We start from the raw sequence: 165000 nt of genomic DNA on the forward strand, positions 1-165000 counted from the left end.
CCACGAAACTACCGTTCGAGACCAAGCACAGTATGCCGAGGGAGATATCAACAACTATGCCCCAGAGCAGCGACAAACCCTAGCCGAGGCTGCCGCCGAAATTCAGCGGCTACTGGAGCAGTTGGACAAAACCTACCCTACCAATACAGTGGCGGGACAAATGCAGGCGGCGCAGGAAGCAATCAAACAAATCGATAGTAATATGCCCCTAGCAGACCGCATCCTCAGTGCCGTTAGGGTAGGAGGTACGGAAGCCCTAAAACAAACCCTAAACCACCCAGCGGCCACTTTCGTACTGGCCCTGCTGGATGACTGGCAAAAGACCAAGGGAAGCTAAGAGCAGATAAGCTGAAATAGGAGTCACGCCCAATGCCGGAGCAGCAAGAACCAAGCCGAGAAATAGAGGCTGGAAGAGACTATCGCGAAACTAGCGTTAGTGACAGTGCCTCTTATGCCGAACGAGACTTATTCAATGCGAATGTTGTTAATGTTTTTAACATCATTCCCGATGGAGCGAGCCGACAAAAAATTCTGAAACTTTTAAGCAATCCCATGACCCCGGTTTCTTCAAGCAGAGAGGAATTGGAGAAATTGATTGAGGGGTCACATCTAACATTTGATGAGGCTGAACGCAAGTTAATTCAAAAAATAATTGAAAGCAGCGAATTTGAATCCATCACAAATCGAATCAAAAGCTATCAGTTTCTAGCGCAATATTTAGGGGACAAGGAACACAGAGAATGGTTGGCAGAATTCATGGCTTATGGCTGTCGCCAGCAACTTATTGATATTGGTGCTTTGAAGAATTTACACGAAAATCGAGAGATTTTCGTAAAATGGTTGTGTTATTGTCTAAAATGGGTTCAGGCTTACTGTAGTAGGTTAAAACCAGGGCTGATTAACGACACAATTCGAGTTAAGTTGCAGAAGTATCCGCCAGAAATTTTCAATCAAGCATTTGCGGTACTAGAATTTTATATAACAGTTAACTCTATCAAGACAAATCAACCAGAATTAACCAGCAATAGTGGTGAATTATCCATTTTAAAACAATCCGCGAAACTTCTAAAAAAAGAAATCTATGGTGATTTTACTAATTAACCCGCTGAAAATCACCATATAGCAGTTACCATATTCAAGCAAGTAGCGTGAGAGGAGAGATTCACGGTATAATTAATTATTCTTGCTTCAATTTGTTGTAGGGAAATGATGAATTTGAACCATTCCAGATTTGGCAATGAAAAAAGATCATTTAGTTTTTGGTTCTGGAATTTCTGGATCATCTGGGTCAACTTCATATGAATAATTTTTTTGATATTTTTCAACTAGATCAATTAAAAATGTGAATGCTTCATGAATTTCAGAGTTTAGTCCGAACAATTCTCGCCATTCTTTTGACTGATCAATTATAGTTTGAAGTAAATCTTCGTCAAACATATTGGTATCCTTTGTTGTTTTTTTCGGTTATTTAAGGATTCGATGTCCCGGAAATTATTCAGGATATTATCTAGTAAAAGAAAATCAGAGTGCATTTATGATTGATTGGGATCCTTCTAATTGGTATAGTAATTTCACATAAGAGTGATAAATAAGCTAGATGTGCTAAAATCAAGAAAAATCCTGAAGGGGGAAACGAAAATGGCTTATAGTATCGACTTGAGAAAACGAGTAGTAGATTACATAGAGAATGGGGGAAGCATAAAACAAGCCTCGGTGCTGTTTCAAGTAGGGAGCGCAACTATTTATAGATGGTTACGTCGTCAAGACTTGACACCAAGTAAAAACCCGACGGCAAAAATTGGATTTGGCAGCGCTGGAAAAAGATGTTTAAGAAAATCCGTCAGCTAGATTGCTCGACAGAGCGAAAAAGTTCGGGGTGAGGCCAAGTACCATTCACTACGCTTTAAAAAAACTGAAGATTAGACGAAAGAAAAAAGAATTTCGCTATGGAGAAAGAAACCGAGAAGAACGCATGAAATATTACAGATTGTTGAGAGAGTTCATCAAAAAATTGGGCAGCGAAAACCTTGTGTTTATTGATGAATCAGGATTTGAAGCGGAGCCTAACTGTGTTTATGGCTGGGCAAAAAAAGGAAAAAAAGTCTGGGGTGAAAGAACCGGAAAAAGGGGGAAGAGAGTAAACTTAATTGCCGCCAGAAAAAAAGGGGGGAAAACCTTAATTGCCCCGATGCTTTTAACAGGAAGTACACAGGCTTCAGTTTTTGAGCAATGGTTATCTATATATTTATTGCCGGAACTTAATCAGCCTTCAATATTAATTATGGATCACGCCTCAATTCATCGAAAAAAAGTGATTAAATAAATAGTATAAGCGGCTGGACATCAAGTAGTTTTTCTCCCGAAATACTCCCCAGATTTAAATGACATAGAGCATGATTTTAGCGCTTTAAAGAAAGCTATAATGTACGCGCCTCCTGGTACATCTATCGATGAAATTATTCGGAATTATTGCGCCTCCTAGTTTATCAGTCTTATTTGAAATTACTATACTTGCCACAGTAACAACAGTACGGACCATGCTTTTCTAGCAATTGCTCTCTTTTCCGGCACCGTTCCTGCCATCGCATTTTTTTGGCCATATATGTAACATCTCCGGTCTTTGCAAGGGGTTGTTACATATACGTCAGGGGTTTGAAAAAAAATTACACAGATTCTCCCCAAATTTCTGCCAATTTTTCTAACAGACTCTCTGCCAAGTCCTCTAATTCGCCATCGCCATCGTCGATTTCTTCGCGATCGAACCCGCCACCGGCATCACTTCCGGCTAATACCTCTCCACCGGCAGACCGCCACTCGTATTCTTCACGAGTTCGGTAGATGCGCTCTAATTCGGCGACAATCTCTGAGAGCGATCGCATTTCCAACAAGCAGCGCACCTGCACTGCCACCGGATCGTCCCCTTCGAGAAAGGCGACCCCATCCTCTAAACGACCGATATAATCTAAAAACTCATCGAGCGATCGCAACTCGGCCACTTCCACCCGTTCCAATGGCTCCTCAGAAGGCGGCATAAATCCCAACAACGTTGCCTCCCGAAATGATTCCTCTATTCGCACCACCATATAACCAATGCGATCGAACCAAACCTCTGGCGGAATGGTGCAACTTTGTTCTCCCGGTAAAATAAAACGGCATTCTAAACGCCCCAAACCAGTCACCACTAAATCGGCTACATCGTCACACAGACGCATCACCGGATTCCAACTATCACCGGCACTTAATTCTGTGGGAATATCCATGAGTTCCAAGTAGTCATTGACCACCCATACCGCCAAAGTATTTAACCGGACTCGCTCCGTCTTTTCAGGACTCGGATGCTGTAAAGCAAACTGCTCTGCTGTGCGTCGCGCTGCCTGAGTCACCGGCATTCGCTGAGATTGTTCTTCTATATCTTGCGTGGCGTAAACCATAATTTATCCCTCCTTTTATAGATATCCCTGAGATTCGCCAAATTTACGCAAACGAGGTTGGCACTTGCGCTGATAAAACATACTCAGAGTCGAAACTTTTACCCCAAATTCTGCTGATAGTTCTTCCCACTTGGTTTCTGGGGGCAAGCGCCGCAGAATTAACAGTTGCGCCGTTATTTCTGGATGATTTTTAATGTGAGTCTGGCGCAACTCCCCATCGGCGTCTGTTTCCGCCCAAGTTCTCACCTCTTCTTCTATTGGCGGAATATCGGCAGGCGCTGCAAGAGTATCCACGGGGTCTATAGCTTCATCTGACCCCGAAATCTCACCAAAAGCCCTCGTCGCTTTTTCTTCAGCGGCTTCGATGCGGCAATCTTGCAGCCGTCGCTTCAGATATCCATTCAGCCAAGTTGTGACACTGCTGCGATCGGGGTTATACTTCTGCCCCGTATCCGCTTCACAAATATTTTTGGAGAAATACAGCCAGGTTTGTTGCTCCGCATCCTCATAATCAGGAATATTTTCCCGCCACAGCTTGCCGGAATTCTTAATTAACCGAATTATTTTGTTTAAACCTCGCCTGCGTTGGCGGCTTTTAGGCGGATGCTTGCAGGTTTCCTCCACCAGCAAGCGTAATTGCTCATCGAGTCCATGCATAAAGTGATTTACCCTGGGGCGAGATTGTCCATTTCCGGACAATTATTCCACAGGATCAAGCCGCAAAACCCTTGCTGGGACAAAGCCTCCCGTTTTCCATCTTTTGCCTTCACCGCCCACATCTATCTGTCAGGGCAATCTGGAAATTTTACACAAAACACCAGAAAAAAATTGGCCAATCCACCCGGCGAAATGGGGGACACCGGCTTTTTCAGGTAAAACTGATGGGGGATCTGAATTCCAGGGGTTATAACATAGATAATAGACAAGAGTGCCCATACTGATCTCGATCCCCCCAACTCCCCTTAAAAAGGGGCTTTTTGGAATTTTGCACTCTTGTCTAATTATAGCAGTTCGCGCAGGCGTTGCTACAAATAGTCAAATACTGCATCTCTCGCCTTATGGAGATTAAAATCATAATGGGGAAGCTCTTTTTTGATCGCGTTTTTGATTTTTTGCCACCAATGCTCAATGGGATTTAATTCAGGAGAATATTTTGGTAAAAATAGTAATTCACAACCCGCCTTCTCAATTAATTCTCTGACTTTATTTCATTGATGAAACCGGGCATTACCCATAATTATGACTTGACCTTTTTTGAGATTAGGTAATAAGACTTTTTCTAGCCAACTCTCAATTACCTGAGATGTACAATATCCTTGATACACCATTGGTGCAAAAAACTCTTTTTGACATAAAGCCCCAATTATGCTGATACGTTTCGATCACTTACCAGGCTTTTTGCTATAATATCTTGATCCTTTTTAATTCCAGCCATATTTATAAATTTCATTCCGCATTAATCCCGCTTTCATCCATGTAAATCAATTGTTCTGGTTCAGATGAGGCGATTTTTTCCAAAAATGCCTTTCTCTCTAATTCATCTCTTTCTTGATAACCATAAGTTTTTTTTCGAGTATATCCCAATTTTTTTAGTTTCCTACTAATTGTATTGTGACTGAGTCCTCCCCACATCTGATCTAATTCCTTTTGGCTTTTATCTTCATTGTTATCAATAAAATTTTTAAATTTGTCCCAGGCTGTAATTTTTGATGGGTGGGGCGGTGGCACTGACTGAATCGGTTGCGTTTACCCATTTAATTCCCACTGTTTTTTCCATCGATAGTCCAACGGCTAATCGATAACATTCGACTGACTTGACTGACTGAATAGCCTTATTCTAATAAATTTAAGGCTCTAATTCGTAAATATTGACTGACTATAAGCTTTTGCCATTTTTTTGCTTGATTCTGTTTCTTTATGTTACTGGATGTGATTGATTATACACTTGATATTCTGAAGGTTTGTATGTCACAAAACCATCGCGAACTGCTATATTGCTAAACTTCCAAGGTTTATTTGGGCACTTGGACGTAGCGCCCAAAGAACTTGTATGAATGGTACGGGTCGATAGGGAAATCACTTTCCCTACCTCCCATTCAGAACGGAGCGTGCCATTTTCACGGCACTCCGCTCCTGGCTGCACACGCTGTACCAGGCTCCTACTCCGGCGACTCGCGTCATCCGTTTTGGCACAACTTACCTTTCACCCTCTTTTTATCTCAAACCTACCCATAAAGGTGGCACTTAGCATATAAAGGGTTACTTTGTTGGGTTGAATTTGCAGCCGTCTCCCGTCTGCATATACTAGGAATTATCCTATCGGTTTCTGCATTTATTCCCCCTCCACGCTTTGCCGGTTTCTCCCCCAGCCTCTCGGAAAAAGCCGGGAGAAGAAAGCGTATATCTCAGCGACTGCTTCCCCCAAGGGATTCGCTATGCCCCCAGCCGTCAGATTTTGCAGATATCTTTATTCGAGACCCCTGGCAACGGGGCAGAGGAGATGAGGGGCAGAGGGGCAGAGGGGATGAGGAGGGGATGAGGAGGGGATGAGGAGCAGAGGAGATTAAGGGATGAGGGGCAGAGGAGCAGAGGAGCCCGCCGTCGGCAGAGGGGATAAGGGGATGAGGGGCAGAGGAGATGAGGAGAAAAATATCTCCCCTGCTCCCCCGCACCCCCGCACCCCCGCACCCCCGCTCCTCGGCAGTCGAAACAGCATCTCTGTTTGCGATTCAAAACCCGACAAAAGATTTAAATTATACCGATATAGAAGTAGAGGCAATTCAAAATTTCTTTAATCAACCTACGGTATTAAAACAAGAAGCGGCGAATAAAACCGCATTCAACCAAGCAGTTGCAGAATTAAAACAGACGGGTTTTGCCCATTTCTCTTGTCACGGCTATTTTAAGTTTGCCAATCCCCGGATTTCGGGACTGATTCTCGCAGATGCTAAACTGCCGGAAACCGCTGTTACGGAACCAGAAAAGCCCCGAATTCGATCGCGTCGCGGTGAGTTTAACCCCGATGAATGCTTGACTTTGCCGGAAATTTTTAATCTGCGGTTGCCGCAATGTCGTCTGGTTGCCCTGTCTGCCTGCGAAACCGGCATCACGGATATTAGCACTAAGACCGATGAATATATCAGTATCCTAGCGGGGTTTTTCTTTGCCGGTGCCCGCAATGTGTTGGGGACTTTATGGGCAGTGAATGACCTATCCACAGCGGTTTTTATGATTCGCTTTTATGAAACTCTTCTGGGAGAAAACCAGCCCCCGGTCGCTTTGGCTTTGAAGCAAACCCAGGAGTGGATGCGGTCAAAAACCGTGGCGGATTTGTTAAATTGGGTTAATGGCTGTGCGTTGATTAATCAGCAACAACGGCAGGAAATGAGTAATCATTTAACCGGATGGCATGAACTTACAGAAACTCCGTGGCGATCTCCTTATTATTGGGCAGGATTTTGCGCCGTTGGCCAGTAAATTATGCTACAGTAAAATATGCTTTAGCATCATTACAAATAGAAGAATAAAGCAACGACAATGGATTGCGATCGATATTGGTAGCCATGATGATTATGATATGTTTACAGCGGTTTTCTGCCCTTCCTTGTAAACCACACCCGTCGGGGATTAAAATCCCCGACTGTAGGGGTCAACGGCAGTTGACCCCTACAGTCGGTTAAAACCGACTAATCATGCTTGGTAGGGGTCAACGGCTGTTGACCCCTACAGAATTTTAGTCGGTTTTAACCGACTTGCGCTGTTAGCCAGGGAATTAATTCCCCGGCGGTTAATTGACAGGCGATTAATTCCCTGGCGGTTAATTGGCGGTTAATGTGGTTTATTAATTTAAAAACCTCTGTATGCCATAACAGTATTGATAAATTTGTCATCTAATTGTCATCCAAGGAAAATATGAAATCAGAGGAAATCATCGCCAATTTTTTGCAAGTTTGGGAAAATAAACCCAATTTGTTTCTAGTTTCGGACGTAGAGACAGATTTAGACCGTCTTAGCCAAAAAATTACCTCATTACCCGATCCAAGTAATGCCGAATTGGTTGCGAAAGAGATTCAATAGTGGTGCAAAAAAATCCCATTATTCGATATTTAGTCTATGTTTATAATAAAAAAAATAAGCCGAAAAAAACTTAGGTAAAAGGCGTAGATAATCTCCTGGATAATCCCTTTACGGAATTGTCGAAAGTGTTGCAGGAAATTGTTAAACAATCTCAGGATAATGGTTAATTCATGGGAATGCTCGACAGGAGAAATTATAGCAGTCGCCAGTCCAGTTAGGACACTAGACGCAAGCTAAGTGAAGAACATTTTCTATGGCATCTCGTAAGGTATCAAAATTTTTAAGTTGGTGTCGAATGCGACTTTTGAGCCAAGACCAACATTGTTCAATTTTATTGAAGTCCGGAGAATAGGGGGGCAGATACCAAACTTCACATCCAGCTTCCTCTACCATCTGCTCAATACGTCCCCCTTTATGAAAAGTTGCATGATCAATGATCAATTTCTGTCCCGGTTTCAAATTAGGGATCAGACAGGTTGAGAGCCACAGTTCAAATACGTTTCGATTACAGGCTCCTTCTACAGTAAAAGGAGCCAATAATTCTCCATTACGCAAAGCGGCAATCATATTGAAAAAGCCCTTGTCGTCGTCCTGACTTAAGAGCATAGAGTCGTTCTCCTTGTAGACTGTAGCCATAGCTGTAATCGTCGCGACTATCCATACCAGCTTCATCTGCATAAACAATATCGGATGGTTTGACTGATTCTAGCTTCTTGACAAACTCCGCCCGTTTTTCCAAAGGAACGCTCTCGGTATCCATAAGTTTTTTTTTGCGGGTGAAGCCGATTTTTTTGAGTCCCCTACTGATGGTTCTTTCACTAATTTCACCGTCCCATAATTCAGCCAGATGAGCTTGGGTTAATGAGCGCATTCTCTTCAACAAAAGCTCGAAACTTATCCCAGTCCGTTATGCTATGACTATGCCCCGGGGGTCTGTATGTCTTAGCATGGAAGTCTCCAGTTTCTTCTTTACCCTTGAGCCACAGATCGATCGTATTACGGCTAATTCCAAACAGTTTACTGGCTTCACTCTTCTTCATCCCGTTGATTTCAATGGCCTCTATGACCTTTTTCCGTAAGTCGTAGCTGTAAGAATTAGACATGGGTAGATTTATCTCGAATTTTGGCAACTTCTTTTATTCTACGTCCTAACTGGACTGGCGACTGCTATAAAACCAGAATTAAAACCAGAATTAAATTCACATTCTATTCTGTGTTTTCTGTGTCCTTTGTGTCTTTCTGGTAAAAATTTTTTGTCACCACAAAGACACAAAGAAGACGAAGGGAAACCATTTTTTATTCTTACTAATAGTAATTTTATATGAATCCTCAACCAAACTCCACAGCCGATCGCATTTTTGCTCCCAATGTCTATGTATTTGCTTATGCCCTAATTGATGGCAGCGAAAATCAGCCTCATACTCATTCCCTTTGGGAATATGGCGACGAGATTATTGGGAATTTTACCGATAAAAAAATTACAGATAACCTAGATTTTAGCCATGATTCAAAGAATAAGTCCAGTAGCGATCGCCTTTACTTAATTGCCGAAGATGCCCTATCTTTTACCAGTACCAGCGAAAAGTATCCCGGTATCGAAGGATTTGCCCAACCCCAAAAAATCAAAGATAGTTATGCCCTGTGGCTGAATATCGGCTATTCTGATGAAAATTAAGCTGCGGAACCTGTCCCGGTAGAGTCCCTAAAACAATTGAATCCAAATCATGTCTTAAGTCTGCCACAAGCTGAGGAATTTTCCGGGCAATTTGTCGGGCAAACTTTGCTAATTACCGCTTGGTTAACTACCAAAACCCAACAACGAGATCGGGACTATCTCCGCAGAGTTGCTGACCAATGTTGTCAAAGTCTCTTGGGAGAATATGCCCCGCAATGCGATCGCGAAGGGGAATTATTTGCTAGTCCGATTTTTGCCTACAGTAAACCGACTCAACGGGATAAATATCCTCATGTTTTAGTTTGGCTATTCCGGGATGAAAAAGCCGATCGCCAATATAATTACTATCAACAGGAATTAATTGCTTTATTCCTCTATCGCAGCAAAATTATTAAAGCCTTCCAGAATAGTCGTTTGGTTTATGACTGCCTAGATCGAGCATATCGCAATCTTGAAAATAGCTTAGATCGGTTGCAAACAGACCTGAATTGTCCGCACGATGTAGTCACGAATGACGACGATCTGGAAAAGTTTAAAACCCAGTTAAAAACTTTTGCCACCGAGTCTCTACCCTACACCCGATTTCTGCGAAAAATGGAGGATTTCCACAATACAATTGAGATAAATATTCACAATTATAATCAGATAATTGATCAAATTTGTGCTAACATAGAATATGATGGATAAAATCTATCTTTTTTGCGGGATTTTGGTCAAGAAACCGCCCCGCTATTTCTGCGCCAAATTAAAGCGGACTTAGGCTATTTTCAACATGGGACGGATTTGATTAATACCGCGATCGCCTCGATTCGGGGCATTGTGGAAATTGACCAGACAGAAGGCGATCGCCACCGGGAAAAAACCGAAAAAGAGGGTAGACAAGAACAAGAAAAAGATAACCAAAAACTCCAAGACCTGATTCAATCGGTGGGGGTGGGGATTGCGGCGGGTGCGATCGTGGCTTCCTCCTCTGGGTTAATCACCCAACCTTGGTATTTCCCCAACGGCAAAAAAGTCGAATTGTCTCTACTTCCCCATCCTTTTATGATTGCCTTGGTTTTGAGTTCTCTATGTGCTTTAGGAGCGTGGTAGATTGCCACAATAGTAATTAGTAATCGGCAGGAAAAGAGTTAGAAAACCACAGAAAAAAGGTGGCTTCAGGAAATAACTCATAGAAAAATTATAGGTATTTTATAGGTATTTTATAGGTTTGTTTAGCGATAATCATCAAATAAACAGCTTATATTTAATCTTTTCTTAGCAACTTATAACCCCATAAATAATACCAATTTCACAAATTATTGCTACAATTACGAAATCGTTCCCCGGCTGGAAAGAGCTTTCCCCTGCTGGAACCTGGGAAAGAGGGCTAAACGAGGGCTATTGTAGGGGCGCTAAGGAAAAGCGCCCCTAGATAATTGTGTTAATCTTAATTGAAACAACTATACTACTGGGGCTGAATAATGTTAAATTCCCAAAAAATTTAACACTTGTTGAATATAAGTGGGAAAGTCCTCCAACATTGGAAAATGAGCCGTGCCTGGAATTTCGACATACTGGACTAAATGGTTAAGTGCTGCTGCTTTGCGAGCCCCTGCCGCTGGAATGATTTGATCGTATTCTCCGGCTACCAATAAGACGGGTACTTTTAGGCGGGCAAACTCTTGTGGCATTACTTCCGTGGCTTTCTTACTAACTGAGGTAAAAATTGTCCCCAAGGCAGCCTCGTAATCTGCCATTAAATAATCTTCTAAAAATGCTCGACTCATCTGTCCAGAAACTGGACGATGCAGAAATCGGGCAATAAATAGCCGATGCATTAATGGAATTTGCTTGAGCCAACTAGGACGAAATTTGACTACTTGCGCCCCCCATTTATGAAAGGCGGTAAATGCTTTTTCGTCGTACTCAAAAATGCCGTTACAAGTTAGAATAGCTTTTTCTATTCGGTGAGGATAGCGGTTAAGAAATAGGGTGGCAATGGAAGCCCCCATCGAATGAGCATTGATGTAAATTGGCTGTGGCAATTCTAGGAGATCCAAAAGCTGATTTAAGTCTTCGGCATAGATTTCCAGTTCATAGTTTGAGTTGTTGTAAGAGGCTGTACTCGATACCGAGGAATCAGGTGATAACCGGGAACGGCCAAATCCTCGCATATCGTAGAGTAAACAATCAAAGCGATCGGCTAAAGCGGCGGCGGTACTTTGCCAATAACGTGCGGATCCTCCCCATCCGTGCAAAAACACCATGATCGGTTTTGAGGTGGAAGAGGAGGGCGATCGCACCCATTCATAATAATGATCGACCCCTTGAACTTTGATATAGGGCATTTTGACTCGTCCGGGCAAAGTTCTAAACTACGTGGTTAAATTGTTAAAAGGAATAGACCTCTGGCAAAATTGTAAAAAGCCCCCCTAGATCCCCCCTTAATCCCGCGATCCAAGGGGGATTAAGGGGGGACTTTTTAGGTTGGGAAAGCATTCTGATCTATTGTCCACAAAGGGGAATCTAGGCAGATTCTGGTTTCGGTAGGGATGAGGGATGGAGGAGCAGTTCTGCGGTTGAGCGTTTTTCCACCATTTCCCCAGTAATAGCACAACGGGTTACATCCTTGCGGGAAGGTAATTCATACATCACATCGAGCATCAATTCTTCCACAATGCCCCGCAAAGCGCGCGCCCCAGTCTTGCGCCGGTATGCTTCCCGTGCGATCGCCCGAATCGCATCGGGCTTAAACTCTAACTGCACATTATCCATGTGGAGTAGCTTTTGATACTGTTTCACCAGTGCATTCTTAGGCTGAGTCAAGATATTGGTCAGGGCTTCTTCATCCAGGGGGTCTAAAGTGGCTACCACCGGAATTCGACCAATAAACTCTGGAATCATACCAAACTTCACCAAGTCATCTGGCTCCACTTCTTTCATCATATCTGCGGTGCGTTGGTCTCTGGAATTATTATCGCCCGGTTGCACAAAGCCCATAGATTTTTTACCCATGCGACGTTCCACCACTTTTTCCAGACCGACAAACGCACCCCCGCAGATAAACAGAATATTGCTGGTATCGATCTGGATGCAATCTTGATAGGGGTGTTTGCGTCCACCTTGAGGGGGGACATTGGCGATCGTACCTTCTAACATTTTCAGCAATGCTTGCTGAACCCCTTCTCCAGATACATCTCTGGTAATTGATGGATTTTCGCTTTTGCGAGCCACTTTATCGATTTCATCGATATAGATAATGCCTCGCTGTGCTTCTTCCACATCTAGATCAGCAACCTGGAGCAATCGCAACAAGATATTTTCGACATCTTCTCCCACATACCCGGCTTCCGTCAGAGTCGTGGCATCGGCGACGGCAAAAGGAACATCGAGAATTTTGGCTAAAGTTTCCGCTAACAGAGTCTTGCCACACCCGGTTGGGCCAATTAGCAAAATATTAGACTTATGGAGTTCCACTATATCATCCGACGACATTTTCCCACTGGCCTTTGCTTGTAAAAAACTTAGGCGCTTGTAGTGGTTATAAACCGCCACGGACAATACTTTTTTTGCGGCATCTTGACCAATCACGTGATCGTCAAGATATTTTTTCAGTTCTCTGGGCTTAGGAATCTGACTCAATGAGAGATTTGTAGCGCGAGAGCGGCGTTTTTGTGACGGTTCCGATCGCGGAACCGGCTGGGGGGCTGCTGCGCTGGAGTCAAATAGCTCCTCATCCAAAATCTCATTACACAAGTCTACACATTCATCGCAAATATAGACTCCCGGACCGGCAATCAATTTGCGAACCTGCTCCTGAGACTTACCACAAAAGGAACATTTCAGATGGGAGTCGTACTTAGACATAGACGGCCTCTTACTTGCAGTGCGCGTGGATCCTCACCGTTTGGCAAGACCCAATGGAAAAATTATTTAGAAATTACCTGGTCAATCAGACCATAATTTTTTGCCTCTTCTGCGGACATGAAAAAATCACGTTCCGTATCGGCGGCGATCTTATCGAGAGGCTGATCGGTATGTTCAGCCAGTAATCGATTCAATGTATTTTTATGATATAAAATTTCTTTGGCTTGAATTTCAATATCCACAGCTTGTCCCTGGGCTCCGCCAAGAGGCTGATGAATCATAATTCGGGAACTGGGTAAAGACATTCTTTTGCCCTTGGTTCCAGCACTTAAAAGAAATGCGCCCATACTTGCGGCCAAACCATAACAAATCGTGACCACATCGGGTCGAATTTGTTGCATGGTGTCATAAATCGCCATGCCTGCGGTGACGGATCCGCCCGGAGAGTTGATATAAAGCTGAATGTCTTTTTCGGGATCTTCTGACTCTAAGAATAGCAGTTGAGCCACCAAGGAATCAGCGACGTTATCATCCACAGGTGTACCGAGAAAAACAATCCGTTCTCGTAATAAGCGAGAGTAGAGATCAAAAGCTCGCTCTCCCATACCCGATTGTTCTACCACCATAGGGATGACATTTCTCGCCGGTAAACCAGAATTGAGGGAATTTTGGCGATCGCTGCCAGAATTTTGCTCTGCTAGTCCGGCAGTTGCCATGACGATTTCTGGGTAGTTTGAGTGGATTTCCAAAGAGAATGAACTAGAAATTGGATGATGACTGGACTGAGATTGAAGCATAATTTTTTTAGAATTTGTCTGAAAACTATCGAAGTCTTAAAATCTCAGAGTAGCAAATTTCTGGGGTGACTATTGAGTTTTTCCCGGCATTTATTGATTGGATCTGCTCAGAGTGAACACAAAGCTGTTTTTATATTCTCACTGTTACAGACCGATCGCTGGATGGAGTCAGTCACACCAGTATTTTTTACAGGTGGATGCTCAAAGCTGATGAATCATAAATCAGTATATGTAATCAACCTCTAAGTTTGTTGGCAAAATAGAATAACGCTCAATAAATCCAGGCGATAGGATAACCCTGGTCAGAGATTAGTTGGCAATTATTTTTTGCCTCAAAGCGATCGCGATCGGGTCGGGGGATCTTAAAACCTTAGTCAGTGGATCAGATTAGACAGTTACTAGGTGGTCGGATCACCATAGAACATAACCCTGTTGTGAGTTTTGCTTCACTGGTTATGGGAAAACGGTTGAGCTTCTACTATCGAGATGCCACCATTGTTCCGATGTTCCGATTGTAAAACAAAAAACATCTTCTTGCCCGGACATCAGTCTTCTTGATATATATTATGCCCTAGATCCCCAAAGAATGAGGGGAATCAGGAGAAAATTACTCATTCTTGGATCAACTAGGGCAATAACCGAGTCAAGGCGATCGCTCACGGGGAACCGCAACGTTTAAGAGGGCGCTTCCGTCAGGCATCCCTAATGTTTGGCTCTGACCACAGGCTATTCTGTCGGTTCGGAGTTTTCTTCTGGGACGGACTCAGGGTTTAGGTCGGATTTAGGCTCAGAGTCTTCTAGGTCACTTTCATCAGCAACCGAAGCTAAAGTTCCTGGTGGGACTAGCTCAATTTTTCCATGTTCTGCCAGAAAATCGAGAGATTTTTCTTGGATCAGTTCAGCCTGAACCAATTCTTTCAATCTCTCCAGATCCACATCTGCGGACAATTGAGGTGTCAGTTCAGCGATACGCTTTTCCACCGCCTCTGGTGCGACTTCCAGAGATTCCATCTCAATGACTTTTTTCAGCCCTAAAACCAATTTCAGTTTTTCGATCGCCTCTGGACGAGAACGTTCCCGCAACTGGGGCAGATTGTCTTTCGTGTACAACTGTTTCACATCCATCCCATAACGTTCCAACTGGATGGCGGCTTGCATCAAAACATTATCGACTTCTTGGGAAATCATTGTTTCGGGCAGTTCAACTTCCACCTTTTCCAATAGTGCAGTCTTCAGGGCTGCATGGGTATTGGCTCTGGTTTGTGCTTCTGCTCTGGCTTGAAAATCTTTTTCCAGAGATTCTCTTAACTCCGCAAAAGTCTCAAATTCGCTCACCGCTTTGGCAAAATCATCATCCAGTGCGGGTAACTCTTTTTCTTTCAGTTCTTTGATGGTGATGGTAAATTTAGCGGCTTTTCCGGCTAACTCTGTATTGGCATATTCCGGTGGGAAATCTACAGAAATTTCCTTAGTTTCTCCCACATTCATCCCCACGATCCCTTCCACAAAGCCTTGAATAAATCGACCTGGGGTAATTTCTATTTGATAATTTTCTGCTTGACCCCCTGGGATTTCTGGGGATTGCCCTTCAGGGGGTGCCACCAACTCTCCGGCATAATCAACCACAGCAACATCACCGAATTGAACGGCGCGTCCTTCCACTGGGATTAAAGTCGCTTCTGCCTGGCGTTTTTCTTCTAAAAACTGATCGACTTGTTCTGGATTATATGGGATTTCTTCAGCCTTCACCTCCAAGCCCTTGTAATCGCTCACTTTCACCTCTGGGGGTACATCGACGGATGCCGAAAAGGTGAGCGCTTGCCCGGGTTCAAACTGGTTAAGTAGCTTGTCAAAGCTGGAACGCAGTTGATAATTCCCGATCGCCTCAATTTGTTCTTGCTTGATGGCTTTTTCCAGACAATTTTGAATCAATTCTTCGACTGCCGCTGCTTTAATGCGGCTGGTGCCCAACCGTTGCAACAACACAGTACGGGGGACTTTTCCTTTCCGAAATCCCGGAATATTCGCAGAACGACTAAATTCCCGAATCACCTTTTCATAAGATTCTTGGGATAATTCCGGGGGAATTTCAATTTCCAGACCAATTTGACTGGAGGGAAGCTTTTCCTGGGTGACTTTCATCGGCTATACATTGGGACAATAAACATTCGGACAGAGATTAAAGATATTTCCCCACCCCTTGAATGACTTGTTTTTGGGGAGGGAAAATTTGCTCAAGGCACCTTGAGGGACAGTGCAAGGGGTCAGGACGGAGAAATTGTTAAGTTTAACAGCAAACAATTTAAATGTCTCTATACTTGAGGATCAATGGCCAAGCATTTTTGCTCGAATCGAGGCATCAGCAAAACCGAGGGGTTATTTCCTTCTCTGCTTGGGAAAGCGAGTTGGCAACCTGTTTGGTGATTCTTGGCTGATCGTTCTTACCCCTCATAGATGCCGGAGCGACATTGGGGCGAACCACACTTGCTCCGCCATCTATCTAGTCAAGAAAGGATGCCTGCAATTCTTGCACTGGCGCTCTATGGGTCAACAGACTGCTGTTGACGTGAGTTAGTCTTGACGCAATTATTGATCCTAGCGGATTTTGCACCAATCAGCTTATATATTAAGGATCTGTATAGAAATTCCCCCCACCATAATCGGTCAATTTGTCTCTGTAATCCTGAGCTTTGAGTGGTTTGGGCTACCGGATCTAACGGATTAATTTCCGGCTTGCGGGTGCTGCCTTTCCGGGAGGGCAGGGGCGATCGCCTGAATTGTGTCGTTCTATTGTGTGGTGCTTTGGGGGTTCAACGCCCAAGTATGTAAAAGAGATCCTGATCGGCACGGAATCGAATTGTTTGTGTGATAATGTAACCACATAAATAATGATCGACATCATCTAGGATTTTTCTCTAAAGTGAGGTACAACGCTTTGCTTTTGTCGAACGACCCTTAAGGCTTCGCCTTTAAATTTCCAGAGCAGATTGCCTAAACCCAGCCAATGTGTAATTTAACAGAGCAACAAAAATACAAAAGATTGTAATCCTATGATACCTAGTATATTGTGAACTTATGCTGATTTCTGTAAATACGCTACCATTGCCACAAATATCACAAATATAAAGAAAATATATCAATCAATGTCAATCAAGAGCGTATTAGGATGAAAATGATAGTCATTATATAATTCTCATCGCATCATGGGGATTTCCCGATATCTTATGAGATAAATTTATCAAAAAAAAAATTAAAATTAATTACTTTTAACAATCATCCGAACGAATAACTAGGAGGAAATAGACTTGTCCAAATCATATCGAGTCGCCATTTTAGGCGCTACAGGTGCAGTTGGCGCAGAGTTGCTAGAATTACTCGCCGAGCGGGAATTTCCGTTGGCGGATTTGAAACTTTTGGCTTCCCCTCGTTCAGCGGGCAAAACCCTGGCCTTTAAAGGAGAGGAGTTGCCCGTGGTGGCGGTGGCAGAAGATTCATTTAATCATGTGGATCTGGTATTAGCCTCAGCGGGAGGTTCCACTTCTAAAGTGTGGGCACCGAAAGCGGTGGAAGCGGGAGCCGTCGTGATTGATAACTCCAGTGCCTTTCGCATGGATCCCAATGTGCCTTTGGTGGTGCCAGAGGTGAACCCAGAGGCGGCGGCCATGCACCAAGGAATTATTGCCAACCCCAACTGCACGACGATTTTGATGACGGTAGCTATTTGGCCGTTGCATCAGGTGCAGCCAATTCAGCGGATCGTCGTGGCTACTTATCAATCCGCCAGTGGTGCTGGGGCGCGGGCAATGGAAGAGGTGAAAGCTCAGGCGATCGCCATTTTGCAAGGAGAAACCCCCAAAACCGAAGCATTTCCTTATCCTTTAGCCTTTAATTTATTCCCGCATAATTCTTCCCTCAACGATGTGGGATATTGTGAGGAAGAAATGAAAATGGTGAAAGAAACTCGCAAGATATTTAACGCTCCGGATCTCAAAGTCACGGCGACTTGTGTGCGAGTTCCTGTATTGCGGGCTCACTCAGAAGCGATTAACTTAGAATTTAAAGAACCTTTTAGTGTCACAAAGGTCAGAGAAATTTTGGCCAACTCTCCTGGGGTGAAGTTGGTGGAAGATTGGGAAGCGAATTATTTCCCTATGCCCATCGATGCCACCGGACAGGATCCGGTGTTGGTGGGTCGAATTCGTCAAGATATTTCTCATCCTTGTGGTTTAGAAATGTGGATCTGTGGCGATCAAATTCGTAAGGGGGCAGCTTTAAATGCGGTCCAAATTGCGGAGTTATTAGCCGCCAAAGATTTAATTAAACTTTAATTAAACCGACAGCCACTTTCGGGTGACTGCTTAATTTGAGAGGCCAAACGGATTAGTTTAACTGATTATAGGCAAGAGAAATTTGCCAAAATTTCCCTTGCTTTGATGAGTACGGCGAATCTATGACCATTATGCCATCAGCGCCAGTGATTGCCGATTCAATAAAGTGCCGATTCAACCATGAAGTGCTGATGGATGATGGCAGGCTCAATTAGATGACAAATAATAAGGAGTGCAAGAAGTCAGTGTGGTAAATTTTGGACGTGTTTTCACCGCGATGATTACGCCGTTTAAAGCCAACGGTGATGTGAATTATGATGTGGCTGAAAAATTAGCGGTTTATTTGGCAGAAAATGGCACCGATACGGTGTTGGTATGCGGCACCACAGGGGAGTCTCCGACTTTAACTCGGGCAGAAGAATTTGAATTATTTCGCGTGGTTAAAAATGCTGTAGCAGGAAAAGCTAAGGTTCTGGTGGGTACTGGGTCAAACTCCACTCGTGAGGCGATCTCGGCCACTGAAGAAGCGGCTAAACTGGGAATTGACGGGTCTTTGCAAGTGGTTCCTTATTACAATAAACCCCCACAAGAAGGACTCTATCAGCATTTTGCGGCGGTGGCGGCTGCTTGTCCCGAACTGCCCTTAATTCTGTACAACATTCCGGGAAGAACGGGTCAAAATATGACCCCAGAAACCGTGGCTCGTTTAGCAGAAATTCCTAATATTGTGGGGATTAAAGAAGCTAGTGGGAATTTGGATCAAGCAAGTCAAATTCGCCGCTTAACTTCCCCGGAATTTGCGATTTATTCAGGAGATGATTCTCTCACTTTGCCCCTGATGTCCATTGGGGGGAAAGGGGTTATTAGTGTAGCGGCTCATCTCGTGGGCAACCAATTACAAGAGATGGTGCAAGCTTTTGAAAAGGGTGAAGTTCAACGCGCTGCGGAAATTGATCGAACTCTATATCCATTGTTTAAAACGTTATTTTTGACGACGAATCCCATTCCGGTAAAAATGGCTTTAAAACTCCAAGGCTGGGATGTGGGTTCGACTCGTTTACCTTTGTGCGATCCGCCAGAGGAAATTACCCAAAAATTAGCCGCAGTGATGAAGGAACTGAATCTACTTTAGCTATGTTTTAGCTATGTTTTAGCTATGTTTTAGCTATGTTGTAGTTATGTTGTAGCTATGTTGTAGCTATGTTGTAGCTATGTTGTAGCTATGTTGTAGCTATGGACAATTCTGGACAATATTAACTGGACAATATTAAATAGCTGTCTAAAGTGTTTAGAAGATATGAAGTCTGACGGCTGAGGCTCAGGCTTCATGTTTCCTTATTGATACTTTTCTAATGAACATCTATTTACCTTTTTTCTGAAATTTCTGAAAAACCTAGAAACCTAATTAAAAATGAGTAAGAACAATAACTCAAGTGCCGCCCTAAAAATTATACCTTTAGGCGGACTTCATGAAATTGGCAAGAATACTTGCGTCTTTGAGTACAAAGATGAAATTATTTTGTTAGATGCCGGTTTAGCGTTTCCTACGGATGGGATGCACGGCGTTAACATTGTTTTACCCGATATGACTTATTTGCGAGAAAATCGCCATAAGATCAAGGGGATGATTGTGACTCACGGCCATGAGGATCATATTGGGGGGATTGCTTTTCATTTAAAGCAATTTGATATTCCGGTGATCTATGGGCCACGATTGGCGATGAGTTTGTTAGAAGGAAAATTAGAAGAAGCCGGGGTGAGCGATCGCACTGAGTTGCGATCTATTCGACCCCGGGATATTGTCCGCATTGGCAAATCTTTCTTAGTTGAATATATCCGCAATACCCACTCAATTGTGGATAGTTTTACGGTGGCGATTCATACCCCATTGGGCGTGGTGATTCATACGGGTGACTTTAAAATCGATCACACCCCCGTAGATGGTCAACCGTTTGATTTGCAAAAATTGGCGGAACATGGGGAAAAGGGTGTGCTTTGTTTAATTAGTGATTCAACTAACGCCGAAGTTCCGGGCTTTACTCCGTCGGAAAGTTCCGTTTATCCGAATTTAGACCGAATTTTTGCTCAAGCTGCGGGACGGTTATTAGTCACTACTTTTGCTTCCTCGGTACACCGATTGAATATTGTTTTGCAGTTAGCCCAGAAGCATGGTCGGACTGTCTCGGTGGTGGGGCGATCGATGTTAAATGTGATTGCCCATGCCCGGAATTTGGGATATATCAAATGTGAAGATAGTCTATTTCAACCTTTGCATGGGATTCGGAATTTACCGGATCATCAGGTGTTGATTTTAACCACCGGATCTCAAGGAGAACCGATGTCAGCCTTAAATCGCATCGCCAACGGCGAACACCGCAAAATCAAAATTCGTTCTGGGGATACGGTGGTCTTTTCGGCCAACCCCATTCCCGGTAATACGATCGCGGTGGTTAATACCATTGATAAACTGATGCAGCAAGGTGCGAACGTGATTTATGGCCGAGATAAAGGAATTCACGTTTCTGGTCACGGCTGTCAGGAAGACCAGAAGTTAATGATTGCCCTGACTCGTCCGAAATTTTTCTTGCCGGTGCATGGGGAATATCGGATGCTGGTTAAGCACGCACAAACTGCGCAAAGTATGGGGATTCCCCCAGAAAATATGGTGATTATCAACAATGGCGATGTGGTGGAACTGACGGAAGATTCTATTGGCATTGTTGATAAAGTCCCTTCGGGAATTGAACTGGTGGATTCTTCCCGTGTGGGTGTGGTCAAAGATAATGTGCTCAAGGAACGGCAACAGTTAGCGGAAGATGGTGTAGTGACTGTGGCAGCGGCGATCGGCTGGAATGGATCCTTGGTTGCTCAACCGGAGGTTCATTTGCGCGGGGTCGTTTCTTCCCTGGAACATTCTCATCTTCAGGTTTGGGTACAAGACAAGATTGAAGAACTTCTGAGCAGTCACTGGAGTGATTTTGCCGAATCTTTTGATGATGGCAATGTGGACGTTGACTGGGAAGGTCTGCGGGTTCAGGTGGAACGAGAACTGGTTCGCCAATTGCGTCGCAAATTCCAAAGTAATCCTTTGTTGGTGTTCTTGATGCAAACTCCCCAAGAACCTCCGGTGAAAACGACAACCGGACGGCGCCGTACCCGCAGTGCGGCGAAAGTGGCTTCTTAGTCTTTCTGACTAGCTTGCATTAGTAGCAAAAGTAGTAGGGTGGGCAAAAACATTTGCCCACCCTACATTGATTTTTATTGAAATGTTTTTCCCCACCCTACATTTATCTTTATTGACGATAGGCAATTCGCAGGCTTTGAACTAAGAGAAGAAATGATGTGGCGGCGATTAAACTGCCCCAAAACCAATAAGGTAATAAGAGTTGTTCGGCGATTTGACCTGTGTCAGAAAGCATATTTCGACCGCCAATGGTGACGCTATGAGTAAATAAGTAGTCAAGTTGATGGAAGGTACTGATACAGGCTTGTGTACCGAGGAATTGAATGGCAAATCCTTGTAACCATTTGGGGCTTTTCAGGGCAATGATAAGGATGGTGATTCCGAGTAAAGAAATGGCGATGATGCCAAATAGCGATCGCACCCATAAAAATACGGAAAGGAGAAGTATTCCCCCTAAAAATATCAGACTATAATGGGCGTGCCGAAATTTCCTACTAGCGATAATAAACAATGCTCCAGCAATGGGCGGCCCCATGAGTCCAGCGGCAGCAACTAAAGCCCGACCAATTGGGCCTAGAAATAATTTTCCGCTATGTTGAGCTAGTCCACTGCCGTTCTGGTAGAGGACTAATTTTTGAAAGTTCCCTCCGAGTATAATTGCGGCTAAACCATGCCCCATTTCGTGAAACCATGTGGCTAAAATTGTGAAGGGGTATAAAATATAATTCCCCCAGGGAAATTGCCATAATACGACTGTGGTGATCGCGGCAATAATTAACCAACTTAAGCCCATTTTTTCTACGGTATTTGGTGATATGCTTTTTCCAGAAACTGGGTCTGGGATATCCGAGAATTTTTTCATTGAAGATACCTAATCACTGTATTTCGTTTAATATCTTTATTTTAATCAATTATTCTAATCAATACCCAAAAAAACACGCCCTGATTTTTCTGGAGCAACACCACGACTAAACAGCGATTAAACAGGGACTAAACAGCGAGCGGTTCTAATATATGGATTATAATATAATCTTAGGACAACAAACAACCAACAGAAACCAATAGGGAACAACCCACCGGGAATGGTAAACAAACAACAAAGAACCAACAACCAATAACAAATCAACCCTAATTTTGAGTATTTTCACTGATTGTCGGTGCGGACTCTAGTTGTAAGGTACTGATTAGGGTTGGTTGGGTGGTATTTTGTGCCGCTCGCTGGTTGAAATTGCTTTGAGATGTAGAGTTGACTGATAAAAATAAATGTAAAGATAACGTGATGGTGGCGGCGAGTAATAGTTTTCTGAGCATATTTGTGATCCTTCCTGGTATAGTCAACAATGGGATTGCCTATATCTGTATAATCAAGGATTTTTGAGCCACCGTGGGCGATCGCTATCTCTGAAAATGGTGATATATTCAGAGAAGTTTTGTGACGGCGATCGCCGATGGTTTGAGTTGACAATGGATATGGGTGCCAAAATGCGCTAAAACATCAACTGGAGAATACTTAAACCCAGAGAAGTAATGGTCTGGAGGACATTGCTCCCGCCCTGTTTGGGGGGATTTTCCACCAATTCAATCTGAGCTAATAACTGTTGGCTGGTTTCAAAGGCTTGGACGTTATTTTGCGCGGCAAATAATTGGGAGGCGATTTCTGCATCTGCCCGGGCTGGTTGGGTTTTGCCCATTTGTAATTGCACAATGCTTCGAGCTAAATAAGCGGGGGCAAACTCCTCATTAAGTGCCAAAGCTTGGTTAAAAAAGTCAATGGCTTTGGGCAGGTTGTTTTGTTGGGCAGCAGTAACGCCCCAGTTATAAACATCTTCAACTTTTAAGAACGCTGCTGGGGTGCCAATCGCCCCCTGTAAGTTGGCCCCGTTTAACTGAGCATCGGTTAAATCCGCGTCTGCTAGGTAAGCCCCTCGGAGATCCGCGCCTCGGAGATCCGCGCCTTTAAAATTGGCGCCACTGAGATCGGCGCCGAAAAAAGAGGTGCCTCGGAGATCGGCGCCGCTAAAGTCCGCATAACTTAAGATGGCTCGACTGAGGTTGGCACGAGTTAAAATGGCTTGGCTGAGGTTGGCGTTGGGTAAGTTGGCCATGACCAAACCGGCCCCACTGAGATCGCAGCCAGGACATTGTTTGGTGGAAAGGAGTTGGCGGGTGTGCTGAAAGTTTTCGGCGGTGGCGACGGGAGCGAAACAAAGGGTACTGAGTACCGCTAGGGGGATGATATTTGTTATCTTCATAAGACCTGCCATCAGTATCAGCGATAGGTTGATTTAGTAGGGGTATATTTTCAAATTATAGTGATCGCAATAGCGATCACACTTCCAGGGCTAACCGATTTGCACCGATTTGCTAGAATTGGTGGCAATTTGCGTGTGCGGTAGCAATCCGCTTTTGGAAAATAACGGAAAATTTATTAGAGATTTATTGAATACTGGCTATGATTGGACAAACTTTGCGATCGCGCTACAAAATAATTCAGGAATTGCTATCGGCTGTTCGGCAGAAAGTTTATCTGGCTGAGGATACCTTGGCAGAACAGCCCCTACCGCCTAAGTATATCGTCAGGCAGTTTCTCGTGGAAACTATGCAAAAAGAAATCGGGCGGTTATTCCGGGAAGCGGTGGGAGAAATTTTTCAATTAGCGAACTATCACAGTCAAATTCCCGATATTATCGATTATTTTGAGGACGATCGCAGCTTGTATCTGGTGGAAGAGGCGATCGAGGGTCATCCTTTGAGTCAGGAGGTGACGGTTGGTCGGCAGTGGTCAGAAGCGGATACGATCGAACTGCTCAAAGAGATTTTGGAATTAGTGGCACTGCTACATCAGCAAAAAGTGATTCATTTGAATCTTTGTCCAGAGAATGTTTGGCGTCGCCAAAGTGATGGCAAACTGATTTTGACGAATTTTGGTAATATTGAGCGGGTCAGTACCCTGGTTTTAGATGAGTTTTGGCAAGCTACTAGCCGCGCACCTGTGGGCATTGCTGGTTATATGCCCAGCGAGCAATATCTGGGGGTGCCAAAATTGGCCAGCGATCTTTATGCGGTGGGTGCGATCGCGATTTTTGCCCTGACAGGGATACCGCCGTATCAATTGCCCAAAGACCCAGATACGTTAGAAATTGTTTGGCGCGATCGGACACAGGTACAGGTGAGTGAAGCCCTGGTCAAGTTTTTGAATAAATTGATCTGCTATGACTTTAATCGGCGCTATCTGAATGCAGAGGAAGCGTTAGAAGCGCTGATGATGACAGTGCCTCAAGCACAACCGAGGGTTTCCCCGTTGCCGGTGCAAGTGGATCAAGCTTATGGTTATCAAGACCGTTACGGCAAACTGGTGATTCAGCCAGAATTTAATCTAGCTTATGAATTTGTCGGCGGTTTGGCAGCGGTTAAAGTTGGGAAAAAATGGGGCTATATTAACGAGGAAGCCACTTTTGTGATTTCGCCAAAGTTCGATCAGGCTTCAACTTTTAGTGAAGGATTAGCCAGAGTTCAAATAGGTAGTAAATATGGCTATATTAATCGCTCTGGGGAGATGGCGATTTCACCACAATTTTCTCAAGCGATGAACTTCCATGAAGGGTTAGCGGCAGTGGCGATTAATGACCAATGGCATTATATTGATAAAACTGGCAATATTGTGATTTCTCCTCCGGGCGATCGCCAGGTAGTATCGGGCTGGGCTAGTCATTTTTCCGGGGGTCTGGCTCGCTTCAAGACCATATTTTTCGGGGGTGGGCATCGTTATGGGTTTATTGACAAAACTGGTCAAGTGGCAATTTCCCCAGAATTTGAGGAAGCCAGCCACTTTTCTCAGGGTTTAGCCCGGGTAAAAATCGGTTACAAATGGGGTTTTATTGACAAAAAAGGTCAAATTGCTATTGCTCTAGAATTTGATCAAGCCGATGATTTTTATGGGGGTTTCGCGGCAATTAACCAATTTAATAAGTGGGGATTAATTAACCAGATTGGTCAATTAATTATTGAGCCTAAGTATGATAAAATTGGTAAATTTTCTGAGCATTTATGTCCTGTGAAAATGGGCTATAAATGGGGTTATATTGATGTGAGCGATCGCTTTGTGATTCCCCCGCAATATGATTTGGCTTTTCCCTTTATCAATGGTTTGGCTTTAGTTAATTTATCCGGCAACCGTGGGTATATTGATAAGATGGGTAATTTTATCAAACGTTGATCGATCGTTAATCCATCAGCGTTTGGCGGATGGGGGTTGCGTTCCTGGTCATGCGGGGAGGGGTCAGCAGTCGTTGACCCCGACTGCCCTCGTCTCCGTAAATACTCGCAACAAAAGTAACAAAAAATTAAGCGATCGCCCATTGGCGATATTTTTTTTTACAATATAAGTAAATTTACAGACAAGTCCAGGAATTGTGAGACAAAGTAGAAACGATTTGCCGAATTCTGGAATCTGTCGTTTATTTTTCCATCAGTAAAACTCCTCAATTGCAGCACCAAAATTATGGATACCCAAAATCGCACAGCGCAGAAAGCCAAGCCTCCCACCCCTGGAAGAATTCCCCCACCGCCGCCCCCGAAAGCCCCGCCACCGGCGCCTGTGCCCGGTAAAGGGATTCCAGAACAAGGCCATCACTCTGGTTTAATTAGGCAAAAAGCCGCCCAATTAAAACAGCAAACCTCGGAAAAGTTAATTGAGCCGATGGTGAGAAGTGCTTATGAACAAAAAGTATCGGATATTCATATTCGTGTCGGCGAAGTGCCTAGGTTTCGGATTAACGGCGAAATGATTCGCGCCGATAATTTTCCGGTGGTGACTCCAGAACTGTTGGAAAAATATCTGCAAGAGATTCTCACTCCGGCACAGCGAAAAAAATTTGACGAAAACCAAGAAATAGATGCCGCCATTTATTATCCGGGTTTGGTCAGATGTCGGATTAATTGTTTTCAAACCCTCAATGGTGGGGCGATCGTCTTACGATTGATTACTTTGCATATTCCCTCAATCGACCAATTGAGATTACCGCCGGTTTTGAAGAAAATCATTAGTATTCACCAAGGTTTAATTCTGGTTACTGGGCCGACTGGTTCGGGGAAATCTACGACTTTGGCGGCGATGATGCGTTATTTAAACGAAACCATCTATAAGCACGTCATTACCATTGAAGATCCGATCGAATATGTTCACTCCTCTCACACCTGTTTGATTAGTCAACGAGAAGTGGGGATGCATACTCAAGATTTTCACGTAAGTTTACGGGCAGCTTTACGGGAAGATCCAGATGTGATTCTGATTGGGGAAATGCGCGATCGCATCACCGTTAATATTGCCCTACAAGCGGCGCAAACAGGTCACTTAGTCTTGGGCACTTTGCACACCCGCAGTGCGATTAATTCGGTGAACCGTTTATTAAACCTTTTTCCCCCTGAAGAAGAACACGCCATGCGGATTCAAATTGTGGAATCTTTAATGGCGGTAGTCTCTCAGGTTTTGGTGCCCACTGCTGACGGAGGACGCATCGCCGTTCACGATATTTTAATCAATACACCGGCCATGCAAGATTACTTAATGAAAGGGGAAGAAGAGAATGCTTTCTTATTAATGCAAAGCGATACCCATGAAGGAATGCAAACCATGAATCAGGCATTATATCGCACTCTGATGAAAGCACTGATTACCGAAGAACAGGCTAAGAAAGCATCGCCGGATCCGACAGAATTGGATCGTCTGATTCGTACCGGAGGCTTTGAAGCCCACAACTCTCCCCGTGATTTTGAAGGTAGATATGAAGCTAAATTTTAATTAGTTTGGTTATTCTTGGTGGTTGGTTATGGCTTATTCGTTGTTGGAGGTTGGCAGAGGAATAAAAAATTACGAATAACCTATTTTAGAGCAAGAATCTGGTTATATTCCCTGAATTATTCATAGCGATCTATCGCCCATATATTTCCTGAGAGTTTTACTCATTACAAAGACACAAATAACCCAGAGATGAAAATCCACTTTTTCTTTGTGTTATTCGTGTCTTTGTGGTCAATAATCAATTTTGCTTTTATCGAGTGGCGTAGGTTTTCATCGGTTCTTTGATAAACCGGATATAGAGATGTTTGAAGGTCGATCTCACCACACGGGGTAAACCAAAGTCAATGGGGATTAAATTATCCGGGAGTTTCCAATCGGTAATTTTTAAAGTATCAGGATGTTCTAAGGGAAAATGAATGTCCGCTAATTCGGGACATAATCCTAGTCGTTGAGATGCGGTAATGGTGGGGATTATGTTTGGGTCAACATTGACGATTTCAATTAAGGCGCGATCGCAGGCAAATACATCGGGAGAAGCGGCTAAAACCCCTAATTCCCTGGGTTCGCCGCCACTTGGCCCATTTCCTTCATGGCCAATAATTGCGTCCACAATGGTTAAATCAGGGGCGATCACCCGCGCTGTTTCCACTAACATAAGGCCGAAATGGTTGGCATCTTTTCCTGCTTCCATGTGCCACCAAGCTTTCATTTTTCCCGGTACACAACCAAACAGATTCTTGACTCCCATTGTCATGGTTAATTGAGCATGGGATTTGATTTTAGGTAAATTAATCACCACGTCCGCTTCCATTGCCTGTTTTGATAAGCGTAAATGGTTAAATTCTTCGCTGACTGTTTGATAGCGTTTGCCGTTAAATTCCACAATGGGAATATTTAACTCTTCCAGTAAAGGTAAATAACCATTTGCTTCAGCCACTCCCTTAGCGCTGCCAAAAGCTGGACTATCTCCCATAAACGGTTTTCCCCCCACCGCTTGCACCATTTTGGCCACACAATAGACCATTTCCCCACGGGTGACACATTCTTTGGTGGGTCGAGCTCCGGTGAGTAAATTGGGCTTTAATAAGACGCGATCGCCTGGTTTCACAAAAGCACCCATGCCCCCCAATGGTTCGAGCAAGGTTTCTAGAGAAGCTGGCAAGGTTTCTATTTGATAGGAATTGGCTCGAATTAAACTGACTGTGGACATAAGTAATCGTTTGGATAAGTTTATTTAGGGGTTTCTCTGCAATTAATTTCCCCAAGGTGGGGAGATAAGTCTTAATTCTAACACGGGATTTTTGGATTCGGCCAAATTCTAATTTTCCGTCTAATTTAATCTCATTTAAAGTCTAATTACCCGATAAAGATATGGGATCGTGATAATTTGGACTATATCCTGGTAAAACTTTTACCGTTTTTTGGGCGATTCTTAAAGTCAGAGACAGACGCACTTTGCCACTGGTGTTATAAACAGAACGATGCACCAAATTATCCGTAAATACAATAAAATTACCGGGTTTTAATACCACGGGTATTGCTTTTTCTTTAACGGCATTAGGAACATTAAAAAAATGATTGCCGCTAAATGGATCGGTGACTTGAATTTTACATTGATCTAATTCTATTTTGGGAATATATTCAAAGCCATTCCTTTCGGTGACATCGGTTAATGCAATATAAATATTAATGCTTTTTCCTTCCCCGGACAGTAAATTTGGATAAATATCTCGATGCCAAAATGGGATGAGTTGACGGGAGGGATAATTAACCCATAACTCCGAACGCCATAGGTGAAAATTTTCGCCGAGATATTTTTTCAATACCGCCAGTAAGTTGTCGTCTTTACACAAGTCCAATATTGGCGGACTGTCTAAGTGTCTTTCCATGTAAAATTGCCGCTTATAACATTGGACTAACAGCAACATTAGGGAGCCAAATTGTAAGCGTAACAGCGATTTTAATCCTTGAATTAGTAAAAGTTTGACAGGCGGTTTGGGCAAGACTTTTTTCAGAATATGCTGAGAAATCTGCGCTATTTGCTCTTGAGTTAAATTGAGGGCATAAGGCCCCCAAATTTCATCGGTGCCATCATAATAAATTTGCTTGGGTTCTTCCTTGGGTTTTTGCTTGGGTTCTTGCTTGGTTTCAACCGTTGGCATCCCGCCAGTCCAGGATAAACTTTTTTCCCATAGTTCTTGACATAAATTATGGTTTTGGGCTAAGGGTGGCCAAGGTATTTCGGCGCCGTTTTGATCGAAAAATTTCCCGGTAATGGATGCAAATTCTGGAGAGGTGGCACAGAGTAAGCTACTATAAGCACCTTTTTCTGGACTAATTCCCACACCTAAGTATTTACTCAATTGATGACCAATGGTAATATTGGATTGGACATATCCCGGATGCACCGCATTGACGTTAATGTTGGTGAATTTTTGCGCGATTTGTTGGGTTAAGAGTAATAAACAAAGTTTAGACTGATTATATAATTCGATAAAATTAAATGGGGTTGGTTTAACAAATAAATCCCATTGGATTCGAGTCGGTTTTAAGGCTAAATCTGAGGATACCATGACCAGCCGACTAGGGGCGGATTGTTGTAATTTTTCCAATAGTAAGTAAGTTAGCAAAAAGTGCCCTAAGTAGTTGGTTCCCCAAATTACCTCAAATCCTTCTTCCGTGACGCCTCTGCCGTTGAATATTCCGGCATTGTTGACTAAAATATTTAAGGGTAAGTTTTTGTCTAAAAAGAGTTGAACACAGTGACGGACTGATTCTAGTGAGGCTAGATTTAACGGTAAGTATTCGATGTTTGGGTTGTCGGTTTTTTCCCGGATATAGGCGATCGCTTTTGCGGCTTTTTTTGCAGAACGACAAGCAATGAAGACATGATGGCCTAGTTGGGCTAATCCCACCGCTGTCATTAAGCCAACCCCTGAATTTCCCCCGGTAATAATAGATACTTGCATAAGTTAATTTTTCTGATTCTGTGACTTTATGAGTGGATGAATGATTTGATGTTCCCTTGATGTTCTCTCAGCGATCGCGCTACCACTCCCGAAATTGCGGCCAATAATAGCCAACCGAGAATGTTAATCCGGGAGTCAAAGAGAGGGACATCTAATACATGAAATAAGATACAGCCGATAAAGGTGATGAGGTAACTAAAGAAAATTAATCGATCTTGGAAAAAGGGAATTACTTTACTTTCGCTGTCCGAATCGATCGACCAATTACGCAATAATAATATGCCTTGGGCTACGACCCAAGCAACTATACCAGATAATAATAAGGTGGCGGGAATGCCGGTTTCCGCAGACAGCATTAAGAATAAGTTGTGGGGATGTCCCATATAGACTTGGGTTTGGGCTTCGTAGAGTGGGGGAAAACTGCGTAATCCCCAGCCCGTTAAGGGCTTTTCTAAGGTCATGTTTCCGGCAAATTTCCATTGAGTGATGCGTAAAGTCCCTATGTGGCGATCGGGAAACAGGTCGTCGTTGATTCTAGCCCAAAAGTAAGCGGGGACGATCGCCCTTAACCATCCCTGGATTGGGTTTGGGCCAAAGGCTGCACCCAGTATGGCGGTGACAACGGCGGCGACCACGCCTAGGATCCAGCGCCAGCCTTGGTACAGGGCAAAGGCAATTAGGGCAAGGAGGGCGATCGCCCAACCATTGCGCGAGTTAGTCAAAATCAGGGCAATGCCATTTCCCAATATTGCCAGGGTTAAAAATAGCCAGCGCATCCACATTTGACTCGCGTCTTCTGTGGAGTTCAAGTTCACCACTCTGACAATTCGGGGATCGCGGGGATCTCTGACCATTTCTTGTTGGGTAGGTATTTGCTGCCGCTGTTTGAGGGCTTGGGTTTCTTCAATCCAGAGTCCGAGTCCTAAAATAAACGGAATTAAAAAGTAACTGGCTAAAACATTGGCATAAGCAAATACGGAAGCCATGCGACCGGGGGGCGTCCCCATTGGTGCGATCGGCCAATCAATAATTAGCCCTAATTTTACCGGGCCAGTCCAGCCCCAAAATAGCTGACCAAAGCCAATTATTACTACGGGAATTGAGCCAATTAACAAAATCCAGGCCATGCGTCGCAATTGTTGCGGGGTTTGAATTAGTACGGTGAAGGCAGCAAAAAAGGCAAAGAAAGGTAAAAAATTAAATAAGCCTAGCAATGCGGCGATTTTATCTGCCGCTAAAGTCGCACTGATGACTAGGAGTGCGGCTAAGAGTGCGAAGCCTTGATTAATTTTGCTTTGGTGGATTTGTTGGGGGTAGTTTTTCCAAGTTCCCCCTAGGGCGAATAATAGAGAAATCCCCGCGAGTAAAGGACTCATGGGTAATAAAAGTAACCCGAATTGGGCTATGTTCCACCATCGTTGCAAACGGGGGTCAGGATGTGGTTGTAATAGTTTCATGCAACAAGACTGTCCGTATAAAAAAAAGCGATTCTACCGCCGCAGACATCGCACTATCCTAATATTTTTTTTACCTCATTGAGTACCTCAGCTAAAAAAGGAGCATCTGATTTAATTACATTATCCTCACTGCCATCATGTTTATGATGAGGAAAGGTAGGAAGATTTAATTTGCGATGGTGTTCCGTATTGTCATAGCGAAAAATTAGGTCGTTCTGTGAATTCATATATTGATAACTATACATTTTTCTATCGATGGATATTTCCGTATAGACAAATTCTCGGAAATACAAGAAAGAATTATCTGGAAAATCAATGTTTCCTCGAATGAAACCTTCATACATTCCTCTTCGACCGCAGTCTAGATTAAATATTTTGACGATTGCCGATGATGCAAGTAACATCTGAACTTGCTGAAAATAATCTTCAATTAACAAAATCAATTTCCTCTATCGACTCTTTGGTTTGTTGTAAATGGGTCAGCATTCGATATTCTCCGATCCATTCATCAAAGTCAAAACTATGGGGTAATTCATCATTGTTAAACCGGGTGATAAATTCCTCGGTGGATAATTGATATTTGGTTTCAAATTCCTGAAGCCGTTTTTGGGTAGCTTTTATTCCGGCGTTTACACTTTGTAGTCTTTCTGATAAAGCACTTTGAATAATTCGTTTGAGTGATTCTGGATTTTTTGCTCTTAGTTTGAGTTCAGCCATGATTTTTTTCTCCTGATGCTGTGAATTTGACTATTTTTTACTGGGGGATTAGTTACTGATTTTTGATTTTATCAGGCGATCGCTTGCTAATTTGGCAATAATAGCAAGCAAAATTTAATTCAGTAACCTGTTACGACGCGGCATATATGGGCTATGTATTTAGCAATTTATTCAACGATGAATCGAATGGGTCAACCCAGGAATTTCTACATTGTCATCGACTCTCGCAAACTCATTAAAAAGTTCAAAAAATAAATCTAGGGCTTGACGCTCGTACTGTGAGAAAAATAAAATTATTTTGTCCCAAGATTGGCTAGATGTAATCTTAAATTTTTCTTGAATCCAAGGGTCAAAATTGGCAAAGTGTTTCTCTTGCTCCGTTTCGACTTCTCCAAGTTGATGCCGCGCCAAAAAATAACCTGCTAAGAAACTTTGTAAGTGGGTAATTGATGGTTGTCCCAGATACATGGCAGGCCGTTTTTGAATCTTGCGGATGATATCGTATAAATCTAGCATAAACTATACTATTTTACCAAATATGACACATTATTGTAATGGTTGTTTTCTTTATTCATGCAACCAGAATCAGTCTGTATTTTAATTAGGCTTTTACCCAAAGAAGCGATCGCATCTGTCCAGAAAGCGATCGCCTTCATTCCATCACCATCAACGGATTATTTAAGCCAGTTCCCAACATTCAGTCCGGGTCAGGCGAATTTGGGCTAAAGCAAAAATAGTGGGGATAATTCGCCCATAATTAGTGGCGATCGCCCGCCAACCTAAATCCGCTAAAAACCAAGTCCATAAAGCGGGGCCTAAAAACGCAAACACACTCCGAACTGCCCCATAACGTCCAGCAGTTAAGGCCATTCCTCGGCGAGCCATGTGTAAAGTTACATAATTTTGCAACTGAGTTGCGGCGATGGTTCCGCCGCGAACTAGGGCTTGTTTGGCAATTTGATATTTGGCAAATTGAATGGCAAATTGACGGGCAATTTGTTGCAAAAGCATGGGCTTAATTAAAGAATTTACCGCCAAGGCGCAACCGCCTTTAACGAATATGCCCAACGGATCTTTTTGTACTGCTAAAGGCAATGGTTGAGAAAAGTTACTACTGGCAAGCGATCGCTGAATTCTGAGGGTTAAAGACTTTTGTTCGCTTTCCGGTAACTGTTTCCATGCCCGTCCCATTAAATGTAGGAAAACTTCCGCTTCTAAATCCGTGGTCGAAAGTTTTTCGGAATAAGAAATGTTTAAATAGTTACAAACTTGAATTAAAGCTTGGCGATAACTAAAATGATGGGTTTGGCCCCTAATCACCGTAAAGCCATCCGCCGCCAAAAATCTAAATCGCTGCTCGATCGCATCCAACCAAACTGCGCGATCGCGGCTTTGAATGTCCAGGGGGTTTGGGGTTTGCACATAATCCAGGGGATTAAACTTGGGGCGGAATAGAATATCGGTCAATTGTTGTAACTCTTCTTCTGTCGCCAACTCTAGCACTGTTCTTAGTTCATCCAACTTTAGCCACCTCCCTTGATTTTTCTACCTAAATTTAATCCAATTAATCTAGGCAGGTTATTATATATGATTATTTTACGACGGGCATTTTTGGTTAAATTTTAGCAAATTTTTCGCAAATTTACCGCTCGCATTGAGCATAACGGCTCAACAGAGTCAGATAATTGCCTCGGATCGCCCTTTGATGATCATCGATGAATTCACAATAAATTAACATATTGATTGTTACTAAAAACATCCAGGATATCTAGGAAAACTTTCATGTTTGATGTCGCAGTGATTGGCGCGGGAATGGCGGGTTTAACCTGTGCCCAGCAGTTACAACAACTCGGATATCAGGTGGTGGTTCTAGAAAAATCTCGTGGGGTCGGTGGTCGAGTGGCGACTCGCCGATTACCAGAGACTCGCGCCGATCATGGGGCGCGGTTTCTCAAGCCAAACACTGATTTATTACATCAATTGGTGATGGTGTTATCAAGTCATCACATTGTGCAGCCTTGGACCGATCGCTTGTACCAATTTAATCCCGACAATGGGGAATTGGTCGCCGATGCTAATTGGTGTCCTTATTATATCGCCCCAGAAGGGATGAATGCTGTGGGGAAATTTCTGGGGACGGGCTTGAATATTTGCTTCAGCGGACGAGTAGAAAAGATTTATCCCGATAGAAATAATCTCATCTGGCAAATTACCCTGGAAGCGACATCAGAGTTAGAGTCAACGGAAGTAGTTGCGCGAACTCTGGTGATGGCCATTCCTGCGCCCCAAGCTTTGACGCTTTTGGAACCAGAAGCCACGGGAGTTTCTTCGGCAGTGCTTGACAAAGTGCGATCGGTGGAATTTGACCCTTGTATCGCGGTCATGGCTGGCTATCCCGCCGCCAGACAAAAAGATTTAGCCCAACAAAATCCGGTTTGGCGGGGTTTATTCTTTCCGCCAAATGACCCCCTCGCTTGGATCGCTTGGGATAGCAGCAAACGCAAGGGGGCAAAACAACCTGTATTTGTCCTGCATAGTAGCGCCGAATTTGCCGAAAATTATTTAGAGGCGACGGATTTACAACCGGCAGGCGATCGAATTTTAGACCGGGCGGCGGAATGCACAATTCCCTGGTTAAATGCCCCGGAATGGGTGCAGATTCACCGTTGGCGTTATGCTTTTTGTCGCCGTCCTTTACCGGAAGAAATCTTAATTGCCGATAGTCCGTTACCGTTAGTTTGTGCCGGTGATTGGTGTGGGGGAAATCAAATCGAAGGGGCGTTACGTTCTGGTTTTGAAGCTGCCCGGTGGATCAATGGACAATTGCAGGAACTTCCTCTGCCACCTTTGGCTAGTTTTTGGCATAGAATTGCCGGATAATTGGCGCGATTCGGCTAAAAAGAGGAGGCTAATGAGAGAGGAGAGAGAAAAGAGGAAATTAGATATAAAGATAACCAAGAAACCCGATTTCTCTCCTCAAAAATTATATCCCTTTATTTCTGCTATCTAATTTCTCGGTGTTCTCTGTGTCTCTGTGGTAAATTTTATGAGAATGAAATAATAACTTGATTTTTTATTCAATACATGATAAACTATTGTTATAATAATCGGACAAGCACTCAAGAAAATATGTCTAGCATTAATACCGGAATTGAATGGACCGATCGCACCTGGAACCCCACCACGGGATGTACTAAAATTAGTCCAGGTTGCACCCATTGTTATGCGGAAGCCCTGACAAAAAGGTTTCATACAAATTTCCCTAATGGGTTTAATGTAACTCTCTATCCAGAGCGGTTAACCGAACCCTTAAAGTGGCGCAAACCTAGTCGAATATTTGTTAATTCTATGAGCGATTTGTTTCACGAAGATATTCCTCTATATTTTATTAAAGAGGTGTTTCAAGTCATAGAAAAAACACCTTGGCATATTTATCAAATCTTAACTAAAAGACATCAGCGCTTACTAGAACTAGCCCCAGAGTTAACCTGGCATGAAAATATCTGGATGGGAGTATCTGTAGAGAATCAGAATTATGTGCAACGGGTGGATTATTTGCGACAAGTCCCGGCTAATGTGCGCTTTCTTTCCTGCGAACCACTCTTAGGGCCATTAGATTTAGATTTAACGGATATTCATTGGGTGATTGTGGGGGGTGAGTCGGGCAATAAACACCGACCAATGGAATCAGAATGGGTGGAAAATATCCGCGATCGATGTCAGGAAGCTGGGGTGGCATTTTTCTTTAAGCAGTGGGGCGGTAGAACTCCAAAAGCGAATGGCAGATTATTAGATGATAAAATTTGGGACGAAATGCCCGAAGCTTGGAAAAAACACCGTCAGCGTTGGAAAAACGTCCCGGTTAAATCTAGGCAAGTTGAGGGCAACAAATCCCTTACTTCGGTGGGAAGGTAACTTTGACATCATCGGCAAATGTAGTCTGACCTTTATTTTTTCGGCGTTTACTAGCTGGTGGGTCTACAGTTATTTTACCTTGAGATTCTAATTTTTTTAGAGCTTCTTTATAATTTGTCTTGATGTAGCGTTTGCCAACATGATGTTGCTCATAAACTTCAAGCATGGTCATAGTTTTACCGGCAAATTTATCAAGCAACATATCTTCCAATTCGTCAAGGGGTTTTGACAACTCAAAAAGTAAAGGGTGATATTGCGTAGCTGGATTATATTCAAAAGACGGAACACCTTGTTCGGTGCTAGAGCTTTCTTTTGCCATAATCTCTTTCATTATTTCGTAGCCACGGACGTGCTTAGATACAAATATTAGGTGATGGCTAGTTCTATTTCCCGTCTTGTTTTTGAAGCAAAATGGTAAAACGTATTGACCTCCTATTTTTTGCAAGGATTCCGACAGTTCTTCTACAACCATTAACTCCCGCTCTTGGGGTTTTTTGTCTTCTAGATATTGTCGAAGTGTATTTGCTTTTTCTTCACCAAATAGAGCGTTCATGTGTTCTTTAACAGCTTGATTATTCAAGCCCATATTAATTCGGTTATAGTTAAAGAAAAATATGCAATCGCAACCCCAATCTTTAATCACCGATCCAATTAATCCAAGTGATAAGCCTTTGTAACCCCAAGGATCGATGAAAAAAAGTGTGGGAACTAAGCGAATCTGTTGCAAGTTTTGAACAATTTCTTCTCCTACTTCTTTGTTTAATACTCTGGGTTTATGCGTTAAGGTATTGATGCCATCTAGTGAGGCGATCGCTTCCTGAAGAGATTGGGTGTTATTAGAATCAATATCATTAAAGATGGTGATAAGCATTTGTCGCATATCGGGTTCGACGATCGCCCGTTCCAAAATCCGTAATGGTGTAGACTGAGAACCATCTTTGTAGCGTCCCGGCCCAGAAAATAAATCAACGTATGCAATGTTGTTATTTCTTTTCTTTGCCGAAGGGATAATTACTTTTGCCCAAGCCCAAAAATATTTAGCCACAATTTCAGCTTTCACTAAAGACTGCTCTCTGGACTCGTTAAAAAAATCACTATTGCTCATAATTGGGTTTAAACATTCAGATGAGAATAATTAGATTATAGCTGAATCAATTGGAAATCGGCAAGATTTTGCATCTTTTTCTACTCTCTTTGTGTTCTCTGTGCCTCTGTGGTGAAAAATTACACTCCGAAATGCCAAGAAACCGGGTTTCTTTTTTGCCTCCCACAGTTATCTGTGATTTCCCGAAAAGAAACCCGGTTTCTGTATTTGGATGCTGACGGGGTTTTTCCTCTTCTTCAACCCATGCTTGTTTAAGATTTTATGCTTTAATCATCATCCAGCATGATGTCGTCATCATCATCATCATATTTGCCATCATTCTCAATCAGTTCGGCAATTTCTTCCTCAGAGTCCAGCAGATTTTCATCATTATCACTGGTTCTATCCATCAATCGACCGCTTCTTTCCAACCAATCTAAAATAGAAGTTTCATATTGTAAAGGAATCACATCAGCGATTTGATAACGCGGTGTTTGAGTCAGGGAAGGGTTGACTACAGGTTTGTCTTTTCGGTCATTCTCTGTTTCTAGATATTGTGGTGATTGTTGCGGAATAGAATAAGTCTGTGTTGGTTGAGGTTGACGATTAACAGTTGCTTCAGGTTGTTCAGGTTCCGAATCGATCGCCTCAGTTTCCATAGAATCTTCTGGTTTAGTTTCCGAATCGATCGCCTCAGTTTCCGTTTCCGGTTCATCTGGGGATTCTGATTCTGCTGATTCTTCTGATAGAAAATCTTCTGATTCAGATTCCGAATCGATCGCCTCAGTTTCCGTTTCCGGTTCATCCGGGGATTCTGATTCTGCTGATTCTTCTGATAGAAAATCTTCTGATTCTGGTTCCGAATCGATCGCCTCAGTTTCCGTTTCCGGTTCATCCGGGGATTCTGATTTTGCTGATTCTTCTGATAGAAAATCTTCTGATTCTGGTTCCGAATCGATCGCCTCAGTTTCCGTTTCCGGTTCATCCGGGGATTCTGATTTTGCTGATTCTAAAGAATCTTCTGATTCAGTTTCCGAATCGATCGCCTCAGTTTCCGCTTCCGGTTCATCCGGGGATTCTGATTCTACTGATTCTTCTGATAGAAAATCTTCTGATTCTGGTTCCGAATCGATCGCCTCAGTTTCAGTTTCCGGTTCATCCGGGGATTCTGATTCTGCTGATTCTTCTGATAGAAAATCTTCTGATTCAGATTCCGAATCGATCGCCTCAGTTTCCGTTTCCGGTTCATCCGGGGATTCTGATTCTGCTGATTCTTCTGATAGAAAATCTTCTGATTCTGGTTCCGAATCGATCGCCTCAGTTTCCGTTTCCGGTTCATCCGGGGATTCTGATTCTGCTGATTCTTCTGATAGAAAATCTTCTGATTCTAGTTCCGAATCTTCTAAAGACAGTAATTCATCGCGATCGCCGATATAATCTTGACGATTTCCTGAAAAAGCATCGATTAATCGTGTGAATAGCGATCTGCTGTTTTCTTCCGATCTAAAATAATCATCCACGGGTAAAAATTCAGCATCAGGTTGTGGTGTTTCAGCCTCCGGTTCTGTTGAGGTTTCTTCCTCTTCTTCCAATAGAGATTCTGCCTCATCATCCCATATATCAGAATCGTAGGATGGTTGAGGTTCAACATTAGTGGAAGACTTGGGTCTACTAATAGTAGGCTTCGGTCTGCCATGTTCGTCAAAACACTCCTCTCTCGCAGTTCCGGGAAAAGCCTTCTCCTCCATAAAACGCTCTAACATATCCGGGTCGTCTTGAAATACTGTCATCCACACAGAAAAAAATCCTTTATCCTTTGCTTGAACAACAATATCTTGACGCATTTCTTCGTCATCTAATTTTTGCAAAAGTTTTAGAGACCGATGCGCCTTGTTCCAAGCTTCTGTGCGATGTTCATATCTTTCATCTGCGGGTCTAGGTTCATCTGGACCGCCCGGATAGCGATTTAGACCAGTTAACTCCAAAGTTATTTGCGCTTTTTCTTTTTGAGACTGACTAAGATTAGAATTAACCTCGATAATTACAACTTCTTCTCCATTTTTTTGTTGGTGAAATTGATAATCAAAAATCCATGCTGTATTATCGATATCAGGCCAATAAACATCATCTAATTCTATGTCTTTATCTGATTTAGCATTATTGCAAGGACTACAGGCAAGCAGAAAGTTGTCCCAATCCCCTCTTAATGAATAATACTTCTCCAAGCTTTTTGGTAACTTATGTTCTACATGAGAAGTAGAGATATCTAATTTGGTTTCGCAATAAGAACAATAAGGACCTAATCTACAAATCAGATCTTTCTTTGCCTCTTTGTAAGTATTATCCTCTATTTTGCGATCGGATGTAAACACTTTAGAATCATTCGTCTTAGGATCTTTTGGCCAATCACCTTTATTAACTGGTCTCATTTGGCTACCTCCTGACCAGATAGGGCTGCTCTCCGGTTCATTCTGAGAAAAGCATGATAAGCAGCATCGTCACTGTATCGCATTTTTAATTGCGTTTCTAATTCATTTAGTTGATCTTCAATTTCTCTTAGATATCCTGAGTCAAATGTTTTAGCATTTTTCGCATCTTCTATTAACCGCAAGTATTTTTCAGCATCTGCTTTCATCCGTAAAAATCGCTGACCCTTATGTGGTACGTCTATACCCATCACCAGATCCGCAATATCCTCAATACTTCTGTTATAATAAAGAGGATTTTTTTCATTATCCAAGTTAATCAGGTCTCCTAACCGGAGAGACTGGATAATAAATGGTGAATGAGTAGTGGCGATAAACTGAATATTTGGGAAGGTACGATGTAATGCTTCCACCACACCGCGCTGCCAACTAGGATGCAGGTGTAAATCAATTTCATCAATTAATACAATGCCCGGTGTTTCTTTAGCCGCATCCTTGCCTAAGTGAGGATTCAACATGGCCGCCCGATAAGCCATATCCGCAACCATTGCTAACATATTCCGCACCCCATCACTGAGAAGTCGTAGTGGCAGGAAACGCCCATCTGTTGCCTCAGCCAATACTTCACTTTTCACCGAATCATAAGTAATGGTCTGCCAGTCTTCATCTTCCATACACTTGGCAACAGCACTGGTCACGACTTCTAAAGCATCACTCCGCGTTGATTTTAAGGCTTTTTCTTCTTCCTTTCTCAGCCAATCAATTAACCAGGTTATATTTGAGTCAGGATGGAAACAATTTTCATAGCCTTTAGTTCGGGATTCTTTTACGGAATTATTCTCATCTTGATTTTCCTTTGTTTGATTTTGGTTGGGAATCCAGAGACGATCTGTTCCATAATAAACGATGAGAGGTAAAAGGCTATTTTGACCATTAGAGATCATTTTATTGAGATTTTGAGATAAAGTCTTTATGGTTTTATCTGTCCTAGGCTTATTCCCTGTATCAGCCAAAGATTGCGTCCAGGTAATTTCTTGTTCTGCAAAAATTCCTTCACAGCTTACTGAAGCCGGATATTGAGGCTGAATGTCAATGTTTCTACCTTTTTTATATGATTTGAGACGCACGTCGCGATCTTTTAAGGAACGCAACGAATCTGGTTCACTAACCTCTGATAGTAAACCACTAATCCCAACAGCGATCGCATCCAGAATCGCTGTCTTCCCTTTACCGTTAGCCCCAATAATTAAAGTATAGGGGGCTGAAAGTTCAAACTCCTCGTTTTCAAAGCATTTAAAGTTCTCAAGTATGATTCGGTTAATTTTCATAGTTTTCTCCAATCCTTAAACAAGGCTAAATTTGACCTTTGATGACTGCTAGAGACTATAATGATTTCAGGTTGACAATTTGCTGGCGTTCTATTTCCTCGCTAATCAGCGATGATTGGGTTGTCCCAATAAATTGTATCATGGGAAATATCTGCCGAAGCTTGTTCATTATATTTTTTTCCAATTCTGAATCTAGATGCAATTCTAAGTCATCAATTAATACCACTTCAGGGGTTTGCTCGATCGCTTGTTTACCTAACAGGTTTCATTTTGTAGCCTCCGTATCAAAACCGTCTACGAGTTTTTTCCGTTGAAGAAATGCTTCATAAGCAGGATTGTCGCTATATGGAATATATTCCTCCGCAGTAGCCTTCATTTTTGGATCGCGATCGCTTTGTTGCGGTACTTCAATACCCATCACATTTTTAACAATATCTGTAATGGATTGATTGTCATACTTATCATAATCGATTGTTTCTTGAGCATCTAAACTAATTAATTTTCCTAATTCACGACGGAGAGACTGGATAATAAATGGTGAATGAGTAGTAGCGATAAACTGAATATTTGGGAAGGTACGATGTAATGCTTCCACCACACCGCGCTGCCAACTAGGATGCAGGTGTAAATCAATTTCATCAATTAATACAATGCCCGGTGTTTCTTTAGCCGCATTCTTGCCTAAGTGAGGATTCAACATGGCCGCCCGATAAGCCATATCCGCAACCATTGCGAACATATTCCGCACCCCATCACTCAGGAGTCGCAGGGGCAGTAAACGCCCATCTTTTGCCTCAGCCAAAACCTCATTTTTCATCGAATCATAAGTAATCGTCTGCCAGTCTTCATCTTCCATACAGTCAGCAAGAGCACTGGTCACGACTTCTAGTGCATCACTCCGCGCTGATTTTAAGGCTTTTTCTTCTTTCTTTCTCAGCCAATCAGTTAACCAGGTTATATTTAAGTCAGTATCGAAACAATTCTCATAGCCTTTAGTTCGGGATTCTTTTACGGAATTATTCTCATCTTGATTTTCCTTTGTTTGATTTTGGTTGGGAATCCAGAGACGATCTGTTCCATAATAAATGATGAGAGGTAAAAGGTCAGTTTGACCATTAAACGCGATTTCCTTCAGCTTTTTAGATAAATCTTCTATTGTCTTATCTATCTTAACCTTAAGATTGCTGCGGACTAAAGATTGCGTCCAGGTAATTTCTTGTTCTGCAAAAATTCCTTCACAGCTTACTGAAGCCGGATATTGAGGCTGAATGTCAATGTTTCTACCTTTTTTATATGATGCGAGACGCACGTCATTATCTTTTAAGAAAAGCAAAGAACCTGATTCACTAACCTCTGATAGTAAAGCACTAATCCCAACAGCGATCGCATCCAAAATCGCTGTCTTCCCTTTACCATTATTCCCAATAATTAAAGTATAAGGCGATGAGAGTTCAAACTCCTCGTTTTCAAAGCATCTAAAGTTCTCAAGTATGATTCGGTTAATTTTCATAGTTTTCTCCAATCCTTAAACAAGGCTAAATTTGACCTTTGATGACTGCTAGAGACTATAATGATTTAAGGTTGACAATTTGCTGGGGTTCTATGGTAATCAGCGGTGATTGGGTTGTCCCAATAAATTGTATCATGGGAAATATCTGCCGAAGCTTGTTCATTATATTTTTTTCCAATTCTGAATCTAGATGCAATTCTAAGTCATCGATTAATACCACTCCAGGGGTTTGTTTGGTTGCTTGTTCGTATAACTGAGGATTTAGGACAGCGCAGCGATAAGCAATATCCGCGACCATTCCTAATAAATTATATAAATTGCGATTTTGCTTATCCAAATCACAAAAATTTATTTCTTGATTTTCTAGTTTTAAAAGTAATTCCTCTTGCCGTAGATCGTAAACAACATCTTTTATATTTTCCGAACAGTCGGCGATCGCTTCTTTCACTGCCATAAAGACCTCCCAGGGTTGTCCCTCTTGTCTGGCTATTAATTCCATGATTTTGAACCATTCCCAGAGTTGTTTATAATTTTTTGTCGGATTAAACCAATTCAAATTACCTAAAATAACTGACTTTGGCTTATTCGCTTCAATAGCTTTCAATTTTTTGCTCGGCCATCGCTTTGCACTATAATAAGCAACTATTGGTAGAATAATATCTTCTCCCTTGCGAATTCCTTGCTGAAGTTGCTGGGCAATTTTTTCTATTTCTTTAGCATGAACCGAAGTAGTTCTGCCGTTTTCCTTTTCTATAGTTCGCTTCCAACTAATTCCTTGTCCATTCACTATCCCTTGACATGAAATTACTACCGGACACTTCCGCACATCTTCTTTATGAATATTACGATATGGAATATCGCTAAACCCTAAAAACAGGGAACCAGCAGCGATCGCCAATGCTTCCATTAGGCTAGTTTTGCCACTGCCTTTATTTCCCACAATTAAACAGGGGTCAGTTAAATCGCAGGTAAAATGATCGAATCCTCGGAAATTCTGAATTTCAATTCGCTGAATTTTCATGGTCATTCACTGTTTATGAATAATTGGATTATAGCCCATTATATCTTGTAGGGGCAAAGCATTCGCGCCCAAACCTATCGGTTAAGCGTTAGGACTAATCCGCGAATGCTTTGCCCAATGTTCTCAATGTTTATGATTCCTCAATCAAATCATGGCCATAGCCACCGCCCCCAGGAGTTTCAATAATAAACATATCTCCCGGATACATTTCTACTGCCCCGGTACTGTCTAATTGTTCCACAGTTCCATCGCGACGTTGGACATAATTTTTACCCAAAGCCCCGTCACTGCCACCATTTAACCCAAAGGGAGAAATAAGCCGATGATTCGATAAAATACCGGCGGTCATTTGTTCTTGGAAACGCAGGCAACGAATCACCCCATTGCCCCCGCGATATTGTCCTTTACCGCCACTATTTTCCCGAATGGCAAAACTTTCTAATATGACGGGAAAACGCCATTCTAAAACTTCTGGATCGGTTAACCGAGAGTTGGTCATGTGCGTATGCACTGCATCAGTTCCATTGAAGGTTTGCCCAGCCCCAGAACCGCCACAAATGGTTTCATAATATTGATATTTTTTATTACCAAAAGTGAAGTTATTCATGGTTCCTTGGGATGCGGCCATCACTCCTAATGCCCCATATAAAGCATCCACGATCGCCTGGGATGTCTCGACATTTCCGGCAACTACCGCAGCGGGATATTGGGGGTTTAGCATACAGCCTTCGGGAATGATAATTTCTAATGGTTTCATGCAACCAGCATTGAGGGGTATATTGTCATCAACTAGGGTACGAAATACATAGAGAACCGCCGCTTTACATACCGCAGCCGGGGCGTTAAAATTGCTATTTTGTTGGGGAGATGTGCCGGTAAAGTCGATTTTGGCGCTGCGGGTGGTTTTGTCTAAAGTGACTTTTACCTGGATGGTTCCTCCTGCATCCATAAGATAGGTAAATTCCCCATCTTTGAGAACGTTAATCACTCGGCGAACCGATTCTTCGGCATTGTTCTGCACATATCCCATATAGGCTTGGACGGTTTCTAAGCCGAAATGGTTGACCATGTTTTCTATTTCTTGAATCCCCCGTTTGTTGGCGGCAATTTGCGCTTGCAAGTCGGCGATATTTTGGGCTGGGTTGCGGGCAGGATAGGGGCTGGAGTTGAGTTTTTCCAGTAGTTCGTTTTCTTGGAATTTACCGCGAGAAACTAACTGGAAATTGTCAAATAATATGCCTTCTTGTTCTACGGAGGTACTGTTAGGAGGCATGGAACCGGGAGTAATTCCGCCAATGTCTGCATGGTGTCCACGAGAGGCAAGGTAGAAGATGGGCGCACCGGATGGGGCAGCGGATTTTTGGGATGATTCGGTTAGAAATACAGGGGTGATGACGGTGATGTCAGGTAAATGGGTGCCGCCATTGTAGGGGTTATTGGAAATATAAACATCCCCCGGTTGTAGGGTGTTGTTTTTGTCTTTGATTAGGGCTTGAACGCTTTCACTCATTGACCCAAGATGGACGGGAATATGAGGGGCGTTGGCTACTAATTGTCCGTTTTGATCGAATATGGCACAAGAAAAGTCGAGGCGTTCTTTGATGTTGACGGAGGAGGCGGTGTTTTGCAAGGTGATGCCCATTTGTTCCGCGATCGCCCGAAATAAGTTGTTGAAAATTTCCAACATTACCGGGTCTGGTTTGGCGGTGATATGGGTTGTTTTTGGGGAAACGGGAGAGGAGGAAATTGCTGTTTGTTTGGTGAGAATTAAATGATTTTTCTCGGTGATTTTGGCCTGCCAATTGGGCGCGATCGCATTCGTTCCCGTTGCTTCAATAATAATCCCAGGGCCGGTAATTATATCTCCCGGTTGTAAATTATCCCGCTGAAAAACGGGAGTTTCTTGCCAGCGATCGCCTACATACATTTGTACCGTGGCAATGGGTGAGGGAGGTTCGGGACTGTGACGATAAATTATGGGGTCTTCGGGACTATCCATAATTTGCACCACTTCCACAGAAACAGCCTCAACAATTAGGGCTTTTTCTGGTTGAATAAAGCCATAACGTTGCTGGTGCGCGGCTGCAAATTCGGCTTGCATAGTGGCCACATTTTCGGTAAAATCTACAATCAAGGATGAATCCGTTCCCTGATATTTTAGCTGGACTTTGGGGAAAACTTGGCAATCTTGATTTTCTGTTAAATCACTGATATCGTTATTGGCGATTTCTTGTTTACCTTTTGCAGCTAATTCAGTGAATATTTGCTGCAATTTTGATAATAATTCTGGGGATAATGGGGCTTCAATTGCCCGTTGCTGAATCACGCGAACATCCGCTAATCCCATGCCGAAAGCCGATAAAACTCCAGCATAAGGATGGATAAATACTTGTTTCATGCCTAAAGTTTCGGCAATTTGGCAAGCGTGTTGTCCCCCGGCGCCGCCAAAACAACAGAGGGTATATTCAGAAACGTCATAACCCCGTTGTAAGGATATTTTTTTGATGGCATTGGCCATATTTTCCACCGCGATCGCTAAAAATCCGGCGGCTACTTGTTCCGGGGTGGAATTGCTACCAGTTTTCGCGTTAATTTCTGTAGTTAATTGATGAAATTTTTGCCGGACAATTTCCCCATCTAAAGGTAAATCACCATTTTTGCCAAATACTTTAGGGAAAAATTGCGGCTGAATTTTGCCTAACATGACATTACAATCGGTGACAGTTAATGGCCCATTTTGGCGATAACAAGCAGGTCCAGGATTTGCCCCGGCTGACTCTGGCCCAACCCGATATCGTGACCCATCAAAAAATAAAATTGAACCCCCACCGGCAGCGACGGTATTAATTGACATCATGGGAGTTCGGAGGCGAACCCCAGCAATTTCTGTTTCAAATTCTCGTTCGTATTCGCCGTTATAATGGGCTACGTCTGTGGATGTTCCCCCCATGTCAAAGGTGATAATTTTATCAAAACCGGCCATTTTACTGGTTTGAACTGCCCCAACAATGCCCCCCGCAGGCCCAGATAATATGCTATCTTTGCCTTGAAATTTTTGGGCATCTGTTAACCCACCATTTGATTGCATAAACATTAATGTTGGGGCGGAATGTTTCGATTGGTTGTCGGAAAGTTGTCCGGCAACGCGATCGACATAGCGGCGTAAAATAGGAGAAAGATAGGCATCGACTACGGTAGTATCTCCCCGGCTAACTAATTTCATTAAGGGGCTAACTTGGTGGGAAACGGAAATTTGATTAAAGCCAATTTTGCGGGCAATTTCGGCAATTTGCTGTTCGTGTTTCGGATAGCGATAGCCATGCATTAATGCGATCGCGCAAGAACGAATGCCGCTGTGATATGCTTGCTGCAATTGGGCAATTAATGGCGCTTCATTTACGGGTTGCAATTCTTCCCCGTGGGCATTGTAGCGTTCGGCGACTTCGATCGCTTGTTCATAAAGCATTTCTGGCAGAACAATTTCCCGCGCAAAAATATCCGGGCGATTTTGATAACCAATTCGCAAGGCATCTCGAAATCCTTTAGTAATGACTAAAACCGTGCGATCGCCTTTCCGTTCTAATAGGGCATTTGTTGCCACGGTAGTGCCCATTTTTACTGCGGAAATCAATTCCCCAGGGATGGGTTCATCTGTGGGAATGCCCAAAATTTCTCGAATTCCCTGACAAGGGGCGTCACTATAGCGATCGGGATTTTCCGATAACACTTTATGAATCACTAATTGTCCGTCGGGACGTTTGGCAACAATATCGGTAAATGTGCCGCCGCGATCGATCCAGAATTCCCAGGGATTTTGATTGGTAGAAATATTACTCATCATTTTTTGTCCTTAGAGAGAATATGTCAAAAATACTAGCAAATTTTACAAATAATGGTAGTCACGGGTTTAAACTCATGGCTACCAGAACGATCCAGAAAATAAAACCAAAAACCGGATTTCTGAATTAAACCTCTGTTTTGATCCAGGCATTGATGGCAAAAACCCGGTTTCTTTTCAGGGACGATTCCGCTTCGATCGGATCGCTGCGCGAATCGCTTACTCAATAACTCCTTCCTGCTGCAATATTGCTTCTAATTGCGGAATCAAAGGAGGTAAATAATTTTGGATGGTATGCCAAACAATATCTAGTTCAACTTGGAAGTATTCATGTGCAATCACGTTACGCATATCCCCCATTAAGCGCCAGGGAATCTGAGAATAGTAGGTCTTGAGTTCGGTGTCAATATTGATAGCCGCTTCACCAATGATCATGAAGTCATAGAGACAAGCATTGGCAATGGTATCATTAGCTTCAAATTCGGAAAAGTTTACCTCTGCTGTGCGCTTTTCTATTCGCTTAATTGCAGCTAAAATATCACGAATTCTATCGATGGATTCTCTAGAAGGCACAAATCGCCTCCTTTAAAACGCGATCGCGCAAGTATGGCTTCAGCGAGTCTGGACTTCCCATATCCACCGAACAACCTAAAACATCTTCTAAATACAAACGGACTCGACTCACGTCAAACAATCCAATGGGGCGATCGTCAAATTCCACTAAAAAATCCACATCACTATCCGGTTTTGCTTCATCTCTAGCCACGGAACCAAATAAGGCTAAAGATTTAACTCCCATTGCCTGTAATTCGCCTTGATGTTTGGCAACGATCGCCAATACTTCGTCTCGCTTCATAAGAGTTAAAAGGATAATTCACAGTTTTTGCTGAATCGTCTAAATTATATCGCATCGAAAACAGCGATCGCCGACTTGTCACATAGATATTGGTTGCTTTGGCGATCGCCAACTAATCGGGATTTTCCGATAACACTTTATGAATCACTAATTTTCCGTCGGGACGTTTGGCAACAATATCGGTAAATGTGCCGCCGCGATCGATCCAAAATTCCCAGCCATTTTGCTTTGTCATATCACTTACTCCAATTTTATTGTCAATAAAATTATAATATGATATCATTAAATCAAATGATTTTTCTAGTGGCTTTGGTTTTTGGGTTATGGAGCAATTTATATTTTTCCAGTTTTGATTACAGACACTTTCATCAAAAATATTGATTTACTATGTTCACTTACAAAGGTTACACAGGTCAAGTTGAAGTCGATGCCGAAGCAGATATTCTATTTGGCACAGTCCTGGATATTAATGATGTCATCACATTTCAGGGTAAAACCGTTGAAGAAGCTCGTCAAGAATTCCAAAATTCGGTTGATGACTATCTAGAATTTTGCCAAAAGTTAGGACGAGAACCCGGACGACCGTTTTCTGGAAAGTTGCCCTATCGCACGAGTCCAGAAACCCACCGGAAAATTTTTATTGCGGCTAAAAAAGCTGGCAAAAGTATTAATGCTTGGATGGATGAGGTGTTAAGTGAGATGGCCGATCGCACGCTCAAAACCTAAATTAATTGGCACCAGAACACCCAGAAACCGGGTTTCTTGAGAAAATCTCTGTTTCCATAAATTATCATAGAAACCCGGTTTCTTTTTCAGGGGCGATCGCTTACTCATTAACTGCGTCATCTGGCAATCATATGGTATGATTTATTATCATGGCAGCAGGAAATAATCTAAGCTTAAAAGCTATCACCTATCAGCTATCAGCTAACTGCTTACGGCTGACTATAAGCTTATGGGCTGACGATTTAACTACCATTACCTGTAGGCTTTATTTTTGGTAGCGATCGCCAAAACTTCATGTCGCTTTATATATATCGCTTTATAATATTTCAAACCATAATAATTCACAGTTTTTTCTGATTTTTCTGAATCGTCTAAATTGGCTCGCTGGATTGCACAATAACAGTGGTCTGTACTGAAACCCATTTGTTATGTTATGTTGATGATTTTAAGTAAAGCCTATAGAATCAATCTTGCTATGTTTTTGACCAAGCAAATCAATGAATCAGTCAATTACAGATTAGCATATTATTATATAATAAAAAGATAAAATTAGCTTATTATCACAAACAAAAAAAACAGTAATTTAAAATATTTAATATTATTAAATATTTTAAATTACATCAAACTAATTTTTATCCAAACAATATACGTTTGTAATTTTTTTTGAATATTTTTTTTATTTTTTGTGAAATCGATCTTTTTTTTGCGACTGAGATTAGAATACAACTCAGGATAGTTGGCTCAGTTTTAAGGAAGTTTCTCTATGATGCGAACCTCGCAATTTTTACGAGATTGGTTGATTCCAAAGAAAAATAATAAAAAGCAATGGTTTTTACTAATGCTACTAAGTACCACGGTGGCGATCATAATCGCCTTTTGGGATGTCTGGGTAAACTCCCAACTGGCGACTCTTGGGTGGCAAGCATGGGTGAGTATGGCAGTGACTCTAGTGGCCCTACTGTTGAATGGGTTTACCTCATTACCGGCAGAAATTGTCTTTCTTGGGGCTTTATCGGTGTTATTACTCAGCGGGATTTTGGATACAAAAAGTGCCCTAGCTGGATTTAGCAACGAGGGGATGGTTACAGTTGGCGTCCTCTATATGGTCGTCACTGGACTTCAGCAAACTGGAGCCTTGGGCTGGATTTCTCAGCGGGTGCTGGGGTTGCCCAAAGGAGAAAAAGCGGCGCTACTGCGCTTAATGCCACCCATTATCGGGTTGAGCGCTTTTCTGAATAATACTCCTGTGGTGGCGATGTTTATCCCAGTGGTGAAAGATTGGTGCCGCAAAATCAGCATCAGCCCATCTAAATTAATGATTCCAGTGAGTTATGCCGCGATTTTCGGCGGTATCTGCACTTTGATTGGCACCAGCACCAACCTGGTGGTGAATGGATTATTGATTGCCAACACCGATCATCCAGGCTTAGGGATGTTTGATATTACTGGGGTGGGGCTGCCCTGTGCGGTGGCAGGAACCGCATTTCTTTATTTGACTCAAGGGTGGCTATTACCCATCCGTAAACCTGTGCTGGGCAACACTGATGAACTGCGTCAGTACACGATAGAAATGGTGGTATCACCACAGAGTCCCCTGGCCGGAAAAAACGTTGAAGATGCAGGACTCCGCCATCTACCGGGATTGTACCTGGCAGAAATTGTCCGGGGGAATCAAGTATTACCGGCAGTCAGTCCCAAGGAAGTGTTGCGCGAAAATGACCAACTGGTATTTGTTGGGATCGTCGAGTCGGTGCTTGATTTGCATCAGATGCGTGGACTGCAACCGGCAACGGATCAAGTGTTTAAGCTGAATAGTCCCCGGACTGAACGGTGCATGATTGAGGCGGTGGTTTCTAATACTTGTCCATTGGTGAATAAAACCATTCGTGAAGGACAGTTCAGAAGTCGCTATAATGCGGTAGTTTTGGCAGTGGCCAGAAATGGTAAAAGATTGTTAGGCAAAATTGGGGATATTGTTCTCGAACCAGGAGATAATTTGTTATTAGAAGCTCATCCGATGTTTTTGGAAAAACAGCGAGCTTCCAAAGATTTTTATTTAGTGAGTAGTATTCCTGATTCTGAACCGTTGCGCCATGAGAAAGCTCCTTGGGCGATCGCGATTTTAGCAGTAATGGTTATCGTTGCTGGCTTTAATTGGGTAAGTATGTTGAATGTATCAATTGGTGCGGCAATCGCGATGTTGGTGACAGGTTGCTGTTCACCCAATCGTTCATTACAGAGTATTGAATGGTCGGTATTGCTGGTAATTGGCGCTGCTTTGGGAATTGGTGACGCCCTGGAGAATACGGGTGCAGCACAGGCGATCGCCTCTACTTGTATTAGCATCGCTGGGGATAATCCTTGGGTAGTATTAGCGGTCGTTTATACCCTCACAGTCGTAATTACAGAAATTATTACTAACAATGCTGCTGCCGCGATTATGTTTCCGATTTCTATCTCCATTGCTCAAAACTTAGGCGTTGATTTCATGCCGTTTGTCATTTCAGTTATGATTGGGGCTTCTGCGGGTTTTGCTACCCCGGTTGGTTATCAAACTAATATGATGGTTTACGGGCCTGGAGGATATAAGTTTACTGATTTTCTGCTGATTGGCTTGCCTATGGATGTCTTACTTGGCATCGTTACGGTGGCGATCGCACCATTAATTTACCCTTTTTAGTTGTTAGTTGTTAGTGCGATTCGTTCAGGCGGAAAGTCTAGGGATAAAACCCAAAACCTGCGTCTGGTGTAGGTTCTGACCTACATAACTCTGGGGGTGTACAGGATAGTCCTGTAGACAAAGATTCCCGGAGGGTTTTTCCTCCGAGGTCATAGACACCTCACCCCACGGTAAAGATTCACTATCTTTACTCGTGAAGCGGGTAGGAAAGCTGATCATCCCTAAGCAGATGGGAAAAATCAGCAAGTCAAGCGCTCATGGGCAGCGAGAGCGAATTCCCGGCTTGAACCCTCTCCAAACAAAAGTAGCGAAACTGCTTGTTACGCTGCGTCCAAAATGGCATAGGGAAAGGTGACGAATTTAACAGGTCAGTCACAAAGGAATCCCAGAAATACCTAGGGGGACAGGGAAGACCCTAAAAGCGCATTCAACCACCACTAGGGAACGAAGTAAACCCATATTTCTCTTACCAGTAATGGTAAGTAGCGATAGTGTGTAAGCGGATGAAATATTGGGAATGGGATGTGGCAAGAAAGCTCTTTTCCGCCGGTTTTGCCAGTGGATATGCAGACGTGCCACGGCTGTGAAGTTAGCGATTATTAGTAAGTCCAAAGGACGCACAAAACCAGTCGCTTACGACATGGTGTGATTTTAAAGGGACAAAGGATGAACGCTATGCCAAACGGGAACGTTTAACGACTTCCCCATTAGGATGCTATTGGTTTAGCAAGCGCAGCTAGGAGCGGAGTGCCGCGAAAGTGGCACGCTCCGTTCTGAATGGGAGGTGGGAGTTGTGAAGCTCCCATCGACCCCTACCGTTGTTAGTTGTTGGTTATTTGTTGTTGGGCAGGGATTCTTTGGGTAGGGATTCTTTGATTGGGGAAAGTGAAAAGGAGAACGGGTAACAGTTATCAGGGAACGGGGAATATTGCCTGTTGCTTGTTCCCCGTTCCCTGTTCCCTGTTCCCTGTTCGTTATTGGTTATTTATTATTGGCTGTTTGCCCGAAATAAGTAATAACCAATAACCGGCAATAAATATTAAATCATTCGCTGGAATTCTGCCAGACTATTGACGGTTTTAATTGCGTCCTTCAGTTCCGTCAAGCGTTCCACATTTTTAATTTGAGAAACTGCGGGCATCAGTTCTAATGCGGTTTCCCCAAATTTTAATTCTAATCCCAGGGCGATCGCGGATAAAAGTCCTTCTTCTCGTCCTTGTTGAACTCCTTGATTCAAAATTTCTTGATACCAGGGAGATTTTTGTAATACTGCCATATCCCACCTCATTATTTGTTGCACAACGCTACTTTCTAAAACAAAGGTAGCAAAAAACGCCAAAAGAGTTTCCAGGTCGCTGAGTTTTTCGTCATTACGTAACAATCGCAAAGCTCGTTGTACGGTTGATTTTTCTCCACCTCCTTTTAAAACGGGAACAAAGGGCAAAAGTGCGGTCAGCGATCGCTCAAAAACTATTTCCGCATTCACTTCCCACAGGTTAATTACTCGATAGTCTTGACGCGCTTGTAAACCGGCAAATTCGGAAAAGTAACCCTGGGGAATATTGGCATAACTACTTTGAAGAATATTTACCAATACTGGATATACAGGTAGTTGATACTTTTCTTCTGCCAAGGCAACATAAGCTCTGATTCGCCGGGGCATTTTTCCTGTGTAATATAATTGTAACTCATTTACTAGCAAGAATTCCCCACATTCGGGGCTATAAGCGCGGACTAATACGTCTCCTTCTCGGCTAATCCATTGGAAATCCGAGTTCACAATTTCTCGGACTTGTACATCAGCAAATGACGTGAGCCATTTCACCCATTTTTCTGGTTCTAGGCTAATTAATCTTTTACTCCCAATATCGGCTGTTTTAGTCATATTTTTATTTAGGGAATAATTTAGGTTTTTCCTAATAAAATAATAACATTTTTTTGAAAATTTTAATTTTTATAATTTAATTCATTATTCATTATTCATTGATATTGAAAAAAATGATAATAATATATTTTTATGTCAATCAAAACAACTGATGATTAACTGTAAACCAGGAAAAGTAAAAAACAAGCGATCCCCTAAATCAGAAATATGATAAATTTCTAAGCTTCCAGAGAACCGATCGCTTTTTGTACATCAAATATGAAAACCCTAGATATTGATATATTGAACCCAGGCAAAAAAAAGGACAAGGCAATGACTTGTCCTGCTTGAATGAGAAAATAAAAATTTAACTTTCAACATTTAACTTATATTCAATTCTGACCTGTTCCACCTGATGATGTTCGCTTTCAATGAATGTATGACGGCTAATTTCTGATAAGCCAAATTTCTGAAACTGGGCTAATTCTGTTTCTGATAATGGCCAAGGCGGGCCATCGGGTTGGGCATCAAAGTCACGAATTCTAGTAATCACTAATAAAGTGCCACCAGGAGCGACTAAAGGCGTGATCGCATTAATAACTTTTTCGCGAATATTCAAGGGCAATGCTTGGATATTGCGACATTCAAATACGAAATCAAATTTCCCCTGCCAATCGGGATTTAAAGCCAATAAATCCGCTACCACATAGTTAACTGGGGAATTAGGAAATCGTTCCTTTGCCCAGGCGATCGCTGTGGGGGAAATATCAAAAGCCGTCACCTGAAACCCCAGGTCTGCCAAAGTTTCTGCATCATCTCCTAAGCCACAACCAATCACTAATGCCGACTTTCCTTGACCCTGAATAATTTGGTCATTCAGCCAATCTTGTAAATAAGGATGAGCGGTTAACTTAGCCCAAGGAACTTGACTGGCATCCTTATTTGCTTGGGAATATAACACATCAAACCAAGCGGAATGCTCGGATTTCTGTAACGCTTCAGTGGCGAGTAACTTAACTTTTTGTTGCAGGGTTTTTGGTTGTTCTTCAAACATATTTTTACTCAAAAAATATCTGTGTCCTCTGTGTCTGAAGTGGGGAAAATGAACCACCTCAGACACAAAGAGCACAGAAGACTAACAGGAGGATAGCTGATTTAATGTAAGAAGTGACGCATTCCGGTAAAGACCATGACGATGCCCAATTCATCAGCAGCATCAATAGAGTCTTGGTCGCGGAGACTGCCACCGGGTTGGACGATCGCCTCAATTCCCGCAGCCACTGCGGTCCGTACCGAATCATCAAAGGGGAAAAAGGCATCACTAGAGAGCACCGCACCTTTGGCTTTTTCTCCCGCTTGTTCCAGGGCAATTTTCGCCGCCCCGACCCGGTTCATTTGACCGGCGCCCACTCCCAAGGTAGTGCGATCGCGAGTCACGACAATAGCATTAGATTTAACGTGCTTCACCACCTTCCAAGCAAACAGCAACTCTTGCAACTGATCCTCGGTAGGTTGCTTTTTCGTCACCACTTGCCACTCGCTGGGATTTTCCACCGCATCATCGGTATTTTGCACCAGAAAACCACCCGCGATCGCCTTAATCACTTGCTTTGGACCACTGATTAAATCCGGCAAAGTCAGCACTCGTAACTTAGATTTCTTCTGGAGCAATTCTTCCGCTTCCGGCTCACAACTTGGGGCAACAATACATTCTAAAAATAGCTTTTTCATCTCCGTTGCCGTCGCTGCATCCAGAGGCCGGTTCACCGCCACAATGCCACCAAAAGCGGAAATCGGATCCGCAGCTAAAGCTTTTTCGTAAGCTTCAACCAAGGTATTACCAAACGCCACGCCGCAGGGATTAGTATGCTTCAAAATGGCCGCAGCCGGAGGATATTCCGGATCGATAAACTCACAAATAATCCGTCGGGCGGCTTCCAAATCCACCAAATTGTTATAACTAAGTTCTTTCCCTTGCAGTTGTTTTGCTGCTGCCCATCCCGTAGGCGTTAATCCGACTTGATACCATGCCGCCGTTTGATGGGGGTTTTCCCCATAACGCAATGCCTGTTTTTGTTGACCGGCCATGCCAAACCGAGGGGGCAGAGGGTTATCTTCCAAAGAAGCAACCAATGGTTGATTAACCAGGTAAGTTGCGATCGCCTGGTCATAAGTTGCCGTATGCCAGAACGCTTTTTGGGCACAGACTTGGCGGAAAGCTAGAGAGACTTCTCCCTGATTTTTCCGCATTTCCTGTAAATACCCCTCATATTGGTCTGGTTCGCAAAGTACCGTCAAATGAGCGTGATTTTTGGCCGCAGCCCGCAACAGGGTTGGCCCCCCAATATCAATATTTTCAATGGCATCGGCATAAGATACATCCGGTTTGGCGATCGTTTGCTCAAACGGATAAAGATTTACCACCACCAAATCAATCGGGCGAATATCGTTATTCTGTAAATCGGCGATATCTTCTGGCAAATCGCGTCTCGCCAAAATTCCCCCGTGAATCCGGGGATGCAACGTTTTCACCCGACCCCCCAAAATTTCTGGAGACCCGGTATAGTCTGCCACTTTGGTCACGGGTAAACCGGCATCTTTTAAGGCTTTTGCGGTTCCGCCACTGCTGATCAAGTCAAATTCAAAGTCTTGAACTAATTGACGGGCAAACTCGATTAAGCCAGTTTTATCTGATGTACTCAGCAGTGCTAGACGCGCCATGACTTATCCTCGTAAAAATCTATCGGCTAGTTTACGTTACTTAGAATAAAACGAACTCTGATATTGTCTCGGAAATGTAAGATTTGCTTTGGTTTTTATGCTTTGGTTTTTATCTTTACTGTTATTGGTTATTGGTTACTCGTTATGGGATTGCCATCCTTCAAATAACTAATAACCAATAACTAACAACCAACACCCAACAACTAATAACCAATAACCAATAACATTTTAACTAATCCCGCTCAATTCGATAACCAAAATCTGTCAAAAAATGCCGAGATTGTCGCCACTTTGGTTGGACTTTGACAAACATCTCCAGATAAACTTTGCCATTAATTAATTTTTGCATTTGTTCCCGGGCAGCGATGCCCACTTCTTTGAGCATAGCTCCTTTTCTGCCAATCAGAATTCCTTTTTGGGAATCTCGCTCTACATAAATGGTGGCTAAAACACGAGTAATTTCGGGAGATTCTTCCACTTGGTCAATTCCCACCGCCACCGAATGAGGAATCTCTTCACGAGTGAGATGCAAAATTTGCTCGCGAATTAATTCACCCATAATAAATCGTTCCGGCTGATCTGTCACCAAATCAGGGGGGTAATAATAGGGACCATTGGGCAGCTTTTCTTTAAGCAAGGATAATAAATCATCAAGACCATTACCAGTCACCGCCGAAAACTTCACCATTGCCCATTTATTCAACTTAGCCATTTCTTGATAAGTCCGATCTAACAGGGCAATTTTCTGAGGGTCTTCTGGTTGCTGGTCTTGTTTATTTAATCCGAGGATGACTGGAGTTTTGGTTTGACTGAGAAACTCCGCAATAAAGCGATCGCCTCCTCCACATTCCACGGAAGAATCCACCACAAACAGCACAATATCCACCGACTTAATGGCATTTTGGGCATTTTTTACCAAAACTTTCCCCAACTCATGATGCGGCTTATGAATTCCCGGCGTATCCACAAAAATTATTTGGAATTCTGGGGTGGTTAAAATCCCCCGCAAACGGTTGCGGGTCGTCTGGGCGATCGGAGAAGTAATCGCAATTTTTTGCCCCACAAGATAGTTCATAATCGTTGACTTGCCCACATTAGGTCTGCCAATGATCGCGATAAAACCAGACTTAAAATCAACGGGAGCCGTAGGGATTAGGTTCATCTCATCAGAATACATATCACATATCTTTCCATTTTATTTTTATTTTAAGATAATATACTTATTTATCAAAAAAAATTTCCCACGGACAATCGCCACCCTACAGTAATTCTTGATTTCTGCAAGACTATCGAGGCTATCTCGTTTTTCACTGTTTTCTATGATATCAGAAATTTATGAGATTTTATTCAAAAAAAACCTCCGTAAAAATACGGAAGTTTTAGCCCTAAAAATGGTTAATTATTCCTAAATATTCGGTATAATTACTTATTTTTCATTATACGAAACCAGGTTACTTGATGCAATTTTAAGTACGCCTAGCGGAGAACAGCGGGGTTCTAAATCCTGTTCGGTATCTGGAGTCCCTCTCCCCTATCAGCTTGAACATCAAGTCCGCTAATTCCCTGCCGATCCACAAATCGATTAGCTCCCAAATCCGGTTAACGAATCCCGGATAACGGGCTGGATAAATTTGTGATTTGTGTTCCTGTCATCTATTTCTGAACCGCCCATTACTACGGCCCATCGCTACCGCCCATCACTAATATTTAATCACCAATAATCAATAAACAATAACTGATAAGTAATAATTAACAAGCCATAGGTTGATTTTTCTGTCAATAATCCAGGAAAATCATCGGCAAAATCCGCTTAGGCAATCAACATCAATGGCAGCAAACCGAGAAATAATAGAATCGGTGTAGTAAAAACGGATTTGCTGCTAGACATAAGAGAAATTTCATGGCAGCCAGTATAAAGGGTGAGGATTGTATAGTTGGTGGCAAAGATTCCCAGAATGGCGATCGCCATCCCATTTTGGATTAACCCCCCCCATAACACCCATAAACCCAAGGGCAATAAACTGGCAGTGGAGATAAATAAATCCCCAGAAAAACTGCCATTCCCTTGAAAAATTATCCGCATTAAACCACTAGCCCCGGTTAAACTCAAAACCGGGAAGAAGCCGATAATGATTAAAGTCGATATCGGTAAATTGGTGAACGGGAAAATCTTCTGCCAAACCGTAGCCATGCCCAATACCATGCCCAATACAAAGCATAGATTAAAGATGAGAGCAAAGCCAATCCCCACGGCGATCGCTTGTCGATTTCCCAACTTAATAAACGCCGGAAATAACCCCTCAATGGGATTGAAAGCAAAAGCCCGCCAAGTTTTGAGGATTTGCAAAAGTAACCTGAATGGGGGTGGGGTTTTGTCAATGATGGTTAAAGTTTTTTGCAGATTTTCTAAGGCATTTAAGGTCTGCCGATAGTGAAAGCGATCGCCTTGGGTCAAAAATTCTTTAGCCGCTTGCTTCAAGTTTACTTTTGCCGCTTTCTTTTCGGCAATTTCCTGGTAAACTAAGCCCCGATGATAATAAGCTGCTGCATAATGAGGATTCATCGCGATCGCTTGGTTTAAATCTTCCAACGCTCCGGTAATATTCGCCAATTTAAACCGAGTTAATCCGCGATAATAATAAATTTCGGGTATTTGATCATTGCGGTGTAACGCTTCCGTATAATCAGCGAATGCCTCACGGTGATTGCTCAGTTGGGATTGGGCAAACCCGCGTTGATAATAAGCCTCGACTAATTCTGGATTTAATTTTAAGGCTTCCGTATAATCCGCGATCGCCTCTTGATAATTTAATTTCTGGCTTTTTTTTAAGCCTTGTTGATAAAAATTTACAGCTTGCTTATCTTTTAAATTAACTTCAACGTCTGGTTCAGAGACTTTGCTGGTAAACTCTACTTCGTTTAAGGATGCTTGGGCTAACTCTTGGTCATACTTTTCCCGCTCCAAGGGATTCCTCAAAATATCATAAATTCGGGTAATTTCCTTAAAAAAATCTCCGGTTTCGTCAGAGGGATTTACATCAGGATGATATTGGACAGCCAGCCGCCGATAAGCTTTTTTAATTTCTTCGAGAGTGGCAGTCTTGCTAACTCCCAAAATTTGATAATAATTTTGTTTTTTAAACATATCATATGAGGTTCCGTGATTTCGATCAACAATGAAAAATAGAGATTCAGTGATCCGTTTTTAAGTAATTAAAAACCGGATTTTAACCCTAATTATTTTAAAAAAACTTGCTTTTTTTGGGTAAAAAAACCGGTTTTTCAACTCTACTATTGTGGGCGAATATTGTGGGCGACTATTGCGGGCGAATATTGCGGGCGAATATTGTGGGCGACTATTGCGGGCGACTATTGCGGGCGATCGCTTCTAATCCCCAGTAACATATTGCTGACCCAGCAATAGATAAAAGACATCTGTATTCTCCATAGTGCCAGAAACTTGATCGCTATTAGGACCCCAACCATAAATCCCCACATTCGCTCCTGTGTGATCGTGACTAGACCAAGAAACCTGGGGAAATTGACCTTGACCATTATTTTTTAACACTTTTAACCCGCCAGTTTCGTGGTCAGCGGTGACAATAATCAGCGTATCCGGGTTATTTTCTGCCCATTTGAACACTTCCGCCACCGTCTCGGCGAACTGCAAAGTTTCCATCACATTTCGTTGCAGGTGATTCTCATGCCCCGCATGATCGATCCGTCCCCCTTCGATCATCAGAAATAAACCATCCGGGTCATTATCCAAAATATTCAAGGCGGTTTTGGCCATCTCTCGCAAATGGGGTAAATCACCAACTCCGTCAGACTCATAAGGCAAATGACCTTGGCCAAATTGTCCAGAAACCCGCGTCACCGTTTCCGTGTCTAAAGCCTGCATCTGTTGCCGGTTTATCACCACCGTATAACCCGCAGACTTGGCGGCTTTCGGGGACATCCCCGCACCCCCGCCGCCAAAGAGTACCTCTGGACGGGTGGTATTGAGATATTGTTGGGCGATTTCCGCTTGTTGACTGCGACCTTGTTGATGAGCAGCAAAAGCCGCTGGAGTGGCATGAGTCATTTCCGTAGTCGTGACTAACCCAGCGCTTTTCCCCGCTGCTTGGTATTTTTCTAGCACTGTTTTCAGGGGTTGACCATCCCCAGGAATGGCCATGCTAATCACCCCATTGTTCACTTTTACCCCAGTAGCGATCGCTGTACCGCCCGCTGCCGAATCGGTAATTGAGTTATTTGCCGAGTAAGTCGTCACTTCTCCTTGATGGGGAAATTGCTCAAACGAAAGCTTCCCTGGGGTGCCATGAGCGTACATTCCCGCTGCTTTCACTTGTTCTGGCCCCATGCCATCACCGATCAACAGAATCACGTTTTTTGGTGCCTGCTTGCCTTCATGGGTTGTCCATACTCTGCTCTGTGCTATGGTTGAGCCAGTGGAAGAGGCTGCAACACAAGATGCACAAGCTACGCAGAAGGACGTAAAAAGGGCAACCCGATAACGTCGATCTCTTTGTAAGGATTTCATCATTATTTATTATGATAGGTTATATATGTTCTAGCAAATTTTGGAGACTAAAATCATCTTCTATCATAAACTTTTGTAGAATAGCGTTTAATATTTTCTTAGGGTTGTTGGATTACGTCGTATGAAAGTGTTTGCTTTGCGGTTAAAACCGAATGAAGATTTAAAAAAAAGTTTAACCGATTTTGTGAACAAAACTCATCTGAAATCCGGTTTTATTTTGACAGCAGTGGGAAGTTTTCAGCAGGTGACAATTCGGTTTGCCGGTCATCCTTATGGTCAAGCTTTTAAAAGTCTATTTGAGATTATATCTTTGGTGGGAACTTTGTCACCCAATGGGCTGCATCTTCATCTAGCTGTTGCTGATGCCAGTGGGAAAATTATTGGCGGTCATCTGATGAATGGTTGCATTATTTACACCACTGCTGAAATTATCATTGGCAGCAGTGAAGACTTGAAATTTATCAGAAGTTTCGATCAAGAAACAGGCTACAATGAATTAGAAGTAATTGATAGAAATGGCTTGTAATCTCAATTTTTATACTGTTGACACCGTTTCTCATTAAAACTGCCTAGGGGCGCAAGCATTGCGCCCCTAATAAATATAGCGGGTTTTATTGGATGAAATACTTTTTCTGGATTCCCGCCTGCGCGGGAATGATAGTTTTTTTTACTTCATAACTCTGAAAATTGCTATAATTGTATTAACTTTAATTGGAATAAATATAATTTTACCAATAATTTTAAAAATTGGTATAACGTAAAAAGGAGTTCAATATTTCAAGATTTAATTATTTTATGACTTCAGAAACAATCCCAAATAACTATTTACAAATCCATTTCCACAGGGGATGAGATTCCCCTTGTTGCCGAATGCGTAAAACCTGTTTTTCCAGACGATTTCTTTCAGCGGGAGGCATACCAAACAGGATATTGCGACTTTGCCAAACTAATACCGATGTGGTCATGCCAATGCACAAAAATAATCCCATCGTCGGTAAAGGAGAATAGTACAAACTGAGGGTATAGCGTAAACTTGCCCAGGTAAATTTTGCCAACATTAGCCCAATATCCGATCGCAAAGCCCATAAACTAGGCAGCCCCACAAACAACCAAATCACGCTCACTAAAGCCCAACGTCCATAAACTGTCAGACGATGCAACTTTTCTACCTGGGTGGCAAAGGTTGAGTCTTGGGCGGCTTGTAGATTGGTTGTTTCTAATTCATTTGGATCGGCGGGTGGCATGAGCTTTTTTTGAGAACAAAAGAAGTAGGGGCGGTGGGTTACGGCCTGAGAATACGATTCACTCGCAGTAGCGCGGCGCGATCCGCTTGCGGAGGGTGAGGGAATCGCCACCTTGAGCATCTCTAGGCACCTGGGTTCTGGATTCCCCTTTCTCTCGCTAGGAAGAAAGGGGAGTCAATTCCTCCGAAAATATCGAGTTTTTTTAGACTTAAAAATCAGACTCATTGGAGTCAAGGGACGAGTCGGAGGTTGATAAGCCTTCGGCAGATGCGGTCATGGGTTGATGCGAACGCGCATCCGCGCCGCTTCGCGAACGCGCATCCGCGCCGCTTCGCGAACGCGTCTCGCGCCACCAAGCCAGCATGGTACTGGCAACAAAAATACTAGAATAAGCACCAGCAATAAACCCAATAATCAGTGCCAGGGCAAAATATTTCAGGGTTTCACCCCCAAACCAGAAAATCGCCAACAATGGCAAAGTTGTGGTTAAGCTAGTGTTAATCGATCGCGTCAAAGTTTGATTCACCGCATCGTTGACACTTTTATTGATATCTTGCTGCGGTTTTTCTTTTAAAATTTCCCGGATGCGATCGTAAATCACCACCGTATCATTCACCGAAAAACCGATAATCGTCAACAGCGCCACAATAAATAGACTATCGACTTCGACACCAGCGACTAAGCCCAAAAGCGAGAACCCCCCGACCGTGACCAAAACATCATGGATCAGAGCAACGATCGCAAAAAAGGCATAATCGAACTGAAAGCGAATACTTAGATAGACAATAATCCCAAACAAGGACAATAGGAGGGCCAAAATTCCAGAGGCAAACAGTTGTTTTCCAATGGTCGGGCCAACGGTATCAATCTGAGTTTTCTGGGGATCAAATTTTCCCAAAGCTTGGCTTAAGGCCGCTTCTAACTCGGTGCGTTGATCCACATTCAAATCAGATGTTCTAATCGATATGGCGCGTTTTTGTTCGCCGAGAATTTGAATGCTGCTATTGGCTAATCCTTGAGCATCCATGACTTGTCGCACTGTGCCGAGTTCAATGGGGCGATCGCAAGAACCCGGTTGACGACAGTCGAGTTCTAGCTGCAACCGCGTCCCACCGACAAAATCCAAACTAGGGCGCAAAGGGGCCCCAATTTGTTGCCACGAAATCAGCATTGAAAGCAAACCAATAATGATGGCGGTTCCGGAAATGAACCACCACAAGGTTCGCCGTTTAATCACATTTAATTTCATCACTGCATCTCGGCTTCATATTTTGTTACAGAGGACAAGTTCGGGCAGAACAATTCTGGTTTGCGTAATTCATTAAAGGTAATGGCCGTAAACATCAGGGTACGACTGCAAGTAATGGCCGTAAACATACTCACCGCCACCCCGATCGCGAGAGTCAACGCAAAACCTTTCACCAAACCTGCCCCTAACCAAAATAGTGCCCCGCAGGCAATCAGGGTGGTCACATTGCTATCCAAAATACTAGAAAAAGCGCGGTAGAATCCAGACTCTACCGAACGATACAAGCTTTTACCGGCTCGCAATTCTTCTCTAGTCCGCTCAAAAATCAGCACATTCGCATCCACCGCCATGCCAATACTGAGGATAAATCCCGCAATTCCCGGTAAGGTCAGGGTGACTTCGAGTAAAGCAAAACTGGCCAAAGTCAGCAGGGCATAAATCATCAAAGCGATATCGGCAATTAACCCAGGCAGGCGATAATAAACCACCATAAAAACCAAGACCAACAACAAGCCAACCACACCAGCATAAATACTGCTTTGGATACTATCTCGACCCAGGGTTGCGCCCACGGTCCGGTTTTCGACAATTTCCACCGGCACGGGTAAAGCCCCACCGCGCAACTGCACCGCTAGGTCATTGGCCGTTTCCACGGTAAAATTACCGCTAATTTCCGCTGCCCCCCCGGAAATCCCGGTTTCTGCGTATTGGGCATCAACCACGGGGGCACTCAGGAGGCGATCGTCTAGGAAAATGCCCAGGCGCCTACCTGTTCCCGCGATATTTTTGGTCAGTTCCGCAAACAGCTTGCCACCTTCCGCATCAAACCGAATGCCAACACCCCAACTACCCGACTGATTCGTTGGTTGTGGATCGGCATTTTTCAGGTTTTTCCCGGTTAGACCTGTGCGTTGAAACAGTTGATCGATTAACTCATCAACCTGTGCTTGCTTTTCTTTAACTTTTGCTTCTAAGAGTTGCTTTTCCTCCTCCGAAGCACTCTGACTCGCTACAACCTGGTCTAGCAATAATTGCTGTAACTCTTGCTGTCTGACCTCAAGTTGAGCGTTGACTTCAGGATTGCGAGTTTCCTCACGAAAGTCTAGCTGGGCAGTACCACCGAGTACCCGTTCCGCTTGGGCGGGATCGCTGACTCCAGGCAACTGCACCAAGATTTGATCCGTGCCGATAGTTTGCACGAGGGGTTCGGAAACACCCAAAGCATCTACCCGGTTTCTCACGACACTGAGAACCGCTTCGGTTTCTCTGACGGTAATTTCGGGGATATCTTCGGAAGGTCGCAACTGGATAGTTAGCTGGGCACCCCCTTGGAGATCCAATCCCAACCGGATGGGATCTTGTACCAGCACCGTCACAGCAGCGATGACCAGAACCAAAATTAACAGTAATAAAGAACGCTGCTTTTGCATAGTTTTACCTGCATTGTTTTACCTGGATTAAACCTGCAAACCAACCATTTTTCTAACAGCTTCAACAATTTGCGGGGGTTGCACGATGGTCAGTCTTTCCAGAGTGCCATTATAAGGAGTCGGCACGTCCACAGAGGACAACCGCACCACTGGGGCATCTAACTCATCAAAAAAGTGATCGTTAATGGATGCAATTAATTCGGCGGCAATGCCTCCAGTTTTCATGCACTCTTCCACAATAATCACCCGATGGGTTTTGCGGATCGAGTTGCCAATGGTTTCCATGTCCAAAGGCTTCAAAGAAATTAGATCGATAACTTCTGGTTGTATTCCTTCTTTAATCAGCGTTGGCACCGCTTGCATGACATGATGACGCATCCGAGAGTAGGTCAAAATTGTCACATCAGCCCCTTTATGAACCATTTCTGCTTTATCCAGAGGTAGCAGATATTCTTCCGTTGGCAGCTTTTCTTTTAGGTTGTAAAGCAGCACGTGCTCAAAGAATAGGACGGGGTTATCATCACGGATGGCACTTTTCAGTAACCCTTTGCCATTGTAAGGGGTCGAACAAGCCACAATTTTTAGACCGGGCACCGCTTGGAAATACGCCTCAAGACGCTGGGAATGTTCTGCCCCCAACTGTCTGCCGACTCCACCTGGGCCACGAATCACCATCGGAATTTTATAGTTTCCACCGGAAGTGTAGCGTAACATCCCCGCGTTGTTGGCAATTTGGTTAAATGCCAGCAGTAAAAAGCCCATGTTCATGCCTTCTACTATGGGACGCAACCCTGTGAGGGCGGATCCTACTGCCATCCCTGTAAAACTATTTTCCGCGATCGGCGTGTCCAGCACTCGCAGATCGCCATATTTTTTGTAGAGGTCTTTCGTCACTTTGTAGGAGCCACCGTAGTGACCCACATCTTCACCGAGAACATACACTGAGGGGTCACGAGCCATTTCTTCATCAATAGCTTCCCGAAGTGCGTTAAAAAAGAGCGTTTCTGCCATTGTCAAAGCTTATATGGGTCAAACAACAATATTACCCTGAGATAATTCAGATTTGGGAAGGAAGTAGAAATTATTTTTGTTTTATTTGTTATTTGTTATTTGTTGTTTGTTATTTGTTGGGTAGGGATTCTTTGGTTGTTGGTTGTTGGGTAGGGATTCTTTGGTTGTTGATTGTTGGTTGTTGGTTGTTTGTTGTTCTCCTCTGCTCCTCTGCTCCCCCGCTCCCCGGTCGGTGAGCGAAGCCTGTCCTGATCGCAGCCGAAGGGCCGAACCGCCGCTCCCTACACCCCACACCCTACACTCCAAATAACTAGGGGATTGACTTGACGCCAATCCCCTTGTAAAGCGATTATGTGAAAATTCTGATTAGTCAAATTTCACTTATGTGAAAGGAACTTCAACTATTTTTAATAAGATACTAAATAGCTGTTATCTTTTAGCTGTTAGATTACAGCTTAGTTGAAGTAGCTGGCCTCGGCTTCCAGTAGACGAATTAATTGTTGATCGCCTTTGCTCCGGGCAATTTCTAGCCGGTGCTGTAAGTTTTTTTGGATGTTCTCACGATGCACGGCGGCGGTTTGTTTGACAATTTTGTGACGTTCTTTGTTCATGGTGGACTTTTTTTTTACTAAATTTCAAGTATGGCTTACATTTCTCTAACATAGCATGATTCTGCGGAAAGTGTAGCAAAATTTACTAAAATTTAAATAAATCTGAAAATGGGCAATGCCAAATCTCTTTTGAGCAACCAATTGCTAATATGCAATATTTATCTTTAATCACCCTTTTAACGGATTTTGGTCAGAGTGATGTTTATGTTGGGGTGATGAAGGGGGCGATCGCCAACATTAATCCCCACATTCAGGTGATTGACCTAACTCACGATATCCCTCCGCAAGATGTGGCAGCGGGTCGGTTTTGTCTGATGAGTGCTTATCCTTATTTTCCCAAAGGGACTGTCCATGTGGCGGTGGTGGATCCAGGGGTGGGCAGTCGGCGACGAGCGATCGCCCTTCAATTAGATCGCGGCTTTCTGGTTGGGCCAGATAACGGGTTATTCAGTGGGCTGAGTATTTCGACGGTTTTAGCGGCGGTGGAATTGACTAACCCAGAATATTGGCGCACCCCTGAACCGAGTGCAACGTTTCACGGTCGAGATATTTTTGCCCCAGTGGGCGCTCATTTAGCCTCTGGGGTGCCGATCGCCCACCTGGGAAAAACTATCGATCCAGCCACTCTCGTGCAATTAGCGATCGCCCCTTATACTCACACCCCCGAAGAAATTATCGGCTGTATTCAATATTGCGATCGCTTTGGCAACCTAGTCACAAATATTCCCGGTGAGTTAATCCCAGGAAAAAATTGGACTGTTTCTATCAATGATGTCACCATGAAATCCGGTAATACCTATAGTGATGTTCCCCCTGGAAGTGCGATCGCCTTAGTGGGCAGTCATGGCTGGGTGGAAATTGCCGTAAATGGTGGCAGTGCGGCCATCAAACTTAACTTAAAAGTCGGCGCAACCGTGAAAATAATTTATAGTTATTTAAATTAAGATTAATACAATAGACAAGAATGCTTTCCCAAGCTAAAAAGCCGATGGCGGATCCACCGCCATCGGTTGGTGGGATCGATCCTTATGAAAGCCAGAATTGTCTAATAATCAAATAATCAAAAACAAATAACTAATCCTGGTAATTTTCAAACCAAGTCACATAAGTATCAATTAACTCATAATTAGCGGTGATAGGTTCAGCCTCTTCTAGCTGGCATAAAGGCAGAGTAAAAACTTTTTTATCGCTTAATCGTTCCACTTCTGCCATAATTCCTTGAGATTCAGAAACTTCTTTAACTAGATCGATGAGTTGAAAACGATCCATATAGGAAGCATTAATTTTGCGCTGTTTTTCATGTTGTTTGGGGGTGCCAGGGCCAAAAATATAATATTCTTCCCACTCAAATTCTTGATTTCCGGTCAGAATACAAGGGGTTTGAATTGATTTATTTAAATAAGCTAAATATTTTTGTAGATTTAACCAATTTACTTTAATTTTTTGAGAAGATAAAATAGAAATTATCTTCGGTTCTAATTCGGCAAAATCTACATCTTCATATTCATAGTCGTCGTAGTCTTCTCCATCCCAAGTTTCGTCTTCCTCTATAACCATTCTAAAATCTTCAAGTTTCTGGAGAAAATTCTGTAGTTGATGTTCGATCATCTCAGGCGAAATTCTCTCGGAAATTCGACTGCCAAAGAGTCCCTCATCAAGTTTAATTAAACAAGGAAGGTCTGGTTGAGAGAGACTTTTTTTATCCGGTTGATTAGATTTGGACATCGATCATTCCTCGGTGCTGACTGTGATAAGACATAAGTGGGATCTGCTTTTCAGGATCCTCGTAGTTCTAGAGATGAGATAAAACGATGACGAACCATAACAAGTTCCTGGCTGAACCTGAAATTTACCAAGGACAGTTTGGTGAATTTACGATTACACCAGGCGATCGCCTGGGGGTGAAAATCTACCGCAGTGGCTTGATGGTGGCAGCAGTTTGTTTTGCCATTAGTACCACATTGGTGGTATGGCCTTACACCACAGAGGGCTTTACGAATCTACTGACCCCTCTTTATGCTTGCTTTTGCCTAGGTTTAGGGGTGAGTTTGGTGATGATCCATATCTACCTTGCCATCCTACACCGTCTGTTGCAAGTATTTTGGTTGATCGGTGCCGGGACAGCGGTGTGGATCTGTTTAACCAGTAGTGACCCCTTGGCGATCGCAGTTTACAACGATCCGATCGCATTATTCGGCATTGGACCGACCTTTGCCGCGTTGACCGGGATCTATTTTAAAGAAGCCTTTTGTTTTAATCGCCTAGAAACCAAAATACTAACCCCTTTAGTCCCAGTGTTAATCTTAGGACATTTGCTTGGTTGGCTATCACCCTACTCAGAAAAACTCATGGTGGTAATTTGGGCGATCCTCTTTCTGGTTTTTGCCATCCGCAAATTGTTTCAAAACATTCCTGATGATATTGGGGATAAAAGTGTGTTTGCTTATTTGAAAAATAAGCCTTCGGTGCAAGCTTAAGGGTTGCCAGAGTCCCATCAAAAATCGAAATCGTTTCCACATCACCCGGACGGGACGGACTCATAACCTGTACATCCACTAGGGGCAACGGATGAATTGCCCCTAGATTTATGGTTAAATTTGACTCGGAAGAGAAACCCGGTTTCTGAGGCCATGAAGATCACCAAAGAAACCGGGTTTTTGCCCTTGCGATCGCGCTAATGAGAGGCTATTTTATTTTCGGATAACTGGAGAAACCGGGTTTCTGGTGAGTATCCCACCGTTAACCTTGATATTAGACAATTCTGGCAAAATTATAAAAAGCTGATGGCGGTGGATCCTCATATATCCGCAACGCGTTGCGCGAAGGGTTGGGGAGATCGACTTCGGCATGAAAGCCAGAATTGTCTAATAAACAAATATAAAATAAAAATTGTTATTGACTAAATCGAGAATTTCATGTCACTTTTGCCGCAAAAAATATCCTTGCTATGTCCCACCAGGCAAAGACCCAGCCAAGCCCTACGCTTAATTTTAACGGTATTAGAAACAGCCCAAATTCCCCAAAGAGTCGAAGTTTTGTTTTACCTAGATGCGGATGACCCCACCAGAGAAGACTATGTAAAACAATTTCAGAATCAAGCTTTGGCTTTAAAAACATTAAGCCGTTGTTTATTTGTAGTTGGCGATCCGATTGGGATTTCTAAGGGTTGGAATGAATTAGCCCAACAGTCTCAAGGAGATTTATTAATTATGGCGGCGGACGATCAAATTTATAATACCCCTGGCTGGGATACTCGCTTGGACCAAGAAGTACAAAAATATCGCGATCGCATTTTTTGTATGTGGTTTAACGAGGGACATTGGGGGGCCAAACTTTGTACATTTCCCATTGTCAGCCGTCAATGGTATTCAACCCTCGGCTACTTTACCACGGGAATGTTTGAATGTTTATATGATGACTTATGGATTACAGATTTAGCCAAACGAGTCAATCGCCTGCATTACATCCCCGATATTTTAACGGAACATTTCCACTGGAGTTATGGCAAATCCGCAATAGATCCCACCTATCAACGCAAACAAGTAGACCCCCAAGGACAATTAAAACCGGCGGTTAAACGGGACATGGACTTATTTTTAAGAACCGGACATTATCGGGAAGCGGATGCCCGAAAATTAGCCGCCGTCATGGAAGGGAAAGTGGAACTTAATGATGGTTTAGCATTAATACAAAAACCCAGTATTTTGCCGGGGATTTAGTCACTGGATCAACCGGAATAAACCAACACAAAAAGAAACGACACCTGAAAAATCAGATGTCGTTTCTGTTAATTCTGTTGATTTATTGTAGGGGCGTAATGTTTACGCCCTAGCCTTATCTTAAAGGATTCATCCATTAGAATTACTGGGCAGATTTCTTGGCGTTACGCTTCTTCTGGAAGTAACCACCAAATCCCAGGGCTAAACCAGAACCCAACAAGGTCAGAGGTTCAGGAACTTCTTTTTGGTACACACTCAGGTGAGACAGTCCGGGTTGCTGTCCGCCTTTGTTCAGCAGACCCAGGGTAGACCAATTAATTGTGGAAATGTCATCGGTTTCAAACAGGAGATAACCATCGGCAGCCTTGACAGAGAAAGCACCTGCACCACTCAACCCAGTTAACCATGTACCAGTTAGGCTACCCTCACCACCTGAAGAGAAGGTGCCAAGCCCTTCATCGGATTTGCCCGCGAGAGTCCAAGCGGGACCAAGGATAGAATCCAGGTTCGTGATACCTGTACCTTGAGCACCTGTATCGTTGCCGTCGTAAGTACCAATCAAAGTAGCAGCAGAAGCACCGAGAGCGGACATGGACAGGATACCAGCGGTTAATACAGAGGTGCCGATCGCCGTTGCAAATAAGTTTTTCATAGTTCTTGCTCTCCAATTTAACTTGTTTTTCTTTGCGTTTCTGAGGAAACGTTTCTACTAATCCGTTCCCCGGTGAAATAAGTCCTGGTTTTTATACTTAGAAGCTCAATATCTATCTCAGGCTTCTACAGAATTTGAAGAGAGAATGGAACTATGATGTGTAGTCAATTGCATTCGGCTCATCAAGGAATAGATTCTCTCTTCCTATCGCTCCTCTATAATACCGTAGTTTTGCGGATATAGTATAAAGTTTTGATGAAGAATTCCTAGAATTTACTTAAAGATTCTGTAAAGCTACTCCCTAACCAGGGGGAGCGGGGATGCGGAGGAAGAGAGGGTGTAGGGTGTAGGGTGTAGGGTGTAGGGGCAAGAGAGGGTGTAGGGTTTAGGGTGTAGGGTTTAGGGTGTAGGGAATAGTGAGTAGTGAATAGTGAATAGTGAATAGTGGTATTTCATTTGTACGGGCGTCCTTGCGAAGCATAATCCGTCAGGCCTTATGGCCATTCGCCCGTACGACTTTTACTTGTACGGGCGAATGGCCATTCGCCCGTACGACTTTCCCCAACCAACAACAACCAACCAACAATCAACAACCAACAATCAACAATCAACAACCAACCAACAACAACCAACCAACCAACAATCAACAATCAACAATCAACAACCAACAACAAACAACAAACAACAAACAACAACCAACCAACAATCAACAACCAACAATCAACAATCAACAATCAACAACCAAATAAAAAGCCACACCTGAATCATCAGATGTGGCTTTATGAATTTGTTTAAGAACGTAGTGTTATCTTAAAGGATTCATCCATTAGAATTACTTAGCAGATTTCTTAGCATTCCGCTTCTTCTGGAACATTCCACCAAATCCCAGGGCTAAACCAGAACCCAACAAGGTCAGAGGTTCGGGAACTTCTTTTTGAAGACCACCAGTGTAGAGGGTCAAGTGAGACAGACCAGGAGTATTGCCACCATTGTTGATCAGACCCAAGGTTGTCCACTGTTTAGTAGCTTGTGCTGCACTGTCAAAGTAGAACAGGTTGTAAGCGTCGGAGGCTTTCACTCCCAGGGCAAACGGTCCAGTGATTCCTGAGAAATTAAATGTTCCAGAAGTAGTGCCGCCAGTCAGGGTAAGTATTCCGCTCTCATTCGTCTTGTTGTCAGCGTCCCATTTATCTGCTTTTGTCCAGGTGCCACCCCATTCAGTCGCCAATGTCTTCAATGTATTTTCCAGACCGACGCCATCATCGTTACCAGATAATTGACCCAGACAGCCACTAGCACCAAAAGTGGCGATCGCATCTACACACTGTCCAAGAACTGCTGCGCCATCGGGTTTGCCACCACCAACATCAGCAGGCTTCCCAGCGAAAGCTGGTGTAGCGACTGCGCTGAGAACGATACCAGTGGAAACGAGAGTGCCGGTGAGTAAAGTGGTAAATTTCATAGTTTTAGATGTCTCCTTTGTGAGTGAGTTTCGTTTTATTGTTGAGTTCCCTGACGGATAAATCCAGATGGTAAGAATTCTGGTTTTTTCTAGTAATTTGTTAAGAAGTTGAGAGTTAACTCAGACTTCTTAGAAGAGAGGTGAAATAATTATCTTCGTCAGTTGCTTTCGGCTCACTCAGGAACCTGTCCTCTCTTCATGTTTTTAATATAACCTGTTTTTTTGGGATTGTCTGTAAAGTTACCATAAAGATTTTTGGTGGGTTTTTTGGTGTTTTTTAAAGAACGGCTAAAATTTTTTTGATAGTGAATAAAAAATGTTGACAATCTGCAAAACTTTTGATATAAATAGAAGTTTTTGATAATTTTTTCCGTATTTATACCCACATTCCGCACATCTTCATATATCGTTACATATCTTAACTCTATTCAGGATGTTTTTACGAAAAACTGCCATTACAGGAATACTTAATAATAAAACTTCTTAATAGCTAATTTTTATGAGAAAATTTATTACAATTATTCATATTATGGGCAATGAATCCTGATAACTAGAATGCTTACAGGATAAAGATTACAAGCGATATATTAGTAAAAATAATTCATTAAATGTTAAGAAGTGCGGAATGTGGATTTATACGGATATGCTGGCCGATGGATCCCGTTTTTGGTGCTCCCGCGATCGCCTTAAAAATGTAGGTAGGGGTAGGTAGGGGTAGGGTGGGCAAGATTTTGCCCACCCTACATGAATTGCAAGGAACTAAGATGACGGAGATAGCTTCGATCACTGTAGGCGCTGAAGGGATAGCCGATATGAAACCGAGCATAGAATCTGATGGGACTGGGATGAAGGGATGGCAGTCTCGACTATTTAATCGATCCATTTTATTTAAATCTGTATTATGGGCGGGGGTTATGCTCTCCTCTCATTTGAGTATGGCCCCAGTTTGGGCAGCAGAACGTTTGACCGTGCGGATCGGGCCAATTGAACGGTCGATCCAGGTGTCACATTTGGAAAAATTTGTGGAAACCGGCAAACTTTCCGACGATCTAGAACTGTTTGAACCATTGCTGGGTGAGACTTTGCGAGAAGCTTTGGGCAGTCGCTTGGACATTGACCCGAATATTGCGGATACGATTTTTGATGACCTGTTGGCGACTCCTGCTGGCGATCGCCTCTTGAAAGCTTTGATGCTGGCTTTGCCGGAAAATACCGTTGAGGAAATTAAAGCAGCGTTGAAACTAGCAATTGAAAGTGTCAATGGCTTAAGTCTGATCGGCATTTTCAAGGCATTTCCCGCTGAAAATATTACCGTAGATTTAACCGGGGCGATCGCTGTAGCCACTCGCTTAAATACTCCTTATTGGGAAACCCAAATTTTGAGTTCTTTGCTGAAAAAAGAACTCACCGTAGAAACCTCGGATATTTTGCCTAATTTCGATCCAGCGGCGGTGGGTAGCTTTAGCCCACAACAGCAAACTCTGAGTTTTGTCGATCGCGATCGCCAACGTGCGATCGCCGTGGATATTTACTGGGGAACCCAAACCTTATTATTAGAGAGAAACCGCCCACCAGCCAACGACTACCCCTTAGTAGTCATGTCTCACGGCTTTGGCAGCGATCGCACCTTCTTAACTTACTTAGCCCGTCACTTAGCCAGTCATGGCATCACCGTAGTCAGCTTAGAACACCCAGGCAGTAACCGGGAATGGTTAACGAATTTACCGACCACCATTAACCCCAGTCAACTTTTGCCTGCCAATGAACTAATCGATCGCCCCTTAGACGTAACTTTTCTCTTAAACGAATTAGAAAAATTAAACCAAAATCAACGGGGAGCAAATTCTGCCCAACCGTTGCCAGCTTTTAATACTAATAAAGTAGTCGCGATCGGACATTCTTTGGGCGGCTATACCGTATTAGCCCTAGCTGGGGCAGAAATCAACTTTGAAGACTTACAGAAATATTGCCAACGTCGGCAGGTGGTCGGTAGAGCCCCAGCGGACTGGCTACAATGTGCGCCCGTGGCCGAGAAGTTGCCCAAAGGCCCGAAAAAAAGAAACTTAGGCGATCGGCGGGTTGTCGGTGCGATCGGGCTTAACCCGGTAATTGGGCAGATTTTTGGGGAAAAAGGACTGAAAGAAGTCAACACCCCCACCTTACTCTTAGCAGGCACCAACGATCCTTGGACACCGGCAGTCACCCATCAATTGCGACCCTTTTTAGACTTGCCCCAACCCAAATATCTGGTGACGGCGATCGATGGAACCCACTACAGCGCCACGGATCCAGACAGCCCCAACCCGATCAAAAACGACAGTATCTTTGAAAACGAAATCAGCGAAACTGAAAGCGCATCCGAACGGCAGCTAGTCCGGGGAATTACCCTTGCCTTTATCCAGCAGCAGACCTCCGAAGCCAAAACCTACAAACCCTTTCTCAGCGCCACTTATGCCCAATCACTCTCTACCGACGGCTTGCCCTTGCGCTTAAACACGGAAATACCCTCTCGGTTAGCACTTTGGCTGAAAAATCGGGAAGAAGTGATTGGGAATATTCCTTAGTACACAGAAACCGGGTAATTCAAGGTTGAAACAACATTTAAAGCATTCAGCCCCACCGATTTTATACGGAGTCGGCAATCAAGCATTGTTGAACAGCGGCGGGTTAGCGATCGTTAGTTCTCGTGAGGTGGATCCAACTGGGCTGGATTACACCCAGAAAGTAGCGCAAATTTCCGCTCATCAAGGCATTCAGTTGGTTTCCGGGGGAGCCAAAGGGGTCGATCGCGCGGCGATGTTGGCAGCGGTGGAAACTGGGGGCACGACGGTGGGAATGTTGGCTCATCCCTTGAGCAAAGAAGCGGTCTCTTCGGCTTATCGTTCAGCAATTCAAGACGGACGATTGACTCTGGTTTCTGCTTACGACCCAAATGCGGGCTTCAATGTTGGCAATGCTATGGGACATGACATGACACCATCATCGTCAGATCAGAGTTTGATCAGATAGTGCCACCCCACTGCTTCAGGTCAACTGACAGATGATTTGGATTCTGTCCAAGGGCGATCGCCCCCCTCCGATCCTTGGCTTTTCTGAAAGTCTGGGATTTTTTTAACCCCCAACAGGGGGCGGGGCGATCGGGCAAAAAAAGGTCAGGATAAATACACAGTGTCATCTTTTCCCCTTCCTCCCAGCTTCACAAAAATCGCTGCTTTTATGAACCTTGTGTGAAGTTAGGAGCCTTCTGGCATTTTGGCAACATGAGTCATTTTTGTCCGATGATCTGGATCAGGACGGACAAATCGCCTGTGTATATAGTTCTGTAGAACAGCTAGAACCCTTCTACATTGGGAACTCGATGCCAAAATTCAGCCAAGTCTTGTCAGGGTAAATACAGATGAGAATCTTTTCAGCTTTACACAAGCTTCATAAAACTCGCTACTTTTATGAAGCTTGTGTAAAGTTAGGATCATTCTGCCATTTTGGCAACATGAGTCATTTTACTCAGGTTAGATTGGTTTTGTCATGTAGAGTTTATGGTGCAAAGCTATGTACTCAAGCACAAAATTAGCTCTTTCTAGCGTCATTATTGGAAGTCTTTTAGCTTCGATAATTCAACCGGCACAAGCAGCAGGTATTTCGTTCACGCCCACTGGGACCCAGTTAGATGGTGATGCAATTTTAGATATAGAAACAACGGTTGGAGCGCGTCAACCATTTACTGTAAATATTGATCAAGCAGGTTTAGCCGTTGGAGATACATTTGAATTTCAGGTGGGTTGGGATTCAAATGAATTAGACAACAAAGCAATGGGGTTTCAGTCTTCTGATCTTTCTGTGACTCTTTGGAATAGTAAAGAACAGGGTCAATACCAATTCATAAATTATAAATATGTAGCCAATGGCTCACCAAACCAAAAGATAGAATTTGATTTTCAAGTTGCTCCAGGATTGAGTAATAACGGGCAACGAGATTTCTGGGTTAGTTTATTAGATGGCAATCTAATAAATTCTAACTTATTTACATCTACCTATCAAGAGGTAGAAGTTCAGCCTGTACCAGAACCAATAACAGGTGTGATTCTAGGTGGTTTAGCTGCTGGTGCTGTAATGATGAATCGCAAAAAAAATAAGACGGCTTAATGATTAACTACGTTATTCAGCTAATCATTGACCAGTACATCGAGGTATTGCTCCCTCCCCCCAAGAAACCGAGTTTCTGTTGCGGTTTTCTGAGAGAATTTTTGCATCCTGAAAAGAAACCCGGTTTCTGTTCTCAATATTCAGAACGATATGCCTCAACTTCCGCCTGAATTTCCTCTTCTGAAATGGGAGCCAATTCATTGAACTTCGACAGTTTATCTGCGGTAGCAAAAAAACGTTTAATTCGCTCGTCTTGTGAGATGAATTCTTGAGATTTATCGGGGGATTTCCGGTTGATGACGATGATATCGTCATTCCACGCCATCCATAACTCTGGGGTATTTTTCAGGCTTTCTCTAAGTTCATCCGGTAATAATAATCTCCCATCCTCTAAAATATCGATCTTTTGTAATTGCATGATATTCTTTCCTCCTAATTGAAACGTCAGACGGTCTGCTGTCGGGAGCGATCGCGATCGAAAAAAGCAACTTAACAAATATGATAGTTTTAGCCTAGCACTGTAAGGTGCGTTACGCTCCACTTCGTTGCGCTAACACACCCTACCGTCTATCCCCTAACTGGCATTTTCTGGTAAAGCCTCTTGCATTTTGCTGAACCAATCAATCAAATAGTCTAATTGTTGATCGATCGCGAAAATGCCCAAGCCGCGCACCGTCACTTTCCCCGGACTATAAACAAATCGAGCATGGACTGTTTTTGGTAAATTCTCTTTTAACAAGTTCCAAGCGGGTTCTAGCATAGGCGTTTCTAACACGACGTGCTGTTTGCCTTCGGGAATAATCCGAGAAAAGCCAATTCTTTTGGCTAATTGTTTCAACTCAACCACGCGGAAAAGTTGCTGGGCGCTGGGAGGAATAGGGCCATAGCGATCGCTCCATTCAGCGGCAATTAAACTCAGTTGTTTTTTAGATTCGGCGGAAGTTAATGCCCGATAAGCGCTAATTTTTTGCTCCAAATCTTGAATATAATCTGCCGGAATAAACGCCATCACGGGTAATTTAATTTCCGTATCTTCCACTTGGGGAATTTCTTGACCGCGAATTTCCCGAATCGCTTCTTCCAACATTTCCATATATAAGTCAAAGCCAATCACATTCACTTGCCCTGACTGTTCTGCCCCTAATAAATTGCCGACGCCGCGAATTTCCATATCGCGCATGGCCAATTGATAACCTGACCCTAACTGGGTAAATTCTTGAATCGCCCGCAAGCGTTTTGTCGCTGCTTCTGTGAGGGAACCAATGCCAGATTCTGGATAAAACATCCAGGCATGGGCTTGAATTCCAGAGCGTCCCACCCGACCCCGAAGTTGATATAATTGAGCCAGCCCAAAGCGGTGGGCATCTTCAATTAAGATGGTATTCACGCGGGTTATATCTAATCCCGATTCGATGATAGTCGTACAGACTAAAATATCCGCTTCACCGGCACTGAAACTGAGCATAATTGATTCTAATTCTTCCGCTTCCATTTGCCCATGAGCGATCGCAATTTTGGCACTGGGAACCATCTGCTTTAACCTTGCCCCAACTTCTTCAATTCCTTCAATTCTGGGGACTACATAAAATATCTGTCCCCCTCGGTCTAATTCTTGACGAATCGCCGATCGCACACTTTCTGCATTATAAGGAGATAAATGAGTTTGAATTGGTCTGCGCGACGGGGGTGGCGTCATAATTAAGCTCATTTCTCGAATTCCTGATAAAGACATATATAATGTCCGGGGAATGGGAGTAGCGCTTAAAGTCAACACATCCACTTCAGTTTTTAGGGACTTTATTTTTTCTTTTTGGTTCACCCCAAAGCGCTGTTCTTCATCAATCACTAACAGTCCTAAATCCCGAAACTTCACGGATTTACTTAGAAGTTGCTGGGTGCCGACGATCACATCTAATTGACCCGTTTTTAAGCGTTCGAGAATATCCCTTTTTTCGGCATCGCTGCGAAACCGATTGAGTAATCCTACATAAATCGGATAGGGGGCAAATCGTTCTTTTAAGGTATGATAATGTTGTTGAGTTAAAATCGTCGTAGGGGCTAACATTACCACTTGTTTACCCGCAGTCACCGCTTTAAAAATAGCGCGAATTGCTACCTCGGTTTTGCCAAAGCCCACATCGCCACAAACTAGCCGATCCATTGGGCGATCGCTTTCTAAATCGCGCTTCACATCTTGAATTGCTTTTAACTGATCGGGGGTAGGTTGATAGGCAAAAGAATCCTCTAACTCTCCTTGCCACGGCATATCGGGGGGATAAGCAAAACCTTTTTGCTCGGATCTTTTCGCATAAAGCTGTAATAAATCAACCGCCAGTTTTTTAATAGACTTACGGACTTTATTTCTGGTATTTTCCCAAGCTTTACCCGTGAGTTTATTTAACTGCGGTTCCTTATTTTCGGTGGTTCTAAACCGAGACAGGGATCCCATTTGATCCACCGGAACTCGCAACAAACCATCGGCATATTTTACCACTAAATATTCCCGGTTTTCCAGGGTTTCTAATTTGAGAAATTTACCGATGCCATGATTGCGGTGAACCACATAATCTCCCGGACGAAGTTTATTCGGATCTACTTGCTTAGAAGTGGCTTGTCTGCGTTTGCGAACATAAGTCGAAGTAGCCAGAGTATGTTGCCCATAAAATTCTCGGTCAGTGATGACCACTAAGCGAAAAGTGGGCAAGATAAATCCGGCCATTTCCGCTAATCCGCTATATTTTAGGCCAACCGGAATCCGCTGAGTGTCGATTAGTTTTTCAATTGCTCGATAATCACAAGGATTAGGAATAAATTGTCCCGGACAATCATGTTCTTGGAGTAAAGAAACGGAACGAGACGGCTGGGCAGAAACCAGAAAAACGGCAAATTGTCGGCTAATTTCATCCCGTACCATTCCCGCTAGTTTAGCAAATTGGTGGGGTAACACCGGCACCGGACGACTGGCTAAGTTGATGGCAGGAATTTCCGCATTTTTTAGGTCTTTTTCTAGTTCTGAAAGGTAGAGGATATTCCGCCGTTGCGTATCCGCTAGGGATTCGCTAAAATATCGATGAATTTTGGGTATTTTGCTGGTTATTTGGCTGGCTAATTCGCTGGGTAATTGGCCGATATTTTTTAAGGCTTGATTTTGAATTTGCCAATGTTCTTCTACATGATCTAACCAGCGATCGCTGTGGGCGGCACATTGTTCCGGTTCATCCAAGGCAACCAGGGTATTTTCTGGCAGATAATCTAGTAAAGAAGCGGGTTGGGGAAAGGCTAATCCTAAAAGCGAACGCCCCCTAGGAAGTTGATTTAAAGTTTTGAGGGTTTTGACATTTTCTAGGTCTGGTTCCCAGGTGGTGACAGGAAAATCTGGGGGTAAATTTCCGAGGATAATGGTACTAAAAGAAGTGGGGGTCAAAATTAGTTGGTCAATTTTATCTAAAGACCGTTGACTAGAGGGGTCAAATTCCCGCATTTTTTCTAATTCATCCCCAAACCACTCTAGTCTCACTGGCAACTCCGCTGCCACGGGAAAAATATCCACAATATCTCCCCGTCTACTCCATTGTCCTTCGGTTTCTACTAAAGTCACCCGGTCATATCCGAGTTTGACCAAAGTTTCATCCACGGTTTTTGATGACCAACTCATGCCTATCTGAAATGTTAGGCAATATTCAGCAAACTTTTCCACTGGGGGCAAGTGAGTTTGCAGCGATCGCTCAGTGCTGACAATGGCGATTTTTTTTGTCTGATTAGCATCCAGAGAATGCTTAACTTTCAACAAATCCGACAACACTTGCATTTGTCCCCAAGTCAACTCCTCGGACTCAAAAGACTCATAAGGAGAAGCTTCAGAAGTGGGATAAAAATGCACCGCATCCCAACCCATTGCTTCCAGTTGGGTTGCCCAGCGCCCCGCTTCTTCCAAAGTAGCGGTAATTAAGAATAAATGTTGTTGCTGCTGTTGGGCTAAGGCTGAGGCTACCAAACCCTTGGGCAACCGACCGACTCCATTTAACTGAAGTTGGTGATGCCGTTGCAGTTTCGCCAGCAGTTCACTGGTGAGAGGCGATCGGGCGATCGCCCGAATAATCGAAGAAAATTGCATAATTCTCGGAAATCTGAAATTTGACTAAAGGTCTTTGTTTATTCTGCATCTCTGCGGTCAAAATTTACACCCAAAATTTAAACCACAGAGACACAGAGAACACCGAGAGAGTTTAAATGACCTGAGTTCGATGTTAAAAGGCTCAAAGTGATTAATACTAAGATTATTCTCAATAAATAGTGCTTATTGAGAATAATGATTCATGCTAAATAGTTCTCAAAACATTAATTTTTTGAAATGTATTTACTATTAAGTAATATTGATGTTTAATTGACAATTAAGCTAAAAAAAACGGTTTTCAATTTCATTGTCATCGAATACATTTAGTAAATTTTAGATCATCAACGGTGATCGAGTTTGTTTTTAGACCATTTTCAAGTTCATATTAGGCTGCAAACAGCATAAATTTTGAACATTTTCACAAAAATATATTCAGTTATCCCGATCGTAGGAGGAGGGTAAATGTCAATAATCGGATTTTCTATCTAGTGAACATAATTTGTCAACACATACAAGCATAGCGTAATGTATTTAATAACTTATTTCCCCATTTTTCCGGAATAGAAAATAGTTGTAAAATTAGTTTACGGGGCGACAAAATAAGCTACAAGACAGACTCCATAAGCCTCATAGCTCTTAGACATTGTTGATACTACTTAGCTTTATTGCGATTTAATTTCATTAATTAGGTGATTAAATCCATACAAACATCCTTGAAATTGACCCAAGACCATATAATCCGATATACAAACTACTATGTCTCCGTTCCGTTCTACCATTTTCTTTAGTCCGATCAATATATTTATGTATTACCTTTGATTTGTTGACCCTGAATTGTCGCCAAAAAGTAAGCAGTAACTATGAGTAAAAATAAATAAATCGTTAATTAGATTATTTTTCTATAAATCATATAATTTTTTTTGAATTGTTAAACATTTATTCAAAATAAAATTTTTGTTTATAGGCAGAAATAGCCAATTATAACCCCTCAAAATTTGTTAAGATAAACCATCCTTCTTTCGGTGCTACCCCGTTGATTTTACGTTTCCATTTACATACAAGCAAGGTTAAAGCTTATAAAAACGCGATTTTTTCTGGCATTAACACCTTTAATAAAAATAATAATATTGGGGCTAATTACAGATTATTTAATTACTAAAAAAAAATATATAGATTTTAAAATTATACAAATTCGTTATTTTTTTATCAAAAGTACACGACCAAGGATTCAAGGTAATTAGCGAGTTTGACAGAACAAAATTCTCTATCACCTAATACACATATTTTTTTCAATTTTCAAAAAGTGGCATTACTTGAGACTTTTTGTTGCTCATCTATGTTACTTCTACCTAATTTAGGCAATAATTTAAAATGGATTGGAAATGCTATTTTATCCCAAATGATACTCAGCATAAATAAATTTATCCGACTCCAATTAGTTCTAGCAATGGCTAGATAGATGATTTTTTATTTTGTAAATTATCTTGCTTAATATATATTGATAAGCATTTTGTAATGATAAAAAATTTTTTTTAATTTGGTAATGAGAAAAATATTTGTATTCTTTTTATTGTAATCTCAAATTTAATTGGTAACGGTATCCCATTAGCTAACCTTTCTAAATTCACATTTTTAATTGACTGTAAGATGTTCACCAAAATTTGGAAAAACAGGTATTATGCTAGACTCAATTGACTTTTTAAGTGCTTTTGATAGAATAAAGGTATCATTTTGATTAAATAGGTCTTATTAAAAATACTTGACCGACTTTTTTTTACCATAAATCGTTGTTGACACTGTCTTGCTTTCAGCCTTATTTGTCGCACCGTCAGTAAAATTAGATAATCGATGAGACTGGCATAAGAGGATGTTTTAAAAGTCAAAGTTAGTAAATTAGGACTTACGGCACAAATAGGTAGCGGGCGTAGCCCATGCCCAGCCACGCGACAATTCAAATCAAACCAAGCACATAGGAAAGGAATACTTGGCTTGGTCGTTTGAGTTGCTGAATTAAATAATTAGACAACAAATTATGCTTGATTTGATAATTTGTCCAGTTTGATAGGCTAAATTCTTTAATCTAATCCAAACCAATATTGCACAAGCAATATGATTTTTTTGAAGCCTAGCTTTACGACATTGACAAGAGTCAATGCCAGTTATTTGTTTAATCATTAACATTCAACAGTTGTGAAACTTGCATATCGACCACCGGCAAGAATGAGATCGTTATGAGTGCCAGTTTCTACGACTTTACCTTTCTCTAAAACAACGATTAAATCAGCATTCTGGATTGTAGACAGTCGATGGGCAATAATTAAGCTAGTACGCTTCTCTAACATGGTCGCTACAGATTGTTGAATCATGCGCTCTGACTCGGTATCAAGAGCCGAAGTTGCTTCATCAAGAATTACAAACTCAGGGTTTTTGAGTAGAACTCTAGCAATAGCAATACGCTGTTTTTGTCCCCCAGATAGTTTGACTCCTCGCTCACCAATAATTGAATTGTATCCATTGGGTAATTCCATAATAAAGTCATGAGCATAGGCTGCTTTGGCAGCAGCTTCAATTTCCTCATCGCTTGCGTCTAGTTTACCGTAAGCAATGTTATCTCGCACCGTACCATAAAGAAGTAAATTTTCTTGGGAAACAATTCCAATATGCTCTCGTAGAGACTTCAAAGAGATATCTCGTAAATCATAATCATCAATTAAAACTCGACCTTTTTGAGGATCGTAAAAACGAGCTGCAAGTTTAGCGATCGTACTTTTTCCTGCGCCTGAAGATCCCACTAAAGCCACTTTCATCCCAGGTTGAATATCTAAGTTTAGGCTATGGATAATCGTTTGATTGGCTTCATAGCCAAATTCAATTCCTTCAAATTTCAGGCGTCCTCGTACTAATTTGAGATTAATGGCATCCTCTTTTTCCTTAATCTCTGGTTCTAAAGCTAACACTTCAAAAATTCGTTCTGCTCCCACCATTGCTTTTTGGATGATATCGATCAATCCATTAAAACGTTCAAAAGGCTTGGTTATTATATTAACATACATTAAAAATGTTGTTAATTCTCCTATTGTTAACCTTCCCAGCATGACTTCCCAAGATCCGAAAACTAACACCAGGATACTAGAAAGATTATTCAAGATGTTCAAAATTGGTGAGACTAATGACCAGCGACGAATAGCTCGGAGATTACTATCCATATAGTTATGGCTACACTCAGCAAAACGGTCTATTTCATACTTCTCATTTCCAAAGGATTTGATCGCTTGAATAGTAGAAATAGTATCTTGCAGAATATTACTAACTTCCGCCGCTTGAGTTTCGAGTTCTCGGTAAGCAACTTCTAGCTTGTTTTTACTTAGCCGCATGATATAGACAATTAATGGCCATGTAACAATCACTAAAATTGCTAGTTGCCAATCCATAGTTAGCATATAAACTATTAATACTAAAATGGAAGCAATGTCTATGACCAGTTCAGCCAGATGTGAGGAGAATAAATTTCCAACCGCATCAACATCTCGCACTAAGTAACTCATCAAATTCCCAGTTCGATTGTGGACAAAAAAGCCCGTGGATAAATTTTGAATATGATTGTATAAGTCTGTGCGAATGCTATTGATTACTTTTTGGGCAAAAAAATTAATCAAATACACGCGCAATGAATTAAAAAGTCCAAACAAGACGTAAAAACATAGAATACCTACGGCTAGTAAAGGTAATAATTGAAATTGTTTCTGCGGAATGAGAACATCAATGGCATAGCGACTTACTTGGGGAATCAAAAACTTGAGAAATGCAAAAATAAATGCACTCATAATAGCCATCATAAACGGGGTTTTATGCCTAATACCATATTCAAATAGCTGCTGATATGAAGTTTTGCGTTCCACTAAATTTAGACTGTCTGTCTGACGATTATTCATCAAAGTAATAGGGGTAACTTGCATACAAAACCTTGAGAAACTGGATGAACTTACACTTGACCAATATTATATGGTATGAAGTAGTGTTTCAGGCGAGATTGCCTCTCCTATTAATCAACTTGAGTAGAAGGGCGCTACTGTTAGCATTACTACAGCATATGTCAATAATATATCACAATCAAACCCACATTCCGCACTTCAACTTGACGAAAACCCTTGGGCAGTTAAAGGTATCAAAAAATGGTTGTGGGTGATGACCAATCCTCAATTCTGTTTGTTCCATGCTGGTGATACTCGCTCTCGTGCCGATTTAGAAAGCATTTTAGGCAATAAGTATCGTGGTGTTATCAGCAGGGCGTGCAATAACTTTTAACCGCAAGAACAATGGAAAAAATTCTTGCCCACGCCCAACAACTAATCTATACCCTTTGGTAGGTTTAAAGTTTCCAGTTTCTGTCTCCTGGTATTACCTCAAGCGAGATAATGGCAGGCTCTAAAAACGGTTTATTCTTTCTACCAAGCCTCTCAAAGCCAGCACTATCAATTACCCTATTCCCTTTTGCCTTTTATAACAACAATTTTCAAGGCCTATCTACTGAATTATATGAATTTTTGTCTTGACTGATGACTTCTTGAAAAAAAGGATCTAAATCAGAAGTTAAGATCGAGTATAAATTTTTTAAATTTAAAAACCTCGTCATTTGGTGGTGAGAAGGATAGGTAGTATTTTTAAATTCTTGGAATCTGGCTAGTGCAAATTGCCAAATCCTATTAGCACGAATATCCCAAGTAAAATTCTGTACATCTTGAAAAGCTCGTTCAGCAATAGTAGTTGCTAAATGTGAATTTTCAAACAAATCAACTATCGCTTTTTGGAAAGAAATAGGATTGTCTGGATCTGCCAAGACTGCATTTTCTCTATCTCGCAATACGGTCATAATATTTGGTAAAGCGGAAGCAACGATGGGTTTACCAACCGCCATATACTCAAAAAGTTTGAGCGGACTTGTAACTTCAGCTAAATTCCAAGATTGGCTAGTGGGCAAAATCAGAATATCTGCTGCATATAGGTATGGGACTAATTCAGATTGAGGTAAGTGACCGATAAGGGACACATTTAATAAGCCTTCTTTTTGAAGATTCTTTTTAACTCGATTAACATCAGTTGACCATCCTCCAAGTAATAAAAATTGGCAGTCTGGCATGAGACGAGCTAGGTTTAAAATTGTGGGAATTCCTTTAGAGTCATACAAATGACCGGAGTAAAGGATGATTTTTGCTTCTGTTGCCAGAGAGAGATTCTGCCGAGCCAAATTTTTGTCTAGAACAGGCAGAAAACTGTTTAAGTCTACACCACTGTGAGCCATCAATAACTTGTCAGTATCTAAACCAAGCTGAATATAGTTTTCTGCTAATTGGGATGAGATAGTCACAACACCAATTAAGTTTCGATCTTTCAATAATTTGGCTCGCAAAGAATCTTTTTCGATCGGTTCGTGGCATTCCCAAATAACGGGTTTACCGATTTTAAGCAGTAATTCCACAATTTCAGATGTGCGAGTATAAACTAACGAATCTTCTTTAAAAAGACTATAGATAACAGCCAGCTTATAATACAGTACATTTCTATAGTTTTGAGGAAGCAGCAACTGGGATTGGAGGTGTACTGGTAAGCGGACTAACTTATAGCATTCTTTGAGTCCGTACCAGTCCTGGAACTCAGCATCCATTCCTTGACCCATTGACAAAAGATCGCCGCTGGTGACTAATTCAAAATCTTTGATTTTTCGTGAAAAAGCTTGCGCCATTTTCGCAATTTGTACTGTGTGAGCCCATTGTGAAGGTAAGTTTCCTGGAGATAAATAGATGAGTGATTTTGAAAAAGCCATTCGTTAAGTATTTTGGATTTTTGTTAATTTAGGATTGTTTTGCTGGGAGGAAGGTATGAGCGCAGATATCCAAGAGCTTGGTGAGTAGCATCGGGCATAAACTTCTCTGCGGCTTGACGGAAAATATTCCACTTGGAGGTGACAGAATGATAAGAGTGAACGATCCTAATGTCTTTTTCCTCTAACATTGTAGCATCGATTTGGTTTAACTCAAGAGGCCAAGAATCGGTGAGCAAATCAAGTGGATAATTATATTGACGTGGAAGATGAACAATCTCTGTTTTCGTTTTTTGGATAGCTCTGCACAAAGCCAGTTGGTCTTGCTGCTGAAAAACTCTCCATTCTTGTTTCCATGTGTCAAAGAGAGTTTGAGTCTGGAGACCTTTTTTCCAAAGGATCACGCCTCCATTATATTGAATAGAATCAGGAAAGCAGATTTTTAGGGTATAGTCAATCTCTTGTTGTGCAATATGTTTGCATTGAGAAACTTGAGGGAATCTATCTGGTGAAATGAGGATATCTCCCAACTCTAACAAACTCCAAATTTTGTCAATCGGTTTGACTGGAAGAACATCTGCATCTAAATACAAGGTTTCATCAAACAAGCTTAAATCATTTAAACTAATTTTCAGCCATCTTGAAACTATGGCATTCTCAAGTCTCTCTTCTTCAGAAACAGCAATGGATTTGATAAAAATATTAATTTTGGCTAACTGCGCTTGCAGTTGAGGACAGTCTAGATTGGATAAGATGACTATCTCTACGTCAGGGGATACCTGATGCAGCGCACAAGCACTAATAACCGCTAATTCTAAATAAGACCAAGCGTCAATCGCGCAATAGATGACACCTCGTCTGGGTTTGGTGATGTTCATAAATTAGTTTTAGTGATAGTTGAATTGATTCAACAATAATTACCTGTAATATTTTTAGCTTTGAAGATAACGGGGTTGATACAATGCTAAACCAAGGACATCTAGGATTCTGATCGACCAGTAAATCGCAGCAGCAAATAAAATGCTATGTTCTGGAATTGTTCCGGAGATGGAAACTCGAAGAATACCGATGAATAATAGAATTAAAAGGACAATATGCCATCGACAATAGCGAAGATAGGATTGATGTTGAGCAGTCTTTCGAGTGACTATATATTTAGGTTTTTTATCTTTCCCATTCACAATGGCAACCCAAATCATTTTCAGATTAGCAAACAGCAAAGCAAATTCCAAAGTTTTGTGCTTCCAAGCAAAAACCACGTTTCCTTTGAGGACAGATAACTCAAAAAGAGCGATAAATGCGATCGCCATAAAGGTAATTGGCGGTACACTCAAAAACATTGGTTCTCCAACTATTAAAGAAATGGCAATGGTCACATTGAAGAGAAATACTGATGTGGGATAGAGTAGTTCTTTGATTCCTTTTGTACAAAAAGCTAGGCGTTGCTTCAGACTTAGCCCTGACAAATCGGCAAAAAACACTAATCGCAAGGCATCTAAAGACCAAACAGAACGTTGCTTCAAGAAGTTTTCCAGATCATTCACAGGTGCTTGAGTCGAGACACCCACTACATCAAGTGCTTGGGAAGTCCAACCTTTTTGGAGAATATGAACGGTTGTCGTTACATCTTCGACTATATTCCAAGCATCAAATCCGCCTGCATCTACCAGTGCTTGCTGACGATAAACAACTCCCGATCCTAACGAAAATACACCACCTAGAGTAATCTTTCCTGGTAAAACATAAGATTGTAAAAAGACTTCCTGGGTATCAAATGGATCGGATTCATCTATCAGTTTTGTTTCTTTATAAGTTTGCACTAAACCTACAGTAGGTTCATCGATTAAATAGGTCATACATTTTCTAAGAAACTGACTATCTCCGACACAATCATCACAATCTCGCGTTTCTATATATTCTATCTGGGGGAAACGATGGTAAACCTCCTGCCAAGCTGCATTGAGGGCGCCAGCTTTTCCTTCTCCTTGACGAGCAGGAGAGCTTTTAGGGGGTGGTAAAATGTGATAACAGGAGAGTTGTGGATAGGCAGACTGCACGACAGTTATCAATGTGGCAATATCTTCTCGGTGAGCATCATTAGCAATGAACAGCTTGATCTTATCAAGAGGATAATCCTGTTGGATTACGCTGTCTAGGGTCACTTTCAACAAATTAATATCTTCGTTATAAATAGGAATAATAATGGCGACTTCTGGAGTGTCAGGACTTAATTGATCTACTCTTATGGGATTGCTGCTATGAAGATTGACGATGATAAAATAAGTAAAAAATATCGCGCCAATAACCACTGCAAATGCACAAAGATAGGCGAATATGGCATAGTGAAAGTTGAGATGAGACAGGAGTGAACAGGAGGCTGAAACCAGCAATACGATCGCCGATGTTCCCGCAATTTTGAGCATTATATTATAGGATGAATTGTTCATTTGATGGCGATAAGGGTGATGAAATTTACCAAATATTCATTATGTTAATTGTTTTGAGTTTTTATACCCATATAAATCGGCAAGAGATTGATTTATTTTACAATTAATAGCTTGAATTTCTTCGGAACTCAAATACTCAACAAAACCCCCAACTGTTCCTTTTCGCGTCTTATAAGATTCTGGATCATTCTTATCAGTTGCTTTTAAACTGTATGAATTTGCCATTTCTGCTGTTTCCATCTGACGCATATTATCAAAGGAAGCATAGTTAACTGCTTCATCCAAAACTTCATACTTGATATTGGCGATGCCTAAAAACTCAATAATGCGACGAAGTTCTCCGTGAGGATTTTGGTGAATATCTTCATACCGAGTCAAAAGAAACTCTCGAGGCACATCTTTATTTTTTGCCCAAATATTGTAGAAGTTAATAATGGTATCTATACTGCCCACTTCTTCATTCAAATAAGAGGATAAATCCCCCTCATAAGGGTTGAGTCTTTCCTGATAGTCTTGGAGGTGTGGAGTTTCTGTTAAAGAATTGAGCCAAAACTGAACTCTTTTCTTTTGTTCAAAATAAGTTGAAACAACTAAATCTCTAGGGTCTCTTACCAAAAAGATGACTTTTGTATTTTGGTAGTGTGTTTTAGTTTTCATTAACTCATTAGGCTTTTTCCAGTGGGGATCGTCGTCATGGGTAAACTGAATCTTTGGCAGTGAGGGATGTAATTTTGCTAAGGGAAATTTACTGTCTAGTAGAGTATCTAAAAGATTCGTGTTGGATATACCTAAATGACCCACGATTGCCTGCCCTATCATTAACTTGAGCCAAGTACGCCCGCATTTAGGAAATGAAATGATATAAGTGTCTACAGTCGGATCTACAGTGAACATATCAAATGAACGCTTTTGGGAGTGTTTTATCCAATTTTTCTGGCTATTTTCCACTGTCGAAATGAAATCTGATAGCGGTAACCAGGAAGAAATCTGGTTTCTGTGAAGGGAGTCTCAAAAACGATTGTACCGATTCAATCAGAAACCCGATTTCTTGGGTCTTCCGGTTAATTAAATTAATAACCTATGACCTACCTAATTTACATGGCATAACTGGAACTGAACTCAGTTGATAATTTGTGAGATTCATGACCTTGAAGGGGTGGATTAAAAACACAAATCAGACGCATCTGAGTTTTGGCCCGCAAATAATGCGCTTCCCGTCGATCCAGAGCATACATCGTCCCTGGTTCAATGGGGTAAACAATTCCATCAGATTGTACTTCGCCTTCTCCCTCAATGCAGTAACAAGCTTCTAAATGATTAGTGTATTCTAACAGAGATTCTGTTCCGGCATCAATTATGGTATCCGTCAGGGAATAGCCCATGCCATCTCTAGCTAACAAAAATCTCCGACTTTGGCCATTACCCCAAGCAATATCTCGCTCAGAGTTAATAATTTCGCTTAATTTTCTGATAATCATATGATTTATCTCCTAAAAAACGGCACTGAAAATTAGCCTGTACTAGCAAGCTATGGTGTAGCTAATGGTTCAGATATATTCTGACAAAACATTCTGGAAGTGAGCAACGCCTAACTCATGATCCTGGGCTAATTGCACCACTTGATAGGCGCGTGAGTTGATACCAGCCTGAATTTGCCGACAGATTGAAAAATCCTCTTCCATCAGCACGTCAAACCCCTTACGAAACTCGTTCTTTCGATAGGGAATATCTGCAAATTGAGTAGGAGATTGATAAATAATAATCTCCACTCGGGTATGTTTTGCATCTATAGGGATGAGATGAAAAACAGAGAGAAACTTTTTGTGCGGGTTCAACATCATGTTGGGAAATATGTAACCCTGATGAGAACTTTTACCGGATTCGGAAAAGCTAGTAAAAAATTCTCCTCCCTGATTATTGGTATAGGGAACCTTAATGCGGAGGTGACGACCAGTGGGTAAGCTGCGGATATTGTCGCTGTCGTAAACTGTGCCAAAACCCTGACTGTGGACTGCCTCAAAATGGTAATCTTCGACGTAATTTTCCACAATCAATTTCCAGTTAATAGGTTGGTCATAGAACCAACGATCAACCTCTCTTAAATTGTTCCAATCCTGATCGTAATTTTCCAAAAAAGCGGGCATTTCGGCTAAGTAGTCTTCCAGAGATTCTGCCTCAGCATTGGGATTTACAAAAATAAATCCTCCCCAGGTTCCTACTTGTGCTGGAACTAGGCGAATTTTAGATTTGTCAAAATTAGGAAAAAGCTTAGGCTTAGTAATTCCTAGTAGATGACCGTCTAAATTATAAGTCCAAGCATGATAGGGACAGGTAATTTTGTGATGAGCGCAACTCCCCTCCCCCTCTAATAACTTTGCTCCACGATGGGGACATAAATTGTGCATAGCTTTTAAAGACCCATCGGTTGCCCGCACGACAAAAATTGGCTCTTCTCCTAAAGTATAGGTGAGATAATCTCCAGGTTCAGGAATAGTTTCTTGCCGACCTACTAATTGCCAGGTGTTACGCCAAAGGGTTTTCATTTCCTTGGCAAAAATCTCTGCATCAGTATAATATTGGGAAGGAAGCCCCAAGTGCTTAGTTTGTAACAGCATCTTTTGTTATCTCCTGACAAATATTTCAATTGACTAAGCATCTTCTGAAGAATTAATATAAGATGGTAGATTATTGTCTTTTTCCTTAAAAGTAGAAGAGCTAGTAATAGTTAAAGAAAGTCCTATAATTACTACGAAAAATGCGAATGAATTAGACCAGCTTACTGTTTCTAAAAACATGATTCTAGCCAGGATTGCGGTGGTAAATGGTGTTAGTAAAAAAACCAGCGCTACGAAGGCCGAGGAAAGTTTTTTCAGGCTATACAAAAGCATTCCTTGCCCAAGCAAACCGGCAACCGACATACTGAAAATTGGTAGCCAACTTTGCCCCGAGGTGGGAAACAAACTTTCGTGATTTATTGCCAGCACCACTAAGGTCAATGGTATGCCACAGCTAAAGCATCCCAGCAATACGGTGTCTGTGTTCCAATGATTGCGGAGTTTTTCTGCTCCCAATAAATAGGCTGATAAAAAAAGTGCTGAAACAAGGGCTAATAAGTCACCTTGTAATTTATCAATGCCGATCTGAAAGTCATTAAATCCGACGATCAATAATCCTGAAACCGCGATCGCACATCCGATCAGAAAACGTCTGTCAAAGCGATGCTTAAATAATAGCCATCCCCCAAAAACTGTAAAAACAGGAGTCAGATTATTAATCAATTCGCAATTAGCTACAGTCGTTTGAATTAAAGACCAAGCTAAACTCAGCAGCATTGCCGCTAAAAAAGTTCCTGTCAGCAGTAACAACCCCAGCAATTGCATCAGGGAAAGGGCAGGTTTTGGTAGGAGTTGAGATGGCTCTAACTTCGGCTTGAATTGCCGATATAAAGCCTGGATTCCACTTGCCAAACCAAGAATAATCGTGGTCAGAAAAAACCGATCAAAGATAGTGGTTTCTGCACTAATCTCCAAAGCCCCCCATTTCGTAAAAACAGGAACAAAAGAAAACGATATCAATCCTCCTAACAAAGAGAGAAAAGACCACAATTTTTCTGATTTTAACAGCAACTTTTGGGGTATCTCATCGGATACAGCAGAGATATGAGGGAAAGAATTCACGGTTTCACGCTAGGGAGGAAATAAGGATTTAAAGAGTGCAAATTTGCTTCTGAGCTTCCGGTAAAAAGAAATGCTCGAAATCAATATAACGATTTTTGTAGCACCAACTACACTCTTTGAAATATGGTGCATCAGGGCAACGGTGGGAAAGATGTTCCTGACGTAAAGTTTGCCATTTCTCCCCATTCCAAACTTGCTCGAAAGAAGATTCATTAATATGACCGAGATGGTAAATTTCTGAACCCGTTCCAATCAAGTGATCGCAGAAACTAATAAACCCGTCATATTTAAACGATACATAACTCCAAGGATGTAAACAAGCAGAAGTATCGTCGGTTTTTTGGGGGAGAGTACCAACCTGCGTAGAGGCAGCAACTTTCACCCCGTGTAGGCGACTGCGTTCTTGCATTTTCTTAAGAGTGTCATCCACCTCCCGATCGTGATTGTGCAAACTTAAAGGTGAATTAGGGGAGGCATGAACGGAGGACAGGCGAATTTCTTGAATGCCAATCTCCGCCGCAAAATCAATCAAATCGGGTAAGGATTTTAGGGCTGGATACTGTACAGTGGTGTTCAGATTAATCCGCTCGGTTGAACCCCAACGTTCGCGATAACCCGTCGCCAACTTTCGCAAATTTCTTTCTACTTTGGTAAGATTACCGCCACGACGCAAGTGAGCAAAAATTTCTGGATCGGCACTATCCACCGAAATCGACAGATAACAACCTTTTTCGATCAGCAAATCAAGTACATCATCCCGTTGGAAAGACATATTGCTGACAAAACGAATTGCCACCCCATAGTTAGCCGTTGTTTCGATGTATTTGCAAATATCCGGTATGATTAGGCTTTCGCCATCTCCCCGCAAATCCACCATTTGGGCTGTGGGAAAAAGTTCAGCCGCAATTTTTTCATAAATTTCTGCCGACATCATCCGCGAGGAAATGGTGATGACTTCGGGACGACACATGGTGCAATGCAAATTGCAACCCTGGGTCAATTCCACCATTACATACAAGGGAAGACTTTTCAGATAGGTTTTGCCCTGGCGATATTCTTCCAGATTCAAAACCCGATTTTCTTCACGACGAGTTAAGGTTCGGTTATCTTCACACAACATATTTCAAGCAATCCTGGGTTAAATTAATCCTATAATCCTATACTTCTAGGTTAGCAAAAGGGCTTTCTTTGCCGCTATAGTCGTCTTCTAGGCTAATATACCAATCTTGCTTTTTGAATATTCCCAGTCCTCCATCACCTGTTTCTCCTTCTTCGTTGGGATGAAAATGGTGTTGTTCAAATACGGATGAGTAGTTACCATCCTTAATCGTAGAATCAGGTAATTTTTCAATTGGTTTGTATTGGTGATGTTCCTGTCCTTCCACCCAGAAAGGTACATTAGAAACGGCATTGTAATGGCAATGAATTACGGTACGAGGGGAACCGGTACGATTGGGGCCGGAACAGTGCAGGGTATTACCGTGAAAAAACATCACATCCCCCGGTTCCATCTCACAATCAACAACCTCTAAACGCTTAATAATTTCCTTGACACGTTTCGGATCGGCGAATACGGCTTGATCTCCCCGAGCCATATCAAATCGGCTAGCCAGATGAGAACCCTTCACCATTTGAATACAGCCATTTTCTTTAGTGTTGGCAGTAATGGCAATTGTACAAGTGGCAAAGTGAGGAAATAGACAACCATTGTGATACCAAAAAGCGCAATCCTGATGCCAATCCACAGTCCCTTCACAGTAGGGATCTTTTTTGAGAATTTTAGAATGCCAGTGGTAACACTCTTCTCCTAAAAGAGCTTCGGCTCCATCTACCACCCGAGCAAGTCTCGGCACAACTCCTAAATAGCTTTGTTGTAAATCCGTCCAAGTAGTTACTTTATAAACCTTGCCAAAGGTATCAACAATGCTGGTTTGATAGCCCATAACATTTGGGTCTTCTTCGCAAGCTTTCCGCATTGGTTCAATTTCATCCAAATCGAAAAAGCCTCGGATAATTAGAAACCCATCTTTGTGATATTGAGCAATCTGCTCTGGCGTAAGAGATCGAGTTGTACGAATTTCGGCCTTAGATGTCAACATGGCTCCCTAAAATTTGTTTATTGGTCATCCCAATTTTCGGTTAAAACGATACATTTGTCAACTAGATTGTTACTTTTCTTTACTTGAGTTGCCGAGCCAGAAATTGAACATGGGGTTCCTTAATCATTGTGAAATGATTACCAGGGATAACATGAAGTTGAATCGGTTTCGTAGAAACCTGTTGCCAACCCCAGGAAGGGTCTTTCTCAGTGGTGATGGCATCGGGGAGAAAATCAAGCTGCCCTATTTCCTTGGCTCTCAACAAAGTAATAGAAACCTCGCACTTGGGTGGAATATAGGCTGTATCCGCAATCATATTTGCGCGATACACCGAGAAAATTTGTTGTAATTCTACTTCAGTCAGCTTTTGACCAATTTGTTGTAATTGATCTAGTAATACCCTCAATTGCTCCTCTAGCTTTAACGTGCGTAAACTTTCTGGTGAAATTACTAAACGCTCACCACTGCCACCCCCATAAATTTCTGCCAGCTTGGTGATGTATTCAGCATTATCCCAAGTTCCAATCTGGCGATCGCTCCCTATCAATGCCGCTGGAATATCCATGATTGCCAGGAAAGATACTGCTTGCCCCTGATCCTGAAGTTGTCGAGCCATCTCAAAAGCCACTTTTCCACCAAAGGAATGTCCAGCCAATTTATAGGGACCTTGGGGTTGAATTTTTTGGATGGCTTGGATATGGTGATCCGCAATTTCAGTCATTACAGTTAAAGGTTGCTCCCCTGTTACCAATCCCAAAGAACGCAATCCATAAAAAGGTTGATCTGCACCCAGGTAACGTGCCAAACCATAGAAATCAAACACGCTTCCCAAAATACCAGATACACAGAATAAAGGTGTTTTTGTGCCTTGGGTTTGAATGGCAATAATCGTAGAGTGATGCTGAGAACTATTCCCCTGATTTGCCCCCGGTAAAACTGCTTGACTATCCTTACCTTGAGTCAGAGAAACGCTATTAACCTCTTCAGAAGTCACAAAATCCTTAGACAAATAATCAACCAGTGCCTCAACAGTAGGATACTCAAACAGCAACGCTGAACTTAAGGAAACTCCTAAACTAGATTGCAACAAACTCAAAAATTCGATCGCCATCAAAGAGTCTAGTCCCAAATCTACCAGCCGTTCCCCTGTAGATAACTGCTGAGGATTTTTTATCCCAAGAATTTTTGCTGCTTGGCTACATAAATGGCTTGTTAAAGCGGCTTTCCGTTCCGCAAAAGGCAGAGTTTCTAAATGTTTATGAAACTCGATAACAGATTGCTGGCCAACTTTTAATTCTAAGCTCTGCTGCAATTGGGAAAATATTGGAGTAATTGCCGTTTGTCTTTCCCAGAATCGCGTCCAATTCATCGGCATAACTCCCACCTGCACAGGTGATTCCATCAGCAGCATTTCTAGTATTTCTAACCCCTGTTGAGGGTAAATGCTATCTTCACCTTTTTGGCTCAGGCGATCGCCTAGTTGCAGTTTGGCTGTCATCCCCACTTCTGCCCAAGGTCCCCAATTAATGCTTAAACCGGCTAATCCTTGGCTGCGTCGATAGGATGCTAAAGCATCGAGAAAAGCATTTGCCGCCGCATAATTTCCTTGCCCTGGGGCTCCTAATAAAGATGCACTGGAAGAAAACATGACAAAGAAATCTAACGACTCGTGCTGACTAAGATTATGAAGATTCCAAGCACCCTGAACTTTAGGAGCCATTACCTTTGTAAATCGTTGCCAAGTTTGTTGTTGAATTAATCCATCATCCAACACACCAGCGGCATGAATAATTCCCCGCAAAGGCGGAAGGTTTTCGTTTATGTAGGAGAATACCTTTGTCATTTCGACCCAATTGGATACATCCGCTGGCATGATGGTGACAGAGGTTCCTGCTTGTTCAATCTCAGCAATTTGAGCAGCGTTTTCTTGTTGTACCCCACTTCGTCCGAGCAAAATTAAATGACGTGCCCCCTGCTCTACTAACCAACGAGCAACTAACAATCCTAATCCGCTACAACCACCTGTAATTAGATAGCTGCCATTAGCTTGTACAATACCTGTTTGCCAGTTCAAAATTATCTTACCAATGTGTTTCGCCTGCTGCATATAACGAAACGCATTGACCGCGGATTGAATAGGAAAAACTGTGTTGGTTAGAGGTTTGAGCTTGTGATTTTCAAACTGTTGCACAAGATGACGCAACATTAACTGAATTGTGGCTGATTCTTCTTGGCAAGCTTTAGCAGTATCCACTTTAAAATAGGACACATCTGGTCGGAACTGCGCCATTTGCTCATAACTCCAGATATCCCGCTTGGCAAGTTCCAGAAAACATCCGTTTTCAGCTAATACACTTAAACTCTTGGCAATAAAACCCTCGCCGGTAAGAGAATTGAGAATAATATCAACCCCTTTTCCTTGGGTAACTGCCATAATTTCCTCGGCAAAATCCAGCGTCCGAGAATTCATTACTGCTTTCACGCCCAATGCTTTTAGACTGTCCCATTTACTAGGACTAGCGGTGACAAAAACCTCTGCACCAGCTTGTAAGGCTAACTGCACCGCAGCCTGACCAACTCCTCCAGCACCGGCATGAATTAATACCCGTTTTCCTGAAGTAATTTTAGCTAAATGATGCAAACTCCAGTATGCCGTGAGAAAAGATTCTGGAATTGTTGCTGCTTCTTCAAAAGATAGAACTTTAGGGACTGGTACAACTAAGTTGGCATTTACTGTTACATATTGACTGAAGCTACCAGTGGCGATCGCCATGACTGAATCGCCAATTTCTAAGTTAGTAACACCGGCACCTTGAGCAACAATTTTTCCCGCACATTCAATTCCTAAAGGAGGTTCACCAGGATACATCTCCAAGACATTCAAAACATCAATAAAATTGAGTCCTGCGGCATGAACTAAAATTTCTACTTCTGTATCTGCCGGTAATTGACGGTTGATAGTTTCTAGCTTGAGATTATCTGGGGTTCCCCGATCAGCAATAGTCAGGCGGAAGGGCTGTTTTGGTATTTCCAATATGGCGCTATCTGATGCCTTAGCGGTTTGATAGCGAACCAACCGGGCAACATAGCGTTCATGGTTGCGATAGGCAATTTGGTCTTCAATAATATCTGTCGATAACAGGGGGAATACTTCCGCAAATAAAGCTTGAGCAGACTCGTTAGTTGTTGCTTGGGGATCTAAATCGATCCGCATCACTTTTAAGTCTGGATGCTCTAAGGGAATTGTTTTACCCATACCCCACAGCAAAGAAGGAACTAGCGCCTGTATTGACTGTTCTTGAATCGACTGGGCACCTTGAGTAACTATCCACAACGGGGGACGGGTATTATTTTTTACTAGAGCTTGTACCAGGTGTAATGCACTGCCACAACTGAATAAAGCCGTTTGTTCTAAGGTTTCTGAGGTTAGGTTTATTGATTGTTCTAATCCCCAAGTATGAACGATTCCATCAATCAAGGGCAAGGATGATAAGAGTTGCTGAAAATGTTCTGGACAAGCGGGATTAATTCGGTATTCTTGTGCAGAGATGTTTTGGTATTCCTCACCGGCCAAAACCAGAATACAAATTTCGCCTTGAGCACGCAATAAAGTAGCTAATTCTTGACTTTGGGGAGAATCAGCAAAGATTAACCAATGGCGAGGTTGATTTGTTTTGCTGATAGCAGACTGCCGTTTTTGTTGCTGCCATTCGATTTGATATAGGCAATCTTGCTCTGGATTTTCAGTTTTGCCTAGCATGGTTTGCCGGCGCACCCGTTTTAGTTGTAGTCCCTGAACTTCTACAATTACTTGCCCATGAGAATCTAACAATTTAATATCAGCTTTCAGGATGTCTGTCTCTTCAGATTCTTGTGGATGTAATTGAGCATAACACCACATTTTAGCGCTGGGTTTTTGCCAAAATTCTAACTTTTCAAAAACCACTGGCACATAGGTTTCTTCTCGCTCTTCTAACAAAGTTGCATCTAACACTTGCAGACAGGTATCTAATAACACTGGGTGGACTTGATAGCTGTCTAAGTCTAAGGTTAGAGATTCTGGTAAAACGATGTAACCAAGTGCTGTATTTTGATTGCGCCATACCTGGTCAACGGCGCGGAAACTAGCACCATAGTCTATTTGCTGATCTTGAAATTTTTGGTAAAGATCGCGCACAGCAATTTCTTCTGTTATTTGCTGTTTTAACTCAATTAAATTCAACAATTCTGGCGTTTTTGGTGCTTCTAAGTAGAGTTTACCTGTGGCATGAATCAGCCAAGAAGGTTGTTTTTGGCTATCTTCCCCAGACTCTAAACTAAAAACTTGGAATTTGTAAGCTTTATTTGCTTCTGGTTGCAACACCATCTGTAGGGTTTTGGCTTCATTTTCTGATAGAACCAGCGCCTTTTGGATGGTAACACCTTCTAAGCGAATACTTTGAGGAGATTGGGTGATATTTTTCGCTGCTGCTAAAGCCATTTCTAAATAAGCAGTTCCCGGCAAAATTATGCTATCAAACACGCGATGATCGCCTAACCAAGCTGGGAAATACTTACTAATTTGTCCTTGAAAACGTAACTCCTGAGTTCCCGCCAAGGATAGGGCAACACCTAATAAAGGATGCTGGGAATTATCAGAGTTAAAGCTGGGTATTTGAGAGATAGCTGGTGCATCTATCCAATAGCGACGTCGTTGGAAGGGATAGGTGGGTAAAACAACCCGTTTTCTGACAAAATCCCGGTCAAAACCCTGCCAATCAATTTTTACACCATGCAGATAAAGTTCGGCTAAACTGGTGAGTAACGCTTGCCAATCTTCTTTTTCTGGACGCAAACTTGGCAACCACAAACCAGAATCATCTGTCGGTAAACACTGACGACCCATACCTAATAAAATGGGTTTGGGTCCAATTTCTATAAATATTTCCACTCCCTGCTGTGCCAAAGATTGCATACCGGCAGCAAATTTCACAGGTTGAAGGATATGTTGACACCAATAGTCAATGTTTGTGATAGCATCTGTAATTACTTCTCCTGTAACATTGCTAATTACAGGAATCTGGGGGTATGAAAAAGTTACTTGTTGCGCTATTTGCTTAAACTCACCTATAATTGGCTCCATTAAAGGCGAGTGAAAAGCATGAAAAACTCGTAAATTTTTGGTTTTTATACCTTGGGTTTCTAGGGTTTGACAAATTGTTTGAATGGCTTCTCTTTCCCCAGAAATCACTACACTTTGAGGAGCATTACTGGCTGCTAAAGAAACTTTTTCTGTTGCAGAAATAACTGATAATACTTCTTGTTCAGAAGCTAAAACCGCCACCATTTCTCCGTTTTGAGGTAAGGCTTGCATCAGCCTACCCCTATGAGCAATTAGCTTTAATCCATCTTCTAAGCTAAAGACTCCAGCGATAGTTGCAGCTACATATTCACCAACACTATGCCCCATGAGGATATCGGGTTTAATGCCCCAGGATTGCCACAACTGAGCTAAGGCATATTCCACCGCAAATAAGGCCGGTTGTGTGTAGGCTGTGTTATCTAATTTTGACTGGTTATCAGAGAATAATACCTCCAATAAAGAAACGTCTAAGTATTCTTTTAAAATATCGTTGCAGCGGTCTAAATTTTGCCGAAAAGTTGGCTGTGTTTCGTAGAGTTGGCGACCCATATTCAGATATTGGGAACCTTGTCCTGTGAATAAAAAACCAAGTTTTTTGGCAGTTCCGTTTTTGACCGAATCAGCTTGGGAGAAATGCAAATCTTGATGTTGCAATTGTGATTGCAAATTCTCTATTGAGTCGGCAACGATTGCTAATCGGTGCTGAAAATGTTTGCGTCCTGTATTGGCAGTAAAGCAAATATCTCCTAGTTCTACATGAGAATTGCTGCCTAAATAATCTACATACTTTTCCACTAAATCCTTTAGAGCAGCTTCGGTTTTAGCGGAGAGGGTTAATAAATGAGTCGGTCTTTCGGTAAAATACGGTTGGCTAGTTGGGGGAGCTTCTTCTAAAACGACATGACAATTAGTGCCACCCATACCAAAGGAACTAACTCCGGCACGACGTGGGAAGTCGTTTTTATTCCATTCTACTAACTCGGTATTGACGTAGAAAGGGCTATTAGCAAAATCAATATTAGGATTGGGTTGGTTAAAGTTTAAGCTGGGAGGAATGGCACCATTTTTTAGGGCTAATATTGTCTTAATTAGACCAGCAATTCCCGCAGCATCATCTAAATGTCCGATATTAGTTTTCACTGAACCAATGGCACAGAATCCATTTTTAGCTATCGGTTCATCTGTACTTTGGTGAAAAGCTTGGGTGAGGGCAGTAATTTCAATCGGATCGCCGAGAGCAGTGCCGGTGCCGTGAGTTTCTACATAACTTATTGTATTAGCATCAATTTGCGCTACGGCTAAGGCTTCAGAAATTACAGCTACCTGTCCTTGAATACTGGGGGCAGTATAACTCATTTTATGAGTTCCATCGTTATTGACTGCCGTTCCTTTAATCACTGCATAAATGCGATCGCCATCTGCAATGGCTTTACTCAGTAATTTCAGGACAACCACACCAGCACCATTACCAAAAACGGTTCCTTTAGCATCAGCATCAAAGGCTCGACAATGCCCATCTGGTGATAAAATCATTCCTTCCCGATAGAGATAGCCTACCCGATGGGGAACAAAGATAGAAACACCGCCAGCTAAGGCTACATCACATTCACCGCAATGTAAACTTTGACAAGCTAAATGTACAGCCACTAATGAGGTAGCACAGGTTGTTTGTACACTGACACTTGGACCTGTTAAACCTAATTTGTAGGAAACGCGCATCGGTAAATGATCGCCGCCATTTCCCTGTTCTAAATGTAAATCGTTAGCGGCTCTAAATAGTCTATGGCTAAGATAGGGTTTTGCGGGGGAAAATCCTTGGCTAGGACAAACATTATTAATTAAATAGGTACTCAGACTTGAACCGGCATAAACACCAAATAATTCTTGTTGGTGATTTTCGGAATTATAACCAGCGTTTTCTAATGCTTCCCAAGCACATTCTAGGAAAATTCGCTGTTGGGGATCTATAATCGCAGCTTCTTTAGCACTGTACCCAAAAAAGTCAGCATCAAACTTGTCAATTTGGGAGAGTACCCCCCCAGCTTTGATGTAATTGGGATGCTTCAACAAGTTAGGATCGATAAAGTCTAATTCTGAGTCGGAGAAAAAGGAAATGGATTCGACTCCATTGCACAAATTTTTCCAAAAATCATCAATATTCTCTGCCCCAGGAAAGCGACAGGACATACCAAGGATCGCGATCGCAGGTTGATGCAACGGCTCCCTATCCTGATTATTTAGAATAAAATTCATTGCTGCTTAATTTTTAGTAGTGTTGGCAAATTGAAATTAAAGTCAAGAATTTTAATTGATTTGTGTGTTTGAGGAAATTCGGTTAATAGTGGTTAAGGGGGATACAAGTTGCCCAACAACTGATTGGGAAAGCTGTTCTGAATCTGACAAACCAAACTGCCAATCACGAGAACTACCAAGCGGTTTCTCAAAAGTGCCAAACAGGATATCCCAGAAGGGAAACATATCTGCCAGGTTAGCATCATAACGGCAATGTACTGTATGATGCCAAGCATGAAAGTTAGGAGTGGCAATTAAATAAGCCCACCAAGGAAACGTTTCTTTCATATTGGGAAAGTCTACGTTGAAATGGGGCAGGATGCCACCAAATACCATCCGAATACTTAGACCAATTACTAATGCTTCATTACTAACTCCTAGAAGATAGGCTAGACCAATATCTGAAGCTAGATGCCCTAGATTAAACACGGGATGGTCGCGGCTTCCAGTAATGCAATTGAGTTCGGTAACTCCATGATGCACTTTATGAAACCGCCAAAAAAATAGCAAGGAATGATCTAATCTGTGAAAAGCATACCTTTTCAAGTCTTCTATGAGTAAATAAGTAACAATTTGTAACAATAGGGGTGCAGCGAGAGCAGTCAATCCCCACTGTCCTGTCCCTGACGGAAACTGTTGGAGAAAGGCACTCAAGAAACTGATTTGAAGGGCGATCGCTATCATCCCTGAAAAGGCATTAATTCCTAAAGTTAGCAATGCCTCTTTGGATATCCAATTATTGTTTTGTCTGCTCCAGAACGATTCCAAAAACAAACCAATTGTCAAAATACCTAGGCGTACCCAATCATGTAGGAATAGGGCTGTAGTTAATAGCAATAGTATTCCAGTTATAGCTAGCCAGGGGCTTGCTTTAGGCCATTTTTTGGCTGTCAATTCTGAACACAAACAGATGCCAAAAAGACTAAACAGTAATGCCAGATTAATTAATGTTTCTCCAGTGAAGCTTAAGAGCATATCCTTTGTTTTATTCTCATCTGTGACGCTGGCGATGTGCTTGTCGGACTTGCCGTTGGTGAGAGGCCATTGAGTAACAATTCCTCTGGTTTAAAGCCCATTTTGTTACTTGTTGCTGTGCTTTTTCTTCACTTAATTCTGCGGCTAATTTTTGAATGGTGGGATATTGGAATAAAGTGGTAATTGTTGTGAGCCGATTATGAAAAATTTCTACAAGTTTTTCATAAACTTGCATGAGTAACAAAGAAGTACCACCCAAATCAAAAAAATTCTGAGTGATGGATACTGCTTCCAATTGTAAAATATCTTGCCAGACCTGAGCAATCTGTTTTTCTGTCTCAGTTTGTGGCAAAACTATTTCACTTGTCAACAAGGGCAGCGATCGCTTAGGAACAGGAAAATTACGCCGATCTAGTTTGCCGGTGGGAGTAAGGGGCATCTCCTCCAAAAACACTATAGCCGTCGGCACCATATAATCAGGCAAATTGGATCGTAAATGACGATGTAGGATTAATTCTAGGTCATTAGTAACTGCCTCGTTTAAGGGGACAACATAAGCTACTAAACGCTTATTACCGGGTACATCTTCTCGCAGAATTACTGCACACTCCCGCACCATCGGATGTTGAGATAACAACCCTTCAATTTCCCCTAATTCAATGCGAAATCCTCGCAACTTCACTTGACGATCGGCACGTCCCAAGTGCTGAATATTACCATCTGGCAAATAGCGAGCTAAATCTCCGGTTTTGTAAAGACGACCAGGGCCAAAGGGATTAGCAATAAACCGCTCCTGGGTGAGGTCAGGACGGTTAAAATAACCTCTAGCAATTCCTTCGCCACCAATGTACAATTCCCCTTCAGCGCCGATGGGTACTAATTGATAAGAGCGGTCTAATATATAAATTTGAGTATTGTGGATGGGACGACCAATTGGGGGTAGAGTCTGCCAATCTTGGACGTTATTTGATAGGGTAAAAGCTGTCACATCTTGGCATTCTGTGGCTCCATAATGGTTGTGCAAAATGCAGCCGCTTTTCTGGAAGAATTCAGCGATCGCCGGCACAATCAGCAATTGTTCCCCCGCTGTCATTACTTCCCGCAGCGGTAGGGATCTACCTTTAGCAATTTTTGCTAATTGCTGAAGTGCGGCAAAAGGCAAATAAATTTTTTCAACACCTTGGGTCAATATAACATTGAATAAAGCTTCGGGGTTGCGTCGCTGCTCTTCGGAAATCAACACTAATGTTCCGCCAGAACACCAGGTAGAAAAAATTTCATGGAAGGAGATATCAAAACTTAGGGGAGCAAATTGTAGCGTTTTGGCGGGAGTGACCCGATTATGCATATGCCAGTCAATTAGATTAACCAGTGGTAGATGTTCCATCATCACCCCTTTGGGTTTGCCGGTGGAACCAGAGGTGTAAAGAACGTAGGCTAAGTTATGTGGCTGAACTGAACTAACTGGATTGTCCTTACTTATTTGTGATATTTTATCCCATTCGCGATCTAAATCAACGACAGTATATCCCTGAGCCACAGGGGCAATTTCTGAGTAAGTTTCTAACAATTTTCCGGTAGTTAATAGCAGATACACCTGGGCATCTGCCAACATATAGGCAAGGCGATCTGGGGGATAGGAGGGATCGAGGGGAACATAAGCGGCACCTGCTTTGAGAACCGCTAATAGTGCTACAACCATTTCTAGGGAGCGCTCAATACAAATCCCTACTAAAGTTTCTGGTTTAACTCCTAATCTCTGTAGGTGATGAGCAAGTTGATTAGCTCGTTGATTCAGTTGTTGATAAGTTAGTTTTTCATGGCCGAATACTACTGCCGTTGTATCTGGCGTTTGTTGCGCTTGTTCCTCGAACCAATGATGAATACACCAGTCTCGCCTGTAATCAGTTTCGGTATGATTCCAGGCTTCTAATAATTTTTGTCCCTCAGTGTTAATCAAGACAGGTAAAACAGGAATTTCTTCCTTGTAGTTAACTATGCCTTGTTCACCAAAGTTGGGCGGCAATAAATTCGCCATTACTACTACCATACAGTGAACAATCTTTAGACTAAGTTTTGTTTTTTTATTGTTGTCTTTTTGTGAGTAAAGCACAATGTAACGTTTTTGTCAACACCAATTCTAAACTTTTGCATAGTCTCTTTTGAGTTTTTCATGGTTTTTTCTTTTATCTGGAGCCAGAAAGGTAGCCCAGAAACCACCTGAGTTCGATACCCCTACCCGATCTATATTGTCAATAATCAACAATTATTGACAGTATTTTCTCTTGGATTGCAAGTCTCTAACTCTCTTACAACCTGCTTTATAGCTGATTTTCTTACGTCGAACTCAGGTTAAATGAATCAGGACTTACGCAAAGCTTCTGTAGGGTGCCGTTCCGTGCGGCAACGCACCAATATATTGGTGCGAATCAGACAATAGCGCGGTTACACCGTTTCCGGCAGCAAGCAGACCACCCGGAACCCGAAGAATTCATACTTACGGGCGGGGTTGCCTTGGCAGCGATAGGCGGAACGACAGTTTACCGGATAGTCGAACCACGAACCACCCCGTAGTACATTCCTGATTTTTTCCTGACGTTTTTCCGTAGTTTCATCAGTCGGTACAGCAAGATAATTATGATAACTATCTTGCCAAATATCTTGGCACCATTCCCAAATATTTCCATGCATATCGTAGAGTCCAAAAGCATTCGGTGGAAAAGTGCCAACCTCGGTAGTTTTGCCTCGATAAAGTCCTTTTGACCCGTCACCATAAGTGTAGTTGCCATTGTAATTGGCTAGATCGGTGGTAATAGTTTCGCCAAAATAAAATGGGGTTTTTTTGCCATCAAAGCTGGAGAAATTCCTGGTAAATTCAAAAAATCTGGGGAAAGCTCGTAGCCGCAATTAGAACAAAACTGGGCTGATTTCTTAATATTGGTGGTTTCGCAAGCCACCAATCCAATTCATTACTTCATTAAGAAACCCGGTTTCTTCAAGAAACCGGGTTTCGGCGGTGTAGCTAATTAACTCACCGGCACCGATTCTTTGGCCAAAAACTTCTCTAATTCCGTTAAAGCATCGGCGTCAACTTTAGTCTGCATGGGGCAGAATTTCGGGCCGCACATGGAACAGAATTCGGCGGTTTTGTAGATATCAGCGGGCAAGGTTTCGTCGTGATATTCCCGGGCGCGATCGGGGTCGAGGGCTAACTCAAACTGACGGTTCCAATCAAAGTTATACCGGGCAACAGAAAGCTCATCGTCGCGATCGCGGGCTCCCGGACGATGCCGTGCAATATCTGCCGCATGAGCCGCAATTTTATAAGCAATTAAACCATTGCGTACATCTTCCGCATTCGGTAAACCCAAATGTTCTTTCGGGGTCACATAGCACAACATAGCTGTCCCGTACCAACCAGCCATTGCCGCACCGATCGCCGAAGTAATATGGTCATAACCGGGGGCAATATCTGTCACCAATGGACCGAGCACATAGAAAGGCGCTTCCGAGCATTCTTCCATCTGCTTCTTGACATTAAATTCTATTTGATCCATAGGCACATGACCCGGCCCTTCCACCATCACCTGCACATCATGTTCCCAAGCCTTACGGGTCAACTCACCGAGGGTTTTCAATTCTGCTAACTGAGCATCATCAGAAGCATCATGGGTACAACCCGGACGCAGGGAATCACCTAAACTAAAAGAAACATCATATTTCTTAAAAATTTCGATGATATCGTTGTAGTGAGTATAGAGGGGATTTTGCTTATGGTGATGCAACATCCACTTGGCCAAAATGCCGCCGCCGCGAGAAACAATTCCCGTAATTCGACTTTTCACCAAAGGCAAATGTTGAATTAAAATCCCTGCGTGAATGGTCATGTAATCCACCCCTTGCTGGGCGTGTTTTTCAATTACATGGAGGAAATCATCAGCGGTCAGATTTTCCATTTTGCCATAGACACTTTCCAAAGCTTGATAAACTGGAACCGTGCCAATGGGAACCGGGGAAGCATTAATAATTGCCGTGCGAATTTCGTCTAAGTTACCGCCACCAGTGGACAGATCCATCACGGTATCTGCACCATATTTAATCGATAACTTTAGCTTGTCCAATTCTTCTTGAATATTAGAAGAGTTGGGAGACGCGCCAATATTTGCATTCACCTTACATTTAGAAGCAATGCCAATACACATTGGCTCTAAATTCGTGTGATTAATATTAGCGGGAATAATCATTCTGCCCCGGGCAACTTCTTCTCTAATTAGTTCTGGGGGCAAATTTTCTCGTTTGGCGACATAAGCCATTTCTTCGGTAATGAAACCCTGACGGGCGTAATGCATTTGAGAAACATTACTTTGTCCGCGTCGTTTAGCAACCCATTCTGCTCTCATATTTGCATTCCTCGATAAATAGCTTCCCTACGCTGGTATTACCCAGTCTCAGGTTCTAAGGGACTATCTCAGCCTCAACGACGAGGCACCCCTAGCTTAATTTCGGATTGTAGCATCGACTGTGGACTGGGTGAGAATCGTCCCCAATATTTTCATATTTCGTTACGGTCTGGTGGGGAGCGGGGGAGCGGGGTGTGGGAGGTGTGGGGCCGCCATCGGTGTGGGGTGTGGGGTGTGGGGTGTGGGGTGTGGGGGGAAGAGAGAAAAGAGAATAGAGAAAAGAGAATAGAGAATTTTCCTATGCATCCTATGCATCCTATGCATCCTATGCATCCTATGCATCCTCTTCCCCTACACCCTACACCCTACACCCTACACCCTCTCGAACCCTACACCCTACACCCTACACCCTACACCCTACACCCTACACGACGGCGGCTTCCCCCCACACCCTACTTGATCTCCTAGCAGATTTGGCGATAAAATAAAGTTTTAAACTCATGCGATCGCACAAATTCTCTAAAATTCTCTAGAATGGGGTTAAACTCTAAGCGTGCTATTAACGGATAATTTACCTTTAATCGTCTGTTTAACGGTGCTTCACTGTGCGGTGGGTACGGCTGCGGGGTTGTTGGCCAAACGTAAAGGGAAAAATTTTCCTCTGTGGCTGTTGTAATGCCATCCGGCACGCTGCGCGAACGGTTTGATTGGCGGAACTTTTGCCTTAATTGCCGCTTTTTTCGTGCCAAGTAAACAGCCCCAAGAAAAATATTGAACAGTCATAAGAGAAATCTATAAATGTTTCACAAAAATTTAAACAGTATTACCGAACGTCTAGGCAATAGTCTCAAGCGAGATGTGCTGGTGCAAAAAACTTTATATGATATTCGGGATTTTTTGCAAGTAGATCGGATTGTTTTGTATTATTTTTATCGGCAGTGGAAGGGTCAAGTAACTGCTGAATCTTTGCGCGATCCAGAATTGTCTATTTTTGGCTCTACCGGCGCCGATGATTGTTTTAATGATGAATATGCAGCCCTATACCAAGCGGGAAGATATCGGGCGATCGCTGATGTTGAAATCGAGCCAATTCACGAATGTCATCTAGATTTTCTCCTCAGTATTCAGGTGAAAGCCAATTTAGTAGTGCCGGTTTTGGTGCATCAAAATCTTTGGGGTTTGCTAATTGCCCATGATTGTCAAAAACCCCATTATTGGTCAAATTCGGAAATAGAATTTATGCAAACACAAGCGCATATGTTGGCCATGAGTCCGGTACTGGTAAATCAGTCATAATCATTAAATATCCTTAATTAATCTATTACTTGCTGTGGGAATTTTTGGAAAAAATTAAATACATTCGGTAATTGTTGGCTGAGAAAATCCGCATCATGTCCCGCTGAGGCGATCGCATGATATTCTATGGTGATATTCTCCCCATGATGCTGCACCAATGCCTCATAAAATAGACGACTTTGTTCCGGGGGAACGATCGCATCATCGGTCCCATGAGCCAAATATAATGGCATCATCCATTCCGGCGATCTCCTTTGAGGATTATCGCGACCCGTCCACCGTTCGGGAAACTGATAAAATGAACCATAAACCGCAGTCATTAAGTTATCATTGGGCAGATTTTCTTGACTAAAATCTCCGGCCAAACTCGCACCAGCCACAAATAATCCGGGATTTTCTAAGGCAATTAAAGCCACCCCTCTGCCCCCGGTAGAAAATCCTAGCAAGGTATTATGAGAACCGGGTTTTAATAGGTGATGTCGCTGTTGCATTGTGGGAATAAAGCGTTCTTGGATAAACTTGCCTCCGGGTAAAGAATTCCACCTCATTTCTGTTTCTGGATAATAGGCACTTTCATAAATAGTCGTCAACATTTCTGGTAAAATTAAGGCATATCCATATTGATTGGCATATTCCGCCAACGGAGTATCTTCTACCCATCTAGTGCGGGGATAATTCCAACCGGGCAATACTAAAACCACGGGTAAAATTTGATGGCTATCAGAATTTTTGTTATAGTTGGGAGGAATATATAAATCATAAGGGACATCATCCACCATGAGATTTTTATTCCAGCCCGTTGTGGCTTCAGTGAGTTCTATTTTATGTAAATCTGCGGGATTTTCCCGGATAGGTTTTGGTGAATTTTCTCTGGTTGGCGAAATCATGGGCTGAATTTGTTGGTTAGTGGTCGATGTGGGGGCATTTTTCGCCACCTCAAATTGCGAACAAGCGGTGATCACAAAAAAGCATAGCCAGCTAATTCCTAAATAGTGAATTCCCTTGACCGAAAAATGTCTTAGAAGCGATCGCCGCTTTGAATAGTGATTCACAGTGGTTTAACCTTTGTTTTGCTTCTGCTGATGTGGCACACTGAAAAAAGATCCTGAAAAAAGATCCTGAAAAAAGATAAATATCCGGCTGAAGTCTTCGATCTGTTAGCGGTCACGCGCTGATGTTTCAGCCTGAATTTATCCTAAATTTATATTGTCCACCATTTAGCCTTATTTTAGCCATGTTAGCCATGTTATGTAGGGATGTCATTTCATCAAGGTGCGATCGCCCGTTTAAAATTAACCTGAAAATCAACGGCGGACATTCATCCGGCTGTATGCTGCACCGTTTGACCATGTATCGCTTATGATTGCTAGAAAGGCTCATCTAGATATTCTGATTAAAATTATGCAAAATACCGAATCATCTTTGAACAGTTTTACTAACCGTCTCCAGGAACTCGGAGAACACCATTGGCTAGACTTAGCGGAATATGGTTCAATTGGGGCATCGGCGATCGGTTCTATCGTCGCTGGGTTATCTGGACAAATGTTATTTTCCGCCACGCCGATCGTTTTTGCCTTAACCTTGAATGTATTAAATCGCCATCGGGTTGAGTTGCAAACCAGAGTGCAAAATACCGCCACGATCGCGGAGATGAATCAAATCGTTGATTCTTTGCAAAATACCGTCCAGTCCTTACCCCCTGCCCATAGATTTCAAGACTTAGAAGGAACGGTGACTAGAATTAGTGAAACCGTCGCTAACATCGAAGAATTTTTAGAGAAAACCTCCCCCCAAACAGGCCCAATGGATTTAATCACCATTCAGAAAGAATTTGCTATATTACGCCGGGGAATTATGCGCTTGCGCGACCATACAGAAGCCACTTTAGGCAATGTTCAACAAAGCATGATTAATGATATTTATGGACTCCGGCAGGCGATCGCTTCCTTGCAGGTTTCTCAAAATCAGGGTGTTTCTTCCGTAGCAATTCAGACGGAAGTTGCCCAACTCACTCAGGGCTTTAGCGAGTTACAAACGCAACTGCAAAAAATCGGCAATTTTCCAGCAACTCAAACCGTGGATATTGAACCATTGCAGCAACAAATCCTGGAACTTCAGCAACAAGTTTGCCAACTGCAACAACAAAATAAAGAAATTGTCAAACCCTATCTCAACCGCTTAACTCGCGCCGTGAAACACTTAAATAAACAGACCGTTAACTCCCGTCCGTAATCTGTTCCAGATTACCTTGATTGGCAAATACAGCCAATTAAGCCAATAAATGAAGCCAATAAATGAAGCCAATAAATATTCAATTTTAACCAGTAAATTAACGGCGGTTTTATATGGCAATTTAAGATATAGATAAATACCTGGCGATCGCCCCTGAGTTGCAATTAATTCAAACTCCCAAAAAAATATCCGACAAAAATATCCCTGATATCAAATCCGCTTTTCAAAAATAAACCACACCCGTCGGGGGTTAAAACCCCCGCCTCATAGCGCAAGCAACAACCCCGTCGGGGATTAAAATCCCGGCGTCATAGCGCAAGCAAGCAAGCGACAACCGTCGGGGGTTAAAACCCCCGCCTCATAGCGCAAGTCGGTTAAAACCGACTGAAATGCTTTTAATACCATTTACAAAAATTATTGCTACAATTGCGAGATTTATTTGAGTTGATGTAGGGGCGATCCGATGGCGGTGGTCGCCCCGTGAACCTACTGTTGCATTAATTTTTGTAAATTTTATAATATAAGCATCAAGAGTCGGTTTTAACCGACTTTAGCTATTAGCCAGGGAATTTATTCCCTGGCGGTTATTTGGGTGATTAGAGAATTTATTACCTGGCGGTTATTTGGGTGATTAGAAAATTCATTCCCTGGCGGTTAAAAACCTCCCATTTACCCTTTGACAATTGTTTGTAAACCAGCTACTAATCGCCCAATGCCTTCGGCGGCAGTTTCGGTTTGTAATGCCCCATAAGCCACCCGCAGATAACACCCTTTTTCAACCCCAAAAGTTGTCCCTGGCAGCACGGCAACTCTATAGTCACGAATCAACCTTTCTACTACAGTCATCGGGTCAAGATTTGTGTCAATTTTTAACAGAAAATAAAAAGCACCTTGGGCAGGTGGTACAATACAAAAATCTTGGATTTTGGCGAATTCAGTTAAGGCAATTTGGCGGGCATTAGCGATCGCCTCTAAATGCTGGTGACAATAGTTTACCCCTGCTTGCAGCGCCCCCATTGCGGCATATTGAGAAATCACTGGGGCACAAATTAAATTAGTATCTTGGATTTTTTGCACCGAAAGTAATAGCTTTTCGGGAATCACCATATAACCAATTCGCCAACTGGCAAATCCGTAAGCTTTGGACAAAGAATAAAGGGAAATTGTCCAATCTTGACCATCCGCAATGGCACCGGGAGAAAAGTGTTTTACTCCGTCATAGGTAAAATATTCATAAGCTTCATCGCTAATATGATAAATGCCATTTTCGCGACAAATTTGATTAATTTCTCGTAAGGCCGATTCGGGGTAAACTGCCCCGGTGGGATTATTGGGAGAAATCGTCACGATCGCCCGCGTTTTATCGGTAATTGCCGCCCGAATTGCATCGGGACGCAACTGATAATTTTCGTCGGTACTGACCAAAACCGCCCGACAAGAAGCGATCGCGATCGCCATTTCGTGATTAAAATAATAGGGAGTTTGCAGAATAATTTCATCACCGGGAGAAGCGATCGCCAAAACCGCATTGATAAACCCCATATTTCCCCCAGCAGTCACCACAATTGCCCGACCCGTCATGTCCATATCATTCTCTGCGGACAACTTATGCGCGATCGCATCATGCAAAGCCGGAATTCCCACCACCGCCTTATACTTATGATTATCGCGATCGGCAAAAAACTGACTAATTTGGGATTCCACCTCTGACGGTGGATCGTAATATACCACCCCTTGCGCCAGAGAAATCGTCCCAGGCGATCGGCGAATCAACTCCCCCACCACCGGAATAATCGGTGATTGTACCGCTTGCATTCTCGGCGTTTCTATATACATAATCTATTCACTAAGCTACTCAATATCTGCGATCGTATCAATATCTGCGATCGATGTTTACCGTCATCTCATCCGTTGCCACCAAAAGAGAAACCGGGTTTCTGTTTGGCGATCGGAGTTAAGTTCAGAATCCCCCAAAGAAACCCGGTTTCTGGTCTTCTACCACGGAGAACCAATCATCGTAAACCCAGACCAAAAATAAGGATGGGACAAATTCATATTTTGTAACCGCACCAACTCTGGGGGCAAAGTATTCTCATCAAAAGCCTTAGAACCGCGCAATTCATTGCCTTCCACTTGCACTTGATTATGAATCATTGCCACTTGTGCTTGACGCAAAGCCTCAGCCTTAATTGGGGCAGAATGAAGAAACTGATAAAACTCGGTCATTAAGCCCAAAGTCCCTTCATCACTCACATACCAAAGAGAAGCCAAAGCAGATTTTACCCCGGTACGAACCGCCAACCCAGCAAATCCTAACTCCGCCATTTCATCACCCACTGCGGTGCGACAAGCGGACAAAACCAGCAACTCAGTAGCGGGATTATTTAGCCCCAAATCGCGCAAATCGTCTAAGGGCAACTTATCATTCCAGAAATAAATGTATGTTTGGCTATTTTCCCCTGGGGTAAAATCAGCATGAGTGGCTAAATGGACAATCTCATAGCCATGATGTTCTCGTTCTTGCTGCAAATTTTCTCGCGTAAAATCCTGATTGAACAACTGAGTTCCTCGCCAAAGATTCTGGGTAATTAAATTCAACTCCAAAGATACTCCAGGTAAAGGATCTACATCCGGGAAGGTATCCGCCCCCATTGCCAAAACTTTTTTGCCTTGCAGTGGTTGATAATGAGCATCCATCAAGCTAACTGAAGGAATCAAACTCAGGCTATATTTTTCTACCAAAAACTGTTCACCATCATATAAAGCAGCAATGGGTAAACCCCGCAAACCGGCATCCATACTAAATAATATAGTATCAATTTCTGCTGCTTGTAATTGGGGTTCAATGGGGGCAATTAGCCACTGATAAAGTTGTTGGGCTGAAGCTAAATAACTGTTGCTACGCCGTTGACGCGGATCGGTAATTTCATTGCGAAACTCTTGCACTTGTTTGGTTAAAGCTTGACGATTTGCTTCGGGAACCGCTGCCCGAATTGGCGACCCATCAGCGGTGAATAATATCAGTTCTAATTGGTCGTCATAAGCGGTGACATAAACTACCGCAGGCTGGGTGCCCGTTTGCTCGGCCATGCTGCCTAAAATTTCTCGCGCTGAAGCAGTGGTAATCACCTGATTTTCGGCAGAACTGCCCAAAAAATCAGCAAATTCACTGGTGCGACTTTCTTCTATGGTTGAGATGCGATCTTCGATGGAAGTTTCCAGAATATTGCTAGTGAATACTTGCAGATTGTCTAGGTTTTGTGGTAAGTTAATTTCTGAATCACTATCATTAATATTCTGGTGATTTTCTGGATTAAATACCGGATTAAGACTTAGGTTATCTTGGGAAATAGAATTAGTTAATCCTGAATTGGTATTTTCAGAATTTAATCCCCCTTGATGAATATTGATTTCCCCAGTGTCCGTGTAAATTTCTCCCGTATTCACAACTCCTTCGGCGCTATTTACGGTAATATCCCCACTAGAAATTGCCCCAGTAGAAGTAATTGAACCAGTATTAATATCGTCTTGTGCATTGAGAGTAACATCCCCGGCAATTCCGGTTTCGGCGCTGGTTTCAATATCTCCCGTAGAAATTGCCCCTTCAGTGCTAGTAGCAGAAATATCCCCGCTATTAGTACCGCCTATGGAACTAATATCTCCAGTATTAATATCTTGATTTGCTGTCAAATCCACATCACCAGAGTTGCCGGTTTCTGCCACAGTTTCCAGGTTGGCTGTATTAATATTTCCCGTATCGCTGGTGACAGAAATATCGCCACTATCTATGGCTGCGATCGAGCTAATATTTAGAGTGTAAATATCGTTATTTGCCCGCACAGCAATATTGCCACTATTGCCATTTTCTGCAACTGTAGCAATATTCCCAGTAGTAACAGAACCGGCATTACTGTTGACTAAAATATTACCACTATTTTGGCCTGCTTGGGAGGTAATATTTCCGGTAGCAACATCATTTTGGGCTGTTACAGTCACATCGCCACTATTGCCATTTTGGGCAACTGTAGCAATATTACCAGTAGTAGCAGAACCAGCGTTACTACTGACTAAAATATTACCACTATTTTGGCCTGCTTGGGAGGTAATATTTCCGGTAGCAACATCATTTTGGGCATTCACCGCGACATCGCCACTATTGCCATTTTGGGCAACTGTAGCAATATTCCCAGTAGTAGCAGAACCGGCATTACTGTTGACCGAAATATTACCACTATTTTGGCCTGCTTGGGAGGTAATATTTCCGGTAGCAACATCATTTTGGGCTGTTACAGTCACATCGCCACTATTGCCATTTTGGGCAACGGTTGCCACATTCCCAGTAGTGGTAGAACCTTCTTGGCTACTTACGGAAATATCGCCACTATTTTCACCGGCTTGGGAGGTAATATCACCAGTTATAACATCATCTTGACCATCAACCGTAATATCACCAGAATCTCCTTGTGTAGCCTGAGAAGTAATATTTTTCGTAATCACGGAACCGTCTTCAGCGACTACGGTAATATTTCCCGAACCATCTTCACCAGCCGAAGTAAGATTGGCGGTTTGGATATTTCCAGAAGTGCCAAAACTGTTGATATTAATATCACCACTGGTGCCATTGGGGGCGATGGTTTCTAGGGAAGCAGTATTAACGCTACTGTCACCACTAATAATGGTAATATCCCCACTTTCAACCGGGCCGAATGTGCGGATATTTTGGGTATTGACGCTACTATCTGCGTGCAGGTAAACATCGCCACCTGTTCCGGTTTCTGAATAGGTTTCTAAATCTCCGGCAGTGGTGTCAATATTGCCATAACTGCGAATGGTAATATCGCCCCCTTCTGTTTGTCCCGCAGACCGGATGCCATGGCGGTTGGTATCGCCGCCCAAAGTGGTATTGCCACTGGTGGTAATTTGCACGTCACCGGCATTACTTTCTTGAGAAAAAGAGTGAATGGTTGCTTCACCAATATCGAAGTTGCCACCGGATTCTATGGCGATATTTCCCCCTTGTTGATTTCCCCAAGCACTGATATGAGAGGTATTGATATCATTGGCAGCTTCTAGGGTGACGTTCCCCGCATTTCCCGCTTGGGAAAATGACAAGATTGCCCCGGTATTAATCGCGCCATTGTTGCTAGTCAGGTCAACATTCCCCGTTCCTTGGGGTCCAAAGGCACTGATATGAGAGGTGGTAATATCTCCAGGGGCAGAAAGGCTGACGTTGCCACCCGTCCCCCCGCGAGAATAGGCGGATAAATTAGCCGAATTGTTCTCAAATATTGATGCAGTTTCTAATACAGATACATCGTCAGTGGGATCGATTTGGGCTTCTGCCGACAAATCGCCAACGGTGGTATTAATGGCCCCATTATGGCTGGTGATGGTGATATCTCCGCCCTGAGAGGATGCCGCAGAACCAGCAGAGGAAACCACAAAACCCGTGCGAATGTCGCTACTGGCATTTAAATTAATATGACCGGCACTGCCGCCAACAGACCGAGAGTTTAAAATCCCGGCGCTGGTATTAATGGCGCTATTGGTGCTTTCTAGGGTGATATCACCAGCATTGCCTGTGCTGTCGGGAATTTCTTCTGAACTTGGCGGTAGGAGAATATTCGTAGGCTCAAAACCCGACGAAGCAAAAATATCACTCGTCCGAATTTCACCGGGACTTCGCAAGACTACAGACCCGCCATTCCCATAGGAAGAATAAGCGTCTAAACGCCCCTGGGTGGTATCGATGAAACCAGTATCGCTGGTTAAAGTGATATCACCGCCACCAGTGCCACCAAAGGATGCAATCCCCGCTGTTTGAATGCTGCTTTCGGCAGTTAAGCTTACCGAACCTGCCTGTCCTTGCCAAGCGATCGCACTGATTTGTCCTTCAGAAGTATTAACGGCACCGTGATTGCTGGTGACAGTGATATCGCCACCTCGCGTATTACCCTGTGATTCAATGGCACGTACCCGAATATCCTCAGCCGCAGTGACGGCGATCGCACCGGCATTACCATTGAAAGACTTAGCCCAGAGTAAATCAGTGGTAATCTCTCCTGTGTTGCTGGTGAGGGTAATGCTGCCGCCATCAAACGCGGCATCAGTCCAGATCCGACCATCAATGGCAATATCGCCCTCAGCGGTCATGGTGACATCACCGCCATCTCCGACCAAACCAGTGGAGTCAATACCACCTGTCACCGTAATTTCTCCTTCAGCGGTCATGGTGACAGCCCCTCCGTCACCACCGGAGCCAAACGACTGAATATCATTTGCAGTAATATTGCCCGCTGCGGTCATGGTGACAACACCACCATTTCCTTGACTTGTATAAGAACTAAGATTTCCCGTGGCATGAATAGCACCATCCTCACTGGTCAGGGTAATATTGCCCGCATTGCCGGAACTTACCAAGGTGGAAATATCTTCGTTAACGGTAATATTTCCGGCGGCAGTCAGGGAGACGGCGCCGCCCCCAGATGTAGAAATCCCGGAGAGGTTATTACTGGCACCCCCCACGGTGACAGCCCCATTAGGCGAGTGGAAATATGCCCCACCACTGCCAGCGGATGCTTCTAAGTTATTTAGGGTAATGTTAATTGGGTCGGTCGCAGTGCCTATTCCCCCACTGCCATAAGTTTGGAAAGTTCCCCCATTGGCAGTAATTAGCGAATTCCGATCGGCGGAGAAAATATTGCCTCCGGGACTGATTACGGTGACGGTGCCGCTGGTGTTGAGATTTGCCAGAGTGATGTTGCCGACTTCAGCTAAGGTGCCCAGTTGCAGCAGGATATTGCCACTGCCGGAGTTGAGGCTGGTGCCGGGAGCCATTGTGATATTGCCGGTTCCAGGTTGGCGATGATTCAAGTCTGCTCCATTGTGGTTGGCTTCCAGGGTAATATTACCGTTGTTGCCAGAGGTGTCGATGTTGGCATTAATATTAATATTGCGCCCTGCGGCTAATGCTAAAGATTCAATGGAGTTGGCGACGATCGCTTCATTAACATTAATGTCGTTATGGGCTTGAATGGATATTTGACCCGTTTGACTATTTATATTATCGGCATCAGCGGTGGCCGACACGGATGGGTTATTCTCCCAGATATTGTCAGTTCCCCCATCATTAATTGAGATATTTTGTGGGCCGTTCAATTCGCCAATGGTAATGTTGCCAATATGAGCGGCGATCGTAATATTTCCATTTACGCCATTTTCCGATATAGCCTGAGCGTTAAGAGTCCCGGCACTGGTGTCAATATCGCCGAAATTAGTGGTAAGAGCAATGTTGCCACCTTGTTCAAAACCAGCAGAGATGACGTTTCCAGTGGCGATCGCATTTCCTGCGGTTAGAGTAATATCGCCCCCCGTACCATTGGGTGAAGAGCTACTCATCAGTGAGTTATAAATACTATTGCCACTACTTAACTGAATATTGCCTCCCGAGTTATCGCCTTCAGATGAAATAATATTTGTCTGAATATTCCCCAGAGCATTTAAAGTCACCGCACCCCCATCTCCTGTCAAAGAAGAAGAGTCAAGCTTATTAGTATTAATGCCACCGTTTTCGCTAGTCAGAGAAATATCTCCCCCTGCACCGCTACCATCGGAACTAGATGAAATAGTATATACCTGAATATCTTCAGCGGCATTTAGAGTCACAGATCCCCCATCTCCGGCCACAGAATAAGAATTTAGATCGGACAAGGAAACATCTATCCCACCGTTTTGGCTAGTCAAAGAAATATCTCCTCCTTTACCACTACCCTCGGAATAAGAAGAAATATCAAAAGACTGAATATTACCGAAAGCATTTAGGGTGACATTACCCCCATTTCCAGCTACAGAATAAGCGTCAAACCAATTAGCACTAATACCACCGTTTTCGCTAGTCAGAGAAATATCACCCCCGGCACCACTTCCCTCGGAATTAGATAAAATCCAACTTGTCTGAATATTGTTTTCAGCATTCAGAGTCACGGCACCTCCGTCTCCTGCCTCAGAATAAGATTCAACCCAGTTACTACTAATACCACCGTTTTCGCTAGTCAGAGAAACTTCTCCCCCTTGACCACTCCCATAGGAAGAAGAATAAATCGAATCTGCCTGAATATTTTCAAAGGCATTCAGGAGTACAGAACCACCATCTCCTGCGATCGAATAAGATTCGAGCAAACTAACATCAATGGCACCATTTTGGCTGGTCAGAGAAATATCTCCCCCTTGACCAATATCACCAACAGCAGATAAAATCCATTCTGCTTGAATACCATCCAATGCATCCAGAATAACAGAACCTCCATTTCCGCCAACAGAAGAAGAATTAATCCACAAAGAATTAGTCCCAATTCCACCACTGTAGCTGGTAATAGAAATATCTCCTCCTTCACCGTTACCCTCAGAATAAGAGTAAATCGACTCTGCCTGAATATTACCTTCAGCATTCAGAGTGACAGTACCCCCATCTCCTGCCAAAGATAAAGAGTAGAACAAAACAACATCAATGCCACCGTTTTCGCTCGTGACAGAAATATCTCCTCCCCGACCGCTACTTTGGGAGTAAGATGAAATTTCATAACCTTGAATATCTCCAAAAGCATCCAGGGTAATCAAACCTCCATCTCCTTCCACCGACGCAGAACCCAGCAAGTTAACATAAATGCCACCGTTTTCGCTCGTGACAGAAATATCTCCTCCCCGACCGCTACTTTGGGAGTAAGATGAAATTTCATAACCTTGAATATCACCGAAAGCATTTAAAGTGACAAAACCGGCATTGCCTGCCACGGAATGAGTATCCAAGACTGCATAACTCGCGGCAATCCCTCCCTGACTACTTGCTAGGGTAATACTGCCCGAATTTCCAGAATTTGTTGCAGTAGAAATACCCTCATTAACCGTAATATTTCCCACCGCTTCCAGTCTGAAATCTCCCCCATCAGTGATAGACATTCCGGTTAACTCATCAGTCACACCGCCAATCGTCACATCGCCATTGGGCACATTAAAAAATGCCCCACCACTGCCAGCCGTTGCTTCTAAGTTATTCGCTTCCAGACGCAAAGGTTCGGTTTCTAAACCAATACCTCCTGCCCCTACAGTTTGCAGTTGAACCGCACTGGCATTAATTAAAGAATCGTTATTAACCTGAGTAATATTTCCGCCATTAGCATTGACATTAACTAGACCGCCCTGCACTTGGTCAAGGGTAATATTTCCCACTTGTCCCAATTGACCTAAACTTATTTCAACATTACCTTGTCCAGCATTCAACGTTGTGCCAGATGCCATATTGATATTGGCTGCACCGGCATCCCGTTGAGCCACATTAGCGCTATCATTATTGCCTTTTAAAATAATATTGCCATTACTGCCAGATGTGTCAATATTTGCGTTGACATTAATACTCCGTCCAGCCCGCATTTCTAAACTGGAAACCGACCCAGTAACGATATCTTCACTGACCGCAATATCGTTGTTAGCTTCCAGAATCACCTCACCACTTAACCCGGTGATATCATCCGCATCAAAGGTGACTGTTGCCGAGGGATTTTCATTAAAATTATCATTGGCGGCTAAAATATCTGAACCACTATTAGCAATGGTGATATTTTTTGGATCGAAGAGGATAGTTCCAGGAATTCCTTGACTGGCACTGACATCCACATTTCCCCGGAATATTAAAGTATCTTTTCCAGATATTTCTACAAATCCGCCATTGCCACTATTTACCCCACCTGTAGCGGTAATATTGCCACTAAATTGGTTAATTCCGTCAGCCCAAACTATTACTCGACCGCCATTTCCTTGGTCTTGACTGTTGGCGGAAATTGAGGAGTTTCTGTCTACAAAAGTTTGTGAGGCATTGGGGACTATGCCGTTGCCTTGGTAGTCTCCACCGATTAATACTGTGCCGCCATTATTGATGCCATTGGCGTTAATCTCTGTGCCGATTAATGCTATTTTTTCGCCGAAAATATTGACCTGACCGCCGGTTTCTGCTGCTACATTTATTTCACCAGCAGGTAACACTAACCCGGTATCAGTATTCGGGTCTATGGTGACTGCTGAACTGGTTAAAGTAATGGTGCCATCAGCATTATGTTGCACTTGAGTGGCGTCAAGAATTTGACTGCCTCCGGTCAATAGTTCTGGTAGAGATAAAGGATTAATCACTCCTTGATTTAATCCCGGTGTGGCGATATCTAAACTTAGGATATTCCCCGGTTGACTAATTCTAACGATGCTTTCCCCAGGGACGGCAGCAATACTAATATTTCCTCCGGGAACGTTGAGATTTCCACTGTTGAGAATGCCGCCACCTAATAAGGTTAAATTTTGCCCGGAATTTAAGGTTAAGTCGCCAAAGTTAACTACCCATCCTGGTTGGGCTAAATCAAAGCTAAAATCAATGGGATTGCCGACTAGGTTTGCCCAGTTATTGTCGCCAATAGATTGGAACCAATTGTTATTGCCAAAGCCAATAGATGTGGCGGTGGTAGCGGTAAAATCTGCGGGTACATTTAGGCTGGCATTTGGCCCAAAGAGAATTCCCGCTGGGTTCATTAAGAATAAGTTAGAATTGCCGCCTGTGACTTGCAATATGCCATTAATTATGGAGGCATTACCGCCGACTACTCGCCCTAAAATGTTGTTGATTTCTGGGGATGATTGAAAGTTGGCAGTTTGCCCAGTATTAACCCCAAATTGGTCAAAACTATGAAATAAGTTTGCTCCATTTGATGAGGTTTGACCGCCAGTAATATTGATGATATTATCTTGTTGATTAACTATGGTGCCGGTGCCATCGGCTGCGGGGGTGATGGGTTGGGCATTCACCGGAATGGTCAGGGTTGTGGAAGCAATAATAACCCCTGAGATTAGCTTGATTTTGGCTTGATTTTGGTAGTTCATCTGGTTGATATTTCCTGATTTTTGCCGATTTTATTGGCTCGGATTGGGATTGTTTTGACTAATTTTTTAGCCAAAAAAGAGACTGGTGAACGGCAATTTGTCACCGAAAAAATTTAAGAATAAACGACAGGTATAGCGGTTACGATCTGGATGAATTACAGAGGTTTTCTGGATTCCCGCCTGCGCGGGAATGACAGAGAATGCAGCAGATTTGTAGGGTGGGCATTGCCCACAATGAAACATATATAGATTTGTAGGGTGGGCATTGCCCACAGTGAAACATATATAGCAGTTAAATCCAAGATTGGCCTAAGTCCAATTGATTTAAATGCTTTTGGCAGCGGATTAATCGATTTTTTTTCGCTTTTTAGTCAGTAGCCGGATTAGTTGCGATCGCTTTTTGATTAAATAATCAGTTAAAAATAGTAGATTCCCCCGATCGCGGGTACAAGAAACGCGGGTTGTGTATCCAGGAAAGTCTCAGAAAGGCTTTTTTTGATGGTCAATGGGTCGATCGCGTCAACCGGCCTTAAATCACAGCTAATTGGTAGTAGCTAATAGGCAGTTAAGATAATAGTCGTTTATACTTATAATAACTCTACAAAATTCGAGCGTCAAAGGTTAAAATTTTATTAAATGTTTTGGCTCGATGCGGCTTGAGTTCTCTTGCTGGCGCTTTCTTGCTAAGGCCAGTTGCCCCTGAGAAATCGTCCCAGGCGATCGGGGGAATATCTGCGATCGCTGTTGACCGTTGCCCCATCCGTTGCCAAATCCGGGGCAACCAACAGAGAAACCGGGTTTCTGTTTGGAGATCGGAGTTAAGTTCAGAATTCCCCAAAGAAACCCGGTTTCTGGTCTTCTACCACGGAGAACCAATCATCGTAAATCCAGACCAGAAATAAGGATGGGACAAATTCATATTCTGCACTCGCACCAACTCTGGGGGCAAAGTAGCCTCATTTAACTGCTTAGACCCAGGCAATTCACTACTAGAAAACTGTAATTGATTATGAATCATTGCCACTTGTGCTTGACGCAAAGCCTCAGCCTTAATTGGGGCAGAATGGAGAGATTCATAAAACTCCACCATAAAACCCAAAGTAGCCGTATCATCGATAGACCATAGACTTGCCAAAGCGGATTTTACCCCGGTACGAACCGCCAAACCAGCAAATCCTAACTCGGCAATTTCATCACCCACTGCGGTGCGACAAGCGGACAAAACTAATAACTCAGTAGCAGGATGATTCAGCCCCAAATCACGCAAATCATCTAAGGGCAACTTATCATTCCAGAAGTAAATAAATGTTTGGTTATTTTGCCCTGGGGTAAAATCAGCATGAGTGGCTAAATGGACAATATCATAGCCATGATGTTCTCGTTCTTCCTGCAAATTTTCTCTCGTAAACTCCTGATTGAACAACTGAGTTCCTGGCCAAAGATTCTGGGTAATTACATTTAACTCCACAGCGACTCCAGGTAAAGGATTCATATCCGGGAAAGTATTCGCCCCCATTGCCAAAACCTTTGTCCCTTGCAGGGATTGATAGCGGGCATCCATCAAGCTAACTGAAGGAATCAAACTCAGGCTATATTTTTCTACCAAAAACTGTTGACCATCATGTAAAGCAGCAATGGGTAAACCCCGTAAACCCGAATCCATACTGAATAATATAGTATCAATTTTTGCTGCTTGTAATTCGGACTCAATGGGGGCAATTAGCCATTGATAAAGTTGTTGGGCTGAAGCTAAATAACTGTTGCTACGCCGTTTAGCCGGATGAGTAATTGCTTCGCGAAACTCTGTCACTTTTTGCATCAAAGCTTGACGATTTGCTTCGGGAACTGCTGCCCGAATTGGCGACCCATCAGCGGTGAATAATATCAGTTCTAATTGATCGTCATAAGCGGTGACATAAACCACCGCAGACTGGGTGCCCGTTTGCTGGGCCATGCTGCCTAAAATTTCTCGCGCTGAAGCGGTGGTAATCACCTGATTTTCGGCAGAACTGCCCAAAAAATCAGCAAATTCACTGGTGCGACTTTCTTCTATGGTTGAGATGCGATCGTCTATAGAAGTTTGGATCGCATTGCTAGTTAATACTGGAATATTTTCGAGAATTTGTTGAGCCGGTTTCTGAGAATTATTTTCGGTAAAATTATTATGATTTTCATGGTTCAAAATTGTAGTTAATTCAGAAAAATTTAGCGGCAAATTATTCAAACTTACTAAATTTGCTGGATTGTCTTTTGAATCATTCAGCCCGTCTTGATTAATATTAATTTTTCCCGTATCGGTGGAAATTTCTCCAGTTTTTACAACCCCTTCGGTACTATTCAGGGTAATATCCCCACTCTCAATTTCACCGCTAGAAGTAATATCGCCAGTATTAATATCGTCTTGGGCATTCAGGGTAATATCTCCGGCAATTCCTTGGTGGGCAATAGTTTCAATATTTCCCGTAGAAATAGATCCTTCGTTACTGGTAGCAGCAATATCACCACTATTGTTGCCCGCGATCGAGCTAATATCTCCGGTATTAATATCTTGACTAGCCGTTAAATCAACATCACCTGAATTGCCAGTTTCTGCTACAGTTTCCAGGTTGGCTGTGGTGACACTTCCCGTTGCGCTGCTCACAGAAATATTCCCACTATTCTCATTACCAAGCGAGCTAATATTTAGGGTGTAAATATCGTTATTTGCCCGCAGGACAATATTGCCACTGCTGCCATTTTCGGCAACCGTGGCCACATTCCCAGCAGTAGCAAAACCGGCGTTACTATTGACAGAAATATTGCCACTATTTTGACTAGCTTGGGAGGTAATATTTCCGGTTTGTACATTATCTTGAGCCGCCACCGTGACATCGCCACTATTGCCATTTTGGGCAACGGTTGCCACATTACCAGTGGTGAGAGAACCCTCATCACTATTCACAGAAATATCGCCACTATTTTGACTAGCTTGGGAGGTAATATTTCCGGTTTGTACATTATCTTGAGCCGCCACCGTGACATCGCCACTATTGCCATTTTGGGCAACGGTTGCCACATTACCAGTGGTGACAGAACCCTCATCACTATTAACAGAAATATCGCCACTATTTTGACTAGATTGAGAGGTAATATCACCAGTTTGTACATTATTTTGGGCAGCCACATTGACATCGCCACTGTTGCCATTTTCGGCAGTGGTTGTGACATCACCAGTGGTGACAGAACCCTCATAACTATTCACGGAAATATCGCCACTATTATCATCACCCTCAGAGGTAATATCACCAGTTTCAACATCATCTTCAGCAATAACAGTAATATCACCAGAATCTCCATCTGTAGCAGTCGAAGCAATATTTTCTGTAATCACAGAACCATCTTCAGCCACTACGGTAATATTTCCCGAACCGTCCTCACCGGCAGAGACCAATTCCGCAGTTTGAATATTGCCTTCGGTGCCATAAGTGTTGATTTGAATATTGCCGGAAGTGCCATTGGGGGCAACGGTTTCTACCAAGCCAGTCTTCACCAGATTTTCACAGCTAAGAATGATCAGATCGCCGCTTTCAATTAGACCGAATGTGCGAATATTTCTGAGGACGACACTGCCGTTAGCCTTTAAGGAAACATCGCCACCAATACCACTATCTGAAAAAGTTTCAATATTTCCCAGACTGTTAATATTGCCCAAACTGAAAATACTAATATCACCGCCTTCGGTGTATCCCGCAGAGCGAATGGCATGGCGATTTTCATCACCGCCTAGGTTCGTATCGCCACGGGTGGTAATTGTGACATTCCCCGCATGACCGACTTGAGAAAAAGATTGAATCGTTGCGGAACCAATATTGAAACTAGGAGTGGGTTCTGTACCCAGAAGATTTACGCATTCACAGGGATTATCATTATTGAGTTGACCAGCAATATTACCCGCATCAATGATAATATTTCCTCCTTGTTGATTTCCCCAAGCACTAATATGAGAGGTACTAATATTACCCGCAGCATTCAGAGTAACATCACCAGCATTGTTCAATTGGGAAAAAGAGAAGATTACCCCGGTATTAATTGCGCCATTGTTACTGATGATATTGACATTGCCACTGCTTTGTGACCCAAAAGTGCTGATGTGAGAGGTGGTAATATCACCATTCGCTTTGAGAATTACATTGCCCCCTGTACCGCTGTGAGCATAAGATGCAAGATTAGCTTGGGCATTGTTAAATATTGATGCGACTTCAACAGAAGATACGTCATCGATGGGACTAATTTGGGCTTCCCCAGATAAGTTGCCAATTGTTGTATTAATGCTGCCATTATGACTGGTGATCCAAATATCTCCACTGTAAGAGTCAGCAGACGAACTTTGGTTATAAGAACTTACAAACCCTGTAAGAATATCTCCACTAGCATCGATCTCGATATGGCCTGCTGAACCTTCCTGGGAATGAGAGTCAAGTTGACCAGCACTGGTGTCAATACTGCCATTATGACTGGTGATCCAAATATTTCCGCTGTAAGAATCAGCCGACAAACTTTGGCTATAAGAACTTACAAACCCTGTAAGAATATGTCCACTAGCATCAATCTCGATATGGCCTCCTGAACCTTCCTGGGAATGAGAATCAAGTTGACCAGCACTGGTGTCAATGGATCCGCTAGTGCTTTCTAAAGTGATCTTACCGCCACGACCTACTTCGGAATCTGATGTTATTGAACTGGTATGAATATCTAGTGCGGCAGTTAAAGCAATAGAACCGGCATCTTCGTAAGATGAAGCATCAATTAACCCCCCAGTTGTATCAATTGCACCACTATTGCTGATCAGAGTGATGTCACCACCCCAGAAATCAGGAGATGTAAATATGTCACCTGTGTTAATATTCCCTTCAGCAGTCAAGGTGACAGAACCAGAGCCTTTGGAACCAGTATCGATCGATCCACCCGTTGTATCAATGGCACCACCGCTATTCAAATTAATATAACCCACATCGTCACCAGATAAAGATATATCAGTTGCACGAATATCTCCTACCGCAGTTAAAGTGACAGAACCGGCAGTTCCATAATCAGCGGAAATATCGATCGATCCACCAGTTGTGTCAATGACATCACCGCTATTCAAAGTGATATCGCCACTCGATAAATCACCAGATAAAGATATGCTGCCTGTTTTAATATCACCTGCCGCATCTAATGTGACAGAACTAGCATCTTCACCAGCCGAAATATCGATTGACCCACCAGTGGTATCAATAACACCATCGCTAGTTAAAGTGATATTACTTGTAGAATGTGCTGCAAATGAAGATATGCTACCTGTGTGAATATCGCCTGCGGCATCTAATGTCACAGAACCGGAACTGTCTAAACCAGGCGAATGAACATGAAGTAAACCGCCAGTCGTATTGATCGCACCATTGTTACTCGATAAACTAATCGCCCATGATTGAATGCTACTGGTGTAAATATCGCCCTCGGCAGTTAAGCTTACAGAACCGAGATGTCCTAAATTAGCCAGAATATCCAGTGACCCGCCAGTTGTATCAATGACGCCAGCATTGCTAATCAGAGTAATATCTCCAGTAAAGCCCCAGACATAATCTGGTATAGATACGCTTATGCTACCTGTGTAAATATCCTGTTCGGCAGTTAAGGTTATAAAACCGGCATATCCTTCATCAGACGAAGTGCTAGTATAAGTAGTATTGAGTGACCCGCCAGTTGTATCAATGGCACCAGCATTACTGGTTAAAGTGATATCGCCACTTTGAATATCATCAGATGTAGAAATATCCTCAATTACCGTAATATTTCCCTCTGCTTGCAGACTTATATCACCACTACCATATGTAGAAATCCCGGTCAACTCATCGGTGACACCGCCAATCGTCACATCGCCATTTGGCACATAAAAAAATGCGCCACTACTGCCAGCAGTGGCTTCTAAATTATTCGCTTCCAGACGCAAAGGTTCGGTTTCTAAACCAATACCTCCTGCCCCTACAGTTTGCAGTTGAACTGCACTGGCATTAATCAAAGAATCGCTATTAACCTGAGCAATATTTCCGCCATTGGCATTGATATTAACCTTGTCACTATTCACTTGGTCTAGGATGATGTTTCCGCCACCTGTTAAAACATTTACCTGACCGCCGGTTTCTGTTGTCACGTCACCAGCAGCTAATACTAACCCGTTATCAGTATTCGGGTCTATAGTGACGGCTGAACTGGTTAAAGTAATGGTGCCATCAGGGTTATGTTGCACTTGAGTGGCGTCAAGAATTTGACTGCCTCCGGTCAATAGTTGTGGTAGAGATAAAGGATTAATTACTCCTTGATTTAATCCCGGTGTGGCGATATCTAAACTGAGAATATTCCCCGGTTGACTAATTCTGACTAGGCTTTCCCCTGGGACGGCGGCAATACTAATATTTCTTCCGGGTGCGGATAGATTTCCACTGTTGAGAATGCCGCCACCTAATAAGGTTAAATTTTGCCCGGAATTTAAGGTTAAGTCGGCAAAGTTAACTACCCATCCTGGTTGGGCTAAATTAAAGCTAAAATCACTGGGATTGCCGACTAAGTTCGCCCAGTTATTGTCGCCAATAGATTGAAACCAATTATTATTGCCAAAGCCAATAGATGTGGCGGTGGTAGCGGTAAAATCTGCGGGTACATTTAGGCTGGCATTTGGCCCAAAGAGAATTCCCGCTGGGTTCATTAAGAATAAGTTAGAATTGCCGCCTGTGACTTGCAATATGCCATTAATTATGGAGGCATTACCGCCGACTACTCGCCCTAAAATGTTGTTGATTTCTGGGGATGATTGAAAGTTGGCAGTTTGCCCAGTATTAACGCCAAATTGGTCAAAACTATGAAATAAGTTGCCGCCGTCTGCTGACCGTTGACCGCCAGTAATATTGATGATATTATCTTGTTGATTAACTATGGTGCCGGTGCCATCGGCTGCGGGGGTGATGGGTTGGGCATTCACCGGAATAGCCAGGGTTGTGGAGGCGAGAATAACCCCTGAGATTAGCTTGATTTTGGCTTGATTTTGGTAGTTCATCTGGTTGATATTTCCTGATTTTTGCCGATTTTATTTGATATAATCGGGATATTTTTAAGTTTAAAATAAGCAAGGCAAAAGACTGATAAAAGGAAATTTGTCACCGGAAAAATTTAAAAATAAATGACAGGTATAGCGGTGATAATCTGGATGAATTACAGAGTTTTTCTGGATTCCCGCGCAGGCGGGAATGACAGAGAATGCAGTAGTACCTTGTCAGGATGATAAAGTAGATTTGTAGGGTGGGCATTGCCCACAATGAAACATATATAGATTTGTAGGGTGGGCAATGCCCACAGTGAAACATATATAGCGGTTAAATCCAAGATTGGCCTAAGTCAAATTGATTTAAATGGTTTTGGCAGCGGATTAATCGATTTTTTTTCGCTTTTTAGTCAGTAGCCGGATTAGTTGCGATCGCTTTTTGGTTAAATAATTCAGTTAAAAATAGTAGATTCCCCCGATCGCGGGTACAAGAAACGCGGGTTGTGTATCCAGGAAAGTCTCTGAAAGGCTTTTTTTGATGGTCAATGGGTCGATCGCGTCAACCGGCCTTAAATTACAGCTAATTGGTAGTAGCTAATAGGCAGTTAAAATAACGTTTATTTATACTTATGATAATCCTAAAAAAAACCATCGTCAAAGATTTAAATTTTATTAAATGCTTGGAATCAATGTTCAGTAGGGGCGCAGGGCGATCGCGTTGGCCATGCAGTCGTCTGGCGTTTCTGTGCCTGTGTGGTGAATCAAATTTCAAGAATCGATTTCCTCTGGATCGATGCCTAAACGTCTCAGTTTGGCTGCTAATTTAGCTGCCTTTTGTTCGACGGTTAAAATTCGCTCCTTTAAAAAAACCCGTCCATTTTTTCTACCCAAATTATGGCGATAATGGCTTTGAGTAAGCCAGGAATTAAATAAATTTTGTAGATTTTTATCCACAGGTGTATCATCAGAATCGGGTAAATCTTCAGCAGCAGGCAAGCAATGTCTATGATTCTATTCTAGTAGCATAACCTTTACAACTTTTTAAAGTTATGTTTATTTTAGCAAAAGCTTGGCAGAAACCGGGTTTCTCTCAGAGATTTTGAGGGCAAATAAACCGGGTTTCTCTCAAAAATTTGGGATTTCAGCATAGATTCTCATAGAAACCCGGTTTTTGGCGTTTCTGGTTTCCCGTAGGCGATCGCGTGGAGGCAAAGCGGGGCAAAGAAACCGGGTTTTTCTCAGAGACTTTGGCATTAAGGCAAAGATAATCACAGAAACTAGGTTTCTGAGTTCCCCAACTTCTCCAAATCAGCAAGCTGCTGATTAAACCAAACCGCCGCATTAATATTATTCCCCTCAGTCATCTGTTCTAACATTTCCGATAACAGGGAAATCGGCAATCCTGCCAAAGCTACAGAAACGGCAATTTGCTGATATTTCCCATCAGATTGTAACCGGAATGCCAGCACTTGCCGTCCCTTAATATCCACTACCCAATATTCGGGAATTCCCAACGCCGCATAAAGCTGTTTTTTCTCATCTAAATCTGTCGCTAAAGTAGTATCAGCTATTTCCCCCACTAAATCAGGAACTCGCCAACGTTCCAGATTAATTCGTCGCGGTTCTCCCTCTGACCATTGAGGCGAACCACCACCGATATACAACACTTTATCAGGAGCCGCTGCTTGCTTTGGCGGTTTTTCAATCACACAACCGCTCAAAGAGTCCACTAGCAACCCCTTTTTCCGAGAAAACCAGACAAAAAATACCAGTGTGAATAAATCGTTAAATCTTGCGTGGTTAATTCCTTCGTTACCCATATTAGCCCAAAGATATCCCTGGTTAAAAAATAGCCTAACATCCTGTTCCAAGTTCGGATTGTCCCGCCATGCTACATAATCATCCCAGGTGGCGGGTTGCCATTGGGGAAAAGCGATATTAATGGTGGGTTTTTCAGCAGTTATAGGAGTCATTATGATCCGCTCCGTTATCTTGTGATATTTTATTATATCCCAGAGATTAAAAAAACCGGGTTTCTCAGATAATTTTTGCCGAAATTGGTCGGAAATTAGCCCAATATTATCTGAGAAACCCGGTGGCTGAATTAAGAAAATTTAAACTGTTTTTCGATCGCGCTGACTAGAGTCTCGCGGGGCAGGAATCGGGGAATATTCACAATTAATTGATTCCCAAATCCACCTGTAACCACGGTTGATTCATTTTTTGCTAAAGCTTCGAGGGATTGCAGCACCACTTCTTCTGGGGTGGCTAGTTTTTGCGGCCCACTAAAATTCATGGCGCTAGGAAACTCTGCCACATTGGGGAAATTGGTACTGGTTGGCCCAGGACAAAGGGCTTGCACCCGAATGCCAAATTGCCGATTTTCTGCCCACAATGCCTCAGTAAAACTGAGAACAAATGCCTTAGTTGCGGCGTAAACTGACATATAAGGTAACGGTTGAAAACCGGCGATCGAACCGACATTAATAATACTGCCGGAACCTTGCCGTTTCATCCCTGGCAAAAATAGGTAAGTGAGTTCAACTAAGGCCAAAATATTCAGTTGAATCATTTCTAGTTGCTTGGCTAAGGGGCGATCGCTAAATGCCCCATAATCGCCAAATCCAGCATTATTAATTAATAGATCGATGGTCAAACCTTTTTGACTCACCTGGTCAAAAATTGCCTGATTAGCGCCGGTCTGAGTCAGGTCAGCGACCAAAACCTCGACCTGAATTGGCGCAATTTGCCGTAGGCGATCGGCCAGTTGATTCAATTTGTCTTCAGAACGGGCTACCAAAACCAGATTGGTTTGCTGTTTCGCCAGTTCTTCAGCAAAAGCGGCACCAATTCCTGATGAGGCGCCCGTGATTAAAGCCGTCTGCATAGTGATAACCCAAATAATGAGCAGATTTCTTAACAAATCTTAACGTTTTTTGGTGAAGGTGTGGGGTGTGGGGAGCAGAGGAGCGGAGGAGCGGAGGGGCAGAGGAGCAGAGGGACGCAGAAACCGGGTTTCTTATACCGTTTTTAATAAAAAATGCAGTAGTAGGGGCGCGGCGGCTTGCGCCCAAATTAAGCTCCTAATTGTAGCACTATAGTTCTTTAAATTGTGCTTCATAGCATTAGGGGCGCAAGCCGCCGCGCCCCTACAGATTTCAAATCACCAGAGATTTTAGGGGTGCAATGCTTGCGCCCAAATAAACCTCGGAATTGTAGCAAAATTTTTTCAAATTGGTAAAATATCGGAATGAATCAAAATAAAAAAGAGACGCTATTAGTAGCGTCTCTCGGATCAATTACAGCGGTTTTCTATTAAATCTACCACAATGATTTGTAGGGGCGAAGCATTCCGGCAGACAAATTATTGCTGAAAATATTAATGTAAATACCGGAATGCTTCGCCCGCTCGTGGTTTAGTAATCTGAAAATCAATGTAAATTGCCGACAAATTACCGCGATTCCGCTTAAGAGCCGATCGCTACGCGAATCGCAGCTTTAAAATTTGCGCGGTTACAGCCAAACTTTCTTCATAAAGCATATCCCGACCCCAACGTTGTAACTGTTGACTCATCAGGGACTCCGCTTTTTGATCGCTCAAAGGAGTCACTTGTTCCGTGCGGCAATTCTGAGCGCTACCCCCCGCTTCCATCCGCATACAACCCGTAGTTTCAGAACAAAGAATCGTGCAACAATTCGCATTACAATTCGTAGAAGTCAAACGCAAACCGATTAAATCACCGGGAATTTCGCCCCAGTCCGCAGTAGGTGCTCCCGCTAATTCTGCTTCAATGGTTTTATGATTTTGACCGATAAATTTAATCCGCTTAATATCATAATCACCACGTTCTTCCGTATAAGTGATCGGTTGCCAACCCAAGCGACTGGCAAACCAACCTAAGAACATCAAAGCTTGAGTGGCATTGCCTTTTTCATAATCAATGGTGATTTGATCGATATCTCCTAAAGAAGCGCGACGTTCTGGGGGATCAAAAGCCGCCGCCGTTAACTCTTGCCAAGAAGATAAACGATGCCAATTCAAATCAGCAATATAAGTTTCGGCATCAATTAAATCCTGCATTTTTAGCAACTCCGACTCTGGATCGCTAAAATAAGAAGAGTCCACAATAATACAATTGCAGCAGCTAGAAAGTTGCTTAAACAACTCCTGTTCTGGATTCGGAGTTGCCTTCCACCAAACAAACTTGGGCAATTCTGGAATCATCAAAGATTTCACCAAGTCGCCCACCCGTTCTAAAGCTTGTTTTGTGCCGCGAATGGTAATATATTCACAACAAACTAGATTACTGCCACTACTTTTTTGAATCGGGCAATAAGCAGAAACTTGAGCCGTCACCCCTTCATCTTCCCCAAAAGTAGGACAGATGGTAATAATGCGGCAGGGATTTTGAGTGGCGATCGCCTCACTCACACTAAAACCCCTAGTATTCAGATTATTAATCTTTTTCCTTTCTGGGGGCAACTTAGCGAACTCTTCCCGTAATTTTTTCAGCGTATGCGGTCCGACGCGCCCAGTAATTTTTAGATTATAAATAGTCTGAGCTTTTTGCACCGCCGCTTTTGTCTGTGACCCATAAACCCCATCAATTGCCCCATCATAAAAGCCCAAAGCGGCCAGCAATTGCTGAAACTCTTCCGGTTCATAAACCACCATACTAAAAGTAGCGGCTCGCGTGGCCACGGAATTTCCTCCAGCCACATTTTGGCTGCGCCAAATATTACTTAATTCCGCTTCAATCTCATCCAGAGAAATATCTTTTGGCTTTTGCAAAGCCACAATTGGTGTCATCATTGCTTTATTCTTGCTTTTCCTTTGTTTTTAGTTATTTGTTTTTAGTTATTAGTTATTCGTTATTCATTGTCAAATAATCAACAAGAAATAACAAATAACTAATATTAACTAATATCGTTATAACCGGCGCCAACGCCGACCATCCCGATTTAATAGTAGTTCGGCTTCCACGGGTTCCCAAGTTCCCGCTTCATATAGAGGAATCACTTCCGGGGGTGCAGGAGCATCCCACACTTCCAACACAGGAGTGAGAACCCGCCAAGACGCTTCCACTTCATCCCCGCGAGTAAACAAAGTCGGGTCGCCTAACATACAGTCAATTAACAAACGACTGTAGGCATCAGCGTTCGCTTGACCAAAGGCGGCATCATAACGAAAATCCATTTCCACCGAACGAGTCCGCAGAGAACTGCCCGGAGTTTTCACCTCAAAGCGCATAGAAATCCCTTCATTTGGCTGAATTCTCATCGCCAGAACATTTCGGTTTACCTGTTTAGCCGCTGATTGAAACATCATATACGGCACTTCTTTAAACTGAATGGCGATTTCTGTCACTTTTTTCGGCATTCGCTTGCCCGTCCGCAAATAAAACGGCACCCCTTTCCAACGCCAGTTATCAATTTGTAGCTTTAATGCCGCATAGGTGGGGGTGGTGGAATTCGGGTCAGCCCCTTTTTCTTGCCGATAACCAGGCACCGGCTTGCCATTCATCCAACCGGCAGTGTATTGACCCCGAACCGCGCACAAGTCCAAATCATCTAAATTCGCCAAACGAGTGGCTTGGACGACTTTAACTTTTTCATTGCGAATACTATCCGCATCCAGAGAGTTCGGCGGTTCCATTGCGGTGAGGCAAAATAGTTGCATCAGGTGATTTTGCACCATATCCCGCAAAGCCCCAGAAGTTTCGTAATAGCCAGCCCGTCCTTCTAACCCGACGGTTTCTGCCACGGTGATTTGCACATGATCGACATATTGGCGATTCCATAACGGTTCAAAAATGGCGTTGGCAAACCGAAATACTAATAAGTTTTGGACGGTTTCTTTACCTAAATAATGGTCAATCCGATAAATTTGTTCTTCTTTACAAACTTGACGCACCACTTGGTTAAGAATTTGGGCAGAAGCTAAGTCACGACCAAAAGGTTTTTCAATGACTAAACGATGTTTGTTTGGGTCAGTGAGCATTCCCGCGAACCCAAGTTGTTGGGCAGCTTCGCCAAAAAATCGCGGGGCGACGGATAAGTAAAAAACCCGATTTCCCCTGGTTCCTCTTTGTTCATCTAGTTCGCTGAGAAATGCTTTGAGTTTTTGGTAACTTTCAGGATTGTCAATATCCCCAGAGCAATAAAATAGTCCTTTGGCAAAATCTCGCCAGATTTCTTCTTCGCCAATGCCACCGCCAAATTCTTCTACGCCTTCGCGCATTTGTTCGCGAAAGTAGTCGTGACTCCAGTCACTGCGAGAAACTCCGACAATGGTGAGTTCTGGAGGTAGTTTGCGCTCCAGTTTCATTTGATAGATAGCCGGGACTAATTTTCTTTGGGTTAAATCCCCAGACGCCCCAAAGATGATCATAATTTGGGGTTCGGGAATGCGACTTTGTTGTAGTCCAACCCGGAGCGGATTTTCGAGCAATGCAACCATAGTTAAAATTAGCGAACAATTGTGAATTTTTTGGTTTTTTCAGGACTGATACACCACCATATATATATCGGGGAAACCACCATATATATATAGCGATTGTCATAGTTATAAAGTACAAAAAAATTTGTCATTCCCGCGAAGGCGGGAATCCAGAAAACCTCTGTACTTCATTCGGACAATAACCGCTATATCGGGGCAATTACCTTATATATATCGGGTCAATCACCTTATAAGTAGGTGAACATAATTAATTGCACTTTTCTGTTCCCACCGATAGGCTGTGGATTCCCGCATTCGCGGGAATGACAGTTTTTTTCTCATGGGGTCTGTGGTGCATTTATTTCTGCCCGTCTACTTATATATCGGGGAAACCACCGCCATCGGATTGCCCATACAGACCCCTACAGATTATATATATTAAGGATGGCTATTTGGTTTCAGTCCTATTCCAGATTAAGCAGGGGTAAGTTGTTTTATTTTAGCTTCTAATGATGCCAGGAGAGAATCAAAAGGCTTGATAAATTTATCAATACCGTCTTCCAATAAGTCTGCCATCACTTGATTTAGGTTAATGCCAATTTCGGGAAGAGTTTCGATCGCTTGATAAGCTTCTTCGAGATTAATTTCGATGCGGCTGGCAATTTCACAATGATCGGCACAAGCTTCAATCGTGTTTGGTGGCATGGTGTTGACCGTGTTGGGGCCAATGAGTTCGTTGACGTAAAGAACGTCACTGTATTCTGGGTTTTTGGTGCTGGTGGAAGCCCATAATAATCGTTGCACTTGAGCGCCTTTGGCGGAGAGTGCTTTCCAGCGATCGCTCTGAATAATTTTATTATATTCTTGATAGGCAACTTTGGCATTAGCGATCGCGATTTTGCCTTTCAACCCCCGCATTTTTTCTTGTAATACCGGATCGCTAGTGCTGGCGATTAATTGCTCTAGTTTAGCATCGATCGCATTATCAATCCGGCTAATAAAGAAACTGGCCACTGAACCAATTTTACTAACATCTTGACCGGCGGCTACTCGCTGTTCTAGTCCACGAATATAAGCCCAGAAAGTGTCTACATAGCTATCCACCGAAAACAGCAGGGTAATATTCACATTAATCCCCGCCGCGATCGCGCTTTCCACCGCTGGGAAACCTTCGGGAGTACCGGGAATTTTAATCATCACATTGGGGCGATTCACCGCTGCAAAATAACGCTTGGCTTCGGCCAAAGTTGTTGCTGTATCCCGTGCTAAATTTGGCGGCACTTCGATACTCACATAACCATCTAAGCCATTAGTTTCGTCATAAACCGGGCGCAAAATATCGCAAGCATTGCGAATATCGTCAAACACCAAAGACTCGTAAATTTCCATCACCGACTTACCGGCATTTGCCGCAATGTCTGCGTCATAAATCTTGTTACCAGCGATCGCCTTCTCAAAAATAGCCGGATTAGAAGTCACACCGCGAACATTGCGACTGGCAATCATCTCTTTTAATTCACCAGACTGAATCGCATCTCGACTTAAGTTATCTAGCCAAATACTTTGACCATATTCTTTAATTTGCAAAATCGGACTTTGAGTATTCATTCCAAACCTTCTCCTGGGATAAAAGGGAACAATCAACAATCAACAATCAACCATCAACCATCAACCAGCAACCAGCAACCAATTATTTTTGATCTTTTTCCTGTCGTTCACCTTCTTGAATAAAAGATTTTACCAAAGCCACATCCTCCTTACTCCCAACAATAAAAGGTGTGCGAGCATGGAGGCGATCGGGAATCACATCCATAATTTCCTGGGTTCCCGTACTTGCGCGACCACCCGCTTGTTCCATTAAAAAAGCTAAAGGAGCAGTTTCATAAAGTAACCGCAATTTTCCCTCCGGTTTTTTCTCCGTTCCGGGATACATAAACACCCCACCTTGGAACAAAATGCGGTGAAAATCTCCCACCAATGCCCCACTATATCGAGCAGTATAACCCTCATGGCGATGCACATAACGAATATAGCTGCGAATTGATTCCGACCACTGCCAAAAATTACCCTCATTCACACTGTAAATCGGACCATGTTCGGGAACTTTAATATTTTCACTAAATAGAATAAATTCCCCCAAACTAGGGTCAAGAGTAAAGGCATGAACTCCTCGACCAATGGAATAAACCAGCATGGTACTCGGCCCATACAGAATATATCCAGCGGCGAGTTGTTTACGGCCACTTTGGAGTAAATCTTTGGCGGAACCATCCTCATCAATTCCTTCTTGTTGACGAATGGAAAAAATAGAACCAACATTTAGGTTAATATCAACATTACTCGATCCATCAATCGGATCATAAAGCAGAGTATAGCGACCAATCGGGCAATTTTCGGGAATATAATAAGGCTTTTCCATTTCCTCGGAAGCCAACCGACAAACTAAGCCACTTTGTTTAAAAACGGAGATAAACACCTGATTGGCATAAAGATCCATTTTTTTCACGGATTCCCCTTGCACGTTCACCCCACCAGTGAAACCGAGCACCCCTTCCATTAACCCCGCTCGACTCAGGTGACGGGAAATCAACTTTCCCGCTAGAGCAATTCGGTTCATTAGAGAACTGAGATCCTGAGCATCCGGGGCAAAGCTTTGCAGTTGCTGGAGCACATGACGGGATAAGGTGGTGCAATCGCGATCGAGTGCCGGTTCCTGAGTCACTTCTTGATGAGTTTCTGACATAATGTTTATGCGATCATTTCCAGTGGCATTTTCAGGTGTCGCAGCACCCGCACTGATTTTCTCTTATTTTAATCATCCGAGCGGTTGCTGCTTTCTTTCCTATCTTAAAGATAGATTTACTATTCTGTGGCTGAACTTTAGATCAATTACAGAAATCAAGATATTTATATAAGTGTTTTTACCGAGTCTCTGGATACCAAAGGCGATCGCCCGATGTGGCTCTTCGCTTCACGCCCCTGGAAGATTGCCTCACACAATTTCATCAATGCTGGGAAAAATATTAAAATAATCTAAAAAAATCAGGCAAATTATTTTGATCGTGTATAATAACTGGATTTTAAAATATTCAGTTTATGACTATTTTTAGTTTAAGAAATTGTTAACTTTTCCGACGTTTTGTGAACATGAATCAAATCTAGGCGATCGCGCCCGAAAAAATTTTTGAAATCCTATTGAACATAGCAAAAAAGGTCTGCTCGGATGTGTCGAACAGACCTTTGATCGAATCAGGGCTAAAACGAGACGTTAGTCAATTGAAATAGACTGAGGCCCACTACTACTGCCACCATTGCGGTTTTGACCATTGTCAGAGTTGGAAGTAACCGTGCTGGCAACCCCTTGTTCTTGGAGCCAGCTTTTCACCGGATCATCAGTGAGTTTGACTCCCAACAGTCCTGAGACAAATCCACCCAAAAACGCAACTGGGTATTGAGTCAGTTCTTTCAACACGGGTGTTAACTCATCCATAAACATTTCCTACCAATCTCCTTTATCTATTTCGCCAATATTAAGGATCCTAGCGCGTTTCCGTCTTTGGATGAATTGTTATTGGTTATTCGTTATTTATTATTTAACCCACAGAGCGAATAACCAATAACCAATAACCAATAACCAATAACAATCAATCGTTTATGCTTGGGGGAACAGACATTTGTCTGAATCACAACCAGCAGGCCCTGCTTCCTCCGCATAACCAGTGCTGTAAGTGGCTAAGGCGGCATGAAAATCATCGGTTTTCCGGCGCTTCAGGACATCTTTACATAACTGCTCGTAGGTTTCATGGGAAATTGGCTCAAAGGGCAGTCGGGGGAATGATTGATGATCGTCAAAACGAGCTAACAAAGCCGCTGAGATATATCCATCATTATTTTGGATCGCTTGGTAGATTTTGCGCCCCAAAGCCTCCACCTCATCAGAACGCAACTCCCAGGTAGAAGAAGTGTTATGGGTGACATAGTGCTTTTGCACTTGCATGGCAAAGTCAAATTGAGCCAAGGCTGAGAACTTGGAAATATCAACTTGATCGGCGCCCGGAAGATCAGCCCAAACCACCGCCACGGGAATTTCTACCAGCCATTCTGTACATAAGGGGGAAAATGGGTCATTGAGTAGATGACCGTTTTCATCTTTATCGGACTGGGAGGGGATGACGTTGTAGCCATAGTCAATGCAGGCTAGGGCTACTGGGTCGTTTTTGCGGAAGGTAATCCGCCGGATAAAACGAGTGGCTTTCGGGGGGTGCCAACCGGGAGAAGCCCCAGTCAGCAAAGATTTGGTGCCACTGGGCTGAACCGTGGTGTAACGGTTGGGACGTTTTAACCCGTGGCGATCGCAATAATCCCACACTGCTTGGCGGACAATTTCCCGCCAACGAGTTAAATATTCTTGTTCTCGGCGCTTAAACTCCAATCCTTCGGGGCTTTCCGGGCGTCCCTCGGCCCACCAGTGCAACCAATCAATCCCAAAAGCTTTAACAAAGAAATCAAATAAGCCAGTGAAAGAAACCCCCACAATTGGGTCAAGTTCCCGACTGATTTGATAGCGCGGCTCGACAAATTTGTGATTGAGCAAAGTCGCTACAGAAATAGCCCCGGCAGTAAAGGCTTCTTCTTGTTCCTTTAAATTATGGGGATCGATTTGGTTCAGGTGGATTTCCGACAAATTGCACTGACCCGTCAGAGTTCCGCCAAATACGCCCTTATGAAACTCCGGTTCTTCAAAGCAGAAGGTGTCATGGAGTCCCGGTATCGGGGTAATGCTACGAATCACCTGCCATTTTCCTTTGGATGGCGGGGTGTGACCTCCACTCACATTCAGACGCTGGCAGGGGAGGGCGGCACAATCGGTAATCTGGAGATACCAAAGGTCTTTTTTCCGTGCTCCCAGGTTGGTTTTTGTCCCCGCCCGTTGAACCAGATTAATGGAGGAACGAACACCGCACTTGAGTAGGAGCAGGTAGCAGCGGTAGGCTCGATCGTAGCCGGACAAGTAAATCCGAATCCCTCCTGATGGCACGGCGCTACCATCCGCATCCGCAAGACCGGCCATAAAGTGAAGAATGCCTTCCCGGTTCCAGGTGGCAATTTCTTCCAAGGCGAGGGCATTGGCTTTCAAATCCCGAATTTTATGACCATCGAACTGCTGCTGCTCAAAACCGCTGTAGAGGAGACAGGGTGTATCAGGGTTTTCGGCATAGTAGTTGATTTTTCCAGAGGTACGACCGGCGATTGCCAGGGACTGATAGCTTTTAGCGCCATATAAGCGCAATTGAAGTTCGGGCTTCTCCTGGGATCCGCAAACTGAGCCATCTCCCACTAACTGACCCAGGGTATAGGCCCAAATGGGATCGACGAATAAGCCGTCTTGGTAGTCAATGGTGAAGGGTTCGGTGTGGATCGCATATTTGCGATTTTCCCACTCCGCCATCAGTTGGGCTGTGGTCTGCTCTTGATAGGTCTTCTCAAAGCGATCTTTGACAAAGAAGCGGTGGCCTTCGGTGACATCCAGGTAAGTGCCGTCACTAAATTGGACGCGGTAGAGAGAGCGCGAGGATCCGGTTTGAATGGGCACGACTTGGCTCCAGCGTTTGCCGTTCCAAATCTCCACGGTTTTCCCCACGAGGGACTTAATCGGAGCCATGCCCGATCGCGTAATCAGGAAGGTATCCCCCGCCACACAGTGAAAAGTCGAACCAATAATTTCCAGTTTGTTATCCTAGAGGCTTTTTATCCCCTAGTTCTACTACTTGATTTTGTAGTAGCTCCGCGTACATTTTGCATTCATCTTTTTGGTAGATTTCTCTAGATTTATTAGAGATTTATTAATGAATGCCCCCACACTCTTGGAAAGATTATATTCTAGATTTAATCGGAGTTAATTCTAGGTTCACTTTCTACGCTGTACGGTGTCAAAAGCTTTTTATTTCTTTTGCTTACCACGGAATTAGCATCTCAGCCTTCTCCGTTTTTGCGGGGTTTTTAACGTGAGGCAAAATTACTTACCACACGGGTTGAGTCCATATCGTTGTAAACGATGCTCTACCTCATAATCGGGCATTTCGGGATAATTTGTTTTCAGCCAATTGCGAGTTTCTTCTAACCCTAAAGAGGTGTAGATTTCGATAAATTCTTGTTTCAATTCAGGGGTATGGAAAATATCGGCATTGGCACGAGCGATCGCCTCTGGAGCATATTGAATCGCCCCTTCTCCTGAATAATATTGTTGCTGAACGGCTTCAATACATTCTGCTTCCGTGGGTTTGTGATGAAATACCCGTGTATGGTTGGCCATCCGCAGGGCATCCCGTTCGGGATCGATGCGCCAATTGCCATTTTCATCTTGTTGCCAGAGATTACTTTTCGCCTGAGAAAATAGCGCATCATCGCTAATTCCTTGGCGCATTCCAGCTGACCTTCTAATGTTGCCAGAGACGATGGTCGTTGCGGCTTCATCAATCAACAAACAGCATTCAACCGAATTTAATTGGCGGCCAACAGCCCGATTCAAAATCGCCGCGCAACGTTGATACAACTGCGGCAATTTCACGGGGTTGGCCACACCGCCAAATCCTTTTAACGGTTCTCCCGCTGGTCGCACGTCGGAAAGGTCGATCGCCACCTGGACTTCCCCATCAAAGCGATCGTCTGATGACAGTTCCAACAAACATTGATAAGAATCAACCCAACCTTTCCGGGAGTCCCCGACATGGATGCGAACTCTTGCCCCGTCAACCACCACCTCGGTCAGGTCGCGGCGGTTTTCTGGGGCTGTGGTGCCAATTTCACCGGCGATGGTCACGTTGAGATGATTCTTAATCGGCGGCAACTGGTTAATATATCTGGGTTCGAGTACCGCCCCAGTCCCACAACCCATCATCGCCAAATCCATCATCAAGCCAAAAGCCCGCCAATCATCCACATTGGTGCTGGTGCAGTTGTAGGCACCAGAGAAATTTTCTTGGGCTTCCAGCCATTTTACCCCGCCAATCCAGAGCCAACGACCAGAGGGTAAGGCTTTCAGGGGCTTCTGCATCCGCCATAACAGGTCAATTTCTTGGGCAGTTAGCTTACCCAGCTTGGCTAATCCGCTGATGGTGCGATCGCACACTTCCTGCCAACTCTCCGTCCCATTGGGGGTATGACGACTGTAAGTCCGATAAAACACCGGATTTGCTGCGGGGGTCGTATCGGGAAAATCACTACTTTTGCCAACTCGATTTAATTCTTGAACCATTATGCTAATGCTTTGATTCGACAGTAGACCAAATACAAGATCATAGTACAGAGAGGTAGAGATATATAGTGGTCAAAGTCAGCAAAGACAAAAATTTAACCCTATTGATAGTGGCTATCAAGCCGCTAATTTTTCTGGCAATAGCCGCTGATTACCATCAAGCAGCCCCCAGACTTGGGTTCTCCAGATCGCACAAGTCAATATTTATATTCTGTCATTCGATACAAACACCCGCGATGGGGATGCCATACCGGGAATGGAGGCGCGATTCCCCCCCCCGCCGAAGAGCTAATCTTGTAGGGGTTTGCTCAACACACTCACGGTCTTAAGCAAACCTCTGCGTGTAGATCCGCGATTGATCCGATATAGCAGTCCTATATCAGTTGTGGAATTGTAGGGGTAACAGGTTTGGCAAGCGTGAGCTTACCCCTAAACGCGCAGGGGCTTGCCACCGCGCAAAAGGATTTGCCCCGACAAAAATATTACGATTGAAATAGGATTGCTATATCAGCTAAGATGAAAATTCCCGGAGTGCTTGAGGCAATCATCCCATGACAGAGTTTATCACCCAAGGAAAATTTCGACCCCAGGTAAAAAAAGTCTAGAAAAAGCATACAACTTGGCGATTAACAAGCCGAATCTATCTTTTTCCCAGTGTATGGGTAACAGTTTTCGTCAAACAGTAGCGGGTATATTTGCTCATCCAGAAATGAATCAAGAGATCATGTTGTCAGGACACATTCAGGCAACGATGGAACGAGCCGAAGCAACGGTTGGGGAATATGTGATCGCCGCGCAAGACACAACTTATTACAACTACTCAGGACATAAAAAAATGTCTGGGTTAGGGGTAATACAAGGGAATGTCCGAGGATTGATGCAACATAATGTACTACTGCTCAATGAACAAGGTTTACCCCTAGGACTCTTAGGACAACAATACTGGACTCGAGACGGAGGTTTAGACCTGCCAGAAGGAGAAAAAGAAAGTAGTAAATGGCTCAAGGGGTTGAATGCCATCAATCAGCAAGCCAGTCAATCGAGCAAACGCTTTGTGACCGTAGAAGATAGAGAAGGAGATGTTTTTAGTTTTTTTAAAGCCGAACGAAAGACAAATGTAGATCTGCTCGTCAGGGTATATCAAGCTCGTAATTTGGAAATCGTCAGCAGTAATATAGTCTGCCAATTGCCCGATGTGTCGTCTCACTTGCCCGACTATGGAACCCAACGAGTACGCATTTATCGTCAAAACCGGGAAGTAGAACTGATTCTTCGCTTACGGGCAGGGGCAGTCAATGTTTATCCAGATAAAAATTTGAGTGCCAACAAGCATAAAACCCAAGGTTTATCTTTGGTGGTCGCCCAAGAGATCGGTTGTATCGATCCCAAAACAAACGAAGATATCTTCTGTTCAGAAGATGCAGCCACATGGTATTTACTGACCAGTCTTCCGATTGCCACTACCAGTAATGTCCAAAGGGTGACTCGATTTTATGCCCTGCGATGGCGGGTAGAACGCTTTCATTACACTCTTAAGTCTGGTGCTTTACAGGTGGAAAAATTACAAGCAAGATGATATTCAGACATTGATTAACTCCTTGGCTTTTTATTCGGTCGTGGCTTGGCAGATTCTCGCTCTTACTTATGCCGTCAGAGAAAACCCAGACCAAAGTGCCAGTATTCTGTTTGATGAGTCTGAGGTGATTCTGTTAGAAAAAGTATCTTCTAAAAAAATCATCTCTATACGTGATGCTGTCTTAGCTGTGGCCAAAATTGTCGGCTTTGCACCTACCAAAAAGCAACCATACCCTGGGGTTAAAGTCCTAGCTACTGCAATCGAAAGATTTTTCTTTATTAAGCTTGGTTCTACTGCATGAATCAAAACCCCTACAAGATTAGCCGAAGAGGGGGCAAGCTTCGGGATCCGATATGCACGCGGAATCGCCCACTGAGTTCTTGTGGCTGAGTTGTATCGGATTTAATCGCTAATTACCCACCTAAAAATCGCCAGTATTAGCGGTAAATTAAACCAAAAATACCGCACCGCTAATAGACTGGCTAAATCAATGGATCAATTAATTATTTAATTAACTTACCGATAAATTTCATAACTTCAACCTTTTTTGAGATTGGGAAAAACTTCTGCCTTAAATTTTTCCTCGTCTTTATAAACTTTAAATACCCGATCCATACTCGTTAATTCAAACAACATTCTGATTTGATCGTTAATGGAGCAAATAAATAACTTACTGCCTTTAGTTCTCACCATTTTTAATGCCGAAACCAAAGCGCCTAACCCTGAACTATCAATAAATGTTACATCTTTCAAATCAATTAAAACCACTTCAGATTCCTTCTCCAATTGAGCGTTAATTTCTTTACGCAATTGATTTGCCTGAGTTCCGTCTAGAATTCCGCTGGGTCGAACGACTTCGTATTTAATGTCAGAAATCATACTTTTTAGTGAGTTTATGGGATAACGTCGGTCGGTTTCAGTCAGTCATTTTGACAACAGAGCCAAAAAATAAGTGAAAATTTATTGATTGACTAACTGATAAATTTTCTAGGATGAAAAATCAATCACGAGTATGGCACTTAGATTGATGCTGCTTGATGCGGCTTGAGCCGGGACTCTTATGGTTGTTAAATAGACTAACCGTACATCCTAATCGCACCCTTTCAAGTCTATTTTATTGTACAGAGGTTACGCTCAAGCTATTTTGGCGAAATCAACCCCCGTCTATCGCAGGTTTAGGAGATTTCCGGCAGATACCTCGTAGCCCCACAAATAATATTGTGGGAGGAAAAATGATATTTGCACAGTCAACCAGATTTACCCTAATTTGAAGCAACTGCCCGATCAACATTCACTCAGGGCGGCGGACAAATAATCCGCAGCACCCTCCACGAGGGCGATCGCATTTTCATAAACCATTCGCTTTGGCCCTAGCACCCCAACACTGCCCACGGGCACCAAACCCCGGCAGTAATTTGCCGAAATCAGCGTACAAGTTTGAATCGCCTCCATCGGATTTTCACTGCCAATTCGCACATAAACCCGCTTACTAGAAGTCACTGGGGATAAAGGTCTTTCAACCATCAACGGCCATAACTGGTCTTGTTCTTCAGCGAGTGCCTGCAAAAGCATCTGGACTTGATTCAACTCAGAAAATTCTGGTTGTCGCAATACTTCCGACACCCCACTAATTGTCATGCCAGTTTTTTCGGGGATTTGACTACGATTGCTTAACTCGACCAACAATTTACCAATCAATTGGGCATACTTTTCAAATTCCCGACCCAATTCACGCCAATCCAACTGATATAAATCAGTCAAAGACCGATCCCGGAGTTGGGCGTTCAAAAAATTGGAAACGATCCGCAATTCCTGATCCAGGATTTCTGACTGAACTTCTGATTCTGCTAAAGATGGCGGCAGATCCATCAACACCGAGTCCGTATGATAGGCATCTGTCACCAGCAGCACCATAATCTTTCCCGTTTCCACCTGGACTAATTGCAGATGCAGTAACCGGGCTTGATTGGTTTGAGGCATGGTAATCAGGGCAATATATCCACTCAAATTGGCCAAAATTTTGGCCGCACCGCGTACCACATCTTCAAAATTTGATGTTTTCACCTGAAGACGGTCTTTGAGAATACTTTCCGCCTGATTAGCCAACGCATCCGAGGGGGTAATCAGTTGGTCAACATAGATGCGGTAGCCAGAGTCAGAAGGCACCCGACCGGCAGAAGTATGGGGTTGATAGAGCAATCCAGCTTTTTCTAAAGTGCCCATTGCATTGCGAATCGTCGCTGGACTGACACTCAGGTTATATTCATTGACTAAAGCTTTGGAGCCGACGGGTTCGGCTGTGGCAATGTAATGTCGGACAGTTGCCCAAAGAACATATTGTTGCCTCTGTGTCAGATTCACTTGGATGGACATGGGCGGAGAATTTACATCAAATAAATTAAAGTTAAATATCAATGTTTGATCAATGTTTGATCAATGTTTGACTGGGAGTCGGCCCGAAATCTTATGATCCTTGCCTCTCCCGGTATCACAACCAACAGTTATAGAATATCTCCTGCTTTATGGGTCAGTCTGATATCGATGGGCTGGTCGGACAAGGGGAGATCGGCTCTCTTTAAATTCTAATTAAAAGTTGGTTCAGTGGCTGAAATGGCGGGTTAATCCAGAGAATTTATTTTTAAGATAGCAGATATTTCCATTGATCCGGTTAACCCAGAATAGCCAAGTGCGATCAGATCAAAATTTATGCCGGGTGACTAATTCCCGCAAAATTCAATTTTTTTGGCGGTCTGAGGGATAAGCATAAACTCAGATAAATTATTCTGGTCAGGAATGATTTATCTGAGTTTGGCAAACGATTTCAATATCTGTTATTTCATCATCTGTTTTTGAATGATCTAAAATATCTGGTAAATTTTGATTAATAGCGGGGGACTGACGGATCTACGATTTGGGAGAACGCATCAATGCCCCCAGAGATATTTTTGACATTGGTGAAACCTTGAGTGCTTAACCATTGGCACATATGGGCTGAACGGATCCCATGATGGCACAGCACGAGAGTTTCCGTATGCGGATCAAACTTCGTGGCAATTTGCGTTGACCATTGGTCATATTGACTTAAGGGCAGATTTGTAAACCCTTCAATGCAGGCGATCGCGACTTCTTCCGGTTCCCGCACGTCCAAAAGTTGCAGATCATCTGGACTAGCGTTTAAGCGTTCAGCCAACTGTTCCACCGTAATATTCGGGATCGGGTTGAGGGAAAACTGATCAGACATTCGACTAAACCACCAATTGATCGAGTGACAATGAGATTAATCCAAATTATGCCTATTATGCATCATTTTCTCTAAATTGGCTATGCCCAATGTTCTGGGTAAAAATTTATACCATTTACAGAAATTCATCCAACAGCCCCTAACATTCTTCGGGTGGGCAAAAAATTTTACCCACTCTACCATATATGATGGTTGAATCCATGCCAACCCTACAATATAAATACTTATTGTTGCATAAATTTTTGTAAATGGTATTACCTCTAAATTTTAGGTTTCTATCTAGGTATGAAAAAACCCGTTTTTTGGCAAAAACGGGTTGACAGTCATTTAAGGAGATATTTGCGTTTGATCGCTAATGTTGCTGAAATTGGCATTAATTGCTTAATCAAGCTACGGAAGCCACTGTTTTTGGGGCGACCGCCATTTTTTTCAACCAGCGATAATGGGATTCTAATGCGGAACCAAAACTATCATAAACTTGATAATTTACATTATATTCCTGAGCCACTTCTGCTAAAATTTTAGCAATTTTCGGATAATGAATGTGACAAATATGGGGAAATAAATGATGAACCGTTTGATAATTTAATCCCCCTAAATACCAATTTAAAAAATGATTATTTGGAGCAAAATCAGCGGTAGTCTTCACTTGCAGTACAGCCCACTCATCTTCCACACTATTGGATTTTGGATCTGGTTGAATAAACTCTAGTCCATCCATGACATGAGCCAACATAAAGATCACACAAATCACAAACCCATAAGTCATGTAAGTCAGAGTAAAGCCTAAAATTGCTTCCCAGGGACTATAGCCAACAGCGATCGGAATACCAATTAACCAGCCTAACCAAATCACTTTAAACCCTAATAAAGTAATCAGTTCAATGGCGGTGGGTGTAGGAATTATATGATCGTGATATTTGCGTTTGATTAAAATCAAATAAACATCGGCAACCGACCAATAAAATGGGATTAATGGGTAAACAAACCAGATAAAAATATGCTGATATTTGTGATACCAGTGATATTCCATTTCGGGAGAGAGTCGCACCAGTTCATCCGCATGAATTTCTACATCGTGTCCCAACATATTGGTATAAATATGATGGAGAGAATTATGGCGAAATCTCCATAGATAACTGGATAGCCCGATAAAATCGTAACTGAGGGCAATCAAACGATTCACGAACTTGCTATTAGAATATCCGCCATGATTGGCATCATGTCCGACACTAAAGCCCACTCCCGCAACCCCTAAACCTAAGATGACACATCCTAGCAATTTCATCCAGATCACTGGAGGGCCAAATACCGTAAATGCCCAAGCAGAAATGACCCAAGAAAAAATAATTGCTGTTTTGAAATACATCGCGAGATTATCTCGCGGGGAAATGTTTTCTGCTTTCAGGTAAGCTTCAACTCGTCGATTGAGCTCTTTTCTGAAGCCAATACTTCTGCCAAAAGTGACTTTTGGTTGTGTAATCGTCATTGAAATCGATCTTTATCTTTGATAAGGTTGTTTTTCATCCTAGCATCATTTTTCCCGGAAATCTATGAGTTGATTATTTTCTGACATTTTTTTCTTTAGGAGTTGGTAGGAGTTGGTTTTAAGATTTTTTCAAGATTATTGAATGGTTGATTTCAAATGAGAAAAATAGTCAATTGACCAAAACGGATAAAATAACTTGACCTCGGTACAAAAGCCGTTAAACCAGAATAGCCGGTGAGAGCGAGGTCAAGAAATCAATGCCCATAAACCCTAAAATCCCCTTTGATCTAAGGATGCCGGTGATCATTTCCAGGGCAAATTACATCGAGAATGATTGCACCACCGATCATAAGTATTGGCTGAAAGTGTCTGCTAACTTGTCGGCAATTCCCGCAATCCAATTTTCATCTTGCTGGGTGTAACTGCGAGGCACATTGGCGCCTAAAATAATCGCACCGCGATCGCCGATGGGCTGGCAAATCACCCCCTGAGTATTTTCTGGCAAATAGTCAAACTCAATGCGACCGGGATACAACTTGAGATCTACTAAATAAACCGGCGTTTGTTTTGCTAAAACCCTTTGTAAAATGGCTCCGGGTTTCACCTCGGAGTTGGTTCCTAGGATCCCCCGCCGTAATAAGATCGTGCCTCGATCGCAAACCACCAGCGATCGCGTCACCGTATTGGTTAACAATAAATGTGACGCCCAAGCTAACTCTTTGCGAACCACTTCGGGCAAATCATCTGCCAATTCAAAGCCCTCAACGCCGATTAATTCTACCGCTTCAGGCGATCGCGGCTGAATTCTCTGCCACAATAAGCCAATTAAAATTAACAAAGCACTTAAAATCACACCCAGGACATCAGAACGAGCTTGGGTTTCTGTCAATTCTGGGGTCAAAAAGCGGTTCAGCAGCAATAGGATCCCTGCCAGTATCCCGACCGCAATGGGCAACCGCTGCAAAACCCCCGGAGATTTTTCTGCCATGATTGATGCGTCTTTTTTCTGACTAATTTGCCACGAAGTGTTGCTAAGTCCGTTTCTCTTACCCACGTTCCTAACCGAGTTTAAATCTCATCCGCCTCTAAAATGCGTTGGAACAAATAGCCCGTCCCCCTAGCGGTCAAAATCAACTCTGGATTACTCGGATCATCTTCTAACTTGGCTCTAAGACGGGAAATATGCACATCCACCACGCGAGTATCCACATGACGTTCGGGAGTATATCCCCAAACTTCCTGCAAAATTTCTGAACGAGAAAACGGTTCTCCCGATCGGCTGACCAATAATTCTAGTAAACTAAACTCCATGCCAGTCAGCCGAATCCGCTCATCACCTTTATAAACTTGTCGCTTATTGGTATCAATTTTCAGACTGCCTACATGAATGACGCCAGAGCTAGGAATCCCCGAGGCGCCTACTTTATCCACCCGACGTAATACCGAGCGGATCCGCGCTTCTAATTCCTTGGGAGAAAAGGGTTTAACCACATAATCATCCGCACCCAGTTCCAAACCAGTGATCCGATCTGCTACGTCCCCCAAGGCTGTTAGCATGATGATGGGTACGTCTGATTCTTTCCGCAATTCCTGACAAACGCCGTAACCATCCAGTTTCGGCATCATCACATCCAGAACGACCAAATCTGGAATCGTATTGCGAAAAGTTTCCAAGGCTTCCTCGCCGTCCGCGGCGGTGACAACGTCATAGCCAATCATCGAAAGCCGAGTTTCCAAAATTCGACGGATACTGGCTTCATCATCCACGACCAGTATTTTCTCCTTATGGTTTTCCAAGCTACCCAATGCTCCTTAAGTCTAATTACAAATCGTTAATTTTTACTACTTTACCATTTAGTAGATCCGATCTTCGGGGAAGGTGATTCGGGCTAAAACTCCCACCCTTTATAGAGTTGAGTATATTTTAAGATTCATTTCAAGTTTTATTTAATTTTTAACATTTTTTAGCATGGCTAAATCTCGCACTCAGTATATTTGCAATGAATGTGGCGCCGAGTTTCCCCAATGGTGGGGTAAATGTAGCAACTGTAACAGCGTCGGTTCTTTAGTCGAACAGGTGGTCGCGGATCTGCCAGAAAATTCCCATCGTCCTAGCTTGAACTGGAACAACAGCAATTGGATGAAAGGGAATGGCAAAAGTCCAGATAAATCCGATGGTCATCCGAGAGCCTCGTTTAAGTTATCCCAAATTGCCGATGCAGCGGTATCCCGTCATGGTAGTGGTTTTGGTGAATTAGATCGGGTACTCGGTGGGGGCATAGTTCCCGGTTCTTTGGTGCTGATTGGTGGCGAACCGGGGATTGGCAAATCTACTTTATTAATGCAGGTTGCCAACAGTATATCGTTGCACAAACGAGTGCTCTATGTGAGTGGGGAAGAATCTGGGGTGCAAGTGAAACTCCGCGCCCAACGGTTGCAAGTCCAAGCGGCATTAAAAGATTCGGAAACCGATTCAGAAAATCATTCAATGGGGGAAGCGGAGAATCCCAGAAATCCTCATCAGTACAAAGTGCTGCTACCAACCCAGGGAGAAACCCCGGTCAGTGCCGAAGGGTCTAGAAGCGATCGCGCTGACGACTCCTCCGAGTTACCGGAAACATTACCGGAAACATTACCGGAAACACAATTTTATTTATTGCCGGAAACCGACCTGGAAGAAATTTTACGGGAATTAGAGTCTCTGAAACCCTATTTAGCGATTATTGATAGTATTCAAACCATCTATTTTCCCTCGTTGACCTCGGCACCGGGATCCGTCGCCCAGGTGCGCGAATGTACCTCTGCTTTGTTACAGGTGGCCAAACGGGAAAATATTACCTTATTTATTGTGGGTCACGTCACCAAGGAAGGGGGAATTGCAGGGCCGAGGGTGTTGGAACACTTGGTGGATACGGTGTTATTTTTTGAGGGCGATCGCTTTGCCAGTCACCGGCTGCTGCGTTCGATGAAAAATCGCTTTGGGGCAACCCATGAAATTGGCGTCTTTGAAATGGTGGCGCATGGGTTACAGGAAATTACCAATCCTTCTGAATTGTTTTTGAGTAGTCGGGAAGAAGCCGTCACCGGCAGCGCGATCGTGGTTGCCCTGGAAGGAACTCGTCCCATTGTGGTGGAATTACAAGCCTTAGTCAGTCCCAGTAGCTATGGTTCTCCTCGTCGGTCAACCACCGGGTTGGAAGGAAATCGACTGTTGCAAATTTTGGCCGTATTAGAAAAACGGGTGGGGGTTCCGTTATCTAAATTAGATACTTATGTGGCATCAGTCGGGGGACTTCAGGTGTCCGAACCAGCGGCGGATTTGGGAGTGGCGATCGCCATTGTCTCCAGTTTTCGCGATCGGGTAGTGGATCCCCATACCGTCTTAATTGGCGAAGTGGGGTTAGGGGGTCAAGTTAGACCTGTTTCTCAGTTAGAATTGCGGTTACGAGAAGCCGCCAAACTCGGATTTAAACGGGCGATCGTCCCCAAAGGTCAAGTCCCCCCAGACCTCGACATCGAAATTATTTCCGTCGGCAAGGTACTCGATGCGATTTTAGAAGCAATCCCCGGACCGGCCAATCCCCAATCTAATGATTTTTCCTCGGACACTGAAAATATGCTAGCCAGAATTGAAGGCGATCGGGATCCGGAAGATGACTTTAATAACTTTGATGATTTTGACTCTGAATCTCCAGTCTTTTAAATTCTCCACTCTGAACAATTCACTGGTTTAATGTGGTGACTCTTAGACTAGGATCAATTTAGGCATCCTTGGGTTAAGGAAAAATTGATTTTGTCACGAATCATCAAGTTGAAAATTGGTTACACCGAAGAACCGCAGCGGTCAGAGAAGAAATGCGTTTATGTCAAATAAAACAATCTTACGGGAAAAATTATCGCACTCCAGATAATAATTTAGTAAATGCCACCGCTGCCGAGATTTACCAGTATAGCCATCGCGATCCGCGATCGCAGTCAAGCATTACAAAATTTAAAACACCAAATTGAGTCAGCCATTTATGTAAATACGATTTTTCAATAATTTCGTGATCATTTTAAACAAGATTAGCTGCCTTATCTCAGCTAAATTTTTCCTTTAATTTTTATGAAAAAATCTATTATAATTATAACTATAATGCTGGAAATAATAGAAGCTTTTAACCAGGTTGAATATCCGAAAAAAAATTCCCAAAGCATCGGCATATGTCGGCCAATTTATTCATGTATTCGCCCATCCTCAAACTTGTTTAAGCTTAGTCCAGGTGATTGATTTTGACTGTCATATGCTCAAACAAAAAATGCGTCAGTCCATCAAGCAAGACTCAGGAGATGCTTTAGAACCAGAAGATGTTGAGAACCCTACGATTTTGCAACCACACATCAGTACCAATGCTAAGATCGATAAGGTTTTATCCATCTTAGAAAACCGTCGAAGAGTCGGACAAAGCAATCACTCTAAACCTGCTAATGTGCTAAATCAAACCACCACAGGCGATCGCCAAATCGAAACCCTGCCACCAACAACTGCTGCCCAACCAGCCACACCTCCGGTTAAAAACCTTGTCCCCAGCCCCACCAGCCCTTTGCCCCCCAAAACCACAGTGACCAACCCCACGGCGAAAGGATCCGGATTAACCGGCAAATGTATTCATACCCTTAAAATCTGGCACGTCGATACGGGAAAATTATTATCCACCTTGGTGGGTCATTCGAGTTTTGTTTACTCCGTTGCGTTTAGTCCTGAAGGTAAGACTCTCGCCAGTGGCAGTGCCGACAAATCCATTAAAATTTGGCAAGTGAGTAATGGTGAATTGCTGCGGACTTTAATTAGTTATGCCCCAGTGAATTCCGTCGCCTTCAGTCCCGATCGCCAATTTCTCGTGAGTGCGGGTGGGGATGAACGGATTAAACTCTGGCAATTAAACACCAGTCATTTAGGTCCCCACACCAGACCAGCCCCCACCCAAACCTTGACAGGTCAGACCGGAGAGATATTTTCCCTAGCCTTTAGTCCGCGATCGCCCATTTTGGCCAGTAGTAGCTATGACAAAACGATCAATCTGTGGAATTTTCAAACCGGCAATCTCCTGTCCACCCTCACAGGTCATTTACACTCCGTTCGTTCCTTAGCCTTTAGCGCCAATGGCATGACCTTAGTCAGTGCCAGCCATGATAAGACCATTAAATTATGGCAAATCATTCCGGAAACGAAAAAATCTTAAATTTTGGCTCAATTTTGGCTCAAACCTTTACCAGGAAGGACGGAAAGCCCATGTGCTATCCGAAGCCATTATTCCTCCTGTAAAAACTTGGTGTAAACATCACTCAATTCTTTAACCGCTAACTGATAAAACTTTTCCCCATGTTCGGGAGTAGCCAAACCTGGGTTAGATCCCATTCGACCATCGGGATAATGCCGACGAAAATCAGCCGCACTATAAATGGGATATCCAGAGGCAACCTCAGCCGACAGTGGGGCTTGTTTAATCGCCTCTGGATAAAGATATTGTGTCACCGCTACTTCACTCGGGGTAGCATGAGACCCTTCTTGATTGCCATATAATTCCTTGGCTAATTTATAAACCTCCGAACACATAAACCAATTACCGATTTGACATTGAACCCGATCGCCATTAGCCAAATTTAAATCTGCTAAATGGGCATAAGTTTGAGAAAAAGCCGCCTTCAGGGTGGCAATATTCCCCCCATGACCATTTATAAAGAAAAACTTAGTAAATCCGGCTTTAGCCAAGGTCGTTATATAATCTTGAATCAGGGAAATCATGGTGGTTGGACGCAGGCTAATCGTCCCAGGAAAGCCCGTGTGATGCAATGCCATCCCCACATTAATGGTTGGCCCAACTAACGCCTTCGTGGTTTCACCCACTCCACGGGCGATCGCTTCTGCACAAATGGCATCAGTGCCAATCAACCCCGTTGGCCCATGTTGTTCAGTGGAACCAATTGGCATTATGATCCCAGTGGACGTTTGTAGATATGCTTCAACTTCTGGCCAGGTACTTAAATGTAACAGCATGAACGCCTCTCGTTTTTCTCAGGATGCTCTTGGGGGATATTTTATTCAAAATATCTTCTCCACTGCCATCATCCCATTTTGTTAAGCCAAATTTAAGCCAAATTTAAGAAAAGTTTTCAGGGAAATTATGTCATAAGCTGACCTATGTAAAATATCATGGAAAAAAATATCCTGATTCACTGCGGAAAATTGTTTCATCTAATTAAAAGAAATTTTATGATTTGCTCCAGTTCATTCCCTCCAGATTAGCCGCCATGCTGACTATTTATTATGCCGGTAAAATCAGCGTCTAATTCTCTGGACAATTGCCCAAAAATTATCTCTCACAAAATCTGCTCCATCCCCAGCGAACGCCGTGTCCTCAAACCTTCACCGAACAATTGCTTTGTTATGTTATCAATCGAACCCAATTTTTCTCAACCCAAACTCGCTCAAGGCAATCATGTCCTTGTGGTCGAAGATGAAGACCTCATTCGAGAAATGATCGTCTTGGCATTAGAAGAAGAAGGATATCAAGTTACAGCTACCGCCGATGGACAAACTGCCCTGAACTATTTATCTCGTGCTGAAGCCGCCGAAGCTGAATCTAATTTTGATTTAATTCTGCTGGATATTATGCTGCCCAAAGTGAACGGATTAGATTTATGTCGTTTACTGCGGCATCAAGGCAACCCAATCCCCATTCTCATTCTCAGCGCCAAAGGCAGTGAAACCGACCGTGTATTAGGATTGGAAGTTGGGGCCGATGATTATGTCACCAAGCCCTTTAGTATGAGAGAGTTAATGGCTCGTTGTCGCTCATTATTACGACGACAAAGACTCAATGGCACTTCATCCACGCAATTTCTCCAATTTGGTCAAATTACTCTCTGTCCGCAACAATGTCGCGTCACCGTTCGCGGTGAAGAAGTCAATCTTTCTCCCAAAGAATTTAAGCTGCTGGAACTTTTTTTAAGTTACCCACGCCGAGTCTGGTCGCGAGATCAGTTGCTGGATCATGTATGGGGATATGATTTTGTCGGCGATAGTAAAACCGTAGACGTTCACATTCGCTGGTTACGGGAAAAATTAGAACAAGACCCCAGCCACCCAGAATATATTATTACCGTCAGAGGCTTTGGCTATCGACTAGGTTAAACGGATCAGTGGCATTAAGATTCGGCAAAACTCTATACTCCCTTTTTTCAGGGGGGCAGGGTGGATCAATATTTTTACGTTCAATTTCTTCTTTGTGACCATGCCCTTATTAGACTTTTTCCTCGGGTTGGCGCTAGGAATTACTATATGCCTTTGCCAGCGCTGGTGGCTCGACCGGCAGATCCACAGACTATTAAATATGTTACTTCCAGAGGCGATGTCCGTTGATTTACCGATGTTCTCTCGGTTACGACGGGCGATCGCCCTCAGTAAACAACACCAACAAGACCAAGCACAACAAATCAAAACCTGGCAAGAAATCGTCCAACTGGCTCCTGTAGGTTTCTTGCAAGTGGATGGAGAAAATCAGCTACTCTGGTGTAATCAGCAGGCGCAAAAGTTACTCCGCATTCATCCGAATTGGCGGCAAGGTCACACCCAGTTATTAATTGCCCTAGTTCGTTCCTATGAACTCGATCAATTAATCGAACAAACTCGCATCGCACAACAGCCACAAGTCCAAGAGTGGTTGTTTTATCCCTTTAGTCAGGATGCCGAAGAAATTGGCGATCGCCTTGGCGTCACCCTACGCGGCTATAGTTGTTTACTCCCTGATGGTGACATCGGTGTGTTCTTAGAAAATCGACAACCCCTGGTTAACCTGACTCAAAGTCGAAATCAGTGGGTCTCCGACCTCGCTCACGAACTCAGAACCCCTTTAACCTCGATCCAATTAGTCGTAGAAATGTTACAAGGACGCCTCGACTCTTCTTGGAATCAGCGTCTAGAACGGGTACTACATGAAATTAATCGCTTAATTCAATTAGTCAAAGATTGGTTAGAACTTAGCCTTATGGAAGTCGCCCCCAGCGAGCATCTTTCATGCAAACCCTTAAATCTCTCTGCTTTAATTCACTCGGTTTGGCAAACTCTTGAACCAATTGCCAATCAAAAACAACTCACCCTGAACTATTCAGGCCCAGATAATTTGCTTGTCGAAGCTGACGAAACTCGTCTTTATCGTGTTTTCCTGAATATATTCGATAACAGCATTCGCTACAGTCCCCGTGACAGTCAAATTTATGCCGTAGTCACCCCACTCATGCCGAAAACCAGTGACCTCGTTCAAAGATCCCCGGTTGCCTCCCCGGTTGCCTCCCCGGTTGCCTCCCCGGTTGCGTCTACCGTTCAAATCGATATCATAGATGCAGGGTCAGGATTTACTGAAGCGGATCTGTCTTCCGTATTCGATCGCTTCTATCGCGCTGACTCATCTCGCACCAAGCAGGCAATTTTAGGCAAGAATATTTCTAACAACGGAAACTCTTTGCCCATGAACACCGGCACTGGTTTAGGGTTGGCGATCGTCAAACAAATTGTCGAAGCTCACGGCGGCTCGATCTCCGCTCAAAATCACCCGGAAATTGGTGGGGCTTGGTTAAAAATTTGGCTGCCAAAGGTTTCACTCTCAGCCAAGTAAATCATTTTCATAAAACCTATCAAGGTTTCTGTGTTATCTAAAATTTATTTTATTGAAAATCTATTAAGAATGAATACGCTCATTTTTTATTGAAAATTCCATGTTTTTATTTGAATGTCAATTAGCAATACTCAGTTAAAACGTCAACTTAAACGATTAGAGCAAGATACCTTACGCATGGGTGCGTTGGTGGAACAGTCTTTTCGTCTGAGTAATCAAGCCTTATTTCAGAGAGACCTCGCAGCGGTTGAAGCTATTCCTTATCTAGATAAACAAATCGATCAATTTTATCGTCAAATCGAGTCTGACTGTGTATTACTGATTACCTTACAAGCCCCTGCATCCCAGGATTCTCGTTTAATTGGTGCCTTTATGCAGCTAATCAGAGACTTGGAAAGAATTGGCGATTATGCCAAAGATATTTCTGAAATTGCCGCTCAACTTTTTCCCTATCAAAATCATGCAATTTTAATCAAAATTTTGCCTCAGATAGAGTTAATGTTTAATCAGGCTCAAGCTATGCTTGCTACTAGCTTAACAGCCCTATCCGAATTAGATGCAGAAGTGGGTAAAAGAGTTAAAGAATTAGATTCTACCGTCGATGATTTATACGAGCAAATTTATCAAGATTTAGCCCGACAAAGAGATATTCAAGGTTCCGTTGAACCCTTTCTATTAATTGTGTTAGCGATTCGTCATCTCGAACGCATGGCTGACCATGCCACAAATATTGGGCAAAGAGTCGCTTATATTGTCATTGGTCATCGTCCTTAGTTAGGATTCAACCTTTGAATCTTTTCAAGTTGGCGAAATCAAATCAAGCAGAAATTAAACCTGAACATTCCACAGATTAATGAAATTAACGCACAGAATCGATATAGCTATAATAAAAAATTATCTTTAATTAAGATAAAAATTATCAAATCTTTACCTTGCCTTAAACTTTAACGGTGAACCTATATTGCGAAACTGTACAAAAATCCTATTCCCATGAGTCAACTGAGTCAACATTAGTGATGAACATTTGAATTCCTTGCCCCAGGATCTAATTACCTATAAAATCTTGGCATATCTATGTTAGATTTTTCAGTGTTTGTTCTGGGGGTGTCTGTCTGTGTCTAGAGAACAAGTCAGTGGTCAATTAGCAAAGACTTTGCACAAGAAGCTTTGTCACAGTCAGCCGACGGCTCATCAATGAAATTTAATCAATGAGCGTTACATGACTTTTTGACCGACTCTATAAGACTTCGGTGTTTATCCCCGTATATCGGTAAATCGGCGATCGCTTGAGGGGACTTTAGATGACTGATTGACGCCATCTTCCCGCCGATTAATTCAGACTAGATCCATCCCATCCAGCAACAACCAACCTTTGATTAGAGCCTTATGCTCTGATTACATAACGAACGGTGTGAGGAAATCATCATGTTAAAACTATTTTGGTCAGGACTACGATCCAGTCCCGCAGCCCTGGGTGCTTTACTACTGTTGTCTAACTCAGCCTTGGCTCAAACGACACCAGAAGTCTCAAATATCGATACGACTGAATCCTCGTCAACTTCTCTGGTTGCCGATCCCGCCTCTGACATTCTGCAAAAAATTGAACAATATAATCCCATTGACTTATCTCAGGGAGGGGATGAACCCCTTGGGCAAGTTAATGCCGTCAATCAGTTGCGCGATGTTCGCCCCACTGACTGGGCTTTTCAAGCATTGCAAAACCTGGCGCAACGCCACCAATGTCTGTTGGCATACCCAGATAATACCTACCGGGGCAACCGGGCCATGACTCGTTACGAGTTTGCCGCTGGTTTGGATGCTTGCTTAGAGCAAATCCAACGACAGCTTGCCACCTTGGATACCGGCGTTTCCGCACGAGACATGGAAACCTTACGGCGCTTGCAAGAAGAATTTGCCGGAGAACTGACAATTCTCCGCCGCCAAGTTGATGCCCTAGAAGTCCGCACTGCTGAACTCGAAGCCAATCAGTTTTCCACCACTACTAAACTCAATGGAGAAGTGATTTTTGCTCTTGCTGATGCTTTTGGCGATCAAGAGCCCGCTTCCAATATTGCCGGTGGTGAAAATGTCCAAACCTCTTTTGGTTATCGGGTGCGGATGAATTTCGACACCAGCTTTACCGGCAAAGACCGTTTGCGAACTCGTTTACAAGCCGTAGATGTTGCTCGCTTAGATCGCCCAACCGGGACATCCATGTCTCGTCTAGCTTTTGACGGAGATGGTGGTTCAGCGATTACTTTGGATCGTTTAGATTATCGATTCCCCCTGAGCGATACTGTGCGAGTGAATCTTGGTGCTGCTGGCTTCGTGGCAGACCGATTTGTTCCGCTTCTCAACCCTCTGTTTGATAGTAGTGAGAATGGCGCGATCTCTCGCTTTGGACGTTATAACCCTGCGGTTTATCGAACCGCAGGAGATACTGCGGGGATTGGATTTGAAATTACCCCCAGTAAACAATTCCGCGTAGACTTGGGTTATTTTTCTAGCAATAGCGGCAGTCCCATCCCCAAAAATGGCTTGTTCAATGGCGCCCATAGTGCATTGGGTCAGATCACTGTATCTCCCACAGAAAATATCGATTTAGCTTTTACCTATGTCAACTCCTACGCCCCAGGTGATGACGTAAATGTCACTGGCACCACCGGCAGTCGCAATGCTTTTCGGCCTTTTGGCAGCGTTGCCACGTCTGGCAACCATTTTGGCTTGCAAACCAGTATTAACTTTAACCAAGTGACCCTTTCTGCCTGGGGTGGTTATGTCTCTGCTGAGGCTAAAGATGGTCCTAATGAAGGAAATAAAGCGGATATCTGGAACTGGTTGGTCTTGCTAGGGGTAGAAGATTTAGGCGTTGAAGGAGATCAGCTAGGTTTTATCTTTGGGATGCCCCCGAAATTGACTGATATCGATAATGGAACCAGCGATCCCAGCACTTCTTTGCACTTTGAAACCTTATATCGCTATCCCTTGAGTAACAACATTAATATCACCCCTGGCTTTATGGTGATTACCAATCCCAATCACGACGACAACAACGATACCGTTTGGATCGGCACCGTCCGAACTACCTTCAAATTCTAGGTCAATTGACTTGAATAACTTTAGCGGCGAACATTCATCGCCGCTAAATTCCAATCTCGATCGGGTTTTGATTATTCAATTTCCTATTAAGGCACCCCCGCAATAATTAGTTATTTAAGAGGATTCTTATGTTATTTCAATCTCGTCCCCTCCGTCAGGCTCTACTGGTTCCCTTGATGGCACTATCTCTAACCGTTTCTGCTTGTCAGCAAGGTGAAAATACCAACACTTCCACCACGCCCCCTGAAGCAAACACGCAAAACACTACTCAGACTAATAATCAGACAACCCTTTCTCTCAGTGGAGCAGGTGCAACTTTTCCCGCTCCCCTATATCAACGCTGGTTTAAGGACTACAATACAGCCAATCCTAATATCGAAGTCAGTTATCAATCCGTGGGCAGTGGTGCTGGAGTAAAGCAGTTTATGGCAGGAACTGTGGATTTCGGTGCCAGTGATGGTGCCATGAAGCCTGAAGAAATTGCCCAGGTGAGCAAAGGAGTGGTATTGCTGCCCATGACTGCTGGCAGTATTGTTTTTGCTTACAATTTACCCGGTTTAGATGGTCTCAAACTTTCTCGGCAAACTTATGTTGATATTTTGTTAGGGAAAATTACTCAGTGGAATGACCCAGCAATTGCGGCGGATAATCCCGGTCTTTCTTTGCCGGATCAGGCAATTCAAGTGGTTTACCGATCAGATGGTAGTGGCACCACAGAGGTTTTTACTAAGCATTTGAGCGCGATTAGCGAGGAATGGAAAGCCGGTCCCGGAGAAGCCAAAACTGTAGAATGGCCCGTTGGAGTTGGCGCGAAAGGTAATGAAGGCGTCACTGCTCAAATCAAGCAAACCCAAGGGGCGATCGGCTATGTTGAATTTAGCTACGCTAAATTACAAAATTTACAAATGGCCACTCTAGAAAATAAGGCCGGTAATTTTGTCGTTCCTAGCTTTGAGTCAGCATCGAAAACTTTAGAAGCGGTGACTTTACCAGAAAATTTAGTTGCTTTTATTTCCGATCCCGATGGCTCTGATTCATATCCGATTGTTACTTATACTTGGCTATTAGCTTACCAAGAATATGACAATCCTGAGAAAGCTAAAGCTTTGAGAGAAGTGTTGAAATGGTCACTCACTGAAGGTCAAAAGGTTAGTAAAGACCTGGGCTATATTCCCCTTCCAGCAAATGTTGTATCTAAAGTGCAAGCATCTGTAGATACTATCAAACCATAGAAATATTTTGTTGGACTAGCCTGAGATTGATAGCTAGTTATTGTTTATTCCTTGACCGTCAATATTTCCATAAAATGCCACTGGGAAAGATCCTATTTCACCAGGGCATTTTTTTGTTAGATAACTTGAGATAACTTTTGAGTAGATGTCATCCACCCCAGTTTTTGCCGCTGTTATCCTTTGAACTTCATGCTCAAGTCCAGCCACGATGAACGGGTAATTGGTGCGCTGGTAGAGATGTAGTCTACCCCAGTTTCGGCAACGGTGCGGATATTTTCTAAAGTTATGTTACCAGAGGCTTCTATCTTGATTCGTGGGTTGCGATCGCGAATCTTTTTTACTGCTTGGCGCATCATATCTGGTGACATATTATCCAGCATGATAATATCCGCTCCATGTTTTAAGGCTTCTTCTACTTGATCCAGAGTTTCTGTTTCTACTTCTATGGTCAACGGATAAGGGATTTGATCTCGGATATTGGCGATCGCCTCCCCAATTCCCCCAGCCGCCGCAATATGATTATCTTTAATCATCACTGCATCATCGAGTCCCAGGCGATGGTTTCTAGCGCCTCCTACTTGCGTCGCATACTTTTCTAACAGTCTCAGTCCGGGAGTTGTTTTGCGGGTATCAACCAGTTGCACTGGTAGATCGGCAATTTTGTTCACATATTGCCTGGTCAGAGTGGCAATCCCACTTAATCGCATCGTTACGTTTAGGGCAACTCTCTCCCCTAAAAGCAGATTATCCGAGGATCCAGAAAGACGCGCAATCACTTGTCCTGGTTGGCAGCATTCCCCTTCTTCGATCAATGCTTCCCACTGAATATTTGGATCCAATAAATAAAATATCCGACTGGCGATCGGCAATCCGCCAATAACTCCCGGTGCTTTGGCCAGCCATTGAGCTTCTTGACTAAGTGCTTTGCCTTTCTGGAAGACCCCAGAGGTGCGATCGCCTCTACCAATATCCTCTCGTAACCAATCTTGCAATATAGGATCCAACACGACCCAAGGAGCCAATACAGCCATAAATTTTCCGTCCTAAACTCTCTTATATATAGTCGCTTCGATTGGTATTAAATGAGTCAGGAAAATTTAAAAGCACAAAACCCTTGCCAGACAATGGTTTTGGGGGATAAAAAAATTTTTTTCAAAAAAAGTTGGTCAAAGGGGTTGACAAACCGATTTAGGTTTGTTAGATTAGTAAAGTGCCTGACGGACAAAACAACCCACGGCACCCCGCACCTCGATAACTCAATAGTTTGAAAGCCTATCACATTTTGTTGGATCTCGTCAAGTTAATCCTTTTTTTCACGAGTTCCCCTCAAAAATTTTTGAGGTAAAGAACTCACATCAAACCTCTTCAACATGGAGAGTTTGATCCTGGCTCAGGATGAACGCTGGCGGTCTGCTTAACACATGCAAGTCGAACGGAATCCTTCGGGATTTAGTGGCGGACGGGTGAGTAACACGTGAGAATCTGCACTCAGGATGGGGACAACAGCGGGAAACTGCTGCTAATACCCAATGTGCCGAAAGGTAAAAGATTTATCGCCTGAGAATGAGCTCGCGGCCGATTAGTTAGTTGGTGGGGTAATGGCCTACCAAGACGGCGATCGGTAGCTGGTCTGAGAGGATGAGCAGCCACACTGGGACTGAGACACGGCCCAGACTCCTACGGGAGGCAGCAGTGGGGAATTTTCCGCAATGGGCGCAAGCCTGACGGAGCAAGACCGCGTGGGGGAGGAAGGCTCTTGGGTTGTAAACCCCTTTTCTCAAGGAAGAACAAAATGACGGTACTTGAGGAATCAGCCTCGGCTAACTCCGTGCCAGCAGCCGCGGTAATACGGAGGAGGCAAGCGTTATCCGGAATTATTGGGCGTAAAGCGTCCGTAGGTGGTGGGGCAAGTCGGCGGTTAAAGACTGGGGCTTAACTCCAGAAAGGCCGTGGAAACTGCACCACTAGAGGGCAGTAGGGGTAGAGGGAATTCCCGGTGTAGCGGTGAAATGCGTAGAGATCGGGAAGAACACCAGTGGCGAAAGCGCTCTACTGGACTGCAACTGACACTCAGGGACGAAAGCTAGGGGAGCGAATGGGATTAGATACCCCAGTAGTCCTAGCCGTAAACGATGGATACTAGGTGTTGTCTGTATCGACCCAGACAGTGCCGCAGCTAACGCGATAAGTATCCCGCCTGGGGAGTACGCACGCAAGTGTGAAACTCAAAGGAATTGACGGGGGCCCGCACAAGCGGTGGAGTATGTGGTTTAATTCGATGCAACGCGAAAAACCTTACCAGGGCTTGACATGTCGCGAACCTCGCTGAAAGGTGAGGGTGCCTTCGGGAGCGCGAACACAGGTGGTGCATGGCTGTCGTCAGCTCGTGTCGTGAGATGTTGGGTTAAGTCCCGCAACGAGCGCAACCCTCGTTCTTAGTTGCCATCATTCAGTTGGGCACTCTAGGGAGACTGCCGGTGATAAACCGGAGGAAGGTGGGGATGACGTCAAGTCATCATGCCCCTTACGTCCTGGGCTACACACGTACTACAATGGGTGGGACAAAGGGCAGCGAACTCGCAAGAGCCAGCTAATCCCATAAACCCATCCTCAGTTCAGATTGCTCTCTGCAACTCGAGAGCATGAAGGAGGAATCGCTAGTAATCGCAGGTCAGCATACTGCGGTGAATACGTTCCCGGGCCTTGTACACACCGCCCGTCACACCATGGAAGTTGGCCATGCCCGAAGTCATTACTCTAACCCCTCGGGGAGGAGGATGCCGAAGGCAGGGCTGATGACTGGGGTGAAGTCGTAACAAGGTAGCCGTACCGGAAGGTGTGGCTGGATCACCTCCTTTTTAGGGAGACCTGAGAGATGAATTGAGTCCAAACGCACCAATCATAACTCTCATATCCCAGGTCGTTCGAGGTCAAACAAAAAGGCTTTCAAACTAACATCAGGTCGGGACATGGGCTATTAGCTCAGGTGGTTAGAGCGCACCCCTGATAAGGGTGAGGTCCCTGGTTCGAGTCCAGGATGGCCCACTCCCCGCAATCAGTCAGCGCCCAGGCGCTTTTCTGAAAGCGGCCAGCTTTTGGGGGTATAGCTCAGTTGGTAGAGCGCTGCCTTTGCAAGGCAGATGTCAGCGGTTCGAGTCCGCTTACCTCCAGAGAAGACAACCACTGTCAAGCAACTGCACTGGGAATGAACCAGACAGACTGCTGGACAGAATCTGTCCAGAATGAACCTAG

The 165000-nt window shown here is 43.1% G+C and carries 120 protein-coding genes, 2 tRNA genes, 1 rRNA gene, 6 pseudogenes and 1 riboswitch (1 of these 130 cut by a window edge); of the genes and pseudogenes, 42 read left to right on the forward strand and 87 right to left on the reverse strand.

Annotation, left to right across the window (positions count from 1 at the left end; translation table 11 throughout):
- Positions 1-337: the 3' portion of a hypothetical protein gene (locus tag ABWT76_RS02030; protein ID WP_354635567.1), read on the forward strand. Its footprint begins 35 nt before the window's first position; only the last 337 of its 372 coding nucleotides appear in the window; its start codon lies beyond the left edge, outside the window; its stop codon occupies positions 335-337.
- A 32-nt stretch (positions 338-369) separates the two neighbouring features.
- Entirely contained in the window at positions 370-1101 is a 732-nt protein-coding gene (locus tag ABWT76_RS02035) for a hypothetical protein (protein ID WP_354635568.1), read from the forward strand.
- 147 nt (positions 1102-1248) lie between these two features.
- On the opposite strand, the gene ABWT76_RS02040 is transcribed toward ABWT76_RS02035, so the two are convergent.
- Positions 1249-1437 carry a hypothetical protein gene (locus ABWT76_RS02040; RefSeq protein WP_354635569.1) on the reverse strand — a complete coding sequence of 63 codons (189 nt, stop codon included), beginning with the start codon at positions 1435-1437 and terminating at the stop codon, positions 1249-1251.
- A 201-nt stretch (positions 1438-1638) separates the two neighbouring features.
- On the opposite strand from ABWT76_RS02040, the pseudogene ABWT76_RS02045 reads away from it, so the two are divergent.
- Positions 1639-2482, forward strand: a pseudogene (locus tag ABWT76_RS02045) (IS630 family transposase).
- Positions 2483-2663: 181 nt separating this feature from the next.
- Here ABWT76_RS02045 and ABWT76_RS02050 read toward each other — a convergent pair.
- From ABWT76_RS02050 to ABWT76_RS02065, 4 genes and pseudogenes are all read right to left on the reverse strand, one after another.
- The gene (locus ABWT76_RS02050; RefSeq protein ID WP_354635570.1) at positions 2664-3431 is read right to left on the reverse strand and encodes a DUF1822 family protein; all 768 of its coding nucleotides are present in this window, start codon (positions 3429-3431) and stop codon (positions 2664-2666) included.
- A gap of 15 nt (positions 3432-3446) precedes the next feature.
- Entirely contained in the window at positions 3447-4088 is a 642-nt protein-coding gene (locus tag ABWT76_RS02055; protein WP_354635571.1) for a sigma-70 family RNA polymerase sigma factor, read from the reverse strand.
- A 368-nt stretch (positions 4089-4456) separates the two neighbouring features.
- Positions 4457-4804, reverse strand: a pseudogene (locus tag ABWT76_RS02060) (transposase).
- A gap of 73 nt (positions 4805-4877) precedes the next feature.
- The gene (locus tag ABWT76_RS02065) at positions 4878-5015 is read right to left on the reverse strand and encodes a hypothetical protein (RefSeq protein WP_156332123.1); all 138 of its coding nucleotides are present in this window, start codon (positions 5013-5015) and stop codon (positions 4878-4880) included.
- Between the two features lie 1053 nt (positions 5016-6068).
- On the opposite strand from ABWT76_RS02065, the gene ABWT76_RS02070 reads away from it, so the two are divergent.
- Positions 6069-6908 (forward strand): CHAT domain-containing protein, encoded by an 840-nt coding sequence (locus ABWT76_RS02070; protein WP_054470200.1) that lies wholly within the window; start codon positions 6069-6071, stop codon positions 6906-6908.
- Between the two features lie 435 nt (positions 6909-7343).
- Entirely contained in the window at positions 7344-7508 is a 165-nt protein-coding gene (locus ABWT76_RS02075) for a hypothetical protein (RefSeq protein WP_156332122.1), read from the forward strand.
- A 222-nt stretch (positions 7509-7730) separates the two neighbouring features.
- On the opposite strand, the pseudogene ABWT76_RS02080 reads toward ABWT76_RS02075, so the two are convergent.
- Positions 7731-8611 (reverse strand): annotated as a pseudogene (locus ABWT76_RS02080) (IS630 family transposase).
- Positions 8612-8829: 218 nt separating this feature from the next.
- Here ABWT76_RS02080 and ABWT76_RS02085 point away from each other — a divergent pair.
- From ABWT76_RS02085 to ABWT76_RS02095, 3 genes are read left to right on the forward strand one after another with little or no spacing between them, the layout of a single operon-like run.
- Positions 8830-9183 carry a hypothetical protein gene (locus tag ABWT76_RS02085; protein ID WP_354635572.1) on the forward strand — a complete coding sequence of 118 codons (354 nt, stop codon included), beginning with the start codon at positions 8830-8832 and terminating at the stop codon, positions 9181-9183.
- 36 nt (positions 9184-9219) lie between these two features.
- Positions 9220-9870, forward strand: coding sequence for a hypothetical protein (locus tag ABWT76_RS02090; protein WP_354635573.1), 651 nt, complete (start codon positions 9220-9222; stop codon positions 9868-9870).
- 12 nt (positions 9871-9882) lie between these two features.
- Positions 9883-10275 carry a hypothetical protein gene (locus ABWT76_RS02095; RefSeq protein ID WP_354635574.1) on the forward strand — a complete coding sequence of 131 codons (393 nt, stop codon included), beginning with the start codon at positions 9883-9885 and terminating at the stop codon, positions 10273-10275.
- 374 nt (positions 10276-10649) lie between these two features.
- Here ABWT76_RS02095 and ABWT76_RS02100 read toward each other — a convergent pair whose 3' ends face one another.
- The 4 genes from ABWT76_RS02100 to tig form a co-directional block, all read right to left on the reverse strand.
- Entirely contained in the window at positions 10650-11513 is an 864-nt protein-coding gene (locus tag ABWT76_RS02100; RefSeq protein WP_054469733.1) for an alpha/beta fold hydrolase, read from the reverse strand.
- A gap of 178 nt (positions 11514-11691) precedes the next feature.
- Complete coding sequence (gene clpX, locus ABWT76_RS02105) at positions 11692-13032, reverse strand: ATP-dependent protease ATP-binding subunit ClpX (protein ID WP_054469732.1); 1341 nt, start codon at positions 13030-13032, stop codon at positions 11692-11694.
- Between the two features lie 62 nt (positions 13033-13094).
- The gene (clpP, locus tag ABWT76_RS02110; protein WP_082349086.1) at positions 13095-13829 is read right to left on the reverse strand and encodes an ATP-dependent Clp endopeptidase proteolytic subunit ClpP; all 735 of its coding nucleotides are present in this window, start codon (positions 13827-13829) and stop codon (positions 13095-13097) included.
- Between the two features lie 726 nt (positions 13830-14555).
- Complete coding sequence (gene tig / locus ABWT76_RS02115) at positions 14556-15971, reverse strand: trigger factor (RefSeq protein WP_054469730.1); 1416 nt, start codon at positions 15969-15971, stop codon at positions 14556-14558.
- Between the two features lie 1163 nt (positions 15972-17134).
- Here tig and ABWT76_RS02120 point away from each other — a divergent pair.
- The 3 genes from ABWT76_RS02120 (at position 17135) to ABWT76_RS02130 (ending at position 21341) form a co-directional block, all read left to right on the forward strand.
- Positions 17135-18157: an aspartate-semialdehyde dehydrogenase gene (locus ABWT76_RS02120; RefSeq protein ID WP_054469729.1), complete on the forward strand. Its 1023-nt coding sequence runs from the start codon at positions 17135-17137 to the stop codon at positions 18155-18157.
- A gap of 247 nt (positions 18158-18404) precedes the next feature.
- Entirely contained in the window at positions 18405-19289 is an 885-nt protein-coding gene (gene dapA, locus ABWT76_RS02125; RefSeq protein ID WP_054469737.1) for a 4-hydroxy-tetrahydrodipicolinate synthase, read from the forward strand.
- A gap of 279 nt (positions 19290-19568) precedes the next feature.
- The gene (locus tag ABWT76_RS02130) at positions 19569-21341 is read left to right on the forward strand and encodes a ribonuclease J (RefSeq protein WP_054469728.1); all 1773 of its coding nucleotides are present in this window, start codon (positions 19569-19571) and stop codon (positions 21339-21341) included.
- Between the two features lie 109 nt (positions 21342-21450).
- On the opposite strand, the gene ABWT76_RS02135 is transcribed toward ABWT76_RS02130, so the two are convergent.
- The 3 genes from ABWT76_RS02135 to ABWT76_RS02145 all read right to left on the reverse strand — a co-directional run bounded on the left by ABWT76_RS02135 (position 21451) and on the right by ABWT76_RS02145 (position 23593).
- Positions 21451-22203 (reverse strand): M50 family metallopeptidase, encoded by a 753-nt coding sequence (locus ABWT76_RS02135; RefSeq protein ID WP_354635575.1) that lies wholly within the window; start codon positions 22201-22203, stop codon positions 21451-21453.
- A 266-nt stretch (positions 22204-22469) separates the two neighbouring features.
- Positions 22470-22652 carry a hypothetical protein gene (locus tag ABWT76_RS02140; RefSeq protein ID WP_054469726.1) on the reverse strand — a complete coding sequence of 61 codons (183 nt, stop codon included), beginning with the start codon at positions 22650-22652 and terminating at the stop codon, positions 22470-22472.
- A gap of 176 nt (positions 22653-22828) precedes the next feature.
- Positions 22829-23593: a pentapeptide repeat-containing protein gene (locus ABWT76_RS02145; RefSeq protein WP_054469725.1), complete on the reverse strand. Its 765-nt coding sequence runs from the start codon at positions 23591-23593 to the stop codon at positions 22829-22831.
- Between the two features lie 200 nt (positions 23594-23793).
- Here ABWT76_RS02145 and ABWT76_RS02150 point away from each other — a divergent pair, with 200 nt between their 5' ends.
- On the forward strand, positions 23794-25557 hold the full coding sequence (locus ABWT76_RS02150; protein ID WP_054469724.1) for a WG repeat-containing protein: 1764 nt from the start codon (positions 23794-23796) through the stop codon (positions 25555-25557).
- A 285-nt stretch (positions 25558-25842) separates the two neighbouring features.
- Entirely contained in the window at positions 25843-27141 is a 1299-nt protein-coding gene (locus ABWT76_RS02155) for a type IV pilus twitching motility protein PilT (protein ID WP_054469723.1), read from the forward strand.
- A gap of 250 nt (positions 27142-27391) precedes the next feature.
- Here the strand turns inward: ABWT76_RS02155 and ABWT76_RS02160 are convergent, their stop codons facing one another.
- The 7 genes from ABWT76_RS02160 to ABWT76_RS02190 all read right to left on the reverse strand — a co-directional run bounded on the left by ABWT76_RS02160 (position 27392) and on the right by ABWT76_RS02190 (position 33805).
- A complete protein-coding gene (locus ABWT76_RS02160; RefSeq protein ID WP_354635576.1) occupies positions 27392-28351 on the reverse strand; it encodes a DUF362 domain-containing protein in 960 nt (319 codons plus the stop codon).
- Positions 28352-28493: 142 nt separating this feature from the next.
- On the reverse strand, positions 28494-30110 hold the full coding sequence (locus tag ABWT76_RS02165; RefSeq protein ID WP_354635577.1) for an SDR family NAD(P)-dependent oxidoreductase: 1617 nt from the start codon (positions 30108-30110) through the stop codon (positions 28494-28496).
- Positions 30111-30136: 26 nt separating this feature from the next.
- On the reverse strand, positions 30137-31567 hold the full coding sequence (locus ABWT76_RS02170; RefSeq protein ID WP_054469720.1) for an O-antigen ligase: 1431 nt from the start codon (positions 31565-31567) through the stop codon (positions 30137-30139).
- Between the two features lie 53 nt (positions 31568-31620).
- Positions 31621-31971, reverse strand: coding sequence for a DUF6516 family protein (locus ABWT76_RS02175; protein ID WP_354635578.1), 351 nt, complete (start codon positions 31969-31971; stop codon positions 31621-31623).
- Between the two features lie 22 nt (positions 31972-31993).
- On the reverse strand, positions 31994-32284 hold the full coding sequence (locus tag ABWT76_RS02180) for a hypothetical protein (RefSeq protein WP_054469718.1): 291 nt from the start codon (positions 32282-32284) through the stop codon (positions 31994-31996).
- 171 nt (positions 32285-32455) lie between these two features.
- Positions 32456-32800 (reverse strand): hypothetical protein, encoded by a 345-nt coding sequence (locus ABWT76_RS02185; RefSeq protein WP_190880167.1) that lies wholly within the window; start codon positions 32798-32800, stop codon positions 32456-32458.
- 162 nt (positions 32801-32962) lie between these two features.
- Positions 32963-33805, reverse strand: a complete 843-nt coding sequence (locus tag ABWT76_RS02190) for a YaaW family protein (protein ID WP_190880169.1) — start codon at positions 33803-33805, stop codon at positions 32963-32965.
- Positions 33806-34066: 261 nt separating this feature from the next.
- On the opposite strand from ABWT76_RS02190, the gene ABWT76_RS02195 reads away from it, so the two are divergent.
- Entirely contained in the window at positions 34067-35164 is a 1098-nt protein-coding gene (locus tag ABWT76_RS02195; protein ID WP_354635579.1) for an FAD-dependent oxidoreductase, read from the forward strand.
- 249 nt (positions 35165-35413) lie between these two features.
- Positions 35414-36199, forward strand: a complete 786-nt coding sequence (locus tag ABWT76_RS02200; protein ID WP_354635580.1) for a phage Gp37/Gp68 family protein — start codon at positions 35414-35416, stop codon at positions 36197-36199.
- On the opposite strand, the gene ABWT76_RS02205 is transcribed toward ABWT76_RS02200, so the two are convergent.
- From ABWT76_RS02205 to ABWT76_RS02245, 9 genes and pseudogenes are all read right to left on the reverse strand, one after another.
- The gene (locus ABWT76_RS02205) at positions 36180-37304 is read right to left on the reverse strand and encodes a three-Cys-motif partner protein TcmP (RefSeq protein WP_354635581.1); all 1125 of its coding nucleotides are present in this window, start codon (positions 37302-37304) and stop codon (positions 36180-36182) included. The genes ABWT76_RS02200 and ABWT76_RS02205 overlap by 20 nt on opposite strands.
- Before the next feature lie 266 nt (positions 37305-37570).
- Entirely contained in the window at positions 37571-39712 is a 2142-nt protein-coding gene (locus ABWT76_RS02210) for a DUF3134 family protein (RefSeq protein WP_354635582.1), read from the reverse strand.
- The gene (locus tag ABWT76_RS02215; protein ID WP_190880177.1) at positions 39709-41037 is read right to left on the reverse strand and encodes an AAA family ATPase; all 1329 of its coding nucleotides are present in this window, start codon (positions 41035-41037) and stop codon (positions 39709-39711) included. Before ABWT76_RS02215 ends, ABWT76_RS02210 begins: the two co-directional genes overlap by 4 nt.
- Before the next feature lie 265 nt (positions 41038-41302).
- Entirely contained in the window at positions 41303-42547 is a 1245-nt protein-coding gene (locus ABWT76_RS02220) for an AAA family ATPase (RefSeq protein WP_054470115.1), read from the reverse strand.
- 55 nt (positions 42548-42602) lie between these two features.
- Positions 42603-43574, reverse strand: coding sequence for an AAA family ATPase (locus tag ABWT76_RS02225; protein ID WP_354635583.1), 972 nt, complete (start codon positions 43572-43574; stop codon positions 42603-42605).
- 124 nt (positions 43575-43698) lie between these two features.
- Complete coding sequence (locus ABWT76_RS02230) at positions 43699-47406, reverse strand: hydantoinase B/oxoprolinase family protein (protein ID WP_354636379.1); 3708 nt, start codon at positions 47404-47406, stop codon at positions 43699-43701.
- A 219-nt stretch (positions 47407-47625) separates the two neighbouring features.
- Complete coding sequence (locus ABWT76_RS02235) at positions 47626-47979, reverse strand: DUF86 domain-containing protein (protein WP_054470119.1); 354 nt, start codon at positions 47977-47979, stop codon at positions 47626-47628.
- Positions 47969-48262, reverse strand: a complete 294-nt coding sequence (locus ABWT76_RS02240; protein ID WP_054470120.1) for a nucleotidyltransferase family protein — start codon at positions 48260-48262, stop codon at positions 47969-47971. Before ABWT76_RS02240 ends, ABWT76_RS02235 begins: the two co-directional genes overlap by 11 nt.
- 115 nt (positions 48263-48377) lie before the next feature.
- A pseudogene (locus ABWT76_RS02245) lies at positions 48378-48497 on the reverse strand (hydantoinase/oxoprolinase N-terminal domain-containing protein); the annotation flags it as partial.
- Positions 48498-48649: 152 nt separating this feature from the next.
- Between ABWT76_RS02245 and ABWT76_RS02250 the strand changes: the two are divergent.
- Positions 48650-48988, forward strand: a complete 339-nt coding sequence (locus ABWT76_RS02250) for a type II toxin-antitoxin system HicB family antitoxin (RefSeq protein WP_354635585.1) — start codon at positions 48650-48652, stop codon at positions 48986-48988.
- Here the strand turns inward: ABWT76_RS02250 and ABWT76_RS02255 are convergent.
- Positions 48953-49108 carry a hypothetical protein gene (locus ABWT76_RS02255; protein WP_354635586.1) on the reverse strand — a complete coding sequence of 52 codons (156 nt, stop codon included), beginning with the start codon at positions 49106-49108 and terminating at the stop codon, positions 48953-48955. The genes ABWT76_RS02250 and ABWT76_RS02255 overlap by 36 nt on opposite strands.
- A gap of 643 nt (positions 49109-49751) precedes the next feature.
- Here ABWT76_RS02255 and ABWT76_RS02260 point away from each other — a divergent pair.
- Positions 49752-51668 carry an SLC13 family permease gene (locus ABWT76_RS02260; protein ID WP_197285438.1) on the forward strand — a complete coding sequence of 639 codons (1917 nt, stop codon included), beginning with the start codon at positions 49752-49754 and terminating at the stop codon, positions 51666-51668.
- A gap of 1039 nt (positions 51669-52707) precedes the next feature.
- On the opposite strand, the gene ABWT76_RS02265 is transcribed toward ABWT76_RS02260, so the two are convergent.
- The 6 genes from ABWT76_RS02265 to ABWT76_RS02290 form a co-directional block, all read right to left on the reverse strand.
- Positions 52708-53553: an Rpn family recombination-promoting nuclease/putative transposase gene (locus ABWT76_RS02265; protein WP_190879271.1), complete on the reverse strand. Its 846-nt coding sequence runs from the start codon at positions 53551-53553 to the stop codon at positions 52708-52710.
- A gap of 346 nt (positions 53554-53899) precedes the next feature.
- Positions 53900-54586 (reverse strand): bifunctional 2-polyprenyl-6-hydroxyphenol methylase/3-demethylubiquinol 3-O-methyltransferase UbiG, encoded by a 687-nt coding sequence (locus ABWT76_RS02270; protein ID WP_054468746.1) that lies wholly within the window; start codon positions 54584-54586, stop codon positions 53900-53902.
- A 101-nt stretch (positions 54587-54687) separates the two neighbouring features.
- Positions 54688-56253, reverse strand: a complete 1566-nt coding sequence (gene purH, locus ABWT76_RS02275; RefSeq protein ID WP_354635587.1) for a bifunctional phosphoribosylaminoimidazolecarboxamide formyltransferase/IMP cyclohydrolase — start codon at positions 56251-56253, stop codon at positions 54688-54690.
- Between the two features lie 232 nt (positions 56254-56485).
- Positions 56486-57430 carry a GTPase Era gene (gene era / locus ABWT76_RS02280; RefSeq protein WP_054468742.1) on the reverse strand — a complete coding sequence of 315 codons (945 nt, stop codon included), beginning with the start codon at positions 57428-57430 and terminating at the stop codon, positions 56486-56488.
- A gap of 633 nt (positions 57431-58063) precedes the next feature.
- Complete coding sequence (locus tag ABWT76_RS02285; protein ID WP_054468740.1) at positions 58064-59398, reverse strand: J domain-containing protein; 1335 nt, start codon at positions 59396-59398, stop codon at positions 58064-58066.
- Positions 59399-59641: 243 nt separating this feature from the next.
- Positions 59642-60799, reverse strand: coding sequence for an alkaline phosphatase (locus ABWT76_RS02290; protein WP_231636885.1), 1158 nt, complete (start codon positions 60797-60799; stop codon positions 59642-59644).
- Positions 60800-60917: 118 nt separating this feature from the next.
- On the opposite strand from ABWT76_RS02290, the gene ABWT76_RS02295 reads away from it, so the two are divergent.
- Positions 60918-61322, forward strand: coding sequence for a PPC domain-containing DNA-binding protein (locus ABWT76_RS02295; protein WP_054468738.1), 405 nt, complete (start codon positions 60918-60920; stop codon positions 61320-61322).
- 295 nt (positions 61323-61617) lie between these two features.
- Here ABWT76_RS02295 and ABWT76_RS02300 read toward each other — a convergent pair whose 3' ends face one another.
- The 5 genes from ABWT76_RS02300 to ABWT76_RS02320 all read right to left on the reverse strand — a co-directional run bounded on the left by ABWT76_RS02300 (position 61618) and on the right by ABWT76_RS02320 (position 66341).
- Positions 61618-62040, reverse strand: a complete 423-nt coding sequence (locus tag ABWT76_RS02300) for a hypothetical protein (RefSeq protein WP_054468755.1) — start codon at positions 62038-62040, stop codon at positions 61618-61620.
- Positions 62041-62248: 208 nt separating this feature from the next.
- The gene (gene secF / locus ABWT76_RS02305; protein WP_072160870.1) at positions 62249-63289 is read right to left on the reverse strand and encodes a protein translocase subunit SecF; all 1041 of its coding nucleotides are present in this window, start codon (positions 63287-63289) and stop codon (positions 62249-62251) included.
- Positions 63289-64719, reverse strand: a complete 1431-nt coding sequence (gene secD, locus ABWT76_RS02310; protein ID WP_054468736.1) for a protein translocase subunit SecD — start codon at positions 64717-64719, stop codon at positions 63289-63291. The genes secF and secD overlap by 1 nt, the downstream gene beginning before the upstream one ends.
- A gap of 27 nt (positions 64720-64746) precedes the next feature.
- Complete coding sequence (locus ABWT76_RS02315; protein ID WP_054468734.1) at positions 64747-65730, reverse strand: alpha-ketoacid dehydrogenase subunit beta; 984 nt, start codon at positions 65728-65730, stop codon at positions 64747-64749.
- Positions 65731-66185: 455 nt separating this feature from the next.
- Positions 66186-66341 (reverse strand): hypothetical protein, encoded by a 156-nt coding sequence (locus ABWT76_RS02320; RefSeq protein ID WP_190879277.1) that lies wholly within the window; start codon positions 66339-66341, stop codon positions 66186-66188.
- A 149-nt stretch (positions 66342-66490) separates the two neighbouring features.
- On the opposite strand from ABWT76_RS02320, the gene ABWT76_RS02325 reads away from it, so the two are divergent.
- On the forward strand, positions 66491-67285 hold the full coding sequence (locus ABWT76_RS02325) for an S-adenosyl-l-methionine hydroxide adenosyltransferase family protein (RefSeq protein ID WP_054468732.1): 795 nt from the start codon (positions 66491-66493) through the stop codon (positions 67283-67285).
- 130 nt (positions 67286-67415) lie between these two features.
- On the opposite strand, the gene ABWT76_RS02330 is transcribed toward ABWT76_RS02325, so the two are convergent.
- Positions 67416-68066 carry a hypothetical protein gene (locus tag ABWT76_RS02330; RefSeq protein WP_054468730.1) on the reverse strand — a complete coding sequence of 217 codons (651 nt, stop codon included), beginning with the start codon at positions 68064-68066 and terminating at the stop codon, positions 67416-67418.
- 86 nt (positions 68067-68152) lie between these two features.
- Between ABWT76_RS02330 and ABWT76_RS02335 the strand changes: the two genes are divergently transcribed.
- Both ABWT76_RS02335 and ABWT76_RS02340 read left to right on the forward strand, forming a co-directional pair.
- A complete protein-coding gene (locus ABWT76_RS02335; protein ID WP_054468728.1) occupies positions 68153-68818 on the forward strand; it encodes a DUF2301 domain-containing membrane protein in 666 nt (221 codons plus the stop codon).
- Positions 68819-69256: 438 nt separating this feature from the next.
- Positions 69257-70060, forward strand: a complete 804-nt coding sequence (locus tag ABWT76_RS02340) for a glycosyltransferase family 2 protein (RefSeq protein ID WP_190879279.1) — start codon at positions 69257-69259, stop codon at positions 70058-70060.
- A gap of 142 nt (positions 70061-70202) precedes the next feature.
- Here ABWT76_RS02340 and ABWT76_RS02345 read toward each other — a convergent pair whose 3' ends face one another.
- On the reverse strand, positions 70203-70712 hold the full coding sequence (locus ABWT76_RS02345; RefSeq protein WP_054468724.1) for a PEP-CTERM sorting domain-containing protein: 510 nt from the start codon (positions 70710-70712) through the stop codon (positions 70203-70205).
- A 496-nt stretch (positions 70713-71208) separates the two neighbouring features.
- Between ABWT76_RS02345 and ABWT76_RS02350 the strand changes: the two genes are divergently transcribed.
- Positions 71209-71475, forward strand: coding sequence for a hypothetical protein (locus tag ABWT76_RS02350; protein ID WP_190879281.1), 267 nt, complete (start codon positions 71209-71211; stop codon positions 71473-71475).
- 69 nt (positions 71476-71544) lie between these two features.
- Here the strand turns inward: ABWT76_RS02350 and ABWT76_RS02355 are convergent, their stop codons facing one another.
- Positions 71545-72174, reverse strand: a complete 630-nt coding sequence (locus ABWT76_RS02355; protein ID WP_354635588.1) for a PEP-CTERM sorting domain-containing protein — start codon at positions 72172-72174, stop codon at positions 71545-71547.
- A 719-nt stretch (positions 72175-72893) separates the two neighbouring features.
- On the opposite strand from ABWT76_RS02355, the gene ABWT76_RS02360 reads away from it, so the two are divergent.
- Positions 72894-74738, forward strand: coding sequence for an alpha/beta hydrolase (locus ABWT76_RS02360; protein ID WP_190879285.1), 1845 nt, complete (start codon positions 72894-72896; stop codon positions 74736-74738).
- 25 nt (positions 74739-74763) lie between these two features.
- On the forward strand, positions 74764-75183 hold the full coding sequence (locus ABWT76_RS02365) for a DNA-processing protein DprA (protein ID WP_242049992.1): 420 nt from the start codon (positions 74764-74766) through the stop codon (positions 75181-75183).
- On the opposite strand, the gene ABWT76_RS02370 is transcribed toward ABWT76_RS02365, so the two are convergent.
- Positions 75176-75349 (reverse strand): hypothetical protein, encoded by a 174-nt coding sequence (locus ABWT76_RS02370; protein WP_190879288.1) that lies wholly within the window; start codon positions 75347-75349, stop codon positions 75176-75178. The genes ABWT76_RS02365 and ABWT76_RS02370 overlap by 8 nt on opposite strands.
- 374 nt (positions 75350-75723) lie before the next feature.
- Here ABWT76_RS02370 and ABWT76_RS02375 point away from each other — a divergent pair, with 374 nt between their 5' ends.
- On the forward strand, positions 75724-76317 hold the full coding sequence (locus ABWT76_RS02375; protein WP_190879290.1) for a PEP-CTERM sorting domain-containing protein: 594 nt from the start codon (positions 75724-75726) through the stop codon (positions 76315-76317).
- Positions 76318-76450: 133 nt separating this feature from the next.
- On the opposite strand, the gene ABWT76_RS02380 is transcribed toward ABWT76_RS02375, so the two are convergent.
- The 4 genes and pseudogenes from ABWT76_RS02380 to ABWT76_RS02400 all read right to left on the reverse strand — a co-directional run bounded on the left by ABWT76_RS02380 (position 76451) and on the right by ABWT76_RS02400 (position 84387).
- Complete coding sequence (locus ABWT76_RS02380; RefSeq protein ID WP_190879292.1) at positions 76451-76735, reverse strand: hypothetical protein; 285 nt, start codon at positions 76733-76735, stop codon at positions 76451-76453.
- Positions 76736-76891: 156 nt separating this feature from the next.
- A complete protein-coding gene (gene mfd, locus ABWT76_RS02385; protein ID WP_190879294.1) occupies positions 76892-80431 on the reverse strand; it encodes a transcription-repair coupling factor in 3540 nt (1179 codons plus the stop codon).
- A 652-nt stretch (positions 80432-81083) separates the two neighbouring features.
- Positions 81084-82104: pseudogene (locus ABWT76_RS02390) on the reverse strand (IS4 family transposase).
- Positions 82105-82605: 501 nt separating this feature from the next.
- Entirely contained in the window at positions 82606-84387 is a 1782-nt protein-coding gene (locus ABWT76_RS02400; RefSeq protein WP_054468701.1) for an ABC transporter ATP-binding protein, read from the reverse strand.
- A gap of 181 nt (positions 84388-84568) precedes the next feature.
- Between ABWT76_RS02400 and ABWT76_RS30630 the strand changes: the two are divergent.
- A pseudogene (locus tag ABWT76_RS30630) lies at positions 84569-84715 on the forward strand (IS66 family transposase); the annotation flags it as partial.
- A gap of 229 nt (positions 84716-84944) precedes the next feature.
- Here the strand turns inward: ABWT76_RS30630 and ABWT76_RS02405 are convergent.
- The 15 genes from ABWT76_RS02405 to ABWT76_RS02475 all read right to left on the reverse strand — a co-directional run bounded on the left by ABWT76_RS02405 (position 84945) and on the right by ABWT76_RS02475 (position 108044).
- Complete coding sequence (locus tag ABWT76_RS02405) at positions 84945-86252, reverse strand: glycosyltransferase (RefSeq protein ID WP_354635589.1); 1308 nt, start codon at positions 86250-86252, stop codon at positions 84945-84947.
- 23 nt (positions 86253-86275) lie between these two features.
- Positions 86276-87127: a hypothetical protein gene (locus tag ABWT76_RS02410; protein ID WP_054468696.1), complete on the reverse strand. Its 852-nt coding sequence runs from the start codon at positions 87125-87127 to the stop codon at positions 86276-86278.
- 54 nt (positions 87128-87181) lie between these two features.
- The gene (locus ABWT76_RS02415; protein WP_190883105.1) at positions 87182-88696 is read right to left on the reverse strand and encodes a glycosyltransferase; all 1515 of its coding nucleotides are present in this window, start codon (positions 88694-88696) and stop codon (positions 87182-87184) included.
- 39 nt (positions 88697-88735) lie between these two features.
- Positions 88736-89644, reverse strand: coding sequence for a sulfotransferase domain-containing protein (locus ABWT76_RS02420; protein WP_156331938.1), 909 nt, complete (start codon positions 89642-89644; stop codon positions 88736-88738).
- 146 nt (positions 89645-89790) lie between these two features.
- Complete coding sequence (locus ABWT76_RS02425; protein ID WP_054468690.1) at positions 89791-90174, reverse strand: ectoine synthase; 384 nt, start codon at positions 90172-90174, stop codon at positions 89791-89793.
- Positions 90175-90243: 69 nt separating this feature from the next.
- The gene (locus ABWT76_RS02430; protein WP_054468688.1) at positions 90244-91311 is read right to left on the reverse strand and encodes an aromatic ring-hydroxylating dioxygenase subunit alpha; all 1068 of its coding nucleotides are present in this window, start codon (positions 91309-91311) and stop codon (positions 90244-90246) included.
- A 33-nt stretch (positions 91312-91344) separates the two neighbouring features.
- Positions 91345-92373, reverse strand: coding sequence for a DMT family transporter (locus ABWT76_RS02435; protein WP_190879298.1), 1029 nt, complete (start codon positions 92371-92373; stop codon positions 91345-91347).
- Between the two features lie 28 nt (positions 92374-92401).
- Positions 92402-93493, reverse strand: a complete 1092-nt coding sequence (locus tag ABWT76_RS02440; protein WP_054468685.1) for a radical SAM protein — start codon at positions 93491-93493, stop codon at positions 92402-92404.
- Between the two features lie 37 nt (positions 93494-93530).
- Positions 93531-94472, reverse strand: a complete 942-nt coding sequence (locus tag ABWT76_RS02445; RefSeq protein ID WP_354635590.1) for a phytanoyl-CoA dioxygenase family protein — start codon at positions 94470-94472, stop codon at positions 93531-93533.
- 79 nt (positions 94473-94551) lie between these two features.
- Complete coding sequence (locus tag ABWT76_RS02450; RefSeq protein ID WP_072160869.1) at positions 94552-101847, reverse strand: type I polyketide synthase; 7296 nt, start codon at positions 101845-101847, stop codon at positions 94552-94554.
- A gap of 51 nt (positions 101848-101898) precedes the next feature.
- The gene (locus tag ABWT76_RS02455) at positions 101899-102603 is read right to left on the reverse strand and encodes a sterol desaturase family protein (protein ID WP_190879300.1); all 705 of its coding nucleotides are present in this window, start codon (positions 102601-102603) and stop codon (positions 101899-101901) included.
- A gap of 274 nt (positions 102604-102877) precedes the next feature.
- Positions 102878-104911 carry an amino acid adenylation domain-containing protein gene (locus ABWT76_RS02460; RefSeq protein ID WP_082348970.1) on the reverse strand — a complete coding sequence of 678 codons (2034 nt, stop codon included), beginning with the start codon at positions 104909-104911 and terminating at the stop codon, positions 102878-102880.
- 395 nt (positions 104912-105306) lie between these two features.
- Positions 105307-105768, reverse strand: a complete 462-nt coding sequence (locus ABWT76_RS02465; protein ID WP_054468676.1) for a formylglycine-generating enzyme family protein — start codon at positions 105766-105768, stop codon at positions 105307-105309.
- A 119-nt stretch (positions 105769-105887) separates the two neighbouring features.
- Positions 105888-107261: a phosphomethylpyrimidine synthase gene (gene thiC, locus ABWT76_RS02470; RefSeq protein WP_054468674.1), complete on the reverse strand. Its 1374-nt coding sequence runs from the start codon at positions 107259-107261 to the stop codon at positions 105888-105890.
- A gap of 7 nt (positions 107262-107268) precedes the next feature.
- Positions 107269-107364: riboswitch (TPP riboswitch) on the reverse strand.
- Between the two features lie 497 nt (positions 107365-107861).
- Positions 107862-108044 (reverse strand): hypothetical protein, encoded by a 183-nt coding sequence (locus ABWT76_RS02475; protein WP_156331937.1) that lies wholly within the window; start codon positions 108042-108044, stop codon positions 107862-107864.
- A gap of 15 nt (positions 108045-108059) precedes the next feature.
- Here ABWT76_RS02475 and ABWT76_RS02480 point away from each other — a divergent pair, with 15 nt between their 5' ends.
- A complete protein-coding gene (locus ABWT76_RS02480; protein ID WP_054468672.1) occupies positions 108060-108557 on the forward strand; it encodes a GAF domain-containing protein in 498 nt (165 codons plus the stop codon).
- Positions 108558-108574: 17 nt separating this feature from the next.
- On the opposite strand, the gene ABWT76_RS02485 is transcribed toward ABWT76_RS02480, so the two are convergent.
- Positions 108575-109609 carry an alpha/beta hydrolase-fold protein gene (locus tag ABWT76_RS02485; protein ID WP_354635591.1) on the reverse strand — a complete coding sequence of 345 codons (1035 nt, stop codon included), beginning with the start codon at positions 109607-109609 and terminating at the stop codon, positions 108575-108577.
- A 122-nt stretch (positions 109610-109731) separates the two neighbouring features.
- Here ABWT76_RS02485 and ABWT76_RS02490 point away from each other — a divergent pair, with 122 nt between their 5' ends.
- Positions 109732-109920: a hypothetical protein gene (locus ABWT76_RS02490; protein WP_156331936.1), complete on the forward strand. Its 189-nt coding sequence runs from the start codon at positions 109732-109734 to the stop codon at positions 109918-109920.
- The gene (locus ABWT76_RS02495) at positions 109917-110789 is read left to right on the forward strand and encodes a hypothetical protein (protein WP_354635592.1); all 873 of its coding nucleotides are present in this window, start codon (positions 109917-109919) and stop codon (positions 110787-110789) included. The genes ABWT76_RS02490 and ABWT76_RS02495 overlap by 4 nt, the downstream gene beginning before the upstream one ends.
- Positions 110790-111458: 669 nt before the next feature.
- Here the strand turns inward: ABWT76_RS02495 and ABWT76_RS02500 are convergent.
- The 14 genes from ABWT76_RS02500 to nrdJ (ABWT76_RS02565) form a co-directional block, all read right to left on the reverse strand.
- A complete protein-coding gene (locus tag ABWT76_RS02500) occupies positions 111459-112625 on the reverse strand; it encodes a pyridoxal phosphate-dependent aminotransferase (protein WP_354635593.1) in 1167 nt (388 codons plus the stop codon).
- 159 nt (positions 112626-112784) lie between these two features.
- Positions 112785-121706: a CHAT domain-containing protein gene (locus ABWT76_RS02505; protein WP_354635594.1), complete on the reverse strand. Its 8922-nt coding sequence runs from the start codon at positions 121704-121706 to the stop codon at positions 112785-112787.
- Positions 121707-122304: 598 nt separating this feature from the next.
- The gene (locus tag ABWT76_RS02510) at positions 122305-122544 is read right to left on the reverse strand and encodes a hypothetical protein (RefSeq protein WP_354635595.1); all 240 of its coding nucleotides are present in this window, start codon (positions 122542-122544) and stop codon (positions 122305-122307) included.
- A gap of 21 nt (positions 122545-122565) precedes the next feature.
- A complete protein-coding gene (locus ABWT76_RS02515; RefSeq protein ID WP_354635596.1) occupies positions 122566-128778 on the reverse strand; it encodes a CHAT domain-containing protein in 6213 nt (2070 codons plus the stop codon).
- 753 nt (positions 128779-129531) lie between these two features.
- Positions 129532-129759, reverse strand: a complete 228-nt coding sequence (locus ABWT76_RS02520; RefSeq protein ID WP_054469594.1) for a hypothetical protein — start codon at positions 129757-129759, stop codon at positions 129532-129534.
- Between the two features lie 281 nt (positions 129760-130040).
- Positions 130041-130736, reverse strand: coding sequence for a Uma2 family endonuclease (locus ABWT76_RS02525; protein WP_054469595.1), 696 nt, complete (start codon positions 130734-130736; stop codon positions 130041-130043).
- Between the two features lie 131 nt (positions 130737-130867).
- Positions 130868-131650 carry an SDR family oxidoreductase gene (locus tag ABWT76_RS02530; protein WP_054469596.1) on the reverse strand — a complete coding sequence of 261 codons (783 nt, stop codon included), beginning with the start codon at positions 131648-131650 and terminating at the stop codon, positions 130868-130870.
- 594 nt (positions 131651-132244) lie between these two features.
- Positions 132245-133576 (reverse strand): glucose-6-phosphate dehydrogenase assembly protein OpcA, encoded by a 1332-nt coding sequence (opcA, locus tag ABWT76_RS02535; protein WP_354635597.1) that lies wholly within the window; start codon positions 133574-133576, stop codon positions 132245-132247.
- Between the two features lie 117 nt (positions 133577-133693).
- A complete protein-coding gene (gene zwf / locus ABWT76_RS02540) occupies positions 133694-135223 on the reverse strand; it encodes a glucose-6-phosphate dehydrogenase (protein ID WP_354635598.1) in 1530 nt (509 codons plus the stop codon).
- Positions 135224-135676: 453 nt separating this feature from the next.
- On the reverse strand, positions 135677-136810 hold the full coding sequence (gene tal, locus ABWT76_RS02545; protein WP_354635599.1) for a transaldolase: 1134 nt from the start codon (positions 136808-136810) through the stop codon (positions 135677-135679).
- A gap of 82 nt (positions 136811-136892) precedes the next feature.
- Complete coding sequence (gene fbp / locus ABWT76_RS02550; RefSeq protein ID WP_054469601.1) at positions 136893-137945, reverse strand: class 1 fructose-bisphosphatase; 1053 nt, start codon at positions 137943-137945, stop codon at positions 136893-136895.
- A 525-nt stretch (positions 137946-138470) separates the two neighbouring features.
- Entirely contained in the window at positions 138471-138698 is a 228-nt protein-coding gene (locus tag ABWT76_RS02555; protein ID WP_054469602.1) for a hypothetical protein, read from the reverse strand.
- A gap of 156 nt (positions 138699-138854) precedes the next feature.
- On the reverse strand, positions 138855-140864 hold the full coding sequence (nrdJ, locus tag ABWT76_RS02560) for a ribonucleoside-triphosphate reductase, adenosylcobalamin-dependent (RefSeq protein ID WP_190879313.1): 2010 nt from the start codon (positions 140862-140864) through the stop codon (positions 138855-138857).
- Between the two features lie 354 nt (positions 140865-141218).
- Positions 141219-142457, reverse strand: a complete 1239-nt coding sequence (gene nrdJ / locus ABWT76_RS02565) for a ribonucleoside-triphosphate reductase, adenosylcobalamin-dependent (protein ID WP_354635600.1) — start codon at positions 142455-142457, stop codon at positions 141219-141221.
- Between the two features lie 658 nt (positions 142458-143115).
- Here nrdJ (ABWT76_RS02565) and ABWT76_RS02570 point away from each other — a divergent pair.
- Positions 143116-144033: an IS4 family transposase gene (locus ABWT76_RS02570; RefSeq protein ID WP_054470481.1), complete on the forward strand. Its 918-nt coding sequence runs from the start codon at positions 143116-143118 to the stop codon at positions 144031-144033.
- Between the two features lie 10 nt (positions 144034-144043).
- Positions 144044-144334, forward strand: a complete 291-nt coding sequence (locus tag ABWT76_RS02575; protein ID WP_054470484.1) for a hypothetical protein — start codon at positions 144044-144046, stop codon at positions 144332-144334.
- Positions 144335-144570: 236 nt separating this feature from the next.
- Here ABWT76_RS02575 and ABWT76_RS02580 read toward each other — a convergent pair whose 3' ends face one another.
- The 6 genes from ABWT76_RS02580 to rpaB form a co-directional block, all read right to left on the reverse strand.
- Positions 144571-144912, reverse strand: a complete 342-nt coding sequence (locus tag ABWT76_RS02580; RefSeq protein ID WP_054469603.1) for an STAS domain-containing protein — start codon at positions 144910-144912, stop codon at positions 144571-144573.
- 405 nt (positions 144913-145317) lie between these two features.
- Entirely contained in the window at positions 145318-146400 is a 1083-nt protein-coding gene (hrcA, locus tag ABWT76_RS02585) for a heat-inducible transcriptional repressor HrcA (RefSeq protein ID WP_054469617.1), read from the reverse strand.
- Positions 146401-146914: 514 nt separating this feature from the next.
- Complete coding sequence (locus tag ABWT76_RS02590) at positions 146915-147274, reverse strand: rhodanese-like domain-containing protein (protein ID WP_054469604.1); 360 nt, start codon at positions 147272-147274, stop codon at positions 146915-146917.
- Positions 147275-147659: 385 nt separating this feature from the next.
- Entirely contained in the window at positions 147660-148763 is a 1104-nt protein-coding gene (locus tag ABWT76_RS02595) for an acyl-CoA desaturase (protein ID WP_054469605.1), read from the reverse strand.
- Between the two features lie 346 nt (positions 148764-149109).
- Positions 149110-149751, reverse strand: a complete 642-nt coding sequence (locus tag ABWT76_RS02600) for a cofactor assembly of complex C subunit B (protein ID WP_054469606.1) — start codon at positions 149749-149751, stop codon at positions 149110-149112.
- A gap of 80 nt (positions 149752-149831) precedes the next feature.
- Positions 149832-150560 carry a response regulator transcription factor RpaB gene (gene rpaB, locus ABWT76_RS02605; RefSeq protein WP_054469607.1) on the reverse strand — a complete coding sequence of 243 codons (729 nt, stop codon included), beginning with the start codon at positions 150558-150560 and terminating at the stop codon, positions 149832-149834.
- 172 nt (positions 150561-150732) lie between these two features.
- On the opposite strand from rpaB, the gene radA reads away from it, so the two are divergent.
- From radA to ABWT76_RS02620, 3 genes are all read left to right on the forward strand, one after another.
- Entirely contained in the window at positions 150733-152466 is a 1734-nt protein-coding gene (radA, locus tag ABWT76_RS02610; RefSeq protein WP_054469608.1) for a DNA repair protein RadA, read from the forward strand.
- 152 nt (positions 152467-152618) lie between these two features.
- Positions 152619-152771, forward strand: a complete 153-nt coding sequence (locus ABWT76_RS02615) for a hypothetical protein (protein ID WP_156332037.1) — start codon at positions 152619-152621, stop codon at positions 152769-152771.
- Positions 152772-152929: 158 nt separating this feature from the next.
- Positions 152930-153985 (forward strand): WD40 repeat domain-containing protein, encoded by a 1056-nt coding sequence (locus ABWT76_RS02620; protein WP_354635601.1) that lies wholly within the window; start codon positions 152930-152932, stop codon positions 153983-153985.
- A gap of 68 nt (positions 153986-154053) precedes the next feature.
- Here the strand turns inward: ABWT76_RS02620 and ABWT76_RS02625 are convergent, their stop codons facing one another.
- Complete coding sequence (locus ABWT76_RS02625; RefSeq protein WP_054469610.1) at positions 154054-154800, reverse strand: creatininase family protein; 747 nt, start codon at positions 154798-154800, stop codon at positions 154054-154056.
- Between the two features lie 390 nt (positions 154801-155190).
- On the opposite strand from ABWT76_RS02625, the gene ABWT76_RS02630 reads away from it, so the two are divergent.
- The 5 genes from ABWT76_RS02630 to pstS all read left to right on the forward strand — a co-directional run bounded on the left by ABWT76_RS02630 (position 155191) and on the right by pstS (position 161748).
- On the forward strand, positions 155191-155937 hold the full coding sequence (locus tag ABWT76_RS02630; RefSeq protein ID WP_054469611.1) for a winged helix-turn-helix domain-containing protein: 747 nt from the start codon (positions 155191-155193) through the stop codon (positions 155935-155937).
- Positions 155938-156136: 199 nt separating this feature from the next.
- Positions 156137-157417 (forward strand): cell wall metabolism sensor histidine kinase WalK, encoded by a 1281-nt coding sequence (locus ABWT76_RS02635; protein ID WP_277926305.1) that lies wholly within the window; start codon positions 156137-156139, stop codon positions 157415-157417.
- A 114-nt stretch (positions 157418-157531) separates the two neighbouring features.
- Positions 157532-158191, forward strand: coding sequence for a phosphate signaling complex protein PhoU (gene phoU / locus ABWT76_RS02640; protein WP_054469613.1), 660 nt, complete (start codon positions 157532-157534; stop codon positions 158189-158191).
- Positions 158192-158842: 651 nt separating this feature from the next.
- Positions 158843-160516: an iron uptake porin gene (locus ABWT76_RS02645; RefSeq protein WP_354635603.1), complete on the forward strand. Its 1674-nt coding sequence runs from the start codon at positions 158843-158845 to the stop codon at positions 160514-160516.
- 128 nt (positions 160517-160644) lie between these two features.
- Positions 160645-161748 (forward strand): phosphate ABC transporter substrate-binding protein PstS, encoded by a 1104-nt coding sequence (gene pstS / locus ABWT76_RS02650; protein WP_354635604.1) that lies wholly within the window; start codon positions 160645-160647, stop codon positions 161746-161748.
- 173 nt (positions 161749-161921) lie between these two features.
- Here pstS and nadC read toward each other — a convergent pair whose 3' ends face one another.
- Positions 161922-162779, reverse strand: a complete 858-nt coding sequence (nadC, locus tag ABWT76_RS02655; protein ID WP_354635605.1) for a carboxylating nicotinate-nucleotide diphosphorylase — start codon at positions 162777-162779, stop codon at positions 161922-161924.
- 336 nt (positions 162780-163115) lie between these two features.
- On the opposite strand from nadC, the gene ABWT76_RS02660 reads away from it, so the two are divergent.
- The 3 genes from ABWT76_RS02660 (at position 163116) to ABWT76_RS02670 (ending at position 164918) form a co-directional block, all read left to right on the forward strand.
- A 16S ribosomal RNA gene (locus ABWT76_RS02660) occupies positions 163116-164606 on the forward strand.
- A 113-nt stretch (positions 164607-164719) separates the two neighbouring features.
- A tRNA-Ile gene (locus ABWT76_RS02665) sits at positions 164720-164793 on the forward strand.
- A gap of 52 nt (positions 164794-164845) precedes the next feature.
- Positions 164846-164918, forward strand: a tRNA-Ala gene (locus ABWT76_RS02670).
- The last annotated feature ends 82 nt before the right edge of the window (positions 164919-165000 follow it).

The organism is Planktothricoides raciborskii GIHE-MW2 (assembly GCF_040564635.1).
GTDB classification, from domain to species: Bacteria; Cyanobacteriota; Cyanobacteriia; order Cyanobacteriales; family Laspinemataceae; genus Planktothricoides; species Planktothricoides raciborskii.

Coding starts and splice junctions, on each gene's coding strand:
- secD (WP_054468736.1), bottom strand. CDS start 64,719: ATGCAAAAGCAGCGTTCTTTATTACTGTTAATTTTGGTTCTGGTCATC.
- ABWT76_RS02195 (WP_354635579.1), top strand. CDS start 34,067: ATGTTTGATGTCGCAGTGATTGGCGCGGGAATGGCGGGTTTAACCTGT.
- ABWT76_RS02265 (WP_190879271.1), bottom strand. CDS start 53,553: ATGACTAAAACAGCCGATATTGGGAGTAAAAGATTAATTAGCCTAGAA.
- ABWT76_RS02180 (WP_054469718.1), bottom strand. CDS start 32,284: ATGGCTGAACTCAAACTAAGAGCAAAAAATCCAGAATCACTCAAACGA.
- ABWT76_RS02515 (WP_354635596.1), bottom strand. CDS start 128,778: ATGAACTACCAAAATCAAGCCAAAATCAAGCTAATCTCAGGGGTTATT.
- ABWT76_RS02595 (WP_054469605.1), bottom strand. CDS start 148,763: ATGACGATTACACAACCAAAAGTCACTTTTGGCAGAAGTATTGGCTTC.
- nrdJ (WP_354635600.1), bottom strand. CDS start 142,457: ATGGTTCAAGAATTAAATCGAGTTGGCAAAAGTAGTGATTTTCCCGAT.
- ABWT76_RS02290 (WP_231636885.1), bottom strand. CDS start 60,799: ATGATGAAATCCTTACAAAGAGATCGACGTTATCGGGTTGCCCTTTTT.
- ABWT76_RS02615 (WP_156332037.1), top strand. CDS start 152,619: ATGCGTTTATGTCAAATAAAACAATCTTACGGGAAAAATTATCGCACT.
- radA (WP_054469608.1), top strand. CDS start 150,733: ATGGCTAAATCTCGCACTCAGTATATTTGCAATGAATGTGGCGCCGAG.
- ABWT76_RS02075 (WP_156332122.1), top strand. CDS start 7,344: ATGAAATCAGAGGAAATCATCGCCAATTTTTTGCAAGTTTGGGAAAAT.
- ABWT76_RS02340 (WP_190879279.1), top strand. CDS start 69,257: ATGTCACTTTTGCCGCAAAAAATATCCTTGCTATGTCCCACCAGGCAA.
- ABWT76_RS02055 (WP_354635571.1), bottom strand. CDS start 4,088: ATGCATGGACTCGATGAGCAATTACGCTTGCTGGTGGAGGAAACCTGC.
- ABWT76_RS02270 (WP_054468746.1), bottom strand. CDS start 54,586: ATGTTTGAAGAACAACCAAAAACCCTGCAACAAAAAGTTAAGTTACTC.
- ABWT76_RS02260 (WP_197285438.1), top strand. CDS start 49,752: ATGATGCGAACCTCGCAATTTTTACGAGATTGGTTGATTCCAAAGAAA.
- secF (WP_072160870.1), bottom strand. CDS start 63,289: ATGAAATTAAATGTGATTAAACGGCGAACCTTGTGGTGGTTCATTTCC.
- ABWT76_RS02135 (WP_354635575.1), bottom strand. CDS start 22,203: ATGAAAAAATTCTCGGATATCCCAGACCCAGTTTCTGGAAAAAGCATA.
- clpX (WP_054469732.1), bottom strand. CDS start 13,032: ATGTCTAAGTACGACTCCCATCTGAAATGTTCCTTTTGTGGTAAGTCT.
- opcA (WP_354635597.1), bottom strand. CDS start 133,576: ATGATGACACCAATTGTGGCTTTGCAAAAGCCAAAAGATATTTCTCTG.
- ABWT76_RS02375 (WP_190879290.1), top strand. CDS start 75,724: ATGTACTCAAGCACAAAATTAGCTCTTTCTAGCGTCATTATTGGAAGT.
- ABWT76_RS02380 (WP_190879292.1), bottom strand. CDS start 76,735: ATGCAATTACAAAAGATCGATATTTTAGAGGATGGGAGATTATTATTA.
- ABWT76_RS02240 (WP_054470120.1), bottom strand. CDS start 48,262: ATGAAGCGAGACGAAGTATTGGCGATCGTTGCCAAACATCAAGGCGAA.
- fbp (WP_054469601.1), bottom strand. CDS start 137,945: ATGTCAGAAACTCATCAAGAAGTGACTCAGGAACCGGCACTCGATCGC.
- ABWT76_RS02570 (WP_054470481.1), top strand. CDS start 143,116: ATGGGTAACAGTTTTCGTCAAACAGTAGCGGGTATATTTGCTCATCCA.
- ABWT76_RS02400 (WP_054468701.1), bottom strand. CDS start 84,387: ATGCAAGTTACCCCTATTACTTTGATGAATAATCGTCAGACAGACAGT.
- ABWT76_RS02150 (WP_054469724.1), top strand. CDS start 23,794: ATGATTGGACAAACTTTGCGATCGCGCTACAAAATAATTCAGGAATTG.
- ABWT76_RS02460 (WP_082348970.1), bottom strand. CDS start 104,911: ATGGTAGTAGTAATGGCGAATTTATTGCCGCCCAACTTTGGTGAACAA.
- ABWT76_RS02295 (WP_054468738.1), top strand. CDS start 60,918: ATGAAAGTGTTTGCTTTGCGGTTAAAACCGAATGAAGATTTAAAAAAA.
- ABWT76_RS02225 (WP_354635583.1), bottom strand. CDS start 43,574: ATGACCATGAAAATTCAGCGAATTGAAATTCAGAATTTCCGAGGATTC.
- ABWT76_RS02315 (WP_054468734.1), bottom strand. CDS start 65,730: ATGGCAGAAACGCTCTTTTTTAACGCACTTCGGGAAGCTATTGATGAA.
- thiC (WP_054468674.1), bottom strand. CDS start 107,261: ATGAGAGCAGAATGGGTTGCTAAACGACGCGGACAAAGTAATGTTTCT.
- ABWT76_RS02445 (WP_354635590.1), bottom strand. CDS start 94,472: ATGTTGACATCTAAGGCCGAAATTCGTACAACTCGATCTCTTACGCCA.
- ABWT76_RS02040 (WP_354635569.1), bottom strand. CDS start 1,437: ATGTTTGACGAAGATTTACTTCAAACTATAATTGATCAGTCAAAAGAA.
- ABWT76_RS02285 (WP_054468740.1), bottom strand. CDS start 59,398: ATGTTTAAAAAACAAAATTATTATCAAATTTTGGGAGTTAGCAAGACT.
- ABWT76_RS02505 (WP_354635594.1), bottom strand. CDS start 121,706: ATGAACTACCAAAATCAAGCCAAAATCAAGCTAATCTCAGGGGTTATT.
- ABWT76_RS02430 (WP_054468688.1), bottom strand. CDS start 91,311: ATGCTGTTACAAACTAAGCACTTGGGGCTTCCTTCCCAATATTATACT.
- ABWT76_RS02370 (WP_190879288.1), bottom strand. CDS start 75,349: ATGACACTGTGTATTTATCCTGACCTTTTTTTGCCCGATCGCCCCGCC.
- ABWT76_RS02600 (WP_054469606.1), bottom strand. CDS start 149,751: ATGGCAGAAAAATCTCCGGGGGTTTTGCAGCGGTTGCCCATTGCGGTC.
- ABWT76_RS02145 (WP_054469725.1), bottom strand. CDS start 23,593: ATGAAGATAACAAATATCATCCCCCTAGCGGTACTCAGTACCCTTTGT.
- ABWT76_RS02140 (WP_054469726.1), bottom strand. CDS start 22,652: ATGCTCAGAAAACTATTACTCGCCGCCACCATCACGTTATCTTTACAT.
- ABWT76_RS02335 (WP_054468728.1), top strand. CDS start 68,153: ATGACGAACCATAACAAGTTCCTGGCTGAACCTGAAATTTACCAAGGA.
- zwf (WP_354635598.1), bottom strand. CDS start 135,223: ATGGTTGCATTGCTCGAAAATCCGCTCCGGGTTGGACTACAACAAAGT.
- ABWT76_RS02405 (WP_354635589.1), bottom strand. CDS start 86,252: ATGGCTTTTTCAAAATCACTCATCTATTTATCTCCAGGAAACTTACCT.
- ABWT76_RS02100 (WP_054469733.1), bottom strand. CDS start 11,513: ATGCCCTATATCAAAGTTCAAGGGGTCGATCATTATTATGAATGGGTG.
- ABWT76_RS02185 (WP_190880167.1), bottom strand. CDS start 32,800: ATGCTAGATTTATACGATATCATCCGCAAGATTCAAAAACGGCCTGCC.
- ABWT76_RS02625 (WP_054469610.1), bottom strand. CDS start 154,800: ATGCTGTTACATTTAAGTACCTGGCCAGAAGTTGAAGCATATCTACAA.
- era (WP_054468742.1), bottom strand. CDS start 57,430: ATGTATTCTGATGAGATGAACCTAATCCCTACGGCTCCCGTTGATTTT.
- ABWT76_RS02255 (WP_354635586.1), bottom strand. CDS start 49,108: ATGACGCAGTTAATGAGTAAGCGATCGCCCCTGAAAAAGAAACCGGGT.
- nadC (WP_354635605.1), bottom strand. CDS start 162,779: ATGGCTGTATTGGCTCCTTGGGTCGTGTTGGATCCTATATTGCAAGAT.
- purH (WP_354635587.1), bottom strand. CDS start 56,253: ATGGCGCGTCTAGCACTGCTGAGTACATCAGATAAAACTGGCTTAATC.
- ABWT76_RS02425 (WP_054468690.1), bottom strand. CDS start 90,174: ATGATTATCAGAAAATTAAGCGAAATTATTAACTCTGAGCGAGATATT.
- ABWT76_RS02580 (WP_054469603.1), bottom strand. CDS start 144,912: ATGATTTCTGACATTAAATACGAAGTCGTTCGACCCAGCGGAATTCTA.
- ABWT76_RS02450 (WP_072160869.1), bottom strand. CDS start 101,847: ATGAATTTTATTCTAAATAATCAGGATAGGGAGCCGTTGCATCAACCT.
- ABWT76_RS02645 (WP_354635603.1), top strand. CDS start 158,843: ATGTTAAAACTATTTTGGTCAGGACTACGATCCAGTCCCGCAGCCCTG.
- ABWT76_RS02490 (WP_156331936.1), top strand. CDS start 109,732: ATGTTTCAGCCTGAATTTATCCTAAATTTATATTGTCCACCATTTAGC.
- ABWT76_RS02320 (WP_190879277.1), bottom strand. CDS start 66,341: ATGAACAAAGAACGTCACAAAATTGTCAAACAAACCGCCGCCGTGCAT.
- ABWT76_RS02325 (WP_054468732.1), top strand. CDS start 66,491: ATGCAATATTTATCTTTAATCACCCTTTTAACGGATTTTGGTCAGAGT.
- ABWT76_RS02500 (WP_354635593.1), bottom strand. CDS start 112,625: ATGTATATAGAAACGCCGAGAATGCAAGCGGTACAATCACCGATTATT.
- ABWT76_RS02230 (WP_354636379.1), bottom strand. CDS start 47,406: ATGAGTAATATTTCTACCAATCAAAATCCCTGGGAATTCTGGATCGAT.
- ABWT76_RS02330 (WP_054468730.1), bottom strand. CDS start 68,066: ATGTCCAAATCTAATCAACCGGATAAAAAAAGTCTCTCTCAACCAGAC.
- ABWT76_RS02350 (WP_190879281.1), top strand. CDS start 71,209: ATGGCCATTCGCCCGTACGACTTTTACTTGTACGGGCGAATGGCCATT.
- ABWT76_RS02300 (WP_054468755.1), bottom strand. CDS start 62,040: ATGCCACCCGCCGATCCAAATGAATTAGAAACAACCAATCTACAAGCC.
- ABWT76_RS02525 (WP_054469595.1), bottom strand. CDS start 130,736: ATGACTCCTATAACTGCTGAAAAACCCACCATTAATATCGCTTTTCCC.
- tig (WP_054469730.1), bottom strand. CDS start 15,971: ATGAAAGTCACCCAGGAAAAGCTTCCCTCCAGTCAAATTGGTCTGGAA.
- ABWT76_RS02160 (WP_354635576.1), bottom strand. CDS start 28,351: ATGTCCACAGTCAGTTTAATTCGAGCCAATTCCTATCAAATAGAAACC.
- tal (WP_354635599.1), bottom strand. CDS start 136,810: ATGAATACTCAAAGTCCGATTTTGCAAATTAAAGAATATGGTCAAAGT.
- ABWT76_RS02530 (WP_054469596.1), bottom strand. CDS start 131,650: ATGCAGACGGCTTTAATCACGGGCGCCTCATCAGGAATTGGTGCCGCT.
- pstS (WP_354635604.1), top strand. CDS start 160,645: ATGTTATTTCAATCTCGTCCCCTCCGTCAGGCTCTACTGGTTCCCTTG.
- ABWT76_RS02555 (WP_054469602.1), bottom strand. CDS start 138,698: ATGTTTATGGATGAGTTAACACCCGTGTTGAAAGAACTGACTCAATAC.
- phoU (WP_054469613.1), top strand. CDS start 157,532: ATGTCAATTAGCAATACTCAGTTAAAACGTCAACTTAAACGATTAGAG.
- ABWT76_RS02170 (WP_054469720.1), bottom strand. CDS start 31,567: ATGAAACTATTACAACCACATCCTGACCCCCGTTTGCAACGATGGTGG.
- ABWT76_RS02630 (WP_054469611.1), top strand. CDS start 155,191: ATGTTATCAATCGAACCCAATTTTTCTCAACCCAAACTCGCTCAAGGC.
- ABWT76_RS02210 (WP_354635582.1), bottom strand. CDS start 39,712: ATGAGACCAGTTAATAAAGGTGATTGGCCAAAAGATCCTAAGACGAAT.
- mfd (WP_190879294.1), bottom strand. CDS start 80,431: ATGCAATTTTCTTCGATTATTCGGGCGATCGCCCGATCGCCTCTCACC.
- ABWT76_RS02475 (WP_156331937.1), bottom strand. CDS start 108,044: ATGACTGTTCAATATTTTTCTTGGGGCTGTTTACTTGGCACGAAAAAA.
- ABWT76_RS02130 (WP_054469728.1), top strand. CDS start 19,569: ATGAGTAAGAACAATAACTCAAGTGCCGCCCTAAAAATTATACCTTTA.
- ABWT76_RS02415 (WP_190883105.1), bottom strand. CDS start 88,696: ATGAACAATTCATCCTATAATATAATGCTCAAAATTGCGGGAACATCG.
- ABWT76_RS02175 (WP_354635578.1), bottom strand. CDS start 31,971: ATGTTACTTGCATCATCGGCAATCGTCAAAATATTTAATCTAGACTGC.
- ABWT76_RS02035 (WP_354635568.1), top strand. CDS start 370: ATGCCGGAGCAGCAAGAACCAAGCCGAGAAATAGAGGCTGGAAGAGAC.
- ABWT76_RS02200 (WP_354635580.1), top strand. CDS start 35,414: ATGTCTAGCATTAATACCGGAATTGAATGGACCGATCGCACCTGGAAC.
- ABWT76_RS02480 (WP_054468672.1), top strand. CDS start 108,060: ATGTTTCACAAAAATTTAAACAGTATTACCGAACGTCTAGGCAATAGT.
- ABWT76_RS02355 (WP_354635588.1), bottom strand. CDS start 72,174: ATGAAATTTACCACTTTACTCACCGGCACTCTCGTTTCCACTGGTATC.
- nrdJ (WP_190879313.1), bottom strand. CDS start 140,864: ATGGCTCCGATTAAGTCCCTCGTGGGGAAAACCGTGGAGATTTGGAAC.
- ABWT76_RS02070 (WP_054470200.1), top strand. CDS start 6,069: ATGAGGAGAAAAATATCTCCCCTGCTCCCCCGCACCCCCGCACCCCCG.
- ABWT76_RS02050 (WP_354635570.1), bottom strand. CDS start 3,431: ATGGTTTACGCCACGCAAGATATAGAAGAACAATCTCAGCGAATGCCG.
- clpP (WP_082349086.1), bottom strand. CDS start 13,829: ATGCTTCAATCTCAGTCCAGTCATCATCCAATTTCTAGTTCATTCTCT.
- ABWT76_RS02250 (WP_354635585.1), top strand. CDS start 48,650: ATGTTCACTTACAAAGGTTACACAGGTCAAGTTGAAGTCGATGCCGAA.
- ABWT76_RS02440 (WP_054468685.1), bottom strand. CDS start 93,493: ATGTTGTGTGAAGATAACCGAACCTTAACTCGTCGTGAAGAAAATCGG.
- ABWT76_RS02155 (WP_054469723.1), top strand. CDS start 25,843: ATGGATACCCAAAATCGCACAGCGCAGAAAGCCAAGCCTCCCACCCCT.
- ABWT76_RS02215 (WP_190880177.1), bottom strand. CDS start 41,037: ATGAAAATTAACCGAATCATACTTGAGAACTTTAAATGCTTTGAAAAC.
- ABWT76_RS02345 (WP_054468724.1), bottom strand. CDS start 70,712: ATGAAAAACTTATTTGCAACGGCGATCGGCACCTCTGTATTAACCGCT.
- ABWT76_RS02085 (WP_354635572.1), top strand. CDS start 8,830: ATGAATCCTCAACCAAACTCCACAGCCGATCGCATTTTTGCTCCCAAT.
- ABWT76_RS02635 (WP_277926305.1), top strand. CDS start 156,137: ATGTTACTTCCAGAGGCGATGTCCGTTGATTTACCGATGTTCTCTCGG.
- ABWT76_RS02165 (WP_354635577.1), bottom strand. CDS start 30,110: ATGCAAGTATCTATTATTACCGGGGGAAATTCAGGGGTTGGCTTAATG.
- ABWT76_RS02410 (WP_054468696.1), bottom strand. CDS start 87,127: ATGAACATCACCAAACCCAGACGAGGTGTCATCTATTGCGCGATTGAC.
- ABWT76_RS02495 (WP_354635592.1), top strand. CDS start 109,917: ATGATTGCTAGAAAGGCTCATCTAGATATTCTGATTAAAATTATGCAA.
- ABWT76_RS02590 (WP_054469604.1), bottom strand. CDS start 147,274: ATGTCTGATCAGTTTTCCCTCAACCCGATCCCGAATATTACGGTGGAA.
- ABWT76_RS02220 (WP_054470115.1), bottom strand. CDS start 42,547: ATGAAAATTAACCGAATCATACTTGAGAACTTTAGATGCTTTGAAAAC.
- ABWT76_RS02205 (WP_354635581.1), bottom strand. CDS start 37,304: ATGAGCAATAGTGATTTTTTTAACGAGTCCAGAGAGCAGTCTTTAGTG.